At 72.4% G+C, this 230,686-nt stretch carries 190 protein-coding genes and 1 pseudogene (2 of these 191 only partly in view); 105 read left to right on the top strand and 86 right to left on the bottom strand.

Translation table 11 applies throughout. The features are described 5' to 3' along the window. The 5 genes from OG627_RS31305 to OG627_RS31285 form a co-directional block, all read right to left on the bottom strand. Positions 1-95, bottom strand: the 5' end (the start) of a protein-coding gene (locus OG627_RS31305; protein ID WP_329070871.1) for a GntR family transcriptional regulator. 637 nt of this gene lie to the left of the window's left edge; 95 of the gene's 732 nt are visible here — the first part of the coding sequence; the start codon lies at positions 93-95; its stop codon lies off the left edge, out of view. Between the two features lie 4 nt (positions 96-99). Further along, positions 100-969, bottom strand: a complete 870-nt coding sequence (locus OG627_RS31300; RefSeq protein WP_329070869.1) for an amino acid ABC transporter ATP-binding protein — start codon at positions 967-969, stop codon at positions 100-102. Between the two features lie 41 nt (positions 970-1,010). Further along, positions 1,011-1,724 carry an amino acid ABC transporter permease gene (locus tag OG627_RS31295; RefSeq protein WP_329070867.1) on the bottom strand — a complete coding sequence of 238 codons (714 nt, stop codon included), beginning with the start codon at positions 1,722-1,724 and terminating at the stop codon, positions 1,011-1,013. A 1-nt stretch (position 1,725) separates the two neighbouring features. Continuing rightward, a complete protein-coding gene (locus OG627_RS31290; RefSeq protein ID WP_329070866.1) occupies positions 1,726-2,598 on the bottom strand; it encodes an ABC transporter substrate-binding protein in 873 nt (290 codons plus the stop codon). A gap of 281 nt (positions 2,599-2,879) precedes the next feature. Beyond that, complete coding sequence (locus OG627_RS31285) at positions 2,880-3,983, bottom strand: NADH:flavin oxidoreductase/NADH oxidase (protein WP_329070864.1); 1,104 nt, start codon at positions 3,981-3,983, stop codon at positions 2,880-2,882. 187 nt (positions 3,984-4,170) lie between these two features. Here OG627_RS31285 and OG627_RS31280 point away from each other — a divergent pair, with 187 nt between their 5' ends. From OG627_RS31280 to OG627_RS31270, 3 genes are all read left to right on the top strand, one after another. After that, positions 4,171-4,848, top strand: a complete 678-nt coding sequence (locus OG627_RS31280) for a uracil-DNA glycosylase (RefSeq protein WP_329070862.1) — start codon at positions 4,171-4,173, stop codon at positions 4,846-4,848. A gap of 13 nt (positions 4,849-4,861) precedes the next feature. Next, positions 4,862-5,902: an N-acetylglucosamine kinase gene (locus OG627_RS31275; protein WP_329070860.1), complete on the top strand. Its 1,041-nt coding sequence runs from the start codon at positions 4,862-4,864 to the stop codon at positions 5,900-5,902. Between the two features lie 95 nt (positions 5,903-5,997). Then, entirely contained in the window at positions 5,998-6,918 is a 921-nt protein-coding gene (locus OG627_RS31270) for a sirohydrochlorin chelatase (RefSeq protein ID WP_329070857.1), read from the top strand. 144 nt (positions 6,919-7,062) lie between these two features. Here the strand turns inward: OG627_RS31270 and OG627_RS31265 are convergent, their stop codons facing one another. The 3 genes from OG627_RS31265 to OG627_RS31255 all read right to left on the bottom strand — a co-directional run bounded on the left by OG627_RS31265 (position 7,063) and on the right by OG627_RS31255 (position 11,111). Further along, entirely contained in the window at positions 7,063-8,112 is a 1,050-nt protein-coding gene (locus OG627_RS31265; RefSeq protein WP_329070855.1) for a lactonase family protein, read from the bottom strand. A gap of 83 nt (positions 8,113-8,195) precedes the next feature. Further along, entirely contained in the window at positions 8,196-9,752 is a 1,557-nt protein-coding gene (locus OG627_RS31260; protein ID WP_329070854.1) for an FUSC family protein, read from the bottom strand. A gap of 345 nt (positions 9,753-10,097) precedes the next feature. After that, entirely contained in the window at positions 10,098-11,111 is a 1,014-nt protein-coding gene (locus OG627_RS31255; RefSeq protein WP_329070852.1) for an LAETG motif-containing sortase-dependent surface protein, read from the bottom strand. A 736-nt stretch (positions 11,112-11,847) separates the two neighbouring features. Between OG627_RS31255 and OG627_RS31250 the strand changes: the two genes are divergently transcribed. After that, positions 11,848-12,015, top strand: a complete 168-nt coding sequence (locus tag OG627_RS31250; protein ID WP_443073571.1) for a hypothetical protein — start codon at positions 11,848-11,850, stop codon at positions 12,013-12,015. Between the two features lie 63 nt (positions 12,016-12,078). On the opposite strand, the gene OG627_RS31245 is transcribed toward OG627_RS31250, so the two are convergent. Then, positions 12,079-12,441 (bottom strand): MmcQ/YjbR family DNA-binding protein, encoded by a 363-nt coding sequence (locus OG627_RS31245; RefSeq protein ID WP_329070850.1) that lies wholly within the window; start codon positions 12,439-12,441, stop codon positions 12,079-12,081. 162 nt (positions 12,442-12,603) lie between these two features. On the opposite strand from OG627_RS31245, the gene OG627_RS31240 reads away from it, so the two are divergent. Further along, positions 12,604-13,182 carry an Lrp/AsnC family transcriptional regulator gene (locus OG627_RS31240; RefSeq protein WP_329070848.1) on the top strand — a complete coding sequence of 193 codons (579 nt, stop codon included), beginning with the start codon at positions 12,604-12,606 and terminating at the stop codon, positions 13,180-13,182. On the opposite strand, the gene OG627_RS31235 is transcribed toward OG627_RS31240, so the two are convergent. After that, complete coding sequence (locus tag OG627_RS31235; RefSeq protein ID WP_329070846.1) at positions 13,104-14,330, bottom strand: NAD(P)/FAD-dependent oxidoreductase; 1,227 nt, start codon at positions 14,328-14,330, stop codon at positions 13,104-13,106. The two genes, OG627_RS31240 and OG627_RS31235, sit on opposite strands and share 79 nt — an antisense overlap. A 270-nt stretch (positions 14,331-14,600) precedes the next feature. Here OG627_RS31235 and OG627_RS31230 point away from each other — a divergent pair, with 270 nt between their 5' ends. The 9 genes from OG627_RS31230 to rbsD all read left to right on the top strand — a co-directional run bounded on the left by OG627_RS31230 (position 14,601) and on the right by rbsD (position 36,131). Then, positions 14,601-14,813, top strand: coding sequence for an MbtH family protein (locus tag OG627_RS31230; RefSeq protein ID WP_329070844.1), 213 nt, complete (start codon positions 14,601-14,603; stop codon positions 14,811-14,813). Positions 14,814-15,323: 510 nt separating this feature from the next. Then, positions 15,324-19,370 (top strand): non-ribosomal peptide synthetase, encoded by a 4,047-nt coding sequence (locus tag OG627_RS31225; RefSeq protein ID WP_329070842.1) that lies wholly within the window; start codon positions 15,324-15,326, stop codon positions 19,368-19,370. Beyond that, complete coding sequence (locus OG627_RS31220; RefSeq protein WP_329070840.1) at positions 19,367-28,996, top strand: non-ribosomal peptide synthetase; 9,630 nt, start codon at positions 19,367-19,369, stop codon at positions 28,994-28,996. The genes OG627_RS31225 and OG627_RS31220 overlap by 4 nt, the downstream gene beginning before the upstream one ends. Positions 28,997-29,086: 90 nt before the next feature. Next, positions 29,087-29,959, top strand: coding sequence for a TauD/TfdA dioxygenase family protein (locus OG627_RS31215; protein ID WP_329070838.1), 873 nt, complete (start codon positions 29,087-29,089; stop codon positions 29,957-29,959). A 243-nt stretch (positions 29,960-30,202) separates the two neighbouring features. After that, entirely contained in the window at positions 30,203-31,249 is a 1,047-nt protein-coding gene (locus tag OG627_RS31210; protein WP_329070836.1) for a LacI family DNA-binding transcriptional regulator, read from the top strand. After that, a complete protein-coding gene (locus OG627_RS31205; protein ID WP_329070833.1) occupies positions 31,246-32,796 on the top strand; it encodes a sugar ABC transporter ATP-binding protein in 1,551 nt (516 codons plus the stop codon). Before OG627_RS31210 ends, OG627_RS31205 begins: the two co-directional genes overlap by 4 nt. Beyond that, entirely contained in the window at positions 32,786-34,750 is a 1,965-nt protein-coding gene (locus OG627_RS31200; protein WP_329070831.1) for an ABC transporter permease/substrate-binding protein, read from the top strand. Before OG627_RS31205 ends, OG627_RS31200 begins: the two co-directional genes overlap by 11 nt. 53 nt (positions 34,751-34,803) lie before the next feature. Continuing rightward, on the top strand, positions 34,804-35,748 hold the full coding sequence (locus OG627_RS31195) for a ribokinase (RefSeq protein ID WP_329070829.1): 945 nt from the start codon (positions 34,804-34,806) through the stop codon (positions 35,746-35,748). Continuing rightward, complete coding sequence (gene rbsD / locus OG627_RS31190; RefSeq protein ID WP_329070827.1) at positions 35,745-36,131, top strand: D-ribose pyranase; 387 nt, start codon at positions 35,745-35,747, stop codon at positions 36,129-36,131. The genes OG627_RS31195 and rbsD overlap by 4 nt, the downstream gene beginning before the upstream one ends. A 104-nt stretch (positions 36,132-36,235) precedes the next feature. Here the strand turns inward: rbsD and OG627_RS31185 are convergent, their stop codons facing one another. Next, positions 36,236-38,455 (bottom strand): NADP-dependent isocitrate dehydrogenase, encoded by a 2,220-nt coding sequence (locus tag OG627_RS31185; protein WP_329070825.1) that lies wholly within the window; start codon positions 38,453-38,455, stop codon positions 36,236-36,238. Between the two features lie 120 nt (positions 38,456-38,575). After that, positions 38,576-39,061, bottom strand: a complete 486-nt coding sequence (locus OG627_RS31180; RefSeq protein WP_329070823.1) for a VOC family protein — start codon at positions 39,059-39,061, stop codon at positions 38,576-38,578. Between the two features lie 319 nt (positions 39,062-39,380). Here OG627_RS31180 and OG627_RS31175 point away from each other — a divergent pair, with 319 nt between their 5' ends. Next, positions 39,381-40,802 (top strand): amino acid permease, encoded by a 1,422-nt coding sequence (locus OG627_RS31175; protein ID WP_443073570.1) that lies wholly within the window; start codon positions 39,381-39,383, stop codon positions 40,800-40,802. Positions 40,803-40,895: 93 nt separating this feature from the next. On the opposite strand, the gene OG627_RS31170 is transcribed toward OG627_RS31175, so the two are convergent. The 3 genes from OG627_RS31170 to OG627_RS31160 form a co-directional block, all read right to left on the bottom strand. Continuing rightward, positions 40,896-41,732 (bottom strand): enoyl-CoA hydratase-related protein, encoded by an 837-nt coding sequence (locus OG627_RS31170; RefSeq protein ID WP_329070821.1) that lies wholly within the window; start codon positions 41,730-41,732, stop codon positions 40,896-40,898. Between the two features lie 54 nt (positions 41,733-41,786). Then, entirely contained in the window at positions 41,787-43,052 is a 1,266-nt protein-coding gene (locus OG627_RS31165; protein ID WP_329073107.1) for a hypothetical protein, read from the bottom strand. A 110-nt stretch (positions 43,053-43,162) separates the two neighbouring features. Continuing rightward, entirely contained in the window at positions 43,163-44,773 is a 1,611-nt protein-coding gene (locus OG627_RS31160; protein WP_329070819.1) for an amino acid adenylation domain-containing protein, read from the bottom strand. Between the two features lie 547 nt (positions 44,774-45,320). On the opposite strand from OG627_RS31160, the gene OG627_RS31155 reads away from it, so the two are divergent. The 3 genes from OG627_RS31155 to OG627_RS31145 all read left to right on the top strand — a co-directional run bounded on the left by OG627_RS31155 (position 45,321) and on the right by OG627_RS31145 (position 51,128). Beyond that, the gene (locus tag OG627_RS31155; RefSeq protein WP_443073661.1) at positions 45,321-47,516 is read left to right on the top strand and encodes an FUSC family protein; all 2,196 of its coding nucleotides are present in this window, start codon (positions 45,321-45,323) and stop codon (positions 47,514-47,516) included. A gap of 408 nt (positions 47,517-47,924) precedes the next feature. Next, positions 47,925-49,931: a CocE/NonD family hydrolase gene (locus OG627_RS31150; protein ID WP_329070816.1), complete on the top strand. Its 2,007-nt coding sequence runs from the start codon at positions 47,925-47,927 to the stop codon at positions 49,929-49,931. A 78-nt stretch (positions 49,932-50,009) separates the two neighbouring features. Further along, entirely contained in the window at positions 50,010-51,128 is a 1,119-nt protein-coding gene (locus OG627_RS31145; protein ID WP_329070815.1) for an NAD(P)-binding domain-containing protein, read from the top strand. A 26-nt stretch (positions 51,129-51,154) separates the two neighbouring features. Here the strand turns inward: OG627_RS31145 and mltG are convergent, their stop codons facing one another. Both mltG and OG627_RS31135 read right to left on the bottom strand, forming a co-directional pair. Next, a complete protein-coding gene (gene mltG, locus OG627_RS31140) occupies positions 51,155-52,000 on the bottom strand; it encodes an endolytic transglycosylase MltG (RefSeq protein WP_329070813.1) in 846 nt (281 codons plus the stop codon). Between the two features lie 379 nt (positions 52,001-52,379). Continuing rightward, positions 52,380-54,314, bottom strand: a complete 1,935-nt coding sequence (locus tag OG627_RS31135) for an ABC transporter ATP-binding protein (protein WP_329070811.1) — start codon at positions 54,312-54,314, stop codon at positions 52,380-52,382. Positions 54,315-54,457: 143 nt separating this feature from the next. Here OG627_RS31135 and OG627_RS31130 point away from each other — a divergent pair, with 143 nt between their 5' ends. The 3 genes from OG627_RS31130 to OG627_RS31120 all read left to right on the top strand — a co-directional run bounded on the left by OG627_RS31130 (position 54,458) and on the right by OG627_RS31120 (position 58,689). Beyond that, on the top strand, positions 54,458-54,901 hold the full coding sequence (locus OG627_RS31130) for a MarR family winged helix-turn-helix transcriptional regulator (RefSeq protein WP_329070809.1): 444 nt from the start codon (positions 54,458-54,460) through the stop codon (positions 54,899-54,901). A gap of 150 nt (positions 54,902-55,051) precedes the next feature. Beyond that, a complete protein-coding gene (locus OG627_RS31125) occupies positions 55,052-56,911 on the top strand; it encodes an ABC transporter ATP-binding protein (protein WP_329070807.1) in 1,860 nt (619 codons plus the stop codon). Then, complete coding sequence (locus OG627_RS31120) at positions 56,908-58,689, top strand: ABC transporter ATP-binding protein (protein WP_329070805.1); 1,782 nt, start codon at positions 56,908-56,910, stop codon at positions 58,687-58,689. The genes OG627_RS31125 and OG627_RS31120 overlap by 4 nt, the downstream gene beginning before the upstream one ends. Positions 58,690-58,804: 115 nt before the next feature. Here the strand turns inward: OG627_RS31120 and OG627_RS31115 are convergent, their stop codons facing one another. Beyond that, a complete protein-coding gene (locus tag OG627_RS31115) occupies positions 58,805-59,596 on the bottom strand; it encodes a metal-dependent hydrolase (RefSeq protein ID WP_329070803.1) in 792 nt (263 codons plus the stop codon). Positions 59,597-59,694: 98 nt separating this feature from the next. Here OG627_RS31115 and OG627_RS31110 point away from each other — a divergent pair, with 98 nt between their 5' ends. After that, a complete protein-coding gene (locus tag OG627_RS31110) occupies positions 59,695-62,268 on the top strand; it encodes a DEAD/DEAH box helicase (RefSeq protein ID WP_329070801.1) in 2,574 nt (857 codons plus the stop codon). 41 nt (positions 62,269-62,309) lie between these two features. Then, a complete protein-coding gene (locus tag OG627_RS31105) occupies positions 62,310-63,182 on the top strand; it encodes an acyl-CoA thioesterase (protein ID WP_329070799.1) in 873 nt (290 codons plus the stop codon). Between the two features lie 39 nt (positions 63,183-63,221). Here the strand turns inward: OG627_RS31105 and OG627_RS31100 are convergent, their stop codons facing one another. Beyond that, positions 63,222-64,430, bottom strand: a complete 1,209-nt coding sequence (locus tag OG627_RS31100) for a helix-turn-helix domain-containing protein (RefSeq protein ID WP_329070797.1) — start codon at positions 64,428-64,430, stop codon at positions 63,222-63,224. Positions 64,431-64,639: 209 nt separating this feature from the next. Here OG627_RS31100 and OG627_RS31095 point away from each other — a divergent pair, with 209 nt between their 5' ends. Continuing rightward, the gene (locus OG627_RS31095; RefSeq protein ID WP_329070795.1) at positions 64,640-66,427 is read left to right on the top strand and encodes an FAD-binding dehydrogenase; all 1,788 of its coding nucleotides are present in this window, start codon (positions 64,640-64,642) and stop codon (positions 66,425-66,427) included. Between the two features lie 22 nt (positions 66,428-66,449). Here the strand turns inward: OG627_RS31095 and OG627_RS31090 are convergent, their stop codons facing one another. Then, positions 66,450-66,689, bottom strand: coding sequence for a DUF6011 domain-containing protein (locus OG627_RS31090; RefSeq protein WP_443073569.1), 240 nt, complete (start codon positions 66,687-66,689; stop codon positions 66,450-66,452). Between the two features lie 85 nt (positions 66,690-66,774). Between OG627_RS31090 and OG627_RS31085 the strand changes: the two genes are divergently transcribed. After that, on the top strand, positions 66,775-67,263 hold the full coding sequence (locus OG627_RS31085; RefSeq protein WP_329070793.1) for a glutathione peroxidase: 489 nt from the start codon (positions 66,775-66,777) through the stop codon (positions 67,261-67,263). A gap of 15 nt (positions 67,264-67,278) precedes the next feature. Here OG627_RS31085 and OG627_RS31080 read toward each other — a convergent pair whose 3' ends face one another. Continuing rightward, on the bottom strand, positions 67,279-68,511 hold the full coding sequence (locus OG627_RS31080) for an acyl-CoA dehydrogenase family protein (RefSeq protein ID WP_329070792.1): 1,233 nt from the start codon (positions 68,509-68,511) through the stop codon (positions 67,279-67,281). Between the two features lie 192 nt (positions 68,512-68,703). Between OG627_RS31080 and OG627_RS31075 the strand changes: the two genes are divergently transcribed. After that, complete coding sequence (locus tag OG627_RS31075) at positions 68,704-69,348, top strand: TetR family transcriptional regulator (RefSeq protein WP_329070790.1); 645 nt, start codon at positions 68,704-68,706, stop codon at positions 69,346-69,348. Positions 69,349-69,373: 25 nt separating this feature from the next. Here OG627_RS31075 and def read toward each other — a convergent pair whose 3' ends face one another. Beyond that, on the bottom strand, positions 69,374-69,949 hold the full coding sequence (def, locus tag OG627_RS31070; RefSeq protein WP_329070788.1) for a peptide deformylase: 576 nt from the start codon (positions 69,947-69,949) through the stop codon (positions 69,374-69,376). Positions 69,950-70,064: 115 nt separating this feature from the next. On the opposite strand from def, the gene OG627_RS31065 reads away from it, so the two are divergent. From OG627_RS31065 to OG627_RS31045, 5 genes are all read left to right on the top strand, one after another. Then, positions 70,065-71,303: a Mur ligase family protein gene (locus OG627_RS31065; RefSeq protein ID WP_329070786.1), complete on the top strand. Its 1,239-nt coding sequence runs from the start codon at positions 70,065-70,067 to the stop codon at positions 71,301-71,303. A 49-nt stretch (positions 71,304-71,352) separates the two neighbouring features. After that, on the top strand, positions 71,353-72,081 hold the full coding sequence (locus OG627_RS31060; RefSeq protein WP_329070784.1) for a type 1 glutamine amidotransferase: 729 nt from the start codon (positions 71,353-71,355) through the stop codon (positions 72,079-72,081). 134 nt (positions 72,082-72,215) lie between these two features. Beyond that, positions 72,216-73,241, top strand: a complete 1,026-nt coding sequence (locus tag OG627_RS31055) for a 6-phosphofructokinase (RefSeq protein WP_329070782.1) — start codon at positions 72,216-72,218, stop codon at positions 73,239-73,241. 128 nt (positions 73,242-73,369) lie between these two features. Next, on the top strand, positions 73,370-74,323 hold the full coding sequence (locus OG627_RS31050; protein ID WP_329070780.1) for a cytochrome c oxidase assembly protein: 954 nt from the start codon (positions 73,370-73,372) through the stop codon (positions 74,321-74,323). Positions 74,324-74,384: 61 nt separating this feature from the next. Further along, on the top strand, positions 74,385-74,540 hold the full coding sequence (locus OG627_RS31045; RefSeq protein ID WP_329070778.1) for a hypothetical protein: 156 nt from the start codon (positions 74,385-74,387) through the stop codon (positions 74,538-74,540). Positions 74,541-74,627: 87 nt separating this feature from the next. Here the strand turns inward: OG627_RS31045 and OG627_RS31040 are convergent, their stop codons facing one another. Next, positions 74,628-75,830: an SPFH domain-containing protein gene (locus OG627_RS31040; protein ID WP_329070777.1), complete on the bottom strand. Its 1,203-nt coding sequence runs from the start codon at positions 75,828-75,830 to the stop codon at positions 74,628-74,630. A 117-nt stretch (positions 75,831-75,947) separates the two neighbouring features. After that, positions 75,948-76,169: a hypothetical protein gene (locus tag OG627_RS31035; protein WP_329070775.1), complete on the bottom strand. Its 222-nt coding sequence runs from the start codon at positions 76,167-76,169 to the stop codon at positions 75,948-75,950. Positions 76,170-76,449: 280 nt separating this feature from the next. On the opposite strand from OG627_RS31035, the gene OG627_RS31030 reads away from it, so the two are divergent. Continuing rightward, positions 76,450-77,367, top strand: coding sequence for an RNA polymerase sigma factor SigF (locus OG627_RS31030; RefSeq protein ID WP_329070772.1), 918 nt, complete (start codon positions 76,450-76,452; stop codon positions 77,365-77,367). A 158-nt stretch (positions 77,368-77,525) separates the two neighbouring features. Next, positions 77,526-78,755: a phospholipase D-like domain-containing protein gene (locus OG627_RS31025; protein WP_329070770.1), complete on the top strand. Its 1,230-nt coding sequence runs from the start codon at positions 77,526-77,528 to the stop codon at positions 78,753-78,755. Positions 78,756-78,809: 54 nt separating this feature from the next. Here OG627_RS31025 and OG627_RS31020 read toward each other — a convergent pair whose 3' ends face one another. The 6 genes from OG627_RS31020 to OG627_RS30995 form a co-directional block, all read right to left on the bottom strand. Beyond that, a complete protein-coding gene (locus OG627_RS31020) occupies positions 78,810-79,625 on the bottom strand; it encodes an SAM-dependent methyltransferase (protein WP_329070767.1) in 816 nt (271 codons plus the stop codon). Between the two features lie 202 nt (positions 79,626-79,827). Next, positions 79,828-80,406 (bottom strand): hypothetical protein, encoded by a 579-nt coding sequence (locus OG627_RS31015; protein WP_329070766.1) that lies wholly within the window; start codon positions 80,404-80,406, stop codon positions 79,828-79,830. Beyond that, positions 80,403-80,930: a DUF6286 domain-containing protein gene (locus OG627_RS31010; RefSeq protein ID WP_329070764.1), complete on the bottom strand. Its 528-nt coding sequence runs from the start codon at positions 80,928-80,930 to the stop codon at positions 80,403-80,405. The genes OG627_RS31015 and OG627_RS31010 overlap by 4 nt, the downstream gene beginning before the upstream one ends. Continuing rightward, positions 80,927-81,358 carry an Asp23/Gls24 family envelope stress response protein gene (locus tag OG627_RS31005; RefSeq protein ID WP_329070762.1) on the bottom strand — a complete coding sequence of 144 codons (432 nt, stop codon included), beginning with the start codon at positions 81,356-81,358 and terminating at the stop codon, positions 80,927-80,929. Before OG627_RS31005 ends, OG627_RS31010 begins: the two co-directional genes overlap by 4 nt. 5 nt (positions 81,359-81,363) lie before the next feature. After that, a complete protein-coding gene (locus OG627_RS31000; protein ID WP_329070760.1) occupies positions 81,364-81,540 on the bottom strand; it encodes a hypothetical protein in 177 nt (58 codons plus the stop codon). A gap of 118 nt (positions 81,541-81,658) precedes the next feature. After that, complete coding sequence (locus OG627_RS30995) at positions 81,659-82,147, bottom strand: Asp23/Gls24 family envelope stress response protein (RefSeq protein ID WP_329070758.1); 489 nt, start codon at positions 82,145-82,147, stop codon at positions 81,659-81,661. A gap of 250 nt (positions 82,148-82,397) precedes the next feature. On the opposite strand from OG627_RS30995, the gene OG627_RS30990 reads away from it, so the two are divergent. Next, complete coding sequence (locus OG627_RS30990; RefSeq protein ID WP_329070756.1) at positions 82,398-83,456, top strand: NAD-dependent epimerase/dehydratase family protein; 1,059 nt, start codon at positions 82,398-82,400, stop codon at positions 83,454-83,456. A gap of 151 nt (positions 83,457-83,607) precedes the next feature. On the opposite strand, the gene OG627_RS30985 is transcribed toward OG627_RS30990, so the two are convergent. The 8 genes from OG627_RS30985 to OG627_RS30950 all read right to left on the bottom strand — a co-directional run bounded on the left by OG627_RS30985 (position 83,608) and on the right by OG627_RS30950 (position 90,631). Then, positions 83,608-85,260, bottom strand: coding sequence for an alpha/beta hydrolase (locus tag OG627_RS30985; RefSeq protein ID WP_329070754.1), 1,653 nt, complete (start codon positions 85,258-85,260; stop codon positions 83,608-83,610). 165 nt (positions 85,261-85,425) lie between these two features. After that, positions 85,426-86,205, bottom strand: a complete 780-nt coding sequence (locus OG627_RS30980) for an urease accessory protein UreD (protein ID WP_329070752.1) — start codon at positions 86,203-86,205, stop codon at positions 85,426-85,428. Then, a complete protein-coding gene (gene ureG / locus OG627_RS30975) occupies positions 86,202-86,879 on the bottom strand; it encodes an urease accessory protein UreG (protein ID WP_329070751.1) in 678 nt (225 codons plus the stop codon). Before ureG ends, OG627_RS30980 begins: the two co-directional genes overlap by 4 nt. Before the next feature lie 43 nt (positions 86,880-86,922). Further along, positions 86,923-87,669, bottom strand: coding sequence for an urease accessory protein UreF (locus OG627_RS30970; protein ID WP_329070749.1), 747 nt, complete (start codon positions 87,667-87,669; stop codon positions 86,923-86,925). Continuing rightward, complete coding sequence (locus tag OG627_RS30965; RefSeq protein WP_329070747.1) at positions 87,669-89,414, bottom strand: urease subunit alpha; 1,746 nt, start codon at positions 89,412-89,414, stop codon at positions 87,669-87,671. The genes OG627_RS30970 and OG627_RS30965 overlap by 1 nt, the downstream gene beginning before the upstream one ends. Beyond that, positions 89,407-89,718, bottom strand: coding sequence for an urease subunit beta (locus tag OG627_RS30960; protein ID WP_329070745.1), 312 nt, complete (start codon positions 89,716-89,718; stop codon positions 89,407-89,409). Before OG627_RS30960 ends, OG627_RS30965 begins: the two co-directional genes overlap by 8 nt. 16 nt (positions 89,719-89,734) lie before the next feature. After that, a complete protein-coding gene (locus OG627_RS30955) occupies positions 89,735-90,037 on the bottom strand; it encodes an urease subunit gamma (protein WP_329070742.1) in 303 nt (100 codons plus the stop codon). Between the two features lie 123 nt (positions 90,038-90,160). Further along, positions 90,161-90,631 (bottom strand): TetR family transcriptional regulator C-terminal domain-containing protein, encoded by a 471-nt coding sequence (locus tag OG627_RS30950; RefSeq protein ID WP_329070740.1) that lies wholly within the window; start codon positions 90,629-90,631, stop codon positions 90,161-90,163. Positions 90,632-90,708: 77 nt separating this feature from the next. Here OG627_RS30950 and OG627_RS30945 point away from each other — a divergent pair. Then, positions 90,709-91,536: pseudogene (locus OG627_RS30945) on the top strand (ABC transporter permease); the annotation flags it as partial. A 119-nt stretch (positions 91,537-91,655) separates the two neighbouring features. On the opposite strand, the gene OG627_RS30940 reads toward OG627_RS30945, so the two are convergent. Next, entirely contained in the window at positions 91,656-91,937 is a 282-nt protein-coding gene (locus OG627_RS30940) for a type II toxin-antitoxin system Phd/YefM family antitoxin (RefSeq protein WP_329070739.1), read from the bottom strand. A gap of 188 nt (positions 91,938-92,125) precedes the next feature. On the opposite strand from OG627_RS30940, the gene OG627_RS30935 reads away from it, so the two are divergent. Continuing rightward, positions 92,126-92,767, top strand: coding sequence for an ATP-dependent Clp protease proteolytic subunit (locus OG627_RS30935; protein WP_329070737.1), 642 nt, complete (start codon positions 92,126-92,128; stop codon positions 92,765-92,767). Between the two features lie 566 nt (positions 92,768-93,333). Beyond that, the gene (locus tag OG627_RS30930) at positions 93,334-93,807 is read left to right on the top strand and encodes a C40 family peptidase (protein WP_329070735.1); all 474 of its coding nucleotides are present in this window, start codon (positions 93,334-93,336) and stop codon (positions 93,805-93,807) included. Between the two features lie 109 nt (positions 93,808-93,916). Here the strand turns inward: OG627_RS30930 and OG627_RS30925 are convergent, their stop codons facing one another. Beyond that, a complete protein-coding gene (locus OG627_RS30925; RefSeq protein WP_329070734.1) occupies positions 93,917-94,372 on the bottom strand; it encodes an ATP-binding protein in 456 nt (151 codons plus the stop codon). 256 nt (positions 94,373-94,628) lie between these two features. On the opposite strand from OG627_RS30925, the gene OG627_RS30920 reads away from it, so the two are divergent. Both OG627_RS30920 and OG627_RS30915 read left to right on the top strand, forming a co-directional pair. After that, positions 94,629-95,495, top strand: coding sequence for a helix-turn-helix domain-containing protein (locus OG627_RS30920; protein WP_329070732.1), 867 nt, complete (start codon positions 94,629-94,631; stop codon positions 95,493-95,495). Between the two features lie 5 nt (positions 95,496-95,500). Further along, complete coding sequence (locus tag OG627_RS30915) at positions 95,501-95,701, top strand: DUF397 domain-containing protein (protein ID WP_329070730.1); 201 nt, start codon at positions 95,501-95,503, stop codon at positions 95,699-95,701. Positions 95,702-95,727: 26 nt separating this feature from the next. Here OG627_RS30915 and OG627_RS30910 read toward each other — a convergent pair whose 3' ends face one another. Then, positions 95,728-96,876: an 8-amino-7-oxononanoate synthase gene (locus OG627_RS30910; protein WP_329070728.1), complete on the bottom strand. Its 1,149-nt coding sequence runs from the start codon at positions 96,874-96,876 to the stop codon at positions 95,728-95,730. 208 nt (positions 96,877-97,084) lie between these two features. Here OG627_RS30910 and bioB point away from each other — a divergent pair, with 208 nt between their 5' ends. The 4 genes from bioB (at position 97,085) to OG627_RS30890 (ending at position 101,370) form a co-directional block, all read left to right on the top strand. After that, positions 97,085-98,350, top strand: coding sequence for a biotin synthase BioB (gene bioB / locus OG627_RS30905; protein WP_329070726.1), 1,266 nt, complete (start codon positions 97,085-97,087; stop codon positions 98,348-98,350). Then, complete coding sequence (locus OG627_RS30900) at positions 98,343-99,665, top strand: adenosylmethionine--8-amino-7-oxononanoate transaminase (RefSeq protein ID WP_329070725.1); 1,323 nt, start codon at positions 98,343-98,345, stop codon at positions 99,663-99,665. Before bioB ends, OG627_RS30900 begins: the two co-directional genes overlap by 8 nt. A gap of 1 nt (position 99,666) precedes the next feature. Beyond that, complete coding sequence (gene bioD / locus OG627_RS30895; protein ID WP_329070722.1) at positions 99,667-100,395, top strand: dethiobiotin synthase; 729 nt, start codon at positions 99,667-99,669, stop codon at positions 100,393-100,395. A gap of 93 nt (positions 100,396-100,488) precedes the next feature. Continuing rightward, positions 100,489-101,370 carry a TIGR03621 family F420-dependent LLM class oxidoreductase gene (locus OG627_RS30890; protein ID WP_329070720.1) on the top strand — a complete coding sequence of 294 codons (882 nt, stop codon included), beginning with the start codon at positions 100,489-100,491 and terminating at the stop codon, positions 101,368-101,370. A gap of 4 nt (positions 101,371-101,374) precedes the next feature. Here the strand turns inward: OG627_RS30890 and OG627_RS30885 are convergent, their stop codons facing one another. The 3 genes from OG627_RS30885 to OG627_RS30875 are packed head-to-tail and all read right to left on the bottom strand — an operon-like array spanning position 101,375 to position 104,561. Beyond that, on the bottom strand, positions 101,375-102,229 hold the full coding sequence (locus tag OG627_RS30885) for a hypothetical protein (RefSeq protein ID WP_329070718.1): 855 nt from the start codon (positions 102,227-102,229) through the stop codon (positions 101,375-101,377). Beyond that, positions 102,226-104,100, bottom strand: a complete 1,875-nt coding sequence (locus OG627_RS30880; protein ID WP_329070717.1) for a GMC family oxidoreductase — start codon at positions 104,098-104,100, stop codon at positions 102,226-102,228. The genes OG627_RS30885 and OG627_RS30880 overlap by 4 nt, the downstream gene beginning before the upstream one ends. Then, positions 104,097-104,561 carry a hypothetical protein gene (locus OG627_RS30875; protein ID WP_329070715.1) on the bottom strand — a complete coding sequence of 155 codons (465 nt, stop codon included), beginning with the start codon at positions 104,559-104,561 and terminating at the stop codon, positions 104,097-104,099. Before OG627_RS30875 ends, OG627_RS30880 begins: the two co-directional genes overlap by 4 nt. A 274-nt stretch (positions 104,562-104,835) precedes the next feature. Between OG627_RS30875 and OG627_RS30870 the strand changes: the two genes are divergently transcribed. The 12 genes from OG627_RS30870 to OG627_RS30815 all read left to right on the top strand — a co-directional run bounded on the left by OG627_RS30870 (position 104,836) and on the right by OG627_RS30815 (position 118,623). Next, positions 104,836-105,264 carry a GNAT family N-acetyltransferase gene (locus OG627_RS30870; protein ID WP_329070713.1) on the top strand — a complete coding sequence of 143 codons (429 nt, stop codon included), beginning with the start codon at positions 104,836-104,838 and terminating at the stop codon, positions 105,262-105,264. Between the two features lie 195 nt (positions 105,265-105,459). Beyond that, positions 105,460-106,902: a hemolysin family protein gene (locus OG627_RS30865; RefSeq protein ID WP_329070711.1), complete on the top strand. Its 1,443-nt coding sequence runs from the start codon at positions 105,460-105,462 to the stop codon at positions 106,900-106,902. Then, a complete protein-coding gene (locus tag OG627_RS30860) occupies positions 106,902-107,915 on the top strand; it encodes a hemolysin family protein (RefSeq protein WP_329073103.1) in 1,014 nt (337 codons plus the stop codon). The genes OG627_RS30865 and OG627_RS30860 overlap by 1 nt, the downstream gene beginning before the upstream one ends. Before the next feature lie 74 nt (positions 107,916-107,989). Then, positions 107,990-108,850: an SGNH/GDSL hydrolase family protein gene (locus OG627_RS30855; RefSeq protein WP_329070709.1), complete on the top strand. Its 861-nt coding sequence runs from the start codon at positions 107,990-107,992 to the stop codon at positions 108,848-108,850. Between the two features lie 59 nt (positions 108,851-108,909). After that, complete coding sequence (gene purB, locus OG627_RS30850; RefSeq protein WP_329070707.1) at positions 108,910-110,343, top strand: adenylosuccinate lyase; 1,434 nt, start codon at positions 108,910-108,912, stop codon at positions 110,341-110,343. A gap of 18 nt (positions 110,344-110,361) precedes the next feature. Continuing rightward, positions 110,362-110,904 carry a G/U mismatch-specific DNA glycosylase gene (gene mug, locus OG627_RS30845; protein ID WP_329070705.1) on the top strand — a complete coding sequence of 181 codons (543 nt, stop codon included), beginning with the start codon at positions 110,362-110,364 and terminating at the stop codon, positions 110,902-110,904. 192 nt (positions 110,905-111,096) lie between these two features. After that, the gene (locus OG627_RS30840) at positions 111,097-112,137 is read left to right on the top strand and encodes a LacI family DNA-binding transcriptional regulator (RefSeq protein WP_329070703.1); all 1,041 of its coding nucleotides are present in this window, start codon (positions 111,097-111,099) and stop codon (positions 112,135-112,137) included. Beyond that, a complete protein-coding gene (locus tag OG627_RS30835; protein WP_329070701.1) occupies positions 112,134-113,171 on the top strand; it encodes a 2-hydroxyacid dehydrogenase in 1,038 nt (345 codons plus the stop codon). Before OG627_RS30840 ends, OG627_RS30835 begins: the two co-directional genes overlap by 4 nt. After that, complete coding sequence (gene manD / locus OG627_RS30830) at positions 113,168-114,391, top strand: D-mannonate dehydratase ManD (protein ID WP_329070699.1); 1,224 nt, start codon at positions 113,168-113,170, stop codon at positions 114,389-114,391. The genes OG627_RS30835 and manD overlap by 4 nt, the downstream gene beginning before the upstream one ends. A 6-nt stretch (positions 114,392-114,397) precedes the next feature. Further along, a complete protein-coding gene (locus OG627_RS30825; RefSeq protein WP_329070697.1) occupies positions 114,398-115,921 on the top strand; it encodes a mannitol dehydrogenase family protein in 1,524 nt (507 codons plus the stop codon). Positions 115,922-115,988: 67 nt separating this feature from the next. Next, the gene (locus OG627_RS30820; RefSeq protein WP_329070695.1) at positions 115,989-117,023 is read left to right on the top strand and encodes an NAD(P)-dependent alcohol dehydrogenase; all 1,035 of its coding nucleotides are present in this window, start codon (positions 115,989-115,991) and stop codon (positions 117,021-117,023) included. Positions 117,024-117,192: 169 nt separating this feature from the next. Next, on the top strand, positions 117,193-118,623 hold the full coding sequence (locus OG627_RS30815; RefSeq protein ID WP_329070693.1) for an MFS transporter: 1,431 nt from the start codon (positions 117,193-117,195) through the stop codon (positions 118,621-118,623). A gap of 36 nt (positions 118,624-118,659) precedes the next feature. Here the strand turns inward: OG627_RS30815 and OG627_RS30810 are convergent, their stop codons facing one another. After that, positions 118,660-119,085: a hypothetical protein gene (locus OG627_RS30810; RefSeq protein WP_329070692.1), complete on the bottom strand. Its 426-nt coding sequence runs from the start codon at positions 119,083-119,085 to the stop codon at positions 118,660-118,662. A gap of 144 nt (positions 119,086-119,229) precedes the next feature. On the opposite strand from OG627_RS30810, the gene OG627_RS30805 reads away from it, so the two are divergent. Next, positions 119,230-120,387 carry an ROK family transcriptional regulator gene (locus OG627_RS30805; RefSeq protein ID WP_329070690.1) on the top strand — a complete coding sequence of 386 codons (1,158 nt, stop codon included), beginning with the start codon at positions 119,230-119,232 and terminating at the stop codon, positions 120,385-120,387. 72 nt (positions 120,388-120,459) lie between these two features. On the opposite strand, the gene OG627_RS30800 is transcribed toward OG627_RS30805, so the two are convergent. Together OG627_RS30800 and sigJ are read right to left on the bottom strand one after the other, a co-directional pair. Continuing rightward, entirely contained in the window at positions 120,460-121,224 is a 765-nt protein-coding gene (locus OG627_RS30800; RefSeq protein ID WP_329070688.1) for a GntR family transcriptional regulator, read from the bottom strand. A 188-nt stretch (positions 121,225-121,412) separates the two neighbouring features. After that, on the bottom strand, positions 121,413-122,309 hold the full coding sequence (gene sigJ / locus OG627_RS30795; RefSeq protein ID WP_329070686.1) for an RNA polymerase sigma factor SigJ: 897 nt from the start codon (positions 122,307-122,309) through the stop codon (positions 121,413-121,415). Positions 122,310-122,477: 168 nt separating this feature from the next. Here sigJ and pdxR point away from each other — a divergent pair, with 168 nt between their 5' ends. The 6 genes from pdxR (at position 122,478) to OG627_RS30765 (ending at position 133,182) form a co-directional block, all read left to right on the top strand. Then, positions 122,478-123,935: a MocR-like pyridoxine biosynthesis transcription factor PdxR gene (gene pdxR / locus OG627_RS30790; protein WP_329070684.1), complete on the top strand. Its 1,458-nt coding sequence runs from the start codon at positions 122,478-122,480 to the stop codon at positions 123,933-123,935. A gap of 98 nt (positions 123,936-124,033) precedes the next feature. Further along, positions 124,034-125,650 carry an alkaline phosphatase D family protein gene (locus tag OG627_RS30785; protein WP_329070682.1) on the top strand — a complete coding sequence of 539 codons (1,617 nt, stop codon included), beginning with the start codon at positions 124,034-124,036 and terminating at the stop codon, positions 125,648-125,650. A 105-nt stretch (positions 125,651-125,755) separates the two neighbouring features. Next, entirely contained in the window at positions 125,756-127,162 is a 1,407-nt protein-coding gene (locus tag OG627_RS30780; protein ID WP_329070680.1) for an SWIM zinc finger family protein, read from the top strand. Then, the gene (locus OG627_RS30775) at positions 127,159-129,858 is read left to right on the top strand and encodes a DUF7824 domain-containing protein (protein ID WP_329070678.1); all 2,700 of its coding nucleotides are present in this window, start codon (positions 127,159-127,161) and stop codon (positions 129,856-129,858) included. Before OG627_RS30780 ends, OG627_RS30775 begins: the two co-directional genes overlap by 4 nt. Positions 129,859-129,955: 97 nt before the next feature. Next, positions 129,956-131,335: a GNAT family N-acetyltransferase gene (locus OG627_RS30770; protein ID WP_329070677.1), complete on the top strand. Its 1,380-nt coding sequence runs from the start codon at positions 129,956-129,958 to the stop codon at positions 131,333-131,335. 155 nt (positions 131,336-131,490) lie between these two features. Beyond that, a complete protein-coding gene (locus OG627_RS30765) occupies positions 131,491-133,182 on the top strand; it encodes a DUF885 domain-containing protein (RefSeq protein WP_329070675.1) in 1,692 nt (563 codons plus the stop codon). A gap of 146 nt (positions 133,183-133,328) precedes the next feature. Here the strand turns inward: OG627_RS30765 and OG627_RS30760 are convergent, their stop codons facing one another. Further along, positions 133,329-134,183, bottom strand: a complete 855-nt coding sequence (locus OG627_RS30760; RefSeq protein WP_329070673.1) for an SDR family oxidoreductase — start codon at positions 134,181-134,183, stop codon at positions 133,329-133,331. Between the two features lie 91 nt (positions 134,184-134,274). Further along, positions 134,275-134,955 (bottom strand): TetR/AcrR family transcriptional regulator, encoded by a 681-nt coding sequence (locus OG627_RS30755; RefSeq protein ID WP_329070671.1) that lies wholly within the window; start codon positions 134,953-134,955, stop codon positions 134,275-134,277. A gap of 139 nt (positions 134,956-135,094) precedes the next feature. Between OG627_RS30755 and OG627_RS30750 the strand changes: the two genes are divergently transcribed. Beyond that, positions 135,095-136,156, top strand: a complete 1,062-nt coding sequence (locus tag OG627_RS30750; RefSeq protein ID WP_329070669.1) for a DUF3533 domain-containing protein — start codon at positions 135,095-135,097, stop codon at positions 136,154-136,156. Positions 136,157-136,209: 53 nt separating this feature from the next. On the opposite strand, the gene OG627_RS30745 is transcribed toward OG627_RS30750, so the two are convergent. The 3 genes from OG627_RS30745 to OG627_RS30735 form a co-directional block, all read right to left on the bottom strand. Next, positions 136,210-139,233: an SMC family ATPase gene (locus OG627_RS30745; RefSeq protein WP_329070667.1), complete on the bottom strand. Its 3,024-nt coding sequence runs from the start codon at positions 139,231-139,233 to the stop codon at positions 136,210-136,212. Continuing rightward, positions 139,230-140,396 (bottom strand): exonuclease SbcCD subunit D, encoded by a 1,167-nt coding sequence (locus tag OG627_RS30740; protein ID WP_329070665.1) that lies wholly within the window; start codon positions 140,394-140,396, stop codon positions 139,230-139,232. The genes OG627_RS30745 and OG627_RS30740 overlap by 4 nt, the downstream gene beginning before the upstream one ends. Positions 140,397-140,475: 79 nt before the next feature. Then, positions 140,476-141,096 (bottom strand): YigZ family protein, encoded by a 621-nt coding sequence (locus OG627_RS30735; protein ID WP_329070662.1) that lies wholly within the window; start codon positions 141,094-141,096, stop codon positions 140,476-140,478. A 63-nt stretch (positions 141,097-141,159) separates the two neighbouring features. On the opposite strand from OG627_RS30735, the gene OG627_RS30730 reads away from it, so the two are divergent. Next, a complete protein-coding gene (locus OG627_RS30730; protein WP_329070660.1) occupies positions 141,160-141,588 on the top strand; it encodes a CoA-binding protein in 429 nt (142 codons plus the stop codon). Positions 141,589-141,640: 52 nt separating this feature from the next. On the opposite strand, the gene OG627_RS30725 is transcribed toward OG627_RS30730, so the two are convergent. The 3 genes from OG627_RS30725 to OG627_RS30715 form a co-directional block, all read right to left on the bottom strand. Beyond that, a complete protein-coding gene (locus OG627_RS30725; RefSeq protein ID WP_329070658.1) occupies positions 141,641-142,195 on the bottom strand; it encodes a YbaK/EbsC family protein in 555 nt (184 codons plus the stop codon). 44 nt (positions 142,196-142,239) lie between these two features. Then, a complete protein-coding gene (locus OG627_RS30720; protein WP_329070656.1) occupies positions 142,240-142,812 on the bottom strand; it encodes a helix-turn-helix domain-containing protein in 573 nt (190 codons plus the stop codon). 164 nt (positions 142,813-142,976) lie between these two features. Beyond that, positions 142,977-143,717 (bottom strand): acyltransferase, encoded by a 741-nt coding sequence (locus tag OG627_RS30715; protein ID WP_329070653.1) that lies wholly within the window; start codon positions 143,715-143,717, stop codon positions 142,977-142,979. Positions 143,718-144,056: 339 nt separating this feature from the next. On the opposite strand from OG627_RS30715, the gene OG627_RS30710 reads away from it, so the two are divergent. The 5 genes from OG627_RS30710 (at position 144,057) to OG627_RS30690 (ending at position 148,652) form a co-directional block, all read left to right on the top strand. Then, a complete protein-coding gene (locus tag OG627_RS30710; RefSeq protein ID WP_329070650.1) occupies positions 144,057-145,892 on the top strand; it encodes a sensor histidine kinase in 1,836 nt (611 codons plus the stop codon). Between the two features lie 121 nt (positions 145,893-146,013). Beyond that, positions 146,014-146,433, top strand: coding sequence for a roadblock/LC7 domain-containing protein (locus OG627_RS30705; protein ID WP_329070648.1), 420 nt, complete (start codon positions 146,014-146,016; stop codon positions 146,431-146,433). Then, positions 146,430-146,789: a DUF742 domain-containing protein gene (locus OG627_RS30700; RefSeq protein WP_329070646.1), complete on the top strand. Its 360-nt coding sequence runs from the start codon at positions 146,430-146,432 to the stop codon at positions 146,787-146,789. The genes OG627_RS30705 and OG627_RS30700 overlap by 4 nt, the downstream gene beginning before the upstream one ends. Continuing rightward, positions 146,770-147,387, top strand: coding sequence for a GTP-binding protein (locus OG627_RS30695; RefSeq protein ID WP_329070644.1), 618 nt, complete (start codon positions 146,770-146,772; stop codon positions 147,385-147,387). Before OG627_RS30700 ends, OG627_RS30695 begins: the two co-directional genes overlap by 20 nt. Beyond that, the gene (locus OG627_RS30690) at positions 147,384-148,652 is read left to right on the top strand and encodes a cytochrome P450 (RefSeq protein WP_329070641.1); all 1,269 of its coding nucleotides are present in this window, start codon (positions 147,384-147,386) and stop codon (positions 148,650-148,652) included. The genes OG627_RS30695 and OG627_RS30690 overlap by 4 nt, the downstream gene beginning before the upstream one ends. Before the next feature lie 18 nt (positions 148,653-148,670). Here the strand turns inward: OG627_RS30690 and OG627_RS30685 are convergent, their stop codons facing one another. Together OG627_RS30685 and OG627_RS30680 are read right to left on the bottom strand one after the other, a co-directional pair. Continuing rightward, entirely contained in the window at positions 148,671-149,345 is a 675-nt protein-coding gene (locus OG627_RS30685; RefSeq protein ID WP_329070639.1) for a DedA family protein, read from the bottom strand. A 162-nt stretch (positions 149,346-149,507) separates the two neighbouring features. Next, a complete protein-coding gene (locus tag OG627_RS30680; protein WP_329070637.1) occupies positions 149,508-149,960 on the bottom strand; it encodes a DUF4442 domain-containing protein in 453 nt (150 codons plus the stop codon). A 93-nt stretch (positions 149,961-150,053) separates the two neighbouring features. Between OG627_RS30680 and OG627_RS30675 the strand changes: the two genes are divergently transcribed. After that, positions 150,054-151,169 (top strand): hypothetical protein, encoded by a 1,116-nt coding sequence (locus OG627_RS30675; protein ID WP_329070635.1) that lies wholly within the window; start codon positions 150,054-150,056, stop codon positions 151,167-151,169. A gap of 67 nt (positions 151,170-151,236) precedes the next feature. Then, on the top strand, positions 151,237-152,568 hold the full coding sequence (locus OG627_RS30670; RefSeq protein ID WP_443073568.1) for an MFS transporter: 1,332 nt from the start codon (positions 151,237-151,239) through the stop codon (positions 152,566-152,568). On the opposite strand, the gene OG627_RS30665 is transcribed toward OG627_RS30670, so the two are convergent. Continuing rightward, positions 152,530-153,375, bottom strand: coding sequence for a spermidine synthase (locus OG627_RS30665; RefSeq protein ID WP_329070633.1), 846 nt, complete (start codon positions 153,373-153,375; stop codon positions 152,530-152,532). The genes OG627_RS30670 and OG627_RS30665 overlap by 39 nt on opposite strands. A gap of 108 nt (positions 153,376-153,483) precedes the next feature. Next, positions 153,484-154,653 (bottom strand): elongation factor Tu, encoded by a 1,170-nt coding sequence (gene tuf, locus OG627_RS30660; protein ID WP_329070631.1) that lies wholly within the window; start codon positions 154,651-154,653, stop codon positions 153,484-153,486. A gap of 378 nt (positions 154,654-155,031) precedes the next feature. Between tuf and OG627_RS30655 the strand changes: the two genes are divergently transcribed. Further along, positions 155,032-155,766, top strand: a complete 735-nt coding sequence (locus OG627_RS30655) for a TVP38/TMEM64 family protein (RefSeq protein WP_329070629.1) — start codon at positions 155,032-155,034, stop codon at positions 155,764-155,766. A gap of 30 nt (positions 155,767-155,796) precedes the next feature. Here the strand turns inward: OG627_RS30655 and OG627_RS30650 are convergent, their stop codons facing one another. The 4 genes from OG627_RS30650 to mutA are packed head-to-tail and all read right to left on the bottom strand — an operon-like array spanning position 155,797 to position 162,103. Then, entirely contained in the window at positions 155,797-156,867 is a 1,071-nt protein-coding gene (locus OG627_RS30650; RefSeq protein WP_329070627.1) for an enoyl-CoA hydratase/isomerase family protein, read from the bottom strand. Positions 156,868-156,913: 46 nt separating this feature from the next. Then, the gene (meaB, locus tag OG627_RS30645) at positions 156,914-157,942 is read right to left on the bottom strand and encodes a methylmalonyl Co-A mutase-associated GTPase MeaB (RefSeq protein WP_329070625.1); all 1,029 of its coding nucleotides are present in this window, start codon (positions 157,940-157,942) and stop codon (positions 156,914-156,916) included. Between the two features lie 4 nt (positions 157,943-157,946). Then, on the bottom strand, positions 157,947-160,214 hold the full coding sequence (gene scpA, locus OG627_RS30640) for a methylmalonyl-CoA mutase (protein WP_329070622.1): 2,268 nt from the start codon (positions 160,212-160,214) through the stop codon (positions 157,947-157,949). Next, positions 160,214-162,103, bottom strand: coding sequence for a methylmalonyl-CoA mutase small subunit (gene mutA / locus OG627_RS30635; RefSeq protein ID WP_329070620.1), 1,890 nt, complete (start codon positions 162,101-162,103; stop codon positions 160,214-160,216). Before mutA ends, scpA begins: the two co-directional genes overlap by 1 nt. 538 nt (positions 162,104-162,641) lie before the next feature. On the opposite strand from mutA, the gene OG627_RS30630 reads away from it, so the two are divergent. The 6 genes from OG627_RS30630 (at position 162,642) to OG627_RS30605 (ending at position 167,637) form a co-directional block, all read left to right on the top strand. Continuing rightward, a complete protein-coding gene (locus tag OG627_RS30630) occupies positions 162,642-163,514 on the top strand; it encodes an undecaprenyl-diphosphate phosphatase (protein ID WP_329070618.1) in 873 nt (290 codons plus the stop codon). A 141-nt stretch (positions 163,515-163,655) separates the two neighbouring features. Then, on the top strand, positions 163,656-163,829 hold the full coding sequence (locus OG627_RS30625) for a CsbD family protein (protein WP_329070616.1): 174 nt from the start codon (positions 163,656-163,658) through the stop codon (positions 163,827-163,829). 400 nt (positions 163,830-164,229) lie between these two features. Next, the gene (locus OG627_RS30620) at positions 164,230-164,619 is read left to right on the top strand and encodes an excalibur calcium-binding domain-containing protein (protein WP_329070614.1); all 390 of its coding nucleotides are present in this window, start codon (positions 164,230-164,232) and stop codon (positions 164,617-164,619) included. Positions 164,620-164,824: 205 nt separating this feature from the next. Continuing rightward, a complete protein-coding gene (locus OG627_RS30615) occupies positions 164,825-164,995 on the top strand; it encodes a hypothetical protein (protein WP_329070612.1) in 171 nt (56 codons plus the stop codon). A 103-nt stretch (positions 164,996-165,098) separates the two neighbouring features. Beyond that, positions 165,099-166,577: an amino acid permease gene (locus tag OG627_RS30610; RefSeq protein ID WP_329070610.1), complete on the top strand. Its 1,479-nt coding sequence runs from the start codon at positions 165,099-165,101 to the stop codon at positions 166,575-166,577. 208 nt (positions 166,578-166,785) lie between these two features. After that, on the top strand, positions 166,786-167,637 hold the full coding sequence (locus OG627_RS30605; protein ID WP_329070608.1) for an eCIS core domain-containing protein: 852 nt from the start codon (positions 166,786-166,788) through the stop codon (positions 167,635-167,637). Between the two features lie 69 nt (positions 167,638-167,706). Here the strand turns inward: OG627_RS30605 and OG627_RS30600 are convergent, their stop codons facing one another. Beyond that, positions 167,707-169,104 carry a COG1470 family protein gene (locus OG627_RS30600; protein WP_329070605.1) on the bottom strand — a complete coding sequence of 466 codons (1,398 nt, stop codon included), beginning with the start codon at positions 169,102-169,104 and terminating at the stop codon, positions 167,707-167,709. Positions 169,105-169,319: 215 nt separating this feature from the next. Between OG627_RS30600 and OG627_RS30595 the strand changes: the two genes are divergently transcribed. From OG627_RS30595 to OG627_RS30580, 4 genes are all read left to right on the top strand, one after another. Next, positions 169,320-169,949: a helix-turn-helix transcriptional regulator gene (locus OG627_RS30595; protein ID WP_329070603.1), complete on the top strand. Its 630-nt coding sequence runs from the start codon at positions 169,320-169,322 to the stop codon at positions 169,947-169,949. Between the two features lie 447 nt (positions 169,950-170,396). Next, positions 170,397-172,418: an HYR domain-containing protein gene (locus OG627_RS30590; protein WP_329070601.1), complete on the top strand. Its 2,022-nt coding sequence runs from the start codon at positions 170,397-170,399 to the stop codon at positions 172,416-172,418. Between the two features lie 84 nt (positions 172,419-172,502). Beyond that, entirely contained in the window at positions 172,503-173,249 is a 747-nt protein-coding gene (locus OG627_RS30585; protein WP_329070599.1) for a DUF4255 domain-containing protein, read from the top strand. Further along, positions 173,239-175,362: an ATP-binding protein gene (locus OG627_RS30580; protein WP_329070597.1), complete on the top strand. Its 2,124-nt coding sequence runs from the start codon at positions 173,239-173,241 to the stop codon at positions 175,360-175,362. Before OG627_RS30585 ends, OG627_RS30580 begins: the two co-directional genes overlap by 11 nt. 11 nt (positions 175,363-175,373) lie before the next feature. Here OG627_RS30580 and OG627_RS30575 read toward each other — a convergent pair whose 3' ends face one another. The 3 genes from OG627_RS30575 to OG627_RS30565 form a co-directional block, all read right to left on the bottom strand. Beyond that, a complete protein-coding gene (locus OG627_RS30575; RefSeq protein ID WP_329070595.1) occupies positions 175,374-176,126 on the bottom strand; it encodes a class I SAM-dependent methyltransferase in 753 nt (250 codons plus the stop codon). 605 nt (positions 176,127-176,731) lie between these two features. Beyond that, complete coding sequence (locus OG627_RS30570) at positions 176,732-177,529, bottom strand: immunity 49 family protein (protein ID WP_329070593.1); 798 nt, start codon at positions 177,527-177,529, stop codon at positions 176,732-176,734. Between the two features lie 80 nt (positions 177,530-177,609). Then, the gene (locus tag OG627_RS30565; protein ID WP_329070591.1) at positions 177,610-181,389 is read right to left on the bottom strand and encodes a hypothetical protein; all 3,780 of its coding nucleotides are present in this window, start codon (positions 181,387-181,389) and stop codon (positions 177,610-177,612) included. Between the two features lie 361 nt (positions 181,390-181,750). Between OG627_RS30565 and OG627_RS30560 the strand changes: the two genes are divergently transcribed. The 15 genes from OG627_RS30560 (at position 181,751) to lnt (ending at position 196,605) form a co-directional block, all read left to right on the top strand. After that, positions 181,751-183,325 carry a phage tail sheath family protein gene (locus OG627_RS30560; protein WP_329070590.1) on the top strand — a complete coding sequence of 525 codons (1,575 nt, stop codon included), beginning with the start codon at positions 181,751-181,753 and terminating at the stop codon, positions 183,323-183,325. 71 nt (positions 183,326-183,396) lie between these two features. Next, positions 183,397-183,840 (top strand): phage tail protein, encoded by a 444-nt coding sequence (locus OG627_RS30555; RefSeq protein WP_329070588.1) that lies wholly within the window; start codon positions 183,397-183,399, stop codon positions 183,838-183,840. Next, positions 183,840-184,361: a hypothetical protein gene (locus OG627_RS30550; protein ID WP_329070585.1), complete on the top strand. Its 522-nt coding sequence runs from the start codon at positions 183,840-183,842 to the stop codon at positions 184,359-184,361. Before OG627_RS30555 ends, OG627_RS30550 begins: the two co-directional genes overlap by 1 nt. Beyond that, positions 184,358-184,501: a DUF6760 family protein gene (locus OG627_RS30545; protein ID WP_329070583.1), complete on the top strand. Its 144-nt coding sequence runs from the start codon at positions 184,358-184,360 to the stop codon at positions 184,499-184,501. Before OG627_RS30550 ends, OG627_RS30545 begins: the two co-directional genes overlap by 4 nt. A gap of 25 nt (positions 184,502-184,526) precedes the next feature. After that, a complete protein-coding gene (locus tag OG627_RS30540; RefSeq protein ID WP_329070581.1) occupies positions 184,527-186,395 on the top strand; it encodes a hypothetical protein in 1,869 nt (622 codons plus the stop codon). A 53-nt stretch (positions 186,396-186,448) separates the two neighbouring features. Continuing rightward, positions 186,449-186,886: a phage tail protein gene (locus tag OG627_RS30535; RefSeq protein ID WP_329070579.1), complete on the top strand. Its 438-nt coding sequence runs from the start codon at positions 186,449-186,451 to the stop codon at positions 186,884-186,886. Between the two features lie 7 nt (positions 186,887-186,893). Continuing rightward, on the top strand, positions 186,894-187,778 hold the full coding sequence (locus OG627_RS30530; RefSeq protein WP_329070578.1) for a CIS tube protein: 885 nt from the start codon (positions 186,894-186,896) through the stop codon (positions 187,776-187,778). 7 nt (positions 187,779-187,785) lie between these two features. Beyond that, complete coding sequence (locus tag OG627_RS30525; protein ID WP_329070576.1) at positions 187,786-189,693, top strand: VgrG-related protein; 1,908 nt, start codon at positions 187,786-187,788, stop codon at positions 189,691-189,693. 36 nt (positions 189,694-189,729) lie between these two features. Beyond that, positions 189,730-190,011 carry a PAAR domain-containing protein gene (locus tag OG627_RS30520; protein ID WP_329070574.1) on the top strand — a complete coding sequence of 94 codons (282 nt, stop codon included), beginning with the start codon at positions 189,730-189,732 and terminating at the stop codon, positions 190,009-190,011. 7 nt (positions 190,012-190,018) lie between these two features. Then, positions 190,019-190,429: a GPW/gp25 family protein gene (locus OG627_RS30515; protein WP_329070572.1), complete on the top strand. Its 411-nt coding sequence runs from the start codon at positions 190,019-190,021 to the stop codon at positions 190,427-190,429. Next, positions 190,426-192,378 carry a putative baseplate assembly protein gene (locus OG627_RS30510; RefSeq protein ID WP_329070570.1) on the top strand — a complete coding sequence of 651 codons (1,953 nt, stop codon included), beginning with the start codon at positions 190,426-190,428 and terminating at the stop codon, positions 192,376-192,378. Before OG627_RS30515 ends, OG627_RS30510 begins: the two co-directional genes overlap by 4 nt. A gap of 3 nt (positions 192,379-192,381) precedes the next feature. After that, positions 192,382-192,951, top strand: a complete 570-nt coding sequence (locus OG627_RS30505; protein WP_329070569.1) for a phage tail protein — start codon at positions 192,382-192,384, stop codon at positions 192,949-192,951. Further along, positions 192,948-194,261, top strand: a complete 1,314-nt coding sequence (locus tag OG627_RS30500) for an NADase-type glycan-binding domain-containing protein (protein WP_329070567.1) — start codon at positions 192,948-192,950, stop codon at positions 194,259-194,261. The genes OG627_RS30505 and OG627_RS30500 overlap by 4 nt, the downstream gene beginning before the upstream one ends. Before the next feature lie 181 nt (positions 194,262-194,442). After that, positions 194,443-194,901, top strand: coding sequence for a nuclear transport factor 2 family protein (locus OG627_RS30495; RefSeq protein WP_329070565.1), 459 nt, complete (start codon positions 194,443-194,445; stop codon positions 194,899-194,901). Positions 194,902-194,985: 84 nt separating this feature from the next. Beyond that, positions 194,986-196,605, top strand: coding sequence for an apolipoprotein N-acyltransferase (lnt, locus tag OG627_RS30490; protein WP_329070563.1), 1,620 nt, complete (start codon positions 194,986-194,988; stop codon positions 196,603-196,605). Here the strand turns inward: lnt and OG627_RS30485 are convergent. Together OG627_RS30485 and OG627_RS30480 are read right to left on the bottom strand one after the other, a co-directional pair. After that, positions 196,529-197,434 carry a Gfo/Idh/MocA family protein gene (locus OG627_RS30485; RefSeq protein ID WP_329070561.1) on the bottom strand — a complete coding sequence of 302 codons (906 nt, stop codon included), beginning with the start codon at positions 197,432-197,434 and terminating at the stop codon, positions 196,529-196,531. The two genes, lnt and OG627_RS30485, sit on opposite strands and share 77 nt — an antisense overlap. Before the next feature lie 66 nt (positions 197,435-197,500). Further along, the gene (locus OG627_RS30480; RefSeq protein WP_329070559.1) at positions 197,501-198,703 is read right to left on the bottom strand and encodes an FAD-dependent monooxygenase; all 1,203 of its coding nucleotides are present in this window, start codon (positions 198,701-198,703) and stop codon (positions 197,501-197,503) included. Positions 198,704-198,815: 112 nt separating this feature from the next. Between OG627_RS30480 and OG627_RS30475 the strand changes: the two genes are divergently transcribed. From OG627_RS30475 to OG627_RS30465, 3 genes are all read left to right on the top strand, one after another. Beyond that, positions 198,816-199,433, top strand: coding sequence for a TetR/AcrR family transcriptional regulator (locus OG627_RS30475; protein ID WP_329070557.1), 618 nt, complete (start codon positions 198,816-198,818; stop codon positions 199,431-199,433). A gap of 32 nt (positions 199,434-199,465) precedes the next feature. Next, complete coding sequence (locus tag OG627_RS30470) at positions 199,466-199,993, top strand: DinB family protein (RefSeq protein WP_443073567.1); 528 nt, start codon at positions 199,466-199,468, stop codon at positions 199,991-199,993. A 113-nt stretch (positions 199,994-200,106) separates the two neighbouring features. After that, positions 200,107-200,607: a hypothetical protein gene (locus OG627_RS30465; RefSeq protein WP_329070555.1), complete on the top strand. Its 501-nt coding sequence runs from the start codon at positions 200,107-200,109 to the stop codon at positions 200,605-200,607. Between the two features lie 88 nt (positions 200,608-200,695). Here the strand turns inward: OG627_RS30465 and OG627_RS30460 are convergent, their stop codons facing one another. From OG627_RS30460 to OG627_RS30430, 7 genes are all read right to left on the bottom strand, one after another. Further along, positions 200,696-201,253 (bottom strand): hypothetical protein, encoded by a 558-nt coding sequence (locus tag OG627_RS30460; RefSeq protein ID WP_329070553.1) that lies wholly within the window; start codon positions 201,251-201,253, stop codon positions 200,696-200,698. Between the two features lie 107 nt (positions 201,254-201,360). Next, positions 201,361-202,053 carry a uracil-DNA glycosylase gene (gene ung / locus OG627_RS30455; RefSeq protein ID WP_329070551.1) on the bottom strand — a complete coding sequence of 231 codons (693 nt, stop codon included), beginning with the start codon at positions 202,051-202,053 and terminating at the stop codon, positions 201,361-201,363. 70 nt (positions 202,054-202,123) lie between these two features. Next, entirely contained in the window at positions 202,124-203,695 is a 1,572-nt protein-coding gene (locus OG627_RS30450) for an ABC transporter substrate-binding protein (RefSeq protein WP_329070549.1), read from the bottom strand. A 106-nt stretch (positions 203,696-203,801) separates the two neighbouring features. Further along, complete coding sequence (locus OG627_RS30445) at positions 203,802-204,599, bottom strand: SDR family oxidoreductase (RefSeq protein WP_329070547.1); 798 nt, start codon at positions 204,597-204,599, stop codon at positions 203,802-203,804. Between the two features lie 17 nt (positions 204,600-204,616). Then, entirely contained in the window at positions 204,617-205,378 is a 762-nt protein-coding gene (fabG, locus tag OG627_RS30440) for a 3-oxoacyl-ACP reductase FabG (RefSeq protein WP_329070545.1), read from the bottom strand. 192 nt (positions 205,379-205,570) lie between these two features. After that, on the bottom strand, positions 205,571-205,954 hold the full coding sequence (locus OG627_RS30435; protein ID WP_329070543.1) for a DUF3037 domain-containing protein: 384 nt from the start codon (positions 205,952-205,954) through the stop codon (positions 205,571-205,573). Continuing rightward, positions 205,951-206,799, bottom strand: a complete 849-nt coding sequence (locus tag OG627_RS30430) for a HipA family kinase (RefSeq protein ID WP_443073660.1) — start codon at positions 206,797-206,799, stop codon at positions 205,951-205,953. The genes OG627_RS30435 and OG627_RS30430 overlap by 4 nt, the downstream gene beginning before the upstream one ends. Before the next feature lie 492 nt (positions 206,800-207,291). Here OG627_RS30430 and OG627_RS30425 point away from each other — a divergent pair, with 492 nt between their 5' ends. Next, a complete protein-coding gene (locus OG627_RS30425) occupies positions 207,292-207,435 on the top strand; it encodes a hypothetical protein (protein WP_329070538.1) in 144 nt (47 codons plus the stop codon). Between the two features lie 242 nt (positions 207,436-207,677). Here the strand turns inward: OG627_RS30425 and OG627_RS30420 are convergent, their stop codons facing one another. Further along, positions 207,678-208,478, bottom strand: coding sequence for a GNAT family N-acetyltransferase (locus OG627_RS30420; protein ID WP_329070536.1), 801 nt, complete (start codon positions 208,476-208,478; stop codon positions 207,678-207,680). A 226-nt stretch (positions 208,479-208,704) separates the two neighbouring features. On the opposite strand from OG627_RS30420, the gene OG627_RS30415 reads away from it, so the two are divergent. Both OG627_RS30415 and OG627_RS30410 read left to right on the top strand, forming a co-directional pair. Then, positions 208,705-209,355 (top strand): TetR/AcrR family transcriptional regulator, encoded by a 651-nt coding sequence (locus tag OG627_RS30415; protein ID WP_329070534.1) that lies wholly within the window; start codon positions 208,705-208,707, stop codon positions 209,353-209,355. Then, entirely contained in the window at positions 209,352-209,795 is a 444-nt protein-coding gene (locus tag OG627_RS30410) for a PaaI family thioesterase (protein ID WP_329070532.1), read from the top strand. The genes OG627_RS30415 and OG627_RS30410 overlap by 4 nt, the downstream gene beginning before the upstream one ends. 553 nt (positions 209,796-210,348) lie before the next feature. On the opposite strand, the gene OG627_RS30405 is transcribed toward OG627_RS30410, so the two are convergent. Continuing rightward, positions 210,349-211,806 (bottom strand): aldehyde dehydrogenase family protein, encoded by a 1,458-nt coding sequence (locus OG627_RS30405; RefSeq protein ID WP_329073099.1) that lies wholly within the window; start codon positions 211,804-211,806, stop codon positions 210,349-210,351. Positions 211,807-211,888: 82 nt separating this feature from the next. Further along, positions 211,889-212,788: an SDR family oxidoreductase gene (locus OG627_RS30400; protein ID WP_329070530.1), complete on the bottom strand. Its 900-nt coding sequence runs from the start codon at positions 212,786-212,788 to the stop codon at positions 211,889-211,891. Between the two features lie 85 nt (positions 212,789-212,873). Here OG627_RS30400 and OG627_RS30395 point away from each other — a divergent pair, with 85 nt between their 5' ends. After that, the gene (locus tag OG627_RS30395; protein WP_329070528.1) at positions 212,874-213,461 is read left to right on the top strand and encodes a TetR/AcrR family transcriptional regulator; all 588 of its coding nucleotides are present in this window, start codon (positions 212,874-212,876) and stop codon (positions 213,459-213,461) included. A 172-nt stretch (positions 213,462-213,633) separates the two neighbouring features. Here OG627_RS30395 and OG627_RS30390 read toward each other — a convergent pair whose 3' ends face one another. Both OG627_RS30390 and OG627_RS30385 read right to left on the bottom strand, forming a co-directional pair. Next, positions 213,634-214,233, bottom strand: coding sequence for a polysaccharide deacetylase family protein (locus tag OG627_RS30390; protein WP_329070526.1), 600 nt, complete (start codon positions 214,231-214,233; stop codon positions 213,634-213,636). Continuing rightward, entirely contained in the window at positions 214,234-215,181 is a 948-nt protein-coding gene (locus OG627_RS30385) for an RsiV family protein (RefSeq protein WP_329070524.1), read from the bottom strand. A gap of 191 nt (positions 215,182-215,372) precedes the next feature. Here OG627_RS30385 and OG627_RS30380 point away from each other — a divergent pair, with 191 nt between their 5' ends. Continuing rightward, positions 215,373-216,224: a phosphotransferase enzyme family protein gene (locus OG627_RS30380; RefSeq protein WP_329070522.1), complete on the top strand. Its 852-nt coding sequence runs from the start codon at positions 215,373-215,375 to the stop codon at positions 216,222-216,224. Between the two features lie 114 nt (positions 216,225-216,338). Here OG627_RS30380 and OG627_RS30375 read toward each other — a convergent pair whose 3' ends face one another. The 5 genes from OG627_RS30375 to OG627_RS30355 all read right to left on the bottom strand — a co-directional run. Beyond that, positions 216,339-217,130, bottom strand: a complete 792-nt coding sequence (locus OG627_RS30375; RefSeq protein ID WP_329070520.1) for a class I SAM-dependent DNA methyltransferase — start codon at positions 217,128-217,130, stop codon at positions 216,339-216,341. Between the two features lie 103 nt (positions 217,131-217,233). Beyond that, positions 217,234-218,265 (bottom strand): diiron oxygenase, encoded by a 1,032-nt coding sequence (locus tag OG627_RS30370; RefSeq protein WP_329070518.1) that lies wholly within the window; start codon positions 218,263-218,265, stop codon positions 217,234-217,236. Beyond that, entirely contained in the window at positions 218,262-220,103 is a 1,842-nt protein-coding gene (locus OG627_RS30365) for an aspartate aminotransferase family protein (RefSeq protein ID WP_329070516.1), read from the bottom strand. The genes OG627_RS30370 and OG627_RS30365 overlap by 4 nt, the downstream gene beginning before the upstream one ends. Before the next feature lie 110 nt (positions 220,104-220,213). Further along, entirely contained in the window at positions 220,214-227,698 is a 7,485-nt protein-coding gene (locus OG627_RS30360) for an SDR family NAD(P)-dependent oxidoreductase (protein WP_329070514.1), read from the bottom strand. Positions 227,699-227,733: 35 nt separating this feature from the next. Further along, positions 227,734-230,686: the 3' portion of a type I polyketide synthase gene (locus OG627_RS30355; RefSeq protein WP_329070512.1), read on the bottom strand. It continues 3,845 nt past the right edge of the window; 2,953 of the gene's 6,798 nt are visible here — the last part of the coding sequence; the start codon falls outside the window, past its right edge; the stop codon is at positions 227,734-227,736.

The raw sequence follows: 230,686 nt of genomic DNA, 5'->3' as shown, positions 1-230,686 counted from the left end.
CGGAGCTGCTGGTAGGCCCAGTCCTGTTTGCGCAGGCTCCAGGGGGCGGTCGGGCGGGCGGCGGAGAGACGGCGTGGCGGAGGTGGCGTCGTCATGGTCCTACTCTCCGAGGATCTGCTCGAAGAAGGAGCGGGTCCGCTCGTGCCGGGCCGCCGTGAACAGGGTTTCCGACGGGCCGTCCTCCACGATCCGGCCGTCGGCCATGAACACCACCCGGTCCGCGCTCCTTCGGGCGAACCCCATCTCGTGCGTGACGACGACGATGGTCATCCCGCTGTCGGCGAGGTCGCGCATGACGGCGAGCACCTCGCGGGTGAACTCCGGGTCGAGCGCCGAGGTGGGCTCGTCGAAGAGCATCAGTTCGGGGTGCATGGCCAGGGCGCGGGCGATGGCCACCCGTTGCTGCTGGCCGCCGGAGAGTTCGTACGGATAGTGGTCGCGGCGCTCGGCGAGCCCCACCCGCTCCAGGAGTTCATGGGCCTCCTGGAGCGCCTTGGCGCGGGAGATCCCCCGTACCCGGACGGGCGCCAGCGCCACGTTCTGCGCGGCGGTGAGGTGCGGGAAGAGGTTGAACTGCTGGAAGACCATGCCGATCCGGCCGCCGACCGAGCGCGGTTTGGATCCGGCCTTCGAGAGCAGCTCGCCCTGGAAACCCACACTGCCGGTCTCCAGCGGTTCGAGCCCGGCCAGACAGCGCAGCATGGTGGACTTGCCGGCTCCCGAGGGGCCGAGGACGGCGACGGTCTGGCCGGCCGGGATCGTCAGGTTCACCTCGCTGACCACGGCGGTGCCGTGGTAGCTGCGGCCGAGGTTCTCGGCGACGAGGACGGTGCGCGCCCTGGCGGAGGCGGGCGCCGCGGGGGTGGTGGAGTGCGTGGTGGTCGTGGTGTGCGTGGTGGTGGTGTGCGTGCCGGCCGTGGCGGCGTGCACACCGGATTCCGCCGTGGCTTCTGGCCTGGCGTCGCTCATGGCCGCTCCCTTTCCGGTTCCGGTGGCGGGCCGCGCGGAACTCATCGGGCCGCCGGGTCGACGGCCGCCGTCGTGCGGACGGGGTCCTTGGTACGCCGGGCGGCGGCGCGCCGGTTGACGTCGAGACGTCGCTCCACCTGCCGCAGGGCGAGGGTGAACACCGTGGTCAGGACGAGGTAGTGGACGGCTGCCGCGCCGAGCGATCCGACGTAGTCGAAGTCGGCGGCGGCCTGGCGCTGTGCGGTGAGCATCAGGTCCTGGACACTGACCACGGAGGCCAGTGCGGAGGTCTTGAGCATTCCGATGAACTGGTTGCCGGTGGGCGGCAGGATCAGCCGGGTCGCCTGCGGGAGCACCACCCAGCGCAGGATGCCCGCCTCGGACAGCCCGAGCATCCGGGCCGCCGTGCGCTGGCCCCGGTCCACCCCGAGCAGGCCGCCCCGGACGATCTCCGCCATGTAGGCGACCTCGTTGAGGCTCAGGGCGATGACCGCGCAGGTGAACGGGGACAGGCTCAGCCCCCACAGCGGCAGCACGTTGAAGACGAAGATGAGCTGGAGCAGGACGGGCGTGCCCCGGAAGAACCAGATGTACGCGTCGGCGAGCCAGCGCACGGGAGCGAACCGCACGCCCTTGGCCAGCGCGAGCAGCACACCGCCCACGACGCCCAGCGCCATCGACAGGACCGTGAGGACGAAGGTCAGCAGCGACGCGGTCAGGAAGTCGGTGGAGACCGCCTTGTGCAGGAACTCCATGCTACGAACCGCTCGACGAGGTGGAGGAGGACGAGGCCGGGGCGGAGGGCTTGGCCGACGACGCTCCCGAGGAGGCGAAGTAGTCGGAATCCTTGGGCAGTTTGTACTTGGCCAGCAGCTCCGCGTAGCCACCGGACTTGACGAACCGGTTCAGTGCCGCGGTGATGGCGGTTTTGGTCGACGTGTCGCCCTTGCGTACCGCGATCCCGATCTTCGTCTCGTTCTTGAAGGTCGCCGCGAGGGTGAACTTGTCCTTGGTGGCGGCGAGCGTGGCCGCCGCGCCGGGAGTGGAGGTGTCGAAGGCGTCCGCGCGGCCCGACTGGACCGCGAGCATCGCGTCCTGGTTGTTCGGCAGCGACATGATCTTCATCTCCGCGCGGCCCTGCTTCTTCAGCTCCTTGTTGTACGCGGTCATGTACGTCTCGCCGATGGCGCCCCGGGTGACGGCGACGGTGCGCCCGGAGAGGTCCTCGGGGACCCTGGATATCTTCTTGGGGTTCCCCTTGGGGGTCAGCAGGGTCTCCCCGATGACCATGTACGGAACGAAGTCGACCTGCTTCTCGCGCTCGGGCGTGATGTACATGGCCGAGTTGATGACGTCGGTCCGCTTTCCCGACAGCGCCGGGATGAGCCCGTCGAAGTCGATGTCGAGCGCCTTGGGCTTCAGCCCCATGGACGCGGACAGCGCCGCGATCATGTCGATGTCGAAGCCCTGGGGCTGCCCGCCCGTGCCCTGGGACTCGAAGGGCGGGAAGCTCGCCGCCGTGCCGTAGGTCAGAGTGCCGGACGAGGCGAGGTTCTTCGGCGGCGAGACGTCGGCGGCGCCGGCCGGCGCCGCCGTGTTGGAACCACCGCAGGCGGACACCGCGGCCATCAGGACAACGGCGGTGCACACTGCGGCCGTTCGCGTGTTTGTTGCTCTCACCGGACTGCTCCCTACTGGCGTTCTCCCTGTTCAGGAGGTTCTGTAAACAGTTGCCAGTCACTGTGTCCGGGAGGAATGTCCGCGCAGTTGCTGCTCTGTTAAACCGGAGTTCCCGGTTCGGCCGGAATCCGGCCCGGCCGGAAACACACCGGACACACACCCCGGACACACCGGTGGCCCCGGCGAGGTGTTCACCTCGCCGGGGCCACCGGGTCGCGGAAGCGGGCGGTTCAGACCGCCCGGTGGTACTGGAGCGGGCCCGCCACGTCGGCGGACAGCTCGCGCGCCGCGCGCCGGGCGAAGTACGGGTCGCGCAGCAGCTCGCGCCCGATCAGCACGGCGTCCGCCCGGCCGCCCGCGACGATCTCCTCCGCCTGCCGGGGCTCGGTGATCAGGCCGACCGCGCCGACGGGCATGCCGGTCTCCTTCTTGACCCGCTCGGCGAAGCCCACCTGGAAGCCGGGGGACGGCACGATCCTGGCGTCCGGGGCGCTGCCGCCGGTGGAGGTGTCCAGCAGGTCCACCCCGTGCGCGGTCAGGTCCGCCGCGAACCGGACGGTGTCCTCGGCCGTCCAGCCCTCGCGCTCGTCGTCCTCGTTCTCCGAGAGCCAGTCGGTGGCGGAGATGCGGAAGAAGACCGGCAGCTCCCGCGGCCACACCTCGCGTACGGCGTCCACGACGCGCAGCGCGAACCGGGTGCGGTTCTCGTAGGAGCCGCCGTACTCGTCGGTGCGCCGGTTGCTGTGGGGCGAGAGGAACTGGTTGATCAGATAGCCGTGGGCGCCGTGGACCTCGACCACCTCGAACCCGGCCTCCAGCGCCCGGCGGGCGGTGGCGGCGAACTGCTCGACGATCTCGTCGATCCGTGCCACCGACAGCTCCTCCGGCACGGTCGAGGCGGGCCCGAAGGGGATCGCGCTGGGCGCCACGGGCGTCCAGCCGTACTGCTCGCCGGGCGGGATCGCCGCACCGCGGTCCACCCAGGTCCGCTCGGTGGACGCCTTTCGGCCCGCGTGGGCGATCTGGATGCCGGGCACGGTGCCCTGGCTCTTGAGGAAGGCGGTGATGCGCCGGAACCCCTCGGTCTGCCGGTCGTTCCAGAGCCCCAGGTCCCACGGGCTGATCCGCCCCTCGGGGCTCACCGCGGTGGCCTCGGCGAGGATCAGCCCCGCCCCACCGGCGGCGCGGGCGGCCAGGTGCTGGAAGTGCCAGTCGTTGGGCACGCCCTCCTCGACGCCTTCCGGGGCGGCCGTGTACTGACACATCGGCGCCATCCAGAGACGGTTCGGGATGGTCAGCGACCTCAGTGTGTACGGCTCGAACAGGGCGCTCACGGGTGCTCCGTTTCCTGTGCTGCGAAGGGACACTCCTGCTAATGACTCGGCTAGTACGATATATTCCGTACTACGAAGCCTGTCAAATAAAGAGCCCCGTCAAGGACGGCACCCTCTCCGGCGCCGGGCACCGCACTCCGGGACCTTCGCGGGGTGTGCGGTCCGTAGGTCAGTAGAGTGATGTCCCGTGACAGCGAGACCGTTGAGTGAAGTTGTTGAGCCCGGCTGGGCGCAGGCGTTGGGTCCTGTCGCCGGACGCATCGCCGAGATGGGGGACTTCCTGCGTGCGGAGGTCGCGGCGGGCCGCACCTATCTGCCCGCCGGAGCGAACGTTCTACGCGCTTTCCAGCAACCCTTCGACGAGGTAAGGGTCTTGATCGTGGGTCAGGATCCCTACCCGACCCCCGGGCACGCGGTGGGGCTGAGTTTCTCGGTGGCGCCGGAGGTGCGACCGCTGCCGGGCAGCCTGGAGAACATCTTCCGGGAGCTGAACTCGGACCTGGGACTGCCGCGCCCCTCGAACGGCGACCTGACGCCGTGGACGCGGCAGGGCGTGCTGCTGTTGAACAGGGCCCTGACGACGGCCCCCCGCAAGCCCGCCGCGCACCGGGGCAAGGGCTGGGAGGAAGTGACCGAGCAGGCCATCCGGGCCCTGGCCGGCCGGGGCAAGCCGCTGGTCTCGATCCTGTGGGGGCGCGACGCCCGCAACGCCCGTCCGCTGCTCGGCGACCACCCCGCGATCGAGTCCGCGCACCCCTCCCCCATGTCCGCCGACCGCGGCTTCTTCGGCTCACGCCCCTTCAGCCGGGCCAACGACCTGCTGATCGGCCAGGGAGCCCAGCCGGTCGACTGGCGGCTGCCGTGAGCGGATCCCCGGCATGAGCTGGGTGCTGGGCGTGGACTCGGGCGGCTCCGGGGTGCGGTTCGCCCTCGGCTCGACCGCTTCCGGCGCCGCGGGCCGTACGGGGGACGCACCCGGCCCCGGCGGTGTCACCACCGTCGCCACCACCACCTCGGCGGAGCCGGTGCGCACCGGCCCCTCCGGCCTCGACCCCGCGCAGTTGCTGGCGCGGCTGCTGCCCGCCGTGGACACCCTGCTGGCGCGGGCCGGCGCGGACGGCGCGCGGGGCGCGGACGGGCCGGTCGCACTCGACGCGGTCGCGATCGGCGCGGCCGGGATGGCGACGCTCGGTGACGGACTGCGGGCCGAGCTGCCCGGGGCGCTGGAGCGCGCCCTCGGTGTGCGCCGTCTCGCGCTCGCCGCCGATGCCGTCACCGCGTACGCGGGAGCGATCGGGCAGCGCCCGGGAGTTGTGGTCGCGGCCGGTACGGGAATGATCGCCCTCGGTACGGACCTGACCGGCTGGCGTCGCGCCGACGGCTGGGGCCATCTGCTCGGCGACTGCGGGGGCGGCGCCTGGATCGGCCGGGCCGGACTCGAAGCGGCGATGCGCGCGTACGACGGGCGGGCGGGTGGCTCACCCGCACTGCTGTCCAGGATGGAAGCGGTTTTCGGGCCCGCGCCCGCGCTGCCGGGGCTGCTGTATCCGCGTACCGACCGGCCCGCCGTGCTCGCCTCGTTCGCGCCGGAGGTGGCCGCCGTCGCGGCGGACGACCCGGTGTCGGCGGAGATCCTCGCGTCGGCCGCGGGCCGGATCGCGGAGTCGGCGGCCGCGGCCTGCCCGCCGTCGGGTCCGTGTGAAGTCGCCCTCACCGGTGGTCTGTTCAAACTCGGCGAACCACTCCTCGGCCCCCTGCGGGCGGAGCTGGCCGACCGGCTGCCGCACGCCACGACGGTACCCGCCACGACCGGTCCGCTGGGCGGGGCGCTTCTCGTCGCGGCGGCGCTGGCGACGGACTCGCTGGTGCTGCCACGCGATCCCGGACTGCTCAACGTACCGGCAGAACAGGACAGATGAGGGGAAAATTACCTAACGGATAAATAAGGACAGATGGTTCGCGACCGGCCCCTCCCCGAACAGCCACACCCACAAAACCAGTAGCATTCGACGCCATGAGCACCCCCACTGGGCCCGCATCCGGCCTGCCTGTACGAATGCCGCGCCCCCGCCAGTCGGGGCGCCACCGCCGTCCCGAACCGGTGGCGGCCCCCGAAGGGGCGCCCGCGCTGGTTCTCGCCGTCCCCGGCACCCCTTCGGCCGCCGTGCGCGGGCTGGCCGAAGAGGTCGTCAGCATCGCCCGCTCCGAGCTGCCGGGGCTCGACGCCGCCATCGGTTTCCTGGAGGGCGACGACGAGGAGTACCCGACGCTGCTGTCGGTCCTGACCGGGACCGTCGCGCTGCGCACCGAGCGTTACGAGCTGGCGCGGGCCGCCGGTCGCGAGGTCGCCGAGCCCGAGGGCCCGGCCGCCGTCGTCGTACCGCTGCTGGCGGGGCCCGACAGCACACTGATCACGCGGATAGGCGAGGCCGTCGCGGAGAGCGGCGCGACGGTTGAACTGACCGATGTCCTCGGTCCGCACCCGCTGCTGGCCGAAGGACTGCACGTACGCCTGTCGGAGGCCGGTCTCGCCCGCGCCGACCGCGCCAGGCTGTTCACGGTCGCCACGGCGGCCGACGGGATCATCCTGGCCACGGTGGGCGGCACGGAGTCCGTGCAGACCGCCGGGATCACCGGGATGCTGCTGGCCGCGCGGCTGGCCGTGCCGGTGATGGCGGCCGCGCTCGACGAGGACGGCTCGGTCGCCGCCATCGCCGAGCAGCTGCGCGAGGCCGGTTCGACACAGCTCGCGCTCGCCCCGTATCTGGTCGGCCCTGAGCTGCCCGAGGGCCTGCTCGACGCCGCGCTCAAGGAGGCGGACTGCGCCGCCGCCGAGCCGCTGGGCGCCTACCCGGCGATCGGCAAGCTGGTGCTGTCGAAGTACGCGTCGGCGCTGGGCATCAGCACACAGCCGCAGGGGGCTCCGGCGCACTGAACGGCCGCCGGGACAGGCGGCGACCAGTGGGAAAGGGCCCGCACCGGAAGCACTCCGGAGCGGGCCCTTCCGGTTGCCCGGGTCGGCGCGTGTCGCCGCCCGTGCGCCCGTACCAGGCCCGTACAGGGCCCGGAGCAGGCCCGGTCAGTCGAAGATCACACAGGAGACGGCCGGGGCCTCCAGGGAGCCCGCACGGGCCGGGACGCCCGTCTCCCGGTCGACGTCGAACCAGGTCACGTCGCCGGACCGCTCGTTCGCCGCGTAGAGGCGGCGGCCCGTCGGGTCCAGCGCCAGGTCGCGCGGCCAGCGGCCGCCGCAGTCCACCGCGGTGACCGGCTCCGGCTTCTCGTACGTCGCGTCCAGCGCGATGACGGCGATGCTGTCGTGGCCCCGGACAGCCGCCCAGACGAACCGGCCGTCCCGTGACACGACCACCGCCGAGGGGAAGCTCTCCCCCGTGACCCCGTCGGGCAGGACGGGCGTCTCACCGACCGGTTCGAGCACTCCCGTCGTGGCGTCCCAGCGGCAGACGGTGAGGATCGGTTCCAGCTCGCCCAGCACGTAGACGTGTCCGCCGCCGGGGTGGAAGGCGAGGTGGCGCGGCCCGGTGCCGGGGCGCAGCGAGGTCTCCCCGTGCGGTGTCGGCTCCCCGTCGGCGGAGAGGGCGAGGATCCGTACGGAGTCGGTGCCGAGGTCGGTGCACAGGGCCCAGCGTCCGCCGGGAGCGGCCACGACCTGGTGCGCGCGGGGCGTGAGCGGGCGGTCGCCGGGCGGGCCGCCGCCCTCGTGCCGGAACACGGCGACGGGTTCGCGCAGAGCGCCATCGGCGGCGACCGGCAGGACCGAGACGCTGCCCGAACCGTAGTTGGCGGTCAGCAGCCGGCCGCCGACGAGCGCGAGGTGTGTGGGACCGGCGCCGCTTACCGGCACGGGCGCGCCCATCAGCCGGGGCGCCGCAGGGCCTTGAGGCCGTACGTCCAGAGCCGCCGCCGCGCCGTCCTCGCGCTCGGAGACCGCGTACAGCACGGACCCGTCCGGGGACAGCGCGAGATACGAGGGGTCGGCGACGGCGTCGGTGGCCGCGCGCTCGGTCAGCGCGCCGGTCCCCGGATCCACGTCGGCGGCGATGACGCCGCGCCCTCCCGCCGATGTGAACGACCCGATGAAGGCACGCCCGCCGTTCCCGCCGATCACCCTGTGTCCCCTTCCGTCCGACCTCGACCGTCCGACCTCGACGTCCTGTCCGCCCGGCGACGTTAGCAGGTGGGTCCCGGGGGTCAGACGGGCGCGAGGGGAGCGCGCGGCGCGGTGCGCAGCGGCGCGGAGAGTTCGGCCAACGCCCGTTCGAGGCCGTGCAGATGGGCGAGCGCGCCCTCGGCGCCGGGGTGGCGGGACGGCGCGGCAGGCGCCTCGGCGGTCCGGCCCGAGGGCTCGGCTCCGAGGGGCGCCAGGGCGTGTACGGCGTGCTCCACAGCGTCCTCGACCCGGCGGCAGGCGGCGGTCAGTTCCGCGTCGAGCACGGCGTCGGGACCGGCGGTCCCGGCGGCTCGGGCGGCTCCGGCGGCCAGGGCGGCGAATCCGTGTGCCTCGCGGGCGCAGTCGTCGAGCAGGGCGAGGACACGCCGGGCGCGGGCCTTGCGGGCGCGCAGCGGGCTGAGCGGGTGGACCAGCGGGGCGAGCGACATCCGTACCTTCCCGAGCAGCGCCTCCAGCTCCGCCGCCGGCGGGCTCGGGTCGGCCCCTTCGTCCCCGGCGAGCCGGCGGGCGGCCGTGGTGGTGCAGGTGTGGACGCAGGTCAGCGCGCGGCCGATCCACGCGTTGGTCGCCGCGTGGGTGGTGACCGGCAGGACCAGGGTGACGGCGAGGGCGACGCCGAGGGCGCCCGCCGCGGTCTCCTCGAACCGCAGCAGGAGGAGTCCCGGGTGCAGCACGCCCAGCAGGCCGTAGAGCAGGCCCGCCATGACCGTCACGAAGAACATCATCCAGGAGTAGGAGACGGCGGCGGTGTAGAAGATCCCGAAGACGCAAGCGGCGACCAGCGCGGCGGTGGGCGCGAGCGCGCCGTCCACCGGTACCGCGACGAGCAGTCCGGCCGCGATGCCGACGACCGTACCGACGACCCGGCGGAAGCCGCGCACCAGCGTCTCGCCGCGCGAGGCGGTGTTGACGAAGATCCACCAGGCGGTGCCGACCGCCCAGTACCAGCGGTCCTCGGAGAGTGCCTGTCCGATCGCGAGCGCGACGGCGCAGGCGGCGGTCGCCTGGAGCGCCTGGCGGGTGGTGGTACGTGCCAGCCCCCGGCCCGGGTCCGGTGGCGCGGGCACGACGGGCGGCGGCAGCCGGCGCTCGTAGCACCAGAGGCCGAACCGGACGGCCGAGGAGACGATCAGGGAGAGCGTCATGGCGCCGAACAGCTCGGGGAGCCGGTCCGGGCGGGTGTGCAGGAACTGCGTCATGAAGAACGCCATGAACGCGAAGATCCCCAGGGCGTGACCGCGCGGCCCCCAGCGACGGGCGTACACCCCGGCGCACACGACGGCGAGGAAGGCCGCGTCCCGGAGCCGCGGGTGATCGTGGAGGGTGGCCGCCAGCGCCAGTACGGGAAAGCCGGCGACGGGCAGCAGCGCGGTGGTGAGGGCCTGGCCCCGCACGGTGGGGTCCGTGACGGTGAAGAGCGCGAGCAGCGCGGCGAGGCCGCAGGCGATGACCGCCGTGAGCGAGTACCCGGCCGCGCCGGAGACCGCCACGGCCGCGCCGATGCCCAGCACGGCACGGGCCGAGGCGCGCAGCCGCAGCCGCCCCGGGTCCGGAGCCACGAACGCCGTCTTCAACACCGCTTTCTCCCCTGTCGCTCGGTGGGGCGCCGCCGTACTCGTACGCGGCGGGGCGCCAGGACACGCAGAAGGCGCCGCGGGACTCCGCAGCGCCATCGATACCGACATCAGAGCATCTTCATGATCTATGGCTCAAGTGATGCCCGATCTACTGGACCATTGGCACAACATTCGGTGGGATGGCTCGGCCACGAAGGCACCAATGGACCAGCGGGGAAGCCGGAGGGAGGCGGAGGCGGAAACAGCCGCGGCCCCGGGTGTCCGGTGCGCTCGGAGTGAGACGCACCGGACACCCGGGGCCGACGGGGCCGATCTGGCCGATGGGAAACCGGCGGGGCCGCTGGATCAGCTGCCCGTGGCGGCCTTACGACGACGGGTCATGATCACGACCGCGCCACCAGCGGCCAGCAGGGCGGCAGCGCCTGCGGCGATCGGGACGACGTTGCCGCCACCGGTCTCCGCCAGGTCGCCCTCGGCGCCACCGTTACCGCCGGTGGACGCCTGGCTCGGCTCGTTGGCGGGGGTGGAGGCCGCCGAGGTCGGCTCGGAGGCGCTCGGGGTGGGCGAGCCCGTGGAGGGAGTCTCGCCGGTCTCCGAGGCGGACGGGGCCGGCGTGTCCGACGTGGCGGGCTCGGACGGCGTGCCGGTGGGAGGCGTCGACTCGGCCGGCGGCTCCTCGGGCGTGGACTCGCTCGCGGACGGCTCGGGCTCGACCGGGGGGATCTCCTGCGCGGTGCAGTCCTTCGTGCCGCCGTTCCAGGCCGCGATCAGCTTGTCCTTGATGACCGGGCGGCTGGGCCCGACCGGCAGGTCCCCGTGTTCGAAGCCGTCGTTCGCGTCCTTGAGGCCGTCGTACTTGACCTTGCCCCGGTAGAGGTCGACCTGCGCGAAGCAGGTGACGTCGGGGAAGGCCACGTCGAGCGTGTCCTGACCGCCGTGCTTGATCTCGACACTGTCGAAGTCGTGGAAGACCTGCTCGCCGGAGGTGTTCCAGGTGGGGCCGTGGGTACGGTACGAGGCCAGCGACACCGTGCACTTCGCGGCGTCGGACGCGGTGCGGACCTTGACGTGGACCTTGCCGTCGTCGGCGGCCTTGAGGTTGATGTCGTCGACCTTGATCTGGGAGTACCAGTCACGGCCGTCCAGGGAGAACTCGCACTTGTCGGTCGTGGTGACCGGTGTGACCGGAGTGCCGGCGCCCTTGCCGGGCTTGTAGCCTCCGTGGTTCCCCTTGTCCCAGCCCTTGCCGCCGGGGCAGTCGGTGGCCCACGCGGAGCCCGCCGCCGCGGTGGTGAAGGCCAGGGCGGCGGCGCCGATCCCGAGCAGGCGCAACGCCGTGACACGTCTCGATATGGCCATGTGTATCCCATCTTGTGCTGCGCGTGACCCGGCCCAGGACATCGTGGTTTCGCGCGATTCGCACCACGCGACGCCGCCCGCCGCACGCTGGAGCGGGGCAGGCCGGAGCAGGGCCGGGCTGAAGTGGTTTGGTCGCACACCGGGCAGTGGGGCCCTCGGTGGCATCACGCATGCTGCTGGGGGCACCATCTCCGTGTCAACTGGCCGCGGCGGCCGGAATATGACGTTCCGCCGGGCCGGACAAATCCTCCGCATGAGGGTGTGTCACGCGTAACGCGGGCCGTACCGACATCACCGGCTATGCCGGATCCCGCCGACCGCCGCCACACTCCCCCCGGTCCCGGCGCTCCCGCTCGCGCCTGCCCGCTCACCCTTCCCCCGCTCCGCTCACCCTCTGCGGAAGTCAGCGCCCGGCCGCGCGATCGACGCAGGTCAGAGACGTGTGAATGGCGATGCGGCGCGGGGTCGCGGGGACGGGCGGCCATGTGGCCTTACCTGGACTAGTTGTGAAGGTCTTGAAAAACGCGCTGGACAGGGGCCCGTTCCGGTCCGTCGCGGCAAGGCGGTCCCGGCGGCGGGGAGCCTGCTGATCGCCGCGGCGCCGGATGGTTGCGGTGAAGTCCAGCCGTGCGGGGGCCGATTGTGGTCGTGCCGCCTTCGGCGGGCCCGGAGCCCCGCCGAAGGCGGCACGGCGCCACAGCGGCGCGAGCGGGGATTGTCAGACCTCTCGGCTACGTTGCCGCCATGCCTGCTGGACGGGGAGCGGCCGAGCGACGACGTGGCCGAGCTGCTGAGCGGCGAGCACTGGCGGCCGGCGCGGCTGGACACCGGCCACTGGCCGATGTTCTCCCAGCCGCGCGAGTTGGCCCGGATCCTCCTCGGCGCGGCAGGGCGGGGCGCCTGACCTGCCGGCCTGTCACCTCGGTCGCGCTCGCCTCGGTCGCGCTCACACCCCCGTCGGCTCGCCTCAGTCGCGCTCACTCCGGTCCGCCGGCTTCGTGTACGCGTCCACGAGGCGCTCCGGCGCGGCCTGCTTCCAGGAGTCCACGATGATGTCGCGCAGTTCGTCCAGATCCTCCAGAGCGCCGAGCCGCACCCGTACCCACGCGGAACTCGCCTCGTGCGGCGGCACCCAGAACTTCTCCGGCTCGGCCGCGATCAGCTCGGTCCGCTCGTACCTGGGACAGCGCACGGCGAACGACGTCCGGTCGTCGGGGACCGTCACGAACATCTTCCCCGCGACGCGGAACGTGGGCATGCTCCACGCCTCCTTCTCCAGGGTCTCCGGGAGGGAGAGCGCGATACGGCGGACATCATCGGCATCGGTCACGGGCGCCAGGGTAGCGCCACCGTCCCCGCCGAGGCGGTGGCCCGGCGGAGGGTGGCCCGGTCGAAGGGGCCTGGTCAGGGCCATCGGTACAGGCCATCGGTAGAGGCCATCGGTACAGTGGAGGGCGCGTACGGACGGACGGCGGAAGGCCCCGGCAGACCCATGGCAGTGGACGCGCTCGACACCCGTATCCTGCGGCTCCTCATCGAGCGACCGCGCACCTCGGTGCGGGAGTACGCGCGCCTTCTCGGGATCGCCAGGGGCACGCTTCAGGCCCGGCTCGACCGGCTGGAGCGTACGGGTGTGATCACCGGCACCGGGCCGTACCTCTCCCCCGCCGCGCTCGGGCACCCGGTGCTCGCCTTCGTCCACATCGAGGTCACGCAGGGGCATCTGGACGAGGTGGGGGACGCGCTCGCCGAGGTCCCCGAGATCATCGAAGCCTTCTCGATCACCGGCGCCGGGGATCTGCTCACCCGGGTCGTGGCACGCGACAACGGACATCTTGAGGATGTGGTCCAGCGGCTGATCCGGCTGCCCGGCGTCGTCCGTACGCGTACGGAGATGGCGCTGCGCGAGCGCGTGGCGCACCGGTTGCTGCCGCTGGTCGAGTCGGTGGGCCGGGCGGCGCCGGTGGCTCCGGCGCCGGCCCGGCCGGGTGCTCAGACGGCGGGCGCCGGGTCGGCGGCCGGGGCGGGGCCTTCTTCGGCCGGGGCGGGGCCGTCCACCGGGAACGGCTGATCCGCCAACTCCTTCCGGTAGGGACGCAGTTGCCGGAAGGCGTTCCAGGCGAGCGCGCCCACGGTCCGGCCGCCGGTCCGGTAGAGCGCCACGAAGCCCGGCCCCTTGTCGCCCTCGACGATCTCCACGTCGGCGTCCTCGGACAGCAGCCCGTGGGCCTGGATCTTCACATCGAACTGGTCGGACCAGAAGTAGGGCAGCGGGGTGAACGGTTCGACGTCGCCGTGCAGCAGGTTCCGGGCCGCCGCCGCGCTCTGTTCGCCCGCGTTCGTCCGGTGTTCCAGCCGCATCCGCCTGCCGTAGCGGGCGTTCGGCCAGCTCGCGACGTCCCCGGCGGCGTAGACGTCCGGCGCGGCGCGGCAGTAGGCGTCGCAGCTCACCCCGTTGTCCAGCGCGAGGCCGGAGTCGCGCAGCCAGTCGACGGCGGGCGTGGAGCCGATGGCGACGAGGACGAGATCGGTCTCCAGCAGTGTGCCGTCCGCGAGCCGTACCCCGTCGACCCGGCCGTCGGACTCCGTGAAGCCGCCGACAGAGGTCTCGGTGAGCAGAGTGACGCCCCGTTCCCGGTGCAGGGCGCAGAGCCGCTCGGCGACGCGCACACCGAGCTGACGGGCCATCGGCACGGGCAGCGGATCGACGACGGTCACGGCCAGGCCGAGCTGCGCGGCGACCGCCGCGACTTCGGTGCCGAGGAACCCCGCTCCGATCACCACCAGCCGGCGGGCGTCCGTCAGGGCGCCGCCGAGCGCGGTGGCGTCGTCGACGGTGCGCAGCACATGGACGCCCGCCAGGTCGTGCCCGAAGGGCAGCCGGCGCGGGGTGACGCCGGTGGCGATCACCAGGCCGTCGTATTCCAGTGCCGTACCGTCTTCGAGGCGCAGCCGGTGGCCGGCGGCATCGAGGCCGGTGGCGCGCGCCGGGCGCAGGGTGACGCCGAGGCCGTCGTAGTGGTCCCGGTCGCGCAGTACGGTCCTGTCCGGCGGCCAGGCGCCGGAGAGCACCTGCTTCGACAACGGGGGCCGGTCGTACGGCAGGCCCGGCTCCTCGCCCACCAGGGTCAGCCGCCCGGTGAATCCCTCGCGCCGCAGGGACTCCGCCGCTCCGGCCCCCGCCGCCCCACCGCCCACGACGACGATGCTCTCGCGCATGTCCCGTCCCCTCCTGTCGCTGCTCGCCGCCCGGTTCCGGACGGCGGTCCGTCAAGGTCGATCTCCGCCGCGCCCATGGTCGCGGTCCACCGGTCAACTGTCACCGGCGCCCCCGGTGTCGGGGCTCCGGTGCGCGTGGCACCGCCCGGGGCGGCCGACGGGCCGGGGGCAGCCGACGGCCCGGGGCCCGGACGTATCATGACCGGGCGGCAGCGGCGGGACCCGGTCGCCACATGACCTCGTAACTCCTTCTCACCACGGAGCTGAGCGATGAGCAATCCCTTCGACGACCCCGACGCGCGCTACCTCGTCGTCGTCAACGACGAGGCGCAGTACTCCCTCTGGCCTGCCTTCGCCGAGGTGCCCGCGGGCTGGACCGTCGCGCTCCCGGCAGCGAGCCGCCAGGAGTGCCTCGACCACATCACCGCGCACTGGACGGACATGCGGCCCAAAAGCCTCGCCGACGCCATGTCCGAGCACTGAGCCACCTTCGGGTCTCCGCTTCCCGGGCCACTCGCGGACCACGTCCGGGACCGTCCGAATGTATATAGCTCAAAGAGCGCGATCAAGGGTGCCCCGAAACCCGAACGGCAAACCCCCGGCCGCTATTTGCCCGCGTTGACCGGGATTCGCAAGGGCATGCTCCCTCTCCCTTCGCATTCCTTGCTGTTCCGCCGTCCTTTCGGTCCGGGTTTCCGCTCGGCACCACACTGCAACGGAAATGTCGGAATCGGATTCACTTGAACGGCTACGTGCGGAACGTAGCGGAACATACAGGTAGGCGATGTCCCGCACACCTGCGAAGTCTTGGGCAGAGCTAGAACCGATGACCATTGACATGCCTTGAGGCTCTGATCGATCATCGCGGTGCAGACCAGATGACAGCGCGGCGGCCCGGATCGGGTTTCGCGTTCATTCACGCTCGGCCGCTTGGGCTGAAAAATCCTCAGTCACCCCTGTGAATAAGACTCTCACAGAGGGGAAAGGCCCGCTTTGCCCGCGAATCAGTCCGTCCGTCATTCGACGTCCGAGCAGCCGCCCGCGCTCTCCTCCGCCCAACAGCGGTTGTGGTTCCTCGCGCAGATGCGCGGCGCGAACGAGGCGTACAACGAGGTGGTCGCCTACCGCCTGCGCGGTCCCCTGGACCGCGCCGTGCTGGCCCGCGCGCTCGACGCGCTGGTCTCCCGGCACGAGGTGCTGCGCACCCGGCTGGTGCCGGAAGGCGGAGCCGTGCACCAGCGGATCGATCCGCCGGACACCGGCTACGCCCTGGTCGTGGACGACCTCACCGGCTGTCCGGACACCGAGGCCCGGCTCGCCGCCCTGCGGCGCGAGGAGGCCGCCGCGCCGTTCGACCTGAGCCGGGGGCCGCTGGGCCGCGGCCGGCTGATCGTGCTGGGCGCGGATCATCACGTACTGCTGCTGACGCTGCATCACACGGTCTTCGACGGCTGGTCCATGAACGTGATGATGGGTGAACTGGGCGTGTTCTACGCCGCCCTGCTGCGCGGCGAGGACGACCCGTTGCCGCCGCTGCCGCTCCAGTACGCGGACTACGCCCGGCGGCAGGAAGGTTGGGCCCACGGCGAGGAGCACGCCGCGCAGAGCGCGTACTGGCAGGAGCGGCTGGCCGGCGTGCCGCCCCTGCTGGAGCTGCCGACCGACCGGCCGCGCCCGCCCGAACAGGACTACAGCGGCGGCCGGGTGCGGATCAGCCTGGACGAGGAACTCACCGCCGCGCTGCGGGCCCTGGCGCGGCGGCACGGCGGCACACTGTTCGTCGCCGTGCTGACAGGCTGGTCCGTCGTGCTGTCCCGGCTCACGGGCCGGCAGGACGTCGTGGTCGGCACGCCCACCGCGAACCGCCGGGGCGGCGATCTCTCCGGACTCATCGGTTTCTTCGTCAACTCGCTCGCGCTGCGCACCGATCTGTCGGGATCCCCGACGGGATCGGAGCTGCTGAAGCGGGTGCGCGGTGTGGTGCGCGGCGCCCTGGACCACCAGGACCTGCCGTTCGAGCGGGTGGTGGAGCTGGTCAATCCGGCGCGCAGCGTCGCCCACACCCCGCTGTTCCAGACGATGCTGGCCTGGGTCCCCTCGCGCAAGGGGATGCTGGACCTGCCGGGGATCGAGGCGGAGCCGCTGGACATCCCGTTCGCGCCGGCCAGGTTCGATCTGGCGCTGTCGATGGCGGAGGAGGACGGCCGCGTGGTCGGCCATCTGGACTACGCCACCGCCCTGTTCGACCGGGAGACGGCCGAGCGGTACGCCCGCTGTCTGCGCCACGTACTGGCCCAGATCGCGGAACGGCCGGACCGGGAGATCGCGGACCTCGCGCTGATGGACGCGCGGGAGCGCGCGGAGCTGCTCGCGGACTGGGACGCCACCGAGGGAGCGGGGGCGCTCGCGCCGTCCGGGGCCGGTGGGCTGGTCGAGCGCTTCGAGGCGCGGGTACGGGCCCGGCCCGAGGGAGCCGCTCTGGTCTGCGCGGGACAGCGGCTGGACTACGCGACGCTGGAGCGGCGGGCCAACCGGCTGGCGCACGCCCTGATCGCCCGGGGGGTCGGCCCTGAGTCGGTGGTCGGCCTGCACACGGGCCGGACGGCGGAGCTGGTGGTGGGCGTCCTCGGCATCCTCAAGGCGGGCGGCGCGTATCTGCCGCTCGATCCGGCCCAGCCCGCCGCGCGGTTGGCGGGCATGGTCGAGGACGCGGCGCCGGCGCTGGTCCTGAGCGACGCGTCCGCCCAGGACCAGGCCCAGGCCCAGCCCCATGCTCACGCCCAGCCTCATGCCGACGCGGACACCGACACCGAATCCGATGTCGCGATCGGCGTCCCGCCCGGCGACTGGCTCTCCCTGTCGGCCGTCGAGGCCGAGGGCACACGCGACGACGCGCCCGGCGTCGCCGTACACACCTCGCATCCGGCCTACGTCATCTACACCTCGGGCTCCACCGGCCGCCCCAAGGGCGTGGCGGTGACCCACGGCAATGTCCTCAACCTGTTCGACACCTGGCTGGCCCGGTTCGGCGCCACGCCCGGCGAGGCGACATCGGCCTGGTCGAGCATCGGCTTCGACGCCTCGGTGCACGAGATCCTGCTGCCCCTCACCACCGGCGCCGTACTGCATCCGGTCCCCGACGAGCTGCGCGGCGACCCCGGGGCGCTGATGGAGTGGCTGCGCGAGCACCGCGTCGTCCAGGCGTTCCTGCCGCCCTCCTATGTGAAGTGGGTCGACGAGGCGCCCGAGATCCGGCTGAAGGGGCTGGCGCTGCGCCAACTGCTCACCGGCGTCGAGTCGCTGCCCGAGAAGGCGCTGCACCGGATGCGCCAGGTCCTGCCCGAGCTGCGCATCTGCTACGGCTACGGGCCGACCGAGACCACGCTGTACAGCACCGCCTACACAGATCCAGGTCCCGTGGAGCGGCAGTGCCCCATCGGCAGGCCGCTGGGCAACACCCGTCTCTATCTGCTGGACGAGCGGCTGAGTCCGGTGCCGGCCGGGGTGGCGGGCGAGGTCTACATCGGGGGCGCGAGCGTGGCGCGCGGCTATCTGAACCGGCCGGACCTGACGGCGGAGCGGTTCGTGCCCGATCCGTTCGTGCCCGGCGCGCGCATGTACCGGACCGGCGATCTGGCCCGGCGGCTGCCGGACGGCCAGGCCGAGTACGTCGGCCGCCGCGACGACCAGATCAAACTCCGGGGATTCCGGATCGAGTTCGGTGAGGTCGAGGCGGCGCTGCTGGCGCTGCCCCGGGTACGGGAGGCAGCGGTGCTCGCCGATCACGACGCCGCCGGGGAGCCGCGGCTGATCGCGGCCGTCGGCGGGGACGGCGCGGAGCCGCGGCCGCCGGGCGAGTGGCGCGCGGCGCTGTCGCGGCGGCTGCCGGACTACATGATCCCGGCGCTCTTCGTCGAGCTGGACCGGCTCCCGCAGACCCCCAACGGGAAGCTCGACCGGGCGGCGGTGCTGGAGCGGGCGCGCACCGGCGGGCCCGCCCAGGTCAACCAGGCCAGTCCGCGCGATCACATAGAACTGACGCTCTATCAAATATGGCAACGGCTGCTGGTGCAGGCCGATATCGGGATCCGCGACAGCTTCTTCGACATCGGCGGCACCTCGATCTCCGCCATCAAGATGACCCACTCCATCCGTGAGGCGTTCGGCGAGACCCTCTCGATACGCGAACTCATGCTGCACCCCACCATCGAGGCGCTCGGCGGCCGGCTGCGCGAGGGCGCCCCGGACCGGCCGCCCAGCAATCTGATCGAGTTCCGCGCGGGCGACGGGCGCGGCCGGGTGGTCTGCGTCCATCCGGCGGGCGGCACCGCGTTCTGCTATCTGTCCCTGGCCAAGGCGCTCCCGGAGCACTACGGCGTGTACGGCATCCAGTCCCCCGGGGTCAATCCCGGCGAGGCGTTCCTGCCGACGGTCGAGGCGATGGCCGAGTCGTATCTGCGGCTCATCGAGCCGTTGTCCGACGGGCCGTTGGTCATCACCGGTCTGTCGTACGGCGGGCTGGTCGCCCACGAGATGGGCCGTCGGCTGGCGCTCGCTGGACACACCGAGGTGAGTGTCGTCCTGCTGGACACCCAGGCGACCGGCGCCCCCGCCGCACTCGCGCAGACCGCGCCGGTGGAGATGGCCGAATTCCGCGACAAGCTGGTCAAGTTCAACGGGATGTACCCCGGCATCGAGGACCAGCAGGTCGATCAGTACTTCCACATCTACAACCACAACCGCATGACCGTGCGGGGGTACTCGGTACCGTCGTCGCCGGCCCGGCTGGTCCTGGTGCAGGCGGTCGCGGAGGGTCAGGACGGCGCGCTCCCGGACGAGGTAAGGGCGTTCTGGCGCGGCCGCGCCGAGGGCGGCTTCCTGGTGGAGCGCGCGGAGTGCGACCACTGGGAGATGCTGGAGTCCGCCGAGGTGCTCCGGGTGGCCGCGCTGCTCGACGCCGAGCTGAGCCGTCTCCCCGCCACTGGTGAACTTCCGCCGGACGAACGGCGATCCGCGTTCGCACTGGTACGGGAGGCATGATGAGATCCGGACCGAGAACACCGGACAACGCGGACGCCACGGACGGCTCTGCGGAGCGCGCTGCGGTCCGCTCCACGGACGGCTCTGCGGACGGCTCGGCGGACGGCTCGGCGGTCCGCTCCACGGACGGCTCGGCAGCCGACTTCCCGGCCGGGGGGCTGGCCGACGCCGTGCTCGCGCGGGCCCGCCGCCACCCGGACGCCGTGGCGGTGGTCGACGGCGACCGGAGCCTGGACTATGCCGGACTGGACGCGGCGAGCGCCGCCGTCGCCCGTGGCCTGCGCGACCGGGGAGTAGGGGCGGGCCAGGCCGTGGCGGTCCTGCTGCCGCGTTCCTGGGAGCTGGTCTGCGTCATGCTCGGCATACTGCGGCTGGGCGCCGTGGTGGTGCCGCTGGACGCGCAGTCCCCGCCCGAGCGGCGGCGCCACATCCTGGCCGACTCCGCCGCCGTCGCGCTGATCCACGACGGGGCCGGGCCTCTCGGGACGGCGGACGGCCTGCCCGACGGTGTGGAGCCGCTGTCCGTCACCGTACTGCTCGAAACGGCTCCGGCCACCGGCGAGCGGTCACTGTCGCCCACCACCGCCCCGCCGGTCTCGTTCCTCTTCTACACCTCGGGCACCACCGGACGGCCCAAGGGCGTCGAGGTCCGTGACGCGGGCATCCTGCGGCTGGCGCGGCCGGGCTATCTCCGGCTGGCCGAGGGCTCCCGCTTCTCCTGCCTCGCCAACCCGGCCTTCGACGCGCTGAGTTTCGAAGTGTGGGTGCCGCTGCTCACCGGCGGCAGTTGTGTGATCCTCACCGACGAGGAGGCGCAGGATCCCGACCGGCTGGCGCACGCGCTGCGGCGCGAGAGCATCGACATCCTGTTCATCACGGTGGCGCTGTTCAACGCGGTGGTGGACCGGGTGCCGGACTGCTTCTCGGGCGTCGGTCAGGTACTGGTGGGCGGCGAGCAGCTCAACGCCCGGCTGATCCGGCGCTGGTACCGCGACAACGCGGCGAGTGCCACCCTGCTCCACAATGTGTACGGACCCACCGAGGCCACCACCTTCGCCCTCTGCCACCCCATACCGCGCGACTTCGCCGGCGAGGTGGTCCCGATCGGCGGCCCGCTGCCGGAGACCGAGGCGCTGCTGCTGGCCGACGACGCGCGCCCCGCCGCGCCCGGGGAGGTGGCCGAACTGCTGCTCTCCGGCGCGGGTCTGGCGGTCGGCTACCGCAATCTGCCGGAGGAGACCGCGCGGAGCTTCGTCACGCTTCCCGGACCCGACGGCGGCCAGGTCCGCCACTACCGCACCGGCGACCTGGTGCGCCGCGACGCCGACGGTCACATCGAGTACGTCGGACGCGCCGACCGGCAGGTCAAGGTACGGGGCTTCCGGATCGAACCGGGCGAGCTGGAGCGGTGCGTCGTGGCCCATCCGGCGGTGCGGCAGGCGTACGTGTGCACACGCCGCGACGCGGCGGACCGGGTGAACGAGCTGGTGGCGTATCTGGTGCTCGGTGCCGAGCTGCCGTTCGAGGAGTTCGAGCGCCATGTCGCGGCGGGCCTGCCCGCTTACATGCGACCGCACCGCGTGCATCTGGTCTCCGCGCTGCCGCTCAACGCCAACGGCAAGGTGGACCGGGCGGCGCTGACGGACCAGGATCTGCCGCTGTGGCGCGGCGCCGACCCGGCGGACCCCGTCGAGGTGACCCCGTGGCAGCGCGAGATACTCGACCTGGCGGGCGAGGTACTGGGCGTAGCGGAGCCACGGCTCGGCGACCGCTGGACCACCAACGGCGGCGATTCGCTCAAGGCCCTGCGGCTGCGCTTCGAGGTCAGGCGTCGCTGGGGCCGCGAGCTGTCCCAGGCGCTGGTCCTGAGCGCGGACCTCGCCGGGCTGGCGGCGGCGACAGCGGCGGGCCGGGCCTCGGACGACTCCCCCTACCCTGCGCTCCCCCCGCCCGCGTCCGGGCGTTCGGCGCCCGCCACCTCCGAACAGCAGCGGCTGTGGCTCCTCCAGCAGCGGGACCCCGGCTCCACCGCCTATCTGGTCCCGCTCGCCTTCCAACTGCGCGGCACGGTCGACACCGTGGCGCTGCGTACGGCGGCCCGGCGGCTGGTGGCACGCCATCCCGCGCTCCGCACCTCCTTCGAGGCCGCGCCGGAGGGGCTGCGCCAGGTGGTGGCCGATCCGTACGATCCGTGGACGGAACCGGACCGGGACGCGGTACGGGACGAGGCGGGCCGGCGCGCCTTCGCCGCCCGCCTGTTCGCCGAACCGTTCGACCTGGCACGGCCTCGGATGCTGGAGGTGTGCTGGCTGGCCACGGAGGACGGCGGCGAGCTGCTGCTGCGGCTCCATCACATCGCGGTGGACGGCTGGTCGCTCAATGTGCTGTTCCAGACGCTCTCGGCCGAGTACGCGGCCGCGTCGCGCGGCGACAGGAACGGGGACGGGAACGGGAACGGGGACGGGAACGGGGACGGCGGGGAGCGGGGCGCGGCGCCGGATCCGGCGCCGACACCGCTCGACTACGCCCGCTGGCAGGCCGATTGGTTCACCCGTCCCGGCTATCTGACCCAGCGCGCCGAGCTGCGCGCACACTACGCGGGACTGGAGGAGGCGGCGGAGCCGCTGGAACCGGCACGGCGCTCCCCCGTCCGCGCCGAGGGCCGGCTGCTGCACACCACACTCGACCGGGACCGCCGCGCGGCCCTCGACCGGCTGGGCGCCGAGCTGGGGCTCACACGCTTCCAGGTGCTGCTCGGTGTGTTCAGCTGGAGCCTGTACGGAGTGACCGGCCGCACCCGTCCCCGTATCGCGGGGCCGGTGGCCAACCGGCCGGTGGAGGACTTCGCGGCGAGTGTCGGCATGTTCGCCAACACCGTTCTGCTGCCGCAGGACCTGGCGCCGCTCGACGATCTGCGGACCCGGCTGCGGCGGCAGGGCGCCGAGGTCCGGGCGGTGCTGGACCGGCAGGACGTGGCGCTGGCCGATGTGCTTGCCGACCGGGAATTCCCCTCCGAGGGACCGCCGTTCGACTTCCTCTTCGTGCTGGAGAACACCGACTTCGGCGCGTTGTCGCTGCCGGGCTGCGACTCCCTCCCCCGATGGCCGGTGGCGGCGGAGGCGAAATGCCCGCTGACCCTGTCGGTGGTCGAGCGCGCGGACGGCCTCGACTGCCTCTGGGAGTACGCGGACGACCACTTCGACGCCGCCGAGGTGCGGGCGATGGACGACCTGTTCCGGCAGGCCGTCGACCGGCTGGCCGACGGTCCGGACGAGGTCACCCTCGCCGAGCTGGTGGGACCCTACCGGCGCGGCCTCGCCGAGCCCGGCCGCGCGCGCCCCCTGCCGCCCGGCTTCGCCACCGTCGCCGAGGGCTTCGCGCGACAGCTCCGGCTGACGCCCGGCGCCACCGCCCTGGTGTCCGCCGACGGGGAGGTGAGCTACGCGGAACTCGACGCGTACGCGGCGGGTTTGGCCGCCGAGCTGCTGGCCCGCCACCCTCTGCCCGCACGGGACGACGGACCGCGCTGTGTGGCGCTGTACTTCGAGCCCTCGGTGGCCCATGTGGTGGCGCTGCTGGCACTCGCCCGGCTCAATCTGACGATCGTGCCGCTCGATCCGGCCTACCCGGCCGCGCTGTTGCGTCAGATCCTGGGACAAGTGGAGCCGCTCTGCGTGCTGTTGGCACCGGAGGGCGCCTCGGCGTTCGACGCCGTCGACCCGGGCGGGCTGCCGCGCTTCCCGGTGACCCCGGCCGCGCCGCCGCCCGGCGCCCGGGAGGAGCTGCCGCCGTACGCCGGACGGCCGCTCTACACCCTGTTCACCTCCGGCTCCACCGGAACCCCCAAGGGCGTACAGGTACCGGACGCCACCCTGTGCGACCTGCTGCGCTGGCAGAGCGCGGAAGGCGGACTGGCGGGCGGCGCGGTCACCGCGCAGTTCTCCGCGCTCTCCTTCGACGTGTCCTTCCAGGAGATCTTCTCCACCCTGTGCGGCGGCGGCACCCTGCGGCTGGCGCCGCCCGGCCTGCGGCAGGACGCCCCGGCGCTGCTGGCGCACCTGGAGGCGGGCGGTGTGGAGCGGGTCTTCATGCCGTACGTGGCGCTGCAACTGCTGGCCGAGCACGGCGTCCGGCTGGGCCGCCATCCCTCGCGGCTGCGTGAGGTGGTCACCGCCGGTGAGCAGTTGCTGTGCACCGACGCGATCCGCCGCTGGTTCGGCGGGCTGCCCGGCGCCCGGCTGTTCAACCACTACGGGCCGACCGAGACCCATGTGGTCAGCGCCCTGACCCTCGAAGGGGATCCGGCGCTGTGGCCCGAACGCCCCGCCATCGGGCGACCGGTGGCGGGCGCCTGGCTCCGGGTGGTCGACGAGGCCGATCAGCCCGTACCGCCCGGCTGTCCCGGACGGCTGCTGATCGGCGGGCCGATGGCCTCGCCCTGCTATCTCGGCGACCCGGCCCTCAACGAGAGGCACTTCGTCGAACTGCCGGGCCTGGGCCACTTCTACCGCAGCGGCGACCGGGCGCGGTTCGACCGGGAGGGGCTGCTGCACTATCTGGGCCGCGACGACCAGCAGATCAAGCTGAGCGGCCACCGGCTGGAGCTGGGCCAGGTCGAGGCCGCGCTGCTGAGCCACCCCCTGATCGTCAACGCGGTCGTGGTGCGCGACGGCGATCGGCTGACGGCGTGTGTGCAGGGCCGCACCGGGTCCCCCACGCCGACGCCGGATGAGCTGACGGACCATCTGTCGCCTTTGCTGCCCGCGTATGTACGGATCGACCGGTTCCGGCTGATGGAGGCGTTGCCCCGTACCCCCAGCGGCAAGCTGGACCGGCGGCTCGCGCTGACGGCGCCGGGTGAGGAGCTGCGTCCGCAGGCGGCCGGCGTGCCGGGCGCGTCGGGGGCACCGGGCGCACCACTGCTGTCACCGCGCGAGGCGCGATTGGCCGAGCTGTTCGCCGAAGTGGTCGGCCGGCCCGTCGGGCGCGATCAGCGCTTCTTCGACGCGGGCGCCTCCAGCCTGGATCTCATGCGGTTTCATCTGCGCTGCACCACCGATCTGGGGCTGTCGCTGACCATCCCGGACCTGTTCGAGCATGTCACCATCGGCCGGCTGGCCCGCTTCCTGGACGGCGGGCGGGAGCAGGCGGCGGACGACACCGCCGTACGGGACGGGGCCGACGTCACCGCAGCCGACGAACCGGTCGCCGTCATCGGTATGGCGGTACGGCTGCCCGGCGCCACCGACCTGGCGGGCTTCTGGGCGATGGTGACCGAAGGCGTCCGGGGCGTCGAGCACTTCGACGCCGCCGAGGGACTGGTGGGCGCCCGCAGCCAGATGGCGGGCCTGCTGGCCTTCGACCCGCGCCGCTTCGGCATCAGCCCGCAGGAGGCCCGGCTGATGGATCCGCAGCAGCGCCATCTGATGATGAGCTGCGTGGAGGCGCTGGCGCACGCCGGAATAGCCGACCCGGCGGGGACGGCGAGCGGTACGGAGCGCGGTGCGGAACGCGGGTCCGGGAGCGGGGATGGCGCCTGGGCGGGCGCCGCGTCCCGGGTCGGGCTGGTCGCCGGCTGCGGCGAGAACACCTACTTCCAGTCCATGCTGCGCGAGGCCGACCCCGCGCGGCTGCCGGACGGCTTCCAGCTGGCCCTGCATCACGACAAGGACTTCCTCGCCACGAAGACGGCGTACCACCTCGGGCTGACCGGTCCCGCCTTCACCGTGCAGGCGGCGTGCGCCAGTTCGCTGGTCGCGGTCCATGTCGCGGCCGGGATGCTGCGGCAGGGCGACGCCGACATCATGATGGCCGGCGGTGTGCTGGTCGACACCCTGCTGACCGACGGCTACCGCTACCGTCCGCAGCACATCTTCTCCAAGGACGGCCACTGCCGCCCGTTCAGCGACGACGCCGACGGCACGATCGGCGCCAGCGGTGTCGGTGTGGTGGTGCTCAAACCACTGCGGGCGGCGCGGCGCGACGGCGACACCGTCTACGCGGTGATCACCGGCTCGGCCCTCAACAACGACGGTTCCGCCAAGCTCAGTTACAGCGCCCCCTCGCTGCCCGGACAGCGCGAGGTGATCCGCACCGCGCTGCGCCGCAGTGGCCGCGCCGCCGGGGAGCTGGGGTACGTGGAGGCGCACGGCACCGGGACCCCGCTGGGCGACCCGGTCGAAGTCGGCGCGCTGCGGCAGGCGTTCGGCCTGGACGGAGCCGCGCTGGAGGAGACCGGGCAGGAGGAGACCGGACAGGAGGGGGCCGGGCACAGCTGCGCGCTGGCGTCGGTGAAGAGTCAGATCGGCCATCTGGGCGCCGCCGCCGGAGTGGTGGGCCTGGTACGGGCCGTGCTGGCGGTCCACCACGCGGTGATCCCGCCCAACGTCGGCTTCCACCGGCTCAATCCGCAGATAGGCACCGACGCGGCGCCCTTCCACATCCCGACGCGGTCGGGCCCCTGGCCCGCCGGGCGGGATCGGGTGGCGGCGGTGAGCAGCTTCGGCATCGGCGGAACCAACGCACATCTGATCCTGGAGGCGGCCACCCCGGCCGCCGCCGTCCGGGCCGCGACCGAGCCGGACTGCCTGCTGATCTCCAGTGACAGCGAGGCGGGGCTGCGGGCCGATGCCGCCCGCGTCGCCGGCTATCTGGCGGCGAGGCCCGAGGCGTACGGCCAGGTGCTGCGGCATCTGCGGGCAGGGCGCCCGCCGGGCCGCTGGCGGATGGGCGCGGCGTGTGCCGACGCGGCCGAGGCGGTGGCCTGGCTGCGTACGGCGACCGGGGTCGAGGTGACGCCCGGCGAGGAGATACGCCCGGTCGCGGGCCGGTCGGCCCGGGCACTGGCCGACGCGTGGCTGGCCGGGGAGCGCGTCCGCTGGTCCGCCGGGCCCGCTCAGGCGCCGTGGGACTTCCCGCCGCCCGCCTTCGACCTGGCCGACTACGACTTCGAGCGCGCCGCTCCGGTGACCGTGCCCACGGGACACGCCGCCGCCGGGGACCCGGCGCGGCTGCCCGAGTCCGCGCGCCTGCCGGAATCCACGCGGCTGCCCGAGTCCGGGTGGCTCCATCAGCCGCATTGGGTACGGCGCTCGCGCGCGGTCACCGGCTCCGGGCCGCGCACCAGCGGCCTGTTGGTCCTCATGGCGGCGACGGTGCCGGATCCGGCGGAGGTCCGCCCCTTCGAGGCCGCCTACGCACGCGTGGTACGGGTCGGCGCGGCCGATGCCTTCGCGCGTGTCGCGGACGACGTCTACGAGGTCGATCCCGCCGACCCGGTCTCCCTGCGCAGCCTCGTCGACGCGCTGGCGGACAGCGGCGAGGGCGGTGTCGACTGGCTGCACGCGCTGCCGTTGTCGGTCGACGGGACGCCGGACGAGGACACCCTTTCCCGGGCCCACTGGGCCTGCGTGGACACACCGGCGGCGCTGCTGGCGGCCGTTGCGGACACGCCGCTGGCCGGACGGCTGCGGCCCTGGTGGCTCTCGTACGGGGCGCAGCCGGTCGAGGGCGGCACGGACCGGCCGGAGCTGGGCCTCCTGGCGGGCGTGTGCGAGGTGGCGCCGCAGGAGCGGGCCGTCGACGGCCGCTGGCTCGACCTGCCGGGCAGCGCCCCGGCGGGGTGGGTCTCGGTACTGCCCGCGCTGCTGGCGGAGGCGGCCGCCCCGGCCACGGCCGAGGGCGCTGCTTCGCCGGAGCTGCCCCGGCGGCTGGCGCTCCGGCAGGGCTACTGGTGGCAGCAGGCGCTGCTCGCGGTCGACGGTTCCGAGACAGAAATACCTGACGCATCGTCATATGCGGTGCTTCCGGAGGAGGGTGGCGTCCATCTCGTGCTGGGCGGCACCGGCGGTATCGGGGCGAGCATCGCCGCGTGGCTGCTGGAGAGGACGGACGGCCGGGTGATCCTGCTGGCGCGGCGGCCCACGCTCCCCGCCGTACTGTCACGGTGGGCCGACCGCGTCGAGGTGGTGGTGGCGGATCTCGCCGAGGCCGCGCCGGGCGAGGTCCTGGCCCGGCTCGACGAATTCACCTCGCGGATCGACGGTGTGATCCACGCGGCGGGCACTGCGGCCGGTGGTCTGATCACCCACCGCGACGCCACCGTGATGCGGCGGGCCACGGCCGCCAAGGTGCGCGGCGCCCTGCTGACCGAGCGGGTGGTCGAGCGCTACCGGCCGGCCTTCGCGGTCTACTGCTCCTCGATGTCCGCGCAGTTCGGCGGGGTCGGGCAGCTGGACTACGCCGCCGCGAACGGACTGCTGGACGGCTTCGCCCGCCACCGGTCCGCCGGCGCGGAGACCACCCTGCGTATCGGTGTGGCCTGGGACATCTGGCGCGAGGTGGGCATGGCGCGCGACGTCCTGCGGGCGGACGCGCGCCACCAGGCGCATCTGGCGGTCGGTCTCGATGTGGCGGAGGGGCAGCGGCTGTTCGCGCGGGCGCTGCGGCTCCAGCTGCCGCAGCTGCTGGTCTCCACCACTCCGCTCGACCGGTCCCGTGACTTCTACGCGGGGAACTTCGACGCGGGCGGCGCCGGGGCGGGGAACTCTTCCGCCGGGGGCGTGGCGACCGGGGCCGTCGCGTCGTACGAGTCCGTCGGGCGGCCCCCGGCCGACACCGTGGCCTCCCCCACCGAGCAGCTCACCGACTGGCTGCGGGACTGGCTGGGGCTCGACCATCTCGACCCGGACGCCTCGCTCTACGACCTGGGCGCCGACTCGCTGACCCTGCTCGATCTGATCGGCGAGGTGAAGCGGCTGTTCGAGGTGGATCTGGAGCTGTCCCAGCTCAACCACCGGGCCAGCCTCGCCGACGTACTGGCGCGGCTGGACGAGGAGGCGCCGGGCGAACCCCCTGCGGGCGATCCGGTGGCGCTGGAGGTGTGGCAGGAGGGCAGTGGGCGCGAGGTGCTCTGTGTGGTCCATCCGGTCGGCGGGGACATCCAGGCGTACCGGGCGCTGGTGTCGGCGCTCGATCCGCGCCTCACCGTCTGCCTGATCGCCGATCCGGCGCTGCGGCTGCCCGAGCCGCCGGACTGGTCACTGGCCGAGCGTGCCCGGCTCTACCACGCCGCGCTGGAGGCCCGTTTCCCGGCCGGAACGTGGCGCAGGCGGCTCGCGGGCTGGTCGTTCGGCGCCTGGGTGGCGCTGGGGATGGCCGCCGAGGCCGAGTCGGCGGGCGAGCCGGTGGCCGAGCTGTATCTGCTCGACCCGCCGCCGCCGGACGCGGGACCGCTCTTCCGCGCGTACGACGAGACCCAGCTCGACGCGGTCTTCGCCCATGAGCTGAGCCAGAGCGGCGCGAAGCCGGTGGGGGCGCGGGCGCGGGCGTACGCCGAGCGGCTGGCCCACTGCTGCCGGGCCAATGTGGCCGGCATGGCGCACTACGAGCCGCCCCGGCTCACCCGTACGCCCAGCAGGCTGTGGCTGGCGGGCACACCCGTGGACGGGCTCCCCGCGACGGGCACCCCGGAGGCGCAGGCGCGGCAGTGGCGGGAGCGGCTGCCGGGGCTCGTGGAGTGGCGGCGTCTGGACACCACGCACTACGGCATCGTCCGGCCGCCGTACGTGGATCCGGTGGCCGAGGCCATCAACGCGGCGTCCCCGCCGGATCCCCACGACCGCTGACACCACGAGCGCCGACACCGACCCCCCGCGGCCCGGGGCCCGTCTCCTCCGCCACCACCCGCACACCACACACACCTTCGGGAGAACGTCATGGAACAGTACGCACTGGACGCGATGGAGCGCATCACCACCAGGCCGCCCACGGTCTACGAGACCATCACCGTCGACCCGCTCACGCCGGCGACCGGCGCAGAGGTGTCCGGCATCGATCTGTCGGAGAAGCTGTCGGACACCCAACTGGCCGAGCTGAAGGAGGCGTTCCTCACCCACCATGTGCTGGTCTTCCGCGACCAGACGCTGACGGGCGAGGATCACAAGCGGGTCGCCGGTCACTTCGGGGAGCTGCATCCGGTGGCGCTGGCGCCCGAGGGCTCCGATCCGCACATCCTGGAGATCAGCGCCACCAAGGAGTCGCGCGCCGTGGCGGGCGACGGCTGGCACGCCGACGGGACGGCGGACCCGGAGCCCTCGCTCGGCTCGATGCTCTACATCACCCGTACCCCGGACATCGGCAGCGGCGGCGACACCCACTTCGCCAACATGCATCTCGCCTACGAGCTGCTGTCGCCCGCGATGAAGACCTTCCTCGACGGTATGACGGCGGTCCACGACGGTCTGCTGCCGTGGGGAGGCGTCACACCGCCGCCCGAGTACGACGTCCCCAAGAACGAGCATCCGGTGGTGGTCAGCCACGCCGAGACCGGCCGCAAGCTGCTGTACGTGAACGGCGCCTACACCTCGCACCTGACCGGGCTGACGCCCAACGAGAGCCGGGCGGTGCTGGACATGCTGCTGGCCCACATCGCCCGTACCCCGCTGCTGACCTGCCGGGTCCGCTTCACACCCAACACCCTGGTGTTCTGGGACAACCGCTGCCTTCAGCACCACGCCACCTGGGACTACTACCCGCATCCGCGCTACGGCCAGCGGGTCGCCATCAAGGGCGGCCGCCCCCGGGCCTGAGCGGTGCGCACCGGGCGGGGTTCGAGCACGCCGCTGCCCGGTGGTTCGGCGGCGCCACCGTCCAGGGCCTTTCGTTCGGATCCGGGTCCAGCCCTCGCCGCGCGCGGCGAGGGGGAGTAACCGTCCGGTCGCAACCGGTTCTCATCACGATCCGGTCTCGGAATACCCCCGGGCTCTTGCCTCTCTCCGTGGAATCGATTCCAATCCTCGTTGTAATCGATTCCACAAGGAGGTGGACCGACGATGGCCGGCATCAAAGATGTCGCGGCCGAGGCGGGTGTGTCCGTCGCCACGGTGTCGCGCGTGCTCAACGACCATCCGTCGGTCAGCCCGGAGGCACGGGCCCGGGTGGTCGCCGCCGTCGCGGCACTGGGCTACCGGCCCAACGCCGTGGCCCGCTCCCTGCGCACCGATCAGACCCGCACCCTGGGCCTGGTCATCAGCGATGTGCTCAATCCGTACTTCACCGCCCTGGCCCGCGCCGTCGAGGAAGAGGCGCGGGCCCTCGGCTACAGCGTGATCATCGGAAACGCCGACGAGCGACCGGAGTTGCAGGACCATCACGTCCGCACCCTGCTCGACCGCCGCATCGACGGACTGCTGATGTCGCCGACCGACCCCGGTTCGGGGCTGATAGCCGACGCGGTGCGCGCCGGGACCCCGATCGTCTTCGTGGACCGGTGGGTGCCGGGCGTGGAGGTGCCGGTCGTACGGGCCGACGGGCGCGGCGCCGTGGCGGACCTGGTGGACCATCTGCTGCGGCTCGGCCATCGCAGGCTGGCGATCATCGCGGGACCCGCGGCCACCACGACCGGCAGCGAGCGCGTCGACGCCTTCCGGGCCGCGCTGCGCGAGCGGGGCGTCGCGCTGCCCGACGCGTACATCGGCCAGGGCGACTTCCAGGCCGAGAGCGGGCGCCGGGCCGCCGAGCGGTTCCTCGCCCTGCCCGAGCCGCCCGACGCCGTGTTCGCCGCTGACAATCTGATGGCGCTCGGCGCGCTGGACGCGATCCGCGCGCGGGGGCTGAGCGTCCCCGATGACATCGCGCTCGCCGCCTTCGACGACATCCCGTGGTTCGTGCACACCGATCCGCCCATCACGGCCATCGCGCAGCCGACCGAGGAGCTGGGCCGGGCCGCCGTGCGGGCGCTGGCCGAGCGCATCGCGGGCCGCGTCCCGCCGTCCCTGACCCTGCCCGCCCGGCTGGTCGTACGCCGCTCCTGCGGCGCGCCCCCGCCGGCGGCCGGCCACCCGTATCCGCAAACCGTCACACGAAGGAGCAACCCGTGAGCCATCCGGACGAGTTGCTGCGTATCGAGGGGATACGCAAGACCTTCCCCGGCGTGGTCGCGCTCGACAGCGTCGACTTCGATCTGCGCCGGGGCGAGGTGCATGTCCTGCTCGGCGAGAACGGCGCCGGCAAGAGCACCCTGATCAAGATGCTCTCCGGCGCCTACCGCCCGGACACCGGGCGCGTCCTCGTGGACGGGCAGGAGGTAAGGATCCACGGCGCGCAGGACGCGCAGCGGCTCGGTATCGCCACCATCTACCAGGAGTTCAACCTCGTCCCGGATCTGACCGTGGCCGAGAACATCTTCCTGGGCCGCCAGCCGCGCCGCTTCGGCATGGTCGACCGCAAGAGGATGGAGTCCGACGCGGCCGAACTGCTGGAGCGCGTCGGGGTCAGTGCAGCGCCGCACACACTCGTCCGCGAACTGGGCATCGCCCGGCTCCAGATGGTCGAGATCGCCAAGGCCCTCAGCCTGGACGCCCGGGTGCTGATCATGGACGAGCCCACGGCCGTGCTGACCTCCGAGGAGGTGGAGAAGCTCTTCCGCATCGTGCGCAGACTGCGCGAGGACGGGGTGGGCATCGTCTTCATCACCCACCATCTGGAGGAGATCGCGGCGCTCGGCGACCGGGTCACCGTGCTGCGCGACGGCCGCAGTGTGGACCAGGTGCCCGCGTCGACCCCCGAGGACGAACTCGTCCGGCTCATGGTGGGCCGCTCCATCGAGCAGCAGTATCCGCGCCGGACCACCGAGACCGGTGAGCCGCTGCTCAGCGTCGCCGGGCTGACCAGACAAGGGGTCTTCCACGACATCGGCTTCGAGGTGCGCGCCGGTGAGGTCGTCGGCATCGCGGGGCTGGTGGGCGCGGGCCGTACGGAGGTGGTGCGGGCGGTGTTCGGCGCCGACCACTACGACACCGGCACCGTACGGGTGGCGGGCACACCGCTGGCCGGACACGACGTGAGTGCGGCGATGGCGGCCGGGATCGGGCTGGTGCCCGAGGACCGCAAGGGCCAGGGCCTGCTGCTGGACGCCTCGGTGGCGGAGAACCTCGGCCTGGTCACCCTGCGTGCGGCGACCCGCGCCGGACTGGTGGACCGCAAGGCCCAGCACACCGCGGCCGGCCGGATCGCCGAACAGCTCGGCGTCCGGATGGCGGGACTCGATCAGCGGGTGGGCACCCTGTCCGGTGGCAACCAGCAGAAGGTCGTCATCGGCAAGTGGCTGCTCGCCGAGGTGCGGGTGCTGATCCTCGACGAGCCGACGCGCGGTATCGACGTCGGCGCGAAGGTCGAGATCTACGAGCTGATCAACGCGCTCACCGCCGCCGGGCACGCCGTACTGATGATCTCCAGCGATCTGCCCGAGGTACTCGGGATGAGCGACCGGGTGCTGGTGATGGCCCAGGGCCGCATCGCCGGTGAACTCCCGGCGCACGAGGCCACCCAGGACGCGGTGATGGCGCTCGCCGTCTCGGCCGCGCCCGCCGGCACACACGACCAAGCAGCAGACGACGAAGGGGTGGAGGGCTCCCGTGGCCACTGACACGCTCAAGAGCGGCAAGAACACGACGGTCGGCGGTGGCGCCCCGGGGCTGCGCCGGCTGCTCCTCGACAACGGCGCGCTGAGCGCCCTGGTGGTCCTGGTGGTGGCGATGTCGCTGCTGTCGGGCGACTTCCTCACCACGCAGAACCTCCTCAACGTCGGTGTGCAGGCCGCCGTGACCGCGATCCTCGCGTTCGGTGTCACCTTCGTCATCGTCACGGCGGGCATCGACCTGTCGGTGGGCTCGGTGGCGGCGCTGTCCGCGACCGTGCTGGCCTGGTCGGCGACGTCGGCCGGGGTGCCGGTGTGGCTGGCCGTCATCCTCGCCGTCGCCACCGGCATAGCCTGCGGGTTCGTCAACGGGGCGCTCGTCTCGTACGGCAAACTCCCCCCGTTCATCGCCACGTTGGCGATGCTGTCGGTGGGCCGCGGTCTCTCCCTGGTGATCTCCCAGGGCAGCCCGATCGCCTTCCCCTCCTCGGTCTCGCGGCTGGGCGACACGCTCGGCGGCTGGCTGCCGGTGCCGGTCCTCGTGATGATCGTGATGGGGCTGGTCACCGCGGTGGTCCTGGGCCGTACCTACCTCGGGCGCTCGATGTACGCGATCGGCGGCAACGAGGAGGCCGCGCGGCTCTCCGGGCTGCGGGTCAAGCGGCAGAAGGTCGCCGTCTACGCCCTGTCCGGGCTGTTCGCCGCCGTCGCCGGCATCGTCCTGGCCTCCCGGCTCGCCTCGGCGCAGCCGCAGGCCGCGCAGGGGTACGAACTCGACGCGATCGCCGCCGTGGTCATCGGCGGCGCCAGCCTGTCGGGCGGGGTCGGCAAGGCGTCCGGCACACTGATCGGCGCGCTGATCCTGGCGGTGCTGCGCAACGGCCTCAACCTGCTGTCGGTGTCGGCGTTCTGGCAGCAGGTCGTCATCGGTGTGGTCATCGCGCTCGCCGTCCTCCTCGACACCGTGCGCCGACGGGCCGGTTCGACTCCGGTGGCGGGCGGCGCGGCCGGTGCGGGCGGGCCAGGTGGCAGGAAGGCGCAGGCGGTGAAGTACACGGTCGCCGCGGTGCTGGTGGCGGCGGTCATCGGCGGGGTCTCCCTCTGGAACAGCGGCTCCTCCGGCGGCGCGACCAAGCTGGGCATGTCCGTCTCCACCCTCAACAACCCGTTCTTCGTCCAGCTGAAGGCGGGCGCCCAGGCCGAGGCGAAGGCGAAGGGGGTGGAACTCACCGTCACCGACGCGCAGAACGACGCCTCCCAACAGGCCAACCAGATACAGAACTTCACCAGCGAGTCCATGTCGTCGGTGATCATCAACCCGGTCGACTCGGACGCGGCGGGCCCCTCGGTGCGCGCCGCCAACAAGGCGGACATCCCGGTGATCGCCGCCGACCGCGGTGTCAACAAGGCCGACGTCACCGCGCTCGTCGCCTCCGACAACGTCGCGGGCGGCGAGCAGGCGGCGAGGACGCTGGCCGAGAAGCTCGGCGGCAAGGGCCGGATCGTGGTCCTCCAGGGCACGGCGGGCACCTCGGCGAGCCGGGAGCGCGGCGCGGGATTCGCCCAGGGCATCAAGGCGTACCCGGGCATCAAGGTCGTCGCGAAGCAGCCCGCGGACTTCGACCGCACCAAGGGCCTCGACGTGATGACGAACATGCTCCAGGCCAACAGTGATGTGAACGGTGTGTTCGCCGAGAACGACGAGATGGCGCTCGGTGCGATCAAGGCGCTCGGCGCCAAGGCCGGTACGTCGGTCCCGGTCGTGGGATTCGACGGCACGCCCGACGGGCTGAAGGCGGTCGAGGCGGGCACGCTCTACGCCTCCGTCGCCCAGCAGCCCAGGGAGCTGGGCCGACTCGCCGTACGCAACGCGATCGAGGCAGCGGCGGGCAAGAAGATCGACGCGACGGTGAAGGTGCCGGTGAAGGTGGTCACGGCGAAGAACGTGGCCGACTTCTCCTGAGGCCCGTACTCCCGGGGCAAGCCCGAGGACAGTCCGAGGAAAGAGGGACAGTGATGTACGACTACGACCTGCTGGTCGTAGGGTCGGCAAACGCCGACCTGGTGATCGGCGTCGAGCGGCGGCCGGGCCCCGGGGAGACCGTGCTCGGCTCCGATCTCTCCGTCCACCCGGGCGGCAAGGGCGGGAACCAGGCGGTGGCCGCCGCGCGGCTCGGGGCCAGGACGGCGCTGCTGGCCCGGGTCGGTGACGACGCGCACGGGCGGCTGCTGCTCGACGCGCAGCGCGCGGCGGGCGTCGACACCGCGGGGGTGCTGTGCGGCGGGGCTCCCACCGGGGTCGCGCTGATCACCGTGGACCCCTCCGGTGACAACAGCATCGTGGTGTCCCCGGGCGCCAACGCGCTGCTGTCGCCGCGGGACGTGCGTGACGCGGCGGATCTGCTGCGGGGCGCGCGGGTGGTCTCGGCGCAGTTGGAGATCCCGTTGGAGACGGTCGCCGAGGTGGTGCGGAGCACGGCCCCCGGCACGCGCTTCGTGCTGAACCCCTCTCCCCCGGTCGAGTTGCCCGCCGAGATCCTCGCGGCCTGCGACCCGCTGATCCTCAACGAGCACGAGGCACGGGTGGTGCTCGCCGGGCAGACGGGCGACGGGCAGACGGGCGACGACCCCCGGGAGTGGGCGCGGGCGCTGCTGGCGCTGGGGCCCCGGTCGGTGGTGATCACCCTGGGCGCGCGGGGCGCGCTGGTGGCGGACGCAGTGACGACGGAGCTGGTGGCGGCCGTACCGGTGCGGGCGGTGGATACGACGGGGGCGGGCGACGCGTTCACGGCGGCGCTGGCCTGGCGGCTCAGTACCGGCGCGGAGCTGAGCGCCGCCGCCCGGTACGCGGCGCGGGTGGGGGCCGCCGCCGTCACCGAGGAGGGCGCGCAGGCGTCGTTCCCGACAGCTACGGAGGTGGCGGCGCTGGGCGGCGCCACGGAGGGAGAAGCGGCCGAATGAAGAAGTCCGGAGTTCTGAACCGTCATCTGGCGGGCGCGCTGGCCGAGTTGGGCCATGGCGACGAAGTGCTGGTCTGCGACGCGGGGATGCCGGTACCGGCGGGCCCGCGCGTGGTGGATCTGGCGTTCGTGGCCGGGGTGCCGTCCTTCGCCCAGGTGCTGGAGGGGCTGCTCGCCGAGCTGGTCGTGGAGGGCGCGACGGGGGCCACGGAGGTGCGGGAGGCGAACCCGGAGGCGGCGCGGCTGCTGGACGCTCTGCCGGAGCTGCGGCTGGTGGACCATACGGAGCTGAAGAGGCTGTCGGCGGGCGCGCGGCTGGTCGTACGCACCGGTGAGGCGCGGCCGTACGCGAATGTGCTGCTGCGGTGCGGCGTGTTCTTCTGACGGTCCGGCGGGGAGAAGCCGGAAGGGGGCGGCCGCCCGGGTTCTGCCCCGGGCGGCCGCCCCCTTCGGTCGTTCAGCCGTTCAGCGGCCGCGCGTCTCCCGGATCAGCCGAGGATCGCGAGCGCCTGCGTGAAGGCGGCCGAGGGACGCATGACGGCCGCGGCCTTGGCGGGGTCGGGCTGGTAGTAGCCGCCGATCTCGACGGGCGAGCCCTGCACCGCGGCCAGCTCGGCGACGATGGTCTCCTCCTGCTCGGTCAGCGTCTTGGCGAGGGCGCCGAACGCCTCCGCGAGCCGCACGTCGTCCGTCTGCTTCGCCAGCTCCTGGGCCCAGTACAGCGCCAGGTAGAAGTGGCTGCCGCGGTTGTCGATGCCACCGATCTTGCGGCTGGGCGACTTGTCCTCGTTGAGGAAGGAGCCGGTCGCGCGGTCGAGGGTGTCGGCGAGGACCTGGGCGCGCGGGTTGTCCGTCGTCTGCGCGAGGTGCTCGAAGCTGACCGCCAGCGCGAGGAACTCGCCCAGGCTGTCCCAGCGCAGGTAGTTCTCCTTGACGAGCTGCTGGACGTGCTTGGGCGCGGAGCCGCCGGCGCCGGTCTCGAAGAGGCCGCCGCCGTTCATCAGCGGGACGACCGAGAGCATCTTCGCGCTCGTGCCCAGCTCCAGGATCGGGAACAGGTCGGTCAGGTAGTCGCGCAGCACGTTGCCGGTGACGGAGATGGTGTCCTCGCCCCGGCGGATGCGCTCCAGGGAGAACGCGGTCGCCTCGACCGGCGTCATGATCTCGATCCGGAGCCCGTCGGTGTCGTGCTCCGGCAGGTACGCCTTGACCTTCTCGATCAGGTTGGCGTCGTGCGCGCGGCCCTCGTCCAGCCAGAACACGGCCGGGTCGCCGGTCGCGCGGGCGCGGGTGACGGCGAGCTTGACCCAGTCCTGGATCGGCAGGTCCTTGGTCTGGCACATGCGGAAGATGTCGCCGGTGCTCACCGGCTGCTCCAGCACGCTCTCGCCGGCCTCGTTCACGACGCGGACCGTGCCCGCCGCCGCGATCTCGAAGGTCTTGTCGTGGCTGCCGTACTCCTCGGCCTTCTGCGCCATCAGGCCGACGTTGGGCACGGAGCCCATCGTGGCCGGGTCGAAGGCGCCGTGGGCTCGGCAGTCGTCGATGACGACCTGGTAGACCCCGGCGTAGCTGCTGTCCGGGAGGACGGCGAGGGTGTCGGCCTCGCCGCCGTCCGGGCCCCACATGTGGCCGGAGGTGCGGATCATGGCCGGCATGGAGGCGTCGACGATGACATCGCTCGGTACGTGCAGGTTGGTGATGCCGCGGTCGGAGTCGACCATCGCCAGCGCGGGGCCCTCGGCCAGCTCGGCGGTGAAGGACGCCGCGATCTCGCCGCCCTCGGGCAGCGACTCCAGGCCCTTGAGGATGCCGCCCAGACCGTCGTTCGGGGTCAGGCCGGCCGCGGCGAGCGTCGCGCCGTGCGCGGCGAACGTCTTCGGGAAGAAGGCCCGTACGACGTGGCCGAAGATGATCGGGTCGGAGACCTTCATCATCGTGGCCTTGAGGTGTACGGAGAACAGCACGCCCTCGGCCTTGGCACGGGCGATCTGGGCCGCGACGAACTCGCGCAGCGCCGCCACCCGCAGCACGGACGCGTCCACGACCTCGCCCGCCAGGACCGGCACGGACTCGCGCAGGACGGTGGTGGAGCCGTCCTCGCCCGCCAGCTCGATACGGAGCGAACCGGCCTCGGCGACGACCACGGACTTCTCGGTGGAGCGGAAGTCGTCGGCGCCCATGGTCGCCACGTTCGTCTTCGAGTCGGCCGTCCAGGCACCCATGCGGTGCGGGTGCGCCTTGGCGTAGTTCTTCACCGAGGCGGGGGCGCGGCGGTCGGAGTTGCCCTCGCGCAGCACCGGGTTGACGGCGCTGCCCTTGACCTTGTCGTACCGCGCGCGGACGTCGCGGTCCTGGTCGGTCCTGGGGTCGTCCGGGTAGTCGGGAAGCGCGTATCCCTGCTCCTGGAGCTCGGCGACGGCCGCCTTCAGCTGCGGGATGGACGCCGAGATGTTCGGCAGCTTGATGATGTTGGCACCGGGGGTCTTGGCCAGCTCGCCCAGCTCAGCGAGCGCGTCGTCGATGCGCTGGCCCTCCTCCAGGTACTCGGGGAAGGAGGCGATGATCCGCCCCGCCAGGGAGATGTCCCGGCTCTCCACGGCGACCCCGGCCGTCGAGGCGTAGGCCTCGACCACCGGCAGGAACGAATACGTCGCCAGGGCCGGGGCCTCGTCGGTGTGCGTATAGATGATGGTCGAGTCAGTCACCGGGTGCTCCGCTCCACGTCTGCAACAATTCTCGACATCAAGATATCTCGTGACCGCACCCCGTTCCACAGTGGCCTCCCGCCCGTCGGGCCGAGGGCCCCGCGCCCCCGGCCCGTCCGGTCAGGGAGTCCGGCCGGCGGCGGCCCTGAGCGCGGCGATGTCGATCTTCTTCATGCCGAGCATGGCCTTCATGGCCCGCTGGGAGCCTTCCTGGTCCGCCTGGTCCGGGCTGCTCATCAGCTCGTCCATGCCTTCGGGGACCACCTGCCACGACAGGCCGTACCGGTCCTTCAGCCAGCCGCAGGGGCCCTCCTCGCCACCGGCGGAGAGTGTGTTCCAGTAGTAGTCGATCTCCTCCTGGTCCGCGCAGGCGATCAGGAACGAGACCGCCTCGTCGAAGGTGAACTGCGGCCCGCCGTTGATCGCGATGTACTCCTGGCCGTCGAGCACGAATTCGACGGTGAGCACGGTGCCGGCGGCCCGGGGACCGGCCTCGCCGTAGTACGTGATGTTCCGGATCCGCGAGTTCGGAAAGACCGAGACGTAGAACTCGGCGGCTTCCTCGCCCTGTGTGTCGAACCAGAGATTGGGAGTGATCTTCGGCATCGTGCTCTCCTGCCCTTCCGTGGTGCGCGGCCCCTGCGGGGCGCGCGGCGGCCCGGCCGGCCGCCGGTGCTCCCTGTACTGACCGTCGCACCGGCACGAACTCATCGCACCCGGGCCACCCGGGCACCGCGGACCACCACGGGCCCCCGGTGCCGGGCGGGCCGCCCGTGGCACGGGGGACCCGCCGCACCCGTTTTGCCCCCGGGTGCGCCGCCCGGGGAGACTGAGGGGTCCCGTCCGGCCGGGCGTCCACCGCCGTCCGGACCTGGCACGCGCCGACCGGCCTCTCCCCCGACCACCGAAAGCAGCCTGACCGCACATGCACGACCAGCTCCCCCCGCCGCCGCCCCGCACCTCGGTCACCGAGCCGGGAGACCGGACGGAGAGACCGCGTGAGCCGCTCGCCGGCGGGCTGAAGCAGCGCCATCTGACCATGCTCGGCCTCGGCGGGGTGATCGGCGCCGGGCTCTTCGTCGGGTCCGGTGCCGGGATCGCGCTGGCCGGGCCGGGCATCGTCGTCTCGTATCTGATCGCGGGCGCGCTCGCGATGTGCGTGATGCGGATGCTGGGCGAGATGTCGGCCGCGATGCCGGCCTCCGGGTCGTTCTCCGTGCACGCCGAGCGGGCGCTCGGCCGGTGGGCCGGGTTCAGCGTGGGCTGGCTCTACTGGTTCCTGCTGGTCGTCGTGCTGGCGGTGGAGGCGACGGGCGCCGCTGGCATCGCGCACGGCTGGGCGCCGTCCGTACCGCAGTGGGCCTGGGTGCTGATCTTCATGCTGGTCTTCACGGGCGCCAACCTCACCGCCGTGAAGAACTTCGGCGAGTTCGAGTTCTGCTTCGCCGCCCTCAAGGTCTTCGCGATCGTCGCCTTCCTGGTGCTCGGGCTGCTGGCGGTCTTCGGACTGCTGCCGGACACCAGCCCGGTCGGACTCACCAACATCACGGGACAGGGCGGCTTCCTGCCGGGCGGCTGGCAGGGCGTGATCTCGGGGGTCCTCGCCGTGATCTTCGCCTTCGGCGGCCTCGAAGTCGTCACGATCGCGGCGGCCGAGTCCGACGACCCGGTGCGTTCGGTGTCCAGGGCGGTGCGCAGCGCGATGTTCCGGATCCTCTTCTTCTACCTCGGTTCGATGGTGATCATCGTGACGGTGCTGCCCTGGACTGCGCAGCGGGCGGGGCTCAGCCCGTATGTCACCGTCCTCGACTCGATCGGCGTGCCGTCCGCCGGGCAGATCATGAACATCGTGGTGTTCGTGGCCCTGCTGTCGGCGCTCAACGCCAATCTGTACGGCTCGTCCCGGATGGTCTTCTCGCTGGCCGAACGGGGTGAGGCGCCCGGGGCCCTGACGAAGGTGGGGCGCGGGGGTGTGCCGCGACGTGCGGTGCTGGCGTCGGTGGTGTTCGGGTTCTTCTCGGTCCTCCTCAATCTCAAGTGGCCCGACTCGGTCTTCCTGTACATGCTCAACGCGGTCGGCGCGGTGCTGCTGTTCGTCTGGGCGCTGATCGCCGTGTCACAGCTGCGCCTGCGGCGGCGCGTCGAGGCGGAGGCACCGGAGCGGCTGGTGCTGCGGATGTGGCTCTTCCCGTGGCTGACCTGGGCGGCGCTGGCCGCGATGGCGGTCGTGTTCGGGCTCATGCTGACCGACGACACGGCGCGCCCGCAGCTCCTGTGGTCGCTGGGCGCGACGGCGCTGGTGCTGGCGGTGGCCGGGGTACGGGAGCTGCGGACGCGGCGCGGCTGATCCCGCGCGTCCGGTCCGGACCGCACCTCAGGCCCGGACCGCACCGCCAGGCCCGGACCGGGCCTTCGTCCCTTCGTCACTTCGGGCCGCGCGTCACCTGTTGAAGCGCGGGGTCCGTTTCTCCAGGAAGGCGTTCATCCCCTCGCTCCGGTCCTCGGTGGCGAACAGGCCGTGGAACACCCGGCGTTCGAAGAGGATTCCGTCGCGCAGCCCGGTCTCCAGCGCCCGCTCGACCGTCTCCCGGGCGGCGGTCACGGCGTGCCGGCCGTACGAGGCGATGGTCGCCGCGGCCTCCAGCGCCTCGTCCATCAGCCGCTCGTCGGGCACCACCCGGGAGACCAGCCCGGCTCGTTCGGCCTCCCGCGCGTCCATGGTGCGGCCGGTCAGGACGAGGTCCATCGCCTTGGCCTTGCCGACCAGCCGGGTCAGCCGCTGGGTGCCGCCGATGCCGGGAATCACACCGAGCTTGATCTCCGGCTGGCCGAACACGGCGGACGCGCCCGCGATGACGAGATCGCACATCATCGCCAGCTCACAGCCGCCTCCGAGGGCGTAGCCGCCGACCGCCGCGATCTTCGGGGTGCGCAGCCCGGCGAAGATCTCCCAGTCGGCGAAGTAGTCCTCCGCGACCATCTGCGCGGCGCTCCTGCCCGCCATCTCGGAGATGTCGGCGCCCGCGGCGAAGCAGCGGTCCGAACCGGTGACGACGAAGCAGCCGACGTCCGGATCGTCGTCCAACGGCACGAGCGTGGCGAGGAGTTCGGCCAGCAGTTCGCTGTTGAGCGCGTTGCGCACCTCGGGCCGGTGCAGCCGCACCGTGACGACGCGGCCGGTGCGTTCGGTCTTCAGATGCACAGGCCCGCGCGTTCCGTCCTGCCGGTGTGTCTCGCGTGTCTGGTATGCCTCGCGTGCCTCGTGGTGCTGATCCATCGATGCCTCCACTCGCTTCGTCGTGCCGGACACGGGAGGGGCCGGGGCCCTCGTTCAGGAGTCCCAGATGGCGCCGTACGCGGGGATCCCGCGCCGCTCCAGCCCGTGGACGACTCCCCAGGTGAGCTTCTTGTTGGAGATGCAGATGACGGCCTCGGCGCCGAAGTCCCGGTACGCGGCGTAGGCGAGCCGCACCATGTCGGGCTTGCCGTGCAGCGAGGTGTCCCAGACGATCGCGTCGGGCTGGACCGCCAGGATCTCGTCCACCAGTCCGTCGCCGTAGGTGGTACGGGGGCTGCGGGTGGCCCACACCAGGCGCGACGGCACCTCGGCGGCCAGCAGATGCGGCAGGCACGGGCCGATGCCGCTGCCGGTGGCGACGTAGACGACCTTGCGGAACAGGGTCTCGATGTTGGCGACGCCCGCGGTGGTGATGCCCTTCACCCACACCTCGCGCGGCGCGTCGTCGATGAAGGAGCCCGTCCAGTCCCCGGCGCGCGAGACGGTCAGCCGGAAGCCCGGCTCGCCCGGGGAGGGGACGTTGGCGAAGGAGTGCCATTCGCGCAGCGGGCTGCGGCTGACGGCGGTGGAGGAGCCGGCGAAGGGCGTCACACCGTGGTCGAAGCGTACGAGCGCCACATGACCGGAGGGCCGCTCGATCCGCACCGGCACCTTGCGCAGCCGCAGCCACGGCAGTGCCACACTGAAGGTGACCAGGGCCAGCGCCCAGACGCCCGGCTCCCGTACCGGGGATCCCGAAGCGCCGAGCAGTGTCTGGGTCCAGAACAGCGCCAGGGCCGCCCAGCCCCCGAACCGGTGGATCTTCTCGAAGTGGTCGTGGAACCGCCCTCTGAAGGGCGGCAGGGCGGTGGCGACGATGCCGGTCAGCAGCGCCACCAGGGCGCAGCCGACGGCGACTTGGGCGGGCGGGGCGCCGCTCGCCACGAGTACGGCGGTGTGCGTCAGGAACCACAGCGACCCGGCGATCGCGCCGCCCACGTGCGCGCCGCCGAAGTGGTAGACCTTGCCCAGCGTCCAGCGGATCCGCAGCGGCCAGTGGGTGGGAACGGAGGTGGCGGCGGCGAAGAGGAAGTTGATGACGTACTGCTGCCGTACGAGGACCGCGAAGGTGAAGTTCGCGAGCGCCGCGTACGAGAGTGTGGAGGCGGCGATGCCGTGGTCGGCGGCGAGGACGGCGAAGACGGCGTTGGCCGCGAGGACCAGTGCCGCGAGCCGGTAGTAGTGCGACAGGCGCGGGTGTTTGAGGGCGCGTCGCGGCCAGGAGGCGGGAGGCGGCAGAGTGACGTCCCCGGTGTCGATGGGCGGGGCACTCGCACGGACCGGCGCCGGACCGTGCGCCGGGTCGTGACCCTGTGCTGTGCCGTGACCCTGTGCTGTGCCGTGCCCGGTGGCGGTGGAGCGTGCGGAGGTCACCTGCCACCGCCTCCTTCGGCCGCCAGCCGCAGCAGCGCCGCCCGGTCCACCTTGCCCCGCCCCGTCTCCGGCAGCGCGGCCAGCGGCAGGACCGTATCGGGCACGCAGTAGTACGGGAGCGCGTCGGCCACGGCCCGTTGTGCCGCCTCGGGGTCCACGTCCAGCGGGCAGACGAAGGAGACGAGCGTGTGCGGATCGCGCTGAAGTGTGATGGCGCGGGAGCAGCCGGGGACGGTCTCCAGCACGGCCGACACTGCTCCCGGCTCCACCCGGAAGCCGCGGACCTTGACCTGGTCGTCGGTTCTGCCGAGGTGTTCGAGTTCCCCGTCGGGGGTCCAGCGGCCCAGGTCGCGGGTGCGGAACATCATCCGGCCGCCGCCGAGGTACGGGTCGGGTGCGTAACGTTCGGCGGTGAGCCCGGGGTTCCCGAGGTAACCCGCCGACACGCAGTCCCCGCCCGCCCACATCTCGCCGGTCTCGCCGATGGCACAGGGGCGGCGGTCCTCGTCCAGCACGTAGACGGTGTTGTTCGGCGTCGGGCGGCCGATGGTGAGCGGGCCGGCCGCCGGCCGGTGGTGGTGCATGGTGTTGACGATGGTGGTCTCGGTGGGCCCGCACGCGTTGTAGAAGGTGCAGTGCCGCGCCCACAGATCGGCGAGGGGCCGGGGGCAGGTCTCACCGGCCACCGCCACCACCTTGACGCGGGCGCAGTGGGCCGGGTCGATGGTGCTCAGCACGGTGGGGGTGGCGATGATGACGTCGGCGCCGTGGGCGGTCTCGGCGATGTCCTTGCCCCGGATGACCAGGGTGGCGCCGTGGCTGAGCGAGCCGAGGATCTCCCAGGCGGCCATGTCGAAGGCGATGTTGAGCAGCTGGGCGACCCGCATGCCGGGCCGGATCCCCAGGTCGCCGGGGTGGGTGAGCAGGATGTTGCGGACATTGCGGTGGGTGACGGTGACACCGTTGGGCGCGCCGGTGGTGCCGGAGGTGAACAGGACGTAGCAGGCGGCGCCGGGACCGCCCTCGCGCGCGTCCGGTTCCGTACCGCTCGCGGTGACCGGACGGTCGGTGGTGTTCCCGGCCGTCTCGCCGAGCGCGTCTCCGGGTACCTCTTCGGGTACGTCTTCGGGTACGCCTTCGGGCGTGTCGATGACGACCCGTACGGGCTCGGCGCCCGGCCCGCGCCCCTGGGCCGGGACCCGGTCCGCGTACCGGTGCTGAGTGAGTACCACGCGGGTGCGCGCGGTCCTCATGACGTGGCGCAGCTGGGACCGGGGGGCGATCCCGATGTCCTGCGGCACGTAGGCCGCCCCCGCCTTCAGGGTGGCGAGGAGCCCGATCAGCATCGGTATGGAACGCCGGACGAACAGCCCGACATGGTCACCGGGCCGCACCCCGCGGCGCGCGAGGACCGCTGCGAGCCGCTCCGCCCGCCGGTCGAGTTCCCGGTAGGTGATCGTCGCCCCCTGGTGCTCGGCGGCGACGGCGTGGGGGGTGTGCGCGGCCCAGCGCTCGAAGGCGTGGTGGATACGGGAGTGGGGGACCTCGACGACGGGCCCGCGGCCGAATTCCCAGAACTGAGGTTGCACGTGCTGGACATGCCGCATCACAGGAAGACCTCCTGATTGGTCCGAACAGGGGGATACGGGTGCGCTGATGAGGCCGTGCGGCGCGTTCCGTGCGATTCACGCAGTACGGTGCGCTCCGGGCACGGGGTGCCGTGGAACACACGGTGCGGTGGAGGACACGGTGCCGTGGTGTGCGTGCGGTGCCATGCGGTGTGTTGAGTGACTCTAGGGCACCGGGTTCAACGGACAACTACCGGCGATCGGCCATGAATCGACCCCGTTTCGGCCCTTCCAAGATTCCGCCGGCGCCACGGCAACCCCCGCTCGCCAATCGGCAACCCGCAGGTATGGCGGGACTTCGCCCCACGGTCGACTCCGCCCGGAATCAGCGCTTTTCAGACCAGTAGACCAGGTATCGTCCGGCCACGCCCGGCCACGTCCGGAAAGCACCGCTCGTGCGATGCTGATGTGTCCTATGAGTCGGATGGAGTCAGGAGAGTTGAGCGGCGTGAAGGCAGCGAAACAGCGTGGCAGGACTCGCGCATGGGATCGCTTCGCGGCGTCCGACCCCGGCCTGCTGCGGCTGATGGCGGGATTGCGTACGGTCGCGGCGATCGCGCTGACCCTCGTCCTCCTTGCCCTGTTGGACACCGATGTCACCCACATGGTCGCGGGCGCCATGGCGGCGATGGTCTCCACCTTCGCGGTCAAGGAGAAGCAGGTGCGCGGGCAGGCGATCACGCTGGCACTCGGCCTGCCGGTCGCGCTGGTCGCGATGTCCCTGGCGGCGCTGCTGCACAGCCGGATCGTCGTGGGCGACGCGTTCTTCGTCGTCCTGATCTTCGGCGCCGTCTACAGCCGCCGCTTCGGCGAGCGCGGTACGGCGCTGGGCCTGATCGGCTTCCAGATCTACTTCGTCGCCCTGTTCGTGGGCGCCACCGTCGAGACACTGCCACCGCTGTATCTGACCCTGGCCATCGCCTTCGCGTGCAGCGCCGGCGCGCGGTTCGCCCTCGTACCGGAGACGCCCACGCGCATTCTGCGCCGGCTGCGCGACGCCTTCCGGGCCCGGCTCGCGCAGCTCGTGGCCACCCAGATCGAGCTGCTTGACGCCACGCCGGAGCAGCTGGACGGTGTCCTCGGCGAGCTGCGCCGGCGCACCGCCCGGCTGCACGAGACCGCGCTGATGATCCAGAGCCGGCTGGAGGACGGGACGAGCGACGCGGCCACGGCGTCACTGCTGCAACGCCGGGTCGCGGACGCCGAGATCGCCACGGAACGCCTGGGCGTCCTGCTGCTCAACGCCCGCAGCGCCGAGAGCGCGGACACCCTCACCCTGCATCTGCCGAACGCGCCCGTGCCCGCCACGGGGGATCTGATCTCGGCCCAGGTCGACACGACCGCGACCCTGCGCCGGGACCTCAACGCACTGCTTCTGCTGGTGTCCAGGCCGGCGTCCGGCGACCGGAACACGGGAGTGGCCCACGTACGCAACAGGCTGCTCGGCTACCGCGACGAGGACCGGCTGCCGCGCGGTTCCACCGCCGTCCAGGACGTCTTCCGCGGCCTCGGCGAGGGGGCCCGGTCCGTCGTGGCGCTGCGGCTCGCGCTGGAGGGGCCGCAGGACGAGTCCAACGACACACCGGCCACGACCCGTTCGCGCGAGGAGTTCGACGCCGAGGACATCGCGCTCGCCGCCGACGAGGAGCCGGTGGCGGACGACCGTACGGGGCTGCGCCGCCCCACCACCAGGGCCGCCTTCCAGGTCTCGGTCGGCTCGGTCCTGGCCATCATCGGCGGGGAACTGCTCTCCACGCACCGCTGGTACTGGGCGGTGCTGACCTGCTGGGTGGTGTTCCTCAACACCGCCTCCACCGGCGAGATCCTGGTCAAGGGCTACCGCCGGGTGCTCGGCACCGTCCTCGGCGTGCTCGCGGGTGTGGTGCTGGCGGGCGTGGTCGGCCACCACACCTGGATCGCCTTCGCCCTGGTCCTGGTCTTCATCTTCGCGATGTTCTTCACCGCTCCGCTGTCGTACGCGCTGATGTCCTTCTTCGTCACGGCGATGCTCGGGCTGCTCTACACCCTGCTCAACACCTACAGCCTCGACGTGCTGGTGCTGCGCATCGAGGAGACCGCGCTCGGCGCCGTCTGCGGCATCGTCGCGGCCGTACTCGTCCTGCCCGTACACACCGACCGCCGCACCGACGAACTGCTGGCGACCGTCCTGGACCGGCTCGGCGACGTCGTGTCGGCCTCGGTGGGGCAGCTCAGCGGCGGCCCCTCCTCCGACCTGCTCGGCAAGGCCCGGGACCTGGACACGGCGCTGGACGAGCTGCGCGCCTCCACGAAGCCGCTCACCCACCCCATCACCCCGCTGCGCGGCCGCCGTCGCACCGTCCGCTACCTCGTGGCGCTCCTGGAGACCTGCGCGTACCACGCCCGTTCGCTGGCCGCGACGGCCGAACTGGTCCCCCTCAGCAGAAGCGTCACGGCCGACCCCCGTCTCGACTCCGCCGGACGCCGCATCGCCCACAACATCGGTGTCCTCGCCGCGCACGTCAAGGACGAGAAGCCGGAGGGCGAAGTCGAGTCCGGCGCCAGCATCGCCTCGATGCTCAAGACCGACGCCCCGGCCGGCCTCCCCTCCGGAACGGTCACCTCCCGCGTGCTGCGCCATCTGCAACGCCTCGACGAGGGGGTGGCGGGACTCGCCCGCCCCCTCGACGCACCGGTCCACGACCCCACCGAACGCCCCGGGACCAGGACCGTACGAATCTGACAGGGCGTAGTGCGATCCGACGGGGCGTACTACAGGCGGCCCGACCCGCGCTCGCGCCACAGCGGCCGGCCCAGGCAGACGCCGGTGACCACACCGACCGGCAGCAGCGCCGGGTCCGAGATGCGCCGGGTGGCCCAGTCGCACCCCGCGACCGGGACCGCGCCGGTCCACGCGGCGGGCAGTACGAGCGAAGTCGCGCGGACAGCGCATCGAACTGGGCGAGATCGACACCGCGTTGGCCGCGCAGGACGAGGGGTGACCACGGCCAGGGCGCACACGAGCGGCGATGTCGGACATCACCCCACGGTCCGGGCGGTCTTCCCCTATTCTGAATGAACGTCACATCCGGTTCTCACCGACGCAATCCGCGCCATCAGTCCGCCCATTGCGCGACCTCTGGAGGTCACGGTGTCCATCCGGCTCCCCGCTCACACCCGCCGATCGGCCGCGAGACGGAGACCGGGCCGCCGTCCCCGTACCCGGATCGCCACCGTCCTCGCACTGGTGCTCGCCGTCGCCGCCGCCCTGCTCGGAGCGGCGCCGGCGCCCCCGTCCGGCCCCGAGCCGGCGCCGAGCAGCCCGGTGGCCTACGACGTCGCCGCGCGACTGGGCGTTCCCGTCACACTGGCCGACGGCACGGTGCTGCGCGGCGACGTGTACACACCGGCCGTGGCCGGGACCGCCACACCGGCGGCCGGGCCGTTTCCCGTGCTGCTCGTCCAGACTCCGTACGGCAGGGCCGCCAAGGCGGACGAGCTGGCCTATTTCGTCCGGCGCGGCTATGTGGCGGCCTCGGTCGATGTGCGCGGCACCGGATCGTCCACCGGGTCGTGGTCGCCGTTCGCGCCCGTCGAGGCGCGGGACGGCGCGGCCCTGGTCGACTGGGCGGCGGCCCTGCCGCACTCCGACGGCGAGGTCGGGCTGTACGGGGACTCCTACACCGGTATCAACCAGATCTCCACCGCGGCGGCCGTCGGCCCCGGCTCGCCGGTCAAGGCGATCTTCCCGGTGGTCGCGGGCAACGACCTCTACCGCGACCTGGTGACCATGGGCGGTCTCCCCAACGCCGAGTTCATGCCGCTGTGGCTGCTCTACACCGGGCTGGGGAATCTGACGAACCCCATCCTCTCCGCACTGATGTCCGGCTCCACCCAGAACCTGCTGGACACACTGTCGCTGGTGCTCCAGCACCTCGGCGGGGTGGCCTCGGCCAATCTGCCGATCCTCACCGGGCTGCTCACGGGTGGCGAGGAGGCGTACGACGGTGATTTCTGGCAGCGGCGCCGTCCTGCCGACCAGCTCGCGGGCGTGGTCGCCAACGGGGTCCCCGCCTTCCTCGTCGGCGGCTGGTACGACCTGTTCCAGCGGGGCGCGCTGATGAACTACGCGGGTCTGCAGAACGCGTGGGCGGGCCGGCCGGCCGGCGCCCCGATGACCTCGGACCAGCAGGTCACCGACCGCTACCAGCTGCTGATGGGGCCCTGGTACCACGATCCGCGCCAGGAGCCGGAGTTCGACCTCTCCGCGCTTCAACTGCGCTGGTACGACCACTGGCTGAAGGGCTTGGACACCGGCATCGCCGGTGCCCCTGACCCGAACCCGCTGCACGTGAAGGAGCTGGGTTCGGACCGCTGGCTCGACACCCGCTCCTACCCCTTCGCCGGCGCCGACCCGACCCGCCTCTACCTGGGCAAGGGACGCACCGGTACGGCCGCGGCCTCCGCCAACGACGGCCTGCTCACCCCGGCCCTGCCCGCCTCGGACAACAGCGAGTTCATCACCTGGACCTCGACGATCAGCTCGTGCACCCGCTCGACGGCGCAGTGGATCGGCGGCTTCGTCCAGGACCCCGCCTGCACCGAGAGCAACACGGCCCGGGAGAGCGGACCCAACTCCCTCGTCTACACCACGGCGCCCATGGACGAGGCGAGGACCATCGCGGGACCCATCGGCGCGACCCTGTACGCCCAGGCGAACACCAACGAGACCCAGTTCGTGGTGACGGTGACGGATGTCGCCCCCGACGGATCCTCGGTACCGCTGACCACGGGCGCCCTCGCCGGATCACACCGCACGGTCGACCCGGCCCGCAGCTGGTACGCGCCGGACGGCTCGTACCTGATGCCGTACCACCCCTCCACCCGGGAGAGCACGGCCGCGACGCCCGCGTTCCGGGTCGCCCGCTACGATCTGGAGATCTTCCCGACGTTCGCGGCCATCGCCGCCGGCCACCGCGTCCGCGTCGTGGTGACCACCGCCGACACCCCGCATCTGGCCCCGACACTCAGCCAGTCGCTGAATCTGCTCGCCGGGATCTACCAGGTCAAGGAAGGGCCGTCGGCGCCGTCCTCCGTCACCATCCCGCTCGCCCCGGCGAGCGCGTTCGCCACTCCGTGCACGGAGGTGTGCCCGTAGGGTCCGCGGGTCCGGGACCCCGCCGACGCCCACCGGCACGGCGGGAAGGATCCCGCACCCCCGGCGGTTAGTAGAAACGTGAACGACTTTGGGGTACGGGACATCGACGTGGTGGTCGTCGGCGCCGGGCAGGCGGGGCTGTCCGCCGCCCACCATCTGCGGCGCTCGGGGCTGGCGCCGGACCGCGACTTCGTCGTGCTCGACCACGCCCCGCGACCGGGCGGCGCCTGGCAGTTCCGCTGGCCGTCGCTGACGTACGGCAAGGTTCACGGGATGCACTCCCTCCCGGGCATGGAGCTGATCACGGCGGAGGGCGACGGCGACCGGCCGTCCGCCGAGGTGATCGGGGCGTACTTCACCGCGTACGAGGAGCGCTTCGGCCTGCGGGTGCACCGGCCGGTGGACGTCTCGGCGGTACGGGAGGGAGCCGGGGGCCGGCTGCGGGTGGAGACGTCCGGGGGGACCTGGTCGGCACGGGCCCTGATCAACGCCACGGGCACCTGGGACCGGCCGTTCCGGCCGCGCTATCCGGGCCAGGAGACCTTCCGGGGGCGCCAGTTGCACACGGCGGACTACCGGGGGCCCGCGGAGTTCGCCGGGCTGCGCGTGGTCGTGGTCGGTGGCGGCGCCTCCGGCACCCAGCACCTGATGGAGATCGCCCAGGTGGCGGCCGGCACCACCTGGGTGACGCGCCGGCCGCCCGTCTACCGCGAGGGGCCGTTCGACGAGGAGCTGGGCCGGGCGGCCGTCGCCCTGGTCGACGAGCGGGTGCGCCGGGGGCTGCCGCCGCAGAGCGTGGTGTCCGTGACCGGACTGCCGGTCACCGAGGCCGTCGCGCGGGCGCGCGAGGAGGGCGTGCTCGACCGGCTGCCGATGTTCGACCGGATCACTCCGGACGGCGTCGCCTGGGACGACGGCCGGACGGTGGCCGCCGATGTGATCCTCTGGGCGACCGGGTTCCGCGCGGCCATCGGCCATCTGGCGCCGCTGGGGCTGCGGGAGCACGGCGGCGGCATCCGGGTCGAGGGGACGCGTGCCGTACGGGACGACCGTGTCCACCTCGTCGGATACGGGCCCTCGGCCTCCACGATCGGCGCGAACCGGGCGGGGCGGGCGGCGGTCCGGGAGATCAGAGGGCTGCTGGCCCGCGCGGAGACGGCGGCCCCGGAGACCGCGGCGGCAGCGGCCACGGCCTGACGGAATCGAACCGCTCCCCTACGGGATCACCCCGCCGTCGCCCCGGCACGGTTGCGGTTGAACTCCTCGACGTTCCGGCGCTGTTCCGCGTACCGGTGGGTGAAGCGGGTGTCCCCGGGCTTCACGGTGACGAAGTACAGCCAGTCCCCGGGCGGCGGGGCGGCCGCCGCGCGCATCGCCTCCTCCCCCGGATTGCCGATCGGCGTGGGCGGCAGGCCCTTGTGCCCGTACGTGTTGAACGGGCTGTCGGTCTTCGTGTCCCGGTGGCTGGTGTCCAGGGTGGAGCGGTCCAGCGCGTAGTTGATCGTCGAGTCCATCTGGAGCGGCATGCCCAGGGCGAGCCGGTTGTGGACGACCCTGGCGACCTTGCCCATGTCGGCCGGCGTATCGGCCTCGGCCTGCACGATGCTGGCGATGGTGACCGTACGGTAGGTCGCCGCGTCGGCTCTGTCCCGGGCCGAGCGGGACCCGGCGGCCCCGCCACCGGAACCGGAACCGGAACCGAACCGCTCGTGCGCCGTGGCGACCATGTAGCGCAGCAGACCGGCCGGGGTCGTGGACGCCTCGACGGGATAGGTGGCCGGGAACAGATAGCCCTCCGGGTTGCCCCGGGCGGCCTTCGGCAGCGGGAGTTCCGCCGAGAGCGCCGCTTTGGCCGCGGTACCCCCGGGCAGCCGCAGGGCCTCGTCCACGGCGGCGTAGACCTGGCCGGCGCGGCGGCCCTCCGGGACGACCAGTGCCGGGCGTTTCGCCCCGTCGCCGTCCCCGCCGGTCAGCGTGAGCACGGGCACCAGCACCGCGACCGCCACGGTGAGCACCGCGCTCGCGGTCAGGGCGATCCGGCCACGACGGGTCAGACGGGGTCTGCTCATGCGCGCACGCTAACCCGGCGTGATCACCGATCCGGGCAGCTGCGGCGCGGCGACACGGAGGGCACACGGACGGCACGCCACCCGGAGCAGGAACGTACGAACGTGGGATCGGGTGTTCGTCAGAACGTGTGATCGTACGGGAATTCATTGCGTCACCGCGCTCCGTGGCGAGATGCTTACGGAGCGCGATCGACGGGCTGCAGACCCCGGTCGCACTGTCCTCACACATGCACCACGCACAAGGAGAACGTCCCGATGAACGTCATCACCAACCTGCTCGCCGGCATCGTCCACTTCGTGGGTTGGCTCGTCTGACACACCGTCGCCCCAACGCGGTGCCGTCACTCCCCGTCCCACGGGAGTGGCGGCACTGCCGCGTTCACAGCGCGGCCGGCGCCAGCTCCTCGGCGGGAGCGGCGGGAGCCTCGGGGTCCTCGGGACCGGCGGTGGGCGCGGCGGCGTCGCGGGCCGCCCGGCTGTCCCTGCGGACCAGGGCGGCGTAGCGGCCGTCCTGCCGGAGCAGTTCGTCGTGGGTGCCCCGCTCCGCGATGACGCCCGCGTCGAGGACCACGATCTGGTCGGCGTCCCTGATGGTCGAGAGCCGGTGGGCGATGGTGATCGTGGTGCGCCCTTCGGAGAGCGCGTCGATGGCCTGCTGCACGGCGTGTTCGGTGCGGGTGTCCAGCGCGCTGGTCGCCTCGTCGAGGATCAGTACGGGCGGGTCGCGCAGGATGGTGCGGGCGATCGCGAGGCGCTGCTTCTCGCCGCCGGAGAAGCGGTAGCCGCGCTCGCCGACCAGTGTGTCGTAGCCGTCGGGGAGCGAGGCGATGTGGTCGTGGATCTGGGCGGCCCTGGCGGCCGTCTCCAGCTCCGCGTCGGTGGCGTCCGGCTTGGCGAAGCGCAGGTTCTCCGCGACCGAGGCGTGGAAGAGGTAGGTCTCCTGGGAGACGACGCCGACCGCGCGGGCCAGCGAGTCGAAGTCCAGGTCGCGCACGTCCACGCCGTCGAGGAGGACCCGGCCGCCCGTCACGTCGTAGAGCCGGGGTACGAGATAGCTGAGCGTCGACTTGCCGGAGCCGGTGGGGCCGACGACGGCCAGTCCGGCGCCCGCGGGGACCGTCAGATCGATGCCCTTGAGCGTCCGCGCGGCGGCCTCGCCGTTCCCGGACTTCCGGTCCTCCTGCTTCTCGTCGCGCTTCTCCTCGTAACTGAAGTCGACTGCGTCGAAGCGCACTTCGCCGCGGATCCGGTCGAGCTTCACCGGCCGCTCGGGCTCGGTGATGTCGACGGGCAGATCGAGGTATTCGAAGATGCGCTGGAAGAGGGCGAGCGAGGTCTGCATGTCCACTCCGGTGGAGAGCAGACTCACGGCGGGCCGGAAGAGGCCCTGCTGGAGCGAGACGAAGGCGACCAGTGTGCCGATGGAGACGGCTGTGCTTCCGCTGCCCAGCGCGATGCCCGCGGCCCAGTAGATGACGGCGGGCATGGCGGCCATGACGATGCCGATGGTCGACATGCGCCAGCGGCCCGCCATGCTGGAGCGGACCTCCAGATCGACCAGCCGCTCGGACTCGTCGGCGAAGGACCTGGTGAGGGAGTCGGAGCGGCCCATCGTGCGGCCGAGGAGGATGCCGCTCACCGAGAGCGACTCGGTGACGGTGGCGGCCATCGTGGCCATCTGCCGCTGGCGGTCCGTGGTGATCCGCTTGCGCTCGCGGCCGACCCGGCGGCTGATCCAGACGAAGACCGGCAGCAGGATCATCGAGACGACGGTGAGCCGCCAGTCCAGCGCGAGCATCGCGACGACCGAGGCGATCACGGCCGTGAGGTTGGAGACCAGGGAGGTCGCGGTCGAGGTCACGGTCGCCTGCATACCGCCGATGTCGTTGGCGATACGGGACTGCACCTCGCCGGTCCTCGTCCGGGTGAAGAAGGCGAGCGGCATGCTCTGGAGGCGGCCGTAGACGCCGGTGCGCAGATCGTGCATGACGCGCTGGCCGACCGTCGTGGAGATCAGCGTCTGCAGCACGCCGAAGACGCTGTTGACGACCGCCGTGAGGATCATGCCGAGCGCGAGCAGGCTGAGCAGTCCGGTACGGCCCTGTGGGATCGCGGTGTCGAGGATCTCGCGGAGCATGAACGGCGAGGCGACCGTCACCAGCGAGGAGGCGCCGACGAGCAGCCCGACGAGGGCGAGCCGGCCGCGGTAGGGGCGGAAGAGGCCGAAGATGCGCCGCAGCTGGGCGGGCGGCTCCGGCTGCCCCGGCGCGACGCGGCGGGGCAGGGGTGTCCACGTGGGTGATTCGGGCTTCATGGGCTCCTTCGGGAAACGTGCGGGGCCGGCCACGGAGCGGGGCCCGTCGTGCGGACGGGGCCGGCCGGGCGGGCCGAACGTAGCAGAGCTTAGCTCATTGTTACCTATGTTCACAATGAGCGTGGTCCTGATATTATTCCGGCATGAGCACCCCCGACGCCGACGGCATGCTGGCCGAGCAGCTCCTGCGGCTGACCCGCCGGCTCCAGCGCATCCAGAAGCACCAGCTGGAGCCGATCGGCATCACCCCGGCCCAGGCGAGGCTGTTGCGCGCCCTCGCGTGGTACGAGACGCCGCCCCGGATGGCCGATCTGGCCCGGCGGCTCGAAGTCGTACCGCGCGCCGTGACGACCCTGGTCGACGGCCTGGAGGCCAGCGGCTGGGCGAAACGCGTCCCCGACCCCACCAACCGCAGGGTGGTGCGCGTCGAGGTGACCGACACCGGGCGGGCCACCCTGCGGGCGCTGCGCGGCGCCCGCAGGTCCGCCGCCGAGGACGTCCTCGCCCCGCTGACCCCGGAGCAGCGCGAGGTGCTCGGCGGACTGCTCGCGACCCTGGTGGCCGGCGGCCCCGAGCACCACTGCTGACGACGGGCGGCGCGAAGTGCCGTCCGGGCGGCCCGCGAGCGCCCCTGAACTGGCTCGAAGTGACGCCCGGCGCGGAAAACCCATTGCCTCATACCCCTGGTCGGAGCGAACCTTGCACGGTTTGGGCCACTCCACGAGCCATGGGGCATCATGCAGATTCGCGACCTTCCGTATCCCGACCCCGGGATTCCCGACACCAGGTCGGGCCCCCGGTTCCTGCTGTGGCTCGGACGGGGTCAACTGGGCGGCCAGCTCAAGGCGCTGTGCTGGGGCCTGGTGCACTTCGCGGGCATCGCCGGACTCCCCGTGGGAGCCGGGCTCGCCGTCCAGGCGGTGATCGACCGCTCGGGCTCCCGGCTGGCGCTCGCCGGCGGGCTGATCGCGGTGACCGGCGCCGCCATCGCCCTCGGCGACACCATGCTGCACCGCGCCGCCATCACCAACTGGATCACCGCCGCCGCCCGGGTCCAGCAGCTGCTGGCCCGCAAGACGGCCGAACTCGGCTCCGCGCTGACCCGGCGGGTCGCGGCCGGTGAGGTCGTCGCCGTCTCCACCGGTGACGTCGAGAAGATCGGCTGGTTCGTGGAGGCGCTCTCGCGCTTCCTGGCCGCCGTCATCGCGATCGTCTTCATCTGTGTCGGCCTGGTCCTCTACCTGCCCGAGCTGGGGACGCTGATCGCCTGCGGCGTACCGGTGCTCGCCCTCTCCGTCCTGCCGCTGCTCCCCCGCGCCACCCAACGGGCCGACGTCCAGCGCGAGAAGGCCGGCAAGGCCACCGAGCTGGCCTCGGACACCGTGGCGGGGCTCCGGGTGCTGCGCGGCATCGGCGGCGAGGAGCTGTTCCTGCGCCGCTACCGCACGGCCTCGCAGGAGGTGCGCGAGGCCGCCGTGCGCAGCGCCAGGATGTGGGCCCTGATCTCGGCCATCCAGGTGCTGCTGCCGGGCGTCCTGCTGATCTCGGTCGTCTGGTACGGAGCCCATCTCGCGCTGGACGGACGGATCGGCGTCGGGGCGCTGGTGACCGTGTACAGCGGGGTGACGCTGCTGCTCTTCCCGCTGCGCCACTTCGAGGAGATCGCCATGGCGTACTCCTTCTCCCGGCCCTCGGCGAAGCGCGCGGCCCGGGTGCTGTCGCTGCGGCGCACGGCGTTCGAGGACGAGCGCGGCGGCCTCGACGACGCGCGGCCGGCCGGCGACCTGTACGACCCGGTCAGCGGGCTGCGCGTGGCGGCCGGGCGGCTGACCGCCGTGGTGTGCGGCGACCCGGACGTGGCGGGGCGGCTGGCCGAGCGGCTCGGCGGCCACGCGGCCGAGGCGGAGCCGGGCCCGTCGGTGCTGCTCGACGGGGTGCCGCTGGACGATCTGCCGCTGGACGCGGCGCGGGCCAGTGTGCTCGTCCAGGACAAGGATCCGGTGCTGCTCTCCGGGACGCTGACCGAGCTGCTGGACGTGCCGGCCTCCGGCGCGGTCGACGCCGGCCGGGCGCTGGCGGCGGCGCAGTGCGGCGATGTGCTCGACGCGCTGGTGCAGGCCTCGGTGGACGGCAGCGGGGATCCGATGCGTTCCCGTATCACCGAGCGCGGCCGGTCGCTCTCCGGCGGGCAGCGGCAGCGCCTCGCGCTGGCGCGTTCGCTGGTCACCGACCCCGAGGTGCTGGTGCTCGACGAGCCGACCTCCGCCGTGGACTCGCACACCGAGGCGCGGATCGCCCGGGGCGTGAAGGAGCTGCGCACCGGCCGTACGACGGTCGTCCTGGCCTCCTCGCCGCTGCTGCTGGACCACGCGGACTGCGTGGCCTTCGTCCATGACGGCAAGGTCGCGGCGGTGGGGACGCACCGCGAGCTGATGGCGGGCGACCCCGCCTACCGGGAGGTCGTCACGCGCGAGGCGGACGACGAGCACCCCGTCGGCGCGAGCGCCAGGGAGCACGCCGGGAAACAGCACGACGAGAGACAGACCATCACGCCGGCGCTGGCGCGGGCACGGGAAGAGATCGAGGAATCAGCATGATCGGCGTGGCGCCTCCGGCCTACGACCCGGCGGCCCCGGAGTCGGCGACGACCCTGCCCGTCGGCACCCCCGCGACCGTACGGGCCTACGTCAGCGAGCTGCTGAGCCGGCACCGCCGGGCGTTCATCGTGCTGGTCACCGTCAACGCGGTCTCGGTGGTCGCCTCGATGGTCGGCCCCTATCTGCTCGGCGGCATCGTCGAGGACCTCTCCAGCGGCGCGCGCGAGCTGCACATGGAGCGGGTCGCCGTGATCTTCGCGGTCGCGCTGGTGGTCCAGACGTTCTTCACCCGGATGGTGCGGCTGCGCGGCGCGATGCTGGGCGAGGAGATGCTCGCGGATCTCCGGGAGGACTTCCTCGTCCGGTCCGTGGGGCTGCCGCCCGGGGTGCTGGAGCGGGCGGGCACGGGCGATCTGCTCTCCCGCATCACCACGGACATCGACCGGCTGGCGAACGCCATGCGCGAGGCCGTGCCGCAGCTCGCCATCGGCGTCGTCTGGGTGGTGCTGCTGCTCGGCGCCATGACGGTCACGGCGCCGCCGCTGGCGCTCGCGGTGCTGGTGGCGCTGCCGCTGCTGATCGTCGGCTGCCGCTGGTACTTCCGGCGGGCGCCCTCGGCGTACCGCTCGGAGGCCGCCGGGTACGCGGCGGTCGCGGCGATGCTCGCCGAGACCGTCGACGCGGGCAGGACCGTGGAGGCGCACCGCCTCGGCGGCCGGCGCGTGGCGCTGTCGGAGCGGCGGGTCAAGGAGTGGACGGCATGGGAGCGGTACACGCTCTCCCTGCGGTCGGTGCTGTTCCCCGTCATCAACCTCACCCATGTGACGATCTTCCTCGCCGTGCTGGTGATGGGCGGCTTCTTCGCCCTCCAGGGCTGGATCACCGTCGGCCAGCTGACGACGGGCGCGCTCTTCGCCCAGATGCTGGTGGACCCGGTGGGTCTGATCCTGCGCTGGTACGACGAACTCCAGGTGGCCCAGGTGTCCATCGCGCGCCTGGTGGGCGTCCGCGACATCGAGCCGGACGCGGGCGACGCCTCCGTCGTGCCCGAGGGGCGGGACGTCAGCGCGGACCGGGTGCGCTTCGGCTACCGGGAGGGCGTCGACGTACTGCACGACGTGACGCTGGCGGTCAGCCCCGGCACCCGGCTGGCGCTGGTCGGCCCCTCGGGCGCCGGGAAGTCGACGCTGGGCCGGCTGCTCGCGGGCATCTACGGTCCGCGCGAGGGGCGGGTCGCTCTGGGCGGCGCCGAGCTGTCCCGGATGCCCGCCGAGCGGGTACGGGAACACGTCGCGCTGGTCAACCAGGAGCACCACGTGTTCGTGGGCTCCCTGCGCGACAATCTGCTGCTGGCCCGTACGGGAGCGGCGGACGCCGAGCTGTGGGCGGCCCTCGGGGCGGTCGACGCGGACGGCTGGGCGCGGGCGCTGGACGACGGCATGGACACCGAGGTCGGTTCCGGCGGCGCGGCCCTGACCCCGGCCCAGGCGCAGCAGATCGCGCTGGCCAGGCTGGTGCTGGCGGACCCGCACACGCTGGTGCTGGACGAGGCGACCTCGCTGCTGGATCCCCGGGCGGCCCGGCACCTGGAGCGGTCGCTGGCCCGGGTGCTGGACGGCCGTACGGTGGTGGCGATCGCCCACCGGCTGCACACGGCGCACGACGCGGATGTGATCGCGGTGGTCGAGGAGGGCCGGATCAGCGAGCTGGGCAGCCATGACGAGCTGGTGGCGGCGGACGGCGCGTACGCCGCGCTGTGGCGGTCCTGGCACGGCTGACGGGCCCGGCCCTCCGGGCGGCGTACGGAGGCACCGCCCCCGTACGCCGCCCGGAGGGGCGGGTGGTCCCCCGCCGCCTCAGAGCCTGTCGGGCGACCTCTGACCCGACAGGCTCTCAGACGAGGTTGAGGGCGAACGCGGCGCCTATCCCGCCCGCGACCATGAAGACGGGCATCAGCACCTTCACCTCCACCCAGGCGCCGGCCCTGAAGCGCATCGCCTTCGGCGGGCCCAGCGGGTACCAGCGCTTGCGGCCGATCGGGATGGGCCACAGGACCGGGCAGCCCGAGACCGTCAGCGCGTCGCCGATGTCGTGCACGAGCGCGCCGAGGATTATCGGCAGCCCGAGCCAGAGGTATTCCTGGCCCGGTGCGGTGAACAGCCAGTTCGCCCCGTTGCCCGGCTCGTCGAGGATGCCTGCGAGCATCCACGCGCTGGTGGCGCCGAGCAGCCAGACCAGGACGTCGCTGGAGACCCGGGCGGCCTTCCAGAGGAGGCCCTCGACCGCCAGCACCATATGGACGAAGAGGATGGCGAGCACGCCCCAGCGCCCGCCGGTGTACGCGACGGCGGAGGCGCCGGCGCCGATCAGGACCGCCCAGAGCCAGGTGTGGGTCAGCGTGCGGTGGCCGCCGGTCCTGCGCGGGTCACCGGGCTTCCTGGTCGCCTTGTAGACGGCGTACGACAGCTTGTCGACGACCTCGCAGAGCGTCTTGGACACCGGGCCGAACGCCCGGGAGATCGTCGCGGCCTTGTGGTCGAGGTCGGGGGCGAGCGCGGCGCCCGAGCAGATCAGCGCGCCGACGACCAGTACCGGCCAGGGCATGGCGTGATCGAATGCGGCCGCCGCGGCGCCCGCCCCCAGCCAGGCCGCTGCCCCTGACAGAGAGTGTGCCGGTCCCATCATGGTCGTACCCGTCCATCGCAGTTGTGGTGCGGCCCGGTGTGTGGCTCGTGGTGAAGCCCACTGTCCTGGTGCCCAGTTGACGGGCCAGCGTATCGCCCATGATCTTCGTCCGGCCGTCCGGTTCCCGCATCCGGACGGAAGACAGGCAAGATGGGGGCGTGACCCTTATCGATCAGCTGCCGCCGGATGCCGACCCCGATGCCCTCTTCGAGGCCTTCTCCTCCTGGGCCGAGGACCGGGGCATCACGCTCTATCCGGCGCAGGAGGAGGCGCTGATCGAGGTGGTCTCCGGAGCCAATGTGATCCTTTCCACCCCCACCGGCTCGGGAAAGAGCCTGGTCGCGGCGGGTGCGCACTTCACGGCACTGGCTCAGGACAAGGTCACCTTCTACACCGCGCCGATCAAGGCGCTGGTCTCGGAGAAGTTCTTCGACCTGTGCAAGATCTTCGGCACGGAGAACGTCGGCATGCTGACCGGCGACGCCTCCGTCAACGCGGACGCGCCCGTCATCTGCTGTACGGCGGAGGTGCTGGCGTCCATCGCGCTGCGCGACGGGAAGTACGCCGACATCGGCCAGGTCGTCATGGACGAGTTCCACTTCTACGCGGAGCCGGACCGGGGCTGGGCATGGCAGATCCCGCTGCTGGAACTGCCGCAGGCCCAGTTCGTCCTGATGTCGGCGACCCTCGGTGACGTCTCGCGCTTCGAGGAGGACCTGACCCGCCGCACCGGCCGGCCGACCTCCGTCGTACGGTCCTCGACCCGGCCCGTACCGCTCACGTACGAGTACCGTCTCACCCCCATCACCGAGACGCTGACCGAGCTGCTGGAGACCCGGCAGGCGCCGGTCTACATCGTGCACTTCACGCAGGCCGCCGCCGTGGAGCGGGCGCAGTCGCTGATGAGCATCAACATGTGCACGCGCGAGGAGAAGGACAGGATCGCCGATCTCATCGGCAACTTCCGCTTCACCACCAAGTTCGGCCGGAACCTGTCCCGTTATGTACGGCACGGGATCGGCGTGCACCACGCCGGCATGCTGCCCAAGTACCGCAGGCTGGTGGAGAAACTCGCCCAGGCCGGGCTGCTGAAGGTCATCTGCGGTACGGACACCCTCGGCGTCGGCGTCAACGTCCCCATCCGTACGGTGCTGTTCACCGCGCTCAGCAAGTACGACGGCAATCGCGTACGCACCCTGCGCGCCCGGGAGTTCCACCAGATCGCGGGCCGGGCCGGGCGGGCCGGGTTCGACACGGCGGGGCTGGTCGTCGCGCAGGCCCCCGAGCATGTCGTCGAGAACGAGAAGGCGCTCGCGAAGGCGGGCGACGATCCCAAGAAGCGCCGCAAGGTGGTGCGCAAGAAGGCCCCCGAGGGCTTCGTCGCCTGGTCGGAGACGACGTTCGACAAGCTGATCGGCTCCGATCCCGAGCCGCTGACCTCGCGTTTCCGGGTCACCCACACCATGCTGCTGTCGGTCATCGCCCGGCCGGGCAACGCCTTCGAGGCGATGCGCCATCTGCTGGAGGACAACCACGAGTCGCGCAAGCAGCAGCTGCGGCACATCCGGCGGGCGATCGCCATCTACCGCTCGCTGCTGGACGGCGGTGTGGTGGAGCGGCTGGAGACGCCCGACGCGGAGGGCCGTATCGTCCGGCTGACCGTCGACCTCCAGCAGGACTTCGCGCTCAACCAGCCGCTGTCGACGTTCGCGCTGGCCTCGTTCGAGCTGCTGGACCCCGAATCGCCTTCGTACGCCCTGGACATGGTCTCGGTGGTCGAGTCGACGCTCGACGACCCGCGCCAGATCCTGGCCGCGCAGCAGAACAAGGCGCGCGGCGAGGCGGTCGGCGCGATGAAGTCGGACGGGATCGAGTACGAGGAGCGGATGGAGCGGCTCCAGTACGTCACGTACCCCAAGCCGCTCGAAGAGCTGCTGGTGCACGCGTACAACACCTACCGCACCAGCCATCCGTGGGTCGGCGACCATCCGGTCTCGCCGAAGTCCGTGATCCGCGACATGTACGAACGCGCCCTGTCCTTCACCGAGTTCACCTCGCACTACGAGCTGGCCAGGACCGAGGGCATCGTGCTGCGCTATCTGGCGGGCGCGTACAAGGCGCTGGAACACACCATTCCGGACGATCTCAAGTCGGAGGATCTGGAGGACCTCACGGCCTGGCTGGGCGAGATGGTCCGCCAGGTGGACTCCAGTCTGCTGGACGAGTGGGAGCAGCTGGCCAACCCCGAGGTCGAGACCGCCGAGGAGGCGCGGGAGAAGGCCGACCAGGTCAGGCCGGTCACGGCCAACGCGCGCGCCTTCCGGGTGCTGGTGCGCAACGCGATGTTCCGCCGGGTCGAGCTGGCCGCGCTGGACAGGTTCTACGACCTGGGCGAGCTGGACAACGAGTCGGGCTGGGACGCGGACCGGTGGGGCGAGGCGATGGACGCCTACTGGGACGAGTACGAGGACCTCGGTACGGGACCCGACGCGCGCGGGCCGAAGCTGCTCGCCATCGAGGAGGACCCGGCGCACGGTCTGTGGCGGGTCCGGCAGACCTTCGCCGACCCGAACGGCGACCACGACTGGGGTATCAGCGCGGAGGTCGATCTCGCGGCCTCCGACGAGGAAGGACTGGCCGTCGTGCGGGTCACGTCGGTCGGACAGCTCTGAGCCATCCGGCCGGAGGCTTGAGAAAACGGAGAACAACGCACATGACGAACCCCGCCGAACGGCTGGTCGATCTGCTCGATCTGGAGCAGATCGAGGTCGACATCTTCCGGGGGCGCAGCCCCGAGGAGTCCCTGCAACGGGTCTTCGGCGGGCAGGTCGCGGGCCAGGCGCTGGTGGCGGCCGGCCGTACCACCGACGGGGACCGGCCGGTCCACTCGCTGCACGCCTACTTCCTGCGCCCCGGCCGTCCGGGCGTCCCGATCGTCTACCAGGTGGAACGGATCAGGGACGGCCGCTCGTTCACCACCCGCCGGGTCACCGCCGTCCAGCAGGGCCGCACGATCTTCAACCTGACGGCCTCCTTCCACCAGCCGGAGAAGGGCGGCTTCGAACACCAGCTGCCGCCCCGGCTGGAGTTCCCCGACCCCGAGTCGCTGCCCACGGTCGCCGACGAGGTCCGCGAGCACCTCGGCGGGCTGCCCGAGTCGTTCGAGCGCATGGCCAGGCGCCAGCCCTTCGACATCCGGTACGTGGAACGGCTGCGCTGGACGCGGCAGGAGATCCGGAACGCGGACGCGCGCAGCGCGGTGTGGATGCGCGCGGTGGGCCCGCTGGGCGACGACCCGCTGGTGCACACCTGCGCGCTGACGTACGCGAGCGACATGACGCTCCTGGACGCGGTGCGCATCCCGGTCGAGCCGCTGTGGGGCCCGCGCGGCTTCGACATGGCGTCGCTGGACCACGCGATGTGGTTCCACCGCCCGTTCCGCGCCGACGAGTGGTTCCTGTACGACCAGGAGTCCCCGATCGCGACGGGCGGCCGGGGACTGGCGCGCGGGCGGATCTACGACCGGGAGGGCCGACTGCTGGTGTCGGTGGTGCAGGAGGGCCTGTTCCGCAGGCTGGAGGGCTGAGAGCCCGTCGGGTGACCTCTGACCGGGCGGGCAGCTGTTTCAGCCGTTCGTCGCGGGTGGTCCTGACACGGCCGTGGACGTCGGGGGCGTACGGAGCCAGGCGGTCAGCGCCCACCACCAGTGCAGGGTGTCCAGGGGGCCGGGGCGGCCGCCGGCCGGAGTGTCGGTCAGCGACCGCCCGGTGATCCGCTGGAGCCTGCCGAGCCGGTAGCGGACGGTGTTGGGGTGGGTGAACAGGATCGCGGCGGTCCGGTCGAGACGTTGTCCGTGTTCGAGGAACGTCAGCGCGGTGAGCGCGAGTTGCCGGTGGAAGCCGTCCGACCGGTCGAGGGAGCCCAGCAGCCGGTCGCCGAGCCAGGTGCCCAGCAGCGGCTGGCCGTCGAGCGCGATCTCGCCGGCGAAGTCGGTGAGCCCGTACAGTCCGCGCAGCCCGCGCCGGCCGCCGATGTCCAGGGCACGGACGCAGAGCCGGTGCACCGGGCGGAGCTCCTCCCGGGGGACGGCGGGAGAGACCACGGCGAGCGTGCCCGTACCGATCTCGTCGGCCGGGGGGATCCGGCGGGACAGGCCCGCGAGCCGCCCGTCGACCAGCCCGAAGAGGCCGCCGGAGCAGGAGAGCCTGCGGGTGAGGAGCCGGACCGGCGCGGGGTCGGCCGCGTCCGTGGCGAGGCAGTGCACCGGCGTGTCCCGGTGGATGCCCGCCTTCGCCAGCTCTTCGGCCTCCCCGGCGGCCGGGGCGGCGCCGCCGACCAGTAATCGTCGCAGGAGCCGGGCGCGGATCTCGGCGGCCGTGGGCGGCGGCCCCAGCTCCACGGCGCGGTATCCGTGGATCACCTGCCGCTCGACCGCGTCGCCGTACTCCTTCAGCAGCAGTACGGCGGTGAGCAGCGAGCCGTCCGGCACCCCGGCGGACCGGCAGCGGTCGACGGTGATCTCCGCGGCGCGGGTGAGCGCGGCCTGGACTCCGCGCAGCAGGGCGGTCACCGGGACGCCCTGGCCCGCCCGGTCCCCGCCCAGCAGCAGGGCGGCGGCGAAGTCCTGCTCCTCGATCCGGCCGAAGGTGGCGAACCAGCCACCGGCCTGGGCGATCATCGCGGCGACATGGCGGTGGGTCTCCGCCTCGGCGAGCCGCGCCACCTCGGGCGAGCGGCTGCGCGCCGCGTGGACCAGTTCGCCGCAGACGTCGGCGTCGGCGGCCATGGCCCGCAGGATGTCGGTGACCGGCTCGCGTCGATGCGTGACCGTCATGCGCCCCGCCCTTCTCCGTCTCCGTCCGGTCCGGGAGATCCGCCGGATCCGTTCGCGCGCTGTGCCCGGCGTACAACGAGAGGGCCGCCACGTTGGCTCCCGGCGCCTACCACCGCCCGGTGTCGGCCTGATGAGATGTGAGCTACCGCACGGTAACAGCGCTGCTCCCGGGACGGCACCCTCCGTACCCCCTTCCGGAAGGCAACCCGATGGAAAAGCCCGCAGATTCGGCCCTGTTCAGCCGTCGCCGCGCGCTCACGGTGGCGGGCGGCGTACTCGCCGGCGCCGCCGCCCTCCCCCAGGTCACCGCGGCGTACGCGGCCGAGTCGGCGGACGCCGATGTGATCGTCGTCGGCGGCGGGCTGGCCGGGCTGGTCGCGACGGCGGAACTCGTGGACGCCGGGCGCAAGGTGCTGCTCCTCGACCAGGAGCCGGAGTCCAATCTGGGCGGGCAGGCGTTCTGGTCGTTCGGCGGGCTGTTCCTGGTCGACTCGGCCGAGCAGCGGCTGATGGGGATCAAGGACACCCGTGAGCTGGCGTGGCAGGACTGGCAGGGCGCGGCCGGCTTCGACCGGGGCACCACCGATCCCGGTGGGCAGGACTACTGGGCGTACAAGTGGGCGGAAGCCTATGTGGACTTCGCCGCCGGGGAGAAGCGGTCCTGGCTCTACCAGCAAGGGGTGCGCTGGTTCCCGATCGTCGGCTGGGCCGAGCGCGGCGGCGGTCTGGCGGACGGCCACGGCAACTCCGTACCGCGCTTCCATGTCACCTGGGGCACGGGCCCTGCCGTCGTCGAGCCGTTCGAGAAGCGGGTACGGGCGGCGGTGGCCCGCGGCCGGGTGACGTTCAGGTTCCGGCACCGCGTCGATGAGGTGGTGCGTACCGGCGGCGCCGTCAGCGGTGTCCGGGGCGCGGTCCTGGAGCCGAGCAACGCGGCCCGGGGCAAGGCCAGTTCGCGTACCGTCGTCGGTGACTTCGAGCTGCGCGCCCCGGTGGTGATCGTCACCTCCGGCGGCATCGGCGCCAACCACGAGCTGATCCGGCAGAACTGGCCGGCCCGGCTCGGCGCCCCGCCCGAGAACATGATCACCGGGGTGCCCGCTTACGTGGACGGCCGGATGCTCGCCATCACCGAGCGGGCCGGCGGGCGGATCGTCAACCCCGACCGGATGTGGCACTACACCGAGGGACTGCGGAACTACGACCCGATCTGGGCCAAGCACGGCATCCGCATTCTGCCCGGCCCCTCGTCGCTCTGGCTGGACGCCACGGGCAAGCGCTTCCCGGCGCCCGATCTCCCCGGCTACGACACCCTCAGCACGCTCAAGGCGATCACCGGCACCGGGTACGACTACTCCTGGTTCGTCACGACGCAGAAGATCCTGGCGAAGGAGTTCGCGCTCTCCGGCTCCGAGCAGAATCCGGATCTCACCAACAAGGACATCCTGCTGACCCTCTCGCGGGTCTGGCAGACGCCCGAGCCGATCGAGAAGTTCAAGAAGAACGGTGTCGACTTCGTCGTCGCTTCGACCCTGTCCGAGCTGGTCCTCGGCATGAACAGGCTGACCGGCAAGGGCCTGATCGACCTGGCCGACCTCAAGCGGCAGATCGACGCCAGGGACCGGCAGATCGACAATCCCTACACCAAGGACGTCCAGGTGATGGGGATCCACAACGCCCTGAAGTACACCGGGGACCTGTTCAGCCGTACCGCCCCGGCCCACAAGATCATGGATTCGAGTGCCGGGCCGCTGATCGCCGTACGGCTCAACATCCTCACCCGCAAGACCCTGGGCGGGCTCCAGACCGATCTGTCCGGCCGGGTCCTCGACGCGGCCGGCGCGCCGGTTCCCGGGCTGTACGCGGCGGGTGAGGTCTCCGGGTTCGGCGGCGGCGGGGTGCACGGCTACCGGTCGCTGGAAGGCACCTTCCTGGGCGGCTGCCTGTTCTCCGGCCGGGCGGCGGGACGCGCGGCGGCGGCGGCCACCGCGACCTGACCCGCGCGGGCGTACGCCCTGTTCAGACGCCGGGGATCGGGTCCTGTTCGGCCTCGCGCCGCCGGGTCCTGATCTCCGGCGCGGGCGGATGGAGCTTGGCGTCGCAGGAGGGGCCGAGGCCGCTGCGGCGTGATGCCGTACCCCGCAATGGTCTGCCGCACATCCGGCAGCGCACCTCGCGGCGGACGGCGTCGCCGCCGGGCACGGCGGGGCCGTCGGGTTCCGCGCCGGGCAGCCGGGGCTCGTTCAGGGATTCGTCCACCCCCCACCTCTACCAGCCCGCCCGCCGCCGCGATCACCGACGGGTCCACAATGAGGGAAGAACGCCGGAAACCGAGGAGATCCCGATGGCTCTGTACGACATTCCGCTGCGCACCCTCACCGGTGAGCCCACGTCCCTGGCCGCCTACGCGGGCCGGGCCGTCCTCGTCGTGAACGTCGCGTCCAAGTGCGGGCTCACCCCGCAGTACGCCGGTCTTGAGCGGCTCCAGCAGAGTTACGGCGACCGGGGCTTCACGGTCCTCGGCGTGCCGTCCAACCAGTTCGCGGGGCAGGAGCCCGGCAGCGCGGAGGAGATCCAGACGTTCTGCTCGGCCACGTACGGGGTGAGCTTCCCGCTGCTGGAGAAGACCGACGTGAACGGCGAGGACAGGCACCCGCTCTACGCGGAGCTGACCCGGGCGGCGGACGCGGAGGGCGCGGCCGGCGACGTGCAGTGGAACTTCGAGAAGTTCCTGCTCTCCCCGGAGGGCGAGGTCGTCGCCAGGATCCGCCCCCGCACGGAGCCGGAGGCCCCGGAGGTCGTCGCGGCGATCGAGGCCCAGCTGCCCGCGTGACCCCCGGGTCCCGGTTCAGCGGATCTGCACGCCCGACAGGGTGCGGGCGATGACCAGGCGCTGGATCTCGCTCGTGCCCTCGAAGATCGTGTAGATCGCGGCGTCCCGGTGCATGCGCTCGACCGGGTATTCGCGGGTGAAGCCGTTGCCGCCGAGTATCTGTACGGCCTGGGCGGTGACCTGCTTGGCCGTCTCGCTGGCGAACAGCTTGGACATGGAGCCCTCGGCCGAGGTGAACGCCTTGCCCGTGGCCGCCATCCACGACGCGCGCCAGACCAGCAGCCGGGAGGCGTCGATCCGGGTGCGCATGTCGGCGAGCTGGAAGGCGATGCCCTGGTTGTCGATGATCGGGCGGCCGAACTGGCTGCGGGTCGTGGCGTAGTCGAGGGCGACCTCGTACGCCGCGCGCGCGGTGCCGACCGCCATGGCGCCGACGGCGGGGCGCGACGCCTCGAAGGTGGCCATGGCGGCGTTCTTGACGCGTCCGTCGCCCTCACCGGACGCCGCGCGCTCGCGGGCGCGGGCGAGGCGCTCGTCCAGCTTCTGCTTTCCGCCGAGGAGGCAGTGGCCGGGGACCCGGACGCCGTCCAGGACGACTTCGGCGGTGTGGGAGGCGCGGATGCCGTGCTTCTTGAACTTCTGCCCCTGGGAGAGACCGGGGGTGGCGGGCGGCACGATGAAGGAGGCGTGGCCCTTCGAGCCGAGTGCGGGGTCGACGACGGCGACCACGACATGGACGTTGGCGATACCGCCGTTGGTCGCCCAGGTCTTGGTGCCGTCGAGCACCCACTCGTCCTTCGCCTCGTCGTAGACGGCGCGGGTGCGCATGGCCGACACATCGGATCCGGCGTCGGGTTCCGAGGAGCAGAAGGCGGCGAGCTTCACGTCGTCGGCGTCGCCGTACATCTGCGGGATCCAGGTGCCGACCTGCTCCTCGGTGCCGTTGGCGAGGACTCCGACGGCCGCGAGGCCCGTGCCGACGATGGAGAGCGCGATACCGGCGTCGCCCCAGAACAGCTCCTCCATCGCCATGGGAATGCCGAGCCCGGTGGGGTCGAAGAACTGCTGGGCGTAGAAGTCGAGGGAGTAGATGCCGACCTTGGCGGCCTCCTGGATGACCGGCCAGGGCGTCTCCTCACGCTCGTCCCACTCGGCCGCGGCCGGGCGGATGACGTCCGCGGCGAAGCCGTGGAGCCAGTCACGTACCTGCCTCTGGTCGTCGTTGAGATCGAGCGTGAACTCGGTCATGTTCCCTCCAGCACTGCGTCGCACAGAAATGTTACTTGCGGTAACAACAGTCTGTTACTCACAAGTAGGCGATGTCAACCGGCCACCTCGCGATCAGCGTCGACCACGGCCGGGGTGTTACGTTTCCGGGGCGTACCGGCAATCGCGGTTGGCGGTGCACGAGGCGATCGCACGGGCGGGGAGACATCACCCATGGAGACCACACACCAGGCCGAGCAGCAGCGATCGGCGCGGCAGCGGCGCCGGCAGTTGCTGGAGGCCGCCGACCGGGTGGTCCTGCGGGACGGCCCGCACGCCTCCATGAACGCCATCGCCGCCGAGGCCGGGATCACGAAACCGATCCTGTACCGGCACTTCGGCGACAAGGGCGGCCTGTACCGGGCGCTCGCCAAGCGCCACACCGACGCGCTGCTGGACGCCCTGCGGTCCGCGCTCGACGCCCCGGCCGAGCGGCGCGAGCGCGTCGAGGCCACGCTCGACACGTATCTCGCCGCGATCGAGGCACGGCCCCAGGTGTACCGGTTCCTGATGCATCCGGCCGAGGAGACCCAACTGCCCGAGCAGGGCTTCGACGTGGGCCGCCATTCGGCCCCGCTGCTGCGCCGGCTGGGTGAGGAACTGGCCAAGGTCATCGCGGAACGCGTCGATCTCGGCCCGGACAGCGAGCAGCTCGCCCGGGTCTGGGGCCATGGCATCGTCGGCATGATGCACGGCGCCGGCGACTGGTGGCTCGGCGAACGCCCTTGCACCCGTGCCCAGTTGGTGCGCAGCCTGGCGGATCTGCTGTGGGGGCGGCTGGCGGCGGTCGACGACCGTCCGGGCGGCCCCGGGTTCTGAGCGGCCGCCGGACATGCCGGGAACCTCAGCCGTACGAACCGGAAGAGCCGTACGAACCGGACGCGCCGGCCCACGGCGCCCGCGCCGCCGTCCGCAGCACCTTGGCGCGCCGCCGTCCGGTCAGCCGGTCCGGGTAGACCAGGCCCTCCAGATGGTCGCTCTCGTGCTGGAGACAGCGCGCGAAGAACCCGGTGCCCTCGATCCGTACCGGCTCCCCCTCCCGGGTGACGCCCTCCACCACCGCGTGGTCGGCCCGCTCCGTACCCGCCTCGATGCCCGGCAGCGACAGACAGCCCTCGGGGCCGCGCAGCGCGATGCCGTCCGTGACGGCCGGCCGCGGATTGACGACGTGTCCGAGATGGCGGACGTCCTCGTCGTCGGGGCAGTCGTATACGAACACCCGCAGTGGCACACCGATCTGATTGGCCGCCAGCCCGACGCCCCGGGCCTCGTACATCGTCGCGAACAGATCCTCGATCAGTTCGGCGAGCGCGGGACCGAAGTCCGTGACGGGCTCGCAGGGAGCGTGCAGTACGGGATCTCCGAGCATTCTCATGGCTCGTACTCGCCCGGAACTGCCGGGGATCGAACGGTTTCGCATGTCACTCAGGGTACGGTCCACACTCATCCCCGCCTTCCGCCCGGTGCCGTGGTTCGGGCCCCTGGCCGGATCTCGATAGGCTGACCCACGGACCGACGCAAGGAGGATCAAGGCGATGTCAGGCAACACGGACCCGCTGTCCCCGCGGGCCAAGCTGGCCGTGACGGCGGGCAAGGCCGCGGCGGCGGTGTCGCGCGCCGCTGGGCGCGGCAGCGGATCGGTGATCGGCGGGAAGGTGGCGCTCAGACTCGACCCGGATCTGCTCGGGCGGCTGGCGCAGCACCTCGACGTCATCCTCGTGTCGGCGACCAACGGCAAAACGACGACGACCCGGCTGATCGCCGAGGCCCTGGGGGCCGCCGGGCCCGTGGTGTCGAACGCGCTCGGCGCCAATATGCCGGCCGGGATCACCTCGGCCCTGGCGGGCGGCTCCGACGCGAAGTTCGGCGTGATCGAGGTCGACGAGAAGTACCTCGCCGGGGTGGCGCGCGACACGACACCCAAGGCGATCGCGCTGCTCAACCTCTCGCGCGACCAGCTCGACCGCGCCGCGGAGACCCGGATGCTCGCGGAGAAGTGGCGGGAGGGCCTGGCCGGTACGAAGGCCGTCGTCATCGCGAACGCCGACGACCCGCTGATCGTCTGGGCCGCCTCCTCCTCGCCCAACGTGGTGTGGGTGGCGGCCGGGCAGGAGTGGAAGGACGACGCCTGGTCCTGCCCCTCCTGCGGTGGTGTGATGCAGCGCCCCGGCGACGACTGGTTCTGCGGCGAGTGCGGCTTCCGCAGGCCGCCGCCGAGCTGGGCGCTCCACGGCGACCACGTACTGGACCCGCACGGCTCGGCCTGGCCGATCCACCTCCAGCTGCCGGGGCGCGCCAACAAGGCGAACGCGGCGACGTCCGCCGCCGTCGTGGCGACCTTCGGGGTGCCGCCGCAGGTGGCGCTGGAGCGGATGTACCAGGTGCAGGCGGTGGCCGGCCGGTACGACGTGGTGTCCTTCCTCGGCCGCGATCTGCGGCTGCTGCTCGCGAAGAACCCCGCGGGCTGGCTGGAGACGTTCTCCCTCATCGACCCGCCGCCGACCCCGGTGATCCTCGCCGTCAACGCCCGGGGCGCCGACGGTACGGACACCTCGTGGCTGTGGGACGTCGACTACACGCGGCTCGCCGGTCACCCGATCTTCGTGATCGGCGACCGGAAGCTCGACCTCGCCGTGCGCCTCGAAGTGGCCGGTCTGGACTTCCGGGTCTGCGAGACCGCCGACGAGGCCGTGCAGATGGCGCCGCCGGGACGGATCGAGGCCATCGCCAACTACACCTCGTTCCAGGACCTGCGCCGAAGAGTGGGCAACTGACACCGTGCCGGAGAACTGGACACCTCGGACCCCTGGAGAACGAGCGAGAATGAGTGACAACAGCCTGCGGCTGGTGTGGATCTACCCCGACCTGCTGAGCACGTACGGCGACCAGGGAAACGCCCTGGTCGTGGAGCGCCGGGCCCGGCAGCGCGGGCTGGGCGTCACCCGCGTGGACGTGCGCAGCGACCAGCCGGTGCCGACGTCCGGCGACATCTATCTGATCGGCGGCGGTGAGGACCGGCCGCAGCGGCTCGCGGCGGAGCGGCTGCGCCGGGACGGCGGGCTCAGCCGGGCCGTCTCCAACGGCGCCATCGTGTTCTCGGTGTGCGCCGGCTACCAGATCCTGGGCCACGAGTTCGTCAACGACCTCGGCGAGCGTGAGGCCGGTCTGGGGCTCCTCGACGTGGTCTCGACCCGGGGCGAGGGCGAGCGGTGCGTCGGTGACGTACTGGCGGACATCGACCCGCAGCTCAACCTCCCGCAGCTGACCGGGTTCGAGAACCACCAGGGCATCACGCACCTCGGCCCGTCGGCCCGCGCGTTCGCGCGGGTCCAGCTCGGCCGGGGCAACGGCACGGGCGACGGTACGGAGGGCGCGTACAACGGCACCGTCTTCGGTACGTACATGCACGGTCCCGTGATGGCGCGCAATCCGCAGATCGCCGATCTGCTGCTGAAGCTGGCGCTCGACGTCAACGCGCTGCCGCCGACCGACGACCGGTGGTACGAGGCGCTGCGCGCCGAGCGGGTCGCCGCGGCGACCCAGCCCGCCTGACATCGGCGGGTCACGGGGTGTCCAGCAGTCGGACGCCGGGTTCGGCCGGGCCGCCGCCCGCCGGTAGGGTGGCGGCGATCTGGCCGGACAACGGTGTCCGGCCGTCGGCCCACGTTGCAAAGGTATCCCGGGCTATGCGTATTGGTGTGCTCACCTCAGGCGGCGACTGTCCCGGCCTCAACGCCGTGATCAGGTCCGTCGTGCACCGGGCCGTCGTCGATCACGGCGACGAGGTGATCGGCTTCCACGACGGCTGGAAGGGCCTCCTGGAGTGCGACTACCGCAAGCTGGACCTGGACGCCGTGGGCGGCATCCTGGCCCGCGGTGGCACCATCCTCGGCTCTTCCCGGGTACAGCCCGCGCATCTGCGGGACGGGGTGGAGCGGGCCAGGGGCCACGTCGCCGATCTGGGGCTCGACGCGATCATCCCGATAGGCGGTGAGGGCACCCTCAAGGCCGCCCACCTGCTGTCCGAGGCCGGGCTGCCGATCGTCGGCGTACCGAAGACCATCGACAACGACATCGCCTCGACGGATGTCACCTTCGGGTTCGACACGGCCGTCGGGGTCGCCACCGAGGCGCTGGACCGGCTGAAGACCACCGCCGAGTCCCACCAGCGGGTGCTGATCGTCGAGGTCATGGGCCGGCACACCGGCTGGATCGCGCTGCACTCCGGGATGGCCGCCGGGGCCCACGCGATCGTGGTGCCCGAGCGCCCCTTCGACATGGACGAGCTGACCGAGCTGGTCGGCCGGCGCTTCTCGGCGGGCAAGCGGTTCGCGATCGTCGTGGTGGCGGAGGGCGCGAAGCCGCGCGAGGGCTCCATGGAGTTCGACGAGGGCGGCAAGGACGTGTACGGCCACGAGCGCTTCGCCGGTGTGGCGCGGCAGCTCTCCACCGAGCTGGAGGAGCGGCTCGGCAAGGAGGCCAGGCCGGTGATACTGGGCCATGTCCAGCGCGGTGGCACCCCCACGGCGTACGACAGGGTGCTGGCCACCCGCTTCGGCTGGCACGCGGTCGAGGCCACCCACCGGGGCGAGTTCGGCATGCTGACGGCGCTGCGCGGCACGGACATCGTGATGGTGCCGCTGGGCGAGGCCGTGGAGACGCTCAAGACGGTGCCCGCCGAGCGTTACGCCGAGGCGGAGTGCGTGCTCTGACCCGTGTCCCGGGGACGCCCGGAACCGCCCCCGCCCGCTGACGCGGCCGGGGGCGGTTCTACTCTGGTGCGGACAACCGGCGTGAATCGGGCCGGACTGTTTCACGCTCGTCCCACGGGAGCACACGGATGGATCACAGCGGGCACGGCATGACCATGGATCTGCCGCCGTTCACGCTGGGGCGGGGGCTGGCGTACTCGCCCGACCTCTTCTTCCTCATCGGCTGCGCGCTGGCGCTCGCCCTCTACGGCTGGGCCGTGCTGCGGCTGCGCCGGCGCGGCGACGCCTGGCCGGTGGGCCGCACCATCGGGTTCGTCTTCGGTGTGCTGACCGTGGCGCTGATGATGTGCACGGGGCTGAACGACTACGGCATGGTCATGTTCAGCGTGCACATGGTGCAGCACATGGTGATCAGCATGGTCTCCCCCATCCTGCTGCTGCTCGGCGCGCCGGTGACGCTGGCGCTGCGGGCGCTGCCGGTGGCGGGCCGGCGCGGCGCCAAGGGGCCGCGCGAGCTGCTGCTCGCGCTGCTGCACAGCCGCTACCTGCGAGTCATCACGCACCCGGCGTTCACGATCCCGCTGTTCATCGCGAGCCTGTACGGGCTGTACTTCACTCCGCTCTTCGACTTCCTGATGGGCTCCACAACGGGGCACATCGCGATGATGACGCACTTCCTCGCGGTCGGCCTGGTCTTCTTCTGGCCGATCATGGGCGTGGACCCGGGGCCGCACCGGCCCGGCTATGTGATCCGGATGCTGGAGCTGTTCGCCGGGATGCCGTTCCACGCGTTCTTCGGGATCGCGCTGATGATGGCGAGCGAGCCGATGGTCGCGACGTACAGCTCGCCGTCGGCCTCGCTGGGGATCGACGCGCTGACCGACCAGAACGCGGCGGGCGGTATCGCCTGGGCGTTCAGTGAGATCCCGTCGGTGCTGGTGCTGATCGCGCTGGTGTTCCAGTGGTACCGCTCGGAGCAGCGGCAGGCCAAGCGCTCGGACCGGGCCGCGGACCGGGACGGCGACCAGGAGCTGGCGCGGTACAACGCCTATCTGGCCTCCCTCCAGGCCCGGGGGCAGTAGCGCGAACCCCTCGTCACGGGTGACGATGGGCTTCACGGCCCCGGCCTGGAGGAGGACGCGCATGTCCGGATCCACGAAGACGATGGGCATGGTGACCGTCGGCGCGCTGGTCGCGGTGACGGGGTACACGGCAGCGCTCGGCAGCAGCGGCTGGCTGTGGTTCGGCTGGGTGGTCCTGTGCCTGATCACGGTCGCGATGGCAGCGACTCGCAGCTGACCGCGACACAGGGCCGAGACGCACAGGGGCGGGCCGTACGGTTCGTGAACCGTACGGCCCGCCCGTGTGGCCGGTGGGGAGCCGGTGTCAGTTGGACTCGGTGACGCGCAGGGAGGGCTTCCCGTTGACGCTCGGGGCGTTCTTCAGGCCGTCCGTCGCGCCCTTGAGCGAGTCGAGGATGGCCATGCCCTGGCCCACCAGACCCGCCGCCATGTCGTTCACCCCGTCGGTGCCGCTCAGCACGGTCAGGTGTGCGCCCGCCATGCCGCGGGCGGCGGCGTCGGCCAGCGCCGGCAGGTTCTCGACGGTGCGGTTGGCCGCGATCAGCTCCTGGTTGCCGTCCTTGAGGGAAGCGGCACGGGCGGTGTTCGCGGCGGCCTGGGCGTCGGCGAGGGTGCGCTCGGTGTAGGCGTCGCCGTCCGCCTCGAACTTCACCCGGTCGCGGGCGGCCTCGGCGAGGGTGCGCTGCCGGTACGCCTCGGCGTCCGCCGGGCGCCGTACCTCGGCCTCCAGCCGCTGCGCGGCCAGCCGTGCCTGCCGCTCGGCCAGCCCGGTCTGCTGCTCGATGGTCTCCTGCGAGGCCCTGGCCTCGGCGAGCGGTCCGGCCTGCGCGGCGCGGGCGTTGACCTGCTCCGTCTCGGCGTGGAAACCGGCCCGCTTGATCGCGGTGTCGCGTTCGTACTCGGCCTTGAGCGCGGCGGCCTGCTGCTCACGCTCGGACGCCTGCTGGTCGGCCCGTGCCTGGGCGATCCGCGCCTGGCTGGCGACCGCGGCGGCGTGCGGGGCGGCGAGGTTCTGGATGTAGCCGGTGGCGTCGCCGATCTCCTGGATCTGGAGGGCGTCCACGACGATGCCGAGCTTCTCCATCTCCGTGTGGCTGCCCTGCTTGACCTCCTGGGCGACCCGGTCGCGTTCCCTGATGATCTGTTCGACGGTCAGTCCGCCGATGATGGAGCGGAGGTGGCCCGCGAAGATCCGGCCGACCAGCTCCTCCATCCTGTCCTGTTCCGCCAGGAACCGGCGGGCGGCGTTGGCGATCGACACGGCGTCGTCGCCCACCTTGAACACCGACACCGCGCGGACGTTGAGGAGGATTCCCTGCTGGGTGACGCAGTCCTCGACGATCTCCGCCTCGCGCAGCGCCAGGGACAGCATGCGGACCTTGTGCTTGATGGGCATGACGAAGCTGCCGTGCCCGGTGACGATCCGGAACTGGGTGTCCTGCTCCTGCCGTTTGGAGCCGGATATGAGCATCGCCTCGTTGGGCGCGGGTACATGCCAGAAGAGCATGGCGGACTCCTGTCCTACTGCCCGCCGATCACGGCCGGCAGATCGCCTCCCCCGTGGGGCGGGTCCCCGTACGGGTGCGGGTCCCCGTGATTCAGGCCCGTGGTTCAGACCCGTGATTCAGGAAGGAAGGGGTTCCACGATCACCGACCGCGCCGAGATCGACTCGACGACGATCACGCGAAGGTGTCTGCCGATCGGACGGTCCGCCCAGGCCGCGTACGCCTCGGAACCGCCCCGTACGGACACCAGCACCTCGCCGGGCCCGTCGGCCGGGATCGGCACGGTCACTCTGCCGATCGCACCGATCGGACTCTGCGAGGAGTCATCTGCCACGGACATACGTCGTCGCTCCACCTGATTCGGTCATGGCGCGCTCCGGGCCTCATCAAGGACGCCCTCGACGCTGCGGCCGATGGCGACATGTCCTCGTATCCTCGCTTTAATCACCCTACTCCGCGCGGCGTCAGGAGGGCATCACGGCCGGCGAGGCCCGGCGAAAACGCACCGCGAAGACACCACGAACGCACCGCCCGAAGATTTTTCGCCGGTGCGCGCATACTCCTGGGCCGCCCGGGCACTCGCAGGATCGCAGAACAGCAGCTCCGGGAGGGATCACGTCATGCCGATATCCGCACCGTCCGCCGCCACGTCCACCGCCTCACCCGCTCCGTCCGCGGCGGTGACGGACCTCCCGGACGGCGGCACCCGGGACCGGACCGGCGAACTGCCGTGGATCGAGGACGCCGGAAAGGTCGCCCCGAAGGACGCGCGGGCGCTGTCGAAGCTGTTCTTCGACCAGCTCCAGGTCCTTGAGGAGGGCACGCGCGAGCACCAGTACGCGCGCAACACCCTGATCGAGATGAACCAGTCGCTCGTACGGTTCGCCGCGAGCCGCTTCCGCAACCGGGGCGCGGACGAGATGGAGGACATCCTCCAGGTCGGCACCGTCGGGCTGATCAAGGCCATCGACCGCTTCGACCTCTCCCGCGAGGTCGAGTTCACCACCTTCGCGGTCCCCTACATCATCGGTGAGATCAAGCGCTTCTTCCGCGACACCACCTGGGCCGTCCATGTTCCGCGCCGCCTCCAGGAGCTGCGCGTCGAGCTGGCCAAGGCCAAGGAGAGCCTCGCGCTCCTGCTGGACCGCGAGCCCACGGTGGGCGAGCTGGCCGAGCGGCTGGAGCTGACCGAGGACGAGGTGATCGAGGGGCTCGTCGCCGCCAACGGCTACAGCGCGGGCTCCCTCGACCTGCCGGCCGACGGCGACGACGGGGGGCCGGGCGGCGGGAGCCGTACGTACGCCGACACCCTCGGCGACCGCGACCCGGCCATGGAGCTGGTGGAGGACTTCCACACCCTCGCCCCGCTGCTGACCACCCTCGACGCGCGCGAGCGGCAGATCCTGGAGTTCCGCTTCGGCCAGGAACTCACCCAGTCGCAGATCGGCGAGCGGCTCGGCGTCTCGCAGATGCATGTCTCCCGGCTGCTGTCCCGTACGCTCGCCAAGCTCAGGACGGGCATGCTGGCCGAGGCGTGACCTCCGGCGCGCCCGCCGGAAGGGACACGGGAGCGGGCCGCGCCGAAGAGGGCCGCCCCTCCCGTGTCCGCCCGCTCCCCACTTCACGCACGACTCCCCCGCGCGCGACAACCCCTCTCGCACCACTCCCGCACCGTGACGCCGTCGAGGTAGACCCCATGAGCAGCACCCAGCAGCAGCCCGCGCTCCGCCCCGGGGACCCCGAGGGGCCGGCGGACCCGCCGCTCTCCCCCGAGGAGCGCGCGCTGCGGATACGGCGACGGCTGGAGCGGCTGATCGGGATCGCGGCGACCGAGGGCAACGCCCTGGTGCCGCTGCGCAACGGCGACGAGATCTTCTCCGCGATGCTGGACGCCATCGGCTCCGCCGAGCACACCGTCGACATGATGACGTTCGTCTACTGGAAGGGCGACATCGCCCGCCGGTTCGCCGAGGCCCTCGCCGACCGGGCCCGCGCGGGTGTCCGGGTGCGGCTGCTGCTGGACGGGTTCGGCAGCCGGCTGATCGACAAGGGCCAGCTGCGCGCGATGGAACAGGCCGGGGTGCGGGTGGCCTGGTTCCGCAAGCCGCTCTACCTCTCCCCCTTCAAGCAGAACCACCGCTGCCACCGCAAGGTACTGGTCGTCGACGAGATGACGGCCTTCACCGGCGGGGTGGGGATCGCCGAGGAGTGGTGCGGCGACGCCCGGGACGAGAGCGAGTGGCGCGACACCCATGTGCGGGTGAGCGGCCCGGCGGTGGACGGTCTCGCCGCCGCCTTCGCGCAGAACTGGGCCGAGTGTCACGAGGACCTGTTCGACACGCGGGACCGCTTCGTCGAGCACAGCCCGCAGGGCGGCGCGGTCGTCCAGGTGGTGCGCGGATCGGCGAGCTTCGGCTGGCAGGACATGCAGACGCTGCTCCGGGTCGTGCTGGAGTCGGCGCAGGAACGGGTACGGGTGGCCACCGCGTACTTCGCGCCCGACGCGTACTTCATCGGGCTGCTGTGCGCGACCGCGCGGCGCGGGGTGGCGGTGGAGATCCTGCTGCCGGGGCCGCACACCGACAAACGGGTCTGCCAGCTCGCGGGCCAGAACCACTACGAGGAGCTGCTGGCCAGCGGGGTGCGGATCTTCCACTACCGGCCGACGATGATGCACGCGAAGGTCATCACGGTCGACGGCGTCGCCGCGCTGGTCGGCTCGACCAACTTCAACCGGCGCTCGCTCGACCACGACGAAGAGGTCATGCTCGCCGTCCTGGACGACATGTTCACGACGACCCTCGACCGTCACTACACGGAGGACCTCGCGGTGAGCGAGGAGATCAAATCGACCCGCTGGAAGCGCCGTTCGCCGCTCCAGCGGGTCAGGGAAGCGGCCGTCGTCCCGATCCGCCGCTTCCTCTGAGCCGCCTCCTGCGAGCTGCTTCCTCCGAGCCGCCCCCGCGTCCCCGCGCCTCGCTCAGGCCGGCTTGCGGGCGATGGCGCCGTACATGGCGATGTCCCGGTCGTCCATCGGCTCCTGGTCCGCGTCGGGCCGCCAGTGGTGGACCTGGGTGAGGCCGGGCTCGACCAGTTCGAGACCGGCGAAGAAGTCCTCGGACTCGGCGCGGGTACGCAGCTGCATCGGCATGCCCCGGCGCGCGTACTCGGCGGCGACGCGGCCGACCTCGGCCGGGGCGAAGTCCGCGGTGCCGATGGTCATCGCGACGTAGCTGCCTGCGGGCAGCGGCTCCAGCAGGCGCTGGACCAGGCCGTGGTCGTCGTCGTCCTTGAGGATGAAGTGCAGAATGCCGATGATCATGAGCCCGACCGGCTCGCGCAGGTCCAGCAGCTCCTGGAACTGGGGCGAGCCGATGATCGCGTCCGGGTCCCGCATGTCGGCGTCGATGTAGGCGGTACGGCCCTCGGGCGCGCTGGTCAGCAGCGCGCGGGCGTGGGCCAGGACGATCGGGTCGTTGTCGACGTAGACGACCCGGGAGTCCGCGCTCACCTCCTGCACGATCTCGTGCACATTGGGCGAGGTGGGCAGCCCGGTGCCGATGTCCAGGAACTGCCGGATGCCCTTCTCCCGCGCGAGATAGCGGGCCGCGCGGTGCATGAACTCCCGGTTGGCGCGCATGTGCACGGGGAGCGCGGGCCACTCCCGGCACATCGAGTCACCGGCTTCCTGGTCGACCTCGTAGTTGTCCTTGCCGCCCAGGATGTAGTCGTAGACGCGCGCCGAGTGCGCCTCCCCCGTGTTGAAGCGGTCCTCCGGAGAATGCTGCGCTGCCATCTTCGCTCCTCCCCGGTCCGTCGCCCCGCGGTGAGGGGGTCGCGTACCGGTACCGGTTCTTCACTGATGCCTTGGCCAGAGTTTAGGCGCTCAGTGATCATTTCCGTAGGGGAAGGAGCCATTCGGCTGCGACGGCCGCGTCGGCGCCCCGGGATTCCGGGGCGCCGGCCCGGGTGCGGCTCCGGAATCCCGGAGGCACGGTTCAGCGCAGGACGCGGGAGTCCTTACTCACGGTGTCGAAGCGGAACTCGACCGTGACCGGGAGGGTGTCCAGATCGAGCGCCCGGCGCAGCCGGGGCAGCCCCTCGGCGTCCAGCCGGGCGCGGACGGCGCCCAGGTCGGTGCTCTGGTCCGCGCCGATCACCAGGGCGAGGACGGGTGCCCTGCGGGTGCCGGCGAGGGTGGCGTGGGCGGTGCGTACGCCCTCGTACGTGGTGACCTCGCCGACGAACGGCTCGGTGGCGGTGCTCGCCGCCAGCTCGGTGCGGCCCTGGTCGGGGTCCTGCTCCAGGCGCCAGGTGTGCGTCCGGGGCCTGCGGGCGAGCTGGGCGGCCAGCCAGCGCAGCGCGAGCAGTCCGACGACGATCGCGGCTCCGGCGGTGACGTACAGCACCCAGGTGGGCGGGGTGGCCGTGCCGGGTACGAGGGCGGCGTCCGGGTCGAGCACGGTGAGCCGGCGGAGGTGGGTGGCGCAGACGAAGCCGCCCCCGGCGAGCAGGAGCAGGCCGAGCAGGGCCAGCAGCGCGCGGTTGAGGCGGGCCGGGCGGTTGAGAGCGGTCATGAAGTGCTCCTGGTGGCGCGGAGTTTGACCTTCACGTCCGGGCGCCGGGCCGGGTCGATCTGGTCGAGGCGCTGTTCGAGGGCGGTGCGTACGGCGTCGGCGAGACCCTCGGTGTTCGTACGGTCGGTCCTGACCCGGGCGGCGACCCGGCGGCGGCGCAGCTTGAGCTTGACGCGGCTGACCCCGTCGACGCCTGCCGCTGCGGTGCGCAGTGTGCCGCGCAGGCCGCGCCGGGACGCGCCCGAGTCGAGATCGCCCGCCAGGGGCAGGACGGTCGGTCTGCCGGGCAGGACGGCCGCCAGCACCATCACCAGGCCGACCAGCGCGGCGGCGCCGCCCGCTACGGCCGGGCCCCGGTCGCTCCAGTGGGTGGCGCGCAGGTCGTCCTCGACGGCGCCGTAGCTGATCCACGGGGTCTGTCCCGCGATCATCTGGATGGCGACCGCGGCGACGACCGTGCAGGCGGCGAGCAGTACCAGCGCGGTGAGTGTGGCGGGGGCGGAGCGGCGGGGGCGGCGTTTCACAGGACCCTCCTGGTGTCGGCGACGGCGCTGTGCAGGGCGGTGACGGTGATGTCGACGCGTGACACCGTCAGCCCGGTGAACTCCCCCACGCGCTCCTTGAGATGGGCGCGCGCCGCCTCGGTGGTCCGCGCCACGGAGGCCGGGTAGCTCACCGACAGGCGTACGTCGAGGGAGGCGGTGGCGCCCTTGATCCGGGCGGAGACGGTGGCGGCGCCGTCGGGTTCCCCGGCGCCGACCGCGACGCCGAGCACCCGGCGGCCCACGCCGCCCACGCCTTCGACCTCGGTGACCGCGTGCGCGGCGATGCGCTCGACGGCCCGCTCGGCGATGGTGGTCACACCCCGCTCCCCTGGACCGGGCGCCGCGGGCGGCCCGGCGCCGGGGGCGCCCTGCGGGGACGCCTCGGTGGCGGTCATGGTGGTGGTCATCGCGGTCAGCCCCTGTCGCGGCCGACGAGCTGGGCGAGGTCGACCTTTCCGTCGAGGTGGAGTCCGACGAGCAGTCCGAAGAAGCCCAGGACGAGGACGACGAGGAAGGCGCCGAAGCCGCCGAACGCCGCGGCGAGTCCGAGGACCAGGCCGGTCAGCAGTCCGGTGTGGGTGCTGCTCATAGGGGTGTCTCCTGGGGTGGTGGGGGCCGGATTCGGGTACGGGGGCGGGCGGGGCCTGGCCGGGCGGACCGGTGCTGCCCGGCCCCGGCCGTTCGACGGCCGGCGAAGGCCGCGCGGGTCACCGCACCCGGCCGGACTCGGCCTTGTCGTCGCCCTCGTCGTCACCCGGGATGTGGACGTCGCTGACGTTGATGTTGACCTCGACGACCTCCAGCCCGGTCATCTGCTCGACCGCGTCGATCACATTGCGGCGGATGGCGCGGGCCAGGTCGGCGATGGACACGCCGTACTCGACCAGGATCTGGAGGTCCACGGCCGCCTGCCGCTCGCCGACCTCGACCGACACGCCCTGCCCAACGCTCGCGGAGGCGCCGGGGATACGCTCCCGGATCGCACCGAAGGCGCGCACGGCGCCGCCGCCCAGCGCGTACACACCGGACACCTCGCGGGCGGCGAGCCCGGCGATCTTCTGGACCACGGCGTCCGCGATGGTCGTGGTGCCCTTCTCCGAGACCAGCGCGCTCTCGGTGGCCACGCCGGAGAGTTCGGTGGAGCGGGCCTTGGAGTCGGTGATGGTGGCGGTGTTGGCGGTGGTGGAGTTCGCCATGGTGTGCTCCTCGGGTCCATGTGGTGTACGTGGGTCACGGGGGCCGCGCTCGTTCGTCGGCCGCCCACAGTGGATGGACCCCGCGACCCACGGATCATCACGATCCAACCGATGTGACCTGCGTCACTGTCCGAGTTGAGGGTGGGCGGAGGGACAGGACCGCCGGGCGTGCGGCCGTCACGCTGAGAGCGGATTCGCCACGGGTGAACTCCCCTGGGCGCGTTGCGGCCGCCCGCATAGCGTCCCTCGTATGAGTAGAGGCGACGCAGTGGTGATCGGGGCGACAGGACAGACCGGGAGGGCCGCCGTGGCGGCGCTCGCCGAGGACGGCTGGGAGGTGCGCGCGGCGTCGCGCGGAGGCGGCGGGGACGCACGGTGGCCCGCCGGGGTCCGGCCGGTGCGGCTGGACCGGGAGGACGGGGCGGCGCTGGCCGCGCTGGTGGGCGACGGCTGCGATCTCGTCGTGGATCTGGTGGCGTCCGGGCGGTCGCACGCCCATCAGCTGACCGGTCTCGCTGACCGGATCGGCTCGGCGGTCGTGGTCTCCACCGTCGCGCTGTACGAGGACGAGCAGGGGCGCGGTTTCGAGACCCAGGGCGATCCCGACGGCTCCCCGCGCTACCCGGTGCCGATTCCCGAGACCCAGCGGACCGTGGCGCCGAGCGACGCGACGTACGCGCGGGGAAAGGCCCTGCTGGAGCGGGAGTTGCTGGCGGCGTCGGACACGCTGCCGGTGACGCTCCTGCGGGCGGGCGCCATTCACGGACCGTACAGCCGCTCACCGCGCGAGCTGTACTTCGTCAAGCGGGCGCTGGACGGCCGGCGCCGACGCGTGCTGGCCTTCGGCGGCACGAGCCGCTTCCACCCCGTCCATGTCTCGAATCTGGCCGAGCTGATCAGGCTGGCGGCGCGCAAGCCCGGCGCGCGGGTGCTCAACGCGGGCGATCCGCAGGCTCCGACGGTCACGGAGATCGGCGCGGCGATCGACGCGGTGCTGGGCCGGGAGACCGAGACCGTGCTGCTGGAGGGGCCGTCCCCGGACGGGGTGATCGGCACGCACCCCTGGGGCATCGAGCACCCGGTCGTCCTCGACATGTCGGCCGCAGAGCGGGAGTTGGGGTACCGGGCCGTCACCGGCTACGTCGAGTCGCTGCCGGCGACCGTCGAGTGGCTGGTCGAGCAGGTGCGCGACCGGGAGTGGACGGAGGTCTTCCCGAACATGGTCCGCGGCTACGGCGCCGACCGGCTCTTCGGGTACGCGGCGGAGGACGCCTGGCTGGAGTCGCACGACCGGGGCGAGGCGTTCTGAGAGCGGGTGCGCGCAGATCAGGTTCTCACCGAGCTGGTTCGCACCGAGCGGGTCCGTACGAACTGCCCGGCAGGGGGAGACCGGTGTGCGATCGGTCGCCCCCTGCCGTTGTCATCAGCCTGCCGTTGTCACGTGAACTGCGCGGCTACGGCTACGGCTTGGGCGTGGCGTGCGGGTCGCACGTCACATCGCCGCTGTCGACCGATCCCGTCAGCAGGTACGCCTTCACCCGGTCGTTGACGCACGGGTTGACCAGGTTGGTGATGCCGTGCGAGCCGGCGTCCTTCTCCGTGATCAGGCGCGAGCCCTTGAAGCGCATGTGCAACTCGACCGCGCCCGCGTACGGCGTGGCCGCGTCCCGGGTGGACTGGGTGATCAGCACCGGCGGCAGGCCCTTGCCGGTCTTCACCTCCACCGGGGTCTGCTGCTTGACGCCCCAGGTGGCGCACGGCAGGTTCATCCAGGTGTTGGACCAGGTGAGGAAGGGGTGGTCGCGGTGGATCCGGGTGGTGTCGCGGTCCCAGGTCTTCCAGTCGGCCGGCCACTTGGCGTCGGTGCACTCCACCGCGGTGTAGACCGCGTTGCCGTTCTCCGACTTGGCGTTGCCCGCGGTGTCCGACAGGTCCGGCGACCCCGCGTCGATGAGCGGCTGGGTGTCACCCGCGAGGTACTTGCTCCACAGGGTGGCGGTCGACACCCAGGCGGAGTCGTAGTACGGCGCGCTGGTGAAGACGTCGAGGAGTTCGGAGGGGCCGACGACCCCGCCGAGCGGCTCCTTCTTGGCGGCGGCGCGCAGCGCGTCCCACTGCTGGGCGACCTTCGCCTCGGTGTCGCCGATGTGGAACGCGGCGTCGTTCTTCGCGACCCACTTCATCCAGTCCTGGAACCGGGTCTCGAAGGCGATGTCCTGGTCCAGGTTGGCCTGGTACCAGATCTTCTCCTTCGACGGGTTCACCACGCTGTCGACGACCATGCGCCGTACGTGCGAGGGGAACAGCGTGCCGTACACGGCGCCGAGGTAGGTGCCGTAGGAGACGCCGACGTAGTTCAGCTTCTTGTCACCGAGCGCCGCCCGGATGACATCCAGGTCGCGCGCGGTGTTCGGCGTCGTCATGTGCGGCAGCATCTCGCCGCCGCGCTCCTTGCAGCCGGCCGCGTACTCGGCGGCCAGCTTGCGCTGCGCGCGCTTGTCGGCCTCGCTGTCGGGTACGGGGTCGGCCTTCGGCGCCTTGACGAACTCCTGCGGGTCGACGCAGGAGATGGGCGCGGAGTGGCCCACGCCGCGCGGGTCGAAGCCCACGAAGTCGTACGCCTTGGCGGCGTCCGCCCAGATCGCGTTGTTGGTGACGACGCGGCGCGGGAAGGCCAGGCCGGAGCCGCCGGGGCCGCCCGGGTTGTAGACCAGGGAGCCCTGGCGTTCGCCCTTGGTGCCGGTGGAGCCGATACGGTCCACGGCGATCTCGATCTGCTTGCCGTGGGGCTTCGCGTAGTCGAGCGGAACCTTCACCCAGCCGCACTGGATCGGCTTCTCCAGGGCCCAGTCGGCCGGGCAGTCGCGCCAGTCGACGCCCTGCTTCGCCGCGCGGGCGGCGGCGAGGGCCGTGCCACTCGCCGCCGCGGCGTTCGCCGCCGCCTCACGGGCTGCCTCACGAGCGGTCTCACGGGCCGCCTCGACGGCCGCCGAGCCGCCCGCCGCCCGGCCGTCGCTGCCGTCCGCGCTCGCGATCGGGGCGGCGATCGCGCCGGCTATGAGCGTGCCCGCTATCAGAGTGCCGGCCGAACCGAGCACTGTGGTGCGTCTCAAGTGGTTTCTCCCCCTGTGTGGCGCGCCGCTCCCGCGGCGCGGTCCCCTGTATTCGGTGGATCGGTTTTCTGTCGGGCTCCCCGATCTTTCCGCCTGTGAGGCGGCTGAGAACAGGCCGGGCGGCCCTTTCTTTACCGAACCAATAACCGGAGAGTGTGGTACCGCTCAGCGGTACGCGTCCAGTCCCGCGACGTGTACATCGCCCCACAGGTCCTCGCGTACGCCGTCCAGCACCCGGCGCAGCCGCAGCGCGTCCGGTGCGACCGCCGTGACCAGAAAGGCCGGTCCGGCGAGCGGGGTGAGGACGGCGGTGTCGCCGAGCATCCGGGGCGCCACCGGCTTCTCCTCGAACTCGGGCGCCACGCAGAGCAGCTGCCCGACGGCGCGATGTCCGCCGAGCACCGCTCCGCCGTCCCAGCCACCGGGCGCGCCGGGACCGTAACCGGCCTCCTGGTCGAGCAGCGGGCGTCCGGCGCGGTGGACGGTCAGCCTGCTGAGGAGGGTGCCCGGCGGTTCCCCGTGGCGGCCGAGGATCTGCTCCTCGCGCAGCACGAGCCGGGCGGTGGCGGCGAGTTCGACGCGGGTGCGCATGCGCAGCTCGCTGCCGTGCGCCGCGATGAGCTGCTCCGGCAGCCAGTAGAGCCGGGCGTCCTCCCGCACCGTCAGCCGCACGTCGTAGTGGGCCGGGCCGTCGGCGCCGTCGCGGCGTCCGGGCAGGGCGACGGTCGCGGCGGCGGAGTCCACGGTGAGCCGGGCCCCGTCCCGTACCTCCACCTCGACGGCCAGCCGGTCGCCGCCGAGCGGCGCGCTCATCGCGCCGACCACGGTGACCCGGCTGCCCGGGCCCTCGGCGCGGGTCCGGCGTACCGCGAGCGGACCCTCGCCCGCCAGCACCGGGAGTCCGGCGCGGGTGGCGACGATCCGGGCGGTGGCGCGGACGCTCACGCCGTCCAGGCGGCGAGCCGCGCCAGCACCCAGTCGGCGACGGGGGCCACGCCGTCCTCGCCCCGCAAGGAGGTGAACAGCACGGGCAGTTCGCCGCGCTGCTCCTTGGCGTCGCGGGCCATCCGGCCGAGGTCGGAGCCGACGTACGGCGCGAGGTCCGTCTTGTTGATCACGAGGAGATCGGCGGTGGTGACGCCGGGGCCGCCCTTGCGCGGGATGTCGTCGCCGCCCGCCACGTCGATGACGAAGATCTGCGCGTCGACGAGTCCCCGGGAGAAGGTGGCGGTGAGGTTGTCGCCGCCGGACTCCACCAGGATCAGATCGAGCGGCCCCACGGCTTCCTCCAGGTCCTCGACGGCTTCGAGGTTGGCGGAGATGTCGTCGCGGATCGCGGTGTGCGGGCAGGCCCCGGTCTCGACGGCCTGGATGCGTTCGGGCGGCAGGACGGCCTCTCTGAGCAGGAATTCGGCGTCCTCGCGGGTGTAGATGTCGTTGGTGACGACGGCGAGGGAGTGCCGGTCGCGCAGGGTGCGGCAGAGCGCGGCGACGGTCGCGGTCTTGCCGGAGCCGACGGGCCCGCCGAGACCGACGCGCAGCGCGCGCCGCCGGCCGTCGGGGCGCACGGCGTCGGCGCTGACGGCCGCGGGTCCTTCGTGACTGTGGTCGAGATGCATGGTGCGGCTCCTGGACTCCGGTGGCGGTAGCGGCGGGATGGGGTTACGAGGCGAACAGCCGGACGGGCCAGGCGGCGTGGGCCTGGGCGGTGATGTCGAGCAGGGGCCCGGAGGCGGCGGGCAGCGCGTCGGTCCCCTCGTACGCCGCCAGCGCGGCCCGCTCGGCGGCGCGGGCCGCGACCTCGTCCAGCTCGGGCGCGAGCCGGGCGAGCACGGCGGTGGCCTCGAAGGGGTCGAGCCCGAGCAGCCGTACGGTGGCGGTGGCCGGGCCGCTGACCGCCTCGTACAGGGCGCAGTACGCGGCGTCCTCGGGGCCGAGTCCGGCGGACCTGGCGGTGAGGCCGAGCACCACCGGCTGGTGCGCGCCGCGCGGCAGGGCGGCGGCGAGCGCGGTCAGTTCGGGGCCCGGCCAGGTGGCCCGGGCGGCGCGCATCAGCTGGCGGCCGAGTCTGCGCGCGGTGGCGCGGAGCGCGGGCGAGGGGGTGCGGGCGTCGGCCGCCGTGTCGAGTTCCAGCGGGTCCAGGCCACCGGCCGCGGCGGCGGCGAGCGCCGCCGAGGTCAGGCCGGTGGTGTGCAGCCGGCCCCGGCAGAACTCCGCGAGGTCGCCGGCGTCCTTGATCCGGCCCGCCTTGACGGCCGGTTCGGCGCCGCCCGAGTGGGCGTGGCCGCCGGCGGGGAACCGGCCGTCGGCGAGGACGAGCAGTGCGGCCCGGCCGCCCGCGCCCCGCGCGACTCCCGCGCCGCCCGTCGTGGCCCCCGTACCGCCGCAACCCTTCGTGGAGACGCTCATCAGAAGAGGAAGTAGCGCTGGGCCAGCGGAAGTTCGACCGCGGGCGCGGGTTCGACCGGCTCGCCGTCGATCGTCACCGTGAAGGTGTCGGCGTCGACCTCGACGCGTGGCAGCGCGTCGTTCTCCCGCATGTCCGCCTTGCTGAGCCGCCGGGTGTTGCGGATCGGGACGAACGCCTTGCGCAGGCCGAGTCGTTCGGGCAGTCCGTCCTCGATCGCCGCCTCCGAGACGAAGTTGAGGGAACCGGCCGCCGCCGCCCTGCCCAGGGCGCCGAACATCGGCCGGGGCAGCACCGGCTGGGGCGTCGGGATGGAGGCGTTGGCGTCGCCCATCTGCGCGTAGGCGATCTGGCCGCCCTTGATGACGAGTTGCGGCTTGACGCCGAAGAAGGCGGGGTCCCAGAGCACCAGATCCGCGAGCTTGCCGGTCTCGACCGAGCCGATCTCGTGGTCGAGTCCCTGCGCGACGGCCGGGTTGATGGTGTATTTGGCGACATAGCGGCGGGCCCGGTGGTTGTCCGCACGGCCGTCGCCCGGCAGGGCGCCCCGGCGCTTCTTCATCACGTGCGCGGTCTGCCAGGTCCGCATGATGACCTCCCCGACCCGCCCCATCGCCTGGGCGTCGGAGGAGATGATCGAGATCGCCCCGAGGTCGTGCAGGATGTCCTCGGCCGCGATGGTGGAGGGCCGGATGCGGGACTCCGCGAAGGCGAGGTCCTCGGGCACTGCGGGGTTGAGGTGGTGACAGACCATCAGCATGTCGAGGTGTTCCTCGATGGTGTTGACGGTGTGCGGCCGGGTCGGGTTGGTGGAGCTGGGCAGGATGTACGGCTCGGAGACGACCGTGATGATGTCCGGCGCGTGCCCGCCGCCCGCCCCCTCGGTGTGGTACGCGTGCAGGGTACGCCCGGCGACGGCGGCGAGGGTGTCACCGACGAAGCCCGCCTCGTTGAGGGTGTCGGTGTGGATGGCGAGCTGCGCGCCGGTCTCCTCGCAGACGCCCAGGCAGGCGTCGATGACGGCGGGGGTGGCGCCCCAGTCCTCATGGATCTTGAACCCGAGCGCGCCGGAGCGCAGTTGGGCGTGCATCGCGTCGCGCGAGACGGTGTTGCCCTTGCCGAGCAGCCCGATATTGACCGGAAAGGTCTCCAACGCCTCGAACATCCGGGCCAGATGCCAGGACCCCGGGGTGATGGTGGTGGCCTTCGTGCCCTCCGCGGGCCCGGTGCCGCCGCCGATGAGGGTGGTGACGCCGCTCGACAGTGCCTGGTCGACGATGGTCGGCGAGATGAAGTGGACGTGCGCGTCGATCGCGCCGGCGGTGACGATCTTCCCGTTTCCCGAGATGACCTCGGTCTCGGGGCCGATCACCAGATCGGGGTGGACCCCGTCCATGGTGTCGGGGTTGCCGGCCTTGCCGATGCCGGTGATCCGGCCGTCCCTGATCCCGAGGTCGGCCTTGATGATGCCCCAGTGGTCGATGATCAGGGCGCCGGTGATGACGGTGTCGGGCGCGCCCTCGGCCCGGGTCGTACGGGACTGGCCCATCGACTCGCGGATGACCTTGCCGCCGCCGAACACCGCCTCGTCCCCGGCGAGTCCGGGGCCGCCCGAGCGGTCCTCCTCGATCTCGACCAGCAGATCGGTGTCGGCGAGCCGGATCCGGTCGCCGGTGGTGGGTCCGAAGAGATCGGCGTACCGGGCGCGGGACAGCGCGGTCCGGCCGGTGCTGGGCTGCTCAGTCATCGAGAGATCCTCCGGTCTCTCCCCGCAGGCCCGGGACGACCCGCAGTCCGGCGAGGGGTACGAGTGCGACGGCGACGGGGATCCCGGGCTCGAACCGCACCGAGGTGCCCGCGGCGATGTGCAGCCGCTTGCCGCGGGCGGCGGCGCGGTCGAACTCAAGACCGGGGTTGGCCTCGGCGAAGTGGTAGTGGGAGCCGACCTGGACGGGCCGGTCGGCGGTGTTGAGCACGGTCAGCGAGGTGACCTCACGGCCCTCGTTGAGGACGACCGGCTCCTCCGCGTAAAGAATCTCTCCGGGAATCATCGGCGGCGCTCCCCCGTCAGACGATCGGGTCGTGGACGGTGACGAGCTTGGTGCCGTCCGGGAAGGTGGCCTCCACCTGGACGTCGTGGATCATCTCGGGGATGCCCTCCATGACGTCGTCCCGGCCGAGCACCTCGCGGCCCGACACCATGAGTTCGGCGACGGTCCTGCCGTCCCTGGCGCCTTCGAGCAGATGCGCGGTGATCAGGGCGACCGCCTCGGGATGGTTCAGCCGCAGTCCGCGCGCCCGGCGCCTGGCGGCCACATCCGCGGCCACATGGATGAGCAGGCGTTCCTGCTCATGGGGTGTCAGTTGCACGCTTCCACCTCAACGTCCTCCGGGTCGTCTCCGGCCCGGGTGACGGCCGGGCGCGGCGCGAGCCTAGCCACATTCAACATTTCGTTGAACACCGACCGAGACTTTCACAGCCGGATGCGCACATTAGGACGGAAGTTTTACCGGCGCGTTAACAGCGGGCACGGCGCCGGGCCCGTCGCCACCCATGGACATCAGGGCACGCAGCCCGTTCTGGAGGACCTCGATGGGCACCTCACCGAAGAGCGCCTGCTGCGCCATGAACCCCTGCGCCGTGGCGATCATGGTCCTGGCGACATCGAGGGCGGGCACGTCCGCCCGCATCAGACCGGTCTCCTGGTACGCCTCGATCAGCGGAATCCACACCGCGCGCAGCCCATCGAACCCGTCGCGGAGAATCTCCGCCAGCTCCTCGTTGCGCAGCGTCTCGGCCCACACCTGGACGATCAGCCGCGCCGACGTGCGCAGGTCGCCGCCCACCACCAGGCCGCCCCCCTCCAGAACCTCCCGCATGACCTCGCCCAGCAGCGCGTCGGGCAACAGGAGCGGGCGGGTGCGCGCGGCCCGGTCGAAGGCCCCCCGGACGGCGCCGAGCACTTCGGTGGCGATGGCTCCGATCAGCTCCTCCTTGCCGCCGAAGTAGCGGTAGACCGCACCGGCGGAGAGGTCGACCTCGCCGTCCGGGCGCCTTCGACGTCCACCGCTACGCCGACGAGGCCGCCGCCCGCACGGCCGTCGAGGACCGGGTCGTATACGGCGCCGTGGTGGCGGGGCCCGAGGGCATGCGCCTGCTGACGGCGTCGGCGGCGGGCCCGGTGGTGGCCCAGCTCCTCTCCCAGGCGGTGACCGCCGGGGCGCCGGGGCCCGACTCCGTCACCGTGGTCGACGTGGTGCCGACCCCCTCGGCCGATCCACGCGGCGGCGTGCTGGGCGCGAGCCTGCTGCCGCTGGCGCTGGCCGGGATGGTGACCGGCGTGGCGGTGACCGTACTGGGGCTGCGCGGGGCGTGGGCCGCGCTCGGCCTGACCGGCGCGGCGGGGGCGGCCGGAACAGCCGTCACCGCCCTGACGCACAACTGGCTGGCGGCGCTCACCGGCGACTGGTGGGCGGAGGCCGGGGCGATCGGGCTGACCGTACTGGCCATCGGCGCGGCGGTCGCCGGGCTCGCGGCGCTGATCGGACAGGCCGGGTTCGCCGTCGGCGGCGTGCTGATGGTGCTGCTGGGCAACTCGTTCTCGGGCGTGACGAGCGCGCCCGAGCTGCTGCCGGCGCCCGTCGGGGCGATCGGCCAGTGGCTGCCGCCCGGCGCGGGCGGCTCGCTGCTCCGGTCGGTCGCGTACTTCGACGGCAGCGCGGCGGGGACCCCGGTGCTGACGCTCTCCCTGTGGGCGGCGCTCGGGCTGGCGGCGGTACTCGTCGGCGGACGGATCCGCAGGCGCGCGCCCGCCGACGACGCCCCGGCGACCGAGGACCGTACGGCGACGCCGGTACCCGTCGGCTGACGCCCCGGCCCCTCCGACCGGCCGCGCGCCCCCGCTGTAGCGGATGGGGGCGCGCGGCTTCCCCGTACACACCCCTCGCGAGCCGCACACGTCACTCGCGGGATGCCGCTCGCACTGTGTCAGTCGTGCTCCGGCCGGTGTTCGGCCGCGATTCCGAAGCGGCGCCGCTCCTGCGGCCCGGACGACGACACCGCCGGGCGGATCGTCGACACCGAGCTGATCACCTGCTCCTCCGCCTGCTCCGGCTCGCCTTCGAGCCGCTCCAGATCGGCGGCGGAGACCAGTGCGACCAGCGGCTTCCCGTGCCGCGTCACGACCACGCGCTCGCCGCCGTACACGACACGGTTGATCAGATCGGCGAGCTCTGCCCGCGCTTGCGTCACCGGAATCTCGTAGGCCATGACCCCCAGCCTATTTCCCCGCACCGGCGCCCGGCAGGTCCGGACCGGACGGCGGGCCCCGCCTCTCCCCCTACCTCTCCCCCCTCCGTGGGCCGCACGCGTAAGCCTGACGACGTTCTGTACGTCCTGTACATTTTTCACAGACGCGCACGCTGCGGATACCCGCGCTTTCGAGGAGAGGCATGCCCATGAACCGCCCTTCGGCCCGTTACGTCCTGCCCGAGTTCACCGAGCGGACGACCAACGGGAGCCGGACCCTCGACCCGTACTCCAAACTCTTCGCGGACCGGATCATCTTTCTCGGCACCGCCGTCGACGACACCTCGGCGAACGACGTGATCGCGCAGTTCGTCCATCTCGAATACGACGCGCCCGACCAGGACATCCGGGTCTACATCAACTCGCCCGGCGGTTCGGTCGACGCCATGTCCGCGATCTACGACACGATGCAGCTCGTCACCTGCGACGTGGAGACGACCTGCCTCGGGCAGGCCGCCTCGACCGCCGCCGTCCTGGTGGCCGCCGGGACGCCGGGGAAGCGGATGGCCCTGCCGGGCGCCCGGTTCGTGCTGTGCCAGCCGAGGGCCGAGGAGGCCGTGCGCGGCCAGCCGTCCGATCTGACGATCCACGCGGAGGAGATGCTGCGTCAGCGCAGCCTGCTGATCTCGATGTTGACCCGGCACACCGGACAGAGCGAGGACCGGATCGCGGACTCCATCGAGCGGGACACCATCCTCGACGCGCCGGGAGCCAGGTCGTTCGGGCTGATCGACCACGTGATCGAGAGCCGCAAGACCTCCGCGCGCCGGCTCGGTTCCGTCGACGGGTGAGACGCGGAAGCGGCGCGGCGGGAGCGAAACGGGGGCGCGGCGCGGCGAGCTGCTCCCGTACGGACGCGTCCATATGAGAAACCCTCACCCGTTCAACGTATGAACTGCCGGGACATCTGCGGGGAGTCGAGTTGCGCGCCGAGGCCGGGCCACTATGGCGCGGCCCCGGATTCCCGCAGGCGCGGACCTCATCGGGCGTCAGGAACCCGGTAGGAAAAACCCCTTCGCCACTCCTATGGGTCAGCCGTGAGGAAGTTCACATATCGTCGTTTCAGCTCGGAAATCGGCGCGTTCTTGGGTCAAGATCCCTGGGACGACAAGCCCCCGCCACCCCCGGCGGGGCGATCCGGGCGGACGCCGAGTCCTGCCGCCGTTCCGGGTGTCTGAGTCGACAGGAGTGGATCGGCAGGAGTGGAGGACCCAATCAGTACGGGACGACGCCGGTCGTGGTCGTCCCTTGGGGTGAAGCCGCGGGAACTGTCTCCGACAGGGCTCCGCGGCCGGGCGACTTCGCCGGCCCGAACCCGACAGGTCATCCTTCACAGGCGGCTGACGAAGGGTTGCGCATGACTGCGCAGACATATGTCCCGTCTTTGCTGTCCAGGACCGGCGCGGTATCGGTCCTCACACTCGCCGCCGTCGGCGGCACGCTGCTCGTACCGGGCGCCGCGTCCGAGGCCGAGGCGGCCACACGCGGCGTCAAGGCGCTGAAGGTGGCCGCGTCGAAGAAGGGCTCGCCGTACAAGTACGGGGCCACGGGACCGTACCGGTTCGACTGCTCGGGGCTGACGGCCTACTCGTTCAAGAAGGCCGGCAAGAAGCTCCCGCGTACCGCGCAGCAGCAGTACAACAAGACGCGTCACGTCTCGTCCTCGAAGCGGCGCAAGGGAGACCTGGTGTTCTTCCACTCGGGCAGAAACGTCTACCACGTGGGGATCTACGCGGGCAGCGGCAAGATCTGGCACTCCCCGAAGACCGGCGCCCTCGTGCGGCTGGAGAAGATCTGGTCCAGGAGCGTCTGGTACGGGCGGGTGAACTGAGCGGGCCCCCGGCCGGGCCCCGCGCACCGGGCGCCGACGGGCGCTGATCCGCGGGCGGACGGGCTCTGATCAGTGGCGGGGCCGGCCAGGCGCCGGCCGGTCCCGCCGGTCAGCCACCGCGCACCTGGACCGCAGCGGCCGTCCCCGCGGCCGTCCAGGGCAGCACGATCCAGACCGTCTTGCCGCCCTCCGGGGTCGGGGTGATGGAGAGCCGTCCGCCGTACTCGGCGGCCAGCGAGCGGATGATGACCAGCCCCCGGCCGTTGTCCTGCTGCACGGCCGCCGGCAGCCGCTGCGGCCAGCGCGGGTGGCTGTCGGTGACGCCGATCCGCAGCCGCTCCTCGCGCTCCAGCCTGATCTCCACGGTGAACGTGGGCGACTGGCCGAAGGTGTGCTGCACGGCGTTGGTGGTCAGTTCCGAGACGATCAGCCGTACCGTGTCGGCCGTCTCCGCCCCGGTGGGCAGTCCCCACTCCGTCAGGAGGTCGGCGACATATCTTCGCGCCGTCGGTACCGACGCGGGATCGCTCGGCAGGGTGATGGATGCTTCCTGGTGGTCTGCCATGACGATGCCGTCCCTTTCCACACCGGACCGCACTCCGGCACAGAGCGGATGACTGCGCGGACGGCCTCGGACTGTGCTTCGCGACAGCCTGCCACTGATCGCACCATTCGCAGGGCCGATCCACAGAGATCTGCATATATCTGTCGCTCAATGCGGTGAACTCTGCAACGGAAGACCGTATTCGGGCCCCGAATAGATAACTTCACGGCCGCGGGCACCGGTGCGCGACGAGGACGGGCGAAGGGCGGATTCGGCCATGCGGCATATTCCAGTGGTACGGCGGCGCAGACTCGGCGAGGAATTGAAGAGGCTGCGCCGGAGCGCGGGGCTGACGAGCGGCCAGACGGCGCGGCTGGTCGGCTGGCACCAGTCGAAGGTGAGCAGGATCGAGACGGGCGTCAGCCGGGTGAAGGGGGAGGATCTGGCCGTACTGCTCGACGCGCTCGGCCTGACCGATCCTCAGCTGCGCTCGCTGATCGGCGCGCTGGCGGGACGGGGCGCGGTCGACCGGGGGTGGTGGGAGGCGTACGGCAGCGCGATCCCGCCCCGGTACCGGGACTTCATCAGCCTGGAGTCCCAGGCGAGCAGGGCGCGCACGCTGGAGACCTCGGTGATACCGGGGCTGCTCCAGACCCCGGAGTACGCGCGCGCCGTGACCCGCGCCGCGCTGGTGGGGCTGCCCGCCGCCGCCGTCGACGCGCTGGTGGAGGTGCGGCTCGCCCGCCAGGAGGTGCTGCGGACCGTGACACCGCTGCGGCTGCACGCCGTGCTCGACGAGGCGGTGCTGCGGCGGGAGGTGGGCGGTCCCGGTGTGATGCGGGAGCAGCTGCGGCGGCTGTCGGAGCTGGCCCTGCTTCCGCAGGTACGGGTGCAGGTACTGCCGTTCACGGTCGGCGGTTATGCCGGACTCGCCGGGCCTTTCGTTATCTTCTCATTTCCGAACATCAATGATCTGGATTTGGTCGTTCTCGACCACCTCACGAATAGCCTCTATCTGGAACGGAAAGAAGAACTGGAGGCGTACGGCGTCGCGTTCCGCACGATGTGCGCGCACGCCCTCTCGACCGACGATTCCCTGGATCTCATCGCCGTTGTCCGCGACGGGATCCGCGACAGCGCGTAGGGAGCATGATGAACGCTTGCCCCGCCTGGCGGCGCAGCAGCTACAGCACCGGCGCGAACAACTGCGTGGAGTCGGCCCGCAGCGGGCCGGGCGCGCTGGCCGTGCGTGACTCCAAGGAGGAGCGCCGGCCGCCGCTGGCCTTCTCGGCCGGGGCGTGGGCCTGCTTCCTGTCGGCCCTGCGCGAGCGGGAGCCGGTGCGTCACTGACGGAGCCCGCGGGTGCGTGCGGGTGGTCAGGGGCGCGGCGGGGCCGCCGCCACGACCGTACGGACCGCCGTGTCGATCTGGGCCGCCGTCAGGTCGGCGCGGGCGGTCAGCCTGATCCGGGAGACGCCGTCCGGCACCGACGGGGGCCGGAAACACCCCACGGCCAGCCCCGCCGTACGGCAGTCGGCGGCCCACCGCACGGCCGCCTCCGGTGACGGTGCCCGTACGGAGACGACGGCGGCGTCCGGCCGTACGGCGGTCAGCCCCGCGTCGGTGAACCGCCGGTGCAGCTCGCGGGCGACCTCGCGCGCCCGGCCGGCCCTGGCCGGTTCCCGGCGCAGCAGCCGCAGGCTCTCCAGCGCGCCGCCCACGGCCGCGGGCGCCAGTCCGGTGTCGAAGATGAACGTACGGGCGGCGTTGACCAGATGGTCGATGACCCGGGCCGGGCCGAGCACCGCGCCCCCCTGGCTGCCGAGGGACTTCGAGAGCGTGAGCGTGGCCACCACACCGGCGGCGCCCGCGAGTCCCGCCGCGTCGAGCGTGCCCCGGCCGCCGTCGCCGAGCACCCCCAGGCCGTGCGCGTCGTCGACGAGCAGCGCAGCGCCGCCCGTCCGGCAGACCCCGGCCAGCTCCGCCAGCGGCGCCGCGTCGCCGTCCACCGAGAACACCGCGTCGCTGACCACCAGCGCCCGCCGGCCGGGGTGCGCGTCGAGCGTCTTGGCGACGGCGTCGGGCCGCGCGTGCGGGACGACCACGGTCTCGGCGCGCGAGAGCCGGCAGCCGTCCACGATCGAGGCGTGGTTGCCCGCGTCGGAGACGAGCAGTCCGTCGCGAGCGGTCAGCGCGGTGAGGGCGGCGAGGTTGGCCGCGTATCCGGAGGAGAGGACGAGCGCGGCCTCGAATCCGCAGAATTCGGCCAGCTCGCGTTCCAGTTCGGCGTGCAGGTCGGTGCTGCCGGTGACCAGCCGGGAGCCGGTGGCCCCCGCGCCCCAGCGGCGTGCGGCGTCCGCCGCCGCCCCGGTCACGGCCGGGTTCCTGGCGAGGCCCAGATAGTCGTTGCTCGCCAGATCGAGCAGGTCCTGGCCGGCCGGGCGCGGCCGGAGCGCACGGACCAGTCCCGCCCGCTCGCGGCGCCGCGCCTCGTCGTCGGTCCAGTCGAAGGGATCCTGCGTCACGGCTCCGGGCCTCCGGTGGTCGGCGGGCGGGCGCTGTGTGCCTGCCGCACGGTGTCTTTATGGTGAGCGAGCGCCCTTTTGTAGGCAGCGCACAGACTCTAACCGCGCCCCGAACAGGACATGGTGTGGTGATACACACACCTCGATCCGGGGGTGTTGTGGGATTCCTCCTTTGCCCCGGCGTCCCCGGTGGGAAAGGATCTGCATCATGGACCTGCTGAACACACTGGTGGAGAAGGGCCTGCGGCGCGAGCTGCCGACCCGCGAGGAAGCGCTCGCCGTGCTGGCGACCTCCGACGACGAGCTGCTCGATGTGGTGGCCGCGGCCGGGAAGGTGCGCCGGCAGTGGTTCGGGCGGCGGGTGAAGCTCAACTATCTGATCAACATGAAGTCCGGGCTCTGCCCCGAGGACTGCTCGTACTGCTCGCAGCGGCTCGGTTCCAAGGCGGAGATCCTCAAGTACACGTGGCTGAAACCAGATGAGGCGACCAAGGTCGCGGCGGCCGGTGTGGCGGGCGGCGCCAAGCGGGTCTGTCTGGTGGCGAGCGGCCGGGGTCCGACGGACCGGGACATCGACCGGGTCTCGCGGACCATCGAGGCGATCAAGGAGCAGAACGAGGAGGTCGAGGTGTGCGCCTGCCTCGGTCTGCTGTCGAACGGCCAGGCGGAGCGGCTGCGCGCGGCGGGCGCCGACGCGTACAACCACAACCTCAACACCTCCGAGGCCACGTACGGGGACATCACCACCACCCACACCTACGCGGACCGGGTCGACACCGTGCGGCAGGCCCGCGAGGGCGGGCTGTCGCCCTGCTCGGGGCTGATCGCCGGGATGGGCGAGAGCGACGCCGACCTGGTCGACGTGGTGTTCTCGCTGCGCGAGCTGGACCCCGACTCGGTGCCGGTCAACTTCCTGATCCCGATGGAGGGAACACCGCTCGCCAAGGAGTGGCACCTCACGCCGCAGCGCTGCCTGCGGATCCTGGCGATGACGCGGTTCGTCTGCCCGGACGTGGAGGTCAGGCTCGCGGGCGGCCGCGAGGTGCATCTGCGCCAGATGCAGCCGCTCGCCCTGCATCTGGTCAACTCGATCTTCCTCGGCGACTACCTGACCAGTGAGGGCCAGGCGGGCCAGACAGATCTGGACATGATCGCGGACGCGGGTTTCGAGGTGGAGGGCGCGGGCTCGGCGACGCTGCCCGAGCACCGCGCCGGTGGCTGCGGGACGGTGTGCGGCGACGCGGAGACGGCGGCGTCGGGCTGCGGCTCGGCGGGGGCGGAGTGCGGCTGCGGTGGCGCGCACGCGGCGTCCGGCGGCGGTGACGGCCCGGCCGTCGGGTCCGACCGTCCGGTGCCCGAAGCCGAGTCCGCGCCGCCGGCTCCCGCCGCCGACGCCGATGTGCTCGCCTCGCGCCCCGGTCTGGTGTCCGTACGCCGTCGTGGCGCGGGCACCGAACTGGCGCCCAATGCCTGAGCTGCCCCGCCGCGCACCGGGGTCGGCACCGCCCCTGGCCCCCGCCGAACTGCTCTCCCTGGACCGGGCCCACGTCTGGCATCCGTACGGCCCCATGCCGGGCCGTACGGACCCGCTGATCGTGGAGTCCGCGTCCGGGGTACGGCTTCGGCTGGCAGAACCCGCCTACGGGCAGCGCGAGTTGGTCGACGGCATGGCCTCGTGGTGGTCGGCGGTCCACGGCTACAACCACCCGGTGCTCAACGAGGCGGCGCACGGCCAGCTCGACCGGATGAGCCATGTGATGTTCGGCGGGCTCACCCACGAGCCCGCCGTGCGGCTCGCCGCCCGGCTGGTCGGGATCACCCCGGAACCGCTGCGCCATGTCTTCCTCGCCGACTCGGGCTCCGTGGCGGTCGAGGTCGCGGTCAAGATGTGTCTTCAGTACTGGCGCTCGCTCGGCCGCCCCGCCAAACAGCGGCTGCTGACCTGGCGCGGCGGCTACCACGGCGACACCTGGCACCCGATGTCGGTGTGCGATCCCGAGGGCGGGATGCACGAGCTGTGGTCGGGGACGCTGCCGCGCCAGATCTTCGCGGACGCCCCGCCCGCCGCGTACGACGAGACGTACGCGGGCGGGCTGCGCGCGCTCATCGCCCGGCACGCCGACGAACTCGCCGCCGTCATCGTGGAGCCGGTGGTGCAGGGCGCGGGCGGGATGCGCTTCCACTCCCCCGCGTACCTGCGGGTCCTGCGCGAGGCGTGCGACGCGCACGGAGTGCTGCTGATCTTCGACGAGATCGCGACCGGGTTCGGCCGTACGGGCACGCTCTTCGCCGCCGAACAGGGCGGCGTCTCCCCCGATGTGATGTGTGTGGGCAAGGCGCTGACCGGCGGCTATCTCACCATGGCGGCGACGCTGTGCACGTCGGAGGTGGCCGACGGCATCTCGCGCGGCGAGGTGCCGGTGCTGGCGCACGGGCCGACGTTCATGGGCAATCCGCTGGCGGCGGCGGTCGCCCTCGCCTCGATCGACCTGCTGCTCGGCCAGGACTGGGCCAAGGAGGTCGAGCGGATCGGCGCCGGGCTGAGCGACGGGCTCGCGGCGGCGACGGCGCTCCCCGGCGTCCGGGAGGTACGGGTGCGGGGCGCGATCGGCGTGGTCCAGCTGGACCACGACGTGGACATGGCCGCGGCGACGCGGGCGGCGGTGCGGGAGGGCGTCTGGCTGCGGCCGTTCCGCGACCTCGTGTACACGATGCCGCCGTACGTGACGAGCGACGAGGACGTCGCCAGGATCTGCCGCGCGGTCGTCGCGGCGGCGGGAGAGGGCTGACATGCCGGTGATCATCGTCTCCGGGACCGGTACGGAGATCGGCAAGACGATCGTGACGGCGGCGGTCGCGGCGGCGGCGCTCGCCCGGGGCCGCAGCGTCGCCGTGCTCAAACCCGCGCAGACCGGGCTCGCTCCGGGTGAGCCGGGCGACGCGGCGGAGGCCGCGCGGCTGGCGGGGCCGGTGACGGCCGTCGAACTCGCCCGGTTCCCCGACCCGTTGGCGCCCGCGACGGCGGCCAGACGGGCCGGGGCCGCGCCGGTCACCCCCGCCGAGGTGGCCGAGGCGGCCGAGAAGCTGGCCACCGACCACGATCTGGTGCTGGTGGAGGGCGCGGGCGGGCTGCTCGTACGGTTCGACGAGAGCGGCGCCACCCTCGCGGACGCGGCCCTGCTGCTGGGGGCGCCGGTGCTGGTGGTGGCCCCCGCCGGGCTCGGCACCCTGAACGCGACCGCGCTCACGGCGGAGGCGCTGCGCGCGCGGGCGCTGACCCCGCTGGGCGTGGTGATCGGCGGCTGGCCGGCCGCGCCCGATCTGGCGGCGCGCTGCAATCTGGCGGATCTGCCGGAGGCGGCGGGCGCGCCGCTGGTGGGCGCGGTGCCGCAGGGCGTGGGCTCGCTGGCCCCGGAGCTGTTCCGGGCGCGGGCGGGCCGCTGGCTGGCGCCCGCGCTGGCCGGCGAGTGGGACGCGGACGCGTTCACCGCTCAGGAGGGCGCGGGCGTGCGCCGGTAGCCGGCGGGGCGCGGCGGGTGAGTGGCCAGCCGTGGGCTGGGTACGGTTCCTGAGCCCGGCCCCGGGCGGCTGCCGCGCGAGTGAGGAGCGTCCGTGCCACGACCCTTCCGATTCTGTGTGAACATGACGACGCCCGACGTCGGCCCGGCCTGGCGCGAGCGGTGCCGGCGGGCCGAGGAGCTCGGGTACGACGTGATCCAGGTGCCGGACCATCTGGGGATGGTCGCGCCGTTTCCCGCGCTGATGGCCGCCGCCGAGGTGACCGAGCGGGTGCGGCTCGGGACCTTCGTCCTCAACGCCGCCTTCTGGAACCCGGCGCTGCTCGCCCGGGAGATCGCGACCGTGGACGCGCTGACCGGCGGGCGGCTGGAGGTCGGCATCGGCACCGGCTACGTGGCGGAGGAGCACGAACGGGCCGGTCTGGAGTTCCTCCCGCCCCGGGAACGGGTCGACCTGCTCGTCCGTACGGTCGCGGAACTCGACCGGCTGCTCGGCGACGAGGCCCATCTGCCGCGCCCCGTACAGCGGCCCCGGCCCCCGCTGCTGATCGGCGGGAACGGCGACCGGGTGCTGCGGCTGGCGGCCGAGCACGCGGACATCACCGCCTTCGCCGGTGGCCGGTCCACCGGGGACGGCGGCATCCGGATGCTCACGGCGGACGAGCTGGCGCGACGCGTCGCCGCGTACCGGGGCTTCGCGGCGGGGCGCGCGGTCCCGGCGGAGCTGAATCTCCTCCTCCAGCATGTCCGGGTGACGAAGGACCGCGCGGCGGCGGGCAAGGAGGTGGTGGCGATGGCGCCGTATCTGACCGAGGAACAGGCGCTGGATCTCCCGGTGCTCGCCTTCGGCACCGTGGAGGAGATCGCCGACCAGCTGCGGGCCCGCCGGGAGCGGTTCGGCATCAGTTCGCTGACCGTACTCGATCCGTTCCTGGAGGAGTTCGGTCCGGTGATCGAGGCGCTGCGCGGCGAGTGACGGGTCAGCCGGAGCGCGGAACGTAGTAGGGACGGTTGTGGGCGGCGACGGGGGCCGACTGGTACGTCCACGCCCCGGCGGCGGGGGCGCCGCCGACGAGGGCGGTCAGGTCGGCGCCGACGGCGGAGGCCGGATCGTGGACGGTGAGCCGCGCCCGCTCCGCCGCGCCGGTCAGCGAGATGTACTGGTAGGGCTGGTAGACGTTCATGGGACCGGCCAGTGGGCGGCCGGCCGGGTCGGTGCCGTAGCCGGTGATGGGCGTGTTGTTGACGGGGACGCGGGGCAGCCCGGTCAGGTCGGCCGAGAAGGAGAAGAGGGTCCGGTCCTCGCGGTCGACGGCCCCGCCGGAGGGAGCGGGCGCGGCCTTCTTGCACGCGACGGTCCAGATGTCGCCGGCCGGACCGTTGAGGGAGGGAAGCGTCGTCTCGAACCAGGCCGGGTACTTCGGCTCTCCGTAGAGCTTCGTACCGGCCTCGATGGCCAGCGGGTTGTCGCACAGCACATGGAGCCGGGCGATGCCGAGCAGCTTGGTCTGGTCGTGGCCGTGGGCGTACTGCTCGTACGACAGCCGGGCGAGGCGGTCGGCGCCCGCGGTGGGGTGCGCGACGATGCTGTACTCGATCTCCTGGGTGATGCCGCCGCCGTTCGGGTACTGGGCGAAGTACAGCTGGTAGTTGAGGGTGACGCAGGCGCGGCCGTCGAACTCGGCCGCGCTCAGGTCCGGATGCTGTTCGGCCAGCGCCTTGCGCACCGGGGCGGGGTCGACGAGGTAGTCGAGTCCGATGTTGTGCAGGGCCCCGTAGTGGAAGGGCAGTTGGTACGGGGCGGCGACGGGCGGCAGGGAGCGGTCGTCGGTCATGGGGTCTCTGTCTCCTCGGGGGTGGCATGGCCGGGAGCGCGCCCGGCGTCCGGCGGGCGGACCGTGACGGGTGCCGCGGACAGATCGCGATGGATCCGCTCGGTGCTGCGCAGCGTGATCGCGGCCATGGTGAGGGTCGGGTTGGAGGTGCCGAGGGAGGGCATGCTGCCGCAGCCCACCACGTAGAGATTGGGGTGGTCCCAGGCGCGCTGCCAGGAGTCGACGACGGAGTCGGCGGGGCGCTCGCCCATGATGTGCGTGCCCGCGCCGTGACCGGCGCCACGGTAGGCGTAGGGCCGGCCGTCGTACTCGAACCACCCCGGCTGGGACGGCCCCGATTCGTACCGGCTGTGGTCCTCAGCCCCGAGCAGCGCGAAGATCTCGTCGGAGACCGCCTTGGCCGCGACGATGCCCTTCTTCACGTGATCGGAGAGGTCATAGGTCAGCACGGGGCGCGGGTTGCCCAGCGGGTCACGGCGGTGGGGGTCCAGTGTCACGCGGTTGGCGGGATCGGCGCTCTGTTCCATCTCGAACTGCAGGGCGAACTGCCGCCCGACCCGGTCGCCGACGGCCTGCCGCAACTCCGCGCCGAACAGCCCCCGTCCCCGCTCCTCCCCGCCCGGGCCGCCCGCACTCCCCCGGCGCAGGAGGGCGGCGACGTCACGGTCGGGCGGGCCCTCGGCCCAGGTCCAGCCCCAGTTGCCGATCTCCACCCGGAAAGGGGCGCGGGCGGCACGGGCGGGACCGAAACGGAATCCCTCCAGACCGGACGTCGAACCGGGCCCCCGGTAGGGGCCCGTCCGCTCCCGCATGAGGCCCCAGGTGAGCAGGACGGGGTGGTCCATCAGGTTCCGGCCCACCTGGCCACTGGAGTTGGCCAGGCCGGAGGAGAGCAGAAGCCGGGCGTTCTCGATGGCGTGCGCGGCCAGCACGACCGTCGCTCCCCGCGCCACGTGCCGGGTGAGCGAGGAGGGCCGGGCGGGGTCGTCGTAGCGCTGGTACTCGACTCCGGTGATCCGGCCCGCCGCGTCGGCCAGCAGGCGGCCGGCCACCGCGCGGGTGAGGAGGGTGACGCTCGGTCCCCAGCGTCGCTGTGTCCGTCGCGGTGTGTACTTCGCCCCCGTGGGACAGACCGGGATGCAACTGGCGCTGCCCTCGCAGACGGCACCGTGCTCCTCGGTGGCGGCGCTGTTGCGCGCCTGGGGCGTCCCGACGACCCGCAGTTCGACCGGGCACGGATACGAGGGATCCGTGACCTTCCGTCCGTCGAGGCGCTCGGCCAGCAGCCGGTCCAGGTGGCTCGCGGGCAACGGGCGGTGCGCGAAGGCGTAGCCGTCCACGAGCGGCAGGCCGACCAGGTCCCGCTGTTCCACCGGGTCACCCGCGACACCCAACTCGCGCTCCGCGGCCCGGTAGTACGGCTCCAGCTCCTCGTAGCCGATCGGCCAGTCACGGCCGTACCCGAACTCCGCGGTGTGGAAGTCCTCCGGATGCATCCGCGGGGCCAGCCCCGTCCACGCGGTGCCCGTACCGCCGTTCACCCGGAGATAGCCGCTCGCGTACGGCAACCGGCCGTTCTGGACGAAGTACCCCTCGGCCCGGTACCCACCGCCCGTACGGCCGCCCAGCTCCAGCACGTCGGGCGACGGCACCAGGGGATTCGCGGCGATCGCCGCGCTGGGGACCTTCACCGGCGCGGACCGGAACCGTTCCGCGTCCACCGCCGGGGCCCCGCCCGGGCCGCCGTCGTCGCCCAGGCCCGCCTCCAGGACCAGGACGCGCCAGCCGCGGTCCCCCAACTGCCGTGCCACCAGCGATCCGGCGACACCCGCGCCGACCACGATCACGTCGTGGTCCTCACCCCCGGTCAACGGCCCCCGCCCCCCGCCGCACCAGCCGGGAGATCGGCCCAGGTGCCGTAGCCGGGCCGCCCGGCGCCGGGCGCGTGACCACCGAAACTGCGCCACACCAGCCCACGGGCATAGGCACGCCCCGACACCAGGCGGGGCACCGCTCCACCGTCATCGCCCACCAGCCCCGGCCACACTCCCAGGTACCAGAGATGACAGACGGCCCGCGCGAGTTCACCCAACGCCTCGTCATCGCCCAGTGCCGTGTGCGCGTCCGCCGTCGCACCGGCCAGCCTGTCCACCATCTCCGAATAGCGGGGCGGTGGCACCCGCCGGGTCACGAACTCCCGGTAGATCTCGGCCATACCGGTCGCCGTCAGCTCGGCGGCGTCGAACCCCGTCAGCACAGCCGAGGCCACGACGAACCGCTCGGCCTCCTGGCCGGGAACAGCCGTCGGACCGGACGGCTCCGGCGTGCTCACCCGGATTCCCGTCCCCGGCCGGCCCACGCACCCCTGATGATCGACGCCATCGCCCCACCCCTCCTTCGGGTCACCCCACCGGACCCAGCCCATCAGCCGGGATCCCTACCTCCGTACGGGCCGGTTCATGCGTCGGACCGCACCTCGCGGGAGCGAGGGGTTACACAACGTGACGCACGGGACGAGGTCAGGACAGCGACAGGACAGCGATGGGGCGGCGGCCCCGCGCGGAAATCGCTCGCCGAGCGCGGGGGTGATCTGCTTGGCTCGCCGGATGAGTGATATCCACATCCGTCCCGCCGGCCTCCCCGACATCGAAGCCGTGCTGCGGTTCTGGCGCGAGGCCGCGGAGGGAACGAGCATCAGCGACGACCACGACGGGGTGGCCCGGCTCATCTCCACCGACCCCGAAGCCCTGCTCCTCGCGGAACGTGACGGTCTTCTCACGGGAACCGTGATAGCCGGTTTCGACGGCTGGCGGTGCTCCACCTACCGGCTGGCCGTCCACCCGGACCACCGGCGGCTCGGCATCGGCGGCGCGCTGCTCGCGGCGGCCGAGGAGCGGTTCGTCCGGCTGGGTGGGCGGCGCGGCGACGCCATGGTGCTGAACCGCAACGAGCTCGGGCAGCACGCGTGGCGGGCGGCCGGGTACGGCCCGCAGCCGCAGTGGACGCGCTGGGTCAAGCCGCTCGCCGTCGGCTGAACCCCGTCCGCGGCGCTCCGTAGCGGGCCGCCCGGGGCGCGGGGCGCGGGCGGTTACGGTGGAGGGTCCGCCACCGCCGACCGAACGAGGTGGGTCTCCGCCGATGGGCGCGCTTCCCCGACGCATCCGCACGACGCGCGCCCGACATCGCGCGCTCCTCGTCCCGGTGACGGACCATGGGACGGAGGTGAACCGATGACCGAGGTGCTTCTGCTGCTGGTGGCGGTGTTGCTGGCGCTCGCCTGCGGGGCCTTCGTCGCGGCGGAGTTCTCCCTGACCACGGTCGAGCGCGGGGAGCTGGAGCGGGCGGCCGAGCGGGGCGAGCGGGGCGCGGCGGGGGCGCTGAAGGCCGTACGGAGCCTGACCTTCCAGCTCTCCGGCGCCCAGCTCGGGATCACCGTCACCAATCTGGTCGTCGGCATGCTCGCGGAGCCGTCCGTCGCCAAGCTGATCCGGGGCCCGGTCGAGGCGGTGGGGCTCTCGCCGTCGGTGGCGTCCTCGGTGGCGCTGGTCATCGGTACGGCCCTGTCGACGGTCGTGCTGATGGTCGTGGGCGAGCTGGTCCCGAAGAACTGGGCGATCTCCTCGCCGCTGGCCGTCGCCAAGGTGGTGGCCACCCCGCAGCGGTACTTCACCGCCGCCTTCCGGCCGTTCATCAGCCATCTCAACAACACGGCCAACCGCATCGTGCGCGGCTTCGGTCTCGAACCCACCGAGGAGCTGGCCTCGGCGCGCGGCCCGCAGGAGCTGGCCGCGCTGGCCCGGCACTCCGCGCGGGAGGGCGCGCTGGAGGCGGACACCGCCGAGCTGTTCGTACGGACGCTGAGCCTGTCCGCGCTGACGGCGGAGAACGTGATGACCCCTCGGGTCCGGGTGATGGCCCTCGACATCCGGGCCACGGCGGAGGACGTCGCCAACGCCACGCGCGCCTCGGGCCTCTCCCGCTTCCCCGTCCACCGGGGGAATCTGGACTCGGTCGTGGGCGTCGTGCACATCAAGGACGTCCTGGCGGTGCCCGCGGAGCGGCGCCCCCGGCACCCGGTGTCCGGGCTGCTGCGCGAACCGCTGCTGGTGCCCGCGTCGCTGACGGTGGACACCCTGCTGGACCGGCTGTCGGGCCGGTCCAGGATGGCCGTCGTGATCGACGAGTACGGCGGTACGGCCGGGGTGGTGACGCTGGAGGACATCGTCGAGGAGGTCGTCGGCGAGGTACGGGACGAGCACGATCCGCACGAGACCTCCGATCTGGCGCCGGTCGGCGAGGACGCGGAGGGCCGGGCCCTGTGGTCGGCGGACGGCGCCGCGCGCGCCGATCAGCTGCGGACGATGGGGCTGCGGATGCCGGAGGGGCCGTACGAGACGCTCGCCGGGCTCGTCGCCACGGAGCTGGGCAGGCTGCCCGTCGAGGGCGACCGCCTGGCGCTGGACGGCTGGGGTCTTGAGGTCGTGGACGCCACGGGCCGGCGGGCGGCGCGGCTGCTGCTGCGCGCGCCGCTCCCACCGGGCGGCGGCGACGAAGACAGAGACGACGGCGACGGCGGCCCGGGTGGCTCGCGCGGGCCCCGTGGCTCCGGCGGGCCCCGTGGCTCCGGCGGGGCCCGCCGCTTCCGTACCGACGGCTCCGGGGAGGCCCGGTGATCACCGCACTCCAGCTGTTCGCCGGGCTGCTGACGCTGGTCGTCAACGCCTTCTTCGTCGCGTCCGAGTTCGCGCTGATCTCCGTGCGCCGCAGCCAGATCGAGCCCGAGGCGGAGGCCGGCGACCGGCGGGCGCGCGGTGTTCTGTGGGGGCTGGAGCATGTGTCGGCGCTGCTGGCGGCGGCGCAGCTGGGCATCACGCTGTGCACGCTGGTGCTGGGGATCGTGGCCGAGCCCGCGATCGCCCATCTGCTGGAGCCCGTCTTCGCTGCGGTCGGGATGCCGGACGGTCTGGTGCACCCGCTCTCGTTCGTGATCGCGCTGGCCGTGGCCACGTATCTGCACATGCTGCTGGGCGAGATGGTCCCGAAGAACGTCGCGCTGGCCGGTCCGGTGCGCGCCGCGCTGCTGCTCGGGCCGCCGCTGGTGGGGCTGGCCCGCGCGCTGCGCCCGGTGATCTTCACGGTCAACGCCTTCGCGAACGGCCTGCTGAAGCTGCTGCGGGTGGAGACCAGGGACGAGGTGTCGGCGACGTCCTCCGACGACGAGCTGGCCCGGATGGTCACGGACGCGGGCCACGCGGGGCTGCTGGACGACCGTGCGGCCGCGCGGCTGCACGACGCGCTGGAGCTGGGACACCGTCCGGTGCGCGATGTGGTGCTGCCGCTGGAGCGGGTGGTGACCGCGCGGCTGGGGGTGACCCCGGAGGCGCTGGAGAACCTGGCCGCCGAGACCGGCTTCTCGCGCTTCCCGGTGGTGGACCCCTCGCGCCGGATCCTGGGCTATCTGCATGTCAAGGACGCGCTGGACGCGGCGCCGCGCGACGAGCCGTTCCCGGTGTCCGGGATGCGGGCGATCGCGCGGGTGCGGGCGGCGACGCCGCTGGACGACGTACTGACCGCGATGCGCCGCAGCCGTACGCATCTGGCGGCGGTGCTGGACGACGACGGGCGGCTGGCTGGGCTGGTCACGATGGAGGACGTGCTGCGGGAGCTGGTGGGCCGGCACGCGTAGGTCCGGTCGCCTCGCGGGCGCGGTGGGACCTCCCGGAGGCCGGTCGCATACCGACCGGTACGATCGACCGCGCCATGGAGACGCATGCTGAATACACGAGTTTCGTCGCCCTGGGTGACTCCTTCACCGAGGGCATGTCCGACCATCTGCCCGACGGCTCCTACCGGGGCTGGGCCGATCTGCTCGCGGCGCGGCTCGCCGCCCGTACCCCCGGCTTCCGGTACGCCAATCTGGCCGTGCGCGGCAAGCTCATCGGCCAGATCGTCGAGGAGCAGGTGGACCTCGCGGCGGCGATGGCGCCGGACGTGGTGACGCTGGTCGGCGGGCTCAACGACACGCTGCGGCCCAAGGTCGACATGGGCCGGGTGCGCGCGCTGCTCACGGAGGCCGTGGAGCGGCTCGCCCCGGCGTGCGGGCAGCTCGTACTGATGCGCAGCCCGGCGCGGAACGGTCCGGTGGTGGAGCGCCTGCGGCCGCGTATGGAGGAGCTGTTCACCGTGGTCGACGAGCTGGCGGCGGCGCACGGCGCGCTGGTGGTGGATCTGTACGGGGCGCCGGTCCTCGGCGAGCAGCGGATGTGGGACGTGGACCGGCTGCATCTGACGGCGGAGGGCCACCGCCGGGTGGCCGAGGCGGTCTGGCAGACGCTGGGGCTGGACGCGGCGGACGACTGGCGGGCCCCACTGCCGCCCGCCGACCCCGCGCGGTGGCTCGCGCGGCGGACGAGCGACGCGCGGTTCACCCGGCAGCACCTCGGGCCGTGGGTGATGCGCCGCCTCACCGGGCGCTCCTCGGGGGACGGCCGCGCGGCGAAGCGCCCCGACCTGCTGCCGTACGGGGACATCGCGCCGGATCAGGACGGGCCGTCCGCTCAGGGCGGGCCGTCCACCGGGCACGGGACGGCCGCCCAGGACCGTGCCTCGGGGCCCTCGTAGCAACCTACGAACAGGACCGGGGCGCCGACCTGCGCGAACCGCCAGTAGAATCACCCCACGTGACTGCCAAGCCTCGTATCCCCAATGTCCTTGCCGGCCGCTATGCCTCGGCGGAGCTGGCCGTGCTGTGGTCCCCCGAGCAGAAGGTGAAGCTGGAGCGTCAGCTGTGGCTCGCCGTGCTGCGGGCGCAGCGGGACCTGGGCATCGAGGTGCCCGAGGCCGCCCTCGCCGACTACGAGCGCGTGCTCGACCAGGTCGATCTGGCGTCGATCGCCGAGCGCGAGAAGGTCACCCGGCACGATGTGAAGGCGCGCATCGAGGAGTTCAACGCCCTCGCCGGCCATGAGCAGGTCCACAAGGGCATGACCTCGCGGGATCTCACGGAGAACGTCGAGCAGCTCCAGATCCGGCTCTCGCTGGAGCTGATGCGCGACCGTACGGTGGCGGTGCTGGCGCGGCTCGGAAAGCTGTCCGGCGAGTACGGCGAGCTGGTCATGGCCGGCCGGTCGCACAATGTCGCCGCGCAGGCCACCACGCTCGGCAAGCGGTTCGCGACGGCGGCCGACGAGCTGCTCGTGGCGTACGGGCGGCTGGAGGATCTCCTCGGGCGCTACCCGCTGCGCGGCATCAAGGGCCCGGTGGGCACCGCGCAGGACATGCTGGACCTGCTGGGCGGGGACACCGCGAAGCTGGCCGAGCTGGAGCGGCGGATCGCGGGCCATCTCGGCTTCGCGCAGGCGTTCACCTCGGTGGGCCAGGTCTATCCGCGCTCGCTCGACTACGACGTGGTGACCGCGCTGGTGCAGCTGGCGGCGGCGCCGTCGTCGGTCGCGAAGACGGTCCGGCTGATGGCCGGGCACGAGCTGGTGACCGAGGGCTTCAAGCCCGGTCAGGTCGGCTCGTCCGCGATGCCGCACAAGATGAACACGCGCTCCTGCGAGCGGGTCAACGGCCTCATGGTGATCCTGCGCGGCTACGCGTCGATGACCGGCGAGCTGGCGGGCGACCAGTGGAACGAGGGCGACGTCTCCTGCTCGGTGGTCCGCCGGGTGGCGCTGCCCGACGCGTTCTTCGCGCTCGACGGGCTGCTGGAGACGTTCCTGACGGTGCTGGACGAGTTCGGCGCGTTCCCCGCGGTGGTGGCGCGTGAGCTGGACCGCTATCTGCCGTTCCTGGCGACGACGAAGGTGCTGATGGGCGCCGTACGCGCCGGGGTGGGCCGCGAGGCCGCGCACGAGGTCATCAAGGAGCACGCCGTCGCCTCGGCGCTGGCCATGCGCGAGCGGGGGGCCGAGCGCAACGAGCTGCTGGACCTGCTGGCGGCCGACGAGCGCATGCCGCTGGACCGGGCCGAGCTGGACGCGCTGATGGCGGACAAGCTGTCCTTCACGGGCGCGGCGGAGGACCAGATCGCGACGGTCGTCGGCCGGGTCGACGAGATCGTGAAGCGGCACCCCGAGGCGGCGGGCTACACGCCGGGGTCCATCCTGTGACGGCCGGATGATCCGCGCGTGACCCCCGAGGAACTCGAAGCCGCCCGCGACCGCGTCCTGCCGGACGTGGTCGCGGGCGGTCTGCGTGTGCTGTTCTGCGGTATCAACCCGGGCCTGATGTCGGCGGCCACGGGCCATCACTTCGCGCGCCCCGGCAACCGCTTCTGGCCGGTGCTGCACCTGTCCGGCTTCACCCCGAGGCAGCTGCGCCCCGCCGAGCAGGACGAGCTGCTCACGTACGGCCTGGGCATCACGAACGTCGCGGCGCGGGCGACGGCGCGGGCCGACGAGCTGAGCGCCGAGGAGTTCCGCGCGGGCGGGCGGATCCTGGCGGCGAAGGTGGAGCGGCTGCGGCCGGTGTGGCTGGCGGTGGTCGGGATCACCGCGTACCGGACCGCCTTCGACGAGAAGCGTGCCGTCATCGGGCCGCAGGAGCGGACGATCGGCGGGACCCGGATCTGGGCGCTGCCCAATCCGAGCGGGCTCAACGCGCACTGGACGGCGGCGACGATGGCCGAGGAGTTCGGCCGGCTGCGCGAGGCGGCGAACACTCCCGCGTAGGCCCTCCCTGTCCCGGCCCCCGCGTAGGCCCTCCCTGTCCCGGCCCGGGTTGTCGGCCGGACGGCACCGCACGGCACCCGCGCCACCCCCTTGCCAGTTTTGTGGCAAGCATTGACAAGTTTGCGCAACGGTGACGACCATGCAACATGTCGTTCATCCACCTCGCTCCGTCGAGCAAGTAGCGGAGTTGCCATGGCCATCACCTTGACCGATGTCGCCAAGCGCGCCAACGTCGCGCTCTCCACCGCGTCCCGGGCCTTCAGCGACCCGGACAGACTCGGGCCACAGACCTTGCGCAAGGTTCTCGCCGTTGCGCAAGAGCTGGGGTACGAGTCGCCCGTGGCGCGCGCCGTCGAGCCGGCCACCGAGGGGGAGAGCGCGACGGTGGCCGTGATCGTGCCCGACATCGCCAATCCGGTGTTCGGGGCGTTCGTGAAGGCCGCCCAGGGCGAGGGGTGGCACCGCAGGCAGACCGTCGTCCTCGCGGACACCGACCTCAGCCCGGACCGTGAACGCGAGGTGATCACGCACATGCGCGATCAGGCCGACGGGCTGATCGTGTGCTCCCCGAGGCTGGAGGCGGCGGAGATCCTCGCCATCTGCGGGCGCACGCCCGTCGTCCTCGTCAACCGCGAGACCGCCGGCGCCGACTGCGTGATCGCGGACGCCGCGCACGGCATGCGGCAGGCCATCGAGTACCTGGCCGCGCTCGGCCACCGGCGGATCGCCTACGTCCAGGGCATGCAGCGCTCCTGGTCCAACGCTCACCGGGTCGAACTGATCCGCAGCGAGACCGAACGGGCCTCCCTGGAGCTGGAGTTGCTCGGCTGGCAGGCCGAGACGGTGGCGGGCGGCACGGCCGCCGCCGCCAGTGTGATGGCCTCGGGCGCCTCCGCCGTGATCACACACAACGATCTGATGGCGCTCGGTGTGATCGCCGGAGCGCGGGCGCTGGGGCTGAGCGTCCCCGACGACCTCAGTGTCATCGGTGTCGACGACATCCCGTTCGCCGAGGTGTCGCAGCCGTCCCTGACGAGTATCGCCGTACCGATGGCCAAGGCCGGGGCGCTCAGTCTCGATCTGCTGGGCCAGGTCCTGGCGGGCGAGCGGGCCACCCCGCGGCTGCTGCGGCTGCCGACCCAGCTGATCGTGCGCGCTTCGAGCGGCCCGGCCACCCACCACGCCTCATGGCGCGCCACCACCACCGACCGCACGATGAAGGACGCGTCATGACGAGCGACGCCACCCCGGCCAACCCGGGCGCGCACACACCCGGCACCCCGCTGACCGTCGTGGTCGCCGACTCCAATCTGGCCCCGCTGCGCGCCGAGTTCGAGGCCGCGCTCCCCGCCGGGACGTCGGTCCGCTGGCCGGACGTGCGGGACGCCGGGGCCGTCACGGCGGCCCTCGGCGACGCGGACGTCCTCGTCTCCGGGCAGTGCACCGCCGCCCTGGCCGCCGCCGCGCCGCGCCTGCGGCTGGTCCACGCGGCGGGCGCCGGCACGGAGAAGATCGAGACGGCCGCGCTGGCGCCGGGCACCCTGGTCGCCAACACCTTCCACCACGAGAACTCCATGGCGGAGTACGCGATCTCCGCCGCGATCCTGCTGCGCCGGGGCTTTCTGCGCCAGCACACCGCGCTGCGCGAGGGCCGGTGGGACTCCCCCGTCCACACCCCGGACTCGCCCTGGGTCGACAGCCTGGCCTCGGCGACGGTCGGCTTCGTCGGCTTCGGCCATATCGGCGCGCGCTGCTGGGAGTTGTTCCGCGCGTTCGGCGCGCGGGGCGTCGCGGTCACCCGGCGCGGCGACGTCGACGCGGTGGCCCGTGGGCTGGACTGGTCGGGGACCGTGGACGATCTCGGCACCCTGCTGGAGACCGCCGACGTGGTCGTGGTGTCCGCGCCGCTCACCGGGGCGACCACCGGACTGATCGGCGCGGCCGAACTCTCCCGGATGCGCTCCTCCGCCGTACTGATCAACGTCGGACGGGGCCCCGTCGTGGACGAGGACGCGCTCTACCGGGCGCTGAGCGAGCGGACGATCGGCGCCGCCGCGCTCGACGTCTGGTACCGGTACCCGTCCGAGGGCAACGTCGCCGCGCCCGGCCACCACCCCTTCGAGAAGCTGGACAACGTACTGATGACTCCCCACTCCTCGGGGCTCACCCGCGAGACGTTCGCGCGCAGGGCCGCCGACATCGCCGCCAACATCGGCAGGCTGGCCGCCGGCGAACGGCCGCACAACGTCGTGGCGGTGGCCCGATGACGGGGACCGACTCGATCGTCGCGGCGGACGTGATCGTCACCAGCCCCGGCCGCAACTTCGTCACCCTCAAGATCACCACGGCCGAGGGGCTGGTCGGCTGGGGCGACGCCACCCTCAACGGCCGCGAGCTGGCCGTCGCCTCGTACCTCCGCGACCATGTCGCGCCGCTGCTCATCGGCCGCGACCCGGCCAGGATCGAGGACACCTGGCAGTACCTCTACCGAGGCGTCTACTGGCGGCGCGGTCCGGTCACCATGACCTCCATCGGCGCGGTGGACATCGCGCTGTGGGACATCAAGGGGAAGGCTACGGGCCAGCCCGTCTACCAGCTGCTCGGCGGCGCGGTCCGCGACCGGATCCTCACCTACACCCACGCCACCGGCTGGGACGTCCCCCAGCTGCTGGACGCCATCGACGCGCGGCGCGAACAGGGCTTCCTCGCCGTCCGGGCGCAGAGCGGGGTGCCGGGTCTCGACACGGTGTACGGGGTGACCAACGGCAGCTCCGGCTACGAGCCGGCCGGGCGCGGTACCCGGCCCGCCGAGGAGGTCTGGGACACCGAGGCGTATCTGCGGCACGCGCCGACGGTGCTCGCCGCCGCCCGCGACCACGTGGGCCCCGAGCTGAAGCTGCTGCACGACGCCCACCACCGGCTGACGCCCGGTCAGGCGGCCCAGCTGGGCAAGGCGTTGGAGGGGGTGGATCTGTTCTGGCTGGAGGATGTCACTCCGGCCGAGAACCAGCAGGTCCTGCGCCATGTACGGCAGCACACCACGGTCCCGCTGGCGATCGGCGAGGTGTTCAACACCGTCTGGGAGTGCCAGTCGCTGATCACCGAGCAGCTCATCGACTTCGTACGGACGTGTGTGACGCACGCGGGCGGCATCAGCCATCTGCGGCGGATCGCGGCCCTGGCCGAGGTCTGGCAGGTGCGGCTGGGGCCGCACGGGCCCTCCGACGTCTCGCCGGTGGCGCTGGGCGCTTCCCTGCACGTCGGTCTCTCCACACCGAACTTCGCCATCCAGGAGTACATGGGCTACGAGCCGCTGGTGCACGAGGTGTTCCGGCACGGCTGGTCGTACGAGGACGGGTATCTGCACCCCGGTGACCAGCCCGGTATCGGGGTCGAGGTCGACGAGGAGCTGGCCGCCCGGTTCCCGTACGAGCCCGCGTATCTGCCGGTCGCGCGGCGTCGCGACGGCTCGATGACGGACTGGTGAGCACTGATGACCACGACACTCCCGCGCCTGGGTCCCACGACCGTTCCCGCCGCCTCCCGTCTGAACGCGCGCACCCCCGCCCTGACCGGCATCGTGCATCTCGGTCTCGGCAACTTCCACCGCGCCCACCAGGCCGTCCATACGGCCGCCGCGCTGTCCCACACCGAGGGGCCCTGGGGGATCCTCGGCGTGGCCAGCCGCTCCGCCGCCGTGGCGCGAGCCCTGCGCGAGCAGGAGATGCGCTACTCGGTCGTGGAGATCTCCCCGGAGCGCACCCGGATCACGGTGCCCGCCGTGCACACCGGTGCGCTGGTGGCGGCCGACCAGCCCGAGCAGGTGCTCGACGCGCTGGCCGCGCCGGACACGGCGATCATCTCGATGACCGTCACCGAGCACGGCTACACCTTCGATCCGCGCACCCACGGGCTGGATCTCGGCTCCCCGGCGATACGGGCCGACCTGCGCGGTGACGCGCCGCCGCGCACCACCATCGGGCAGATCGTGCGCGGGCTCCAGCGCCGCCGGCGCGCGCACGCGCGGCCGGTGACCGTGCTCAGCTGCGACAACCTGGTGGGCAACGGCGCGCAGACGCGGCGGCTGGTCCGGGAGTTCGTGGAGGCGCTGCCCGCCGCCGAGCGCGAGGACCTGGTGGAGTGGCTGGAGAGCGCCGTGACGTTCCCCAGCTCCATGGTCGACCGGATCGTCCCCGCGACCACCGAGGTCTACCGTGCCGCGGTCGCCTCCGGACTCGGGGTGCGCGACGCCGTACCGGTGCCGGCCGAACCGTTCTCCATGTGGGTCATGGAGGATCGTTTCTCCGCCGGTCGTCCGCGCTGGGAACACGGCGGCGCGCTCTTCACGGACGACGTCGAACCGTACGAACTGCTCAAGCTGCGGCTGCTCAACGGCACCCACTCGCTCATCGCCTATCTGGGCGCGCTGGACGGGCGGGCGACCATTCCGGAGTCGATCGCCCAGCCGTTCATCGCGGACGCGGCGCGCGCCGTGCTGCACGGCGACTACCTGCCGAGCCTGACCGTGCCCGCCGACATCGATCTGGACGCGTACGTCGGTCAGCTCTTCGAGCGCTGGGCCAACACCGCGCTGGGGCACCGCACCCAGCAGGTCGGCTCGGACGGGTCCGTCAAGCTCCGCCAGCGGGTGCCGGAACCGGCGCTGCTACAGCTGCGCGCCGGGCGCATGCCGCACCATCTGGCGCTGACCGTCGCCGCGTATCTCTGCTGCGTGACACCGCCCCCCGGCTTCTCGCCGGGGCCGCACGCCACCGCCATGGTGGATCCGGCCCGCGAGCCGCTGGCCGCGCTCGCGCACCGGGTCCCGATGTCCGGCGGCGCGTCCTACGCGCAGGCCGTGCTGGACAGCGGGCTGCTCGGGACCGGTCTGACGGAGTTTCCGGCCTTCGCCGCCCGGATCGCCGAGTTCATCGACGCCATCGTCCGGCACGGTCCCGGCGCCGCGGCCTCCGAAGCCGCCCGGGCGGCGGAGTCGGAACCGCTGCCAGCCCGCTAGCCCCTCCACCTACTTCTCCCCCGTCCCCTCCTTTCCTCTCCCCTCCCGCTCACAAGGACGTGAGAACGTGCTCGCTCCCGATTCGACCCGCGCCGCCGTCCTGCACGGCCCGGACGACCTCCGTATCGAGGACCGCCCGCTGCGGCCCCTCGGCCCCGACGATGTGCTCGTCGCGGTCGACGCCGTGGGTGTGTGCGGCTCCGACATGCACTACTTCGCCCATGGCCGCAACGGACAGAACGTCCTGCGGCAGCCGACCGTCCTCGGCCACGAGGCGTCGGGGACCGTCGTCGCGACGGGCTCCGGGGTACGGCTCGACGCCGGCACCCGGGTCGCGGTGGAACCCGCCGTGGGCTGCGGCGACTGCGAGACCTGCCGCTCGGGCCGCTACAACCTCTGCCCGACCGGTACCTGCTTCGGCTCGCCGCCCACCGACGGGACCTTCGCCGAGTACCTCGTCGCGACGCGGCGCGCCGTCCATCCGCTGCCCGACACGATCCCCCTGGAGACCGGCGCGCTGATCGAACCGCTGGCCGTCGCGGTGTGGGCGGTACGGCGGGCCGGTGTCGCGTTCGGCGACCGGGTGCTGGTCACCGGGGCCGGCCCGATCGGCATCCTGGTCGCGCAGGTGGCGCGGGCCGCCGGGGCGACCGAGGTGATCGTCACCGATGTGAACGACGCCCGGCTGGATCGGGCGCGCGCACTCGGCGCGACCGATGTCCTCAACACGGCGGACGGCGCGCCCGAACTGACCGGGATCGACCGGCTGCTGGAGTGCTCCGCCCATCCGGCGGCGCTCTGGCAGGGGCTGCGGACGCTGCGTCCGGCCGGGCGGGCGATCGTCGTCGGCCAGGCCGCGCCGGAGGTCGACGGGCTGCCGCTCGCGCATCTCCAGCGCTGGGAGATCGAACTGTCCACCGCGTTCCGCTACGCCCACGCCTTCCCGACGGCCGTCGCGCTGGCGGCCGACGGCCGGGTGGATCTCGGGAGCGTGCTCACCGGGAGGTTCACGCTCGACGAGGCGGCCGACGCGCTGCGGGCGCCGGTGAAGGACCCGACGCACCTCAAGGTCGTCGTACGCCCCGGGGACAGCTCCGCCTGACCGGCCGGGTCGTCCCGTCACCCGGGCGCGGCACCTCGCCCTCTCCCGAAAACCCCACCAGCCCCACCAGAACCACCAGAACCACCAGAACCACCAGCACAAAAGAACCCTGCATGTGTTCCGTTCCGCTCCGCTCCGGAGAACCGATCCGTTCAAGGAGGCATGGATCATGGACAACACCACCCCTGCCGCGGCACCCCAGTCCCCACCGGCCAGGACCCCGTCGGGCGAGCCGGTCCCCGACCCGCGCGCCGTCAGGCGTGCCGCGTGGGCCGGGCTGATCGGCACCGCGCTCGAACAGTACGACTTCGTCATCTACGGAACCGCTTCCGCGCTGATCTTCAGCGAGCTGTTCTTCCCCAACGTCTCGGCGTCGGTCGGCATCCTCGCCAGCTTCAGTACGTACGCGGTGGGCTTCGCCGCCCGGCCGCTCGGCGGCCTCTTCTTCTCCCGGTACGGGGACCGCCTCGGCCGCAAGTGGGTGCTGGTCGCGACGCTGCTGCTGATGGGCGGCTCGACGCTCGCCATCGGGCTGCTGCCCACCTACGGCCAGGTCGGGCTGCTGGCCCCGATCCTGCTGCTGATCTGCCGCATGGGCCAGGGCTTCGGCGCCGGAGCCGAGCAGTCGGGAGCCGCCTCCCTGCTCACCGAAACGGCGGCCAGGGGCCGCAGGGGGAAACTGTCCTCCCTGGTCATGACCGGTGCGGCGCTGGGCACCGCGCTGGGCGCGGTCGCCTGGATCCTCGCCCAGCGGCTGTCCGACGACGCGCTGATGACCTGGGGCTGGCGGCTGGTCTTCGGCAGCAGTCTGGTCGTGACGGTCGTCGCCATGGTCATCCGGCGCAAGCTCAACGAGAGCCCCGTCTTCCAGGAGCTGAAGGAGAAGCAGGAACGGCCCTCCTCCCCGGTGAAGGACGTGCTCACGCACGGCCGCAGGCCCATGCTCCTGGTCCTCTTCATGAACTGGGGCATCAGCACGCAGTCGTACACCTACCAGGTCTTCATGGCCTCCTATCTGGTGACGACGGTGGGCGTGGACAAGAAGTTCGTACCGGAGGTGCTGCTGCTGGGGGCGATCTGCGGCGGGATCGCGGCACTCGGCTTCGGGACCCTCTCCGACCGCTTCGGCCGCAAGCCGGTCTACACCACGATCCTCAGCGCGCTGGTGCTGCTGCCGGTGCCCACCTTCGTCGCGCTGAACTCCGGGTCGAAGGTCGCGATCACCGTGGCGATCGTCATCGGCTTCATCCTGGCCTGCCAGGGCGCTGTCGGCGTCCAGATGAGCTTCTTCCCCGAGCTGTTCGGCAACCGCTACCGGTACGCCGGGGTCACGCTGGGCCGTGAGTTCTCGTCCGTGATCGGCGGCGGCGTCGCGCCGCTGATCTGCACCGCGCTCGTCACCGCGTTCTCCGGGTCGTGGATCCCGGTGGCCGTCTACATGATGCTGATCACGACGGTCAGCCTCATCGCCACCCGGATGACGCCCGAGACGCTCGACCGCGATCTGAACCTGCCGTACGACGCGACCGACCCGGGCGCGGCCCGCGCCCGGCAGGAAGGGACGGTGCCCGGCGAGCGGTTGGAGAAGGTCGGCGACTGACCCGGCCCGGCGGGCACCCGGATACGCGGGCGCGTCCTACGGAGGGTCCGTCTCCGTGACGGCCGCGAGCAGCCGGCATCCCGGACCGTCCGCGCCCTCCACCGACCCGCTCCCCGACCCGTCCGCCAGCCCCACCGCGAGCCAGCGGCCCCCGATCCGCCACAGGTGGAGCCACCGGGGGCCGCTGCTCAGCTCCCGCCAGGGCTCCGGTATCTCCTCGCCCCCGGTGACCCGGGCCTGGAGGCTCCACAGGCTCAGGACGTCGGGCTCGCCCAGCCGGACGGTGAGGAGGTCGACCAGCGCGGTGTGCTCCGCGCCGCACTGCTCGGTGTCCGCTCCCCCGGCCAGCTCCACCAGGGCCCAGCCCGGCCCGCCGGTACCGGGCCCGGTGGGGCCGCGCACCGCCGGGAAGGCGGCGGCGCGCAGCAGCTCGATGGCGGCGAGGTGCTGTGCGGTGGTCATGGGTCCAGTAAACCGCCGGCCACTGACAATTGGCTGCCCGTCAGCCGTCCGCGGGGGGCGAGACCGGGGACGCGCACCACTCGCAGCGCCGTCGGGCACCGAGTACGATCCGCCTCACGAGCGCGCGAGCTGGGAGGACATACCGTGGGGCGGCTGACCGGCGGAGACCCTTCCCTGCTGCGGCGGATCAACTCCGCCGTGGTGCTGCACGCCCTGCGCGACGCGGGCCCCCTCACGCTCACGGATCTGACCCGGATCACCGGGCTCTCCCGGCCCACGGTCGAGGGAGTGGTGGAAGGGCTGACCGAGACGCGCCTGGTCGCCGAGTCCGCTCCCGAGGAGGGGGAGGCCCGCAAGCAGGGGCGGCCGGCCCGGCGTTTCAGATTCCGGGCCGAGGCCGGGCACCTGCTCGGCATCGAGATCGGGTCGGGCCGGGTGGCCGCGCTGGTCTCCGGGCTGGACGGCCGGATCGTCGGCGCCGGGTCGCGGGAGGTCACGAAGACCGCCGACGCGGACGAACGCCTGGAGCGGGTCAGGCTCGTCGTCGCCGATGTGCTGGAGGGCGCCGGGGTGGCGCACAGCTCCCTGCGTGCCGTCGGCGTCGGCAGCCCCGGCATCGTCGAGGCCGACGGGACCGTACGGCTGGGCACGGCGCTGCCGCAGTGGACGGGGCTCGCCCTCGGCGAACGGCTGCGCCGCTCGTTCAGCTGCCCGGTGCTGGTGGAGAACGACGCCAACGCGGCGGCGGTGGCGGAGCAGTGGAAGGGCGCAGCGACCGACTCCGACGACGTGGTCTTCGTCCTGGCCGGGCTGAGTCCCGGGGCCGGGGCGCTGATCGGCGGGCGGCTGCACCGGGGATTCGGCGGCGCCGCCGGTGAGATCGGCGCGCTGCATCTGCTGGGGCGCGGGGTGACCCCGGAGAAGCTGCTCTCCACGACGGACGAGCCGCTGCACCCGCTGGACGAGCAGGCGGTGGCCGATGTCTTCGCCCGCGCCAAGGAGGGCGACGTCCAGGCGATGCGGGCCGTCGAGCGGTTCATCGAGCGGCTGACGCACGATGTGGCGGCGCTGGTGCTGGCGCTGGATCCGGAGCTGGTGGTGATCGGCGGCTGGGCGGCGGGCCTGGACGGCGTCCTCGACCCGCTGCGCGGCGAGCTGTCGCGCTTCTGTCTGCGTCCGCCGAGGGTGACGCTGTCGCTGCTCGGCGAGGCGGCGGTGGCGACGGGCGCGCTGCGGCTCGCCCTCGACCATGTGGAGGAGCAGCTGTTCGCGGTGGAGGGCACGGTGACGGGCCGCCGCTGACGGCGCGGGACCGCCGCCGCGCGGGAGCCTTCGCCGCGCGGGCGGCCGTCACCGTCACCGGTGCCGTGGGCCTCAGGAGGCTCGACGCTCCTGCGGCTGGTCGCTGATCTCCAGGTCGCCCGACTCACCGAAGGTGAGGCGGCAGGTGTCCGCGCGGTACGTGGCCACCGATACGGCGGCGATACGGCCGGCCACCGCGTAGCGCGTCGTGACCACCAGGACCGGGGCGCCCGGCAGCCGGTCCAGCTCCTTGGCGTCGTCCGCGCGCGCGGAGCCCAGCTCCACCGCGCGGTCCTGGCCGTCCAGCGCCGGTCGCCGCAGTTCGCGCAGCACACTGCGCGCGCGGGCCGGTCCCGAGGGCGCGTCGATGGCCGACAGTTCGGGCACCGAGGCGGCCGGTACGTAGATCAGCTCGGCGGCCACGGACTGGCCGTGCGTGACGCGGACCCGGCGGACGGTGTGGACGGCCTCGCCGGCCGCCGTCTCCAGCAGCCGCGCCACCGAGGCGGGCGCGGGCGCCAGGGCGCAGTCGCGGGGCTGCCAGGCGTCCTGGTCGGCGCCCGGCCACACGTGCGTCGCGGTCGAGACGTCCACGCCCAGGCGCGGCGGGGCCACGGTCGTACCGACACCCCGGCGACGCTGGAGCCGGCCTTCCAGCTCCAGCTGTTCGAGCGCCTGCCGGAGCGTGGCGCGGGCGACCCCGAACCGGGCGGCGAGGTCGCGCTCGTTGGGCAGGATCTCCCCCACCGCGAACTCGTTGTCGAGCGCTTCGGCGAGCACGGTCCTCAGATGCCAGTACTTGGGCTCCGGCACCGTTCCCAGCTGCGTGGTCCCCACCCTGATCCTCCGCAATCGCCGTCTACCGGCGGGTATTCCGTGCCCTTGTTTATTAAAGGTTCCTGCACTAAAAAGCGACGATAGGACCACCCCAGTCGTTGGTCAAGACCAATCGTGCGCGGGTTGCGGAAAGAAACGGTGCCCGAACGCGGGGTGTTCACAGGACTTTCGTACGGGCGTGGGACGCGCTACACCGTGGGCCGTCCGGGGTCGGTGCCACCGAGCTTGTCGGGGTTGCGCACGATGTGGACGCTCTCCACCCGGCCGTCCCTGACCTCCAGCTGGAGTACGAGATCCGGCCGCCCTCCGTTGAGGGCCAGCACGGCGGGAGCGCCGTTGAACTCCATGACGCGGAACTCGTAGAGCGCGGCGTCGGCCGCGACGGCGGCGAGGAAGCGGCCCACCTTGTCGGCGCCCTCGATGATCCGCAGGGGCGCCTTGGCCTTGCCGCCGCTGTCGCCGACCAGCCGTACGTCCGGCGCGAGCAGGGCGAGCAGCGCCTCCAGGTCGCCGCCGCCGGCCGCCGCAAGGAACCGCTCGGTCAGCTCGCGGCGGGCGGCCGGGTCCACGTCGTAGCGCGGCCTGCGCTCCTCGACATGGCGCCGGGCGCGGCCGGCGAGCTGCCGTACCGCCGCCTCGCCCCGGTCCAGCGTGACGGCGATCTCCGCGTACGGGAAGCCGAACGCCTCGCGCAGCACGAAGACCGCGCGCTCCAGCGGCGAGAGGGATTCGAGGACGATCAGCACGGCGAGCGACACCGAGTCGGCCAGCACGGCGCGTTCGGCCGTGTCCGGCACGGCGGGCCCGTAGGCGGTGACGACCGGTTCCGGCAGCCAGGGGCCCACGTACGTCTCGCGCTGCGTACTCGCCCGGCGCAGCCGGTCGATGGCCAGGCGGATGGTGATCCGTACGAGGTACGCGCGCGGTTCGCGGACGTCCGCCGTGTCGTGCGCGCTCCAGCGCAGCCACGCCTCCTGCACCACGTCCTCGGCGTCGGCGACCCGGCCGAGCATGCGGTAGGCCACGCCGGTCAGCAGGCCCCGGTGGGCTTCGAATACGTCGGTGTCCGCGGTGTCGGTCGCCACCCCGCCATCCCAGCGGACGACGCGCCCGCTGTCCAGATCACCACGCGCGGGGCGCTGTCACAGATGCGGGGCGTCGTCACGGGTGCGGGGCGGCGTCGGCGCGCGTGGCCGCCCGGTCCGGGGCTCCGGCGCGTCGCGCGGCGAGCACGCCGTTAAAGGTCCACTTCCATGGCCGTATCGGAGACCAATCCGCCCGCCGGGTCCGGTGGGAGCGTCGGGACCGCCGCGTGGGAGCTGCTGGTGCCGGCCGCCGCCGCGCCCGCGCGGGGCCGGGGCCGGGCGCTGCGGTCCGCGCTGCGCGAGGCGGTCAGATCGGGGCGGCTGGCCGCCGGGACGCGGCTGCCCGCCAGCCGTGAACTCGCCGCCGATCTCGGCGTCTCGCGCGGTCTGGTCACCGAGGCGTACGAACAGCTGACGGCGGAGGGCTATCTGCGCAGCGGGCGCGGCGCGGGCACCTGGGTGAGCGACGCGGTACGCGCCGCGGCCGGTCCCGTACGCGATCTCGCCCCGCGCCCGCCCGGCGCGCGGGCCGACTTCCGCCCCGGCACCCCGGATCCGGCCCTCTTCCCGAGCGCCGCCTGGGCGGCGACGTACAGGTCGGTGCTGGCCGGGCCGGTGGCGGGCGTACTCGGCTATCCGGACCCGCGCGGGCTGCCCGCGCTGCGTGCCGCGCTGGCCGCGCTGCTGGCCAGGCGGCGCGGGGTGGCCGCCGATCCGGAGCGGCTGGTGGTCTGCTCCGGGGTGGCGCAGGCGACGACGCTGCTCGGGTTCGTCCTGCGCGGGCGCGGGCTGCGGACGGTCGGCACCGAGGATCCCGGCAGCCCGGACCACGCGGCGCTGCTCGCCTCGGCGGGGCTCGGCACGGTGCCGCTGCCGCTGGACGCGGCGGGGCTGGCCATCGGCCCGCTGGTCCGGTCGGGGGTACGGGCGGTGCTGACGACACCCGCCCACCAGTTCCCCTCCGGAATCGCCTACTCCGCGGACCGCAGGGGCGAACTCCTCGACTGGGCGCGCTCCGTGGACGGCTTCGTCCTGGAGGACGACTACGACGGCGAGTTCCGTTACGACAGGGAGCCGGTCGGGGCGCTCCAGGGCCTGGATCCCGAGCGTGTCGTGTACACGGGCTCGGTCAGCAAGTCGCTCGCTCCCGGGCTGCGGCTGGGCTGGCTGCTGGCGCCCCGGGAGCTGCTGGACGACATCGTCGAGCGCAAGCGGACGATGGATCTGGGCAACCCCTCGCTCGATCAGGCCGTACTCGCCGACTTCGTCCGGAGCGGCGGCTACGACCGGCAGCTGCGCCGCTGCCAGCGCGCCTACCGGGAGCGGCGGAACGCCCTGGTCGCGGCCCTCGACCGGCACTTCCCCGGTACGGAGGTCAGCGGCATCGCGGCCGGGCTGCACATCATCGCCCGGCTGCCCGCGCGGTACGGTCCCGAGCCGCGCTTCCTGCGCCGGGCGGCGGAGGCGGGGATCGCGCTCAGGCCGCTGACGGCCCACGGGACGGCCGGGCCGCGGGACGGGCGGGTGCGGCTGGTGCTGGGTTACGCGCATCTGACGCCCGCGCGGATCGCGCGGGGGGTGTCGCTGCTGGCCGATGCCACCGCGGCCACCGGGCCGGGCGGCTGAGGGGCCGTTGTTCACGCGCGGTTCGCCCCCAGGCCGTGGGCGGGCGCTAGGCATGACGGGACACCCACGGCGTCCCGATCTGCCCAGGAGACACACCGATGTCGCAAGGCCCCGCGAACACCCCCGACCCCACCGCCTCCACCCCCGCCTCCCCCGCGCGCCGCAGCGTGCTGCGCGGCTCCCTCGCCGCCTCGGCGGCACTGGCCCTGCCGGGCGGCGCGCTGATCGCCGCCGCCGCGCCCGCGCAGGCGCTCTCCGGGCGGCCGCGTGCCGCGTGGGGGGTGCAGGCGGGCGATGTGACCTCGTCGTCCGGGCTGGTGTGGGTGCGCTCGGACCGGCCCGCCCGGATGGTGGTGGAGACCTCGGCCACCTCCTCGTTCCGCCGCTCGCGGCAGTGGCACGGCCCGCTGCTGGGCGCCGGTACGGACTTCACCGGCACCGTGCCGCTGCGCGGGCTGCCCGCCGGTGAGCAGGTGCACTACCGGGTGACACTGGCCGACCCGGACGACCCGCGCCGTACCGGCGAGCCGGTGTACGGCACCTTCCGCACCGCGCCCGACCGGCGCCGCCAGGACGTGCGGTTCGTGTGGTCGGGCGACATCGCGGGGCAGGGCTGGGGCATCAACCCGGACCTCGGCGGCTTCCGCGTGTACGACGAGATGCGCCGGCTGAACCCGGACTTCTTCCTGTCCAGCGGCGACAACATCTACGCGGACGGGGTGATCGAGCCGGCCGTGACGCTGCCCGACGGGCGGGTCTGGCGCAACATCACCACGGAGGAGAAGGCGAAGGTCGCCGAGACCCTCGCCGAGTACCGGGGCAACTTCCGCTACAACCTGCTCGACGCGAACGTACGGCGCTTCAACTCCGAGGTCCCCTCCATCACCCAGTGGGACGACCACGAGGTGCGCAACAACTGGTACCCGGGGCAGATCCTGGACGACGACCGGTACACCGAGAAGAACATCGACGTGCTGGCCGCCCGCGCCTCCCGGGCGTTCCGGGAGTACTTCCCCGTCTCGACCCTGCACGCGCGCGGCGAGGACCGGCGGGTCCACCGGGTGATCGGCCACGGTCCGCTGCTCGACGTGTTCGTCCTGGACATGCGTACCTTCCGCAACGCCAACTCGCCCGGCCGGCAGACCGACGACACCACCGGCATCATGGGCGCCGAGCAGCTGCGCTGGCTCAAGCGTGAGCTGTCGGCGTCGCGCGCCGTGTGGAAGGTGATCGCCGCCGACATGCCGCTCGGTCTGGTCGTACCGGACGGTGCGACGGACTTCGAGGCGGTCGCACAGGGCGACCCCGGGGCCCCGCTGGGCCGCGAACTCCAGATCGCCGAGCTGCTCCGGTACATCAAGCACCGGCGGATCACCGGCACGCTGTGGCTGACGGCGGACGTCCACCACACCTCGGCGCAGCACTACACCCCGGAGCGGGCGGCCTTCAAGGACTTCGCGCCGTTCTGGGAGTTCGTCACCGGGCCCATCGCGGCGGGCCAGTTCCCGGCCAGCGAGCTGGACGGCACCTTCGGCCCCGACCGGGTCTTCGTGAAGGCCCCCGAGGGGTCGAACCTCTCCCCGATGGAGACGCCGCCCCTCTTCGGCGAGGTGTCCATCGACGGCGGCAGCGGCGAACTGACGGTGCGGCTGCGGGAGCAGGGCGGCACGGTGCTGTTCACCAAGGTGCTCCAGCCGGGCAGGGTCGGCCAGTAACAGCGCCTGTCCCGGGGGCGCGCGGAGCGCCCCCGGGAGCGCGGGGGCGCGAACACCGGGTTCGCGCCGGGCCCATTGTCAGTGGTGGGTTCTACGGTCTCCCTCATGACGCGATCCGTACAGGCATTGGCCTATTCCCGTCCGTCCGCCCTGGCGAGCGACCAGGGCGGGCGGCTGCTCGGTCTGGAGACCTCCGGCGGCCGCACGCCCCGGGGCGCCGAGGCCAGTCCGCACTTCTTCTCCGGTTTCCTGTCGTCTCCCCGGGCCGCCGCCCGCGGGCTGCTGGCGGTGGCCGACGTGGCCGGCGCGCGGTACTACCGGCCGACACCGAACGCGTCGCTCGACCCGGTGGTGACGGGGAACGGGGACCGGCTGCGCTTCGAGTCGTTCTCCGGCTGCTGCGGGGTGTACGCGCGGCTCGATGTGGAGCGGGACGGGCTCGACGGGGCGGGGACGGGGCACGGCACGACCAATGTGGATGTGAACAATCCGCTGCGCGAGGCCCTTTCCCGGCTGGCCGGGGACGATCCGCTGCATCTGCGGGTGGGGCCGGACGAGCTGGCGGTGACCACTCTCGACGGTCCGGTGGTGGAGAAGAAGGTCCCGCTGCCCGACCGCTGGCTGCGCGGCTTCGCCGAGGCGCAGGTCGTCTCCGCCGGATTCGATCCGCGGGCCGAGCTGAGCGCGGCGGAGGCGGTGCGTTTTCTGCGGTCGCTGCCGCAGGGTTCGGGCGGCGCCTCGCGCGGGGCGATCTGGGTCGTCCCGGCGGGGCGGACCCTGCGGCCGACCACCCGGCCGGTGCCGGGCGCGGTCTGTCTGCCGGGCCCCGAGCGGCTGGCCGCGCTGCGGCGGGTGCTGCGGGACGCGACGGCGCTGCGGGTGTACGGGCCGGTGGCCGACGGCGCCGCGCTCGCCAGTGCCTGGGAAGTGGTGCTCCCCGGGATGCGGCTGACGCTGACCCTGTCGCCGGACGCGGCGCGCGGATTCTCGGGCGAGGGCGGGGTGCTGGAGGCGCTGGCGACCGAGGAGGCCGCCGGGGACGCCGAGCTGGTCTCCGTCCTGCTGGCGTGGGAGCCGCGGATCGATCCGGGCGAGCTGGCGGCGCGGGCGGGGCTGACGGTGGAGCGGGTGCGGGCGGCGCTGACCCGGCTGGGGACGGCGGGCCGGGTGGGCTACGACATCGCGGAGGCGGCGTACTTCCACCGGGAGCTGCCGTACGACGCGGACCGCGCGGAGCGGCACAACCCCCGGCTGGTCGCGGCGCGCGCCCTGGTCTCGGCGGGGGCCGTGGAGATCAGCGGCGACCTGGCACGGGTGGCCTCGGGCGAGCGCCGGTACCAGGTGCGGGAGTCGGCCGGGGCGCTGAGCTGCACCTGCCAGTGGTGGGCGGACCACCGGGGCGGGCGCGGCCCGTGCAAACACGCGCTCGCCGTCCGGATGGCGCGCCGCGGGGCCGTGCGTACGGCCGGGGACGTCGCCACCGGGACCGTGACCGCGGGCGGTGCGCGATGAGTTCGCTGGCCGACGCGGTCCGGGCCGGGCGCGCCGAGGCCGTTCCCGGGCTGGTCGAGCCGATGACCGCCGCGGAGCGCAAGGAGGCGCTGACCGAGTTGAAGGCGCTCCGCGCCGAGGTGCGCGCGTGGCCGTGGCGCCGGTGGCGGGAGCGCGGGAAGGTGCACAACGCGCTGCTGGTGGCGGGGGCGGGCTGCCTCACGGGGGCGGCGGACACGGCGGCGTGGCTCGGCTCGCGCGAGATGCGGGAGAGTTTCCGGGTGTGGCACGAGCCGCTGCTCGACGTCCTCGCCGACCGGGACCCGAAGTGGCTCGGGAACGTCGCCCACCGGCTGGCCGGCCGGGCGGCCACGGCGCAGGTCGACTACCCGCTGATCTCGGGGCTGGTCCGGCTCGCGGGCTGCGAGGTGCCGGTCACCGACGAGTTCGTGTACGGCTGGGTCGACGCGGCGGGGGCGCACGGCGATCTGGCGGACCGTCTGCGGGCGGATCCCTGGCTGCCGGTCATGGTCCCGAGGCTGTTCGAGACGGCCGAACTCCCCGGCCCGTTCACCTGGCACCAGGACGATCCGCACCACTGGGCGTCGGTGCTCCCCGTCCTCGCCGCCGAAGGCGTGCTGGAGCGAAGCCTGTTGGTGGACGCCACCGTCGCCCGTCTGCTGCGCGGCGGGAGACGGCCGGGCGATGCCGCGTTCTTCCTGAATCTGCTGCGCCGGCTGGAGCCGACGGCCGACGAGAAGCGGAAGCACCTGGCCGACTGGATCGGGATGGCGGCGGACGGCACCTCCACAGTGGCGGGGCACGCGCAGAGCGTGCTGACCGAACTGGCCGTCTCCGGCGCTCTGCCCACGCGCGAACTCGCGGACGTCTCGGGTTCCGTGCTGTTCCGGCCGGAGAGGAAGCTGGTCCGGGCCCAGCTCGTCCTGCTGGGCAAGGCCCTGCGCGCCGATCCGGGCGCGGCCGGTGAGTTGCTGCCCGTGGTCGCCTGGACGTTCGGACACGAGGACACCGGCGTCCAGGAGCGGGCGCTGAAACTGGTCGCCCGTCATCTGGCCGCCGTGGACGCGGACATCCGGGGCGAGCTGGCCGGGGCCGCCGCCACGCTTGCCCCGGTGCACCGGGCGCGGGCCGCCGAGGTGTTCGGCGAGCCGGTAGCGGTGGCCGACTTCGCCCCGTACGAGGAGATCCTGCCGCCCGTACCGCTCCCGGTGCGATCGGAACCGGCCCCGTCGGACCTCGCCGAGCTGGTCGAGGAGGTGTCGGCGCTGATCTCCACGCGCGGGCGGCCGATGTCCTTCGAGCGGGTGCTGGACGGGCTGGTGCGCCACGCCCACCGGGACAGGGAGGCGCTGGCCGCCGCGCTGCGCGAGGCACTGGCCGGCCGCTGGTGGCTGGAGGACACACCGTCCCGGGACCGGGACCGCGACTTCGGCCGGAACACCTACGGGGTGGAGGTGGTGGCCGCCGCCGTGTGCGAGCGGGTCTCCGTCAAGGCGCTGTGGGACACGCGGAGCCGCGCGGCGGTCCGGCAGTCCTGTGCGCACACCGTGCTGGAGGGGGTGACGGACGCGCGGCTCTGGGAGGTCGCCCATCGGGTGCGTACGGAACCACTGCCGTTCCTGCTGGCCACCCCGACCTGGGAGACGGGCGCGCTCGACCCCGGGGTGCTGGTCGAGCGGCTCGGCGAGTACCGGCGGCTGGGTCTCGCACCGGCACCGGCGGACTTCGCGCAGGCCCTCCTGCGGGTACGGCGTGACGGGCATCCGGAGGCGGCGCGCGCGGCGGCGGGGCTCGGGACGCCCGAGGCGGACCGGCTGGCGGCCTGGCTCACCGGGGACGGGACGGCGCTGCCGGCGCTCGGCCCCGTCGAGGCGGACGGGCCGGGGGACGGGCCGGTGGACGAGACCGATAGCCCGGGGAGCGGCCGCGGGTGGCTGGGGTCGCGTACGGATCCGGGGCGCCGGCTGGCGGAGGTCAGGCAACGGCTGGCGACGCACCGGGAGTTCCCCCGGGCCTTCCGCTGGCTGGGCCGCCCCGTCCAGCGGACCGGAGCGTACTGCTACCACTGGGAGGGGGACGGGAGGGCCGACTGGCCGAAGGTGCTGCCCCAGGACCGGGACACCCTCGCCGGCTGGCTGCTGACGGAGGTGTCGGCCTGCGCGGAGCACGACCAGCGCGGCGGCGCGTGGTGGCTGCCCACGCTCGCCGAGAGCGGCGGGGCCGCGGGCGGGTCGCTGCACCGGGCGGTGGCGTACGGCCTCGGGGCCCGGCATCCGCAGGACCGGCTGTCGGCCGTGGACGCCCTGCTGGTGCTGGCCGCGCGGGGGGATCTGGACGGCCGTTCGCTGGGCGAGGAGCTGGGCGCGCTGATGCGGTCGGGGAAGGTCAAGCCCAACAGGCTGGCGGACTCGGCCCGTACGGCCGCGGCGACCGGGGCGTACGCCACGGTCTGGTCGGTGCTGCGCGCGGCGCTGCCGGTGCTGCTGGCTCCTGTTCTGTCCGACGAGAGGCGCCCGCCGGCCGGGACAGGGGAGATACTGTCCGTGGCCGCCGACTGCGTCGAGCGCTGCGGCGCGGCGGAGGAGATGTCCGGCCTGCCGGAGCTGGCCGGACGGGGCGGTACGTCCCGGACGGTCGCCCAGGCCACCCGGCTGCTGGCCGCGTTGCGCCAGGGAAGCGAACACTCCAGGCCATAAAGAGTCATAGATGGCTCAAAATGGAACATTCCCATACTTAACCCATCAGTCACAAACCGTTCGTGATCACGCAACACCGTTCCGTCAAAGTGAGGTCATGACCCATGTGACTTCCGCGAAGAGCGCCCGCCGTCCGCACCACTGGCGGCGGGACCTTGTCGAACTGGCCGCCCTGTTCACCGCCGTGGCCGTCGCCGACGCCCTGGCGAACATGATCGCGCACGGGCCCGATGGAGCGTTCCTGCTGGTCGCCTCGGCGGTGGCGCTGATCGCCACCGCCACGTTCCACACCTGGTGGGCACGGAGGCACGGCCATGCCCCACCGGCGTCCGGCGCCGGGCCCGCACCCGACGGGCCGGCGCCGGTGCCCGCGGAGCGGGACACCTCGGCCCCCGGGGAACGGACCCTGTGGCGGATGCGGACCACCGTGCGCGACGAGCCGGGCAGCCTGGCCGCCCTGTGCGGCGCGTTCGCCGCGCACCGGATCGACATCCTCACCCTCCAGACGCATCCGCTGGCCGACGGCACGGTGGACGAGTTCCTGCTGCGCGCCCCGGCCGCGCTCCAGGCGAAGGACCTGACCCGCGAGGTGTCGGCGGCGGGCGGCAGCAGCACCTGGATCGAGCGCGCCGACACCCACGACCTGGTCGACACCCCGACCCGGGTCCTGGGCCTGGCCACCCGCACCGCCCTGGACGCCGCCGAACTCCCGCTTTCCCTACGCCAGTTGCTCGGCCGGTGCACGATCCACTCCCGGCCCGCCGGACCGGCCACCGGCCCCGCCGCGGACGGCGCCGCGCCCGTCGAAGGCGTACTGGACGGAACGGAGATGCGGCTGCGCGACCCGAACGGCGGCACGATCAGCGTCGAGCGCCCCTATCTCCCCTTCACGCCCACCGAGTTCGCGCGCGCCCGCGCCCTGGTGGAGCTGGACGCCCGGCTCGGCCCGCGCATCCCGCGCGGCCAGGACGTGCTGACCCTCCCCGAGGGCGAGGAGATCACCGTCCGCCGCGCCGACGGCGACGACCTCGACGCGGCCCTCGCCATGCACGCCCGGTGCTCCACGCGCACGCTCGGGCTGCGTTACCACGGCCCGGTGGGCGACGCCGACCGCTATCTGAACCATCTGCTGAGCCCCCGCTTCGGCCGTACCCTCGCGGTCCAGACGGCCTCCGGCCGGCTCGTCGCCCTCGGCCATCTGCTCTGGGACGGGGACGAGACCGAGGTCGCGCTGATCGTCGAGGACGCCTGGCAGCGGCGCGGTATCGGCTCCGAGCTGCTCGGCCGCCTGGTGTCACTCGCGGTCGAGGCCCGCTGCGGCAGCGTGTACGCGGTGACGCAGGCGTCCAACACGGGCATGGTCGCCACGATGCGCGACCTCGGCCTGCCGCTCGACTACCAGATCGACGAGGGCACGCTCGTCATCACGGCCCGGCTGGAACCGGCGGCGGTACGGTCCCTCCCGTCCGGTCACTAGGGAGCGTCCGCCGATCGGAGCGACCGCGATCCGGTGATCCGCCGCCGGGGGTCGCGGCCGCTTCGGCGACCGGAACGATCGCGATCAGGCCAAAGGCGGTGCGCCCGGGGAACAACGGGTGTGACGTGGCGCTCCCCGTTGGGGAGGATGGCCGTATGTCAGACACCTCCCCCGGCAGCGCGCTGCCCCGCCAGGTCGCCGACGCCTACGTCGACGCACTCATCGCACTCGACCCCATCACGGGCACCTACCTCGGGGTGGCGGAATCCTCCCGCCGTCTCCCCGACTTCTCCCCCGCCGGGCAGGACGCCCTCGCCGACCTCGCCCGCGCCACGCTCGCGCGGCTCGACGAGGCCGAGGCACTGCCCGGCGCGGACAGCGAGGCCGAGCGGCGCTGCGGTCGGCTGCTGCGCGAGCGGCTGACCGCCGAACTCGCGGTCCACGACGCCGACGAGGGGCTGCGCGCGATCAGCAATCTCAGCTCGCCCGCGCACCATGTCCGCGAGGTGTTCACCGTGACACCGGCCGAGACCGACGAGGACTGGGCGGCCCTCGCGGAGCGGCTGCGCGCGGTGCCCGCCGCACTGGCCGGATACCGTGCCTCGCTGGCCCTGGGTCTGGAGCGCAAGCTGCCGGGCGCGCCGCGCCCCACCGCGACCTTCATCAACCAGCTCACCGACTGGGCGGGCGGGGAGCGGGGCACCGGCTGGTTCGAGGACTTCGCCTCGGCCGGGCCCGACGCGCTGCGCGGCGAGCTGGACTCGGCGGCCCGCGCCGCCACCGCGTCCCTGCTGGAGCTGCGGGACTGGATGCGCGACGTCTACGCGCCGGCCGTGGAGGACGCGCCCGACACCGTGGGCCGGGAGCGCTACGCCCGCTGGGCGCGCTACTTCAACGGTACGGATCTGGATCTCGACGAGGCGTACGCGTACGGCTGGTCCGAGTACCACCGGCTGCTCGCCGAGATGCGCACCGAGGCCGAGAAGATCCTGCCGGGCGCGGGCCCCTGGGAGGCGCTCGCCCATCTCGATGTGCACGGCAAGCACATCGAGGGCGTGGAGGAGGTCAGGGAGTGGCTCCAGAGCCTGATGGACGAGGCGATCGAGGCGCTGGACGGCACGCACTTCGAACTGGCCGAGCGGGTGCGGAAGGTGGAGTCCCGGATCGCCCCGCCCGGTGGCGCGGCCGCCCCGTACTACACCGGCCCCTCCGAGGACTTCTCGCGCCCCGGCCGCACCTGGCTGCCGACCATGGGCGAGACCCGTTTCCCGGTGTACGACCTGGTCTCGACCTGGTACCACGAGGGTGTGCCGGGACACCATCTGCAAATCGCCCAGTGGACGCACGTCGCCGATCAGCTCTCCCGCTACCAGGCGTCCGTCGGCCAGGTCAGCGCCAACGCGGAGGGCTGGGCGCTGTACGCGGAGCGGCTCATGGACGAGCTGGGCTTCCTGCCGGACGCGGAACGCCGACTGGGGTATCTGGACGCGCAGATGATGCGCGCCTGCCGGGTGATCGTGGACATCGGGATGCATCTGGAGCTGGAGATCCCGGCCGAGTCACCGTTCCACCCGGGCGAGCGGTGGACGCCGGAGCTGGCGCAGGAGTTCTTCGGGAACCACAGCGGACGTCCGGCGGACTTCGTGGAGAGCGAGCTGACCCGCTATCTGTCGATGCCGGGCCAGGCGATCGGCTACAAGCTGGGCGAGCGCGCCTGGCTGACCGGCCGGGAGAACGCCCGTAAGGCCCACGGCGACGCGTTCGACGCGAAGGCGTGGCACATGGCGGCGCTGTCGCAGGGCTCGCTGGGCCTGGACGACCTGGTGGACGAGCTGTCCAAGCTCTGACCGGCGGTACCCCGCCCGCCCGCCCGCACCCATCCGCGCGGGCGGGGGGGCGGTCACGGGGCGCCCGGACTCGCGACCCGGGGGTACGGACCGGGCCCGGCCCGGGACGAGCGCGCCCCCGGCCCGGGGGCGCGGCGCCGGACGGCTCAGCCGCGGCGGAACCCGCCCTCCGAGTCGATGACCTGGCCGGTGATCCACTCGGCCTCGTCGGTGGCCAGCCAGGCGATCAGCCGCGCCGGATCGTCGGGCATCCCCCAGCGTCCGGCCGGGAACAGCGCGGCGATCGCGTCGTACGCCGCGCCCGTCAGGTAATCCGTGTCGACGGGCCCGGGGTTGACGGTGTTGACGGTGACCGCCGCGTCCGCGAGGGCGGTGGACAGGGAGCGGGTGGCCGAGGCGAGGGCGCCCTTGGCCAGCCCGTACGCGATCTCGCCCGGCATCCCGCCCGCGAGGTCCTGGCCCGAGGTCATCATCACGACCCGGCCGCCGGGGGTACGGGCCGGGAGCGCGGCGCGCAGCCGGGCGTACGCCTGGACGAGCAGGATCACCGAGCGCGTGTCGACGGCCCAGTGGGCGTCGAGCATCGCCGCGTCGATGGTGTCGAGTGTGCCGTCGGAGCCGCTCAGGGCGTGGTTGGCGACCAGGATGTCGAGCCGGCCGCCGAGCGCCTCGGCGGCGGTGGCGACCAGCGCGGCGGGCGCGTCGCTCGCGGAGAGGTCGGCGGGGCCGTGGACCACCCGCGCGTCGGGGTCGGCGCGTGCCTCGCGTACGGCGGCGGCGACGCCCGCCGGTCCCCGCGGGTCCGCGCCCCACGGCTGGTCCTCGTCGTGCGGGACGTGGTGGTGCAGATAGACGCTCGCTCCGTACGCCGCGAGGCGCCGGGCCACCGCGCAGCCGATGCCGCCGCGTCTGCTGGCCCCGGTGACCAGGGCGGTCCGGCCGCGCAGCGGCAGCGGGTCGCGGCGCAGCCCGGCGGGGGCGGGCGGCGGGAGTGCGGGCATGGGTGTCCTCCGTCGGCGTCGGCGGTCGGCGTCGTCCGCCGGCGTCGGGGAGCAACACCCCCGCCGTACCGAACCGTTGGGACCATCCCTATCACTCCAGTGCGGTGATCGTCGCGGCCATGAGCGCCTCGTGGAGCCGGGGCAGCTCGGGGTCGCCGGGCTCCAGCACCTCCTGGCTGGTCATCCCGTCCCGTACGGCGAACATCGCGCGCGTGATGCGCTCCAGCTGTGCGTCGGTGGGGGCGTGGCCGAGGGCGCGCATCGCGACGCGGACCACCGGGATCAGGGCGTCGCGCACGGTGCGCCGGTGGGCCACGAACGCCTCGGCGGCCCGCGGGTCGCGGACGGCGTGCGCGGTGAACTCCAGGTGGAGGAGGTGGTCGTCGCGGTCGACCGAGAGGGTGGCCACCACCCGGGTCACCGCCTCGACCAGCTCCGCCACCCCGGCGGGACCTTCCGCGGCCGGGTCGGCGGAGGCCCTGATCTCGGCGACCGCCTCGGTGGCGGCGGCCTCGACCGTGGCGATCAGCCTGGCGGCGCGGGCGTCGTAGAGGGCGAGGATCAGCTCGTCGAGGGTCTTGAAGTTGGAGTAGAACGCGCCGCGTGTGTAACCGGCGGCGGCGCACACATCGTCGATGGAGGCCCGGCCGAGCCCCTTCCTGGCGAACACCTCCGCCGCCGCGGAGAGCAGCTGCGCCCGCGTCTCGGCCCGGCGCTTGGTGACGCGGGGCGACTTGCCCGGGGCAGCGGACGGCTTCGGGGCAGCGGGCACGGTGACACTCCCAAGGTCGCACTCCAACTTGCGATTCATTTTTGAATCGGATACATAATTGTATTCGATGATCCGACCGGTCCCGGTCCCCACCGGCCCCGGGCGGTCGCCGCCACTCCCCCACCCGAAGGGTTCCACCATGAGCACACCGGACGAATCGAGCCCGCAGGGCTTCTGGGCCGAGCTGCGGGACGCCGTCCAGTTCCGCACGATACTGCTCATCGCTGGTGTCCTCTTGCTGCAACTTGGCTTTATTTTGTCCTATATCGGAGCTTTCCATGCTCCGAAGCCCCATCAGATCCCGGTCGCCGTGGTCGCCCCCGCGCAGGTGTCGCAGAAGACGATCGCCGGGCTGAACGGCATCGCCTCCTCCCCGGTCAAGGCCGAGGCCGTCGCCTCACGAGCGGCGGCCGAGGAGCAGATCCGTACGGGCGAGACCTCCGCGGCCCTCCTCGTCAACCCCAGCGGCACCGAGGACACCCTGCTGGTGGCCTCAGGTGGCGGCAAGGCGGAGGCCGACGCCGTCACCGCGGTGATCACCGGGGCCGACGCCGACCAGCAGCGCACCGTCACGACGCGGGACATCGTGCCGCTCCAGTCGGGCGACGGACGCGGGCTGAGCGGCTTCTACCTGGTCATCGGCTGGATCGTCGGCGGCTATCTCGTCGCGGCGCTGCTGGGGGTCGCCGCCGGCGCCCGGCCGCTCACCGCCCGCCGCGCGGTCTTCCGGCTCGGCGCGATGGTGCCGTACGCGATCCTCTCCGGGCTGGGCGGCGCGCTCGTCGCGGACTCGGTCCTCGGTGCGCTGACCGGCCACTTCCTGGCGCTGTGGGGCGTCGGCGCGCTGCTCGTCCTCTCGGCCGCGACGGTCACCATGGCCTTCCAGTCCCTCTTCGGCGTCATCGGGATCGGCATCACGGTCCTGGTCTTCGTCATCCTCGGCAACCCGTCGGCGGGCGGCGCCTACCAGTCGTCGCTGCTCCCGCCGTTCTGGCGGGCGATCTCCGAGTGGCTGCCGAACGGCGCGGGCACCGACGCCGTGCGCCGCATCGTCTACTTCGGCGCCGAGGGCATCACCGGGCACCTCCTGGTGATCAGCGCCTACGCGGTGGCCGGCGGGCTCGTCGCGGTCCTGATCCCCCTGCTGCGGTCCCGCCGGTCCGCGGCGAACCCGGCGGTCACGGCGGAAGCGACGGACTGACACCACGTCAAGAACAGGCCGTACGGGGTGAGTCGAACGCCCCGTACGGCCTGTCAGCGTGCCGGGGGCCCGAGCCTCGGCCGGACCAGCGAGCCGCGCCGGTCCTTGACGATCTCCAGCTGGGCGGGGATACGGCGGCGCAGATCGGCGACATGGCTGACGATGCCCACGCTGCGATCGCGCTCCCGCAGCGAGTCGAGCACATCGAGGACCTCGTCCAGCGCCTGTTCGTCCAGGCTGCCGAACCCCTCGTCGATGAAGAGCGTGTCCAGCCGTACGCCGCCCGCCTCGTCCGTGACGACATCCGCGAGGCCGAGCGCGAGGGCGAGCGACGCGAAGAAGGTCTCGCCGCCCGAGAGCGTCGCGGTGTCCCGCTCCCGGCCGGTCCAGGCGTCCACGACCTGGAGCCCCAGCCCGGAGCGGGCCCGGCCGCCGGCGCGCGCGTCGGAGTGCACCAGCCCGTAACGGCCGGAGGACATCCGCCGCAGCCGTACGGTGGCCGCCGCCGCGACCTGTTCGAGCCGGGCCGCCAGTACGTACGACTCCAGCCGCATCCGGCGCTCGTTCTCGGTGGAGGTGCCCGCCGTGAGCGCGGCGAGACGCGCCACCCGGTCGTACTCCTCGCGCAGCGGACCGAGCGCGCGCACCTCGGCCTCGGCCCGCCGGGAGAGCCGGAGCAGCTCGGCGCCGCGCTCGCGCGCGGTGGCGGCGGCGGACGCGGCGGCGCGCAGGGCGTGTTCCGCCGCCCGGTGGGCCTCGTACGCCCCGGCCGTGTCGGCGGGCGGACGCGCGGCGGCGTCCCGGGCCTCCGGCTCCCCGCGCCGCTCGGCGAGCGCGTGGGCCTCCCGCTGCCACACGTCGACCAGCCGCTGTGCCGCGCTCCGGGCGGCCTCGGTCAGCAGCGCCCCGGCGGCGGCGCGCGGGGTGTCGAACCCGGCGCGGAACGCGGCGCTCGCGAGCCGGTCGTCGGCCTCTTTCAGCCGCAGCGCGGTGGTCTCGACGGCGCGTACGCACTCCACGGCCCCGGCGATCCGGCCGGCCAGGGCGGCCAGCTCCCGCCGCCGCTCCGCCACGCTGGCCGCTTCGCCCCTGGCCCGGGTCAACCCGGCCCGCAGCGCGTCCTGTTCGCTTTCGAGCGCCTCGCACCGCGAGGTACGGGCCGCCACCCGGCGCTCCGCCTCGTGGCGCGCGGCGAGCCGCTCCCGGTGCTCGCGCTCGGCGTGGGCGAGCGCCTCCAGGGCGGCGTGCGTGCCGGCGGCGGTACGGCGCGCCTCGGCGTGTTCGCCCTCCAGCCGCCCTACGAGCGCGGCGAGTTCGGCGACCGTCGCGTCACCGGCCTGGGCGCGGGCCGTCGCGCACCGCTCGCGCAGCGCCGCGTGCGCGCGCTCCGCCTCTTCCCTTACCGCGTCGGCCCGCTGATACTCCGTCAGCGCCGCGTCCTCGGCTGCGGAGTCCACCTGGCCCTCGGCCGGCCGCGCGGGCGCGGGATGGTCGGCGGAGCCGCACACGTCGCAGGGGGCGCCGTCGACCAGCCGGGCGGCCAGCTCGGCGGCCATGCCGCGCAGCCGCTCCTCCCGCAGGTCGAGCCAGGTCTCCCGGGCCTCTCCCGCGCGGGTCCCGGTGTCGGTCAGCCGGTGGCGCGCGGCCGTCAGCGCCTCGTCGAGCGTGTCACGCCGCCGGGCGGCGGCCAGGCGCTGCACGGCGGGTTCGAGCTGTCCGGCCAGCCGTTCGGCGCGGGCCGCCGCCTCCTGGGACGCCTCGACCCGGCCCTGGAGCGCACGGCGTTCGGACTCCCAGTCGGCCGGACCGCCCCGCGTCTCCGCGAGGATCTCCTCGTCGGCCCGCGCCTGCCGGTCCAGCGCCGCGCGCTCGGCGGTGATCGCCGCGTCGCGCTCCTCGTCGCGTCCGGCCGCGTCGAGCGCGCCCAGCTCCTGGCGCAACGCCCTTTCCAGCGAGGCGAGTTGCCCGGCCCCTGCCTCGGCGGAGCCCGGCGGGAGGAGCGCGCGCGCCGACTCGTACGCGCGGGCCGCGTCCCGGTGCGCCCGGTCCGCCTCGTCGCGCAGCGAGAGCGCGGGCGCGACCAGCTCCGCGCGGTGGGCGCCGCGCAACGACGCCTCGGCCAGGTCGTGTTCGGGGCGACGGGCTTCGAGCTCCGCCTCGCGGCGCAGCGTCTGCGCGAACCGCTGCTGCGCCGCCGCGAGTTCCCGCGCGGCGTCCAGCGCGCTGCGCGCGGCGGCCTCCCGGCGCTCGGCGGCCGTCAGCGCCGAGGCCGCGATGTCGGCCCGCTCCCGGGCGGCGGAACGGGCGAGCGCGGCCCACTCCAGCACGGCGGGCGCGAGCCCCACGTCGCCGGGCCTGCCCTCCGGCGGCGGCGCGTCCGAGCCGGCGCCCGCCACACCGTCGCCCGCCGCCTGCGCGATGCGCTGGGCGACGGCGAGGAGCCGCTCGTCCCCGGCGCGCACCCGCTGCTCGGCGGCGCGGCGCAGCTCGGCGAGCCGCTCCTCGACCGCCGCGAACCTGCGGGTGTCGAAGAGCCTGCCGAGCAGCTTGCCGCGCGCCTCCGCGTCGGCGCGCAGAAAGCGCGCGAAGTCGCCCTGCGGCAGGAGCACGACCTGGCAGAACTGCTCCTGGGTCATGCCCAGCAGCTGCTTGACCTCCTCGCCGATCTCCTGGTGGGAGCGGCTCAGGGCCTTCCAGCCGCCGCTGGACGCGTCGTACTCGCGCAGCTCGCTCCGCGCCTTCTCGGTGGTGAGGCCGGTGCCCTTCTTCTTGGGCCGCGACTGCGCGGGCCGCCGGGTGAACTCCAGCCGCCTTCCGCCGACGGTCAGTTCGAGGGTGACCTCGGTGGCGGTGCCGGGCGCGGCGTAGTCGCTGCGCAGCGTCACTCCCGGGCTCTGGCGGGCGCCGGGGACCGAGCCGTACAGCGCGTAGCAGACCGCGTCGAGCACCGAGGTCTTCCCGGCGCCGGTCGGGCCGTGCAGCAGAAAGAGCCCGGCGCCCGAGAGCGCGTCGAAATCCACCTCCTGCGCGGTGGCGAAGGGCCCGAAGGCGGTGAGGGCCAGCCGGTGCAGCCTCACGGGGTCACCTCGCGCACCGTCGCGTCGACCCGTACCGCGTCGAGAGCGGCGCGCAGCACGGCACGCTCCCCCTCGTCGGGACCCGGTCCGCCGCGTACATGCGCCACGAAGTCCTCCGCGATCTGCTGGTCGGTGCGGCCCGCCAGCCGCCGGGCGTACGAGGCGAGCGGGTCGTCGTCCCCGCGCTCCGGGTCGAAGACCAGGCTGAGCGCGTGCGGGAAGCGCTCCGCCAGCCGCGCCATCGGCTCGTGCGGGCGGGCCGGGTCGGTGAGCGTGGCCTCGACCCACGACTCCTCGTGGCGCGCCAGCCCCGGGTCGGCCAGCAGGTCGTCCAGCCGCCCCCGGATCCTGGCCAGGGCGCGGGGCACCGGGCAGTCGATCCGCTCGGCCTCGATCGCGCCGGACGCCCCCAGCTCCACCAGCCACATGGTCTTGCGGTGTGCCGTCTCCGAGAACGAGTAGGCGAGCGGGGAGCCCGAGTAGCGCACGCGGTCCGTCACCGCCTGCGCGCCGTGCAGATGCCCCAGGGCGACGTAGTCCACAGCGTCGAAGACCCCGGCCGGTACGGAGGCGACGCCGCCGACCGTGATGTCCCGCTCGCTGTCGCTCGGCTCGCCGCCCGCGACGAAGGCGTGCGCGAGCACCACGGAGCGCGTCCCGGCGGGCCGGTCCGCGAGATCCGCCCGTACCCGCTCCATCGCGGCGCCGAGCACCGCCTCGTGCCCGGCCTTCGGCGCCTTGAACTCGTCCCGCACCAGGGCCGGTTCGAGATACGGCAGCCCGTAGAAGGCGACCTCGCCGTGGCCGTCGGCCAGCACCACGGGCTCCGCGCAGTCGGCCGGGTCGGTCCGCAGATGGATTCCGGCGCGGCCGATGAGCCCGGCGCCGACGCCGAGCCGGCGGGCCGAGTCGTGGTTGCCGGAGATCATCACGGTCGGCACCCCGGCCGCGGCCAGCCGGTGCAGCGCCCGGTCGAACAGCTCCACGGCGCTGAGCGGCGGTACGGCGCGGTCGTAGACGTCCCCCGCGACCAGCACCACGTCCACCTCCCGCTCCCGGACCGTGGCCACCAGGTGGTCGAGGAAGGCGGCCTGGGCGTCGAGCAGGCTGACGCGGTGGAACGAGCGCCCCAGATGCCAGTCCGACGTGTGCAGAATCCTCAAGCTCTCCCCCAGTGGTCGAAGGCCCCACGCTAACCGGGCGCCCCGACAGCAACGGCGTCCGGGTCCCGCCGCCGGTCCCTCAGGCGAACGCCTCGCCGCCCAGCTCCAGCCGCGCCGTCCCCGCCGTACTGTCCGCCAGCCAGGCCCGGAACTCCGCCACCTCCGCGTCCGGCAGCCCGAGGTCGATCGTCACGGCCTCCCCGTACCGCACCTCGCGCACCGCGCGTCCCGTGGCGCGCAGCTCGTTCTCCAGCCGGCCGGCGCGGGCGTGGTCGACGGTGACGGTGGCGAGCCGGAAGCGCTGGCGGGTCAGGGTGCCGAGCGCGTCCAGCGCCTCGCCGACCACCCCGCCGTACGCCCTGATCAGACCGCCCGCGCCGAGCTTGACCCCGCCGTAGTAGCGGGTGACGACCGCGGCGGTGTAGCGCATCTCGCGGCGCAGCAGCATCTGGAGCATCGGCGCTCCCGCGGTGCCGCCCGGCTCGCCGTCGTCGCTCGCCCTCTGTACGGAGGCGTCGGCGCCGATCACATAGGCGAAGCAGTTGTGGGAGGCCGCCGGATGCTCCGCGCGGACGCGGGCGACGAACTCCCGCGCCGCCGGTTCCGTCGCGACGGGCGCCAGCGCGCAGATGAAGCGGGACCGGTTGATCTCGGTCTCGTGAATTCCCTGGTGGGCGACGGTGCGGTACTGCTCCTGCATCCGGCCACCCTATGCGGGGTCCGGGCGCGGGAATGGCCGGGGCGTGCGGGCCGTTCTCCTGGCATGTACGCAGACACAGGCGCCTTCGCGGACGACGACACGGTCCGTTCCCTCCTCACCGGTACGGGAGACACCTGGGCGGTGGTGGGACTGTCGGCCAACCGCTCGCGGGCGGCGTACGGGGTCGCCGCCGTGCTCCAGCGGTACGGCAAGCGCGTCGTACCGGTGCATCCGAGCGCGCAGACGGTGCACGGCGAGCAGGGCTACTCCTCGCTCGCCGAGATCCCCTTCCCCGTCGATGTCGTGGACGTCTTCGTCAACAGCGCGCTGGCGGGAGCCGTCGCCGACGAGGCGGTGGAGATCGGCGCGAAGGGCGTGTGGTTCCAGCTCGGGGTGGTGGACGAGAAGGCGTACGAGCGCACGCGCGCGGCCGGTCTCGCCATGGTCATGGACCGGTGCCCGGCCATCGAGATCCCCCGGCTCGGCAGCTGAGACAGCGGGCCCTCGCGCGCACGGGGGCCCACGTACCGGACCGCCCGGGGCGTCAGACGCCCAGTCCCTCCAGGATCACCGCGCCGGGCAGCTGCCCGAAGACCTTGCCGGGCACGATCAGCTTTCCGCGCCGCCGGCCGCTGCCGATCAGGACCCACTCGGTGTCCAGGACGGCGGAGTCGACGAGCAGCGGCCAGCTCGCGGGCAGTCCGATCGGCGTGATGCCGCCGTACTCCATGCCCGTCTCGCCGACCGCCGTGTCCATCGCGGCGAACGACGCCTTGCGCGCGCCGAGTTGCTTCCTGGCCACCCCGTTGACGTCGACGCGCGCACGGGAGAGCACGACGCACGCCGCGAGGGTGCTCTCGCCGCCCCGCTTGCCCGCCACGACCACGCAGTTGGCGGAGTGGTCGAGCAGCTCGGGGCCGTAGTGCTCCACGAAGACCGCCGTGTCGGCGACCGCCGGGTCCGTGTCCACGAAGACCAGCTGGTCGGCGGGGACATCGCCCTGCCAGCCGCGCACCGCTTCGGCGACGGGCGGCGTGAGCAGGTCGAGGCAGTCGGGGGCGGGGGTGGCGTGGTCGAAGTTTCCGATGGGCGCGCGCATGGGCGTCACGCTAACAGCCGTTCCCCGCGCGCGTTCCGGCCGTCTCAGCGGGCGGGCGGGATGGCGACGGACATGATCATCTCGACCGTGCCGGTGCCGTCGTTGCGGTAGCTGTGGGGCACGTTCGCCTCGAAGGTGGCGGAGGCTCCGGCGGGTACGGGGTGCGGGGTGCCGTCCACGACGAGCGTCAGCTCACCGGCGGTGACATGGAGCAGCTCGACGGTGCCGGGCGGATGCGGGTCGGAGACCCCGGCGTCGCCCGGCGCCAGCGTCCACGACCACATCTCCAGCGGGCCCCGGGCCTCCGTGCCGACGAGCAGGGTGGTGCGGCTGCCCGCCCCGGTGGACCACATCCGTACGGCCTGGTCCTCGGGCACGATCCTGACCTGGGGGCCCTGCTCGTGGTCGAGGAGGGTGGCGATGGAGACGCCGAGCGCGTCCGCGAGCTTGACGGTGGTGCCGACGCTGGGGTTGGTGCGGGCCTGCTCGATCTGGATGATCATGCCCCGGCTGACCCCCGCGCGGGCGGCGAGGGCGTCGAGCGTGAAGCCCCGCTCGCCGCGCCAGCGCTTGAGGTTGCGGGCGAGCGACTGCGTGAGCTGGTCGAGGTCCGACACGTTTCCGTTCCCTACGGTCAAGAAGTCGTTCTCCGCGACGGGACAGCCCCCGCGTGGTGTGCCGTGTGATGCACCCGGCCGTCCACCGCACTGTACTGCGGGTCGGCGTCACCGCGGGGCCGCGTCACCGCGGGGCCGCGCCGCCACGGGTCCGCGTCACCGGGTCAGGCTTCCGGAGCCCGCTCCACCAGCGCGAGCAGCTGCTCCGGAGTGACGCCCTCCGGGATCGGCACCGGCGCGGGCGTGCGCAGCGGCGGCTGCCAGCCGCGCTCGTCGTCCCAGCTGCGCACGGTGCGGGCCGGCGCACCGGCGACCACGGTGTGGTCGGGGACCGTTCCCCGTACGACCGCTCCGGCGGCGACCACCACGTTGCGGCCGAGCCGGGCGCCGGGGAGGATCACCGCGCCGGTGCCCAGCCAGCAGCCGGGCCCTATCTCGACCGGTTCGGTCCGGGGCCACTGCTTGCCGACGGGCGTCCCCGGGTCGTCGTAGCTGTGATTGGTCGAGGTGATGTAGACGTAGGGACCGCAGTACGTATCCGGCCCTATGGTCACCGTCGTATCCGCGATGACATGGCTGCCGCGCCCCAGCACCACCCCGTCGCCCAGCGTCAGCACCTTGTCGGGACCGAGGTCGAGTCCCGGCATCATCCCGGCGGTGAGCGTGACCTGTTCGCCGATGACGCAGTGGTCGCCCAGCTCGATCCACGGCTCGCCGAAGACGGTGCCCTGCGGGAAGGCGAGCCGGGTGCCGGTGCCGATCCGGCGGAAGCGCAGCCGGCCCGGCCGCTCCGCGCTGACCGCGCCCGTCTCCTGGACCCAGCGCCAGCCCCGGTGCACGGCCCGCGAGGCGATCCGGCGCCGCCAGGCGGTCAGCGATGAGAACGTGTTTCTGTTCTTCGGCACGCGCACACCGTAGTCGGCGGGGCCGGGCGCGACCGGACGCGGGTGCTGTGACGTTCACCCCACAGCCGCTCCGGGCCGCCCACCGGCCCCGATGCCCGGCTGCTTCCTACGACCGAGCGGCGCCCACGCTCTCCGCTTACCACGATGCCCCTCGCCGGTGGGCTACTTCGGCATGAAATCCCCCGTTGTGTGGGCTCCGGCCGTTCAGCGGCTTTCGGCGGCTCCGCCCGTGGCAGCATGAGCGCCTCATGTGGTGCGAACGGCCCGCCGGGTCGGCCGCGCACCTCCCCACCCGCAGTCAAGATTCCCCCACCGCACACAAGTACGAGGGACCGCGGAATGTCAGTGCCTGTCGCCCCCAGCCCGCGCCGCATACGCAAAGCACGGCCGTTGCCGCTCACCGTTCCCCTGGCGCTGCTGGTCGTGGCGGGCGCCGCCGGGGGCGCCGTGGTGGCCACCGCCCCCGTAACGGTCCGCACCTGGGTGGCCGCGACCGTCGCCGTCGCCTGGCTCTGTCTGGCGGTCACCGCGGGCACCGCCGTGGCGCTGCTGCGGCGCGGCCGGCGCGGTGCCTCCATGACCGAGAGCGAGAGCAGGACCGCGCAGTCACAGCTGACCCGGGTCGGCGCGGACTGCGCGCAACTGCTCAACGTCACCCTGCCCGCCGTGGTCAAGCGGCTGCGGGACGGCGCGGGCGCCGAGGAGACGCTCGCCGCCGTCCCGGAACCCGCCGATCCCCCGCTGCGCCGGGTGCTGGAGGTCTTCGTCAGCGAGGTCGCCCTCGCCGAGGGACGCGCGGTGCGGGCGGGCGAGGAGCGGGAGCGGGCCGTCGCCCAACTGACCAAGGCGGCCGACGATCTGGACCTGCTGACCACCAGGACGCTGCCCTCGGCGCTCAACGGGCTGCGCTCCGGCGGCTCCGCCGACACGGTGCTCGCCACCGTGGATCCGCCCGCGGACCCGCGGCTGCGGGTCCTGATCGACTCGCTGGTCAGGGACTTCGCCCTCAGCGAGCGACGGGCGACCGCCGCGCAGGTGGCCAGCGCCAAGGCGCTCAGCCGGGTGCAGGCGAAGGCCGTCAGCATGCTGGCCGACCTGCGCGAGATGCAGGACCGGCACGGCGAGGAGGTCTTCGGCGATCTGCTCAAGCTCGACCACAACACCTCGCAGCTCGGGCTGCTGACCGACCGGCTCGCCCTGCTGATGGGCGGCCGGGCCAGCCGGGCCTGGAACAAGCCGATCCGGATGGAGTCCATCCTGCGCGGCGCGGTCGGCCGGATCGCCGCCTATCAGCGGGTCAGGCTGCACTGCTCCAGCGAAGCCGCGATCGCCGGGTTCGCCGCCGAGCCCGTGATGCATCTGCTCGCCGAACTCATGGACAACGCGGCGAACTTCTCGCCGCCGATCGACGAGGTCCATGTCTATGTCGAGGAGCGCACCGCGGGCATCGTGGTGACCATCGAGGACAGCGGTCTGAAGATGGCCGCCGCCGCCATGCGGCGGGCCGAGGAGTCCGTGTCGGGCCGGGTGATCGACCTGGCCCACCTCCAGGGCACCCGGCTCGGGCTCGCCGTGGTCGGCCGGCTGGCCGCCAAATATCACATCAGCGTCAACTACCGGCCCTCGTCGCGCGGCGGTACCGGCGTCGTGGTGCTCCTCCCGCCCCAACTCCTCGCCCAGCAGCGCGGTATGGCTCCGGAACAGTTCCTGCGGCGACCGGACCCGGAGACGACGATGCCCTCACCGCCCGTTCCCCGGGTCACGTCCGCCCCGTACGACGCACCGGCGCCACCGGCCCCCGCCGAACCCGAGCCCGTCGCGCCCGTCGCACCCGCCACGCCCGCCTGGACGCTCCCCTCGCCGTCCGCCCGGGGGGGCGGCCCCCGGGTGGCGACCCCCAACGGGCTGCCGGTGCGCCCGCCCGGCCGCACCATGGCCGCGTCCGACCGGGGCAGGCCGCTGCCGGGGACGGAGCCGGAGGACGGGGGCACGGGGGACGGCCGCGACGCGGGCTCGCAGTTCGGGGCCTTCCACCGGGCGCGCCACTCCTCCGAGCCCCGGCCGCTGGACCCGTACGGGACTCCGTTCGGGACACCGGCCGAGGCACCGTCCGACCCACCGGAGGGCCGCACACCGCCCGGCCAGCAGCCGCCCGGACAGCACCCGGCCGGATAGGCGGGCGGCGGTGCGCTCCCCGTACGGCGCCCGGAGGACCGGCGCCCCATCTCATCTCGAACGCCAGATTGGAGACACGGGCAGGTGACCTCGTTACCGGGTGCTCGCCGCCCCACACACCATGCAGACCACTGACAACAGTCTGACCTGGCTCCTGGAGAGCCTGTTGGAACGCACCCCGGGCACCCGGCACGCACTGGTCCTCTCGCGCGACGGGCTGAAGCTCTGCTGGAGCCGCCATCTCACCCTCGACCAGGCCGATCAGCTGGCCGCCATCTGCTCCGGCATCCAGGCGCTCGCCCAGGGCGCCTCGGTCGAGTTCGGCAACGGCACCGGCGGGGTGCGGCACTCGATGACCGAATTCCACGGCGGGCTGCTCTTCATCGTGGAGGCCGGCGCGGGCGCCCATCTCGCGGTCATCGCCGAGGACGGCGCCGACCCCGGTGTGGTGGGTCATCAGATGACCGAGCTGGTCGAGCAGATCGGTGACCATCTGCGGGCCGAGCCCCGCACCCCGGCCCAGGAGAGCACTCCGTCATGACCGGGCGACCCGTCGACACCGGGGACCCCGACCGTCTGTACACCGTGACCGGAGGCCGCAGCCGGGTCGACGACGACTCGTTCGACCTGGTCACGCTGATCGTCAGCGAGTGCGAACCCACCCCGGGGATGCAGTCGGAGCACGTACGGATCCTCAGCGTGTGCCGCCATCCCACGGCGGTCGTGGAGATCTCCGCCGAGCTGAACCTGCCGGTGACGGTGGTACGGATCCTGCTCGGCGATCTGCTCGCGACGGGCCGGATCACCGCACGGCATCCGCGCGCGGCCGGCTCCGCCTCCGCCCTGCCCGACTCCGCCCTCTTGAAGGAGGTGCTCCATGGACTCCGCAACCTCTGAACTCCCGGCCCGCCGCACTCCGTTGCCCGATGCCGCGGAGACCGGTCTGAAGATCGTCATCGTGGGCGGGTTCGGGGTCGGCAAGACCACGCTCGTCCGCTCGGTCAGCGAGATCCGGCCGCTCAACACCGAAGAGGTGATGACCCAGGCCGGTATCGGCGTGGACGAGACCGCCGGACTGACCACCAAGACCACCACCACGGTGGCCTTCGACTTCGGCCGGATCAGCCTCAACGAGCGGATGGTGCTCTATCTGTTCGGGGCGCCGGGCCAGGAGCGGTTCTGGTTCCTGTGGAACCGGCTGTTCTCCGGCACCCTCGGCGCGGTCGTGCTGGTCGACACCCGGCGGATGAGCGAGTCCTGGTACGCCGTCGACCGGCTCGAACACCACCGCACCCCGTTCGTCGTCGCGGTCAACCGGTTCGACGACGACGTCTCCGCCTTCTCGCTGGCGGAGATCAGGCAGGCCCTCTCGCTGCCCGAGCACGTCCCGCTGATCGACTGCGACGCGCGGGTGCGCGCGTCCGGCAAGAACGTCCTGATCACCCTCGTGGACCACCTCTACGAACTGGCCGTGGCCAGGGAGCTGACACCATGACCGACCCCGAAGGAACCGGCCCCGAAGCGGCTGTCGCGACCCCGGGCTGTCCCGTACAGCCGGACGCGCCGCTGCTGAGCGGTCTCGAACACCATCAGACACCCTCCCAGCTCTACCGGCGGCTGCGCGCGGAGCACGGCGCGATCGCCCCCGTCGTCCTGGACGGCGGGATTCCCGCGTGGCTGGTGCTCGGCTACACCGAGGTCACCTATGTCACCAGCCACGACGAGCTGTTCGGCCGGGACTCCCGGCGCTGGAACCAGTGGGACTCCATCCCCGAGGACTGGCCCATGATGCCCTTCCTGCGCCACCAGCCCTCGGTGCTGTTCACGGAGGGAGCGGAGCACCAGCAGCGGGCCGGGGTGATCACGGAGGCGCTGGAGGCGGTCGACCAGTTCGAACTGGCGCAGCTCTGCCGCGAGTTGGCCGAGGGGCTGATCGACACCTTCGCCGGCAGCGGCGGGGCCGAGCTGATGGCCGCGTACGCGCACGCGCTGCCGATGCACGCGGTGGTCCGGCTCTGCGGGATGGCGCCCGACAGCCAGGACACCGAGGACCTCGTACGGGATCTGGGGATCTCCCTGGACGCGGCCGAGTCGGACGACCCCGTCGCCGCCTACCGGCGGGCGCAGGCGCGCATCGAGCTGCTGGTGAAGGAGAAGCGGGAGAGTCCGGGGCCGGACATCACCTCCCGGATGCTGGCGCATCCGGTCGGGCTGACGGACGAGGAGATCGTCCAGGACCTGATCGCCCTCATCGCCGCCGCGCAGCAGCCGACCACCAACTGGATCTGCAACACTCTGCGGCTGCTGCTGACCGACGACCGGTTCGCGCTGAACGTGTCGGGGGGCCGGCTCAGTGTCGGCCAGGCGCTCAACGAGGTGCTGTGGCTGGACACCCCGATGCAGAACTACATCGGCCGGTGGGCCGTGCGCGACACCCGGCTCGGCGGCCAGCACATCAGGGCGGGCGACTGTCTGGTGCTGGGGCTGGCCGCCGCCAACACCGATCCGCAGATCTGGCCCGAGGGACATATCGGCGCGGAGAACTCGGCGCACCTGTCCTTCGGCAACGGCGAGCACCGCTGCCCCTACCCCGGTCCGCTGCTGGCCGACGTGATCGCCCGTACGGCGGTCGAGACGCTGCTGGAGCGGCTGCCGGACGTGGTGCTGGCCGTGGAGCCGTACGAGCTGACCTGGCGGCCTTCCATCCTGATGCGGGGCCTGACCTCGCTGCCGGTGACGTTCACGCCCGTCGTGCAGTGACTTCGGCGGCGGCCCGGATCAGTCGGCGGCGGGGACGGACACGGGCTCGGGCCGGTCGGCGGCGGTCTCCTCGCCGGTCTCGGGCCGTTCGCCCGCCTTCTTGGCGCGGTTCTTCACCACGAGCATCGAGACGATCCCGATGAGCACGGCGAGGAGCAGGCCGAGCCAGGAGAAGCGCTTGAGCCATTCCTCGGCCACCACGCCCACCGAGTAGACGACGGCGGTGGTGCCGCCGGCCCAGACGATGCCGCCGAGCACGTTGGCGATCAGGAACTTCCAGTACGGCATGTGCAGCACGCCGGCGAGCGGCCCGGCGAAGATCCGCAGCAGCGCGACGAAGCGGCCGAAGAAGACGGCCCACATACCCCACTTCTGGAAGGACCGCTCCGCCATGGCGATCTGTCCCTCGCCGAAGTGCTTGGGGAACTTGGCGCCGAGCCGGGCGAGCAGCGGCCTGCCGCCCCTGCGGCCGATGGCGTAGCCGATCGAGTCGCCGATGATCGCGCCGGCCGTGGCGCAGGCGCCGAGGACGTACGGATTGATCTCGCCGTGCTGGGAGGCGAGCAGCGCCGAGCTGACGAGGACGATCTCACCCGGCAGCGGGATCCCGAGGCTCTCCAGCCCGATCACCACCCCGACAAGGACATAGACACTGACCGCGGGGACGGTTTCGAGCCACTCCTGGACGTGCAACGCCGGTTCCTCCCGTGATGACTGACCGGTGACCGAGCCGGCCTCGACGGGCCCGTGCCCGGCTGCCCGGCGTGCGCGCCGAGGCGCACGCCGGGCAGCCTACCCGCTGGAGGGGCACGGTCCGGAATCCGGAGCGTCCGGAACACGGGAGTGACGCGGGGGTCAGGAATGCGGCCGCAGGGTCCATACGACGGTCATCTCGGCGCAGACCGCGCCGTCCTCCCGGGTGATGTCGATGGCGACGGGAAATTCGGGGCGTTCGCCGGCGTCCAGCTCGGCCACCACGTCAGCGACGGGGCGGCCCAGGGTCGCGGTGGCCGTGACGGCGCCCTTCGCGAGCTTGCGGTAGCCGATCTCGGCCGATACGGCGAGCGGGACGGCGCGGCCGAGCTGGTCGCCGAAGGCGGCGATGACGATCGCGCCGCTGGCGGACTCGGCGAGGGTGAACATGGCTCCGGCGTGCGGTCCGCCGACGTGGTTGTGGAATTCGGGCTGGTCGGGCAGCCGGAACACGGCCCGCTCGGCACTGGCCGCCACTGGCTCCAGCCCGAGGGTCCTGACCATGGGAACGGTGGAGGCGAGCATCTCGCCGACGGTCATCTGTTCAGCGCTCATGAGCCGCTAGGTTACCGGTCGGTAGTAGTTTTTGACCATCCCCTGACAGGCCGCCCGACACAGGACGGGCGCGCCCCTCTATCGTTACTCGCCATGTGGCCAGGACAGCAGCCGCCCGGGGGCGAGCAGAACCCGCAGGACCCGAATTCCAATCCGTACCAGCAGCCGGGGTACCAGCAACCGAATCCGTACCAGCAGCCCGGCTATCAGCAGCAGCCCGGGTATCCCCCTCAGCCGGGGGCCCAGGAGCCGGGCACCCAGCAGCAGCCCGGATACCCGCAGCAGCAGCCGGGATACGGACAGCCCAACCCGTACCAGCAGCCGACGGTGCCGCAGTACGCCGTACCGGGGCAGCCCGGCGGCCCCGGTCCCACGAAGGACGACGGCCGGAAGAAGACGACCGTCATCGCGGTCGTCGCCGCGGCCGTGGTCGTGGTCGCCGCCGCCGGCACCGCGTACTTCGTGGTGAACAAGGACGACGGCGGCGGTGAGAAGGCGGCGGGGGACGCCAAGCCCTCCGCGTCCGCCACCGAGGACCCGAGCGCCTCGCCCTCTCTGGACAACCCCAGGGACGGCTCGAACACCGCCAAGCCGCAGATCGCGGGGTGGAAGGTGGTGACCAACCCCAAGCACGGGACGCGGTTCGACGTGCCGCCGGAGTGGGAGGTCAGCAACCCGGACACCATAGCGGGCTTCGAGGACGAGGCGAAGGGCGACGGCTCGCCCGTCGTGTCCTTCTCCGGGCCCACCTACTTCAAGTCCGAGTGGTGCTCCCAGGACACGGACAAGGACGGCAAGCTGGAGTACACGAGCCTCGCCGGTTCGGGCACCAAGGGGGCCAGGGGCGCGAAGAACACCACGGAGGCCGCGCAGAACGAGGCGGGCAACTGGGCCTGGGCGCCGTACGCGCAGCAGGAGCCCAAGAGCGCCCTCAAGGAGAAGATAAAGGTCGGCACCGCCAAGCCCTACACGACCACGTCGGGTCTCAAGGGCAGCCTCGCCGAGGCCAAGTCCGTCGGGGTCACCAAGAAGAACAAGTGCGACACCGACGGCAAGGCGTTCGCCTTCTCCTTCGCCACCGCCGAGGGCGACTTCAAGACCTGGATCCTGTACGCGAGCGCGAGCGTGCCGGACGAGCTGCCGGACGCGACGATCAAGAAGATCCTCAGCACCGTACGGCTCGCGGGGGAGTCCGGGAGCACCTCCTGACCGCACTCCATGTGCCGGTCGGTCTTAATCGGTTGGCATCCGGGGGCGGACGCGGAAGAGTCCCCGGGTGACTTCCACCACCGACCCGCAGACCGAACCGCAGACTGCCCCTCGGAACGGGCCGGGACCGCGCCCCGGCCGCCGCAACTACACCCTGCTGACGGCCGCCGCGGTCGCCACCCATCTGGGCAGCCAGGGCGCGCTGATCGCCTCGGCGTTCGCGGTGCTGGAGACCGGCGGCGGCGCGGGGGGTGTGGGGCTGGTGGCGGCGGCCCGTACGGTCCCGCTCGTCCTCTTCCTGCTCGTCGGCGGCGCCCTGGCCGACCGGCTGCCCCGGCACCGGGTGATGGTGGCGGCCAACGCCCTCAACTGCGTCTCGCAGGCGGCTTTCGCCGTGCTGGTGCTGACGGGCGAGCCCCGGCTGTGGCAGATGATGCTGCTGTCGGCGCTGGGCGGCACGGGGCAGGCGTTCTTCAGCCCGGCCAACGAGGGCATGCTGATGTCCAGCGTCAGCGGCGAACAGGCCGGCCGGGCCTTCGCCCTCTACCGCATGGCCACGCACGGCGCAGGCATCGGCGGCGCCGCCCTGGGCGGCGCGCTCATCGCGGTGTTCGGACCCGGCTGGGTGCTGGCCATCGACGCCGGGGCCTTCCTCGTCGCCGGCGCGCTGCGCGCCTTCCTCGATGTCGGCCACATCCCGGCGCGCGCCCCCGGCGGTGGCATGATCGCCGACTTGCGCGACGGATGGCGGGAGTTCATCGGCAGGTCCTGGCTGTGGACCATCGTCGTGCAGTTCGCCGTGGTCAACGCGGTCGTCGTGGCCACCGAGGCGGTGTACGGCCCGGTGGTCGCCAAGGAGGAGCTGGGCGGCCCGGGACCCTGGGGCCTGGCGCTCGCCGCGTTCGGCGCAGGGACCGTCGTCGGCGCGCTGGTGATGGTGCGCCGGCGCCCGCGCCGGCTGCTGCTCGCCGGCACCCTGTCGGTCTTCGCGCTGGCCCTCCCGGCGGCCGGGCTCGCGGTGCCGCTGCCGGTCCCGGGACTGGTGGTGATGATGTTCGCGACGGGGGTGTCGATCGAGGTCTTCGGGATCTGCTGGATGACCACGCTCCACCAGGAGATCCCCGAGGAGAAGCTGTCGCGGGTCGCCTCGTACGACATGTTCGGCTCGTTCGGCATGATCCCGGTGGCCACCGCGCTGGCGGGGCCGGCCGAGAGCGCGTTCGGACGTACCTCCGCGCTGTGGGGGTGCGCGGCTCTGGTCGTGCTGCTGACCGCCGCCGTCCTGTTCGTCCCGGACGTACGGAATATGACCCTGCGTACGGAGCCGGTCACCGGCGGCCCGGCGGACTCCCCCGCCGTGTCAGCCGATGCCGAAAGCGCCGTCGGGCGGCCGGGGTGAGGGCACCGCGCCGCTGTCCCGTACCGCCGTCGCGTCCCCGATGAACCGCCGCAGCGCGGCGCCGTGTTCGACGCGGGCGGGGAAGACGTCGGCGGCGGTGCGCCGGGCCAGGGCCGGCAGGTCGACGGGGGTGTGCGAGGCGATCAGCACCGCGTTGCCGAAGCGCCGGCCGCGCAGGACGCCCGGCTCGGCGACGAGCGCCACCTCGGGGAAGACCGCGGCGAAGGTGGCCAGTTGGGAACGGAGGAAGCCGAAGGGCGCCCCGTCGGCGAGATTGGCCGCGTAGACACCGCCCGTGCGCAGCACCCGCGCGGCCTGCCGGGCGTACTCGACGGAGGTGAGATGGGCCGGGATCCGCGAGCCGCCGAAGACGTCCCCGATCAGCACGTCCACGGAATGGTCCGGCGCGGCCTCCAGCCACTTCCTGGCGTCCGCCGCGTGCGCGGTGATCCCGGCGGAGTCCGGTACCGGCAGCTGTTCCGCGACCAGCTCCAGCAGCCCGTGGTCGGCCTCCACCACGTCCTGCGCCGAGCCGGGCCTGGTGGCGGCGGTGTAGCGGGGCAGGGTGAACGCGCCGCCGCCGAGGTGCAGGACGGTGAGCGGCTCGCCCTCCTCGGCGGCGAGGTCGACGACGTGCGCGAGGCGCCGTACGTACTCGAACTCCAGGTGCGCCGGCTCGTCCAGGTCGACGTACGACTGCGGCGCCCCGTCGACCGTCAGCAGCCAGGCCCGCTCGCGGTCCACATCGGGCAGCAGCTTCGCGGTGCCGTGGTCCACGGCGCGGATGACGGGGATCGCTTCGCTCACGCCCCCATTGTGCGCCGTGCCGGACCTGCGCCGGACCGGACCCGGTCCTGCGCCGTGCCCGCCCCTGTCCCGGGTGGGGAAGGGGGCGGGCACGGGCCGCTCAGGGCGTCACAGCAGCCCGGTGACCGTCCCGGCGCCGACGGTGCGGCCGCCCTCGCGGATCGCGAAGCCGAGCCCGGCCTCCAGCGGGATGTCGCGGCCCAGCTCCACGGTGAGGTCCACCGTGTCGCCGGGGCGCGCGACCGCCACCTCGCCCAGGTCGATGTCGCCGACGACATCGGCCGTACGGATGTAGAACTGCGGCCGGTAGCCGCTGGTCACCGGGGTGGTGCGGCCGCCCTCCCGCGCGGAGAGCACATAGACCCGCGCCGTGAAGCGCCGGCTGGGCGCGAGGCTGCCCGGCGCCGCCACCACGTGGCCGCGGCGGACCGCGTCACGCGGCATGCCGCGCAGCAGCAGCGCGACGTTGTCGCCCGCCTCGGCGGACTCCATCGGCTTGCCGAAGGTCTCCAGACCGGTCACCACCGTCTCCTGGCCGGCGCCCAGCACCTCCACGCGGTCGCCGACGCGCACCGAGCCGCGCTCGACGGCGCCGGTGACGACCGTGCCGCGACCGGTGATGGTGAGGACGTTCTCCACCGGGAGCAGGAACGGCGCGTCCGTGTACCTGACGGGCATCGGCACATACGTGTCGACGGCGTCGAGCAGCGCCTCCACGGCCCCGGTCCAGCGCGGGTCGCCCTCCAGCGCCCGCAGACCGGAGACCCGGACGACGGGGGCCGCCTCGCCCCCGTACCCGTGCTCGGTGAGCAGCTCGCGCACCTCCAGCTCGACCAGGTCCGCCAGCTCGTCGTCGGCCGAATCGGCCTTGTTCAGGGCCACGACGATGTGGTCGACCCCGACCTGGCGGGCGAGCAGGACGTGCTCGGCGGTCTGCGGCATGATCCCGTCGAGCGCGGAGACGACGAGGATCGCCCCGTCGAGCTGGGCGGCGCCGGTCACCATGTTCTTGATGTAGTCGGCGTGGCCCGGCATGTCGACGTGCGCGTAGTGGCGGGTGTCGGTCTCGTACTCGACGTGCGAGATGTTGATGGTGATCCCGCGCGCGGCCTCCTCCGGGGCCCGGTCGATCCGGTCGAACGGCACGAACGTGCCGGTCCCCCGGTCGCTGAGGACCTTGGTGATGGCGGCGGTCAGGGTGGTCTTGCCGTGGTCGACATGGCCCATGGTGCCGATGTTGAGATGCGGTTTGGTGCGTACGTATGCCGTCTTGGGCATGATCGCTGTCCCTGTTGCTCGAAGCGTGAGCGGGACCCCTGAGCCTTGCCGACCCTCCCCCTGCGGGGTCCGCCGGACGTTCCGGGAAGGGTCAGCTTCGGGCGCCGCCGAGGGGCGCTGTCGCGGCTGCCGCCGCGACGAGTGCCGCTGCGAGGAACGCGGCAGCCTTCGGCGCGTCCGCGACTGCGGACGGCGCTGCGAGGAAGGCGTACCGGAACATGCCCTGATCATGGCGCACGGCGGTCGCGGCGTCGAACGGTTTTATCCGCGGGGCGGGTTGGGCCGCTCGGGCGTCCTGTCTCCGGCGGCGGGCGACGTATTCGCGGCGGTGCGCGTCCGGACGCGGCGGTGTTCACCGGGGTCGGCTAGTCTCCCGGGATGCTCGACACCGTCCCCGGGTCCGTCGCCGAGCCCGTCGCCCAGTCCGTCGTCCCTCCCGCTCCGGGCCTCGCCGTCCGCTGTTCCGGAGCGCTGCTCTCGCCCTGGTTCCGGCTGGGCCTGCTGGTGGCCCTGCTGGCGGCGGCGGCCTCGCTGGTCCTGCTGTACGAGCCGCAGCGGCTGCTGGCCGACGGCTGGCCGCCGCAGGTGGGCGGGGGCGCGGCGGTGGTGGTGTTCGCCGTGGCGTACGGGCTGTGCGCGGTGGCGTTCGTACCGCGTCCGCTGCTCAATCTCGCCGCCGGCGCCCTCTTCGGTTCGGCGTTCGGGCTGGTCGCCGCGCTCGCGGGGACGGTGCTGGCGGCGGGGATCTCCTTCGGGCTCGGCCGTCTGCTCGGGCAGGAGGCGCTGCGTCCGCTGCTGCGGGGCCGCTGGCTGCGGGCGGCCGACGGGCAGCTGAGCGGGCACGGTTTCCGGTCGATGCTGGCGATCCGGCTCTTTCCCGGTGTGCCGTTCGCGGTGGCCAACTACTGCGCGGCGGTCTCGCGGATGGGGTGGGTGCCGTTCCTGGTGGCGACGGCGCTCGGTTCGGTGCCCAACACGGCGGCCTATGTGGTGGCGGGCAGCCGGGCGACGTCCCCGACCTCCCCGCTGTTCCTGTGCGCGACGGGGTTCATCGTGGTCACGGGCGTGGGCGCGGCGGTGGTGGCCTGGCGCAAGCGCCACCACCTCTCCTGAGTGCCGGGCTTTCCCGGCTGCCCGGGTCCGCTACGGAGCGAGTCCGAGGTCGCCGCCGGGCGGCCGGGCGAAGAACCGCGCCACGTCGGCGTCCGTGACCTCGGTCAGCTCCTTGGGCGACCAGCGCGGGGCGCGGTCCTTGTCGACGACCTGGGCGCGGATGCCCTCCACCAGGTCGGGGAAGGTGAGCGCGGCGCACGAGGAGCGGTACTCCTGGTCGAGGACCTCCTCCAGCGTGGCCAGGCCCCGGGCCCGGCGCAGCGCGGCGAGGGTGGCCTTGAGGGCGGTGGGCGAGCGCGTCGACAGCATGTGCGCGGTGTCCTTCGCGGGCTGTCGCCCGCTGCCGAGCAGCCGCTCGACGATCTCCTCCACCGAGTCGGCGGCGTAACAGGCGTCGATCCAGGCGCGGTCCGCGCCGAGCGGCCCCCGCGGCGCCTCGGCCGCGTACCGCCGTACCGTCTCCCGTACGGCGTCGGCGTCCCGCACCTCGGGTCCGGCCAGCGCGGCCGTCAGGGCGGGCAGTTGTGCCGACGGTACGAAGTGATCGGCGAGCCCGCACAGGATGGCGTCCGCCGCGCCGACGGTCCGTCCGGTGAGGGCGAGGTGGGTGCCGAGTTCGCCGGGGGCGCGGGAGAGCAGCCGGGTGCCGCCGACGTCGGGGACGAGGCCGATGCCGGTCTCGGGCATGGCGACGGCCGACCGCTCGGTGACGATCCGGATGTCGCCGTGGGCGGACACGCCGACTCCGCCGCCCATGACGATGCCGTCCATCAGCGCGACGTACGGCTTGGGGTAGCGGGCGATCCGGGCGTTGAGCCGGTATTCGCCGCGCCAGAAGGCGGCCGTGGCGGAGCCGTCGCCGCCGGTGCGGGCCTCCTCGTGGATCAGCCGGATGTCGCCTCCGGCGCACAGACCGCGTTCGCCCGCGCCGGTCAGGACGACGGCCGTGACGCCGTCGTCCCGTTCCCACGCGGTGAGGGCCAGGTCGATGGCCTCCACCATGGGCGGGGTGAGCGCGTTGAGGGCGCGCGGACGGTTGAGGGTGATACGGGCCGTACCGCCCGCCCTCGTCAACAGCACGGGTGCGTCGTCGTGGATCATGCGGCCCAGTATGCGCGGTCCGTGTGCGCGCGGTCCCGGCAACGGCCTACCGGGTTCTGCCCGGGGCCGAGCGCGGGTCCGGGGGCAGGGGCGGCAGCGCGAGCGCTCCGATCAGCCGCTCCGCGGCCGTCGTCGCGGTCAGCTTCCCGTCCCGTACCTCCCGTTCCAGCGCGGGCGCCAGCTCCCGCACTCCCGGATGGTGGCCCAGCAGGTCCAGGAGGTGGTCGCGGACCATGGTCCAGACCCAGTCGACCTGCTGGTCGCCGCGCTTGCGCGCGAGGCGGCCGTCCGCTTCGAGGATCTCGCGGTGCTGTTCCAGCCGGGCCCAGACCGTGTCGAGCCCGCTGCCCTCGCGCGCGCTGCAACTGAGCACGGGGGGTGTCCAGGCCGCGTCGACCGGGTGCATCAGCCGCAGCGCGCCCGCGAGTTCGCGCGCGGCGGACCTGGCGTCGCGTTCGTGCGGACCGTCGGCCTTGTTGACGGCGATGACGTCGGCCAGTTCGAGGACGCCCTTCTTGATGCCCTGGAGCTGGTCGCCGGTGCGGGCGAGCGTGAGCAGGAGGAAGGAGTCGACCATGTTGGCGACGGCCGTCTCGGACTGTCCGACGCCGACGGTCTCGACGAGCACCACGTCGTATCCGGCGGCCTCCATCACGATGATGGTCTCGCGGGTCGCCTTGGCCACCCCGCCCAGCGTGCCCGCCGTCGGCGAGGGCCTGACGAAGGCGGCCGGGTCGACCGCGAGGCGCTCCATCCGGGTCTTGTCGCCGAGGATGGAGCCGCCGGTCCTGCTGGAGGACGGGTCGACGGCCAGGACGGCGACGCGGTGGCCGAGACCGGTCAGCAGGGTGCCCAGCGCGTCGATGAAGGTGGACTTGCCGACGCCGGGGACCCCGCTGATGCCGATCCTGCGGGCCCTGCCCGAGTACGGCAGCAGCTCGGTCAGCAGCCGCTGGGCGAGCCGGCGGTGGTCGGGGCGGGTGGACTCCACGAGGGTGACGGCGCGCGCGATGTACGAGCGCGAGCCGTCCAGGACGCCCTTCGCGTAGCTGTCGAGGTCGATACGGGGCGGCACGCGCTCACCGCTCGGTGCCGGGAGCGGCGGACTCGTCGGCCCCGTCGTCGCCCGTCACGTCGTCGCCCGTCACGTCGTCGTGGCCCAGTGCGGCCGAGAGCGCGGTCAGCAGGTCCCCGGCCGCGTCCGGAATCACCGTGCCGGGCGGGAAGACGGCCGCCGCCCCCATCTCCAGCAGCGTGGGGACGTCCTGGGGCGGGATCACCCCGCCGACGACGATCATGATGTCCTCCCGTCCCTCGGCGGCGAGCCGCTCGCGCAGCGCCGGTACGAGGGTGAGGTGCCCGGCGGCCAGGGACGAGACGCCGACGATGTGCGCGTCGGCCTCGACCGCCTGCCGCGCCACTTCGTCCGGCGTCTGGAAGAGCGGGCCGACGTCGACGTCGAAGCCCAGGTCGGCGAAGGCGGTGGCGATGACCTTCTGGCCCCGGTCGTGGCCGTCCTGGCCCATCTTGGCGACCAGGATGCGCGGCCTGCGGCCCTCGGCGCGTTCGAACTCGTCGACGGCGGCGCGGGTGCGGTCGACGGCCGGGGAGCTGCCTGCTTCGTGGCGGTACACACCGGAGATGGTACGGATCTGTCCCGAGTGGCGCCCGTACACCTTCTCCAGGGCGTCGGAGATCTCGCCGACGGTGGCCTTGGCGCGGGCCGCGTCCACGGCGAGGCCGAGCAGATTGCCGTCGAGCCCGGGGCCGGGTCCCGCCTCGGCCGCGGCGGTGAGGGCGTCCAGCGCCTGCAGGCAGGCGCCCTCGTCGCGTTCGGCGCGCAGCCTGCGCAGCTTCTCGATCTGCTGGACGCGTACGGCGGAGTTGTCGACCTTGAGCACGTCGATCTTCTCGTCGGTCTCGACGCGGTACTTGTTGACGCCGATGACGGGCTGGCGTCCGGAGTCGATCCGCGCCTGGGTGCGGGCCGCCGCCTCCTCGACGCGGAGTTTGGGGATTCCGGCGTCGATGGCCTTGGCCATGCCGCCCGCCGCCTCGACCTCCTCGATGTGCTGCCAGGCGCGCCGGGCGAGGTCGTAGGTGAGCTTCTCCACGTACGCGCTGCCGCCCCAGGGGTCGGTGACGCGGCAGGTTCCCGACTCCTGCTGGATGAGCAGCTGGGTGTTGCGGGCGATGCGGGCGGAGAAGTCGGTGGGCAGGGCGAGCGCCTCGTCGAGGGCGTTGGTGTGCAGCGACTGCGTGTGCCCCTGGGTGGCCGCCATGGCCTCCACGCAGGTGCGGGTGACGTTGTTGAAGACGTCCTGCGCGGTGAGGGACCAGCCGGAGGTCTGTGAATGGGTGCGCAGCGAGAGCGACTTGGCGTTCTGCGGGTCGAACTTCTTGACGAGCTTGGCCCACAGCAGCCGGGCGGCGCGGAGTTTGGCGATCTCCATGAAGAAGTTCATGCCGATGGCCCAGAAGAAGGAGAGCCGGGGCGCGAAGGCGTCCACGTCGAGTCCGGCGCCGAGTCCGGCGCGCAGATACTCGACACCGTCGGCGAGGGTGTACGCCAGCTCCAGATCGGCCGTCGCCCCCGCCTCCTGGATGTGATAACCGGAGATGGAGATGGAGTTGTAGCGCGGCATCTTCCGCGAGGTGTAGGCGAAGATGTCGGAGATGATCCGCATCGAGGGTTTCGGCGGATAGATGTAGGTGTTGCGGACCATGAACTCCTTGAGGATGTCGTTCTGGATGGTCCCGGCCAGCTTCTCGGGCGGTACGCCCTGCTCCTCGGCGGCCACGATGTAGAGGGCGAGTACGGGGAGCACGGCCCCGTTCATCGTCATCGACACGCTCATCCGGTCGAGCGGGATGCCGTCGAACAGCTGGCGCATGTCGTAGATCGAGTCGATGGCCACGCCCGCCATGCCGACGTCGCCGGTCACCCGGGGGTGGTCGCTGTCGTAACCGCGGTGGGTGGGCAGGTCGAAGGCGACCGAGAGGCCCTTCTGCCCGGCGGCGAGGTTGCGCCGGTAGAAGGCGTTGGACTCCTCGGCGGTGGAGAACCCGGCGTACTGCCGGATGGTCCAGGGCTGGTTGACGTACATCGTGGGGTACGGGCCGCGCAGATACGGCGCGATGCCGGGGTACGTTCCGAGGAAGTCGAGGCCCGCCAGGTCGCGTTCGGTGTAGAGCGGCTTGACGGCGATGCCCTCGGGGGTGTCCCAGAACAGCTCGTGGTCGCTCCTGCCGGTGTGTTCCTTGAGGGCGCCGCGCCACTGGTCCTCGGTGGTTCCGGCGCTGTCGCCGGAGCCCGGTCCGATCTCGGTGAAGTCCGGAATCCGCATCACGCCACTCCCATCCGGTCGAGGACGGAGGTGAGGACGGCGATCGCGTCGCCGCCCGCGACGACGAACTCGTCGACTCCGGCCCGTAGGTACGTATCGCGTTGGTCGCCCGGCTTGCCGGCGAGGAACACCCTCAGCGCACCTGCCGACTTGAGGGCTTCGGCGACGGGCGCCGCGCCCTCGGCGTAGAGCGCGTCGCTGGAACAGAGGCAGGCGACGGTGGCGCCGCTGCGGGTGAAGGCGTCGGCGGCGGTGTCCGCGTCGACGGTCACCGGGTCGTGTACGGGTTCGATCCCACCGGCCTGGAAGAGACCGGCGGCGAACCCGGCGCGCGCCGTGTGGGCGGCGGCGGGTCCGAGCGCGGCGAGGAAGACCCGGGGGCGGGCGCCGGTGGCCGCGAGATGGGCGTCGGAGCGGGCGCGCAGCGCCTCGTAGGCGTCGTCGCGGTGGACGGACGGCAGTCCGCCGCCCGGTGGCGCTGGGGCCGCCTCGCGCTCGACGGGGGCCTGGGCGAGCTGGGGGAACTCGCTGACGCCGGTGATGGGTTCGCGGCGGCTGGCCAGCTTGCCGGAGCGCTCGGCCCAGGTGGCCGCGAGCCGTTCGCCGACGAGGCCCGCGCGCAGGGCGGCGCGCTGGCCGCCGGCGCGTTCGATCTCCTGGAACCATGCCCAGGCCGCGTGGGCGAGTTCATCGGTGAGCCGCTCCACGTACCAGGAGCCGCCCGCCGGGTCGATGACCCGGCCGAGGTGGGACTCCTCCAGCAGGATGGTGGAGGTGTTGCGGGCGATCCTGCGGGCGAAGGCGTCGGACAGCCCGAGCGCGTGGTCGAAGGGCAGTACGGTGACGGCGTCGGCGCCGCCCACCCCGGCGGCCAGCGAGGCGACCGTGGTGCGCAGCATGTTCACCCAGGGGTCGCGGCGGGTCATCATCACCGCCGAGGTCACCGCGTGCTGGCGCTGCGCTGCGACGGCGGCGGGCGCGCCGCAGACCTCGGCGACGCGGGCCCAGAGCCTTCTCGCGGCGCGGAGTTTGGCGATCGTGAGGAACTGGTCGGCGGTGGCGGCGTAGCGGAATTCGAGCTGTCCGCAGGCGTCTTCGACGGAGAGCCCGGCGTCGGTGAGGTCGCGCAGCCAGCCGACGCCGGTCGCCAGGGAGCAGCCCAGTTCCTGCGCGTCGGAGGCGCCGGCGTCGTGGTAGGGCAGGGCGTCCACGGCGATGGCGCGCAGGCCGGGGTACTCCCGGGCGCAGAGCGCGGCGAGTTCGGCGGCGCTGCCGGTGGCATCGGCGTTCTCCCGTCCCGTACGGGCGAGTTGGCCGACCGGGTCGGCGCCGAGGGTGCCGTGCGCGGCATGGCGGGGGACGCCGCGCTCGTCGTAGAGCCGGAGCAACTCGCGTGCGGCGGGGGCGAATTCCGCACCGGCGTCAAGGGCGACGGGCGCCAGGTCGAGATAGACCCCGTCGAGCACGGTGGACAGTGCGGACACCGGCACACCGGCGTCGCCGACGGCCAGCCACAGGGAGGTGACGCCGGTCTCCAGATCGGCGAGCACGGCCTCGTTGACGCGCGCCGGGTCGGTGCCCGCGTGGCGCTGGCGTACGTCCCAGCCGGTGACCGCGCTCCCCTCCGGCCTGCCGCCCCGGGTGAAGGGTGCGAAGCCGGGATATCCGGGCGCGGCCGAGGCGTCGTCGGCAATGTCGTCGGCGGTGTACAGCGGACGGGTGACCATCCCGTCCTGAAGCTTCGTGGAGAGTGCCTCCTCGGCGGCCGGACCTTCGACGTCCCGGCCGGACTTGCGCAGCACGCCTGACACCAGGCTCTGCCACTGTTCTCGGGTCGCGTCGGGGAACTCTGCTGCCAGGGATAGCCCGTCATCAGGCAGGACCGTCATGGCCCAGATGTTAGGGCAGCCGGAACACGGCGCAGCAGGGCGCGTCGCTGTGACCTACAACTCGCCGGAAAACCCGCGCGGTAGCGCCCGCGGCGCGCCGTGCGGCAGGGGTCGGGATAGGGGGGTGGGCGGTCCCGGTGCGGGCCGGGCCGGGCCGGGCGTGTCACCAGCGCGGCGCGGGCCCCGACCCGTCGGCGGCCCGTGCGGCGCGGGCCGCCGGATCAGGGGAACCCCCTAGTGGGACCCCATGGCGTTCAGGTGTGTGCCACCGTCCCGTAACCCTCGAGCGCTACGCTTCCCCTGCCCAAAACGTGACCGCCATCACATCGGCGCCATGTCGACGGCCCGCCCGACACGACACGCTTCGGGTGCTTCGACGCGCTTCGAAACGCTCCGAAGCGCCCCACCCGCAAGCCCCGATCCGTCACCGTCCCCGTTTCACCGTCACCGTCCCCGTCACCCGTTTCACCGTCACCGTCACCCGTCACCGCGCCTTCGGCGGCCGGTGCATGAACACCCTTGGATGGCGTACCACCTCATGTCTTGGTTCGAATCTTTCGTCCTCGGGCTCGTTCAGGGACTGACCGAGTTCCTGCCCATCTCCTCCAGCGCCCATCTGCGGCTGACCGCCGCGTTCGCCGGCTGGCAGGACCCGGGTGCGGCGTTCACGGCGGTCACCCAGATCGGCACGGAGGCGGCCGTCCTGATCTATTTCAGGAAGGACATCGCGCGGATCGTCTCCGCGTGGTTCCGCTCGCTGACGAACAAGGAGATGCGCCGCGACCACGATGCCCGGATGGGCTGGCTGGTCATCGTCGGCTCGATCCCGATCGGCGTCCTCGGCATCACACTGAAGGACCAGATCAACGGCCCGTTCCGCGATCTGCGCCTGATCGCCGTCACCCTGATCGTGATGGGCGTCGTCCTCGGCGTCGCGGACCGGCTGGCGGCCCGCGACGAGACCGGCGGCAAGCACCGGGCGGGCCGGGAGCGCAAGTCGCTCAAGGACCTGAGCGTCAAGGACGGCCTGATCTTCGGCTTCTGCCAGGCGCTGGCCCTCGTACCGGGCGTATCGCGCTCCGGGGCCACGATCAGCGGCGGTCTGCTGATGGGCTACACCCGGGAGGCGGCGGCGCGCTACTCGTTCCTCCTCGCGATCCCGGCGGTGCTCGCCTCCGGGGCGTTCGAGCTGAAGGACGCGGGCGACGGTCACGTCTCGTGGGGTCCGACCGTGTTCGCGACGGTCATCGCGTTCGCGGTGGGATATGCCGTCATCGCATGGTTCATGCGCTTCATCACGACCAGGAGCTTCATGCCGTTCGTGATCTACCGGGTACTCCTGGGCATCGCCCTGTTCGTCCTGGTCGGTACGGACACCCTGAGCCCGCACGCGGGCGAGTCGTCCGGCTGAGCACCCCCGCCGTCCGGGGCGGGCGGCCGGGGGCGAGGAGTGAGGGGCGGACGACCGGGGGCGTTCCGCTCCCACCAGGCGCGAACGCCATATGCGTCCTAGTTTGGAATGGTCTGCATTCCGCACCACCGAGGAGCCGCAATGAGCGACAGCCCGATGGACAAGGCCAAAGGCAAGGCCAAGGAAATGACGGGAAAGGTCACCGGCGACCGGCGCAAGGAAGCCGAGGGCAAGACCGACCAGGCCAAGGGCAAGGCGAAGGACGCCATGGACCGCGCCAAGGGCATGAAGGACTCCATGGGCGACAAGGACTGAGGCCGTCCAACCGAGGCCGTCCACAGGCAGGCCCCCGCCGGGAACGGCGGGGGCCTCCGCCGTTCCCGGCGCCCCCATGCCGGTCATGCCGGTCATGCCGCCGACGAGCCGCGCGCTCGCCACACCGATGCCCGCACCTCTTGGTCACAGCTTGGTCACTACCCGCGCACATCCGTGACGCTCCCCCTACATCGCCCGTTACGGTCATCGCTCACGAACCACCTCGGGGGGACTCATGTCACACAATCCGCCGCCACAGCCGCCGCCCTGGGGCCGGCCGCCTTGGGGGCAGCCACCCCAGGCGGCCACGAACCCGTATGTCGCGCCCGTGCCGCCCGGGGGCCGCCCGAAGTGGACTCGCAAGCGCGTACTCCTCCCGGCCGCGGGCCTCCTGTTCTTCATGGGCGTCGGCATAGGAGCGGCCGACGATCCGGCCCAGGCGGAGAAAGCCGCCAGCGTGAAAGCCGCCCCGGCGGCGACCGTCACGGCGACGACCACGGAAACCGCCGCGCCCGAGCCCGCGGTCACCGAGACCGTCACGGCCAAGCCCAAGCCGGCTCCGACGGTCACCGAGACGAAGACCGTCAAGGTGACCGTGGAACCCGCGATCGACAGTGGTGGCGACACCGGCGGCAGCGGTAGCGGTAGCGGCGGCAGCGACAGTGGCGGGTCCGTGTATTACAAGAACTGCGCCGCCGCCCGCGCGGCGGGTGCCGCCCCCGTGCACGCGGGGGATCCGGGGTACGGACGGCACCTCGACCGCGACGGAGACGGAATCGGCTGCGAGTAGACGCACCGCACCGCGACCGACACCCGCGGGAGCGGCCGGGCACGGGCGGACGGGCGGACTGCGGGCAGGCAGGGACCGGCGGGCAGGCGCACGGCGGGCAGGCCGGGGCGTACGGGGCGGATACGGGCGGTCGCGGGGTGTAAGTGTGAGCAAGGACGCTCCCCGAACGGCCGCCGGCGCACTCCCCCGGCCCTAGGGTTGACGCATGTCCTCTTCTTCCGCATCCGCAGGCCGGGCCTCCAGCGCCGCCGCGGCCAATGAGCGGATCCGCGCGCTCGTCGACGCGGCCGACGGGACGTGGCCCGCCGAGGCGTACGAAGTACTCCTGCTGGAGTGGGCCGCGGCCCTGCACGACGACGTCGACAAGGCCGCGTAGCGACACGGTCGGGTCAGCCCGACTTTTTACACATATTTCATGAGATGTCCGGTGCGTGGACGCCCCGGCGATCGGTGAAATCCCGCGCATACGATCTCGCGTTATGCCTGCTACCGAACCCGCGCCGCCCGCACCACCGGCGCCGCCCACCACCCGGCGCGCCGAGCGCCGGGGAACCGCCGCGCCCGGTACTCCGCCGCCCCGGCGCCGGAGCTTCGGCCCGGTCGCCGCGACCGCGCTGGTGATGGGGAACATCATCGGCGGCGGTGTCTTCGCGCTGCCGGCCGCCGTCGCCCCGTACGGCACGGTCAGTCTGGTCGCGCTGCTCGTCGTCTCGGCCGGCGCCGTGCTCCTGGCGCTGCTCTTCGGCAAGCTGGCCCGCCGTTCCCCGGTCACCGGCGGGCTGTACGTGTATCCGCGTGACGCCTTCGGCGAGTTCGCCGGCTTCCTCTCCGCCTGGTCGTACTGGACCATGACGTGGGTGAGCATCGCGGCGCTCGCCGTCGCCGTCGTCGGCTACGCGGGCGTCCTGCTGCCGTTCGGCGGGAACCGGCCGGTCGAGGCGGCGGTCGCGCTGGCCGCCCTCTGGCTTCCCGCCGCCGCGAACTTCGCGGGCACCCGGTGGATAGGCGCCGTCCAGGTCGTCTCCACCGTGCTGAAGTTCGTACCGCTGCTGCTGGTCTCCACCGTCGGGCTCTTCTTCATGGACACCGGCAACTTCGGCCCCTTCAACGCCTCCGGCCAGGCCGTACCGGGCGCGCTCGCGGCCTCCGGCGCGCTGCTGCTCTACAGCTTCCTGGGGGTGGAGTCCGCCGCCATGAGCGCGGGCGAGGTCCGCGACCCCGGGCGCACCGTGGGCCGCGCGAGCGTGCTGGGCACGGTGGGCTCCGCGCTGGTCTATCTGCTGGGCACGGTCGCCGTCTTCGGTCTCGTGCCGCACGACCGGCTGTCCGGCTCCGGGGCCCCCTTCGCCGACGCGGTCAACGCGATGACCGGGGGCCACTGGGGCGGCACGGTGATCGCGCTGGTGGCCGTCGTGTCGATGGTCGGGTGCCTGAACGGATGGATCCTGCTCAGCGCGCAGATGCCGTTCGCCGCGGCCCGCGACGGGCTCTTCCCGGCGCCGTTCGCCCGCGAGAGCAAGGGCGGGGTGCCCACCTTCGGTGTGCTCGCCTGCGCGGTGCTCGGTACGGTCCTGATCGCCCTCAACTACGCGGCGGGCCCGGACGCCACCTTCCGGGTGCTCGTCCTCATCACCACGTTCACCGGCTGCGTCCCCTATCTGCTGTCGGCCGCCGCGCAGCTCTACTGGCTCGCCAAGGGCTCCCGCGAGCGGGTGCGCCCCGCCGGTCTGACCCGCGATCTCGTCGTCGCGGCGCTCTCCTTCGCCTTCTCCTTCTGGCTGATCGCGGGCGCCGGGTACGCGGCCGTCTACCAGGGGGTGCTGTTCCTGTTCGCCGGTATCCCGGTGTACGTGTGGCTGCGCGGACGGCGCCGGGACGAGGGCGAGGGCGGGGTCCGGGACGTGGACGAGGGCGCGAGCGGCGACGGAGGCGTCTCCGCGCCGACGGCCGCCGCGTGACTCCCCGCGCCTGACACCGCGCTCCTGACACCGCCCGCCCGCTCCCCGTGGCCCTCCCGAACGGTGCCGGCTGCCCCATGGGGCAGGGCGCGATGCCCCTGCCCCGTGGAGCGGCAGGCTGGACGGTCCGTGGAATCCGGCCCCAGGGTGGGAAGGCGGAGAGGAACGACCGGAACAGGGCGAGCGGCACGGTCCGGAGGAGACGCGAATGCGCGCACACGAGCGGCACCAGGAGCACGACCACGAGCATGAGCACGATGAGTCCTTCCGGTCCGCGAGGACCGACGAGGCGCGGGACACGGCAGGGACCACTCAGCTGTTCAGGGCCGCCGTGGCGGGCCGCTCCGACGTGGTCGGGACGGCCGGGATGCGGAGCCTGCAACGCTCGGTGGGCAACAGCGCCGCCGGGGCCGTGCTCAGCAGGGAGGCGGCCGAGGAGGCACCGGAGCCCGCGGCGGAGGAGCGCTCCCCCGTGCACGACGTGGTCTCCGGCGGCGGCTCGCCCCTGGACACCGACACCCGTACGGACATGGAGGGCCGCATGGGCGCCGACTTCTCCGACGTACGGGTGCACACCGACTCGGCGGCCCACGAATCCGCGAAGGGCGTCGGGGCGCACGCGTACACCGTCGGCAATCATGTGGTCTTCCAGCGCGACAGCTACGACCCGTCCTCGCCCGCCGGGCGCACCACACTGGCGCACGAGCTGACCCATGTGGTGCAGCAGCGCAGCGGCCCGGTCGAGGGCTCGGAGGCGCCGGGCGGCATCCGGGTGAGCGATCCGTCCGACCGCTTCGAGCGGGAGGCGGTCGCCAACGCCGACCGGGTGCTGGCCGATCCGGGCCCGGCGCCGGTGCCCGATCCGGTACGGACGGCGGTCCCGGCACCGGCCGCGTCGCCCCCGTCCGTGCAGTCCGTGCAGTCCGTGCAGTCCGTGCAGTCGGTCCAGCGCGAGTCCGCCGAGGACGAGGACGAGGAACCGGCCGATGTGCAGGGCTCGTTCGTCCAGCGGGCGGAGGAGGGGGCCGAGGAGGAGGAAGAGGACGCTCCGGCGGGCTGAGCGCGGCATCGCGACGGGCGGGGGTCGCCGGGGCGTGTTCCCCGGCGACCCCCGCCCGTGGTCTCGTACCTACGAGTCGGACGACTCCATGTCCGGCCGCAGTGTGCCGCCCAGCAGCAGCGACTGCGAACACCGTGTCGGCGTCGGGGCCTTGACCGGCTTGCCCACCTCACGGCAGTCGACGGTCATGGTGATCTCCCCGCCGGCCGACACCAGGATCGGGGTGACGAAGTGGTAGTCGGAGTCGCGGAAGTTCTCCAGGGCCAGCCGCAGGATGGGCGCGTCCTGGCTGGTGACGATCAGCGTGCCCGCGTCGCCCTGCGGGTTCTGGACCACGATGTCGGTGAGTTCGAAGGTGCTGCCGCCCGGCACCTTGTAGGCGGATCCGGTGGACGGTGAGCCGCCGACGGTGTCCCTGACCTCGACGCGCGCGCTGGTGGGGACGCCCGCGCCGCTCCCGGACGTCCCTCGCCCCGTGGCCGTACCGCCGGAGCCGGAGCCGGAGCCGTTGGACGCGCCCGCGTCCCCGCCCGTACCACCGCCGTCCGCGCCGCCGTCCGCGCCGTTCGACGCTCCGGTGTTCGCGGTCCCGCTCCCCGAACCTCCGTTGCCCGCACCGCTGTTGGCCGCGCCACCGGCGGGGGACGCCGTCTTCTCGGCGGCGGACGCGATCGCCTCCGGGGTGATCGCCTCCCTGGCAGCCGACTTCACCGCGGGCCGCAGCAGCGCGTACCAGAAACCGGCCAGCGCGATCACCGCGATCGCCGCGAGGACGAGGGCGCGCGGCAGCCAGCGCGGCAGGATCGCCTGCTGCTCGTACGAGCCGTCCAACGTCAGTGGCTCGTACGGCTCCTGACCGTCCGTCATCACCGGTGCCACGAACGCCTGGAACGTATGAGTGACCGGCGTGCCGCGCCACACCCGCCGTACGGGCCGCACCGACAGCTTCGCGAAGTCCGCGTGGCCGGGCGGGATCACCAGCTCCGGGGCCGTGAACTCCACCCGCGCCCGCTCGGTGCCGGTCCGGCCGGTCAGCTGTACGGTCACCGGCGCGTTGCCCCGGTTGTCCACGGCGAGCTGATGCCGGCCGCGACGGGCGCCGCTCGATCCGCGCGGCACCAGCTCCGAGGTCACCTCGGTGAACGGCGCCACGGTGACCGTTCCCTCGGGCACCACCGTCTCGCTCTGCTCGCTCGTCGGCACCACCCTGATGCCGAAGGGGGTCTCTCCCGTGAGCACCGACGGGTCGCGCGGCGGGCGCAGCCGCAGCCGCACGGTGCCGGAGGCTCCCGGGTAGAGGGAGAGAGCCGGCGGCTCCACCGTCGCCCAGGCGGCACACGCTCCGATCACCTCGAAGCGGTATTCCTCGACGGTGCTGCTGGAGTTGAGGATCTGTAGGGGGACATCCGTATCCCCGCCCGGCTCGGCGGTGACGGACGTGACGTCGAGGCTGGCCGTAACACTCATAGGACGCACCGTAGATCCGCGCTTTCCCGCGAACACCGGCCGGACAGGAACACTTTCGGGCAGAAGTCGTGCCCGGTGGGCGGGGCCTGATTTCACATGAGTACGAGATGGGAAAGGAGTAACTGCCGATGCGTATGGCGACAGGGGCTCATGTCGCCTGGCCGTATAAGGCCCGTGATGACGCGATCGGTTCGCATTTGCGGAGGGGGAATTTCATGACAGAACGTACGATCGTTGGTTTGCGCGCGCAGGATCCAATCTCCCAGGCGGGGGTGGCCAGCCAATTGCGGACCAGACCGGAGGTGACGCTGACCGGCTCGGACGAGAATGAACCCACTCCCCAGGTGGTCGTGGTGGTGGTCGATGTCATAGACGAGGAGGCGCTGCGGATGCTGCGCTCCATTCAGCGCAGCGGCAGCGCCCGCGGTGTGCTGGTGGCCACCGAGATCGACGAACAGAAGCTGGTCAGCGCCGCGGAGTGCGGCGTCGCAGGAGTGGTCAGGCGTTCGGAGGCGACCCCGGACCACCTGGTGCGGGTCATCGTCTCCGTGGCGAGGGGCGAGGGGCATGTACCGGCCGACCTGCTCGGCAGGCTGCTGGAGCAGGTGGGGCGGTTGCAGGGCCAGGTACTCGGACCGCGCGGACTGCACTTCACCGGCCTTTCGTCACGCGAGATGGACGTACTGCGACTGGTCGCCGAGGGGTACGACACCGCGGAGATAGCGACAAAGCTCGCCTACTCCGAACGCACGATTAAAAACGTGCTGCACGCCGTCATGACCAGGCTCCAATTAAGGAATCGCTCGCACGCGGTGGCATACGCGCTGCGTCAGGGCCTGATCTGAGGCGATCCGGAACGCGGCGACCCGAATCCTGTTCACCGGGCCGCGCGGCACTCGCACGAAGCGCACAACGCACAACGCACAACGCACAACGCACGGGACTGGCACGACCGGCACGACTCGTACCACTCGCACATATCCGCCGCACATTTCGCTCACGATCCGCACACCGACCGACCTGCGGAACCACACCGGAGCAGCGCGCGGAATCCGGGCGGGACGGGTGCCCGAAAGGGAAGAGTTCGGTTCCCACAGGACTGACTCGCGCTCCCCTGCCGAGGGGAGCGCGAGCGGGGATGGTGGGGGGCCGCGTGCCGATGACCGGGGGAGGATTCCGTGCGGCGGTCTCAGAGGTTACAACGCTCCTGGCGGGGTCCACGGCCACGGTGGCCGCGCGGGACGCGGCTGACATCCACCCTGCGCGTACTGCCCTTCGCTGTGCTGCTGCTCGTGGCGGGCAGCCTCCCCAGTTCGGCCGTGGAACCGCCCGGCCCCGAGAACCCGGTCACGCCGGCGGTGGTGACGGAGGGACTCGACCCGGGTGGGTCGGCGCGGGTGGACAAGCAGGTGCTGACGCCGACGATCCCGCCGAAGCCGGACATCGTGCTGCTGGTGGACGGCACGTTGAGCATGGAAGTGCCGATCACGGACCTTAAGAGGGACCTTCCTGATATCACCGACGCGGTCCTCACCGCACAGCCCGATTCACGCTTCGCCGTGGCCACGTACGGCGATCAACAGGTCGACGCCGACAGCGGCGAGGTCTACTCGGTCCTGCAAGGGCTGACCCACGATCTCGCAGCGGTGACAGAAGGTGTCAACAAGCTCGATTGGCAACTCGGGCAGGAGAGCATGGGCCCGGCGGAGGACTGGATCAACGGACTGTGGCAGATCACCGACGGCAGCGGCGGCGAGACGGTCTTCCGCGAGGACGCGAGCCCCATCGTCGTACTGATCGGTGACGCGTCCAGTCACAACCCGAGCATGGGGCACACTCTCGATGACACGATCCTCGCGTTGCGGAACGCCGCGATCAGGGTCGTGGGAGTGGACATCAAGACCGACATCGGTGACGGTCTCAACGGTACGGGCTACGCCGGCATCCCGGGACAGATAGAGAACCCCCGCATCGACCCGGACCAGGCCGACCGGGTTATCGCGGAGACCGGCGGCAAAATGGTCAACGGTGTCGACGAGGACGCGGTCGTAGACGCCATCCTGGACGGGCTGCGCGATCTGCCCACCACCGTCGGCCACCAGCTGGACGCGTGCGACCCGGCCCTCACCGTGACCCTGGATCCGCCCACGCGGAGCGTCGAGAGCGGCAAGGTCGCCCAGTTCGACGAAACCATCCAGGTCGCCGAGGACGCTCCGCAGGGCACACGACTGACCTGCACGGTCCAGTTCCTGCTGGGGGCCGGTGGGCAGGGTACGCGGGACCTCGGCCCACGCGCCCTGCCCGCCGACCCCGATCTGGTGCAGACGATCAACATCGACGTCAATGACGTCGGGGCCCCGGTGGTCACCGTGGACAACCGTACGGTCCGCACCCAGGACCCGGGCGGCGTCCGCGTCGAGTACACCGCCACCGCCGAGGACGCCGTGGACGGGCCGCTGCCGGTGACCTGTTCGCCCGCGTCGGGCTCGATCTTCCCGGTCGGCCGTACGGAGATCACCTGCACCGCGACCGACGCCGGCGGCAACACCGGTACGGGTACGGCGATCGTGGAGGTCATCCAGGACCCGGTACCGCCGCCGCCCACCTCCCCGCCCCCGTCGGCATCACCGGCGCCGCCCCCGCCGCCCCCCGTCGTCCCGCCGACGGCCGATGTGTCCGTACGGGTGGGGATCACGCCGCCCACCACGTACACCGGCCGCGCGGCCACCGCACGCTTCACCCTGTCCAACGCGGGCCCCGAGACGGCGACCGGTGTCATCCTCACCTCCGCCTGGCCCCGGACACCGGACTCGGCCAAGCGGACCCTGGGCGCGCTGTCGCGCTGCACGACGGCCTCGCCGTGCACCATCCCGGCGGGCGGCCGGGTCGAGGTCACCCAGCGGGCCAGGTACGCGACCGCCGTCAGCGGGGACGTCCACGCGACGGCCATCGCGACGCTGCCCGACCGCAGCCCCGACAACAACACGGCGCAGGCCCGGCTCCGCGTCCTCCAGCCCAGGCTCACCGTGACCCCTGAGGTCGCGAAGCCCGGTCAGGTGGTGCTGGCCCGGGGTACGGACTTCCCGCCGGGCGCGACCGTACGGCTGTCCTGGAGCGCGGGCATCACCGCCACCGGGCAGCCGGTGGTGGCCGACCGGAACGGCAGGTTCGAGGCGCAGGTGCCGGTGTTGCGCAAGGACCGGCTGGGCCCGCGGAAGCTCCGTACGAGCGTCACCGATCTGGCCGGGCTGGAGAAGCCGGTGCTGGTGGTGGCGCGCAAGCTCCAGCCGCCGGACTTCGCGGGGCGCGGATGACCGCGTACGTAGGGACGGCCGGATACATGCGGATGACGGGATACGCACGGACAGCCGGATACGTACTGACACGGGGGTGGGGCCGTGATCCACGAGGTGGACGACGCGCTGCGGGTGCTGCTCAGGGCGGAGGTGCTGGAGGGGGCCCAGATCGTCGTCGTGTTCGACGCGCCGACCCGCGACTGGGCCGCCAAGGTCAACGCGCCCACGGTCAACCTGTATCTCTACGACATCCGCGAGGACGTGCGCAGACGTGAGCGCGGGCTGCACAACGAGTACGACGGGCACGGCACCGTCATCGCCCGTCGCAGGCCGCCGCGTTACTTCAAGCTCTCGTATCTGATCACCGCCTGGACCAGGCGTCCGGAGGACGAACACCGGCTGCTGTCCTCGCTGTTGGTCTGTCTGCTGCGACACGAGGCGCTGCCTCCGGAGCGGCTGACGGGCACGCTCCAGGAGATCGGCGCGGCCGTACCGATGTCCATCGCGCTGCCGCCACCGGAGGACCGTTCCTTCGCGGATGTGTGGAGCGCGCTGGGCGGCGAGCTGAAGCCGTCGCTGGACCTGGTGATCAGTGTGCCGGTCACGGCCTCGCCCACGTACACCGTGGGCCCGCCGGTGACCGACGAGGGACTGCGCGCCAGCTTCGGCGACCACACGGCGGAGCCACGCGTCCGGCGGGGCGGCGATCAGCCGGTGTACGGCGGCGGCCGGGCCGCACGGGCCGATCCCGTACCGGAGACGACGGGGAACGCGCCCGCCGCCGGTGCGGAGCCCCGGCGGGCGGGCCTGTCCCTGCGCATCACGGAGACGCGTGGCAATGGCGGCTGAGCCCGGCCCCGGCCCCGGGCCGGAGCGTCGGCACCTGCGGCAGCTGCTGGAGCGCGCCGTACGGGTCGAGCGGCGCGTACGGCGGGCGGTGGAGGCGCGGAGGCGGACCGACCCGAACCCGGACGACGAGTTCCGGGGCCTGTATCTGACGGAGGAGGCGATATGGCGGCTGCTGGAGGAGGGGCGGACGTTCCCGGTCCCGGACGGCGCGGCGGAGACGGCGGAGACACCAGAACCGGCGGCGGAGACGGAAGCGGACCCGCCCGAACTAGCTCCCCCACTGCCGGATCCCCCACTCACTGACTCACCGCTGTCCAACCTCATCGGGGAATTCGAGCTGACCGAGCCGGACGTGGAGATCCTGCTGATCGCGCTCGTGCCGGATCTCGACGACCGCTTCGAGGCGTTCTACGGCTACCTGAACGACGACGTCACCCGCCGCCGCCCGACCATCGGTCTGGCGCTCGGCCTCTGCGGCCTCACCCCCGCCGACGCGACGGCCCGCGCCCGGCTGGGCCCGCACGCTCCGCTGCGTTCCGGCGGGCTGCTGCTGGTGGAGGAGGCGGACCGGCCGTTCCTGGGGCGCGCGCTACGGGTCCCGGACCGGGTCACGGCGCACCTGCTGGGCGACCGTACGCCGGACCCGAGGCTGGCGGACCTGCTGGCGCCGTGGCACCCGGTGGAGGGCGTGGGCGACGCGAAGGCGCTGGCCGGGGCGCTGGATTCCGGCGTACTCCTGACGTATCTGAGGGAGGACCAGGGAGGCGCGGGTACGGCGCTGGCCGCGACGGCGCTGAGTCTGACGGGCCGGGGCGTGCTCGGCCTGGACCTGGCGCGGCTGGCGGAGGACCCCACGCCCGTGGAGGCGGTGCGGGCGCTGGTGCGGGAGGGCAGGCTGACGGGCGCGGGGCTGGTGTGCGGCCAGGTGGACGCGCTGTCCCGCGAACACCCCGAGCTGCTGCGCCTGTTGACGAGCACACCGCTGCCGACGGCGATGGTGGGGCGGGTCCCCTGGGACGCGTCCTGGGCCGCTCGCCCGCCGCTCCTGCTGAACGCGCCGAGGGTGGAACCGTCCGTACGGTCCAGGCTGTGGCGCGACGCGTACCCGGGCCCGGCGCCGCTGCCGCCGGACCTGGACGTGGGCCTGCTGCTCTCGCCGTTCCTGCTGACGCCGGACCAGATCGAGGGCGCGGCGGCGGGGGCCGCGCAGACGGCGGCGCTGACGGACGGCCCGGTGTCCGCGACGGACGTGCGCCGGGGCGCGCGGGCGCAGAACGCGGCGGGGCTGGACCGGCTGGCGCGCCGTATCGAGCCGTCCGTCGGCTGGCCGGACCTGGTGCTGCCGCCCGATGTCCATGCCCAGCTCCGCGAACTGACGGCCCGCGCCCGCTTCCGCGACCAGGTCCTGGGCACCTGGGGCATGCGCCCGGGCGGCGGCCGGGGCCGGGGCGTCTCGGCCCTCTTCGCGGGGGACTCGGGCACCGGGAAGACCATGTCGGCGGAGGTCATAGCGGCGGACCTGGGCCTGGACCTGTACACGGTCGATCTGGCGACGGTCATCGACAAGTACGTGGGCGAGACGGAGAAGAACCTCGAACGCATCTTCTCCGAGGCGGCCGGCGTCAACGGCGTCCTGCTCTTCGACGAGGCCGACGCCATCTTCGGCAAACGCTCCGACGTGAAGGACGCCCACGACCGCTACGCCAACGTCGAGAGCGCCTACCTGCTCCAGCGCATGGAGTCCTTCGACGGCCTGGCCATCCTCGCCACCAACCTCCGCGCCAACCTGGACGACGCCTTCACCCGCCGTCTGGACCTGGTGATCGACTTCCCGATCCCGGACGCGGAGCACCGCCGCCTGCTGTGGGAACGCAGCCTGGGCGGCGTCCTGCCCCGGTCCCCCGACCTGGACCTGGACTTCTGCGCGGACTCCTTCGAACTGGCGGGCGGCAACATCCGTTCCATCGCGATCACGGCCGCCTACCTGTCGGCGGAGTCGGGCACGCCGGTCACGATGCCGATCCTGATCCACGCGATCCAGCGGGAGTACCAGAAGCTGGGCCGCCTGACGCTGGCCTCGGAGTTCGGCCCGTACCTGCGCCTACTGACGTAGGCCCGCGGGCACTACGCGGACGGCAGCCGGTACACCGAAACGTGCGAACGCGACGCGGCGGTGAACTCGGCCCCGTCCCAGTCGGCGTGCCGGGACTCCAGCTCGAAACCGGCGAGCTGGGCCATGAGATCGAGCTCGGCCGGCCAGATGTACCGGTGCGGACTGCGAAACAGCCGCGCCTCCCGGCTGCCCTCACCGAACCGGAAGTGGTGCGAGACGACCTGCTGGAGCAGCACGTCGTACGTGTCGAGCCCGACGTAACCGGCCTGGGCCTCCCACACCATGGCCTGCTGCCCGGGCGGCAGCTTCCGCAACTCGGGAACCCACAGCTCGATGACGAACCGTCCGCCCGGCGCGAGATGACGGGCGGCGTTACGGAAGCAGGCGACCTGCTCGGCCTGGGTGAGCAGGTTGGAGATGGTGTTGTAGACGAGATAGGCGAGCTGGAACGTACCGGGGACGCGCACGGTGGCCATGTCACCCGCGACAACCGGGAGCGAAGCCTCATCCACCTTGGTACGCAACTGGTCGATCATCGGCTGCGACATCTCGATCCCGGTGACCGCCACCCCACGCCCGACCAGCGGAACGGCGATCCGCCCCGTACCGATGGCGAACTCCAACGCCGCTCCCCCGTGGGCGAGTTCGGCGAGTCGACCGACGATCGGATCCAGTACCTCGGGCGAGAAGGCGCCGACGCCGGGCGTGTCGTAGCTCTCGGCGGTTTCGGCGTCCCAGAGTTCGTCCTGTGTGCGCCCACTCATCCCCCACCGATGAGCCTCCCTCAAAGAAACCCACGACTTGTTCCGCCCCGAAGAACACGACCGCGCCCACTCCGCCCACAGGTCCTGGCCCACGGGCCAACCCGCCTAGCCCATCAACGGCGAAAGCTTCATCTGCCGACCGCCCATACGAGAACGATTGAGATTGAACTCATTCTGTCGGGTCGCCGTTCAGGCGGGCCTGACGGCCAGGACAGTCTGGGTGAGGCGGCTGCCTACACAAGGAGGCGGCGGAACTGGTTGTGCCGTAAGACGCGTCCGATGATTCCAGCCCTCCCGTTGCATCGCGCGTCGGGCGGAGACCTTGCAGGACCTGCCGTTGCGCACGCCCTGGAATACGCAGCCCGCGCGAAAGCGCCGACCGATCGCCGTCGCAGCCGGCGCCAGTGCCACGGCTCCTCGTCCCACACCTGCCGCCACTGCTGCACCGACTGGACCCTCAGGTGAACCGCTCGGCAGCCTGAAGCAGCAACTCCTCGCAGAACTGCTGCCGTTCGGTAGCCTACCCGCCACCCTGCGGATTCCGCATTCCCTGGTGACATCACACAACGTCAGCCCCTACGACATCACAACTTCAACCTCAGAAATCAATCGCTCCCGCGCCCGAGCAGTCGACCTTCGATCAAGCCGATTGGAATGTAGTCAGACGTTGTGTCTACCTGCATGCCTCTATCACTGGCGATTGAGGCCAGCGCGAGCAGCGGAAGTGAAACAAAACCGAATGGATCGATGGACATATCACCACTCAACGTCCAGTATTCCTTATGCAGAGCGAGCGATGATTCGAGACATTCATTGAATGCTTCTTCATCGTTCTGACTTTCATAATACATTAGCTCCATCGCCGGAAAAGCAATCTTGAGCCCGTAGGGAGTATTATACTTGAGCTCCTCGGGCGCAGTCAGCCGAATCGCAGACTCCAAATTATCCAGAAAGTTCGCATTTCCGTGCCAATAGCACTGGAGTGTATCCACCCAGGCTTGCACGTAGGAGTCCACGGCATAATCCTCGGAGGCACTCAGCCAATCAGACGAGACACCACACAGGAAACGCAAGCGTCTCTCGTCTCGACAAATCGTGGCAAGCCACATGGCGTTCATCCATTCGGCCGCCGTAGCGCGTCGACGAGGGATTTCCGGTACAGATAGCGTACGGTAGTCATCGATTCGCAAACGAACAGAGGTCCGCCCCGAAAAGGCTATTTCGAACAATGCAACATGAGCCTCTGACGCCAAAGAGAACGCTTCGAACGTGGCTTCGTCCTGAGCCTGAACGTCGACGACGCTGCGATATCCGGCCACCATTAAAACTTTCTCAACGATCTTGTAGAAAAGCTGCGGAACCTGCTCGATCCGATCAGCCAGATCCCTAATACCAGCTTCCATTGCACTGATTTGAAGCTCAGACTTATGCAACTGAATCGTGTGCCTCGAGACGTTCCGCACGGAATCTCCCGTTCGTTTCGCTAGCGATCAGCCAAGTCGAAGTACTTTATGGACGCACCTTGCAATGTCGGGGAATTGTCGCCACCCGCAGGTGGATAAAGTTCAGCACGCACCAGTATATACTCTACCTGGCCGTTCGCTAAAGCCTCTGCGATCCTGCCCGCCAGACTTCTCTCCGAGACGCCACGCGGAAGCCGTTCATCCCGGGTTTCCATGACCTTCAACACAGCCTCTACGTACTTGACGGTCCCCTGTTCCGCCCGCCCCCCGGGGACAAGACGTGCCCCGAGCCCGGCCTTTGGAGCCTTAGCCTCCACGAGCAACAGCCGCCCGTCGGGAAGTTCATATATTTGATCGAATTTTCCCGATCCGCGAGCTTTCGGATCATCAAGTCGACTAAATCCGGCATATTTTGAACTCTTCGCAATCGCATCAATCGCGGCCTCCTCTCCTAGCTCCTCACTAAGCCTGGTCACTTGATCGAAATATTTCTTCCGGTCCGCGACGAGCTGTGGATCAGCATTTTTCTTCTCGGGAAGATCTCCGTACTCCTTTTCCTTTTCCTGTAGTCCCGCAATCGCTCTATGGCGACCTTTAATTAAACCCTGAAATCTTTCACGGGTTTCCACATCGGCAATATGCGTGTCAGCCTTGTCCTTCTTTGTACCGCTCGGATCCTTGATGAATTTCTTGCGCACCACCCAAGGCACTTTGCTATTATCTTCCCATTTCTTGGAAGTGCCATTCCATCTTATCGAACCATAGGCTCCCTCGCCATCGCTTGCTTCTTTCCTGAGAACTGCGGTCCATATTTCATTTCTCGGCTCATTCGCCTTTTTCCTGAGGTAATAATGCGCCCAGTCGAGCTCATTGCGTTTCTCCTGTTCATCCGGGTCTTTCGCTCTTACTTCACTCTCTGAAGATTCATCACCCTCAAGCGTCTCAGCTTGCGAGGTTCCGCGAAGCTCCGGATTTACTTTCCCAAATACCGACCACGTTTTCCCCGCCGGTATCGGAATAAGCTCAGTCAGCCGATAGCGCCGCTTTATTACCGCGAGCCTGGAGCGCAGAATCGAGGCTCCTACTTTCCTTCCTCGATACTTGTTCAATGCGGCTACAGCGGCACTTACGGCAAATTCAAGGCGGCGCTCCTTCCCCTTGGCGCTGTCGTCCACACCAGACTTCCTACTCTTGAACTTGCCCCAGAGCCTCTTTCCAGCCCTGGCGATTTTGTCGACCAGTTTGTCTATGGCTCGGTTTACTGGGCGAGAGACCTTTTGGAATGCCTGGCGGACCCTGTTGGCCAGGCCGCCTATTCCCAGTAGCGAAGCCAGGAGGCCCAGGAGGAGGGGGATGCTGGTGGCCAGGGCAGTTTCTATGGTTTTGGGGACGCCTGCTGCGCCGCCGTTGGCTACCGCTATGACCGCGTCCAGGCAGGCGTTGACGAATTCGAAGATCTGGGCGCCCTGCGTGACGATGAAGGTGACCAGGTCGATGATTCCCTTGACCGCGCGGACGAAGGCCGAGGCGGGGGTGAGGAGGGAGAGGATCCAGGTGATGCCGGCTATGAGGACCGTGGGGATCAGGTAGGATTTCAGGTCGTCCAGAATGGTTTTCTTCAGGTCGCCTGTTTCTTCTTTTATTTCGTTTACCGCTCCCGCTGGGCCCTCTCGTGCCAGCGCTCCCGCCACCGGGACCGATTGCTCGACCTTCGCCATCGCCTTTTCGGGGACGCCCTTGCGGGTTACTCGGGCGCGGATGTTGTCCCAGGTCAGGCCCAGGAGGGAGGCGATCAGTTGGATGATGCCCTTGAGGTCGAACTTCGCCGGGATCGCCAGGCCCGTGCTGACCGCTGTGCCCAGCAGCCAGGAGACCAGGCCCTTTTGCAGGTGGTCGGGGATGTTGGCGATGAAGAGGTTGAGGCCGGCACCCAGGGCCGAGACCAGGTTCTTCAGGAAGCCGATCGGGTCTTTGATGATCTTGGCGATGACGCTCGCCGCCTTGGCGAGGACTCCCATGAGCATGTTCTTCAGCTCAAGGATGGTCTGGATCACGCCCACCACGGCGTCCATCACCGCCGCGATGATTCCCTTGTTCTCCTCTTCCAGTTTCTTGATTTCCTCGTCCACCGAGTTGAGTGCCTCGGTGTATTTCTGCGCCAGGTCCTGTACCAGTTGGGTCGACTTGTCGTTGACCTCGGCTTCGAGATCGTCGAACTTCCCCGCGAAATCCGCCGCCGCTTCCTCACCGAACTGCTTGAGGTCCGCCGGGAGTCTGTCCACCTCGGCCTTCAGCTCGTTCCGGCCGGCGGTGATGCGGGCCTTGGCCCGGCCCAGTTCCGCTCCGATCATGTCGGCGATGGCCGAGATCACCGTCTGCATCTGCTCGACGTACAGCTCGCGGGACTTCTGGAAGATGTTCAGGCCCTCCTGCGGGAGGCCCTTGAACTTGTCCTTGATCCAGCGGCCCTTGCCCGTGAAGCCTGAGTAGCGTTTGTCCTTGTACTCCTTCATCCGGCGCTTGTGATCCGTCGTGAAGTTGTCCCGCGCCCGCTTCTCGCCCTCGGTGAACTGTTTGTCGACCTTGCCGTCCAGGTCTTCGAGGATCTTCTCGACGTCCTTCTGTGTCGTGTCGAAGACCTTCTGCAGCTTGGCCGTGACCTGGGCGCGTTTCTTCTCGTCCGCCGACTTCGTCTCGCCCTTGCCCGAGTCGACGCTCTTGCCCGCCGCGTTGCGGTCCGCCGTCATGGCGGCCACGGCCTGGGCGCCGGACACGGCGGCGCCCGCCTTGGCGGTGGCGAGTTGTCTGGCTTCGGCGGCGCGGCCCTTGCCGGGGGCGGCGGCGGTGTCCTGTTCGCCCTTCTTCTTCTCCGAGAGGGCGTCGTCGAAGGCGGGTTCGTTGCCGCGGGCGAGCTGGTCCTCGGTGACCTCGGCGTCGTCCATCTGCTGGTCGACCTGCTGATTGCCCTCGCGGAAGTCCAGCACCGCGTCCGGCTGTTTCGCCGGGACGGCGTCCGTCGCGCTCGGGGCGCCCGGGTTGCCCGGCGGCTGGTCCGGGTTGAGCGGGGTGACTTCCTTCTCCGTGGCCCCCGAGGTGTCCGGAGCCGCGGTGGTGGCGGTCTCGATGTCCTCGGCGGAGGACTCCTTGCCGTCCTGGACCTTGCCGTCGACCGCGTTCTTGATGTTGTCGGCCTTGCCGGAGTCGGCGAACTTGTCCGCCGCGTCGAGGTCCTTCGGCGCCTGCGCCTCGATCGCCTCGTTGACCGCGCCGACGAACTCCGTCTTGTTGAACACGCCCGGCTCGGCGTCGTTCATCTTCTCCGCGTTCGCCGTCTTGCCCTGCGCCTCTTTGTCGTCCGGCGGGGCCACGGCCGCGTTCTGTGCCGCCCGCGACTCCGTCGCCGCCGGCTTGTGCTGCTTGAGCGTCTGCTTCTTCGCCGCTACGTCCTGCTGGACCTTCCGGAACCCCGGCGCCTGCGCCGGCGGCGGCTTGACCACGTCCGCGTACCGCTGCGCCACCAGCCGCGACACCGCCGCGTTTCCGGCGCGGGCCTGGAGACGCTGTACGCTGCGGGCGCTCAACCCCCGCGCCCCGGCGGCGGGCGGGGCGGCGGCAGCGGTTCGCGGGGCCACCGCCGCTTGTGTGCGCTCGGCCGCCTGTGTGCGCTCGGCCGCCAGTGTGGGCTCGGCGGCTTGTGAGGTCTCCGATACGGGTGCCGTCCGCACACTCGCCGTACGCGCCCCCGCCGCGGACGCCGACGACCTGGCGGTACCGGCGGCCTTCTCCGGAGCCGCCTTCACCCGCGCTCCCGGTCACAGGTCCCCGACATGCCTGCCAGGGTGTGGCGTCACGGGTACGGCGGGGCAGTGTCACGTGGGCGGGCCCCCGGGCAGCGTCCGTTGCCCTATCGGGCTGACCGGCCGCCCCTGCCTTTTCGGGCACGCGGCTCGGTACGGCTGGGCGACCGTATGCCCGTTCCCGGTGATCCATCCCCCGGCGAGAATCGGCCCCGGTTCCATGTCTCAGATGCCAGATGCCAGATGCCAGATCCCGTGCTCCAGGTTCCGTGCTCCAGGTTCCGTGTCCCCAGATCTCACGTCCCAGGTCCCGCGTCCCACGTTCCCCGGCCAAGGCGCCCTGTTCCCGGTCAAGGAGAGTTGCATGCCGTCGTATCTGTCCCCGGGTGTCTACGTCGAAGAGGTCCCGTCCGGCTCGCGGCCCATAGAAGGAGTGGGAACCTCCGTCGCCGCGTTCGTCGGCTTCGCCCAGCGCGGGCCCTTCAACGAGCCGACCCTCATCGCGAACTGGGGCCAGTTCGTGAGCCAGTTCGGCGACTTCGTCGAGGGCACCTACCTCGCCTCGTCCGTCTACGGCTTCTTCGCCAACGGCGGCGGCACCTGCTACGTCATCCGTATCGGAGGGAGCGGAGGCGACGGCAGTGGTAGCGGTGCCTCAGCGGACGGCGAGGCGGCCGCGCCCGGGGAGCTGCCCGCCGGCGCCGACACCCCGCTCGGGCCTTACCTCGTACGGACGTTGCCCGGCGTGACCGGTGAGATCACCGTCGAGGTCGCGGAGCCGGAGGCGGAGGACCCGCCGCAGGACGTCTTCACACTGCGGGTGTCCCGCGACGGCAAGGTCGTGGAGACCTATCCCGCGGTGTCGACCAAGCGCAGCAAGGACAACGTCGTCGCCCAGGTCAAGGCCCAGTCGCAGCTGATCGAGGTCCAGGAGCCGGGGCGCGGCGCCGCACCCGCCCGGCCCGGGGCGCAGACCGTGACGCTCGAACCCGCTCCCGACGCCGGAGCCGCGCCCGGCGTGAGCGGTCCGCTGTCGGCCGAGGAGTACGTGGGCGATCCCGACCAGCGCACCGGGCTCGGCGCGCTGGAGGCGATCGACGAGGTCACCATGATCGCCGTACCGGATCTCATGAGCGCCTACGAGCGCGGCGGGCTGGATCTGGAGTCGGTGCTCGCCGTGCAGCAGGGGCTCATCAGCCACTGTGAGCTGATGGGCGACCGGATAGCGATCCTGGACCCGCCGCCCGGACTCAGCCCGCAGCAGATCAGGGCGTGGCGGACGGATACGGCCGGGTTCGACTCGAAGTTCGCGACGCTCTACTACCCGTGGCTGAAGGTCTTCGACCCGGCGGCCGGCCGCAATGCCTTCGTACCGCCGAGCGGGCATGTCGCCGGAGTGTGGGCCCGTAACGACGCCTCGCGTGGAGTGCACAAGGCGCCCGCGAACGAGGTCGTACGGGGTGCGGTCTCCCTCCAGACCCAGCTGACCAAGAATGAGCACGATCTGCTCAACCCGATCGGTCTGAACTGCATTCGCGCATTTCCCGGTCGCGGCATACGCGTATGGGGAGCCCGGACGCTGGCATCCGATCCCGCGTGGCGCTACCTGAGTGTGCGGCGGCTCTTCAACTACCTGGAGGAGTCCATTCTCGCCGGCACCCAGTGGGTGGTGTTCGAGCCGAATGACGACGCGCTGTGGGCACGTATCCGGCGTACGGTCTCGGCGTTCCTGGTCAACGAGTGGCGCAGGGGCGCGCTGTTCGGGCTGACGCCGGACGAGGCGTTCTACGTGAAGTGCGACCGCGAGACGAATCCGCCCGAGGCGATCGACGCCGGGCAGGTCATCTGCGAGATCGGGGTGGCGCCGGTCAAGCCGGCCGAGTTCGTGGTGTTCCGGCTGTCCCAGCTCACCGCCGGGATGGGCGCGGTCGAGGAGTAGCGGAAAGTCCGAGGAGCAGAGAAGAGAAGAGAAGAGAACCGTCACCGTAACGCGCGTATTGGAGGCTGGTAGTGCCACTTCCCGATCTCGACAGTTCCGTCGGGCATTCCTTCGGCCTGGAATTCGACAGCGTCGTCATCAAGCAGATCACCGAGGTGAGCGGTCTGAAGATGGAGCAGGATGTCATCGAGCTGAAGCAGAACACCACCGACGGAAAGTACGCCATCAAGAAGCTGCCGGGACGTCCGAAAGCGGGCGAGGTCACGGTCAGCCGCGGACTGACCGAGGACAACAGTTTCGAGCGCTGGATCAAGGATTCCCGGTTCGGCCGGATGGCCGATGCCCGGCGCAATGGCGCCATCATCGTCTACGACTACGAGGGCGTCGCGATCAAGCGCTACAAGCTGATCAACGCCTGGCCGAAGTCCCTGGAGATCGGCACACTGAAGGCGGGCGACACCTCCGTGCTCACGGAAAAGCTGGCGATCACCTACGAGAGCATGGAAGTCGACTGATGCGGCGCGCGCTCTCCCCCTCGCATCCCTCCCCTCTCTCATCTCCTTCATCTCCCTCATCTCCCTCATCTCCTTCAGCGCCCTCGGCCTCCCCCGCAGGTCAGGCGGACCGCGACCCCGGCTACTCACGTCGCGAGAGCCTGCGCACCGAGTTCGCCTTCGAGCTGCCGCGCGGGTACGTGGACGATTCCGGCACCGTGCACCGCTCCGGCGTGATGCGACTGGCAACCGCCCGCGACGAGTTGGTCCCGCTGCGGGACGACCGGGTACGGGAGAACTCCGCGTACCTGTCGGTCGTCCTGATCGCCCGCGTGGTGAGCAGGATCGGCACGGTCGACGACATCCACCCCGGTGTGATCGAGGATCTGTTCGCCTCCGACCTGGCCTTCCTCCAGGACTTCTACCGGCGGATCAACTCCGAGGGGCACACCAGGGCCGCCGTCACCTGCCCGTCCTGCCAGGAGAACTTCGCGGTGGATCTGGCCGGGGGCGGCGGGGGTGGTCGCCCGGGGGAATCGTGACGTACGCGACCGACCTGCTCTACGAGGAGGTCGCGTACCTCGCCTATCACTTCCACTGGCCGCTCGATCAGCTGCTCGATCTGGAACACGTCGAACGGCTGCGGTACGTCGCGGAGATCGCCCGGCTCACCGGGGCATGAGGAGACGCAATGAGGGGGCGAGTTCATGGGACTGCTGTCCTGGCTACGGGGTGACCGCACGGGCGGGGCCGATACGTCCCGGAGCGGTGACGTGTCCCGGAGCAGCGAACCGTCCCGGAGCGGTGACGCACCCCCGCGCGCGACCCCGGCCTGGCGCGAACTCCCGCCCGTACAGCGCACCTTGAGCGCACCTGCCCTGGTCACGGACCCGGGCCGTTTCGAGGGATCGCTGAGCAGCCGGCAGGACACCGCACTGTCCACGACACCTCTCGGCCATCTGGTCAGCCCCGAGGCGCCCTCCGGCCTGGTGCACGGCCTCGACACCAGCGTTACGGGTGGTACGGGCGGTACGGATCGGACCGAACCGGCCCCGGGCTCCGACCACACGGGTGACCGCTCCATCACCACCTGGCCCGCCCCCGAGAGCCGTACGTCGCCACAGGTGCACGTACAGCCGAGCGCCGTGCCCCTCCAACGCAGCGAGTCCGCGTCAGCGTCCGAACCCACGTTCCTCTCGGCCGCGTCCGTGCCCACTGAACTTCCGGTACGGCAGCTGATGAGCGAACGCCCCATCGAGCCGTCCCTGCCGGAAGCCGATTCCCCCGAAGCCGCCTCAGCCGAGCGAGCAACGTCCACTCCACCGCCGCCCCCCATGCCCGTACGGGGCGACCAGGCACCGGTCCAGCGGTCGACGTCCCCGCGCCTGCCGTCCGCGCCCCCCACGCGTCCTCCCGCACCGGGGCTCGGAGCGCCGCTGGCCGGGCTGCCGCCCACGGCCCAGCGGCAGGTCGCGGCGCGCCTGCCGGGCCCGGTGACGCAGACGCAGACGCAGACGGGGATGGAGACGGAGCCAGGCGATATCCCCGAGCCGTCCCCGGCGGACGCGTCGCCCAATCCCCTGTTGGGCGACACAGCGCCCCTCGTCCAGCAAACGGATCCGGTGCAGCGCGCCCCGGAGTCGGACCAAGTGCCCCAGGTGTCCCAGTTGTCCCAGACACCCCGAGCACCGCACATACAGCGGCTGCCCGCGCCCGGACAGAACCCGATGTCCTCCGGCGCCCCCGTCCCCCTCCAACGACTCGACGCCACGCACCCGCTGGTCCCCCAGCCCCCGCAGACCGCGTCCGGTCCGGTGGCGCCGCTCATTGCCCAACGGGCGGTCCCCCTCTTCGTCACCGGGCCGGACGCTCCCCCCGGCCGCCCCGACGCCCCCGGGGGCGCGGACGCCGAAGCACCCGCCGTACCCGTCCGTTGGGACGCACCCGGTCCGGGGGCCGCCGTGCAGCGCTCGTACGACGCCGCGCCGACACGTTCCCCCCGTACCGGCTCCCGTACCTCCTCCGTCTCCTCCGCCGCCCCCGTCACCGTGTCGCGCGAGGCGGCCGGGACCCCGCGGCTCCGGCGCAAGGCGTACGGCGGCCCGCCCACCCCGCGATCGGTCGGCCCATACGCCCAAAGGTCGGTCGCCGCCGCGCCGTCCGGTACTGGATCGCCCTTCCGCGACGCCGGTTCCGTCGCGATCGCGGCAGGCGTGGCCCAGCGGATGGCCGACGGCAGCGTGGTCTTCGGCACCACCCCCAGCCCGCAGAGCCCCCCAACAGCCCAGCGCGCCGCCGAGTTCAGCGAACCGCCGGCACCCGATCCCGTCCCCGAAGCCCACCCCGAACCGGTGCCGCTCCCGGACCCGGGCCCCGAGCCCGCGCCCGACCCGGAGTTCCCCGACACCGTCTCGGCGGGCACCACCCACGGCACACCACCGGGCACCCCGCCCGGCACACCCCCCGTCACCGATGAACTCGTACGCGCCCTCTACCCGCCCCTCAGCCGCCTCCTCAAGGCCGATCTGCGGCTCGAACGCGAACGCGCCGGACTCCTCATCAACACCAGGCACTGAGCAGCACCACCGAGCAGCACCGAGCAGCGGAAACACGACCGAGAGGTACCCCCATGGCAACGGCCGACCACGACGATCCCGCCGTCAGCGTCTCCTTCGTCGTCACCATCGACGACATCGAACTCGGCTCGTTCAACACCTGCGACGGTCTCGGCTGCGAAGTGGTCCTCGAAGCGCGTGAGGAGGGCGGAAACAACGGCCACGTCTGGCAGTTGCCCACCCGGCTCAAGTACTCGAACGTGAAGCTGTCCAGGCCGCTGACCAGGGAGACGGAGAAGGTCGCCCAGTGGTTCGCGAGCATGACGACCGGTTTCAGCCGTAAGACCGCCCGCATCGAGGCGCGTACGGGCGACGGCCGCAAGGTCGCGCAGTGGGGGCTGCTGGAGGTGGTGCCGGTGCGCTGGACCGGGCCCTCGTTCACCCCCGAGTCGCCCAAGGTCGCGGTCGAGACCATCGAGATCGCCCATCACGGCTACGTGATGGAGGGCTGAGCCGACGATGAGCGGTCCCATCGCCTTCAGCGCCGCCGGCAGCTCCGGTACGGCCTCCGCCTCCCGGGCGGCGGGCTCCGCCAGGCCCAAGCTGGAGCACGCGTATCTGGAGCTCCGTACCCCGCCCGCCGGGGGCAGTCTGACGCCCGGCGGGCCGTGCGGGCGGATCGACTTCCAGTTCAACCCGAAGGAGCTGAGCCTGACCAAGGCGGCGTCCTGGAAGCGCACGCCCGCCAAGGGGGCGAAGAGTTCGGGGCCCCCCGAGTACCAGGGGCCGCAGCCCAGCAAGCTCACGGTCGAGATGTTCTTCGACGCCAGCGACACCCAGGACAGCAGTGTGGTGACCTCGGTGGAGAAGCTGTTCGCCTGCTGCGTGCCGACCAGCGAGACCCGGCAGCAGCAGCGCTCCTCGCCGCCGTGGGTGATCTTCCACTGGGGCGGGCTGACCGGCTTTCCCGGCTACGTCAGCCAGGTGCAGGCGAAGTACACCCTCTTCACCACCTCGGGCGTGCCGATCCGGGCGCTCTGCCAGGTGACGATGGAGGAGATCAGCGGGGAGACGCCGGGCCAGAACCCGACCTCGGGCGCGCTGGCGGCGCGCCGGGTGCACCGGGTGCGTTCCGGGGACTCGCTGCCGGGTCTCGCGCACCGCGAGTACGGGGATCCGGCCGCGTGGCGGGTGATCGCGGAGGCCAACGGGATCGACGACCCGATGCGGCTGGTCAATGGCCAGGAGCTGCTGCTGCCCGCGCTGGACGAACTGGGCCGGCTCCAGGAACAGCGCCTCCAAGAGCGGCGGCTTCAACACCGGCCCCTCCAGGACCAGCAATCCCAGCAGTCCCAACAGTCCCAACAGTCCCAGCGGCGTTCCGCGCAGAAACGGCTGAGGTGAGAGACGGATGGCCCAGCAGAGTGTCGCCAAGGCGCTGGTGGTCGAGTTCGGTGGCAGTCCGCTGCCGCCCGCCCTCGCCAACACCCTGGTCGAAGGGTACGTGGACGACAGCCGAACGCTCCCCGACCTCTTCGTGCTGCGCTTCCGCGACCCCAGCCGGGTGCTGCTGGAGCAGACCGGGCTCAAGATCGGCGGCGAGGTCCGGCTGCTGGCCCACGCCGGTGGCGGGCCGTCCCCCACACTGCTGCTGAGCGGGGTGGTGACCGCACTTGAGGTGGAGATCGACGACAGCGGCACCTTCACGGTCGTCCGCGGGCTCGACGACTCGCACCGGCTGTTCCGGGGCCGCCGGGTCGCCGGGTACCAGAACATGACGCTCGCCGACATCTGCGCGCAGGTGGCGCAGCGGGCGGGGCTGCGTCCCGGGACGGTCGATGTGGCGGGTCCCGTGCTCACGCACGTCGCCCAGCCGAACATCAGCGACTGGGAGTTCGTGCGCGGGCTCGCCGAGGAGGCGGGCGCTCAGGCGTACGTGCTGGACGGCAGCCTGCATGTCACCAGGCCCGCCGAGGCGAGTGGCGCGCCGGACGGTTCGGCGCGGGCCGAGCAGAATCCGCTGGTGCTGGAGATGGGGAGCAATCTGATCCGGTGCCGGGCGGGGGTGTCCGCCGCCGAGCAGGTGTCGGAGGTCGAGGTACGGGGCTGGGACGTGGCGGCGAAGCAGCCGCTGGTGGGCCGGGCACCGGCCGGGAACACCTCGACGCTGGACCTGGGGGTGACGGCGGCCGACGTGTCGGCGCCGTTCGGCGAGGCGAGTTTCGTCGTGACGGACGCCTCGTACGGCACCCAGGCGCAGGTGGACCAGGCGGCGAAGGCGCTGGCGGAGCGGATCGCGGGGTCGTTCGCCGAGCTGGAGGCGGTGATCCGGGGGAATCCGGAGGTACGGGCGGGCAGCGCGGTGGCGCTCAACGCGGTCGGGGCGCCGTTCGAGGGGCGGTACACGGTCACGTCGTCGCGCCATGTCTTCGATCCGGTGCGCGGCTACGAGACCTGGATCACGGTCTCGGGTCAGCAGGAGCGTTCGCTGTTCGGGCTGACCGGCGGTGGCGCGGGGTCGGCGGGCGGCGGCTCGGGGTCGTCGGCGGGCGGGAGTTGTGCCGGGCTGGTCAACGGGACGGTGACGGACACCCAGGATCCCGAGGGGCTGGGCCGGGTGAAGGTGCGTTTCCCCTGGCTGTCGGACGAGTACGCGAGCGACTGGGCGCGTACGGCGCAGGCGGGCGGTACGGGCGGCGGCGAGGCGTTCATCCCCGAGGTGGGCGACGAGGTGCTGGTCGGTTTCGAGCAGGGCCACATGGACCGCCCGTACGTGCTGGCCGGTCTCTACAACGGTCAGGACAGGCCGTCCCAGGGCGGCGGCGGGGAGGGCGCGGGGAGCGCCGCCGAGGGCGGTGAGCTGGTCGATCCGACCAGTGGCGCGGTCAACCGGCGGGCCTTCGCGTCCAAGGGCGGCAACCAGCTGGAGCTGCTGGACGCGGCGAACGGCCCGCAGGGCGTACGGCTGGTGACCGGCGACGGGAAGCTGAGGATCGACCTCGACCGCAGGGGCACCACCGTGGTCGTCCACAGCGACGGGAGTGTGGAGATCGAGGCCGGAAAACAGGTGTCGATCACGGCGGGCGGCGGGGTGGCGCTGGACGCCGGGCAGGGTGTGCTCGAACTCAGCGGCGACTCGGTGAAGCTGACGGCCCGTACCGGGGTGCAGGTGGACGGCGGGACGGGCCGGCTGCGGCTGGCCACCAGCGGCGCGCTCGATGTCCAGGGCAGCCGGGTCGCGGTCAACGGCACCTCGCGCACCGAGATCAAAGGCGGTACCACCTGCTCCATCAACGCACCACTGGTCAAGATCAACTAGCCCGTACCGCAAGGACGTCGAGAGGAGTACGGACAGATGTCGGCAGCCGCACGCGTCGGCGACCCCACCGGCCACCCGGGAACGGTCGGCCCGCAGGGCGTGGAGACAGTGCTCATCGGGGGCAGGCCCGCCGCCGCGGTCGGCACCCCGCACCAGTGCGCCGTCCCGCCCCCGGCCGTACACCCGCCGTCCGCGATCGCCGGCCCCGGCAGCGCCACGGTCCTCATCGGAGGCAGCCCGGCGGCCCGCGTCGGTGACCGGGCCGGCTGCGGCTCGCCCGTGGTGTCCGGCTGCCCGACCGTGCTGATCGGGGGGTGAGCGGACGGTGGGTGAGCAGTTCATCGGCGCGGGCTGGGCCTTTCCGCCCCGCACGGACGCCACCGGATCGATCGCCCTCGTCGGCGGGGAACGCGCGCTGGAGGAGTCGATCCGGCTGATCCTGGCGACCTCGCCCGGCGAGCGGCCGATGCGGCCCGAGTTCGGCTGCGCCGTCAACGAGTACGTGTTCGCCCCGGCGGACGCGGGTACGGCGGGCCAACTCGCCTACGAGGTGCGGCTCGCGCTGGATCGGTGGGAGCCCCGGATCGAGGTGGCCGAGGTGACGGTCCGGTTCGACGAGGCGGACAGCGGGGTGCTCTACATCGACATCGGCTACACGGTTCGCGGCTCCAACGACCCCCGGAATCTCGTATTCCCGTTCTATGTGATCCCGCAGCACGAGGAGGACGGCGCGTGACGCTTCCCAGCCCCGATCTGGACGACCGCCGCTTCCAGGGCCTGGTGGACGAGGCCAAGCGCCTGGTCCAGCAGCGCTGCCCCGAGTGGACGGACCACAATGTCTCGGACCCCGGTGTGACGCTGATCGAGGCGTTCGCGACCATGGTCGACCAGCTCGTCTACCGGCTGAACCGGGTGCCGGAGAAGAACTATCTGACCTTTCTCGATCTGATCGGCGTGCGGCTCTACCCGCCGACGGCGGCCCGCACCGAGGTCACCTTCCGGCTCTCGGCGCCCCAGCCCGAGCCGGTACGGGTCAGGGCGGGCACCGAGGTCGCCACCGTCCGTACCGAGACGGACGAGGCGGTGGTCTTCACCACGAGCCAGGATCTGTCGATCGTGCCGTGCGGGTTCGCGCATCTGGCGACGCGGTCGGCGGCGGGCGAAGCGACCGACCGGTCCGAGGAACTCGCGCTCGGCCGCGACGTGCCGTGCTTCGGCGCCACGCCCACGCCCGGCGACGCGCTCTATGTCGGGCTCTCGCACGCGGTGCCGACGGGCGTGGTGGTGCTGCGGCTCGACTGCCGGATCGAGGGTGTGGGCGTCGACCCGCGCCGGCCGCCGCTGCGCTGGGAGGCGTGGGACGGTACGGAGTGGCGGGCCTGCGACATCGAGAAGGACGACACCGGCGGCTTCAACAGGTCCGGCGAGCTGATCCTCCATCTGCCCCGCACCCACACCGCCTCGGCCGTCGTGCGCCGGACCGCCGGCTGGCTGCGCTGCCGGCTGCTGGAGGCCGAGCCCGGTCAGCCCCGCTACGTCGCCTCGCCGACCGTGCGCCGCATCAGCGCCTTCACCATCGGCGCGACGGTCGAGGCGGCGCACGCGGAGACGGTACGGGAGGAGATCCTCGGCCCGGCCGAGGGCGTACCGGGGCAGGCGTTCCTGCTCGCGAGGCCGCCGGTGGTGCCCGGCGAGTTCGTGGTCGAGGTCGCTGACATCGACGAGGGGTCGGGCTGGTCCGACTGGACCCGCGTGGACGACTTCGCGCACTCGGGCCCGGACGACCGGCACATCACGCTGGACCCCAACTCCGGCCGGGTGGAGTTCGGTCCCGCCGTACGGGAGCAGGACGGCGGACTGCGGTACTACGGGGCGGTGCCGCGCAAGGGCAGTCCCGTACGGGTGCGGAGCTACCGCACCGGCGGCGGCCGGCGCGGCAATGTGGCCAGGGGCGCGCTGCGTGTCCTGCGCAGTTCGCTGCCGTTCGTGGCCCGGGTGGAGAACCGGCGCGCGGCGCTGGGCGGTGTGGACGGGGAGACGGTGGAGAGCGCCCGGGTGCGCGGCCCGATGACGCTGCGGACCCTGCACCGCGCGGTCGTGCCGCACGACTACGAGTTGCTGGCCCGTGAGGTGGCCCCGGACGCGGCGCGGGTCTACTGCGTACCGGCGGGCCGGGACGCGGACAGCGGCGGGGTGCGGCTGCTGGTCGTGCCGTCCGGGCGCAGCGACGCGCAGGGCCGGATCGGCTTCGACGAACTGACCCCGCCGCCGGACACCATGGAGCAGATCAGGAGCCATCTGGACGAGCGGCGCCCGATCGGAGCCCGGCTGATGGTGGAGCCGCCGTTCTACCAGGGGGTGACGGTCGTCGCCTCGGTGCAGGCGCGCCGGGGCGCGGTGACGGAGCGGCTGCGCGAGGAGGCGCTGGCCGCGCTGTACGGCTACTTCAACCCGCTGACCGGCGGCCCGGACGGGCAGGGCTGGCCGTTCGGGCGGCCCATCCAGTCCGGTGAGGCGTTCGCGGTGCTCCAGCGCGTGGCGGAGGTGGATCTGGTGGAGGACGTACGGCTGTTCCCCGCGGATCCGATGACCGGGCAGCGCGGCGAGGCGACGACCAGGATCGCCCTGGACCGGCACGCGCTGGCCTTCAGTTACGAACACCAGCTACGGATCAGGGAGGCGTGAGCGATGCGCGGAACCGTGGCGGGACTGCCCTCCCCGCATCCGCTGGTCGAGCTGCTGCCCGCGCTCTATCTGGAGCAGGACTTCCTGCTGCGTTTCCTGTCGGCCCTGGACGATGTGCTCGCCCCCGTCCAGCTGACCCTGGACAATCTGCCGGCGCACCTGGATCCGCGCTCAGCGCCAGAGGACTTCCTCGACTGGGTGGCGCAGTGGGTCGCCGTGGAACCGCACGGCGACGAGCCGGTGGACCGGCGGCGGGCCGAGGTGGCGGGGGCGGTCGCCCGGCACAGCCGCCGGGGCACGCGCGGCGGGCTGGCGGAGGCGCTCCACCGGCGGACCGGGGTGGAACCGGAGATCACCGAGAGCGGCGGCTCCGGCTGGTCGCCGACGCCGCACGCGGAGCTGCCGGGTGAGGAACGGGCCTGGGTGGCCGTGCGGTTGCGGGTCGCCGGGCCCGCGGGGGTGAACCGGGTGGCGCTGGAGGAGCTGATCGAGGGCGAGATCCCGGCGCATGTCGGGTACACGCTGGAGATCCTGCCGGTGGAGGCTCCGGGGGCGGCCGGGGTACGGCCATGAGATGCCCGGAGTGCGGGCACCGCAACGCGCCGGGCTCGGCCTTCTGCACGTCCTGCGAAACGTTTCTGGACTGGGGCGACGCGGATACGGGCGTGGACGCCGGTGCGGATCCGGGGACGGGCGCGGGGACGGGCGCGGGGACGGGCGCGGGGACGGGCGCGGGCGGGGGCGCGGCTTCGGCCGCCCGTACGGAGCCGACGGGGAGCGGGGCCGGTCCCCGGGCGGGTACGGCGGTGCCGCCCGGACCGGGGCCTGCTCCGGCCCCGGACCCGGCGACCGTACCGCCGTCGGAGCCGAGGTCCGGACCGGAGCCGCCGCCGCGCCCGCACGCTCCCCCGATGCCGTCGGCCCCGCCGGGCCCACCGGCCGCGCCGCCCGGTCCACCGGCCCGTCCGGCCGCCTCGCCACTCTCTCCGCCGTTCTCCCCGCCGACCGCTCCTCCCCCGGCGCCGCCGCCCGTCGCGGCGGGACCGCGCCGTCCCGGCGACCGGCTGGACACCCCCGTGCCCGGCCCCGGCGAGGAGCCCGACGATCCGGCGCCGGACCCCGCCGCGCCCTCGGCCGCGCACCGGGGCGCGGCCGTGCGCTGCCCCAACTGCCGTACGGAGAACGAGCCGGACCGCACCCTGTGCGTGCGCTGCGGCCTGCTCCTGGATCCCGGCCCGCCCCCCGACGTACCGCTCCCGTGGTGGCGCCGGATCTTCCGCCGTCGACAGCGCGTCCTGCCGACCGCGGGGACGCGCCCCAAGCGGCGGCTGTGGCGCCGTCCCGGTCTGGCGATTCCGCTCACCCTCGCGGTGCTCGCGGGCGCCTTCTGGTTCGCGCGCCCGTACCTTCCCGAGGCGCTGGACTTCACCCGGGACAGCACGGGCACCCCCGACGAGCTGCGCCCCAGCCGGATCCGCGCCTCCAGCTTCCTGTCGGACCATCCGCCGCGCACGGCCATCGACACGTACACCAACCGGTTCTGGGTACCGGCCGAAACGGGGCCGGGTACCGGGGAGTTCCTGGAGGTGGACTTCGACAAGCCGGTGCGGATGACCAAGCTCGTCGTCTTCTCGGGCAGGTCGGCCAAGGAGGACGAGTTCCTCGCGCAGTCCCGCCCGTCCGCGCTGACCGTGACGCTGCGCCCGGCGGACGGCGAACCCACCGAGAAGAAGATCACCCTCAAGGACCGGCCGGGCCAGCAGACGTTCGACGTACGGGGCTCCGAGGTCGTCCGGGTGCGGCTGACGATCGACGACATCTACGGTGCGGGAAAGGGCCGCAGGCCCGCCATCGCCGAAATCGAGTTCTTCGGCCGGAACTGAGGGACCGGAACTGAGGCCGCGGAGTCGCGGGTCCGTAGTTGAGGGTCCTGAGTCGCGGGTCCTCAGTTGCGGGTCAGGAGGCGAAGGAGGCGACCGTCATGCGGCCGAACCGGTGTAATCGGACGCCGCCCGCTCGTGCGTGGCTCTTGGCCACGGGCCCGCGCTGCCGGAGACTGAGCCGATGACACAGCGTGTGGATCTCGCGACCGTGATGGACCGTCTGGCCATCGACGAGGTGGTCACCCGGTACGCGGTGGCCGTCGACGAGGACGACTGGCCGGGGTACCGGGCTCTGTTCACCCCGGACGGACGCGCCGACTACGCGGCGGCGGGCGGCATCGAGGGGCCGGCCGCCGAGGTGGGCGACTGGCTGGCCGGCACGCTGCGGCCCTACCCGGTACGGCAGCACCTGATCGTCAACCGCCGGCTGCGGATCCAGGATCTCGGGGGTTACCCGGGTGATCAGGCCGACCTGCGGGCCGACTATCTCAGCCCGCTGCGCCACGAGTCGGGCGAGCACCTGATGAGCGGCGGCGGCTTCACGTTCGCGCTGGTGCGGGCGGGCGAGGAATGGCTGCTGCGTTCCGTGGTCGCGCGCGAGACCTGGCGGCGTGCCGCGCGCCGTCCGGAGAGCGGCTGATCGCGACGGCGCGGATGCGCCGGGCCCCGCCGGGGAAGAGTGCGCGTGACGGTCGGGGCGAGGAGGCGCGCTATGTGGACCCGGATGCTGACTCGTACGCGGACCCGTGTGCGGACCCGTGCGGCCTCGGCGTGGTGGCGGGGCGCGGCGGCCGTGGGGGCGGGCGCGCTGTCCGCGCTCGCCTTTCCCGCGCCGTCCCTGTGGTGGCTCGCCTATGTCGCGCTGGTGCCCTGGATGCTGCTCCTGCGGACGGCTCCGAGCGGGCGGCGCGCCGCGCTGGAGGGGTGGCTGGGCGGGCTCGGGTTCATGCTCGCGGTGCATCACTGGCTGCTGCCGAGCCTTCATGTATTCCTTGTGGTGCTCGGCGCGCTGCTGGGGCTGCTGTGGGCGCCGTGGGGGCTGTTGGTGCGGTACGCGCTCGGCGGCGCGCCGTCGGGTTCCCGGGCCCTGGTGGCGGTGGCCGTGCTGCCGTCGGGCTGGCTGATGGTCGAACTGGTCAGGTCCTGGGAGGGACTTGGCGGACCGTGGGGGCTGCTCGGCGCCGGGCAGTGGGAGGTGGCTCCGGCGCTGCGGCTCGCTTCGGTGGGCGGTGTGTGGCTGGTGAGTCTGCTGGTGGTCGCGGTGAACACGGCGCTGGCGCTGCTGGTCGCGGTGGCCAGGGCCCGTACCGCCGCCGTCGTGGCGCTGGTGGCATGCGGTGTGGCGGTGGGCTCCGTAGCGGCGTGGGCTCCTCGGCCGGAGTCCTCGGGCCGGGTACGGATCGCGGTCGTGCAGCCGGGTGTCGTGGCGCCGGGCGTGGTCGGCGGGGCGGATTCCGTGGAGCGCCGGTTCGCGCGCGGTGAGGCGCTGACCCGCACGCTGGCCGGGCAGGGGGCCGATCTGGTGGTGTGGGGCGAGAGCAGTGTCGGCGCGGATCTGGCGGCCCGGCCGGATCTGGCGGCGCGGCTCGCGGTGCTCGCCCGCTCGGCCGGCGCCCCCGTCCTCGTCAATGTGGACGCGCGCGCCACGGACGCGGCGGGCCGCTCGGGCATCTTCAAGCGCGCGGTGCTGGTGGGGCCTGAGGGGCCTACGGGCGATGTGTACGACAAGATGCGGCTGGTGCCGTTCGGTGAGTACGTCCCGGCCCGCGCGGCGCTCGGCTGGGTGACGTCGGTGGGGAAGGCGGCGGGCGAGGACCGCAGGCGCGGGACCGGGCAGGTGGTGATGGTGCTGCCGGGCGAGGGCCGGGGCGGGCTGCGGCTGGGGCCACTGATCTGCTTCGAGACCGCGTTCCCGGACATGAGCAGGCGGCTGGTGCGGGACGGCGCCCAGGTACTGGTGGCGCAGTCCTCGACCTCGTCGTTCCAGGGGAGTTGGGCACCGGAGCAGCACGCCTCGCTGGCGGCGCTGCGGGCGGCGGAGACGGGCCGGCCGATGGTGCACGCGACGCTCACCGGCGTCGGGGCGGTGTTCGGCCCGGACGGGGAGCGGGTGGGCGGCGCCCTCGGCACGGACCGTTCGGCCGCCGCGGTGTTCGACGTTCCGCCGGCCCGGGGCACGACCGCGTACGTACGGTTCGGGGACTGGGCGGTGTACGGGGCGCTCGCCGTGCTGGCGGCGTTCTGCGCGGTGGCGGGCGCCCGGTCGCTCAGGCGGCCTGGTCCTGCGCCGCTCGTACCACCCGCTCGCACATCTCATGAGTCCGCAGGGCGTCCCGTGCGCTGAGGTGCTTTCCGGCCCGTACGGCGTCGAGGAAGGCCAGCACGCACTGTTCGACACCGCGCTGGCGGGCCACCGGCACCCAGTCGCCGCGCCGCCGTACGCTCGGCTGTCCCTTGTGGTCGATGACCGTGGCGAGGTCGTGGACGGCCCGCTTGGTGTCCTGGCCGGACACTTCGAGGATCTCCTCGGTGGAGCCGTTCATCCGGTTCATCATGCCGATGGCGCTGAAGCCGTCGCCGGAGAGCTGGAGGACGACGTGGTGCAGCAGCCCGTCCCGGATCCGGGCCCGCACGTCGGTGTGTTCGACGGGGCCCGGAAGCAGGAAGCGCAGAGTGTCGACGACATGGATGAAGTCGTCCAGCACCAGGGTGCGGGGGTCCTCGGGCAGTCCCACCCGGTTCTTCTGGAGCAGGATCAGATCGCGCGGGTGCTCCAGGCACTGCGCGTAGCCGGGCGCGTAGCGGCGGTTGAAGCCGACGGCGAGGCTGACGCCGCCCTCGTCGGCGAGCCGCACCACCCGCTCGGCATCGGCGTATTCGTAGGCGATCGGCTTGTCGACATAGGTGGGCACGCCCGCGGCGACGAGCTGGCAGACGATGTCGGCGTGGGTGGCGGTCGGGGCGTGCACGAAGACGGCGTCGAGGTCCACGGAGAGCAGGGATTCGAGGTCCGGGTGGCACCGGTCGGCGGGGACGCGGTAGGTCTCGGCGACCCGGGCCAGGGTGGCCGGGGTGCGGGTCTGGAGATGGAGTTCGACGCCGGGCAGTGTGGTGAGCACCGGCAGATACGCCTTTCGCGCGATGTCGCCGAGCCCGATGCAGCCGACCTTCACGAGGGCCTCCCTGACCTGTCCTGAGCCGACGGTCCCGCCCAGCGGCCCCGGCCGGCCGTGGTGGTCCTACGGTCGTGATGTCCCGGAAGCATACGTGCGCCCCGGCGGGCGCCAGTCGGCGATGCCGTCCATCCCGCGCAGCACGAGACCGGGGCCGAAGCGGGAGACGGCGGCGATCATCCGGTCGCGCACGGCGGCTCCGGCCGGACTGGAGACCGCGGCCATCCGGCTCGCGCGCGCCGCCCTGCGGACGACGGCGCTGGTGCGCGGCAGCCGGTCGGCGGAGTAGCCGGCGAGGGCGGCGGCGAAGCGCCCAGGCGCGCCGGAGCCGACGTGGTGGGCGAGGACGACGGCGTCCTCGATGGCCTGGTTGCCGCCCTGCGCCAGGCTGGGCTGCATGGCGTGCGCCGCGTCGCCGAGGAGCGCGGCCCTGCCCCGGTGGAAGGAGGGCAGCGGCGTCCTCATCTCGTACACGTCGTGGCGCAGGATCCGGTCGGGCTCGGCCGCCTCGATGATCCGGGGCACGGGGTCGTGCCAGTCCCCGAAGAGCCGGGTCAGCTCGGCCTTCTCCCCGTGCGGCGCCTGCCCGCCGGCGGGCGTCATGGTCATGGCGTACGCGTAGACGCGGCCGTCCTTGAACGGCTGGGTGCCCCAGACCCGGCCCCTGCCCCAGGTCTCGTGGGGGGCGAACGGGCGCTCGGGCTCGGGGACGATCGTGCGCCAGGTGGTGTATCCGGCGTACCGGGGTCCGGGGTGGGCCGGGAAGAGGGTGCCGCGCACGGCGGAGCGCAGGCCGTCGGCGGCGACGACGAGTTCGGCCTCGAACGCGCCGTCCGGGGTGGTGACGACGGCCGGTGGCCCCTCCACGCTCCCCGGTTCGGCGAGGGTGGCGGCCACCCCGGTGCGTACGGCCGTCGCCGGGAGCGCGTCGGTGAGCAGGGAGACCAGCGTCGCGCGGTGCAGCAGGACGAGGGGGCCGCCGAACCGGTCGGCCGCCAGCTGACCGTCCATCCGGTTGAGCCAGCGGCCGTCGGGGGCGCGGAGCCCGCCCTCGCCCTGCCAGGCGGCGAGGTCCCGCACCGCGTCGCCGAGTCCGATGACGTCCAGCGCGCGCTGCGCGTTGGGCGCGAGGCCGAGACCGGCGCCGACGGGGGCGAGCGAGGCGGCGCGTTCGAGGACGGTGACGTCCCATCCGCGCTGGTGCAGGGCCACGGCCGCGGTGAGGCCGCCGATGCCACCGCCGATGACGACGGCGCGGGACTGGTCCATGACGTCTCCCTCTCTCCCTCCCGGCCCACCCGTGGAAGAGGCCGGGAAACTACAGATGTAGTGCCCTGTTCCCACCGTACTACAGCTGTAGTGAACGGGATAGATTGACGGCATGCCCGAACGCACCGCCGGCCCCTCCCGCGCCGAACTCATCGCCGACACCGCCCTCACCCTGCTCGCCGAGCGCGGTATGCGGGGGCTGACCCACCGCGCCGTGGACGAGCTGGCCGGTCTCCCCCAGGGCTCCACGTCCAACCACGCGCGCACCCGGCAGGCACTGCTCGAAGCGGTGGTACGGCGGCAGGCGGAGCGCGAGATCCAGGTCCTCGCCCCGGCACGGATGCCCGGCGCCACCACCCGCGCGACCGCGCCGGTCGACGCGCTGGCGCTCGCCCTGCACCGCTATCTGACCGGGTATCCGGAGCTGCTCGTCGCCCGCTACGAACTCGCGCTCGAAGCCACCCGCCGCCCGGAACTGCGGGCCTTCTACGACGCGACGGGCCGGCAGTTCCGCGAGCCGCTGATCGCGATGATGACGGCGGCCGGCTCCACCGAGCCCGAGCGGCACACGCACTCGCTCGTGGCCTGGTGCGAGGGGCTGCTGTTCTCCTGCGCCGCGGGCTCGTACCACCACTCCGTCCCGTCCCTGGAGGAGCTGCGCCGGGGCTTCACCGAGCTGCTGCGGGGCATGCTCGGCGACGGTACGGAAGCCGCCGGCACCGGCGGATAACCCCTGGCCGGGGCGGTCGCGCGTGGGTGAGGATGGCGGCCATGACGACACCTGAGCGCACCGATCCCTCCACCGTCGCCGGCGAGCGCGAGATGCTGGAGAGCTGGCTCGACTACCACCGGGAGACCCTCGCCCTGAAGTGCGCGGGGCTGAGCGAGAGACAGCTCAAGGAGGCGTCCGTACCGCCTTCCGGGCTGACGCTGATCGGGCTCGTACGGCACATGGCCGAGGTGGAGCGCGCCTGGTTCCGCAGGACGCTGGCCGACGAGCAGGCCGGGCCCCTCTTCTACAGCGACGACGACCCGGACGGGGATTTCCACCACGGCGAGGGCGACACCTGGGACGAGACGCACGCCATCTGGCGGGCGGAGATCGCCCGCGCCCGGGAAGTGGCCGCGCCGCACTCCCTGGACGACCGGGGCGCGGGCCGACGCGACCGCGCCACCGGCGAGCCGTACAACCTGCGCTGGATCTACGTCCACCTGATCGAGGAGTACGCCCGGCACAACGGTCACGCCGATCTGATCCGCGAGCGCATCGACGGCGCGACCGGCGAGTGAGCCGCCGCCCGGCCTCTCGTTCGGCGGCCATCAGGGGCGCCGATGTCACTCATCCGGGCCATTTCCCGCCTTTCCACTCCACAACGGGCGGCGCGACCAGCAGAGTTGCCCGGATGGAACGAACGAGAAGCGCGGCGATGGCCCTGGTCGGGATGGCGGTCACGGCCCTCTCCGGCTGTGTGGCCGTCGAGCCGCACCCCGCGCCGGCCCCCCGGCCGGAGACGACCAGCGGCGCCCGTGTCCCCGGGGCCACTTCCGGAGCGGTCCCCGGACAGGGCCCCGAGGAGGCGACCTCGCGATACGCGCAGACGCAGGTGAAGGAGGCGCTGGAGGCGGCCGGCTCCACGCCGCCCGCGAAGCCGGCCGCGCGCGCCACCGCCCCCGTACCGCCACCGGCGGCGGACGGCCGGAACGGCGGCGGCGCACCGCTCGCCACCCGAGCGCCCGCCGGACCGCCCGAGCGGCGGCCCGCCGGACAAGGGGCGGACCGGCTCCCCTCGGCGCCGCCGACCGTACGGACGGCGGCCGATGTCTGCGAACTGGGCGAGACCTACGTCCAGTGGCCGCAGGACGGCCCCCAGGCCCGGATCTGCGACGAGGTCCGCGGCCGTTGACCGCCCCCGGCCGACCTCCCGCGCGACCGGTTCCTCGCGCGAGCGACCTCCCGCGCTACCGGCCTCCCCCATGACCGGCCTCCCCGCGTCACCGCCCCCGCGCCCGCAGCGTCCGCTCCAGCCGCGCGATCCCGGCCCGCACGCCGTGCCCGTACCCCGCGTCGCCCAGCGCGTCCGCCGCGTCGCGCGCCCGGTCCAGGTGGAGCCGGGCCGCCTCCGGCCGCTGGAGCTTCGCGTAGTCCGCGGCGAGGTTGAGGTGGAGCGCCGGATAGAAGGCGCGCACGGCCGAGGAGACGACCGCCCCGCCCGCACCGGCCTCCTCCTCGGCCGCCGCCGCGCCGCCGCCCCCACCGGCCCCGCCCTCCCCAACGTCCCCGTCGCCGCCCCCGTCGGTTCCGCCGTCCTGCCCCTCCGCCGCAGTGAGTGCCCTGAGATCCCAGGCCAGTTCGTCGCCGGGATCGTCCTGGGTGTCCGCCATGTAGTGCGCCAGCGTGCAGCGGTGCAGCGCGCGCCCGCTCTCGCCGATCTCCGCCCAGAGCGCACCGAGCCGGTTGCGTGCCTCTTCGCGGTCACCGCCGTGGAGGAGCATGACCGCCTGACCGATCCTGGTCATGACGGCGTCCTCCGACGTCTGCTGCCGCTCCATCACTGCCGCCTCCGCTTGCCCGTCCGATAAATCCGACAAACAGACGCTAACCGCCATGGCGGACAATCCCCCTCAGGCTCGGGCGCCGAACCCCGGCCTGTCGTGGATCAGCCGCGCTCGGCGAGATCCGGGATGCGCCAGTCGATGGGCTCGTGGCCCTGCGCCGCGATCGCCGCGTCGATCTGGGTGAAGGGGCGCGAGCCGAAGAACTTCTTCGCCGACAGCGGCGAGGGGTGCGCGCCCTTCACCACCACATGGCGCTCCTCGTCGATCAGCGGCAGCTTCTTCTGCGCGTAGGCGCCCCAGAGCACGAAGACCGCCGGATCGGACCGCTCGGCCACGGCGCGGATCACCGCGTCCGTCACCTTCTCCCACCCCTTGCCCTTGTGCGAGTTGGCCTCGCCCTCGCGGACCGTCAGCACCGCGTTGAGCAGCAGCACCCCCTGCTCGGCCCAGGGCATCAGATATCCGTTGTCCGGCACCGGATGACCCAGCTCCTCCTTCATCTCCTTGTAGATGTTCCGCAGGGAGGGCGGCGTCCTGACACCGGGGCGCACGGAGAAGCACAGACCGTGCCCCTGGCCCGCTCCGTGGTACGGGTCCTGGCCCAGGACGAGCACCTTCACCCGGTCGTAAGGAGTCGCGTCGAGCGCAGCGAAGACCTCGTCACGGGGCGGATAGACCGGGCCCTTCGCCCGCTCCTCCGCCACAAAGCCGGTCAGCTCCTTGAAATAGGGCTTCTCCAGCTCCTCGCCGAGAACGCCGCGCCAGGACTCGGGCAGCAGGTCGGTGTCGGTCACGTGAACAACCTCCGGCAATCAATCACTTGTAGAGGTCTCCGAACCTACCCGGCACCACTGACAACCGCCTCTACCAGCTCTTTATCCGCTTCAGCTCCCACATCTGCATGACCGTCTGCGGGTCGAGCGCGCGCTCCCCGCCGCCGATGTCCTCCGTGGAGGCGACATACAGCTTGCCCTGCCACAGCGGCAGCAGCCGCACGTCCTCGACCAGGATCTGCTGAGCGCGCTCGAACTGCCGGCCGACGGCGGCGCGGTCGCTGACCCGGCGCGACTCCGGCAGCAGCCGGCCGGTGATCTCCGGGCTCTCGTACGGTGTGCTCAGCGCGTTCTCCCGGCCGACGAAGGGCGCGACGAAGTTGTCCGGGTCCGGGAAGTCGGGGAACCAGCCCCGGCCGAAGACGGGGTACTCCCCCTGCTGGTAGCCGGCCTGGAACTGCTTCCACGGCTTGCCGCGCAGGGTGACCTCGAACAGCCCCGAGTCCTCCAGCTGACGCTTCAGCTCCACGAACTCCCCCGCCGTCCCCGACCCGTAGCGGTCCGTGGTGAACCAGAGCGTGAGCGGGACGGGCACACCGATGCCCGCCTCGTCGAGGAAACCTTTCGCCTTGGCCGCCGACGGGTCGCCGTACTGGTCGAAGAAGCTGGTGGTGTGCCCGGAGATGCCCTTGGGCACCATCGAGTACAGCGGCTCGGCCGTGCCCCGGTACACCTTGGCGATCAGTGCGTCCCGGTCCACCACCTGCGCCACCGCCCGCCGTACGGCGAGTTTCCCGGCCGCCGCATCCGCCGGATTGAACACCAGATAGCGAATGTCCGAGCCGACGGTCTCGACCAGCTGGAGATCCTGGTTCTCGGATTTCCGCTCCTCCAGTTCGATCACCTGCTCCGAGGTGAGTCCCCGGTACACGGCGTCGACCTGCTTTTCCTTCAGTGCGCCGAAGACGGCCTCGGAGTTCGGGAAGTACCGGATCGTGACGCCGTTGTTCCGGGGCTTCGCGAACCCCGCGTAATGATCGTTCCTGATCAGCTCGGCTTTTTCCCCGCTGCTGTACGAGGCGAGTTCATAAGGCCCGGAACCGGTCACTCCGCCGTCCTCGCGGAGCGCGTCGATCGGATATTCCCCCGGCGCGACCAGCGACATCGCGGGCGTCGCGAGGACAAACGGAAAAGTCGCGTCGGGTCTGCCGAGCCGGAAGACGACGGTGAGGTCCCCGCTCGTCCGGACCTCCTGGAGCGAGGCCAGCAGCCCGGCGGGACCCCCCTGGGCGTTGATCTTCCTGATGCGGTCGAAGGAGTGCTTCACGGCGGACGCGTCGAGCCGGTCGCCGTTGGAGAACGTCAGTCCTTTCCGCAGGACGCACCGGAACTCCTGGTTGGTCCTGCCGCTGAACCGGCAGGAGCGGGCCGCGTCGGGCTGCGGATAGGAACTCCCGGTCGGGAAACTCATCAGGGTCTGGAAGACGTTGCGGAACAACTCCCACGAGTTGTCCCAGGAAGCCGCGGGATCGAGTGTGCTGGGCTCACTCGTCGTGCCGACGACTACGGGTCTCTCGGATTTGCCCGGGAACAGACCGCATCCCGCGAGCAGCGATATGAGCAATGCGGCCGTAACGGCCTGCCGACTGGTCCGGTTGAACACGCGCACGCTCCTTGTTCAGCCCATGGATCGGCAGACCTTACCGCGATGCCCACCGGACCCGTACGGAGATCCGGTGGGACTTTTGGAAAGGTGAATGCCCGGCGGCTCAGCCCACTCCGGCGTTGAGGAAGATCCCTCCGTCGACCATCAGCGTCTGTCCGGTGATCCAGTCCGACTGCTCGGAGGTGAGGAAGGCGGCGGCGCCCCCGATGTCCTCGGGCACCCCCAGCCTGCCGAGCGGATACGCGGCGGCGGCCTCGGCCTCCCGGCCCTCGTAGAGCGCCTGGGCGAACCGGGTCTTGACGACGGCCGGGGCGATGGCGTTGACGCGCACGACCGGGGCGAACTCGTGGGCCAGCTGGAGCGTCAGATTGACCATCGCGGCCTTGCTCATGCCGTACGCCCCTATGAAGGGGGACGCCGAGACACCGGCGACCGACGCGATGTTCACGATCGCGCCGCCGTTCTCCCGCTGCCAGGCGCGCCAGGTCTGCTGGGCGAAGCCGAGCGCCGAGATGACGTTGGTCTCGTAGACCTTGCGCGCGACGTTCAGGTCGAGTTCGGCCATCGGCCCGAAGACCGGGTTCGTACCCGCGTTGTTGACGAGGAAGTCGACGCGTCCGAAGGTCTCCATGACCCGCTCCACGGCCCGCGCCTGGTGCGTCTCGTCGTGTGCCTTGCCGGCCACCCCGATGACCCGGTCGGAGCCGAGCCGCTCGACGGCCTCCTTGAGGGCCTCCTCGTTGCGCCCGGTGACGCAGACGCGGTCGCCGCGGGCGACGAACGCCTCGGCGACGCCGTACCCGATGCCCCGGCTCGCGCCGGTGACCAGCGCGACCTTCCCGCTGTCGGGCAGCCGCGGCGACCGCCCGGACCGCTCCGGCTGTTCTGTCCTGTCCGTCATGTCCGTCTCCCCCGGTCTCAGTTGAGCGGTCCGCCGGCGACGTACATGACCTGGCCGGAGACGAATCCGGCGTCATCACCCGTGAAGAAGGCGATGGCGTTCGCGATGTCCTCCGGCCTCCCGACCCGCTGGACGGGGATCTGGGTGGCCGCAGCGGCCTGGAACTCCTCGAAGCCCATGCCGACCCGGGCCGCGGTCTGCGCGGTCATCTCGGTGACGATGAAGCCGGGGGCCACGGCGTTGGCGGTGATGCCGAACTTGCCCAGCTCCTTGGCGAGGGTCTTGGTGAAGCCCTGGAGCCCGGCCTTGACCGCCGCGTAGTTGGCCTGGCCGCGGTTGCCGAGGGCGGAGCTGGAGGAGAGGCTGACGATCCGGCCGAATCCGGCGTCCACCATGTGCTTCTGACAGGTCTTGGACATCAGGAACGCGCCCTTGAGGTGCACGTTCATCACGGTGTCCCAGTCGGACTCGCTCATCTTGAAGAGGAGGTTGTCCCGGAGCACACCCGCGTTGTTGACGAGGATCGTCGGCGCCCCCAGCTCGGCGGCGACCCGTGCGACGGCCGCCTCCACCTGGGCACTGTCGGAGACGTCGCAGGCGACGGCGAGCGCGCTGCCACCGGACGCGGTGATCTTCCCGACGGTCTCCTCGCAGGCGGCCTCGTCGAGGTCGAGTACGGCGACGGCGCGGCCCTCGTCCGCCAGCCTTACGGCGGTGGCGGCGCCAATGCCCCGCGCCGCCCCCGTCACGATGGCTACGCGCTGCTCGGTGGTGGACATCCCTGGTTCTCCTCGCCCTAGGCTTCTGCGGCTCGACCGACCCTGAGCAACCGCTTAGTAGGTCAGCAGTCGAGACGCTAGAAGCCACGGCACCCGGTGTCAACGGTCGGCGGGGCCCGGTGGCCGGATCAGCGGCGGACATCACACCGTCGTGTCAGCCCGCCGTCCGGCGGCCACCGGCCCCGCGGGCCGTCAGCGGACGAGCAGATCGAGCAGCCGCTCGGCCTCGGCGCGCGGATCGGCCGTCAGCCCGGTGTGAACGGGCCCCGGCTGTACGACGGTCGAGCGCGGCGCGATCAGCCAGCGGAACCGGCGGCCGGCGTCGTCGCCCGCCGCCTGCCCGGCCTCCTCGCCGCCGTCGCAGACGCCCTCGACCGCGCGCAGGGCGGCCCGTACCCCCACGACATCGGCGCCCGGGTCGAGGGCCCTGAGCTTCTCCTCGTTCAGCAGGGTCCTGGCCGCGACATAGGAGTGGGCGCGGCAGTAGACCAGCACCCCGGCGTTGAAACACTCGCCGCGTTCGACGCGCGGCACGACCCGCAGCAGCGCGTACTCGTACACGTCCCGCCCGTTCACCGGCCGCCGCCCTTTCCGTCGCGGACGCGCTCCGACCTCGGCGCCAGCCGGTCGGCCAGCCAGCCGGGCGGCCGTGACGGGGTGGTGCGGGCGGGCGCGTCGAGGACGATCCGCTCGTGGATCGTCGCGGCGCGCGCCAGCAGCGGCTCCGCGTAGGCGCGGCGCAGCGCGTCGGCCGACTCGAAGCCCGGCTCGTCGGCCAGCCACTCGTCCGGCACCTCGGCGATGATCTCGGCCAGCAGCTCCTCGGTGACCAGCGGCGCCAGCCGCGCGGCGGCGGCGGCGAGATCCGGGCCGAAGGCGGCGAGCACATGGTCGGAGGCGTTGTACGGCTTCGCGGCGGAGGCGCGCGCGCCCGGCCAGTTGTGGTGCCAGATCATGGTGGCGCCGTGGTCGATGAGCCAGAGATCGCCGTGCCAGACCAGCATGTTGGGGTTGCGCCAGGACCGGTCGACATTGTTGATGACCGCGTCGAACCAGACGACGCGCCCCGCCTCCTCGGCGTCCACCTCGTACGCCAGCGGGTCGAAGCCGATCGATCCGGGCAGGTAGTCCATCCCGAGGTTCAGCCCGCCGCTCGCCTTCAGCAGCTCCTGCACCTCCTGGTCGGGCTCGGAGAGTCCGATCACCGGATCGAGCCACATCCGCACCAGCTCGGGGATCCGCAGCCCCAGCCTGCGCGCGAGCTCTCCGCAGATCACCTCGGCGACCAGCGTCTTGCGGCCCTGCCCCGCGCCGGTGAATTTCATGACGTACGTGCCGAGGTCGTCGGCCTCGACGATCCCGGGAAGCGAGCCGCCTTCACGCAGGGGCGTGACGTAGCGGGTCGCGACGACTTCTCTCAGCACTTTCCCAGGCCACCCATCTCTTCAGCCTTGCCATCCATGGCCCGCTTCGGAGGCGTGCGGCAGCGGGACCCGGGCGTCCACGGCCCTGGGGAGAGTCCGGGGAGTTCCGACAGGCATGCGGTTCTCCCTCCCTGCCCGAGCCGCCCGTCGATGACGGCGCGCCCCTCGCTGCCGGCCTCCGGCATGAAGTGAGCATAGTAACCGGGGGTGATCGCGGGCGAGGCACGCCGCCGTCCGCGGCCCGGCCGCCGATCGCCGATCGCTGATCGCTGAACCCTCAGGTGTGCCGCAGCGTCGCGAGGGCGATCTCCTGGAAGTCGCGCAGCAGCGTCCCGCGCCGGTCCGCGAGGGCGACCAGGCACGTCTCGACCCCCGGGACGTCCGTGACGGGGCGGTGGGCGAGGTCGGGGCGGGAGTAGGAGCGCGCGACACTCAGCGGGACGAGCGCGATTCCGTGCCCGGAGGCGATGAGCTCGAATTGTTCCGGGCGTGGTGGACACGATCGGCCACCACAACGGCGAACCGGGCCTGAAGTTCCTCAACTACCAGGACCAGCGGGTGCCCTGGCAGGGGCGGCGGGTCAGTCCGCCGTGCCCGCCCCCGGCACGACGCCCGCGCCGACCTCCCGGCTGACCGAGCACCGCCTTCTCCCGTGTCCCAGACATTCATCGGGGGATTGCCGAGGGTCACCTGCCAGTAGGCCGGCCCGACTTCCTCGATGCGCAGTGGCGTGTGGTCGGTGCTCACGACACGTTGCTCCTTGGAAGAGTGAACGGGCCGTGCTCGGTGGTCCGTCCCGGAGGTTCAAGTGCCGTGGACCGAGTGGTGACTTGTACGTCGCCCCCTACGCCGTCTACGCCGTCTACGCCGTCAGATCAGCTTTGCAGACTGTAGAAGTGAATCGGGGAGTTCGGCCGGAAGCCGATACGTGGGTAGACGGGCGCCCCGGCCACGGTCGCGTGCAGCGTGGCGCGGGTCAGCCCGGTGGCCCTGGAACCCTCGTACAGCGCCTTGCGCGTGACCGCTTCGCCGTAGCCCCTGCGCTGCCACTCCGGCTCTGTGGCGACCAGCACGACGAAGAGGCGGCCTTCCACGGCGACGGTGGCGGCGCACGCCACCGGAAGATCGCCCCGCATGGCCAGGTACGCGTACACCTCGGACTTCCAGAGCCCGGAGCCGGCGATTCCGTCGCGGCCCTCCTCCAGGGCAAACCCGTAGCCGCGTGAGTTGATGTCCGCGTAGGCCCGCAGCTGTTCATCGGTGGTCACACGCGTGAACGTCAGGTCCGGATGAACGGGATCGGGGACAGGAAGGAAGTCGCCGGCCATCCCCGTTCCGGGAAAGGCGTACCGGAGGCCCGCCCGCTCGGCCGCCTCCTCCAGCGCGGAGCGGGCCCCGTCGTCGAGCAGATCCTCGAAGAGCCAGAGGAAGCCCGGGTGTCGCTTCGTCCGCATGATGTCCGCCGCCTGGGTCAGACGGCGCCGAAGAAGCTCCGCGTCGGCGCCCACATCGGTCAAGGTGATGGCGTTCCAGAACGCGAACCGGCAGTCCGCCCACCGGACAGCGACGCCTGGAAGGTCTCGCACGTCCGCATCCGCGTCCCGGTCGAGCACCATCGCCCGCCATCCCACGGCGAGCTGCTCCATGGATTCGACTGGCTCCGCAAGGTCGGTCATTTTTCTCCTCAACGTCGTCGAGAAACGCGTACGCGCAGGACGCCGCGCCGGGCCGGGCAAGGTTGTGGGAGCAGGGCATGGAGGCGACGCGTCGATCGGTCGACGCCGGTGACTCCCGGCGAAGGGCCGCGCCGGCCGCTCTTGCATGTTCTATAACATAGATCATAGTTTATCTACGGGAAGCCCGCTCGGCGGGTCAGTCGTCGTCGGAGAGGTGGGTGGGCCGGTGAGCCCGCGCAAGAGCGACAGTCGTGACCGGATGATCCTCAGTGCTGTTGCCCTGCTGCGTGAGTACGGGGCAAGCGCGACCAGCGTCGACCGCGTGCTCGCCCACAGCGGAGCACCTCGCGGCTCCGTGTATCACCACTTCCCCGGCGGGCGGACGCAGCTCATCGACGAGGCGGTGGTGCGGGCGGGGGACTTCATCGCCGACCTGATCGACACCGCCACGCAGGCCGACGATCCGGTGGCGGCCATCGACGCGTTCTTCGACTTCTGGCGCGAACGGCTCGTGGAAAGCGGCTTCCGGGTCGGCTGCCCCATCGTGGCCGTGGCCGCGGAGACCAATGACGACGCGCCCCACTTGGCCCGCTCCGCCGCCACCGCCTTCGCCCGCTGGCAGGAGGCCCTCGCGGCCCTGTTCGTCAGGCACGGACTCACCGACGAACGCGGCCGGAGGCTGGGCGCCTTCATCATCGCCACGGTCGAGGGTGCGGTGATCATGTGCCGGGCGGAGCAGAGCCTCGCCCCGATCGAGGCGGCCGCCACCGAGATCCACGACCTGCTGCTCCACACGCTGCGGCAGCGGACGCACACCCCGCCCCTTCCGGCGGAGACACCGGCATCGCTCACGCGAGGAGAAGGAGAACGACCATGACCACGACCGACCCGACCACCATGACCGGCCTGGAACTGATGCGCTGGGTGCAGACCGAACGCCCCACCGACCTACCCTCCATCGGCCGCCTGCTCGGCATGCGCTTCGACGAGGTCGAGCACGGCCGCATCGTCATCTCCCTGGACACCCGCCCCGACTTCGCCAACCCCCTCGGCACCGTCCACGGCGGCATCGCCGCCACACTCCTCGACTCCGTCATGGGCTCCGCCATCCACACCACCCTCCCCGCGGGCACCGGCTACACCACCCTCGAACTCAAGATCAACTACATCCGCACCGCCCACACCGACGAACAGACACTCACCGCCGAGGGCACCGTCATCCACGCAGGCCGCCGCACCGCCACGGCCGAGGGCAGGGTGCGGGACGACCAGGGCAAACTCATCGCCCACGCCACCACCACGTGCCTGATCCTCTAGGACGTGCCGGTGCGGGCAGGACCGGCGATCAGGAGCTTCGCCAGACGACGCCGCGCCGCTCGCACTCATGTCGCCTCACCAGGCGCCGATGGCCGCACCAGCGTCGTCTCTATCCGGCCGCCCGCCTGCACAGCGTGCCCGAGAACGTCACGCGGCCCGATGAAGTCCGGCTCCTCCACACCGTCGTACAGGAGGATCTGAACGCGTAGTGACATTGGCTTTGTCTCCTTGGCTGGTGCGACGCCCGCGGATGCCGCGGGCGCCGCGAACGTCCCGACCGGACCTCGATGAGCCCGTGAGCGGCACGAGGTTGCTCACGTGCGTCGAGTCCGGCCCCCATCGCTCTTCGCCAGTGGCGCCGGCTTGCTCTATGAGTCCGCCGCGCCCGCTGAAAAGTTCCCGTCCAGCCCCGGAAAGGTTGTGGGTCGCCCGGACTTGCGGGCCGTCGAGGGAGCGTTCCACCGCGCGGGTCGCCGCGCGGCGATCGGGTGCGCGGGCGAGTTGGTGGCAGTGCGGTACGGGCAGGAGCGCACGCCGTGCGAGGCCGTGGTGGTCAGGGCTGTCGCGGCGTGGCGGTGGCGTAGGTTTTGAGGTTCTGGAACTCGCCGATGGCCGACGGACCGCACAGCACGCCGATCCCGCTCTGCTTGAAACCGCCCTGCTCGAAGTGCTCGGACATCATGCCCCAGCCGTTGACCCAGATCCCGCCGAAGTGCAGGGCCCGTCCGACCCGGCGGGCCCGGGTGTCGTCGTGGGTGTACAGCGCGGCGGCCAGACCGAACTCGGTGGCGTTCGCCCGCTGGACCGCGTCGGCCTCGTCGTCGAAGATCTCGAAGGTCTGTACCGGACCGAACACTTCCTGCTGTACCAGAGGGACATCGAGCCGCTCCACCTCCAGCAGCGCCGGGCGGAAGAACGCGCCGCCCGCCAGCTCGGGGTCGGTGACGGGCCCGCCCCTGACGATGGCCTTGGCGTAGGAGGCGGCTTCCGCCACGATGCTGTCGACCCGTGCGACGGCGGCCTTGTCGATCAGCGGCCCGAGCTGGGTGGCGGGGTCCTCCGCCGGCCCGACCCTGACCGCCTCCAGCGCGGCGGCCAGCCGGGTGCGCAGTTCGTCGGCGATGCCGCGCTGCACGAGCACGCGTGAGCCGGTACAGCAGAACTGCCCGTTCATCAGGGTGGATGCCATCACCAGCTGCGGGACCACGGCGTCCAGGTCCGCGTCGTCGAAGACGATCAGCGGGGTCTTGCCGCCCAGTTCGAGGTTGAGGCGCTTGAGCGTCGGCGCGGCCGCGGCGGCGATGAGGCGGCCGACGTGGGTGCTGCCGGTGTAGCTGAGCACGTCCACGTCCGGCGACTCGACCAGGAGCGGCGCCACCTCGTTGCCCGCCTCGGTGAGGATGTTGACCACACCCGCGGGCAGAGATCTGGTGGCGGCGACGGCCTCGGCGAACAGGGCGTTGGTCAGGGCGGTCTGCCCGGGCATCTTCACCACGGCGGTGCAGCCCGCGCCGATCGCCGGGCCGAGGGCACGCACCGTCAGGATCACCGGGGAGTTCCACGGCGAGATGATGCCGGCGACCCCCATCGCCTCCGGCAACGAGTGGAAGTACTGGCCCGGCGTCGGCTCGGCGGCCCGGCCCGCGACCTGGGTGAGCGCGGACGCGGCGCTGTAGCGCAGCCAGTCGACGGCGACCGCGACCTCCCAGGCCGTCTCGTCCAGCCGCTTGCCGTTCTCCCGGGTCAGCGTCCGGCTCAGGCCGGGGACACGTTCGGCGATCCGGTCGGCCAGTTCGAGCAGGGCCCGGGAGCGCAGCGCCGGATCGCGGGACCAGTCGGTGGTGGCGAAGGCGGTACGCGCGGCGGCGATCGCGGCCTGTGCCTCGGCGCGGCCCGCCGAGCGGTACGTGCCGACGACCTCGCCGGTGGAGGGGTTGACCGAGTCCTGTACGGAGCCGGACTCGCTCCACTCCCCGTCGATCAGGTTCCGGGCGGGCGGGATGGTGGACATCAACATGAGCCTTTCATAAGGGTATGTAAGGAAATGGGGTGCCAAGAGAAAGGGAATTGAGGTGCAGGCCCCCGGCAGCCGGTCACGCGTGACGTGCCGCGGTGGCCGGCCGGACCCGGTCCGGGTAGTGCTTGCGCAGGTCGGAGGTGGTCATCCGGTCGAGCACCCGGTCGGGAAGGAAACGGGAGGCACGGATGAGGAAGGTGGCCATCGCGCCGATGGTGTAGCGCGTGCGCGGCTTACGGACGGTTGCGGCCTTGGCGATCGTCCGGGCCGCGGTCTCGGAGGTCACCCCGGCTTTGGTGAACGCGGCGACGTGGGAGGGCAGCGCCTGCGTCAAGGCGCCGTAGCGCGCGTTCTGTTCCGGGGTCATGCGGGCGCTGAGGCGGCTCAAGCTCGCCAGGCCGGTGCCGGCCATCTGGGTCTGGACGCCGCCCGGCTCGACGACCACGACCTGTACGCCGGAGGGGGCCAGTTCGTTGCGCAGGGCGTCGCTCACCGCCTCCATGGCGAACTTGCTGCCGGCGTAGGCGCCGTAACCGGCCATGGAGACCTTGCCGTTCAGCGAGCTGATGTTGACGATCCGGCCCTTGCCGCGCACCAGCGCGGGCAGCAGCGCCTGGGTGAGCGCGACATGACCGAAGACATTCACTTCGAACAGCCGCCGCCATTCGTCGAGCGGCACCACTTCGACCGGTCCGGCGCAGGGGAGGCCGGCGTTGTTGACCAGCGCCCGCAAGACGCGCCCCTGCGGGTCGTCGTCGATGCGTGCCGCCAGCGCGGCGATGTGGTCCTGGTTGGTGATGTCGAGGATCACCGGCTCGATGCCGGCGGCGAGGAGGACCTCGCCGTCGCTGTCGCGGCGTACGCCGGCGAGGACATGGAATCCGCGGCGGGCCATTTCCCGCGCGGTGGCCGCGCCCATCCCGGTCGATGCCCCGGTGACGATGACGATTTCCTGAGTTTCGGTTGACGTTGTCACCTCTAGGACTCTGCCGCGCTCGGATGACTTTGTCAACCGATTCGGGTGACGTTGTCATCACCGCAGGCTGACTAGAATCTCCGGCATGACCAGCCGCGCCGAATCCGCCGCAGCCACCCGCCGCGCCCTGCTCGACGCCGCGGCCGATCTGCTCGACCTCGGTGGCCTCGAAGCGGTGACCCTGCGCGCGGTCGGAGCACAAGCCGGAGTGACCCGCGGAGCGCCCTATCGCCACTTCCCCGACAAGGAGAGCCTGCTGATCGCGATCGGCACGCGTGCGTGGGACCGACTCGGAAGTCACATGCAGGCGCTCCGCGCGAATCCCGGCTTGTCGACCACCGACAAAGTGCGTGGCGGGATCATCGCGCTCATCGGCATCGGCCGCGCCCAGCCACACCTCTACAAGCTGATGTTCAGCAATCCGCCCGGTGACCCCGCGGCGTTGGCCCGTGCGGCCGAGGCCAGTCAGACCGAGTTCCTCGCGATCGTCGCCGACCTGGTCGGCGAGCAGGACGCCCGGCGGTACGGCGCCCTGCTCATCAGCATCGCGAACGGAGTCGCCGGCATGGAGGTGAGCGGCCAGCTGCCCAACGAGAAGTGGGGCGAGGTCACCGCGGAAGGGCTCATCGACACGCTTGTCGGCATGATCGCCGGCGAGGGCCGGCGCGCCTGACGGGGACTTCCCCGCTCACCGTCCGGGGACTCGAAAGAAGCGCGATGCCCGCCGGGTCAGCCGGGTCAGCCGGGTCAGCCGGGTCAGCCGGGTCAGCCGGGTCAGCCGGGTCAGCCGGGTCAGCCGGGGGAACTGAAACCCCCGACCCCCTCCCCCGCCGTCCCGGCGTGCCTCAGTTACGTCCGAACGCGTCCTGCCGCGAGCTGAGGGCCGTACCGGCCTTCGGTCCGTCGGGGCCGTACAGCTCGGAGACCGTCACGAACTCGTACCCGTCGGCCTTCAGCTTCTCCAGCACGCTCGGCACCGCCGCCACCGAGGTGGCGTGGATGTCGTGCATCAGGACGATGTCCCCGGGCCTGACCGTGGTGTTCACCGTGGCCGAGACCTTGGCGCTGTCGTGGTACTTCCAGTCCTCGGTGTCGATGGACCAGAGGATCATCGGAAGCCTGGTCGCCGCGTCCACGGTCGCGTTGTGCGCGCCGTAGGGCGGGCGCATGACGGTGGGGTCGGAGCCGGTGATCTTCTTGATCGCGGCGTTCGTGCTGTCCAGGTCGGTCCGCACCTCGCCGACGGTCATCCGGCTGAGGTCACGGTGTTCCCAGCTGTGGCTGCCCAGTTCGTGACCGGCGGCGACCACCTCGCGTACGACACCGGGCTGAAGCTCCGCGTTACGGCCGACCATGAAGAACGTCGCGCGGGCGTTGTACGCGGCCAGGTGCTTCAGGAGTTCCTGGGTGTACTGGCCGGGGCCGTCGTCGAAGGTCAGGGCCACTCACTTGGACTTGAGGCAGTCGACGGAGCGCTTGGCCGGGGCGGTGCCTCCCTTGTCCGGCTCGCCGGCTTCCGACTCACCGGGGGCCGGGGTGCCGTCGAGGGCGAGGCCCTTGCCGGGGTTGACGATCTGCTCCCACACCCGGCCGCCGAAGTCGGAGAGCAGCGGCTTCACTTCGTCGGAGGGCACCTCCGCGGTGACCGCGCCCGCGGCGGGCGGGCCGACCGTACCGGCGTCGAAGGCGACGCGCAGGTCGCCCTTCGAAGTGAAGGCCAGATTGTTGAGGGTGGTGTCGCGTGGTGCGACCAGTGCCTCGGCCAGCATGTCGGGGGTGACCCCTTCATGGCCCTTGAGGGCGGTCTTCAGCGCGTTGAGGAACTGGAACAGCTTGGCCTTGTTGTCGCTGATCAGGGAGAGGGCGGGCACGACCTTCCCGGTGCTGCCGTCGAACCACATGGTGGTGTCGCTCAGCCCGTCGCCCGCGCCGCCGCTCTCGAACCGGCTGAACCGCAGGCCGACGACATCGGCCAACGCGGCCAGGAAGGAGAAGCTGACGTTCAGCTCATGGTCCCCCTCGGCGGCCCCGGCATCGCCCCCGGACACGCCCTCGGCACAGGCCGACCCCTCGCCGTCCCGCTCCTTCTGGTTCTCGATGTAGCTGTCGCGCTCCTTCTCCACGTACGCCTTGAGAGCCGCGGTCAGGGTGTCCGCCCCCGGAATCACCGGGTAGCTGGTGGCCCAGCGGCAGGAGCCGCCCTCGCTGCTGTCGTTGGCGAGACGCAGGCCGGGGATCCGGGCGGGATCCACCGAACCGCCGCCGGCTCCGGCCTTCGAACCGCCGGAGGCGGAGTCCTTGTCGGCGGAGCCGTCCGACGAGCCACCCGTACCGCACGCGGTGGCGGCAAGCAGGGTGGTGGTGATGATCAGGGCAGCCAGCGGCTGTCTCATGAGCGGGGGTCCCCTCGGGGTTCTGTCGGGGACAACGCCTGGGCGTCCCACATTTCCGTGTCGGTACTCAGCCGATAGGACGACGGAATTCCGTAACCGGTTCAACCCGCAGGGGTGTTGGTTGGTACGGTGCGCAGGCCGCACCGCTCGGAGAGTTACGGCAGCGCTCAGGAGAGAGGGGCCGGGCAACGATGCAGGCGTCAGAGGTCACGCGTGCGGTGGCCGCGGCCATGTCGACCGCTTCCTCACTTGGCCTGACAGCCGACGACGCGATCGTTCTTCAGAACTCGAACAAGGTCACTCTGCGTCTGCTCCCTTGTGACGTCGTGGCCCGGGTGGCGCCTGTGGCGCATCAGGTCGCACAGTTCGAAATCGACCTCGCTCAGCGGCTCACCGAATCCGGCTGCCCGGTGGCCGCTCTCGATCCTCGGGTGGAGCCACGCGTCCATGAGCGCGATGGCTTCGTGGTCACGCTGTGGACCTACTACGCACCCGTGACATCCCGCGAGGTGTCACCGGCCGACTACGCCGACGCGCTCGACCGGCTGCACGCCGGCATGCGCGAGGTCGATGTCCCGACGCCGCACTTCACGGATCGGGTCGAGGGCGCTCAACAACTCGTGGCGGACCGCGACCGCACTCCGGCGCTCGCCGAAGCGGACCGGGAGCTGCTCGGCGACACGTTACGAGACCTGAGACGGGCGATCGGCGAGCGCGGCGGCCCCGAGCAGCTGCTGCACGGCGAGCCGCACCCGGGCAACGTGCTCACCACGAAGAGCGGGCTGCTGTTCATAGACCTTGAGACGTGCTGCCGCGGGCCCGTCGAATTCGACCTCGCCCATGCGCCCGAAGAGGTCGGCGAGCACTGTCCGGGGGTCGATCACGACGTGCTGCGCGAGTGCCGGATCCTCGTGCTGGCGATGATCACCACGTGGCGCTGGGATCGCGGCGACCAACTCCCCAACGGGAGGCTGCTGGGCACCGAGTGGCTCGGCCAGATCCGAGCGGCACTCGATCGCGACGGCCCGGACACCCGGGGCTGACCCTGGACCCGGCCGGTCGCGGGCGAGTCCGGGCGCACATGGCGACGGTTTGGGTTCGCTCTCCCCGGACAGCGGCCGCGACGCTCCGTACCGCACGAGGGGGGCGCCGCCGGCTCAGGGCGTCGGCAGGCGGAACACCCACGTCTGCACCGAAGTGGCCTCGTCCAGGGGGCGGAAGGCGTAATTGTCGTACACGCCCTGTTCGGCCAGGCCGCAGGCGTCCGCCGAGGCCCTGATCGTCTCGGGGGTGGCGCGGTGCAGGTGATGCCGCTCGACGGACTTGAGGTAGGGGGCGTCGGCCTCGGGGGCGGTGCGTACGAACTGGGTCCAGGTGACGTCGCTGCGGGCCCCGTCAGCGCTGTTGGCGAAGGCCAGGATGAACGCCGTGTCGCCGAAGTCCCCGGCGAGGACATTGCCGCCGCCGTGGTCGCCCATCGTGCTGGGCGACAGCACGTCGAAGACGAACGAGCCCCCCGGGCGCAACTTCGCCGCGACCGAGCGGAAAGTGGCCGCCAGCTCGGTTTCGGTGAGGTAGTTCAGGGAGGATCCCGGGCTGATGACCGCGTCGAAGCGCTGGTCCACGGGGATGTCGGGCAGGGCGGCGCACACCAGCGGCACGTCCGCCCCCAACCGGGCGCGGGCACGGGCGAGCATGGCCTCCGAGCGGTCGAGGCCGACCACGCGATGGCCGCGCTCCACCAGCTCGCCGAGCATCAGGCCCGTACCACAGGCCAGTTCCAGGACGCTGTCGACGGGTGGGGCGCCGTCGGACCAGAGCCGGGACAGAAAGTCGGCCTTTTCGTGGTGGGGTTTCTCGCCCCAGCCCGCGAAGACGAGTTCGCCGAGCCGGTCGTACGTCTCCGCCACCGTGCTGTAGGGCTGCGGGGCGGTGATCTGGTCGGTCATGGTGCCTCGTTCCACTGTGCCTGGTTGTTCCGGGATCGCGCGAGAGCGGGGCCCGCCCGGACCGCGATCCCGGAACAGGGGGGCACGCCCGGACGGGGCCGGTTCAGTGTGGTGCGCCGGCCGGGCCCGTGAGCTGCGCCGGGAGGTCGGGGAATTCGTCCGGGCGGGCCACCGGCGACCACTCCGGCTGCTCGGGGAAGGTGAAGTCGACCCTGTCGGTCAGGCCCAGCTCGGCCACCAGCCGGCGGGCACCGGAGAAGTCACGGACCAATTGCCGCCCCTGCGGCATCGCGGCCAGGTCGCCGAGGATCTCGTCGGCGCCCTCGATGCCCGCCTCGACCAGTTCCAGCCGCAGTACCGAACGGTCCTGTTCGGCGAAGGCCGCCAGTGCCACCGGGAGGCAGCGGGCCACCATCTCGCGCTGCGCGGGGTTCATCCTGGCGTACAGCTCGCACATGACATGCACCAGGATCGAGCCGTGCGCGGACTCGTCGCGCAGGTGCAGTGTGGTGATCAGCGAGTGCACCGGCTGGATCTCCCTGTCCCGGGCGACCAGGGCGAGGAGCGCGTTGATGCAGGTCTCCGCGACCACACTCCAGGTGAGCACCGCGATGTCGCGCTCCCACGCCTCCGGGAGTTCGGCCAGCATCTGCTGGAGCCGCCGATACGTCACGAGGACGGGCTGCCCCGGCCGCTCACGGATGCCGCGCAGTCGCATGGTGCGCTGGTGTGCGGTCATGTGCAGATAGGTGTGAAAGCTCTCGTCCACCAGCGCCTGCTGGATCGCCTGCCGCATCAACGGGGCGTCGCTGCCTGCCAGGCCACCGGCCATGACCAGGTGGAACCCGGGTTCGGCGACCAACTGCTCGGTGGCGATGACCCGTTCGTTGTAGCCCAGCCACAGCCCGGTCCGTACCTGCTCGCGCTGTTCGGGTGCGGCGGCCAGGAAGCGCGGATGCTCCGCGAACGGCACCAGATCCGGCGGGTAGTCGGGCAGCTCCGGATTCCACGGCTCCCCGGAACTGGTCGCGTCCGGGGCCTTGACCACCGCCGCACGTTGGGGCCACGCGTCGACAATGCGGCGCAGGGTGGCCTCGGAGGCCGCGTCCGGACCGCCCTGCTGCTCGGTGCTCAACGGCGCTGCCCCTCTTCGGCCGGGGCGTCCGGCGAGCCGGTCGCGTCGCGCCGCGAATCGGTCACGTCGCCCCGCGAATCGGATACGTCGCCGCACGAGCCGGGCACGTCGGCCCGCGAACCGCGCAGGTCGCCCCGCGAACCGAGCAGACGCACACCGTCGTGCTCGCGCAGCACCTCGCACAGGCCGCGCAAGGCCGCCTCGGCATGGTCGATCTCGGCGTCCGTGATATGGACGGAGGGCGCGAAGCGCAGGGTCGCGGGGGCGCTGGCGGTCGGGAAGATCCGTACGGAGTGCGCACGCAGCAGGTAACCGGAGACGGCGTAGCCGAATGTGCCCGCCTCCGCGTGCCCCCGGATCTCGGGGCACGAGGAACGGCTCGGGTCGTGCAGCTCCAAGCCGACCATCAGGCCCTTGCCGCGCACCTCCCTGATGACGTCGGGGAAGTCGCGGCGTACGGCTTCCAGCATCGCCGTCAGCCGACGGCCGCGCTCCTCGGCCCGCCGGTACACGACGCCGCCGTCGGCCTCCAGCAGCTCCAGTGTGCGGGCCGCGACCAGGGTGGAGAAGCCGTCCTTGGCGAACGTCGAGCTGTGCGCCATCTCGAACTGCGCCCGGTAGCGCGACCTGCGCACCAAGGTCACCGCCGCTTTGGCGATCCCACCGCCCAGGCTCTTGCCCAGCGCGTAGTAGTCACCGCGCAGACCGATGGAGGAGCTGGCGAGGAAGGTGCCGGTGCGCCCCATGCCGCTCTGGATCTCGTCCACCACGACCGGACAGCCGATCGCGTCACAGGTCTGCCGGATCCGCCGGGCGAACTCCTCGTCGAGGGGACGGATACCGCCCTCGCCCTGGATCGGCTCCAGTACGAACGCGCTGAACACCGGGAGTTCGTGTTCCGTCAGGCGCACGCGGCCGTCCTGGACCGCGAGGCCGAACAGGGTGCGGCGCTCGGCAGCGACGATGTCGTCCAGTACCTCGGGCCGGCCGACCGGTGCGAAACGGCAGGGAGTGGCCAGGGCGCGGAACGGGTCGCGGAACGCCGCGTTGTGGGTGAGCTGGACGCTGCCGACCAGCTTGCCGTGGAAGGAGCCCTCCAGCGCGAGGAGGACCGGCGGGGACTGGGCGAGTGCCGCGTTGGCGGCCCGGACGGCGTCGATCAAGGCGTCGATCGGAGTGTCGGCCGGGGCAGCGATCGGGGTGTCGGCCGGGGCCTCGGTCCCGCCCTCCGCCGTGCCGGTCCCGGGCGGCCGGGTCCCGAGCCGTTCCCAGATGTCGTCGGGCAGAGCGGCGGTGCCACGGCGTACGGCGGCGCGTACCGTACCGGCTTCGCCCTCGATGGCCTCCGTCAGCTCCACCACCTTGAGCACCCGGTCGAGTTCCGCGTGCTTGACGGCCGCCTCGATCGCCTCGGCGCCGCTGTTCGCGAAGATCGCCATGTACGTCTCGGCGTCTCCGGACTCGCGGCGCACGATGGTGTTCAGCGTCTGCGCCACGTCATGGGCGTACGGGTGCAGCGAGAACTGGGCGAAGACCGGGGCCTGCCGGTCGAGGAGGTCCCTCGCGCAGGAGACGATCCGCGGGTGGTTGTGGCCCAGGATGGTCGAGCCGAACCCGCCGACCAGGTCGAGTACCGGCACCTCCGCGCCGTCCGCGTCCAGGTGGTAGAGGGTGTTGCCCTCGGCGCGCACGTACTCGACCGCGAGCCCGAGCGAGGACAGGTGCCCGGACAGGTACGGCTCCGCGAGATCCGCCCCGTGCGGTTCGGGTCGCGCCGGTAACGCCGCCGGTTCCGCCGGTGACGCCGGTTCCGCTTGCGGCTGTGCTGCTGTGACCATGCCGTATGCCTTTCTCCCCGCTCCGAGCCGGGCGTGGTGTTCAGAGGTTGGTGTGGAGAGGGTGGTGTGGAGAGGGTGGTGTGGAGAGGGTGGTGTGGAGAGGGTGGTGTTCAGAGGTTGGTTTCGATGAACGCGAACAGCTCGTCGTCGTCGGCGAACCGGAGGGCGTCCGTCGCGGTTTCCTCGGCGCCGGATCGCGGCGGTCGCTCGATGTGGGTGAGCAGTCCGCGCAGCCGCGCGGCGATCAGCCGGGCCGTCCCCTCGTCGGGCGGGTCGAGCAACGCCTTCTCCAGAAGGTCCAGTTCGGTGAGGCCGGGCGCGGGCAGGTCGGGCACCAGCTCGTCGTGCAGGAACGCGGCGGTGTCCGCCGGGGTGGGAAAGTCGAACACCAGGGTCGCCGGGAGCCGCGCGCCGGTCGCCGTGGTCAGCCGGTTGCGCAGCTCCACGGCGGTCAGCGAGTCGAAGCCGGCCGTCTTGAAGGGCTGCGCCGGGTCGATCCGGTCACCGGAGGAGTGTCCGAGGACGGCCGCGGCCTCGTGGCGTACGAGTTCGAGCAGGACCTCACGCCGGGCGGCCTCGTCGAGGCCGTCCAGCCGCAGGGTGCGGCGCGCGGCCGGCAGGGTGCGACCGACCCGTCCGGCAAGCTGGAGGAGTACGTGCGGCAGCGCGCCGTCCCTGGCGCGCTGCCGCAGGACCGCCTGGTCCATGGGCGCGGCCACCAGCACCGGGTGAGGGGAGGCCAGGCCGGCGTCCAGCAGCCGCATGCCGTGCTCGCCGGAGATCGGGCGCATCCCGGCGCGGCCGATCCGGGCGAGGTCCGCCTCGCCCAGGTGTCCGGTCATACCGCCGGCCCGGTCCCAGTGGCCCCAGGCGAGTGAGACCGAGGCGTGCCCGGCCGCGCGGCGGCGGGCGGCCACCGCGTCGAGGAAGGCGCTCGCCGCCGCGTAGTTGCCCTGCCCCGCGGTGCCCACGACCCCTGCCACCGAGGAGAACACCACGAACGCGGCCGGGTCCGACGCCCGGGTCAGCTCGTCCAGCCAGGTGACGCCGTCGGCCTTGGGCCGGAAAACCGCTTCCACCCGATCGGCGTCCAGTGTGCCGATCACTCCGTCGTCCAGAACACCGGCGGTGTGCACCACGGCCGTCAGCGGCGCGTCCGGAGGGATCCGTTCCAGCAGGGCCCGCACCTGCTCGCGGTCGGAGACGTCGCAGGCGACCGCCTCGGCCCGGGCACCCAACGCGCCCAGTTCGCGGCACAGTTCGGCGGCTCCCGGAGCGGCGGGGCCTCGGCGCGAGGCCAGCACCACGTTGCGTACGCCGTACTCCGTCACCGCGTGCCGGGCGACCACCGCGCCCGCCATGCCGGTTCCGCCGGTGATCAGCACGGTGCCCGCCGGATCGAGCGGGCGCGCGGCACCGCCCGCAGTCTCCGCGCCGGGCACCCGGACCAGCCGGGGTACGTACACCACCCCGCCGCGTACCGCGCACTGCGGTTCGCCGGCCTCGGCAGCCGTGGCCAGGACCGCGCCGACCGCGTCGGCCCAGCCTTCGGGTGCGGCGTCCGGCCCGGCATCCGTGTCGAAGTCAGCGTCTAGGTCTAGGTCTAGGTCTAGGTCTAGGTCTAGGTCGACGAGCATGAACCGGCCGGGGTGCTCGGTCTGCGCGCTGCGCACCAGCCCCCAGACTGCGGCAGCGACCGGATCGACGGGGTCGCCGTCGCGGACGGCCACGGCCAGCCGGGTCGCCACCACCAGCCGCCCACCGGGGCGTTCCTCATCGGCCAGCAGCGACTGGAGCGCCGCCAGCACGCGTTGGACCGCCCGCCGGGCGCGTTCCGGTTCGGGCAGGTCGGGCAGGCCGGGCAGGCCGGCCGGGCCGGTGCCGGGAGGCAGCACCTGCCAGTCCGGTGCGTCCCCTCCGTCCGCCGCGCCGGGGGTCGCCCCGAACACCGCGACGGGCACGGGCCCGGCGCCGGACGGCGGCAGGCCACTCCACGCGAGCCGCGACAGCGCGCCGTCCACGCCCTGCGGACCGGCAGCCGGGTCCGGTGGCAGCGGACGGGTCGACAGCGAGCCGACGTTCAGCACCGGAGTGCCGTCACCGTCCGCCGAGATCATGTCCACGGCGATCCCGCCGGGCCCCGACGTCACGCGTACCCGGGCGGCGCTCACTCCCGTCGTGTGCGACGCCACCTGGTTCCACGCGAACGGCAGCACCGGTTCGCCGTCGGGCCCCGCCACCAACGCGGTGTGCACGGCGGCGTCGAACAGGGCCGGGTGCACCGCGAATCCGGCGGCGTCGGCCGGTTCGGGCAGCGCCACTTCGCCGAAGGTCTCCGCCCCGCGCGTCCAGGCGGCGGTCAGGCAGCGGAACGCCGGGCCGTAGTCGTAGCCGCGATCGGCCAACGTCTCGTAGAACGCGGCCACATCGACGGGACGGGCGCCTTCGGGCGGCCACGTTCCGCTCCACGCGGGCGCCTCGGCACTCAGCGCCTCGGCATTCGGCGTCCCGGCACTCGACGTCTCGGCACTCGGCATCTCGGCGCCCGGCCCCACGGCACTCGGCCCCGTCTCGGCCAGCCGCCCCACCGCGTGACGGGTCCACGGCGCGTCCGCCTCCTGCGGCCGGGCGTGGACCGTCACCTCCCGCCGCCCCCGCTCGTCGGCGCCACCCACCCGCACCTGCACGGACAGCGCCCGGGTGAGCCGCACCGGCGCCTGCACCACCAGCTCCTCCACCACCGGACAGCCCACCCGCTCGCCCGCCCTGAGCGCCATCTCCACCAGTGCCGTGCCCGGCAGCAGCACCGCTCCGGCCACCGCGTGGTCGGCCAGCCACGGCTGTTCCTCCTGCGACAGCCTTCCGGTCAGCAGGACGCCGCCGTCCCTCGGATCGTGCGCCTCGGCGGCCAGCAGCGGATGGCCGGCCGGTTCCAGTCCGGCCGCGGCGAGAGCCGACGACGGCCGCCTGGCCGGCCAGAAGCGGCGCCGCAGGAACGGGTGGGCGGGCAGCGCCACCGGCCTGGCGCCGGCCGGCAGCAGCGGCGTCCAGTCGACCGGGACACCGCGTACGAACAGCTCGGCCAGCGAACGGGCGAACCGCTCCGGGCCGCCCTCGTCCCGGCGGAGCGTGCCGCACACCACGCCCGGCCGGCCCGCGTCCTCCAGGATGTCCTGGGTGGCGGCGGTGAGCACGGGATGCGAACTGACCTCGACGAACACCTCGAAGCCCTCGGCGGCCAGCGCCCGCACGGCCGGATCGAACCGCACCGGGCGGCGCAGGTTGCGGTACCAGTAGCCGCCGTCCGCCTCCGGGCCGCGCTTCCACTCCCCGTCGACGGTGGAGTACCAGGGCACCGCCGGGGCCGCCGGAGCGATGCCGTCGAGCAGAGGCCCCAACTCGTCGCGTACCGCCTCCACTCCGGGGGCGTGCGAGGCGTAGTCCACCGGGATCAGCCGGACCTGGGCGCCACGGGACTCCAGCTCCAGTTGGACGTCGGTCAGCGCCTCCGGCTCACCGGCCAGGACCACGGCGGCCGGCCCGTTGACGGCGGCCACCTCCACCCGCCCCTGCCAGGGCCGCAGCAGCTCCCGTACCCGGTGTTCCGGCAGCAGCACCGACAGCATCCCGCCCCGGCCCGCCAGCCGGGAGGCGATGGCGCGGCTGCGCAGCGCCACCACCCGGGCGGCGTCCGGCAGCGTCAGGGCACCGGCCACGCACGCTGCGGCGATCTCGCCCTGGGAGTGCCCCAGCACGGCGTCCGGTCGTACGCCGCACTCCTGCCAGAGCGCCGCCAGCGACACCATCACCGCGAACGACATCGGCTGCACCACGTCCACCCGGTCGCCCGGCGGCGCGCCGGGGGCCCCGGCCACCACGTCCGCCAGCGACCAGCCCGTGTGCGGCGCCAAGGCTCGGGCGCATTGCGCCATCCGTGCCGCGAACACCGGTTCGCGGGCGCTCAGTTCGCGCCCCATTCCGGTCCACTGGGCGCCCTGCCCCGGAAAGACGAACACGGTCCGCCCGGCCGGACCGCCGGACCCCGGACCGCCGGACCCCGCGACGCCGGTGACCGTCTGCGGGTCGGGGCGGCCGGAGGCGAGCGCCCGCAGCCCCCGGGACAGCCGATCGGTGCCGCCCGCCAGGACCGCCCGGTGTTCCCACGGGGTACGGGCGGCCAGCGCGTGCGCCAGACCGGCCGGGGCGGTGCCCGAGTCGAGCCGCGCCGCCAGCCGGCCGGCCAGGTCCGCCAGGGCCTGCGGCGACCTCGCGGTCACCACGACCGGCACCGGCACGTCCGGGTCGGCACCGGGCCCGGAGGCGTCCGGCGCCTCGGCCGGTGCCTGTTCGAGGATCACATGGCCGTTGGTGCCGCTCATGCCGAACGAGGACACCGCGGCCCGCCGGGGACGGTCGGCCCGCGGCCAGGGGCGCCGCTCGGTCAGCAGCCGCACCGCGCCGGAGGACCAGTCCACCTTGCGGGTGGGCCGGTCGACGTGCAGGGTACGCGGCAGCACCCCGTGTTCGAGGGCCAGCACCGTCTTGACCATGCCGATCAGCCCGGCGGCTGCCTGGGTGTGACCGAGGTTCGACTTCACCGACCCCAGCAGCAGCGGATGTGCGCGGTCCGGTCCGTAGACGGCCTCCAGCGCCTGCGCCTCGATCGGGTCGCCCAGCACGGTGCCGGTGCCATGGGCCTCCACGGCGTCGACCTCCCCCGGCGACAGGCCCGCGTCCGCGAGCGCCTGCCGGATCACCCGTTGCTGGGCCGGGCCGCTGGGCGCCGTCAGACCGTTGGAGGCGCCGTCCTGGTTGATCGCGCTGCCACGGATCACGGCCAGCACCCGGCGGCCGTGCCGCCGGGCGTCCGACAGCCGTTCGAGGACCAGCACACCGACCGCCTCGGACCACGCGGTGCCGTCCGCCGCGTCGGCGAACGACTTGCACCGCCCGTCCGCCGCCAGCCCGCGCTGCCGGGAGAACTCGACGAACGGCTCGGTGGTCGCCATCACCGTCGCGCCGCCGGCCAGCGCCATGGCACACTCGCCCGCCCGCAGCGCCCGCACCGCCAGGTGCAGGGCGACCAGCGAGGACGAGCAGGACGTGTCGACCGCGACCGCCGGGCCGTGCAGCCCCAGCACGTACGCCACCCGGCCCGCCGCCACGCCGGTGGCGCTGCCGCTGGCGCGGTAGCCGTCCAGGTCGGCCCGTGACGGCACTTGGTCCAGATACCCGTTGGCGAACAGCCCGGTGTACACGCCCACATCGCGGCCCTTGAGCGCCGCCGGGTCGATCCCCGCGTGCTCGATCGCCTCCCACGAGGTTTCCAGCAGGAGCCGCTGCTGCGGGTCCATGGCCAGCGCCTCGCGCGGGGAGATCCCGAAGAAGTCCGCGTCGAACAGGGCCGCGTCGTGCAGGAAACCGCCGGTACGGGTGCGGCTGCGGCCCTCCGCGTCCGGGGCCGCCGGGTCCGGGGCAGAGTCCGGGTCCGGGCCGAACAGGCCGTCCAGGTCCCAGCCACGGTCCTGCGGGAACCCGGACACCGCGTCCCGTTCCTCGATCAGCAGCCGCCACAGCTCCTCGGGGCCGGTCACACCGCCCGGCGCGCGCACTCCCATGCCGACGATCACCACCGGGTCCGCCGCGGCGGCCGAAGCGGCCGGGGCGTACGGCGCCGGTACGGGTACGGGCTCGGGCGGCGCCCCGTGCAGCAGCCTCTCCAGGTGCGCCGCCACGGCGGCCGGGGTGGGACGGTCGTACACCAGCGTCGCGGGCAGGGCGACCCCGGCGGCCCCGGCCAGCAGATCGCGCACCCGCACGGCGGCCAGCGAGTCCACGCCCATGTCCGCGAATCCGGCCCCCGCGCGCAGGCCGTCCGGTCGGCGGCCCAACGCCCGCTCGGTCGCCCACTCCACCAACTCCAGCGCCCGCGCGGCGCGTTCGGCCCCGGGTGCCGGGCGGGCAGCGTCGCCGTCCGCCCCGTACCCGGTCCCTGAGCCGGTCCCGGAGCCGGCCATGGCCACGGAGCCGGCCACGCTACGGCGCAGAGCGGAGCGGTCGATCTTGCCTGCCGCGTTGCGCGGGATCTCGTCGACCAGATGCAGCGACGTCGGGAGCTTGTAGCGCGCGACCCGCGCGGCGGCGAACGCCCGTACCGTCTCCACGGTGGGTGCGGCGCCCTCGGCGGCGACGGCCACCGCCGCCACCGACTCCCCCTGGGTGGCGTGCTCCACGCCGAGCACGGCGACGTCGGCCAGCTCCGGGCAGTCGGCCAGCACGGGTTCGACCTCGGCGGGATAGATGTTCTCCCCGTTCGAGATGATCATGTTCTTGAGCCGGTCCACGACGGACAGGAAGCCCTCGTCGTCCAGGCAGCCGATGTCGCCGCTGCGGAACCAGCCGTCGGCGTCGAACGCCTCGTCGGTGGCCTTCGGGTCGTCCCAGTAGCCCGCGGTGACATTCGGCCCGCGTACGCACACCTCGCCGCGCACGCCCGGTTCGGTGACCGGCAGACCGCCCGCCGGGTCCACCAGCCGCACCTCGGTGAACGGCATCGCCCGGCCCGCCGAGCCGGCCCTGCCCCCGGCCGAGGCGACCGGCAGGTAGGTGGCGTAGCACGAGGTCTCCGTCAGCCCCCACGCCTGCTGGAGCGGCACCCCGCGCCGCGCGTACGACACCACCAGGTCGGGCGGCACCGGTGCGCCCGAGACGATCGGTGTGTGCAGCCGGGACAGGTCAGCCCCGGCGAAACCGGGCGCCCGCGCGATCGACGCGTAGAGCGACGGGATCGCGAACATGGTGTTGACCCGCAGCTCGACGAGGTCCCGCAGCGCGCGGTCCGGGTCGAAGCGGCGGCGGATCACCGTGGTGCCGCCGCGCGCCAGGCCGCGCAGGGTGTGGCAGCCCAGCGCGCCGATGTGGAAGAGCGGGGTGACGACCAGGTTGACGTCGTCCGGGCGGACGCCGGAGGCCCACTCCAGATTGGCCGAGTTCCACCACACGTTGCCGTGGGTGAGCCGAACACCCTTGGCGCGCCCGGTGGTTCCCGAGGTGTACAGCAGGAGTGCCAGGTGGTGGGCCTGGAGCGGCACGGGCTCGCGCACCGGCTGGGGCACGGCGGCCAGGGCCCCGGCCAGCGGTGTCCAGTGCTGGCCCACGGGCTGGTCGGCGGGCTGCTCAACGGGGGCCGTCGCCGGGTCGTCGTCGACCAGCAGGCACCGCAGGTCCCCGGTGGCCCCCGCCGCGTCCGCGAGGGCGCGGTGCCCGGGTTCGGCGACGAGCGCCCGCGCCCCGCAGTCGCGCAGCACCGAGCCGACTCCGCCCGCGTCGAGGCCGTGGTTGACCGGTACGAAGACCGCGCCCAGCCAGGCGCAGGCGAGATAGGTCTCCAGCAGCGCCGGGCTGTTCAGCCCCAGATAGGCGACCCGGGCGCCCGCCGTCACACCCGCGCCGGCCAGCACCTCGGCCAGCCGCCCGGCCCGGTCGACCAGCGCGGGGTAGCCGATCTCCACGTCCTCGTACACGATCGCGGGTCCGCCGGACGGCCGCCGGGCCGCGTTCCGGGCGGCTGCCGCCGGGCTGATGTCCACCTGCATGCGATTCTCCTGGAGGGGGTGGCGGGAGTGGCTCATCAGCCGGCCGTGGGGTCCGTCGCCGCGCGGGACCCTGACGACGACGGTGGCGGCGGGAACCAGCCCGCGCGGACGAAGAAGCCGACGTACCTGCCGAAGAGCCGACTGCCGACCGGCGGGCAGCGCACCCCGCTGCCGGCCAGCGCCTGCCCGGTGTCCGAGACGTCCATCCGCGGATGCGACGCCCGCCGCTCGGCGATGAGTTCGAACGAGTCGAGGAGCGGGATGATCGCGTTCTCCCGGTCGGCCAGCACCAGCTCCCGCCAGGCGGGCAGATCCAGTTCGCGCAGCGGGTAGCCGAGGGCGCGCAGGTCGGCCACGAAGTCGCCGTAGCCGTGGCCTTCGGGGTTGTGCAGGTGGAACGTGCGGCCGGTGTTCTCCTTGCGGGCGGCCAGTTCGGTGATGGCCGCGCTGACGTAGTCGACCGGCACCATGTGCACCGGCCCGTCCAGCCCGGCCGGCACCGCGCCGGCCTGGAGCAGCCCCTTGAGGCTCATCCACACGAAGTCGCGGGTCTGGCACGCCCCGTTGACCTGGTCGCCGCTGATCACGTCGGCGCGGTAGACGGAGACGGGCAGGCCCCTGTCCTGGGCGATCCCGACGACCTGCTCGGCCACCCACTTGCTCCGGAGATAGCCGTTGGACAGCGCCTCGGGCGGTCCGGTCGGATCGTCGGGCCGCAGCGGCACACCGTCACCCGCCTCGCCCGCGAACACCCCGGTGCTGGAGACGTAGTGCACCGGAACGGTACGGTGCCGGGCCGCCAGCCGGAGCAGCTCCTGCGTGCCGCCCACGTTCGCCGCGCGCAACTCGGCATACGGGCGGAGCCAGTTGACCGTCGCGGCGGCGTGGTAGACCACATCGACGCTGTGGGCGAGCCGGTCGAACCGCTCCTCGGACAGCCCCAGGCGCGGTGCGGCCAGGTCGCCCGCCACGACGTTCAGCCGGTCCGGGTCGATCTGGTCGTCGATCCGGTACCAGCGCAGGTTCTCCCGCAACCGCCGCAGCGCCTGGGCCTGGTCCGCGCCGCGCACCAGGCAGTGGACGGTGGCGTCGGTCGACCGCATCAGGTCGCGCAGCAGGAACGCCCCGAGGAAGCCGCTCGCGCCGGTCAGCAGGATCTCGCGGGGGTCCTCGGCCACCAGGCTGACCTCGCCGGCGGGCCGTACGTCGTCGGCCAGCCGTACGTCGGCGCGCATGTCCTCGATGCCGGGTGCAGGTGCGGGCGCGGGGGCGATGCCGGTCGCCGCCCCCGCCCCCGACGCCGGGGTCCCGGCCGCCAGCAGTTCGCCCAGCAGGTACCGCGACAGCGCTTCCGGCGTGGGGTGGTCGAAGACGGCGGTCGCGGGCAGCCGTAGTCCGGCCACCTCGGAGAGCCGGTTGCGCAGTTCCACCGAGACCAGGGAGTCGAAACCCATCGCGGTGAAGCGCACCGTGGGGTCGACGGCACGCGGATCGCTGTGGCCGAGCACGCGGGCGGTCTCGGTACGTACCGTCCCGGAGACGGCCTCCAGGCGCCCGTCCTCCGGCAGCGCGGCGATCCGCTCGGCCATCGGCCCGCTGTCCACGGCGGCCGCCCGCACGGTACGGCGGGGCGCCCCCGGCAGCACGCCGGAGAACAGCAGGGGCGCGTGGCCGCCGCTCGCGCGCAACGCCCGGTGGTCCAGGGGGGTGGCGACCAGCGCGGGGTGCCGGGTGCGCAGCGCGTCGTCCAGCAGCGCAGGGCCGTCGTGCTCGGTGACCGGTGCGAAGCCCGCTCGCGCGATCCGTTTCAGGTCCACTTCGCCGAGGTGACCGGTCATTCCGCTCTCGTGCGCCCACAGGCCCCAGGCGAGCGACGCCGCCGGGAGGCCGAGTGCGGCGCGGTGTTCGGCGAGGGCGTCCAGGAACGCGTTGGCGGCGGCGTAGTTGGACTGCCCGGGACCGCCGACGATGCCCGCGATCGACGAGAACATCACGAACGCGGACAGGTCGAGGTGGCGGGTCAGCTCGTGCAGGTGCCACGCGGCGTGCACCTTGGGGCGCAGCACCGCCTCGAACCGCTCGGGGGTCATGGCGGCGAGCACGCCGTCGTCGAGCACCCCCGCCGTGTGGACGACCGCGCCGAGCGGGTGGTCGCCGGGGACGGCGGCCAGCAGGTCGGCCGCCGCCGCCCGGTCGGACAGGTCACAGGCGGCGAGGGTGACCTCGGCTCCCAGCGCGGTGAGTTCGTCCGCCAGCTCGCGCGCACCGGGCGCGTCCGCGCCCCGGCGCCCGGCGAGCAGCAGGTGGGTGACACCGTGCCCGCTGACCAGATGGCGGGCGAACAGCCCGCCCAGGGCGCCGGTGCCGCCGGTGATCAGTACGGTGCGACCGGGACGCCACGGCCCCGCCTGCGGCTCCCGCGCTGAGCGGCCGGCGGGATCGGCGGCCCGCGCCTCCGGACCGGTCTCCGGCAGGTCGCCGGTGCTGGCCTGGTCCTGTCCGGGCGTTCCGGGCCCTGTACGGATCGCCCGGACCGGGGCCAGGCGCGGCACCAGGACCCGCCCGCAGCGCACCGCGCTCTGCGGCTCGCCGGAGGCGATCGCCGCCGCCAGGGCGGTGCCGGACGCCGGGTCGTCGTCCAGGTCGACCAGGACGATCCGTCCCGGTGCCTCCGACTGCGCCGAGCGGACCAGGCCCCAGACCGGCGCGGCGACCAGGTCGGACACCGCGCCCAGGCCGTCGGACGCCGGGCCGACCCGTACCGCGCCCCGGGTGAGTACGACCAGCGTGGCGGCCGTGGCACGGTCGTCGGCGAGCCACGCCTTCACCAGCGCCAGCGCCCGCAGCGCGGCATCCCGCGCCCGCTCCGGGACCTCGCCCCCGGACCGGAAGAAGAACGGCGCCACGACCGTACGCGGACCGCCGGGCCCGATGGCCGTGTCCGGCGCCACGTCCAGCGCCGAGTCCAGGTCGGCGACGCGCCGGCCG

Source organism: Streptomyces sp. NBC_01429 (assembly GCF_036231945.1).
Lineage (GTDB): Bacteria > Actinomycetota > Actinomycetes > Streptomycetales > Streptomycetaceae > Streptomyces.
This window is presented reverse-complemented; position numbering and strand designations above follow the sequence as displayed.

Coding starts and splice junctions, on each gene's coding strand:
- OG627_RS31300 (WP_329070869.1), bottom strand. CDS start 969: ATGAGCGACGCCAGGCCAGAAGCCACGGCGGAATCCGGTGTGCACGCC.
- OG627_RS31295 (WP_329070867.1), bottom strand. CDS start 1,724: ATGGAGTTCCTGCACAAGGCGGTCTCCACCGACTTCCTGACCGCGTCG.
- OG627_RS31290 (WP_329070866.1), bottom strand. CDS start 2,598: ATGGCCGCGGTGTCCGCCTGCGGTGGTTCCAACACGGCGGCGCCGGCC.
- OG627_RS31275 (WP_329070860.1), top strand. CDS start 4,862: ATGAGCTGGGTGCTGGGCGTGGACTCGGGCGGCTCCGGGGTGCGGTTC.
- OG627_RS31270 (WP_329070857.1), top strand. CDS start 5,998: ATGAGCACCCCCACTGGGCCCGCATCCGGCCTGCCTGTACGAATGCCG.
- OG627_RS31255 (WP_329070852.1), bottom strand. CDS start 11,111: ATGGCCATATCGAGACGTGTCACGGCGTTGCGCCTGCTCGGGATCGGC.
- OG627_RS31240 (WP_329070848.1), top strand. CDS start 12,604: ATGGCAGTGGACGCGCTCGACACCCGTATCCTGCGGCTCCTCATCGAG.
- OG627_RS31235 (WP_329070846.1), bottom strand. CDS start 14,330: ATGCGCGAGAGCATCGTCGTCGTGGGCGGTGGGGCGGCGGGGGCCGGA.
- OG627_RS31230 (WP_329070844.1), top strand. CDS start 14,601: ATGAGCAATCCCTTCGACGACCCCGACGCGCGCTACCTCGTCGTCGTC.
- OG627_RS31220 (WP_329070840.1), top strand. CDS start 19,367: ATGATGAGATCCGGACCGAGAACACCGGACAACGCGGACGCCACGGAC.
- OG627_RS31215 (WP_329070838.1), top strand. CDS start 29,087: ATGGAACAGTACGCACTGGACGCGATGGAGCGCATCACCACCAGGCCG.
- OG627_RS31210 (WP_329070836.1), top strand. CDS start 30,203: ATGGCCGGCATCAAAGATGTCGCGGCCGAGGCGGGTGTGTCCGTCGCC.
- OG627_RS31195 (WP_329070829.1), top strand. CDS start 34,804: ATGTACGACTACGACCTGCTGGTCGTAGGGTCGGCAAACGCCGACCTG.
- rbsD (WP_329070827.1), top strand. CDS start 35,745: ATGAAGAAGTCCGGAGTTCTGAACCGTCATCTGGCGGGCGCGCTGGCC.
- OG627_RS31180 (WP_329070823.1), bottom strand. CDS start 39,061: ATGCCGAAGATCACTCCCAATCTCTGGTTCGACACACAGGGCGAGGAA.
- OG627_RS31175 (WP_443073570.1), top strand. CDS start 39,381: ATGCACGACCAGCTCCCCCCGCCGCCGCCCCGCACCTCGGTCACCGAG.
- OG627_RS31170 (WP_329070821.1), bottom strand. CDS start 41,732: ATGGATCAGCACCACGAGGCACGCGAGGCATACCAGACACGCGAGACA.
- OG627_RS31160 (WP_329070819.1), bottom strand. CDS start 44,773: ATGCGGCATGTCCAGCACGTGCAACCTCAGTTCTGGGAATTCGGCCGC.
- OG627_RS31155 (WP_443073661.1), top strand. CDS start 45,321: ATGGCGGGATTGCGTACGGTCGCGGCGATCGCGCTGACCCTCGTCCTC.
- mltG (WP_329070813.1), bottom strand. CDS start 52,000: ATGAGCAGACCCCGTCTGACCCGTCGTGGCCGGATCGCCCTGACCGCG.
- OG627_RS31135 (WP_329070811.1), bottom strand. CDS start 54,314: ATGAAGCCCGAATCACCCACGTGGACACCCCTGCCCCGCCGCGTCGCG.
- OG627_RS31130 (WP_329070809.1), top strand. CDS start 54,458: ATGAGCACCCCCGACGCCGACGGCATGCTGGCCGAGCAGCTCCTGCGG.
- OG627_RS31125 (WP_329070807.1), top strand. CDS start 55,052: ATGCAGATTCGCGACCTTCCGTATCCCGACCCCGGGATTCCCGACACC.
- OG627_RS31120 (WP_329070805.1), top strand. CDS start 56,908: ATGATCGGCGTGGCGCCTCCGGCCTACGACCCGGCGGCCCCGGAGTCG.
- OG627_RS31115 (WP_329070803.1), bottom strand. CDS start 59,596: ATGATGGGACCGGCACACTCTCTGTCAGGGGCAGCGGCCTGGCTGGGG.
- OG627_RS31110 (WP_329070801.1), top strand. CDS start 59,695: ATGATCTTCGTCCGGCCGTCCGGTTCCCGCATCCGGACGGAAGACAGG.
- OG627_RS31105 (WP_329070799.1), top strand. CDS start 62,310: ATGACGAACCCCGCCGAACGGCTGGTCGATCTGCTCGATCTGGAGCAG.
- OG627_RS31100 (WP_329070797.1), bottom strand. CDS start 64,430: ATGACGGTCACGCATCGACGCGAGCCGGTCACCGACATCCTGCGGGCC.
- OG627_RS31095 (WP_329070795.1), top strand. CDS start 64,640: ATGGAAAAGCCCGCAGATTCGGCCCTGTTCAGCCGTCGCCGCGCGCTC.
- OG627_RS31085 (WP_329070793.1), top strand. CDS start 66,775: ATGGCTCTGTACGACATTCCGCTGCGCACCCTCACCGGTGAGCCCACG.
- OG627_RS31080 (WP_329070792.1), bottom strand. CDS start 68,511: ATGACCGAGTTCACGCTCGATCTCAACGACGACCAGAGGCAGGTACGT.
- OG627_RS31075 (WP_329070790.1), top strand. CDS start 68,704: ATGGAGACCACACACCAGGCCGAGCAGCAGCGATCGGCGCGGCAGCGG.
- def (WP_329070788.1), bottom strand. CDS start 69,949: ATGCGAAACCGTTCGATCCCCGGCAGTTCCGGGCGAGTACGAGCCATG.
- OG627_RS31065 (WP_329070786.1), top strand. CDS start 70,065: ATGTCAGGCAACACGGACCCGCTGTCCCCGCGGGCCAAGCTGGCCGTG.
- OG627_RS31060 (WP_329070784.1), top strand. CDS start 71,353: ATGAGTGACAACAGCCTGCGGCTGGTGTGGATCTACCCCGACCTGCTG.
- OG627_RS31055 (WP_329070782.1), top strand. CDS start 72,216: ATGCGTATTGGTGTGCTCACCTCAGGCGGCGACTGTCCCGGCCTCAAC.
- OG627_RS31050 (WP_329070780.1), top strand. CDS start 73,370: ATGGATCACAGCGGGCACGGCATGACCATGGATCTGCCGCCGTTCACG.
- OG627_RS31045 (WP_329070778.1), top strand. CDS start 74,385: ATGTCCGGATCCACGAAGACGATGGGCATGGTGACCGTCGGCGCGCTG.
- OG627_RS31040 (WP_329070777.1), bottom strand. CDS start 75,830: ATGCTCTTCTGGCATGTACCCGCGCCCAACGAGGCGATGCTCATATCC.
- OG627_RS31035 (WP_329070775.1), bottom strand. CDS start 76,169: ATGTCCGTGGCAGATGACTCCTCGCAGAGTCCGATCGGTGCGATCGGC.
- OG627_RS31030 (WP_329070772.1), top strand. CDS start 76,450: ATGCCGATATCCGCACCGTCCGCCGCCACGTCCACCGCCTCACCCGCT.
- OG627_RS31025 (WP_329070770.1), top strand. CDS start 77,526: ATGAGCAGCACCCAGCAGCAGCCCGCGCTCCGCCCCGGGGACCCCGAG.
- OG627_RS31020 (WP_329070767.1), bottom strand. CDS start 79,625: ATGGCAGCGCAGCATTCTCCGGAGGACCGCTTCAACACGGGGGAGGCG.
- OG627_RS31015 (WP_329070766.1), bottom strand. CDS start 80,406: ATGACCGCTCTCAACCGCCCGGCCCGCCTCAACCGCGCGCTGCTGGCC.
- OG627_RS31005 (WP_329070762.1), bottom strand. CDS start 81,358: ATGACCACCACCATGACCGCCACCGAGGCGTCCCCGCAGGGCGCCCCC.
- OG627_RS31000 (WP_329070760.1), bottom strand. CDS start 81,540: ATGAGCAGCACCCACACCGGACTGCTGACCGGCCTGGTCCTCGGACTC.
- OG627_RS30995 (WP_329070758.1), bottom strand. CDS start 82,147: ATGGCGAACTCCACCACCGCCAACACCGCCACCATCACCGACTCCAAG.
- OG627_RS30990 (WP_329070756.1), top strand. CDS start 82,398: ATGAGTAGAGGCGACGCAGTGGTGATCGGGGCGACAGGACAGACCGGG.
- ureG (WP_329070751.1), bottom strand. CDS start 86,879: ATGCATCTCGACCACAGTCACGAAGGACCCGCGGCCGTCAGCGCCGAC.
- OG627_RS30970 (WP_329070749.1), bottom strand. CDS start 87,669: ATGAGCGTCTCCACGAAGGGTTGCGGCGGTACGGGGGCCACGACGGGC.
- OG627_RS30965 (WP_329070747.1), bottom strand. CDS start 89,414: ATGACTGAGCAGCCCAGCACCGGCCGGACCGCGCTGTCCCGCGCCCGG.
- OG627_RS30960 (WP_329070745.1), bottom strand. CDS start 89,718: ATGATTCCCGGAGAGATTCTTTACGCGGAGGAGCCGGTCGTCCTCAAC.
- OG627_RS30940 (WP_329070739.1), bottom strand. CDS start 91,937: ATGGCCTACGAGATTCCGGTGACGCAAGCGCGGGCAGAGCTCGCCGAT.
- OG627_RS30935 (WP_329070737.1), top strand. CDS start 92,126: ATGAACCGCCCTTCGGCCCGTTACGTCCTGCCCGAGTTCACCGAGCGG.
- OG627_RS30930 (WP_329070735.1), top strand. CDS start 93,334: ATGACTGCGCAGACATATGTCCCGTCTTTGCTGTCCAGGACCGGCGCG.
- OG627_RS30925 (WP_329070734.1), bottom strand. CDS start 94,372: ATGGCAGACCACCAGGAAGCATCCATCACCCTGCCGAGCGATCCCGCG.
- OG627_RS30920 (WP_329070732.1), top strand. CDS start 94,629: ATGCGGCATATTCCAGTGGTACGGCGGCGCAGACTCGGCGAGGAATTG.
- OG627_RS30915 (WP_329070730.1), top strand. CDS start 95,501: ATGATGAACGCTTGCCCCGCCTGGCGGCGCAGCAGCTACAGCACCGGC.
- bioB (WP_329070726.1), top strand. CDS start 97,085: ATGGACCTGCTGAACACACTGGTGGAGAAGGGCCTGCGGCGCGAGCTG.
- OG627_RS30900 (WP_329070725.1), top strand. CDS start 98,343: ATGCCTGAGCTGCCCCGCCGCGCACCGGGGTCGGCACCGCCCCTGGCC.
- bioD (WP_329070722.1), top strand. CDS start 99,667: ATGCCGGTGATCATCGTCTCCGGGACCGGTACGGAGATCGGCAAGACG.
- OG627_RS30885 (WP_329070718.1), bottom strand. CDS start 102,229: ATGACCGACGACCGCTCCCTGCCGCCCGTCGCCGCCCCGTACCAACTG.
- OG627_RS30870 (WP_329070713.1), top strand. CDS start 104,836: ATGAGTGATATCCACATCCGTCCCGCCGGCCTCCCCGACATCGAAGCC.
- OG627_RS30865 (WP_329070711.1), top strand. CDS start 105,460: ATGACCGAGGTGCTTCTGCTGCTGGTGGCGGTGTTGCTGGCGCTCGCC.
- OG627_RS30855 (WP_329070709.1), top strand. CDS start 107,990: ATGGAGACGCATGCTGAATACACGAGTTTCGTCGCCCTGGGTGACTCC.
- OG627_RS30840 (WP_329070703.1), top strand. CDS start 111,097: ATGGCCATCACCTTGACCGATGTCGCCAAGCGCGCCAACGTCGCGCTC.
- OG627_RS30835 (WP_329070701.1), top strand. CDS start 112,134: ATGACGAGCGACGCCACCCCGGCCAACCCGGGCGCGCACACACCCGGC.
- manD (WP_329070699.1), top strand. CDS start 113,168: ATGACGGGGACCGACTCGATCGTCGCGGCGGACGTGATCGTCACCAGC.
- OG627_RS30825 (WP_329070697.1), top strand. CDS start 114,398: ATGACCACGACACTCCCGCGCCTGGGTCCCACGACCGTTCCCGCCGCC.
- OG627_RS30815 (WP_329070693.1), top strand. CDS start 117,193: ATGGACAACACCACCCCTGCCGCGGCACCCCAGTCCCCACCGGCCAGG.
- OG627_RS30810 (WP_329070692.1), bottom strand. CDS start 119,085: ATGACCACCGCACAGCACCTCGCCGCCATCGAGCTGCTGCGCGCCGCC.
- pdxR (WP_329070684.1), top strand. CDS start 122,478: ATGGCCGTATCGGAGACCAATCCGCCCGCCGGGTCCGGTGGGAGCGTC.
- OG627_RS30785 (WP_329070682.1), top strand. CDS start 124,034: ATGTCGCAAGGCCCCGCGAACACCCCCGACCCCACCGCCTCCACCCCC.
- OG627_RS30780 (WP_329070680.1), top strand. CDS start 125,756: ATGACGCGATCCGTACAGGCATTGGCCTATTCCCGTCCGTCCGCCCTG.
- OG627_RS30775 (WP_329070678.1), top strand. CDS start 127,159: ATGAGTTCGCTGGCCGACGCGGTCCGGGCCGGGCGCGCCGAGGCCGTT.
- OG627_RS30770 (WP_329070677.1), top strand. CDS start 129,956: ATGACCCATGTGACTTCCGCGAAGAGCGCCCGCCGTCCGCACCACTGG.
- OG627_RS30765 (WP_329070675.1), top strand. CDS start 131,491: ATGTCAGACACCTCCCCCGGCAGCGCGCTGCCCCGCCAGGTCGCCGAC.
- OG627_RS30760 (WP_329070673.1), bottom strand. CDS start 134,183: ATGCCCGCACTCCCGCCGCCCGCCCCCGCCGGGCTGCGCCGCGACCCG.
- OG627_RS30750 (WP_329070669.1), top strand. CDS start 135,095: ATGAGCACACCGGACGAATCGAGCCCGCAGGGCTTCTGGGCCGAGCTG.
- OG627_RS30735 (WP_329070662.1), bottom strand. CDS start 141,096: ATGCAGGAGCAGTACCGCACCGTCGCCCACCAGGGAATTCACGAGACC.
- OG627_RS30730 (WP_329070660.1), top strand. CDS start 141,160: ATGTACGCAGACACAGGCGCCTTCGCGGACGACGACACGGTCCGTTCC.
- OG627_RS30725 (WP_329070658.1), bottom strand. CDS start 142,195: ATGCGCGCGCCCATCGGAAACTTCGACCACGCCACCCCCGCCCCCGAC.
- OG627_RS30710 (WP_329070650.1), top strand. CDS start 144,057: ATGTCAGTGCCTGTCGCCCCCAGCCCGCGCCGCATACGCAAAGCACGG.
- OG627_RS30705 (WP_329070648.1), top strand. CDS start 146,014: ATGCAGACCACTGACAACAGTCTGACCTGGCTCCTGGAGAGCCTGTTG.
- OG627_RS30700 (WP_329070646.1), top strand. CDS start 146,430: ATGACCGGGCGACCCGTCGACACCGGGGACCCCGACCGTCTGTACACC.
- OG627_RS30695 (WP_329070644.1), top strand. CDS start 146,770: ATGGACTCCGCAACCTCTGAACTCCCGGCCCGCCGCACTCCGTTGCCC.
- OG627_RS30690 (WP_329070641.1), top strand. CDS start 147,384: ATGACCGACCCCGAAGGAACCGGCCCCGAAGCGGCTGTCGCGACCCCG.
- OG627_RS30680 (WP_329070637.1), bottom strand. CDS start 149,960: ATGAGCGCTGAACAGATGACCGTCGGCGAGATGCTCGCCTCCACCGTT.
- OG627_RS30675 (WP_329070635.1), top strand. CDS start 150,054: ATGTGGCCAGGACAGCAGCCGCCCGGGGGCGAGCAGAACCCGCAGGAC.
- tuf (WP_329070631.1), bottom strand. CDS start 154,653: ATGCCCAAGACGGCATACGTACGCACCAAACCGCATCTCAACATCGGC.
- OG627_RS30655 (WP_329070629.1), top strand. CDS start 155,032: ATGCTCGACACCGTCCCCGGGTCCGTCGCCGAGCCCGTCGCCCAGTCC.
- OG627_RS30650 (WP_329070627.1), bottom strand. CDS start 156,867: ATGATCCACGACGACGCACCCGTGCTGTTGACGAGGGCGGGCGGTACG.
- scpA (WP_329070622.1), bottom strand. CDS start 160,214: ATGCGGATTCCGGACTTCACCGAGATCGGACCGGGCTCCGGCGACAGC.
- mutA (WP_329070620.1), bottom strand. CDS start 162,103: ATGACGGTCCTGCCTGATGACGGGCTATCCCTGGCAGCAGAGTTCCCC.
- OG627_RS30630 (WP_329070618.1), top strand. CDS start 162,642: ATGTCTTGGTTCGAATCTTTCGTCCTCGGGCTCGTTCAGGGACTGACC.
- OG627_RS30625 (WP_329070616.1), top strand. CDS start 163,656: ATGAGCGACAGCCCGATGGACAAGGCCAAAGGCAAGGCCAAGGAAATG.
- OG627_RS30620 (WP_329070614.1), top strand. CDS start 164,230: ATGGGCGTCGGCATAGGAGCGGCCGACGATCCGGCCCAGGCGGAGAAA.
- OG627_RS30615 (WP_329070612.1), top strand. CDS start 164,825: ATGTCCTCTTCTTCCGCATCCGCAGGCCGGGCCTCCAGCGCCGCCGCG.
- OG627_RS30610 (WP_329070610.1), top strand. CDS start 165,099: ATGCCTGCTACCGAACCCGCGCCGCCCGCACCACCGGCGCCGCCCACC.
- OG627_RS30605 (WP_329070608.1), top strand. CDS start 166,786: ATGCGCGCACACGAGCGGCACCAGGAGCACGACCACGAGCATGAGCAC.
- OG627_RS30600 (WP_329070605.1), bottom strand. CDS start 169,104: ATGAGTGTTACGGCCAGCCTCGACGTCACGTCCGTCACCGCCGAGCCG.
- OG627_RS30595 (WP_329070603.1), top strand. CDS start 169,320: ATGACAGAACGTACGATCGTTGGTTTGCGCGCGCAGGATCCAATCTCC.
- OG627_RS30580 (WP_329070597.1), top strand. CDS start 173,239: ATGGCGGCTGAGCCCGGCCCCGGCCCCGGGCCGGAGCGTCGGCACCTG.
- OG627_RS30575 (WP_329070595.1), bottom strand. CDS start 176,126: ATGAGTGGGCGCACACAGGACGAACTCTGGGACGCCGAAACCGCCGAG.
- OG627_RS30570 (WP_329070593.1), bottom strand. CDS start 177,529: ATGGAAGCTGGTATTAGGGATCTGGCTGATCGGATCGAGCAGGTTCCG.
- OG627_RS30560 (WP_329070590.1), top strand. CDS start 181,751: ATGCCGTCGTATCTGTCCCCGGGTGTCTACGTCGAAGAGGTCCCGTCC.
- OG627_RS30550 (WP_329070585.1), top strand. CDS start 183,840: ATGCGGCGCGCGCTCTCCCCCTCGCATCCCTCCCCTCTCTCATCTCCT.
- OG627_RS30540 (WP_329070581.1), top strand. CDS start 184,527: ATGGGACTGCTGTCCTGGCTACGGGGTGACCGCACGGGCGGGGCCGAT.
- OG627_RS30535 (WP_329070579.1), top strand. CDS start 186,449: ATGGCAACGGCCGACCACGACGATCCCGCCGTCAGCGTCTCCTTCGTC.
- OG627_RS30530 (WP_329070578.1), top strand. CDS start 186,894: ATGAGCGGTCCCATCGCCTTCAGCGCCGCCGGCAGCTCCGGTACGGCC.
- OG627_RS30525 (WP_329070576.1), top strand. CDS start 187,786: ATGGCCCAGCAGAGTGTCGCCAAGGCGCTGGTGGTCGAGTTCGGTGGC.
- OG627_RS30520 (WP_329070574.1), top strand. CDS start 189,730: ATGTCGGCAGCCGCACGCGTCGGCGACCCCACCGGCCACCCGGGAACG.
- OG627_RS30505 (WP_329070569.1), top strand. CDS start 192,382: ATGCGCGGAACCGTGGCGGGACTGCCCTCCCCGCATCCGCTGGTCGAG.
- OG627_RS30500 (WP_329070567.1), top strand. CDS start 192,948: ATGAGATGCCCGGAGTGCGGGCACCGCAACGCGCCGGGCTCGGCCTTC.
- OG627_RS30495 (WP_329070565.1), top strand. CDS start 194,443: ATGACACAGCGTGTGGATCTCGCGACCGTGATGGACCGTCTGGCCATC.
- lnt (WP_329070563.1), top strand. CDS start 194,986: ATGCTGACTCGTACGCGGACCCGTGTGCGGACCCGTGCGGCCTCGGCG.
- OG627_RS30480 (WP_329070559.1), bottom strand. CDS start 198,703: ATGGACCAGTCCCGCGCCGTCGTCATCGGCGGTGGCATCGGCGGCCTC.
- OG627_RS30475 (WP_329070557.1), top strand. CDS start 198,816: ATGCCCGAACGCACCGCCGGCCCCTCCCGCGCCGAACTCATCGCCGAC.
- OG627_RS30470 (WP_443073567.1), top strand. CDS start 199,466: ATGGCGGCCATGACGACACCTGAGCGCACCGATCCCTCCACCGTCGCC.
- OG627_RS30465 (WP_329070555.1), top strand. CDS start 200,107: ATGGAACGAACGAGAAGCGCGGCGATGGCCCTGGTCGGGATGGCGGTC.
- OG627_RS30460 (WP_329070553.1), bottom strand. CDS start 201,253: ATGGAGCGGCAGCAGACGTCGGAGGACGCCGTCATGACCAGGATCGGT.
- OG627_RS30445 (WP_329070547.1), bottom strand. CDS start 204,599: ATGACGGACAGGACAGAACAGCCGGAGCGGTCCGGGCGGTCGCCGCGG.
- fabG (WP_329070545.1), bottom strand. CDS start 205,378: ATGTCCACCACCGAGCAGCGCGTAGCCATCGTGACGGGGGCGGCGCGG.
- OG627_RS30420 (WP_329070536.1), bottom strand. CDS start 208,478: ATGACCGACCTTGCGGAGCCAGTCGAATCCATGGAGCAGCTCGCCGTG.
- OG627_RS30410 (WP_329070532.1), top strand. CDS start 209,352: ATGACCACGACCGACCCGACCACCATGACCGGCCTGGAACTGATGCGC.
- OG627_RS30405 (WP_329073099.1), bottom strand. CDS start 211,806: ATGTCCACCATCCCGCCCGCCCGGAACCTGATCGACGGGGAGTGGAGC.
- OG627_RS30395 (WP_329070528.1), top strand. CDS start 212,874: ATGACCAGCCGCGCCGAATCCGCCGCAGCCACCCGCCGCGCCCTGCTC.
- OG627_RS30385 (WP_329070524.1), bottom strand. CDS start 215,181: ATGAGACAGCCGCTGGCTGCCCTGATCATCACCACCACCCTGCTTGCC.
- OG627_RS30380 (WP_329070522.1), top strand. CDS start 215,373: ATGCAGGCGTCAGAGGTCACGCGTGCGGTGGCCGCGGCCATGTCGACC.
- OG627_RS30375 (WP_329070520.1), bottom strand. CDS start 217,130: ATGACCGACCAGATCACCGCCCCGCAGCCCTACAGCACGGTGGCGGAG.
- OG627_RS30365 (WP_329070516.1), bottom strand. CDS start 220,103: ATGGTCACAGCAGCACAGCCGCAAGCGGAACCGGCGTCACCGGCGGAA.
- OG627_RS30360 (WP_329070514.1), bottom strand. CDS start 227,698: ATGCAGGTGGACATCAGCCCGGCGGCAGCCGCCCGGAACGCGGCCCGG.